Source organism: Pseudomonas sp. UC 17F4 (assembly GCF_900101695.1).
In the GTDB taxonomy this organism is placed as follows: Bacteria; Pseudomonadota; Gammaproteobacteria; order Pseudomonadales; family Pseudomonadaceae; genus Aquipseudomonas.
The window spans coordinates 3,208,176-3,438,861 of sequence record NZ_FNKV01000001.1 but is presented as its reverse complement, the minus strand read 5'-3'; the positions used below and the strand labels follow the sequence as shown (position 1 = coordinate 3,438,861).

General features: G+C 64.0%; 175 protein-coding genes and 3 pseudogenes (2 of these 178 only partly in view). 75 read left to right on the top strand and 103 right to left on the bottom strand.

Annotation, left to right across the window (positions count from 1 at the left end; translation table 11 throughout):
- From BLR26_RS15690 to BLR26_RS15655, 8 genes are all read right to left on the bottom strand, one after another.
- Nucleotides 1-455 carry the beginning of an efflux transporter outer membrane subunit gene (locus BLR26_RS15690; protein WP_093382187.1) on the bottom strand. 1,030 nt of this gene lie to the left of the window's left edge, so 455 of the gene's 1,485 nt are visible here — the first part of the coding sequence; the start codon lies at nt 453-455; its stop codon lies off the left edge, out of view.
- Nucleotides 452-3,559: an efflux RND transporter permease subunit gene (locus BLR26_RS15685; protein WP_093382184.1), complete on the bottom strand. Its 3,108-nt coding sequence runs from the start codon at nt 3,557-3,559 to the stop codon at nt 452-454. The genes BLR26_RS15690 and BLR26_RS15685 overlap by 4 nt, the downstream gene beginning before the upstream one ends.
- Before the next feature lie 118 nt (nt 3,560-3,677).
- Nucleotides 3,678-6,773: an MdtB/MuxB family multidrug efflux RND transporter permease subunit gene (locus BLR26_RS15680; protein ID WP_045198253.1), complete on the bottom strand. Its 3,096-nt coding sequence runs from the start codon at nt 6,771-6,773 to the stop codon at nt 3,678-3,680.
- Nucleotides 6,770-8,053 carry an MdtA/MuxA family multidrug efflux RND transporter periplasmic adaptor subunit gene (locus tag BLR26_RS15675; RefSeq protein ID WP_093382181.1) on the bottom strand — a complete coding sequence of 428 codons (1,284 nt, stop codon included), beginning with the start codon at nt 8,051-8,053 and terminating at the stop codon, nt 6,770-6,772. Before BLR26_RS15675 ends, BLR26_RS15680 begins: the two co-directional genes overlap by 4 nt.
- A 234-nt stretch (nt 8,054-8,287) precedes the next feature.
- Entirely contained in the window at nt 8,288-8,788 is a 501-nt protein-coding gene (tpx, locus tag BLR26_RS15670) for a thiol peroxidase (protein WP_093382179.1), read from the bottom strand.
- A gap of 159 nt (nt 8,789-8,947) precedes the next feature.
- On the bottom strand, nt 8,948-10,225 hold the full coding sequence (locus tag BLR26_RS15665; protein ID WP_045198247.1) for a serine/threonine transporter: 1,278 nt from the start codon (nt 10,223-10,225) through the stop codon (nt 8,948-8,950).
- A gap of 217 nt (nt 10,226-10,442) precedes the next feature.
- On the bottom strand, nt 10,443-11,639 hold the full coding sequence (locus tag BLR26_RS15660; protein WP_093382176.1) for an amino acid aminotransferase: 1,197 nt from the start codon (nt 11,637-11,639) through the stop codon (nt 10,443-10,445).
- A 131-nt stretch (nt 11,640-11,770) separates the two neighbouring features.
- Nucleotides 11,771-12,796, bottom strand: a complete 1,026-nt coding sequence (locus tag BLR26_RS15655; RefSeq protein ID WP_093382174.1) for an Ldh family oxidoreductase — start codon at nt 12,794-12,796, stop codon at nt 11,771-11,773.
- Between the two features lie 150 nt (nt 12,797-12,946).
- Here BLR26_RS15655 and BLR26_RS15650 point away from each other — a divergent pair, with 150 nt between their 5' ends.
- From BLR26_RS15650 to BLR26_RS15620, 7 genes are all read left to right on the top strand, one after another.
- Nucleotides 12,947-13,816 carry a MurR/RpiR family transcriptional regulator gene (locus tag BLR26_RS15650; protein ID WP_045198460.1) on the top strand — a complete coding sequence of 290 codons (870 nt, stop codon included), beginning with the start codon at nt 12,947-12,949 and terminating at the stop codon, nt 13,814-13,816.
- A 34-nt stretch (nt 13,817-13,850) separates the two neighbouring features.
- A complete protein-coding gene (locus BLR26_RS15645; protein ID WP_093382171.1) occupies nt 13,851-14,609 on the top strand; it encodes a transporter substrate-binding domain-containing protein in 759 nt (252 codons plus the stop codon).
- Nucleotides 14,610-14,715: 106 nt separating this feature from the next.
- Nucleotides 14,716-15,435, top strand: coding sequence for an ABC transporter permease (locus BLR26_RS15640; protein ID WP_045198240.1), 720 nt, complete (start codon nt 14,716-14,718; stop codon nt 15,433-15,435).
- Nucleotides 15,432-16,142, top strand: a complete 711-nt coding sequence (locus tag BLR26_RS15635; RefSeq protein WP_093382168.1) for an ABC transporter permease — start codon at nt 15,432-15,434, stop codon at nt 16,140-16,142. The genes BLR26_RS15640 and BLR26_RS15635 overlap by 4 nt, the downstream gene beginning before the upstream one ends.
- Nucleotides 16,143-16,167: 25 nt before the next feature.
- On the top strand, nt 16,168-17,409 hold the full coding sequence (locus tag BLR26_RS15630; RefSeq protein ID WP_093382165.1) for an NAD(P)/FAD-dependent oxidoreductase: 1,242 nt from the start codon (nt 16,168-16,170) through the stop codon (nt 17,407-17,409).
- A gap of 18 nt (nt 17,410-17,427) precedes the next feature.
- Nucleotides 17,428-18,216 (top strand): amino acid ABC transporter ATP-binding protein, encoded by a 789-nt coding sequence (locus BLR26_RS15625; RefSeq protein ID WP_045198234.1) that lies wholly within the window; start codon nt 17,428-17,430, stop codon nt 18,214-18,216.
- A 615-nt stretch (nt 18,217-18,831) separates the two neighbouring features.
- Nucleotides 18,832-19,977 (top strand): acetyltransferase domain-containing protein, encoded by a 1,146-nt coding sequence (locus tag BLR26_RS15620; protein WP_093382160.1) that lies wholly within the window; start codon nt 18,832-18,834, stop codon nt 19,975-19,977.
- A gap of 40 nt (nt 19,978-20,017) precedes the next feature.
- Here BLR26_RS15620 and BLR26_RS15615 read toward each other — a convergent pair whose 3' ends face one another.
- Nucleotides 20,018-20,311, bottom strand: coding sequence for a hypothetical protein (locus tag BLR26_RS15615; RefSeq protein ID WP_093382156.1), 294 nt, complete (start codon nt 20,309-20,311; stop codon nt 20,018-20,020).
- Between the two features lie 161 nt (nt 20,312-20,472).
- Nucleotides 20,473-20,895 carry a homoprotocatechuate degradation operon regulator HpaR gene (gene hpaR / locus BLR26_RS15610; RefSeq protein ID WP_045198230.1) on the bottom strand — a complete coding sequence of 141 codons (423 nt, stop codon included), beginning with the start codon at nt 20,893-20,895 and terminating at the stop codon, nt 20,473-20,475.
- A gap of 367 nt (nt 20,896-21,262) precedes the next feature.
- Between hpaR and BLR26_RS15605 the strand changes: the two genes are divergently transcribed.
- Nucleotides 21,263-22,078, top strand: coding sequence for a gamma-glutamyl-gamma-aminobutyrate hydrolase family protein (locus BLR26_RS15605; protein WP_093382151.1), 816 nt, complete (start codon nt 21,263-21,265; stop codon nt 22,076-22,078).
- An 84-nt stretch (nt 22,079-22,162) separates the two neighbouring features.
- Here the strand turns inward: BLR26_RS15605 and BLR26_RS15600 are convergent, their stop codons facing one another.
- Nucleotides 22,163-22,855: an MOSC domain-containing protein gene (locus tag BLR26_RS15600; RefSeq protein WP_093382147.1), complete on the bottom strand. Its 693-nt coding sequence runs from the start codon at nt 22,853-22,855 to the stop codon at nt 22,163-22,165.
- A gap of 126 nt (nt 22,856-22,981) precedes the next feature.
- Here BLR26_RS15600 and BLR26_RS15595 point away from each other — a divergent pair, with 126 nt between their 5' ends.
- Complete coding sequence (locus BLR26_RS15595) at nt 22,982-23,368, top strand: hypothetical protein (RefSeq protein WP_176794330.1); 387 nt, start codon at nt 22,982-22,984, stop codon at nt 23,366-23,368.
- 4 nt (nt 23,369-23,372) lie between these two features.
- On the opposite strand, the gene BLR26_RS15590 is transcribed toward BLR26_RS15595, so the two are convergent.
- The 9 genes from BLR26_RS15590 to BLR26_RS15550 all read right to left on the bottom strand — a co-directional run bounded on the left by BLR26_RS15590 (nt 23,373) and on the right by BLR26_RS15550 (nt 33,868).
- Entirely contained in the window at nt 23,373-25,814 is a 2,442-nt protein-coding gene (locus BLR26_RS15590; RefSeq protein ID WP_093382144.1) for a TonB-dependent siderophore receptor, read from the bottom strand.
- Nucleotides 25,815-25,901: 87 nt separating this feature from the next.
- Nucleotides 25,902-26,876 carry a FecR family protein gene (locus BLR26_RS15585; protein WP_093382141.1) on the bottom strand — a complete coding sequence of 325 codons (975 nt, stop codon included), beginning with the start codon at nt 26,874-26,876 and terminating at the stop codon, nt 25,902-25,904.
- Nucleotides 26,873-27,379, bottom strand: coding sequence for a sigma-70 family RNA polymerase sigma factor (locus tag BLR26_RS15580; protein WP_093387516.1), 507 nt, complete (start codon nt 27,377-27,379; stop codon nt 26,873-26,875). The genes BLR26_RS15585 and BLR26_RS15580 overlap by 4 nt, the downstream gene beginning before the upstream one ends.
- Before the next feature lie 104 nt (nt 27,380-27,483).
- Nucleotides 27,484-27,912, bottom strand: coding sequence for a MarR family winged helix-turn-helix transcriptional regulator (locus tag BLR26_RS15575; protein ID WP_038994982.1), 429 nt, complete (start codon nt 27,910-27,912; stop codon nt 27,484-27,486).
- On the bottom strand, nt 27,905-28,981 hold the full coding sequence (gene hemE, locus BLR26_RS15570; RefSeq protein ID WP_093382136.1) for a uroporphyrinogen decarboxylase: 1,077 nt from the start codon (nt 28,979-28,981) through the stop codon (nt 27,905-27,907). Before hemE ends, BLR26_RS15575 begins: the two co-directional genes overlap by 8 nt.
- 44 nt (nt 28,982-29,025) lie before the next feature.
- Entirely contained in the window at nt 29,026-29,709 is a 684-nt protein-coding gene (rpe, locus tag BLR26_RS15565; protein WP_045198215.1) for a ribulose-phosphate 3-epimerase, read from the bottom strand.
- Nucleotides 29,710-29,721: 12 nt separating this feature from the next.
- Entirely contained in the window at nt 29,722-30,648 is a 927-nt protein-coding gene (locus tag BLR26_RS15560; protein WP_045198213.1) for an alpha/beta fold hydrolase, read from the bottom strand.
- A 45-nt stretch (nt 30,649-30,693) separates the two neighbouring features.
- Nucleotides 30,694-32,271 carry a class I adenylate-forming enzyme family protein gene (locus tag BLR26_RS15555; protein WP_093382133.1) on the bottom strand — a complete coding sequence of 526 codons (1,578 nt, stop codon included), beginning with the start codon at nt 32,269-32,271 and terminating at the stop codon, nt 30,694-30,696.
- Nucleotides 32,258-33,868, bottom strand: coding sequence for a phosphopantetheine-binding protein (locus BLR26_RS15550; RefSeq protein ID WP_093382131.1), 1,611 nt, complete (start codon nt 33,866-33,868; stop codon nt 32,258-32,260). Before BLR26_RS15550 ends, BLR26_RS15555 begins: the two co-directional genes overlap by 14 nt.
- 451 nt (nt 33,869-34,319) lie before the next feature.
- Between BLR26_RS15550 and ccoN the strand changes: the two genes are divergently transcribed.
- Complete coding sequence (ccoN, locus tag BLR26_RS15545; protein ID WP_045198209.1) at nt 34,320-35,747, top strand: cytochrome-c oxidase, cbb3-type subunit I; 1,428 nt, start codon at nt 34,320-34,322, stop codon at nt 35,745-35,747.
- A gap of 11 nt (nt 35,748-35,758) precedes the next feature.
- Entirely contained in the window at nt 35,759-35,971 is a 213-nt protein-coding gene (locus BLR26_RS15540) for a hypothetical protein (protein ID WP_038994976.1), read from the top strand.
- Between the two features lie 12 nt (nt 35,972-35,983).
- Here BLR26_RS15540 and cysC read toward each other — a convergent pair whose 3' ends face one another.
- The 11 genes from cysC to BLR26_RS15485 form a co-directional block, all read right to left on the bottom strand.
- On the bottom strand, nt 35,984-36,595 hold the full coding sequence (gene cysC / locus BLR26_RS15535; protein WP_045198205.1) for an adenylyl-sulfate kinase: 612 nt from the start codon (nt 36,593-36,595) through the stop codon (nt 35,984-35,986).
- Between the two features lie 67 nt (nt 36,596-36,662).
- A complete protein-coding gene (locus BLR26_RS15530) occupies nt 36,663-37,460 on the bottom strand; it encodes an SDR family NAD(P)-dependent oxidoreductase (protein WP_045198203.1) in 798 nt (265 codons plus the stop codon).
- A 5-nt stretch (nt 37,461-37,465) separates the two neighbouring features.
- A complete protein-coding gene (locus tag BLR26_RS15525; protein ID WP_176794251.1) occupies nt 37,466-38,824 on the bottom strand; it encodes a DUF1254 domain-containing protein in 1,359 nt (452 codons plus the stop codon).
- Between the two features lie 71 nt (nt 38,825-38,895).
- On the bottom strand, nt 38,896-40,059 hold the full coding sequence (locus BLR26_RS15520) for a sulfotransferase family protein (RefSeq protein ID WP_093382123.1): 1,164 nt from the start codon (nt 40,057-40,059) through the stop codon (nt 38,896-38,898).
- Between the two features lie 38 nt (nt 40,060-40,097).
- Complete coding sequence (locus tag BLR26_RS15515; protein ID WP_052676522.1) at nt 40,098-41,309, bottom strand: aminotransferase class I/II-fold pyridoxal phosphate-dependent enzyme; 1,212 nt, start codon at nt 41,307-41,309, stop codon at nt 40,098-40,100.
- 2 nt (nt 41,310-41,311) lie between these two features.
- The gene (locus BLR26_RS15510) at nt 41,312-42,793 is read right to left on the bottom strand and encodes a coniferyl aldehyde dehydrogenase (RefSeq protein ID WP_082075446.1); all 1,482 of its coding nucleotides are present in this window, start codon (nt 42,791-42,793) and stop codon (nt 41,312-41,314) included.
- Nucleotides 42,794-42,812: 19 nt separating this feature from the next.
- Nucleotides 42,813-43,718, bottom strand: a complete 906-nt coding sequence (locus BLR26_RS15505; RefSeq protein WP_052676521.1) for a fatty acid desaturase — start codon at nt 43,716-43,718, stop codon at nt 42,813-42,815.
- Entirely contained in the window at nt 43,715-43,963 is a 249-nt protein-coding gene (locus BLR26_RS15500) for an acyl carrier protein (protein WP_093382114.1), read from the bottom strand. Before BLR26_RS15500 ends, BLR26_RS15505 begins: the two co-directional genes overlap by 4 nt.
- On the bottom strand, nt 43,960-45,792 hold the full coding sequence (locus tag BLR26_RS15495; RefSeq protein ID WP_093382109.1) for a fatty acyl-AMP ligase: 1,833 nt from the start codon (nt 45,790-45,792) through the stop codon (nt 43,960-43,962). The genes BLR26_RS15500 and BLR26_RS15495 overlap by 4 nt, the downstream gene beginning before the upstream one ends.
- A gap of 105 nt (nt 45,793-45,897) precedes the next feature.
- Nucleotides 45,898-46,314 (bottom strand): hypothetical protein, encoded by a 417-nt coding sequence (locus BLR26_RS15490; RefSeq protein ID WP_045198194.1) that lies wholly within the window; start codon nt 46,312-46,314, stop codon nt 45,898-45,900.
- A 67-nt stretch (nt 46,315-46,381) separates the two neighbouring features.
- Nucleotides 46,382-46,801 carry an MAPEG family protein gene (locus BLR26_RS15485; protein ID WP_045198192.1) on the bottom strand — a complete coding sequence of 140 codons (420 nt, stop codon included), beginning with the start codon at nt 46,799-46,801 and terminating at the stop codon, nt 46,382-46,384.
- A gap of 740 nt (nt 46,802-47,541) precedes the next feature.
- On the opposite strand from BLR26_RS15485, the gene BLR26_RS15480 reads away from it, so the two are divergent.
- Both BLR26_RS15480 and BLR26_RS15475 read left to right on the top strand, forming a co-directional pair.
- A complete protein-coding gene (locus tag BLR26_RS15480) occupies nt 47,542-48,645 on the top strand; it encodes an efflux RND transporter periplasmic adaptor subunit (RefSeq protein ID WP_093382106.1) in 1,104 nt (367 codons plus the stop codon).
- A gap of 5 nt (nt 48,646-48,650) precedes the next feature.
- Nucleotides 48,651-51,710 carry an efflux RND transporter permease subunit gene (locus BLR26_RS15475; RefSeq protein ID WP_093382103.1) on the top strand — a complete coding sequence of 1,020 codons (3,060 nt, stop codon included), beginning with the start codon at nt 48,651-48,653 and terminating at the stop codon, nt 51,708-51,710.
- Here the strand turns inward: BLR26_RS15475 and BLR26_RS15470 are convergent.
- Nucleotides 51,707-54,211: a UvrD-helicase domain-containing protein gene (locus BLR26_RS15470; RefSeq protein WP_093382099.1), complete on the bottom strand. Its 2,505-nt coding sequence runs from the start codon at nt 54,209-54,211 to the stop codon at nt 51,707-51,709. The genes BLR26_RS15475 and BLR26_RS15470 overlap by 4 nt on opposite strands.
- Before the next feature lie 189 nt (nt 54,212-54,400).
- Between BLR26_RS15470 and BLR26_RS15465 the strand changes: the two genes are divergently transcribed.
- The gene (locus tag BLR26_RS15465; RefSeq protein WP_093382094.1) at nt 54,401-55,099 is read left to right on the top strand and encodes a pirin family protein; all 699 of its coding nucleotides are present in this window, start codon (nt 54,401-54,403) and stop codon (nt 55,097-55,099) included.
- A gap of 87 nt (nt 55,100-55,186) precedes the next feature.
- On the opposite strand, the gene pgm is transcribed toward BLR26_RS15465, so the two are convergent.
- The 9 genes from pgm to BLR26_RS15420 form a co-directional block, all read right to left on the bottom strand.
- On the bottom strand, nt 55,187-56,824 hold the full coding sequence (gene pgm / locus BLR26_RS15460; RefSeq protein WP_093382090.1) for a phosphoglucomutase (alpha-D-glucose-1,6-bisphosphate-dependent): 1,638 nt from the start codon (nt 56,822-56,824) through the stop codon (nt 55,187-55,189).
- Between the two features lie 95 nt (nt 56,825-56,919).
- Nucleotides 56,920-59,181 carry an ATP-dependent DNA helicase gene (locus BLR26_RS15455; protein WP_093382086.1) on the bottom strand — a complete coding sequence of 754 codons (2,262 nt, stop codon included), beginning with the start codon at nt 59,179-59,181 and terminating at the stop codon, nt 56,920-56,922.
- Entirely contained in the window at nt 59,178-60,821 is a 1,644-nt protein-coding gene (locus BLR26_RS15450) for a VRR-NUC domain-containing protein (RefSeq protein ID WP_093382083.1), read from the bottom strand. Before BLR26_RS15450 ends, BLR26_RS15455 begins: the two co-directional genes overlap by 4 nt.
- Nucleotides 60,822-60,913: 92 nt before the next feature.
- Nucleotides 60,914-63,343, bottom strand: coding sequence for a TonB-dependent receptor (locus BLR26_RS15445; RefSeq protein WP_093382080.1), 2,430 nt, complete (start codon nt 63,341-63,343; stop codon nt 60,914-60,916).
- Between the two features lie 105 nt (nt 63,344-63,448).
- Nucleotides 63,449-64,414 (bottom strand): FecR domain-containing protein, encoded by a 966-nt coding sequence (locus BLR26_RS15440; protein WP_093382077.1) that lies wholly within the window; start codon nt 64,412-64,414, stop codon nt 63,449-63,451.
- Nucleotides 64,414-64,926 carry a sigma-70 family RNA polymerase sigma factor gene (locus tag BLR26_RS15435; protein WP_093387510.1) on the bottom strand — a complete coding sequence of 171 codons (513 nt, stop codon included), beginning with the start codon at nt 64,924-64,926 and terminating at the stop codon, nt 64,414-64,416. Before BLR26_RS15435 ends, BLR26_RS15440 begins: the two co-directional genes overlap by 1 nt.
- Before the next feature lie 41 nt (nt 64,927-64,967).
- Nucleotides 64,968-66,371, bottom strand: a complete 1,404-nt coding sequence (locus BLR26_RS15430) for an aminotransferase-like domain-containing protein (RefSeq protein WP_093382074.1) — start codon at nt 66,369-66,371, stop codon at nt 64,968-64,970.
- Complete coding sequence (locus BLR26_RS15425) at nt 66,371-67,864, bottom strand: hypothetical protein (protein ID WP_093382071.1); 1,494 nt, start codon at nt 67,862-67,864, stop codon at nt 66,371-66,373. The genes BLR26_RS15430 and BLR26_RS15425 overlap by 1 nt, the downstream gene beginning before the upstream one ends.
- 1,068 nt (nt 67,865-68,932) lie before the next feature.
- Nucleotides 68,933-69,958, bottom strand: coding sequence for a zinc-dependent alcohol dehydrogenase family protein (locus BLR26_RS15420; protein WP_093382068.1), 1,026 nt, complete (start codon nt 69,956-69,958; stop codon nt 68,933-68,935).
- Between the two features lie 199 nt (nt 69,959-70,157).
- Here BLR26_RS15420 and BLR26_RS15415 point away from each other — a divergent pair, with 199 nt between their 5' ends.
- The 3 genes from BLR26_RS15415 to BLR26_RS15405 all read left to right on the top strand — a co-directional run bounded on the left by BLR26_RS15415 (nt 70,158) and on the right by BLR26_RS15405 (nt 73,172).
- Nucleotides 70,158-71,072, top strand: a complete 915-nt coding sequence (locus BLR26_RS15415; RefSeq protein WP_093382064.1) for a LysR family transcriptional regulator — start codon at nt 70,158-70,160, stop codon at nt 71,070-71,072.
- A gap of 218 nt (nt 71,073-71,290) precedes the next feature.
- Entirely contained in the window at nt 71,291-72,517 is a 1,227-nt protein-coding gene (locus BLR26_RS15410; RefSeq protein WP_093382059.1) for an MFS transporter, read from the top strand.
- A gap of 100 nt (nt 72,518-72,617) precedes the next feature.
- The gene (locus tag BLR26_RS15405) at nt 72,618-73,172 is read left to right on the top strand and encodes a YdeI/OmpD-associated family protein (RefSeq protein WP_093382054.1); all 555 of its coding nucleotides are present in this window, start codon (nt 72,618-72,620) and stop codon (nt 73,170-73,172) included.
- Between the two features lie 11 nt (nt 73,173-73,183).
- Here BLR26_RS15405 and BLR26_RS15400 read toward each other — a convergent pair whose 3' ends face one another.
- The 5 genes from BLR26_RS15400 to BLR26_RS15380 all read right to left on the bottom strand — a co-directional run bounded on the left by BLR26_RS15400 (nt 73,184) and on the right by BLR26_RS15380 (nt 79,787).
- On the bottom strand, nt 73,184-74,017 hold the full coding sequence (locus BLR26_RS15400) for a serine protease (protein ID WP_176794250.1): 834 nt from the start codon (nt 74,015-74,017) through the stop codon (nt 73,184-73,186).
- 34 nt (nt 74,018-74,051) lie between these two features.
- On the bottom strand, nt 74,052-75,578 hold the full coding sequence (locus BLR26_RS15395) for a hypothetical protein (RefSeq protein WP_093382046.1): 1,527 nt from the start codon (nt 75,576-75,578) through the stop codon (nt 74,052-74,054).
- A 120-nt stretch (nt 75,579-75,698) separates the two neighbouring features.
- The gene (locus BLR26_RS15390; protein WP_093382043.1) at nt 75,699-77,021 is read right to left on the bottom strand and encodes an MFS transporter; all 1,323 of its coding nucleotides are present in this window, start codon (nt 77,019-77,021) and stop codon (nt 75,699-75,701) included.
- Nucleotides 77,022-77,064: 43 nt separating this feature from the next.
- Nucleotides 77,065-78,606: a class I adenylate-forming enzyme family protein gene (locus tag BLR26_RS15385; RefSeq protein ID WP_093382039.1), complete on the bottom strand. Its 1,542-nt coding sequence runs from the start codon at nt 78,604-78,606 to the stop codon at nt 77,065-77,067.
- A gap of 2 nt (nt 78,607-78,608) precedes the next feature.
- Nucleotides 78,609-79,787 carry an acetyl-CoA acetyltransferase gene (locus BLR26_RS15380; RefSeq protein ID WP_045198156.1) on the bottom strand — a complete coding sequence of 393 codons (1,179 nt, stop codon included), beginning with the start codon at nt 79,785-79,787 and terminating at the stop codon, nt 78,609-78,611.
- Nucleotides 79,788-79,930: 143 nt separating this feature from the next.
- On the opposite strand from BLR26_RS15380, the gene BLR26_RS15375 reads away from it, so the two are divergent.
- Nucleotides 79,931-80,503: a LuxR C-terminal-related transcriptional regulator gene (locus BLR26_RS15375; RefSeq protein ID WP_093382036.1), complete on the top strand. Its 573-nt coding sequence runs from the start codon at nt 79,931-79,933 to the stop codon at nt 80,501-80,503.
- 6 nt (nt 80,504-80,509) lie between these two features.
- On the opposite strand, the gene BLR26_RS15370 is transcribed toward BLR26_RS15375, so the two are convergent.
- A complete protein-coding gene (locus tag BLR26_RS15370; RefSeq protein ID WP_093382032.1) occupies nt 80,510-81,223 on the bottom strand; it encodes a tellurite resistance TerB family protein in 714 nt (237 codons plus the stop codon).
- A gap of 164 nt (nt 81,224-81,387) precedes the next feature.
- On the opposite strand from BLR26_RS15370, the gene BLR26_RS15365 reads away from it, so the two are divergent.
- Nucleotides 81,388-82,008, top strand: coding sequence for a DcrB/PsbP domain-containing protein (locus BLR26_RS15365; RefSeq protein WP_093382029.1), 621 nt, complete (start codon nt 81,388-81,390; stop codon nt 82,006-82,008).
- A 36-nt stretch (nt 82,009-82,044) separates the two neighbouring features.
- Here the strand turns inward: BLR26_RS15365 and BLR26_RS15360 are convergent, their stop codons facing one another.
- The 11 genes from BLR26_RS15360 to BLR26_RS15310 all read right to left on the bottom strand — a co-directional run bounded on the left by BLR26_RS15360 (nt 82,045) and on the right by BLR26_RS15310 (nt 104,064).
- Nucleotides 82,045-83,379 (bottom strand): hypothetical protein, encoded by a 1,335-nt coding sequence (locus BLR26_RS15360; protein ID WP_093382026.1) that lies wholly within the window; start codon nt 83,377-83,379, stop codon nt 82,045-82,047.
- Between the two features lie 177 nt (nt 83,380-83,556).
- Nucleotides 83,557-84,774 (bottom strand): RhtX/FptX family siderophore transporter, encoded by a 1,218-nt coding sequence (locus BLR26_RS15355; RefSeq protein ID WP_093382024.1) that lies wholly within the window; start codon nt 84,772-84,774, stop codon nt 83,557-83,559.
- A gap of 12 nt (nt 84,775-84,786) precedes the next feature.
- Nucleotides 84,787-86,289 carry a PepSY-associated TM helix domain-containing protein gene (locus BLR26_RS15350; protein WP_176794249.1) on the bottom strand — a complete coding sequence of 501 codons (1,503 nt, stop codon included), beginning with the start codon at nt 86,287-86,289 and terminating at the stop codon, nt 84,787-84,789.
- On the bottom strand, nt 86,286-86,567 hold the full coding sequence (locus tag BLR26_RS15345) for a hypothetical protein (RefSeq protein ID WP_093382019.1): 282 nt from the start codon (nt 86,565-86,567) through the stop codon (nt 86,286-86,288). Before BLR26_RS15345 ends, BLR26_RS15350 begins: the two co-directional genes overlap by 4 nt.
- Nucleotides 86,567-88,690: a TonB-dependent siderophore receptor gene (locus BLR26_RS15340; RefSeq protein ID WP_256326726.1), complete on the bottom strand. Its 2,124-nt coding sequence runs from the start codon at nt 88,688-88,690 to the stop codon at nt 86,567-86,569. Before BLR26_RS15340 ends, BLR26_RS15345 begins: the two co-directional genes overlap by 1 nt.
- 138 nt (nt 88,691-88,828) lie before the next feature.
- Nucleotides 88,829-90,526 carry an ABC transporter ATP-binding protein gene (locus BLR26_RS15335; RefSeq protein ID WP_093382017.1) on the bottom strand — a complete coding sequence of 566 codons (1,698 nt, stop codon included), beginning with the start codon at nt 90,524-90,526 and terminating at the stop codon, nt 88,829-88,831.
- A complete protein-coding gene (locus BLR26_RS15330) occupies nt 90,523-92,262 on the bottom strand; it encodes an ABC transporter ATP-binding protein (RefSeq protein ID WP_093382015.1) in 1,740 nt (579 codons plus the stop codon). The genes BLR26_RS15335 and BLR26_RS15330 overlap by 4 nt, the downstream gene beginning before the upstream one ends.
- Nucleotides 92,259-93,296, bottom strand: coding sequence for a Gfo/Idh/MocA family oxidoreductase (locus tag BLR26_RS15325; protein WP_093382011.1), 1,038 nt, complete (start codon nt 93,294-93,296; stop codon nt 92,259-92,261). Before BLR26_RS15325 ends, BLR26_RS15330 begins: the two co-directional genes overlap by 4 nt.
- Entirely contained in the window at nt 93,293-98,698 is a 5,406-nt protein-coding gene (locus BLR26_RS15320) for a non-ribosomal peptide synthetase (RefSeq protein WP_093382008.1), read from the bottom strand. Before BLR26_RS15320 ends, BLR26_RS15325 begins: the two co-directional genes overlap by 4 nt.
- Entirely contained in the window at nt 98,695-103,017 is a 4,323-nt protein-coding gene (locus BLR26_RS15315) for a non-ribosomal peptide synthetase (RefSeq protein WP_093382006.1), read from the bottom strand. Before BLR26_RS15315 ends, BLR26_RS15320 begins: the two co-directional genes overlap by 4 nt.
- A 153-nt stretch (nt 103,018-103,170) precedes the next feature.
- A complete protein-coding gene (locus tag BLR26_RS15310; RefSeq protein ID WP_045198130.1) occupies nt 103,171-104,064 on the bottom strand; it encodes a helix-turn-helix transcriptional regulator in 894 nt (297 codons plus the stop codon).
- 221 nt (nt 104,065-104,285) lie between these two features.
- Here BLR26_RS15310 and BLR26_RS15305 point away from each other — a divergent pair, with 221 nt between their 5' ends.
- From BLR26_RS15305 to BLR26_RS15230, 16 genes are all read left to right on the top strand, one after another.
- Entirely contained in the window at nt 104,286-105,953 is a 1,668-nt protein-coding gene (locus BLR26_RS15305) for a (2,3-dihydroxybenzoyl)adenylate synthase (RefSeq protein WP_093382003.1), read from the top strand.
- Nucleotides 105,953-106,741, top strand: a complete 789-nt coding sequence (locus tag BLR26_RS15300; protein ID WP_176794248.1) for a thioesterase II family protein — start codon at nt 105,953-105,955, stop codon at nt 106,739-106,741. Before BLR26_RS15305 ends, BLR26_RS15300 begins: the two co-directional genes overlap by 1 nt.
- The gene (locus BLR26_RS15295; RefSeq protein ID WP_045198124.1) at nt 106,741-107,046 is read left to right on the top strand and encodes an isochorismate lyase; all 306 of its coding nucleotides are present in this window, start codon (nt 106,741-106,743) and stop codon (nt 107,044-107,046) included. Before BLR26_RS15300 ends, BLR26_RS15295 begins: the two co-directional genes overlap by 1 nt.
- The gene (locus BLR26_RS15290; protein WP_093382000.1) at nt 107,043-108,440 is read left to right on the top strand and encodes an isochorismate synthase; all 1,398 of its coding nucleotides are present in this window, start codon (nt 107,043-107,045) and stop codon (nt 108,438-108,440) included. The genes BLR26_RS15295 and BLR26_RS15290 overlap by 4 nt, the downstream gene beginning before the upstream one ends.
- A gap of 145 nt (nt 108,441-108,585) precedes the next feature.
- The gene (locus tag BLR26_RS15285) at nt 108,586-108,861 is read left to right on the top strand and encodes a hypothetical protein (protein WP_093381997.1); all 276 of its coding nucleotides are present in this window, start codon (nt 108,586-108,588) and stop codon (nt 108,859-108,861) included.
- 358 nt (nt 108,862-109,219) lie between these two features.
- Nucleotides 109,220-111,262 carry a TonB-dependent receptor plug domain-containing protein gene (locus BLR26_RS15280; RefSeq protein WP_093381993.1) on the top strand — a complete coding sequence of 681 codons (2,043 nt, stop codon included), beginning with the start codon at nt 109,220-109,222 and terminating at the stop codon, nt 111,260-111,262.
- On the top strand, nt 111,249-112,550 hold the full coding sequence (locus BLR26_RS15275; RefSeq protein ID WP_093381991.1) for an ABC transporter substrate-binding protein: 1,302 nt from the start codon (nt 111,249-111,251) through the stop codon (nt 112,548-112,550). The genes BLR26_RS15280 and BLR26_RS15275 overlap by 14 nt, the downstream gene beginning before the upstream one ends.
- Entirely contained in the window at nt 112,547-113,866 is a 1,320-nt protein-coding gene (locus BLR26_RS15270) for a di-heme oxidoreductase family protein (protein WP_093381989.1), read from the top strand. Before BLR26_RS15275 ends, BLR26_RS15270 begins: the two co-directional genes overlap by 4 nt.
- 201 nt (nt 113,867-114,067) lie before the next feature.
- A complete protein-coding gene (gene mexE, locus BLR26_RS15265; protein ID WP_093381986.1) occupies nt 114,068-115,309 on the top strand; it encodes a multidrug efflux RND transporter periplasmic adaptor subunit MexE in 1,242 nt (413 codons plus the stop codon).
- A 12-nt stretch (nt 115,310-115,321) separates the two neighbouring features.
- A complete protein-coding gene (locus BLR26_RS15260; RefSeq protein ID WP_045198110.1) occupies nt 115,322-118,501 on the top strand; it encodes an efflux RND transporter permease subunit in 3,180 nt (1,059 codons plus the stop codon).
- Nucleotides 118,498-119,925 carry an efflux transporter outer membrane subunit gene (locus BLR26_RS15255; RefSeq protein WP_093381983.1) on the top strand — a complete coding sequence of 476 codons (1,428 nt, stop codon included), beginning with the start codon at nt 118,498-118,500 and terminating at the stop codon, nt 119,923-119,925. The genes BLR26_RS15260 and BLR26_RS15255 overlap by 4 nt, the downstream gene beginning before the upstream one ends.
- 228 nt (nt 119,926-120,153) lie before the next feature.
- A complete protein-coding gene (locus tag BLR26_RS15250; RefSeq protein ID WP_045198106.1) occupies nt 120,154-121,209 on the top strand; it encodes a tetratricopeptide repeat protein in 1,056 nt (351 codons plus the stop codon).
- 121 nt (nt 121,210-121,330) lie between these two features.
- The gene (locus BLR26_RS15245) at nt 121,331-122,965 is read left to right on the top strand and encodes an ATP-binding protein (RefSeq protein ID WP_093381980.1); all 1,635 of its coding nucleotides are present in this window, start codon (nt 121,331-121,333) and stop codon (nt 122,963-122,965) included.
- Nucleotides 122,962-123,744 (top strand): endonuclease/exonuclease/phosphatase family protein, encoded by a 783-nt coding sequence (locus tag BLR26_RS15240; protein ID WP_093381964.1) that lies wholly within the window; start codon nt 122,962-122,964, stop codon nt 123,742-123,744. Before BLR26_RS15245 ends, BLR26_RS15240 begins: the two co-directional genes overlap by 4 nt.
- On the top strand, nt 123,741-124,952 hold the full coding sequence (gene clsB, locus BLR26_RS15235; RefSeq protein WP_045198102.1) for a cardiolipin synthase ClsB: 1,212 nt from the start codon (nt 123,741-123,743) through the stop codon (nt 124,950-124,952). Before BLR26_RS15240 ends, clsB begins: the two co-directional genes overlap by 4 nt.
- Entirely contained in the window at nt 124,949-125,908 is a 960-nt protein-coding gene (locus BLR26_RS15230; RefSeq protein WP_093381954.1) for a lysylphosphatidylglycerol synthase domain-containing protein, read from the top strand. Before clsB ends, BLR26_RS15230 begins: the two co-directional genes overlap by 4 nt.
- On the opposite strand, the gene BLR26_RS15225 is transcribed toward BLR26_RS15230, so the two are convergent.
- Nucleotides 125,869-127,896 carry a hybrid sensor histidine kinase/response regulator gene (locus tag BLR26_RS15225; RefSeq protein ID WP_256326725.1) on the bottom strand — a complete coding sequence of 676 codons (2,028 nt, stop codon included), beginning with the start codon at nt 127,894-127,896 and terminating at the stop codon, nt 125,869-125,871. The genes BLR26_RS15230 and BLR26_RS15225 overlap by 40 nt on opposite strands.
- A gap of 64 nt (nt 127,897-127,960) precedes the next feature.
- Nucleotides 127,961-128,419: a nucleoside deaminase gene (locus BLR26_RS15220; RefSeq protein ID WP_093381946.1), complete on the bottom strand. Its 459-nt coding sequence runs from the start codon at nt 128,417-128,419 to the stop codon at nt 127,961-127,963.
- A 154-nt stretch (nt 128,420-128,573) separates the two neighbouring features.
- Between BLR26_RS15220 and BLR26_RS15215 the strand changes: the two genes are divergently transcribed.
- Nucleotides 128,574-129,269, top strand: coding sequence for a type 1 glutamine amidotransferase domain-containing protein (locus BLR26_RS15215; protein WP_093381940.1), 696 nt, complete (start codon nt 128,574-128,576; stop codon nt 129,267-129,269).
- A 137-nt stretch (nt 129,270-129,406) separates the two neighbouring features.
- Nucleotides 129,407-130,195, top strand: coding sequence for a CSS-motif domain-containing protein (locus BLR26_RS15210; RefSeq protein ID WP_093381939.1), 789 nt, complete (start codon nt 129,407-129,409; stop codon nt 130,193-130,195).
- A 63-nt stretch (nt 130,196-130,258) separates the two neighbouring features.
- Here the strand turns inward: BLR26_RS15210 and hppD are convergent, their stop codons facing one another.
- Nucleotides 130,259-131,335 carry a 4-hydroxyphenylpyruvate dioxygenase gene (gene hppD / locus BLR26_RS15205; protein WP_093381938.1) on the bottom strand — a complete coding sequence of 359 codons (1,077 nt, stop codon included), beginning with the start codon at nt 131,333-131,335 and terminating at the stop codon, nt 130,259-130,261.
- Nucleotides 131,336-131,660: 325 nt separating this feature from the next.
- On the opposite strand from hppD, the gene BLR26_RS15200 reads away from it, so the two are divergent.
- Both BLR26_RS15200 and rarD read left to right on the top strand, forming a co-directional pair.
- Nucleotides 131,661-133,232 carry an EAL domain-containing protein gene (locus BLR26_RS15200; RefSeq protein WP_093381937.1) on the top strand — a complete coding sequence of 524 codons (1,572 nt, stop codon included), beginning with the start codon at nt 131,661-131,663 and terminating at the stop codon, nt 133,230-133,232.
- 61 nt (nt 133,233-133,293) lie between these two features.
- Complete coding sequence (gene rarD / locus BLR26_RS15195; RefSeq protein WP_093381935.1) at nt 133,294-134,181, top strand: EamA family transporter RarD; 888 nt, start codon at nt 133,294-133,296, stop codon at nt 134,179-134,181.
- On the opposite strand, the gene BLR26_RS15190 is transcribed toward rarD, so the two are convergent.
- Together BLR26_RS15190 and BLR26_RS15185 are read right to left on the bottom strand one after the other, a co-directional pair.
- Nucleotides 134,144-135,715: a TerC family protein gene (locus BLR26_RS15190; RefSeq protein ID WP_093381928.1), complete on the bottom strand. Its 1,572-nt coding sequence runs from the start codon at nt 135,713-135,715 to the stop codon at nt 134,144-134,146. The two genes, rarD and BLR26_RS15190, sit on opposite strands and share 38 nt — an antisense overlap.
- Before the next feature lie 201 nt (nt 135,716-135,916).
- On the bottom strand, nt 135,917-136,627 hold the full coding sequence (locus BLR26_RS15185; RefSeq protein ID WP_093387502.1) for an SDR family oxidoreductase: 711 nt from the start codon (nt 136,625-136,627) through the stop codon (nt 135,917-135,919).
- A 181-nt stretch (nt 136,628-136,808) separates the two neighbouring features.
- Between BLR26_RS15185 and BLR26_RS15180 the strand changes: the two genes are divergently transcribed.
- Complete coding sequence (locus BLR26_RS15180) at nt 136,809-137,396, top strand: LysE family translocator (RefSeq protein ID WP_093381926.1); 588 nt, start codon at nt 136,809-136,811, stop codon at nt 137,394-137,396.
- On the opposite strand, the gene BLR26_RS15175 is transcribed toward BLR26_RS15180, so the two are convergent.
- On the bottom strand, nt 137,385-138,170 hold the full coding sequence (locus BLR26_RS15175) for an AraC family transcriptional regulator (RefSeq protein ID WP_093381925.1): 786 nt from the start codon (nt 138,168-138,170) through the stop codon (nt 137,385-137,387). The two genes, BLR26_RS15180 and BLR26_RS15175, sit on opposite strands and share 12 nt — an antisense overlap.
- A 5-nt stretch (nt 138,171-138,175) precedes the next feature.
- Nucleotides 138,176-138,712, bottom strand: coding sequence for a helix-turn-helix domain-containing protein (locus tag BLR26_RS15170; RefSeq protein WP_045198076.1), 537 nt, complete (start codon nt 138,710-138,712; stop codon nt 138,176-138,178).
- A gap of 160 nt (nt 138,713-138,872) precedes the next feature.
- On the opposite strand from BLR26_RS15170, the gene BLR26_RS15165 reads away from it, so the two are divergent.
- From BLR26_RS15165 to BLR26_RS15155, 3 genes are all read left to right on the top strand, one after another.
- On the top strand, nt 138,873-139,655 hold the full coding sequence (locus tag BLR26_RS15165) for an aldolase (RefSeq protein WP_093381924.1): 783 nt from the start codon (nt 138,873-138,875) through the stop codon (nt 139,653-139,655).
- 35 nt (nt 139,656-139,690) lie between these two features.
- On the top strand, nt 139,691-140,575 hold the full coding sequence (locus BLR26_RS15160; RefSeq protein ID WP_093381922.1) for a dihydrodipicolinate synthase family protein: 885 nt from the start codon (nt 139,691-139,693) through the stop codon (nt 140,573-140,575).
- Nucleotides 140,576-140,735: 160 nt separating this feature from the next.
- Nucleotides 140,736-142,265, top strand: coding sequence for a catalase (locus tag BLR26_RS15155; RefSeq protein ID WP_093381921.1), 1,530 nt, complete (start codon nt 140,736-140,738; stop codon nt 142,263-142,265).
- On the opposite strand, the gene BLR26_RS15150 is transcribed toward BLR26_RS15155, so the two are convergent.
- Nucleotides 142,234-143,265, bottom strand: coding sequence for an AraC family transcriptional regulator (locus BLR26_RS15150; protein ID WP_093381920.1), 1,032 nt, complete (start codon nt 143,263-143,265; stop codon nt 142,234-142,236). The genes BLR26_RS15155 and BLR26_RS15150 overlap by 32 nt on opposite strands.
- Nucleotides 143,266-143,435: 170 nt before the next feature.
- Here BLR26_RS15150 and BLR26_RS15145 point away from each other — a divergent pair, with 170 nt between their 5' ends.
- From BLR26_RS15145 to BLR26_RS15135, 3 genes are read left to right on the top strand one after another with little or no spacing between them, the layout of a single operon-like run.
- Nucleotides 143,436-144,620 carry an acetyl-CoA C-acyltransferase family protein gene (locus BLR26_RS15145; RefSeq protein ID WP_045198067.1) on the top strand — a complete coding sequence of 395 codons (1,185 nt, stop codon included), beginning with the start codon at nt 143,436-143,438 and terminating at the stop codon, nt 144,618-144,620.
- A gap of 14 nt (nt 144,621-144,634) precedes the next feature.
- Entirely contained in the window at nt 144,635-145,483 is an 849-nt protein-coding gene (locus BLR26_RS15140) for a 3-hydroxybutyryl-CoA dehydrogenase (RefSeq protein ID WP_093381919.1), read from the top strand.
- Nucleotides 145,484-145,494: 11 nt separating this feature from the next.
- Nucleotides 145,495-146,088: a TetR/AcrR family transcriptional regulator gene (locus tag BLR26_RS15135; protein WP_093381917.1), complete on the top strand. Its 594-nt coding sequence runs from the start codon at nt 145,495-145,497 to the stop codon at nt 146,086-146,088.
- Nucleotide 146,089: 1 nt separating this feature from the next.
- On the opposite strand, the gene BLR26_RS15130 is transcribed toward BLR26_RS15135, so the two are convergent.
- The 7 genes from BLR26_RS15130 to BLR26_RS15100 all read right to left on the bottom strand — a co-directional run bounded on the left by BLR26_RS15130 (nt 146,090) and on the right by BLR26_RS15100 (nt 155,130).
- Nucleotides 146,090-146,737, bottom strand: coding sequence for a DUF2931 family protein (locus BLR26_RS15130; RefSeq protein WP_093381912.1), 648 nt, complete (start codon nt 146,735-146,737; stop codon nt 146,090-146,092).
- A complete protein-coding gene (locus tag BLR26_RS15125; protein WP_093381911.1) occupies nt 146,730-148,490 on the bottom strand; it encodes a PAAR domain-containing protein in 1,761 nt (586 codons plus the stop codon). The genes BLR26_RS15130 and BLR26_RS15125 overlap by 8 nt, the downstream gene beginning before the upstream one ends.
- Before the next feature lie 107 nt (nt 148,491-148,597).
- Nucleotides 148,598-148,975: a response regulator gene (locus tag BLR26_RS15120; RefSeq protein WP_093381910.1), complete on the bottom strand. Its 378-nt coding sequence runs from the start codon at nt 148,973-148,975 to the stop codon at nt 148,598-148,600.
- Nucleotides 148,976-149,028: 53 nt separating this feature from the next.
- Entirely contained in the window at nt 149,029-150,255 is a 1,227-nt protein-coding gene (locus tag BLR26_RS15115; RefSeq protein ID WP_045198057.1) for a hybrid sensor histidine kinase/response regulator, read from the bottom strand.
- The gene (locus tag BLR26_RS15110; protein WP_093381909.1) at nt 150,249-150,824 is read right to left on the bottom strand and encodes a chemotaxis protein CheB; all 576 of its coding nucleotides are present in this window, start codon (nt 150,822-150,824) and stop codon (nt 150,249-150,251) included. The genes BLR26_RS15115 and BLR26_RS15110 overlap by 7 nt, the downstream gene beginning before the upstream one ends.
- Entirely contained in the window at nt 150,821-151,642 is an 822-nt protein-coding gene (locus BLR26_RS15105; RefSeq protein WP_045198052.1) for a CheR family methyltransferase, read from the bottom strand. Before BLR26_RS15105 ends, BLR26_RS15110 begins: the two co-directional genes overlap by 4 nt.
- Nucleotides 151,639-155,130, bottom strand: a complete 3,492-nt coding sequence (locus BLR26_RS15100) for a response regulator (RefSeq protein WP_093381908.1) — start codon at nt 155,128-155,130, stop codon at nt 151,639-151,641. The genes BLR26_RS15105 and BLR26_RS15100 overlap by 4 nt, the downstream gene beginning before the upstream one ends.
- 296 nt (nt 155,131-155,426) lie before the next feature.
- Between BLR26_RS15100 and BLR26_RS15095 the strand changes: the two genes are divergently transcribed.
- Nucleotides 155,427-155,789: a response regulator gene (locus BLR26_RS15095; RefSeq protein WP_093381907.1), complete on the top strand. Its 363-nt coding sequence runs from the start codon at nt 155,427-155,429 to the stop codon at nt 155,787-155,789.
- A 64-nt stretch (nt 155,790-155,853) separates the two neighbouring features.
- Entirely contained in the window at nt 155,854-157,173 is a 1,320-nt protein-coding gene (locus BLR26_RS15090; RefSeq protein ID WP_082075442.1) for a glycosyltransferase, read from the top strand.
- Here the strand turns inward: BLR26_RS15090 and cobF are convergent.
- The gene (gene cobF, locus BLR26_RS15085) at nt 157,139-157,888 is read right to left on the bottom strand and encodes a precorrin-6A synthase (deacetylating) (RefSeq protein ID WP_093381903.1); all 750 of its coding nucleotides are present in this window, start codon (nt 157,886-157,888) and stop codon (nt 157,139-157,141) included. The two genes, BLR26_RS15090 and cobF, sit on opposite strands and share 35 nt — an antisense overlap.
- Before the next feature lie 72 nt (nt 157,889-157,960).
- Entirely contained in the window at nt 157,961-159,250 is a 1,290-nt protein-coding gene (locus tag BLR26_RS15080; protein WP_093381901.1) for an OprD family porin, read from the bottom strand.
- Between the two features lie 364 nt (nt 159,251-159,614).
- Here BLR26_RS15080 and BLR26_RS15075 point away from each other — a divergent pair, with 364 nt between their 5' ends.
- The 3 genes from BLR26_RS15075 to BLR26_RS15065 all read left to right on the top strand — a co-directional run bounded on the left by BLR26_RS15075 (nt 159,615) and on the right by BLR26_RS15065 (nt 161,233).
- Nucleotides 159,615-159,974, top strand: a complete 360-nt coding sequence (locus tag BLR26_RS15075) for a histone-like nucleoid-structuring protein, MvaT/MvaU family (RefSeq protein WP_093381900.1) — start codon at nt 159,615-159,617, stop codon at nt 159,972-159,974.
- A 216-nt stretch (nt 159,975-160,190) separates the two neighbouring features.
- Entirely contained in the window at nt 160,191-160,712 is a 522-nt protein-coding gene (gene gloA, locus BLR26_RS15070) for a lactoylglutathione lyase (protein WP_093381899.1), read from the top strand.
- Between the two features lie 272 nt (nt 160,713-160,984).
- On the top strand, nt 160,985-161,233 hold the full coding sequence (locus BLR26_RS15065; protein WP_093381898.1) for a hypothetical protein: 249 nt from the start codon (nt 160,985-160,987) through the stop codon (nt 161,231-161,233).
- A 7-nt stretch (nt 161,234-161,240) separates the two neighbouring features.
- Here the strand turns inward: BLR26_RS15065 and BLR26_RS15060 are convergent, their stop codons facing one another.
- From BLR26_RS15060 to BLR26_RS14990, 14 genes and pseudogenes are all read right to left on the bottom strand, one after another.
- Nucleotides 161,241-165,770: an NEL-type E3 ubiquitin ligase domain-containing protein gene (locus BLR26_RS15060; protein ID WP_093381897.1), complete on the bottom strand. Its 4,530-nt coding sequence runs from the start codon at nt 165,768-165,770 to the stop codon at nt 161,241-161,243.
- Nucleotides 165,767-170,023, bottom strand: a complete 4,257-nt coding sequence (locus BLR26_RS15055) for an NEL-type E3 ubiquitin ligase domain-containing protein (RefSeq protein ID WP_093381891.1) — start codon at nt 170,021-170,023, stop codon at nt 165,767-165,769. The genes BLR26_RS15060 and BLR26_RS15055 overlap by 4 nt, the downstream gene beginning before the upstream one ends.
- Before the next feature lie 59 nt (nt 170,024-170,082).
- Complete coding sequence (locus BLR26_RS15050) at nt 170,083-170,304, bottom strand: DUF3079 domain-containing protein (protein ID WP_093381889.1); 222 nt, start codon at nt 170,302-170,304, stop codon at nt 170,083-170,085.
- 95 nt (nt 170,305-170,399) lie between these two features.
- Nucleotides 170,400-172,019, bottom strand: coding sequence for a methyl-accepting chemotaxis protein (locus BLR26_RS15045; RefSeq protein WP_093381887.1), 1,620 nt, complete (start codon nt 172,017-172,019; stop codon nt 170,400-170,402).
- A 12-nt stretch (nt 172,020-172,031) separates the two neighbouring features.
- Nucleotides 172,032-172,727, bottom strand: a complete 696-nt coding sequence (locus tag BLR26_RS15040; RefSeq protein ID WP_093381884.1) for an anaerobic ribonucleoside-triphosphate reductase activating protein — start codon at nt 172,725-172,727, stop codon at nt 172,032-172,034.
- Nucleotides 172,724-174,937, bottom strand: a pseudogene (locus BLR26_RS15030) (ribonucleoside triphosphate reductase). The gene BLR26_RS15040 and the pseudogene BLR26_RS15030 overlap by 4 nt, the downstream one beginning before the upstream one ends.
- 172 nt (nt 174,938-175,109) lie before the next feature.
- Complete coding sequence (gene moaA / locus BLR26_RS15025) at nt 175,110-176,102, bottom strand: GTP 3',8-cyclase MoaA (RefSeq protein WP_093381880.1); 993 nt, start codon at nt 176,100-176,102, stop codon at nt 175,110-175,112.
- 10 nt (nt 176,103-176,112) lie between these two features.
- Complete coding sequence (locus BLR26_RS15020) at nt 176,113-176,937, bottom strand: peptidylprolyl isomerase (RefSeq protein WP_093381878.1); 825 nt, start codon at nt 176,935-176,937, stop codon at nt 176,113-176,115.
- A 10-nt stretch (nt 176,938-176,947) separates the two neighbouring features.
- On the bottom strand, nt 176,948-177,628 hold the full coding sequence (narI, locus tag BLR26_RS15015; protein ID WP_093381877.1) for a respiratory nitrate reductase subunit gamma: 681 nt from the start codon (nt 177,626-177,628) through the stop codon (nt 176,948-176,950).
- On the bottom strand, nt 177,621-178,376 hold the full coding sequence (gene narJ, locus BLR26_RS15010) for a nitrate reductase molybdenum cofactor assembly chaperone (RefSeq protein ID WP_093381876.1): 756 nt from the start codon (nt 178,374-178,376) through the stop codon (nt 177,621-177,623). The genes narI and narJ overlap by 8 nt, the downstream gene beginning before the upstream one ends.
- Before the next feature lie 2 nt (nt 178,377-178,378).
- A complete protein-coding gene (gene narH / locus BLR26_RS15005) occupies nt 178,379-179,917 on the bottom strand; it encodes a nitrate reductase subunit beta (protein WP_093381875.1) in 1,539 nt (512 codons plus the stop codon).
- An 11-nt stretch (nt 179,918-179,928) separates the two neighbouring features.
- Nucleotides 179,929-183,695: pseudogene (locus tag BLR26_RS15000) on the bottom strand (nitrate reductase subunit alpha).
- A 73-nt stretch (nt 183,696-183,768) separates the two neighbouring features.
- Complete coding sequence (locus tag BLR26_RS14995; protein ID WP_093381874.1) at nt 183,769-185,166, bottom strand: NarK family nitrate/nitrite MFS transporter; 1,398 nt, start codon at nt 185,164-185,166, stop codon at nt 183,769-183,771.
- Nucleotides 185,153-186,448: an MFS transporter gene (locus BLR26_RS14990; RefSeq protein ID WP_093381873.1), complete on the bottom strand. Its 1,296-nt coding sequence runs from the start codon at nt 186,446-186,448 to the stop codon at nt 185,153-185,155. Before BLR26_RS14990 ends, BLR26_RS14995 begins: the two co-directional genes overlap by 14 nt.
- A gap of 315 nt (nt 186,449-186,763) precedes the next feature.
- Between BLR26_RS14990 and BLR26_RS14985 the strand changes: the two genes are divergently transcribed.
- The 3 genes from BLR26_RS14985 to BLR26_RS14975 all read left to right on the top strand — a co-directional run bounded on the left by BLR26_RS14985 (nt 186,764) and on the right by BLR26_RS14975 (nt 189,977).
- Nucleotides 186,764-188,566, top strand: a complete 1,803-nt coding sequence (locus BLR26_RS14985; protein ID WP_093381869.1) for a HAMP domain-containing protein — start codon at nt 186,764-186,766, stop codon at nt 188,564-188,566.
- Nucleotides 188,563-189,210: a two-component system response regulator NarL gene (gene narL, locus BLR26_RS14980; RefSeq protein WP_093381868.1), complete on the top strand. Its 648-nt coding sequence runs from the start codon at nt 188,563-188,565 to the stop codon at nt 189,208-189,210. The genes BLR26_RS14985 and narL overlap by 4 nt, the downstream gene beginning before the upstream one ends.
- Before the next feature lie 89 nt (nt 189,211-189,299).
- Nucleotides 189,300-189,977 carry a Crp/Fnr family transcriptional regulator gene (locus tag BLR26_RS14975; RefSeq protein ID WP_045198004.1) on the top strand — a complete coding sequence of 226 codons (678 nt, stop codon included), beginning with the start codon at nt 189,300-189,302 and terminating at the stop codon, nt 189,975-189,977.
- 20 nt (nt 189,978-189,997) lie between these two features.
- On the opposite strand, the gene BLR26_RS14970 is transcribed toward BLR26_RS14975, so the two are convergent.
- The 7 genes from BLR26_RS14970 to norR form a co-directional block, all read right to left on the bottom strand.
- On the bottom strand, nt 189,998-190,468 hold the full coding sequence (locus BLR26_RS14970) for a ubiquinone anaerobic biosynthesis accessory factor UbiT (RefSeq protein ID WP_093381867.1): 471 nt from the start codon (nt 190,466-190,468) through the stop codon (nt 189,998-190,000).
- Nucleotides 190,462-191,352: a U32 family peptidase gene (locus tag BLR26_RS14965; protein WP_093381866.1), complete on the bottom strand. Its 891-nt coding sequence runs from the start codon at nt 191,350-191,352 to the stop codon at nt 190,462-190,464. The genes BLR26_RS14970 and BLR26_RS14965 overlap by 7 nt, the downstream gene beginning before the upstream one ends.
- A 10-nt stretch (nt 191,353-191,362) precedes the next feature.
- On the bottom strand, nt 191,363-192,358 hold the full coding sequence (locus BLR26_RS14960) for a ubiquinone anaerobic biosynthesis protein UbiU (protein WP_093381865.1): 996 nt from the start codon (nt 192,356-192,358) through the stop codon (nt 191,363-191,365).
- A gap of 133 nt (nt 192,359-192,491) precedes the next feature.
- A complete protein-coding gene (glp, locus tag BLR26_RS14955; RefSeq protein ID WP_093381864.1) occupies nt 192,492-193,727 on the bottom strand; it encodes a molybdopterin molybdotransferase MoeA in 1,236 nt (411 codons plus the stop codon).
- Nucleotides 193,724-194,278, bottom strand: coding sequence for a molybdenum cofactor biosynthesis protein B (gene moaB / locus BLR26_RS14950; protein ID WP_093381863.1), 555 nt, complete (start codon nt 194,276-194,278; stop codon nt 193,724-193,726). Before moaB ends, glp begins: the two co-directional genes overlap by 4 nt.
- 89 nt (nt 194,279-194,367) lie before the next feature.
- Complete coding sequence (gene pdxH / locus BLR26_RS14945) at nt 194,368-195,015, bottom strand: pyridoxamine 5'-phosphate oxidase (protein ID WP_093381862.1); 648 nt, start codon at nt 195,013-195,015, stop codon at nt 194,368-194,370.
- An 81-nt stretch (nt 195,016-195,096) separates the two neighbouring features.
- Nucleotides 195,097-196,617 carry a nitric oxide reductase transcriptional regulator NorR gene (norR, locus tag BLR26_RS14940; RefSeq protein ID WP_093381861.1) on the bottom strand — a complete coding sequence of 507 codons (1,521 nt, stop codon included), beginning with the start codon at nt 196,615-196,617 and terminating at the stop codon, nt 195,097-195,099.
- 167 nt (nt 196,618-196,784) lie between these two features.
- On the opposite strand from norR, the pseudogene BLR26_RS14935 reads away from it, so the two are divergent.
- Nucleotides 196,785-197,219 (top strand): annotated as a pseudogene (locus tag BLR26_RS14935) (hemerythrin domain-containing protein); the annotation flags it as partial.
- 138 nt (nt 197,220-197,357) lie between these two features.
- On the opposite strand, the gene BLR26_RS14930 reads toward BLR26_RS14935, so the two are convergent.
- The 6 genes from BLR26_RS14930 to vasI all read right to left on the bottom strand — a co-directional run bounded on the left by BLR26_RS14930 (nt 197,358) and on the right by vasI (nt 206,318).
- Nucleotides 197,358-197,795, bottom strand: coding sequence for a hypothetical protein (locus BLR26_RS14930; RefSeq protein WP_093381857.1), 438 nt, complete (start codon nt 197,793-197,795; stop codon nt 197,358-197,360).
- A gap of 17 nt (nt 197,796-197,812) precedes the next feature.
- Nucleotides 197,813-199,003: an NnrS family protein gene (locus tag BLR26_RS14925; protein ID WP_093381855.1), complete on the bottom strand. Its 1,191-nt coding sequence runs from the start codon at nt 199,001-199,003 to the stop codon at nt 197,813-197,815.
- Between the two features lie 203 nt (nt 199,004-199,206).
- Entirely contained in the window at nt 199,207-200,517 is a 1,311-nt protein-coding gene (locus BLR26_RS14920) for an oxygen-independent coproporphyrinogen III oxidase (protein WP_093387499.1), read from the bottom strand.
- A 92-nt stretch (nt 200,518-200,609) separates the two neighbouring features.
- Nucleotides 200,610-204,218, bottom strand: a complete 3,609-nt coding sequence (tssM, locus tag BLR26_RS14915) for a type VI secretion system membrane subunit TssM (RefSeq protein WP_093381848.1) — start codon at nt 204,216-204,218, stop codon at nt 200,610-200,612.
- Nucleotides 204,219-204,225: 7 nt separating this feature from the next.
- Entirely contained in the window at nt 204,226-205,656 is a 1,431-nt protein-coding gene (gene tssA / locus BLR26_RS14910) for a type VI secretion system protein TssA (protein ID WP_093381844.1), read from the bottom strand.
- The gene (vasI, locus tag BLR26_RS14905; protein WP_249744425.1) at nt 205,644-206,318 is read right to left on the bottom strand and encodes a type VI secretion system-associated protein VasI; all 675 of its coding nucleotides are present in this window, start codon (nt 206,316-206,318) and stop codon (nt 205,644-205,646) included. Before vasI ends, tssA begins: the two co-directional genes overlap by 13 nt.
- A gap of 297 nt (nt 206,319-206,615) precedes the next feature.
- On the opposite strand from vasI, the gene tssB reads away from it, so the two are divergent.
- From tssB to BLR26_RS14810, 20 genes are all read left to right on the top strand, one after another.
- Nucleotides 206,616-207,131: a type VI secretion system contractile sheath small subunit gene (tssB, locus tag BLR26_RS14900; RefSeq protein ID WP_093381843.1), complete on the top strand. Its 516-nt coding sequence runs from the start codon at nt 206,616-206,618 to the stop codon at nt 207,129-207,131.
- A gap of 63 nt (nt 207,132-207,194) precedes the next feature.
- Nucleotides 207,195-208,673 carry a type VI secretion system contractile sheath large subunit gene (tssC, locus tag BLR26_RS14895; RefSeq protein WP_045197971.1) on the top strand — a complete coding sequence of 493 codons (1,479 nt, stop codon included), beginning with the start codon at nt 207,195-207,197 and terminating at the stop codon, nt 208,671-208,673.
- A complete protein-coding gene (gene tssE, locus BLR26_RS14890) occupies nt 208,674-209,090 on the top strand; it encodes a type VI secretion system baseplate subunit TssE (protein ID WP_093381842.1) in 417 nt (138 codons plus the stop codon).
- Nucleotides 209,091-209,097: 7 nt separating this feature from the next.
- Complete coding sequence (gene tssF, locus BLR26_RS14885; RefSeq protein ID WP_093381841.1) at nt 209,098-210,864, top strand: type VI secretion system baseplate subunit TssF; 1,767 nt, start codon at nt 209,098-209,100, stop codon at nt 210,862-210,864.
- Nucleotides 210,828-211,853: a type VI secretion system baseplate subunit TssG gene (tssG, locus tag BLR26_RS14880; protein ID WP_093381839.1), complete on the top strand. Its 1,026-nt coding sequence runs from the start codon at nt 210,828-210,830 to the stop codon at nt 211,851-211,853. Before tssF ends, tssG begins: the two co-directional genes overlap by 37 nt.
- Nucleotides 211,850-212,572 carry an FHA domain-containing protein gene (locus BLR26_RS27505; RefSeq protein ID WP_256326723.1) on the top strand — a complete coding sequence of 241 codons (723 nt, stop codon included), beginning with the start codon at nt 211,850-211,852 and terminating at the stop codon, nt 212,570-212,572. The genes tssG and BLR26_RS27505 overlap by 4 nt, the downstream gene beginning before the upstream one ends.
- Before the next feature lie 6 nt (nt 212,573-212,578).
- Nucleotides 212,579-213,259 carry a type VI secretion system lipoprotein TssJ gene (gene tssJ, locus BLR26_RS27500; protein ID WP_256326722.1) on the top strand — a complete coding sequence of 227 codons (681 nt, stop codon included), beginning with the start codon at nt 212,579-212,581 and terminating at the stop codon, nt 213,257-213,259.
- 37 nt (nt 213,260-213,296) lie between these two features.
- Entirely contained in the window at nt 213,297-214,643 is a 1,347-nt protein-coding gene (tssK, locus tag BLR26_RS14870; RefSeq protein WP_093381833.1) for a type VI secretion system baseplate subunit TssK, read from the top strand.
- Nucleotides 214,636-215,442, top strand: a complete 807-nt coding sequence (gene icmH / locus BLR26_RS14865; protein ID WP_093381832.1) for a type IVB secretion system protein IcmH/DotU — start codon at nt 214,636-214,638, stop codon at nt 215,440-215,442. The genes tssK and icmH overlap by 8 nt, the downstream gene beginning before the upstream one ends.
- A 120-nt stretch (nt 215,443-215,562) precedes the next feature.
- Nucleotides 215,563-216,075 carry an Hcp family type VI secretion system effector gene (locus BLR26_RS14860; RefSeq protein WP_045197961.1) on the top strand — a complete coding sequence of 171 codons (513 nt, stop codon included), beginning with the start codon at nt 215,563-215,565 and terminating at the stop codon, nt 216,073-216,075.
- Between the two features lie 75 nt (nt 216,076-216,150).
- Nucleotides 216,151-216,408: a PAAR domain-containing protein gene (locus BLR26_RS14855; RefSeq protein WP_093381831.1), complete on the top strand. Its 258-nt coding sequence runs from the start codon at nt 216,151-216,153 to the stop codon at nt 216,406-216,408.
- Between the two features lie 18 nt (nt 216,409-216,426).
- Nucleotides 216,427-218,793 (top strand): type VI secretion system Vgr family protein, encoded by a 2,367-nt coding sequence (locus BLR26_RS14850; RefSeq protein WP_093381830.1) that lies wholly within the window; start codon nt 216,427-216,429, stop codon nt 218,791-218,793.
- Nucleotides 218,793-219,662 (top strand): VRR-NUC domain protein, encoded by an 870-nt coding sequence (locus BLR26_RS14845; protein WP_093381825.1) that lies wholly within the window; start codon nt 218,793-218,795, stop codon nt 219,660-219,662. The genes BLR26_RS14850 and BLR26_RS14845 overlap by 1 nt, the downstream gene beginning before the upstream one ends.
- Nucleotides 219,663-219,664: 2 nt before the next feature.
- Nucleotides 219,665-221,221 carry a type VI immunity family protein gene (locus BLR26_RS14840; RefSeq protein ID WP_093381822.1) on the top strand — a complete coding sequence of 519 codons (1,557 nt, stop codon included), beginning with the start codon at nt 219,665-219,667 and terminating at the stop codon, nt 221,219-221,221.
- Nucleotides 221,222-221,651: 430 nt separating this feature from the next.
- Complete coding sequence (locus BLR26_RS27495; RefSeq protein ID WP_309475557.1) at nt 221,652-222,137, top strand: DUF6708 domain-containing protein; 486 nt, start codon at nt 221,652-221,654, stop codon at nt 222,135-222,137.
- 232 nt (nt 222,138-222,369) lie between these two features.
- The gene (locus BLR26_RS14830; RefSeq protein ID WP_093381817.1) at nt 222,370-223,569 is read left to right on the top strand and encodes a DUF2169 family type VI secretion system accessory protein; all 1,200 of its coding nucleotides are present in this window, start codon (nt 222,370-222,372) and stop codon (nt 223,567-223,569) included.
- A gap of 174 nt (nt 223,570-223,743) precedes the next feature.
- Entirely contained in the window at nt 223,744-225,483 is a 1,740-nt protein-coding gene (locus tag BLR26_RS14825) for a dipeptidase (RefSeq protein WP_093381810.1), read from the top strand.
- A gap of 113 nt (nt 225,484-225,596) precedes the next feature.
- The gene (locus BLR26_RS14820) at nt 225,597-226,247 is read left to right on the top strand and encodes a hypothetical protein (protein ID WP_093381808.1); all 651 of its coding nucleotides are present in this window, start codon (nt 225,597-225,599) and stop codon (nt 226,245-226,247) included.
- A 156-nt stretch (nt 226,248-226,403) separates the two neighbouring features.
- Nucleotides 226,404-229,007: an autotransporter family protein gene (locus BLR26_RS14815; RefSeq protein WP_093381805.1), complete on the top strand. Its 2,604-nt coding sequence runs from the start codon at nt 226,404-226,406 to the stop codon at nt 229,005-229,007.
- Entirely contained in the window at nt 229,007-229,858 is an 852-nt protein-coding gene (locus BLR26_RS14810) for an alpha/beta hydrolase (protein ID WP_093381803.1), read from the top strand. The genes BLR26_RS14815 and BLR26_RS14810 overlap by 1 nt, the downstream gene beginning before the upstream one ends.
- A 14-nt stretch (nt 229,859-229,872) precedes the next feature.
- Here BLR26_RS14810 and BLR26_RS14805 read toward each other — a convergent pair whose 3' ends face one another.
- Nucleotides 229,873-230,686, bottom strand: the 3' portion of a protein-coding gene (locus tag BLR26_RS14805; protein WP_045194002.1) for a TolC family protein. 662 nt of this gene lie beyond the right edge of the window; only the last 814 of its 1,476 coding nucleotides appear in the window; its start codon lies beyond the right edge, outside the window; its stop codon occupies nt 229,873-229,875.

Here is a 230,686-nt window from a genome sequence, read left to right as displayed (position 1 = left end):
TAGGTGTTGCGGATGCCGCTGCTGTTGTTGCTCAGGCTCGAACTCGAGCTGCCGGTGCCCTGGCTTGAGCGGGTTTTGCCGGCCGACAGGTCGAGGCTTGGGAACAGGGCGCCGCGGGCGCTTCGCACCAGAGCCTGGGCCTGGCGGTACTGGGCTTCGTACTGGGCGACGGTCTGGTTGCCGGCGTTGAGCTGCTCGACCAGGCCGTTGAGCTGGGCGTCGCCGTACAGCTCCCACCAGGCGCCGCGGGCGATGGCGTCCGAGGGGTTGGCCTGGGTCCAGCCTTCGGCGTGCTTGAAGGCCACCGGCGCCGGGGTTTCGGGCCGGTGGTAGTCCGGGCTCAGGGTACAGGCGCTGAGCATCCCCAGGCACAGGGCCGAGGCCAGCAGGCGCGAGCCGCGGGCAGCCAGCAACGGCTGCAGCGAACGGTCGGAAAGAAGCGGACGTCGGGTCATAGCGGGGTTTCCAAAGCAGCGTCGGTACGCACGCCGCGCCAGCGGTTGAAGCGATGGCGCAGGCGGTCCAGATAGAGGTAGACCACCGGGGTGGTGTAAAGCGTGAGGATCTGGCTGAAGACCAGCCCGCCGATGATGGTCAGGCCCAGCGGCTGGCGCATCTCGGCGCCTTCGGCGTGGCTGAGCAGCAGCGGCAAGGCGCCGAGGATGGCCGCCAGGGTGGTCATCAGGATCGGCCGCAGGCGCAACAGGCAGGCACGGCGGATCGACTCCTCCGGGCTCAGGTGCTCGTGGCGCTCCAGCTGCAGGGCCAGGTCGATCATCATGATCGCGTTCTTCTTCACCACGCCAATCAGCAGGAACAGGCCCAGCAGGGAGATCAGGCTGAACTCGCTGCCGACCACATACAAGGTCAGCAAGGCCCCTACCCCGGCCGATGGCAGGGTCGAGAGGATGGTCAGCGGGTGAATGTAGCTTTCGTAGAGAATGCCCAGCACCAGGTACACCGCCAGCAAGGCGCCGAGAATCATGAACGGCTGGCCCTTCTGGCTTTCGGCGAAGGCATCGCCGGTACCGCCGAGCTTGGCGATCACGTCCTCGGGCAGGCCGACCTTGGCCACTGCCCGCTCCACCGCGGCCAGGGCCTGGTCCTGGCTGTAGCCTTCGGCAATGTCGAAGTTGATGCTCTCGGAGGCAAACTGGCCTTCGTGGCTGACGCGGTCGTCGGCCAGGCTGTTCTGGTAATGGGCGAAGGTGGACAGCGGGACCCGCGCGCCGTCGGCGGTGATCACCTGGACCTGCTCGAGGGTGCGCGGGTCCTGGGCATATTTGGGGTTGATCTCCATCACCACCTGGTACTGGTTGAGGCTGTCGTAGATGGTCGAGATCTGCCGCTGACTGTAGGCATTGTTGAGCACCGAGGTGACCATGCTCATGTCGATGCCCAGGCGCTTGGCCTGTTCGCGGTCGACCACCAGGGTGATCTGCTGGGTACCGCCGCCTTCGCGGGCGTCGATGGCGGTCAGCTCCGGCAGGCTCTTGAACGCCGCGACCACCTTCGGATACCACTCGCGCAGGGCCGACAGCTCGCTGCTTTGCAGGGTGTAGAGGAACTGCGAGCTGCTCTGGTCGCGACCGCCGCCGAACTGCAAGTCCTGGTCGGCCATCAGGAACAGCCGCCCGCCGGGCACCTTGGGCATCTCTTTGCGCAGGCGCTCGATGATCTTCTGCGCCGAGACCTTGCGCTCGCTGATCGGCTTGAGGCGCACCAGCACCATGGCGTTGTTGGTGCCGCTGTTGCCACCAATGAAACCGGCAACGCTTTCCACTGCCGGGTCGGCCAGCAAGGCGCGGCGGAAGATCTCCATCTTCGGCTGCATGACCTGGAACGACAGACCGTCGTCGCCGCGGACAAAGCCCATCAGCTGGCCGGTGTCCTGCTGCGGCAAAAAGGTCTTGGGCACTACCACGTACAGGGCGATGTTGACCGCGATGGTCACCAGCAGGCTCAACAGGGTCAGGCGCCGGTGGCGCATGACCCAGTCAAGGCTGCGCCCGTAGCCGGCCATCATGCGCTGGTTGAGCTGCTCGCTCCAGCGTTGCAGGCGGGTCTGTTGCCCCTCGGCGTGGGGCTTGAGCCAACGTGCGCAGAGCATCGGCGTCAGCGTCAGCGACACCAGCAGGGAGACCAGGATCGCCACTGCCAGGGTGATCGAGAACTCGCGAAACAGCGAACCGACGATGCCGCCCATGAACAGGATCGAGACGAACACCACCACCAGCGACAGGTTCATCGACAGCAAGGTGAAGCCCACCTCCTTGGAACCCATGTACGCCGCACGCATCGGCGGTACGCCTTCGTCGATATGCCGGGAGATGTTCTCCAGCACCACGATGGCGTCATCCACCACCAGGCCGGTGGCAAGAATCAGCGCCATCAGCGACAGGTTGTTCAGAGAAAAGCCGCACAGGTACATGGCCGCGAAGGTGCCGACCAGCGACACCGGCACCGCCAGGGTCGGGATCAGCGAGGCGCGCAGGTTGCCGAGAAACAGGAACACCACCAGCACCACCAGCACCACGGCGATGATCAGGGTGTGCTCGGCTTCCTTGAGGGTCGCCTTGATCACCGGCGAGCGATCCATGGCCACGTCCAGCTTGACGCTGGCCGGCATCAGCGACTCCAGGGCCGGCAACTGCTCCTTGATTTTGTTCACGGTCTCGATGATGTTGGCGCCGGTCTGGCGGTTGATCACCAGCAGCACCGCGTCCTGGTCATTGAAGAAACCACTGTTGTAGCGGTTCTCCACCGCGTCGCTGACCTTGGCCACATGGCTCAGGCGCAGCACCGCGCCATCCTGGTAGCGAATCACCAGCGGCTCGTAGTCCTTGGCTTTCTCCAGCTGGTCGTTGGCCTGCACCTGCCAGTTGCGCTGGCTGTCTTCGACAAAGCCCTTGGGCCGGCGCTGGTTGGCGTTGGCGATGGTCTGGCGCACGTCGTCCAGGGACACGCCGTACTGGTTGAGCAAGTGCGGCTCGAGCTCGACCCGCACCGCCGGCAGCGAACTGCCGCCGATCTGCACTTCGCCGACCCCCGGCACCTGCGACAGGCTCTGGGACAGGATGGTCGAGGCCAGGTCGTACAACTGGCCCTTCTGCAGCACGCTTGAGGTCAGCGCCAGGACCATGATCGGCGCCTGGGACGGGTTGTATTTCTTGTAGGTGGGCATGCTGCGCATGCCGCTGGGCAGCAAGTTGCGCGAGGCATTGATCGCCGCCTGCACCTCGCGCGCGGCGGCGTCGATGTCGCGGCCCTGGTCGAAACCGAGGATCACCCGCGTCGAGCCCTGGCTCGAGCTGCTGGTAAGGGTGGTCACCCCGGAGATCGCGCCCATCGAGCGCTCCAGCGGCGTGGCCACGGTCGAGGCCATGACCTCGGGGCTGGCGCCCGGCAGGTTGGCCTGGACCACGATCACCGGGAACTCGATCTGCGGCAGCGGCGCCACCGGCAACAGGCCAAAGCTGACACCGCCAAGCAGCATGATCGCCAGGCTCAGCAGCATGGTCGCCACTGGGCGGGCGATGAACGGAGCTGAGAGGTTCATGGGCGGTAGCTCCAAGCTGCAAGCTGCAAGCTGCAAGCAGTTTGAGGTGACCTCTGCAACTGCGGTCCGGCACCAGACCGCTTGCAGCTTGCAGCTTGCGGCTTGGAGCTGGCGCCGATCATACCAAGTCTCCGGTCAAGCCACGGGAGCGAAGGCGCCTCGACAACCGATCAAAGTACAAATAGATGACAGGCGTAGTGAACAGCGTCAGCACCTGGCTGACCAGCAGCCCGCCAACCATCACCAGGCCCAGGGGCTGGCGCAGCTCGGCGCCGGAGCCGCTGGCGAGCATCAGCGGGATGGCGCCGAACAGTGCCGCCAACGTGGTCATCAGGATCGGCCGGAAGCGCAGCAGCGCGGCCTGGTAGATGGCCGCTTCCGGGGCCATGCCCTGGTTGCGCTCGGCCTCGAGGGCGAAGTCGATCATCATGATCGCGTTCTTCTTGACGATACCGATGAGCAAAATGATGCCGATGATGGCGATCATGCCCAGGTCGTTACCGGAGAGGATCAACGCCAGCAAGGCGCCCACCGCCGCCGACGGCAGGGTCGAGAGGATGGTCACCGGGTGGATGTAGCTCTCGTAGAGCACGCCAAGCACGATGTACATGGTCACCACCGCCGCCAGGATCAGCAGCAAGGTGCTCGACAGCGAGGCCTGGAAGGCTTCGGCCGCGCCCTGGAAGCGGGTTTGCACGCCCACCGGCATGCCGATGTCCTGCTGCACCTGCTCGATGACCTTGACCGCCTCGCCGAGGGCCACGCCGTCGCCAAGGTTGAACGACATCATCACCGCCGGGAACTGGCCGATATGGGCAATCGCCAGTTGCGCCTGGCGCTGCTCGATGCGCGCCAGGCTCGACAGCCGCACCTGGCCGCCGTCGGCAGCCTTGACGTGAATCTGCTCGAGCACCTGCGGGCCGATGCTCGACGCCGCCTCGGCCTGCAGCACCACGCGGTACTGGCTGGCCTGGGTGTAGATGGTCGAGATCTGCCGCTGACCGAAGGCATCGTAGAGGGCGTTGGTGATGTCGGCGACGTTGATGCCCAGGCGGCTGGCGGCGTCGCGGTCGATCACCAGGAATACCTGCAGGCCCTTGTCCTGCAGGTCGCTGGCGACATCGGTGAGTTCCGGGCGTTGCTGCAGGGCATCGACCAGCTTGGCGCTCCACTGCGCCAGCAGCTCGGCATCCGGCGAGGACAGGCTGAACTGGTACTGAGTGCGGCTGACCCGGTCTTCGATGCTCAAATCCTGCACCGGCTGCATGAACAGGCGGATGCCGACCAGCTTGTCGACCTCCGGTTGCAGGCGGGCAATCACCTGGGCTGCGGTGAGGTCACGCTCGCCATGGGGCTTGAGGTTGATCAGCAGGCGACCACTGTTAAGCGTGGCGTTGTCGCCATCGACGCCGATGTACGACGACAGGCTCTGCACCGCCGGGTCCTTGAGGATCACCGCGCTGAGCTGCTGCTGGCGCTGGCTCATGGCGCTGAACGACACCGACTGCGGCGCCTCGGAAATACCCTGGATCACCCCGGTGTCCTGCACCGGGAAGAAGCCCTTGGGCACCACCAGGTACAGCAGCACGGTCAGGCCCAGGGTCGCCACGGCCACCAGCAGGGTCAGCGGCTGGTGGCGGAGCACCCACTGCAGGCCACGGCCGTAGTAGTCGATCATCCAGTCGATCCAGGCGCCGCTGGCACGGTAGAAACGCCCCTGCTCTTCCTCCTTCGGTTCGCGCTTGAGCAAGCGCGCGCACATCATCGGCGTCAGGGTCAGCGACACCACCAGGGAAATCAGGATCGCCACCGCCAGGGTGATGGCGAATTCGCGAAACAGCCGGCCGACCACATCGGCCATGAACAGCAGCGGGATCAGTACCGCAATCAGCGAGAAGGTCAGCGAAACCAGGGTGAAGCCGATCTGCCGCGCGCCTTTGAGCGCCGCCTGCATCGGCGTCTCGCCCTCTTCGATGTGCCGCGAGATGTTCTCCAGCATGACGATGGCATCGTCGACCACAAAGCCGGTGGCGATGGTCAGGGCCATCAGGGTCAGGTTGTTGATCGAGAACCCGGCCAGGTGCATGACCGCAAAGGTGCCGATCAGCGACAGCGGCACAGCCACCGAGGGGATGATGGTGGCGCTGAAGCGGCGCAAAAAGATGAAGGTGACCATGACCACCAGGGCGATGGCGATCAGCAGCTCGTGCTGCACGTCCTTGACCGAGGCGCGGATGGTCTGGGTGCGGTCGGTGAGCACGCTGACATCCAGGCCCGCCGGCAGGTTGTCGGTGATCGACGGCAGCATCGCCTTGATCCGGTCGACCACCTCGATGACGTTGGCCCCGGGCTGGCGCTGGATGTTCAGCAACACCGCCTGGTTCTGGTTGGCCCAGGCCGCCAGGCGTTCGTTTTCGGCGCCGTCGACGATCTCTGCGACGTCCTTGAGGCGCAGCGGCGCGCCGTTGTTGTAGGCGAGAATCAGGTTGGCGTATTCCTCGGGCGAACGCAGCTGGTCGTTGGCGTCGAGCATCGACACCCGCGTCGGGCCATCGAAGTTGCCTTTGGGCTGGTTGACGTTGGAAGCGCCGATCAAGGTGCGCACGTCGGCCAGGTTGAGCCCGGCCGAGGCCAGGGCGTCGGGGTTGACCTTGATCCGCACCGCCTGGCGTTGGCCGCCGGCGATGCTGACCATGCCGACGCCGCCGATCTGGGCGATTTTTTGCGCCACGCGGGTGTCGACCAGGTCGTTGAGCTTGGGCAGCGGCATGGTTTTCGACGAAATCGCCAGGGTCAGCACCGGCGTGTCGGCCGGGTTGACCTTGTTGTACACCGGTGGCGCCGGCAGGTCGCTGGGCAGCAGGTTGCTGGCTGCGTTGATCGCCGCCTGCACCTGTTGCTCGGCAACGTCCATGTTCATGTCCAGGCTGAAGCGCAGGGTCAGCACCGAGGCGCCACCGGAGCTGGTCGAGGCCATCTGGGTCAGCCCGGGCATCTGCCCGAACTGGCGCTCAAGCGGCGCAGTGACCGCGCTGGTCATCACCTGGGGGCTGGCGCCGGGGTACAGGGTCATCACCCGGATGGTCGGGTAATCGACCTGGGGCAGCGCCGCCACCGGCAGCATCTTGTAGGCGATCAGGCCGGCCAGGACGATGGCCAGCATGCTCAGGGTGGTCGCCACCGGGCGCAGGATGAACAGCCGCGAGAGGTTCATGCGCCGGCCTTGCCCTGTGCGCTGTCAGCGGCGGAGGCTTCTTTCTTGTCCTGGCCCTGCAGGTGCTGGCCAGGGGTGACCGGCACTTCGGCGCTGTCGTTGACTACTTCGACCTCGCTGCCATCACGCAAGCGGTCGGTGCCTTCGAGCACCACCCGCTCGCCCTTGGCCAGGCCTTCGTTGACCACGGTGAGATCACCATCGCTGGCGCCCAGCGTGAGCTTGCGGATGCGTACCTTGTTGTCGCCTTCCATGACATAGACGAACGAGCCGTCGGTGCCGAACTGGATCGCCGCCGACGGCGCCATCACCACACCCTTGAGGGTATCGGCGAGCAGGCGCACGTTGACGAACTGGTTGGGGAACAGCGCTTCGTCCTGGTTTTCGAAGAAGGCCTTGAACTTCAGGGTGCCGGTGGTGGTGTCGATCTGGTTGTCGAGGCTGCGCAGCACGCCGGCCGCCTGTTGCTTGCTGTCGCTGCGGTCCCAGGCCTCGACCGGCAACTGCGCGCCGCTGCGGTAGCGCGCCAGCACCGTGTTCAGCTCTGTTTCCGGCAAGGTGAAGGCCACGGTGATTGGCTGGGTCTGGGTGATGACCACCAGCGCGGTGGTGTCGTTGGCCGCCACCAGGTTGCCGACGTCCAGCTGGCGCAGGCCCAGACGGCCGCTGATCGGCGCGCGGATGCGGGTGAAGTCGAGGTTGAGCTTGGCGTCGCCTACCGCCGCCTGGTTGGTCTTGATCGTGCCCTGGTACTGGCCGACCAGTGCCTCCTGGGTATCGAGGGTCTGCTTGGCGATGCTGTCTTCGGCGAACAGGCCTTTATAACGCTGCAGGTCGATCTGGGCGTTTTTCAGTTGCGCCTGGTTCTGCGCCAGAGTGCCTTCGGCCTGTTGCAGAGCGATCTGGTAGCTGCGCGGGTCGATCTCGGCCAGCAGGTCGCCGGCCTTGACCTTCTGGCCTTCCTGGAAGTTGACCTTGACCAGTTCGCCGCCGACCCGGCTGCGCACATTCACCGTGTTGGTCGCGGTCACCGTGCCCAGGGCCTTGAGGTATACCGGGAAGTCGCCAACCGTGGCCGGCTCGACCCGTACCGGTACTGGCCCGCCGAACGCGCCAAAACCCGGCCGCCCGCCCTTGCCGCCCGGCGCGGCACCGGCCTTGTGCGCCGCCGGCGACGGCCACAGCCACCAGCACAGGCCGGCGACCAGCAGCAGGATCAGCAGGCCGACAAGCCAGCGACGGGAGGAACGGGAACGAGAAAGCATCGGTTGATCGACCATTGTGCGGGAAAGAATTCTTTTCAGGAGGCTGAACGATAAGCACTGCAGACAGATAAGCAAAGCGCCTTTACCGGCACTTTACCTTGAGCTTACGTAGCTAACGTAATGAACTATAAATAAAAACGGCCTGGACGAGGGCCAGGCCGTTACATCTCTTCGCAATTCTTCGCGGGGCAAGCCCGCTCCTACAGGGATGGTGTAGGAGCGGGCTTGCCCCGCGATCGGCTGTCACTGTTACTTCAGAACAGCCAGGGCAGCCTCATAATTCGGCTCTTCGGCGATTTCGCCAACCAGCTCGCTGTGCAGCACCTTGTCGTTCTCGTCCAGCACTACCACGGCGCGGGCAGTCAGGCCGGCCAGCGGGCCGTCGGCGATTTCAACACCGTAGTTGCCGAAGAACTCACGGCCGCGCAGCAGCGACAGGTTCTGCACGTTCTCCAGGCCTTCAGCACCGCAGAAGCGCGCTTGAGCGAACGGCAGGTCGGCGGAGATGCACAGGACGACGGTGTTGCTCAGCTCGTTGGCCTGGGCGTTGAACTTGCGAACCGAAGTGGCGCAGGTCGGGGTGTCGACGCTTGGAAAGATGTTCAGCACTTTGCGCTTGCCGGCCAGGGAAGCCAGGGTCACGTCGGCAAGGCCTGCACCAACCAGAGAAAACGCAGGTGCCTGGGCGCCGACTTTCGGCAGTTCGCCTTTGACCTGAACCGGGTTGCCTTTAAGAGTCACTTTAGCCATGAACGAAGTCCTTATGCGGGGGTGATTAAAGGACCAGAGTTAACCATGAAAGTGCCCGTCTACCTATGGGCGAATGTTAAATTGTTGAATTGCCAGACAACTTTTGTGGACAATCTTTAGTTGTCCGGGAGCCGATTGCCGGCTCCCGAATCAGGCATTTCAGCTCAGCAGCGAGTACACCAGCGCCGAGATGGCCACCAGGCCCACGGCGACGACGAAGACGTTGGACATCTGCCCGCGGTACTTGCTCATCGCCGGCACCTTGCGGATGGCGTACATCGGCATCAGGAACAGGATCGCGGCGATCACCGGGCCGCCGAGGGTCTCGATCATGCCGAGGATGCTCGGGTTGAGGGTGGCGACGATCCAGCAGATGATCAGCATGAAGGCTGCGGTCATGCGGTCCAGGGCCTTGGCGCCCGGGCGCTTGCCGGTCTTCAGCACCAGGCCTTTGAGGCCTTCGCTGGCACCGATGTAGTGGCCCAGGAACGACTTGGCGATGGCGATGAAGGCAATCAGCGGCGCGGCGAAGGCGATGGTCGGGTTGCTGAAATGGTTGGCCAGGTACGACAGGATCGACAGGTTCTGCGCCTTGGCTTCGGCCAGTTGCGCCGGGGTCAGGGTCAGTACACAACTGAACACGAAGAACATCACCATGGCCACCATCAGCAGGTGGGCGCGGCACAGGATCTGCCCGCTGCGCTCATCGGCATGCGCGCCATAACGGCGCTTCTGGTCAACGGCAAAGGCCGAGATGATCGGCGAATGGTTGAACGAGAAGACCATCACCGGAATCGCCAGCCACAGGGTATGCAGGAACGCCGAGCCCGAAGGCATTTCAGTGGCGGTGCTGAGGATACCGCCACTCCAGTGCGGAATCAGGAACACCGCGAGGAACGCCAGGGCGACGATGAACGGATAGACCAGCCAGCTCATGACCTTGACCGTGGCCTGCTCGCCGCAGCGCACGATGGCCAGCAGGCCGAGGATCAGCACGAACGACAGCAGCGCGCGCGGTGGCGGCTCGATGTGCAGCTGGTGCTCCATGAAGCTGCCGACGGTGTTGGTCAGGGCCACACTGTAGATCAGCAGGATCGGGAAGATGGCGAAAAAGTACAGCAAGGTGATCAGGGCACCGGCACTCAGGCCGAAATGCTCTTCGACCACGTCGGTGATGTCGGCGCCGTCGCGCCCGGAGAGCACGAAGCGGGTCAGGCCGCGGTGGGCGTAGAAGGTCATCGGGAACGCCAGCAGCGCCAGGATCAGCAGCGGCCAGAAGCCGCCGAGGCCGGCGTTGATCGGCAGGAACAGGGTCCCGGCGCCGATCGCCGTGCCAAACAGGCCCAGCATCCAGGTGGTGTCCTGACGGGCCCAGCTGCCGAGGGCGGCGGGGGTCGATTCGAAGCGTTGTTCAACGCTTGGGGCCTGCTCATTCATCCGGGTGCAACTCCACTCGCAAGACTGCAACAGGGCCAGGAGTGGCTAAACAGACGCTTCGCCCCTCTTGACCATACAAAGAGGGGCGCGATTGTGCGCCGATTGGTTGCACTTGCAAAGCCCTGGCCGAGGAGTGGTTGCACCGAAGCTGCAAGCTATCAGCTTCAAGCTGCAAGAAAGGTTGTACCCACTCGCAGCTTGAAGCTGGAAGTGCCAGTTACCTTTGAACTGCAGCGAACGCCTTGGCCACCTGCTGCAGGTTGTCCGGACGCAGGCCGGCCATGCACACCCGGCCGCTGTCGATCAGGTACACACCGAACTCGTCACGCAGGCGACGCACCTGCTCGACGCTAAAGCCGGTGTAGCTGAACATGCCGCGCTGGCGCAGGAAGAACTGGAAGTCCTGGCCCGGCAGCAAGTCACCCAGGGTATCGACCAGGGCCTGGCGCATGTCGAGGATACGCAGGCGCATCTTCTCCACTTCCGCCTCCCACTGGGCATTGAGCTCAGCATCACCGAGCACCGCGGCCACCAGCTGGGCACCAAAGCTTGGCGGACTGGAGTAGTTGCGGCGCACGGTGGCCTTGAGCTGGCCGAGCACGCTTTGTGCAGTATCGCTGTCGTCACAGACCACCGACAGGCCGCCAACCCGCTCGCCATACAGCGAGAAGATTTTCGAGAACGAGTTGCTCACCAGGCACGGCACGCCGGCGCGGGCCACTTCACGGATGGCGTAGGCGTCTGCGTCCAGGCCTTCGCCAAAGCCCTGGTAGGCGATGTCGAGGAACGGGATCAGGTTGCGCGCCTTGAGCACTTCGATCACTTGCTGCCACTGCGCTTGGCTCAGGTCGACGCCGGTGGGGTTGTGGCAGCACGGGTGGAGCAGGACGATGCTGTTGGCCGGCAGGCCGTTGAGGCTGCCAAGCATGCCGTCGAAGTCGACGCCGCGGCTGGCCGGGTCGAAGTACGGGTAGGTGTTGACCTTGAAACCTGCGCCTTCAAAGATCGCCCGGTGGTTGTCCCAGGTCGGATCACTGACCCACACCTGCGACTCGGGGAAGTAGCGCTTGAGGAAGTCGGCACCGACTTTCAGCGCGCCGGAGCCGCCGACGGTCTGTACGGTGGCCACACGACCGGCCTCGACCGCCGGGTGGCCGGCACCGAACAACAGCGCCTGGATCGCCTGGCGGTAGCTGTTCAGGCCTTCCATCGGCAGGTACATCGAGGCTTCGTGAGGCTGGGCGGCAAAGCGCTGCTCGGCTTCGCGCACCGCGGCCAGCTGTGGCACCACGCCTGCGGCATCATAATACAGGCCGATGCTCAGGTTGACCTTGGCGCCGCGCGGATCGGCCTTGAAGGTCTCCATCAGGGAGAGAATCGGATCGCCGGCATAGGCATCGACATGTTTGAACACAGCGCACAGCTCCTTGGGTCAGGACAGTTCGGACTAAAAGCTGTGTCGAGGATACCTGTACTGGCGGCCGAGGAACATTACCCTTGGTGCAACTGATTTATGCATGTATGCACGGTAATCGGCTGGCTGCCCTACCCCGCCAGGCCCTGTAGCTGCTCAAGCTCCGCCACTGTCAGGGTCACGCCCTCCTTCGCCGACTGCTCGCGCTCGCGAAAACGCCGCTCACCCGGCATGCGCTGCAGGCCCACCGCCTGCATCTGCCGCACCAGCTCGCGGCTGCGTTCAGCAAAACGGTTACCTACTGAGCGGGCCGGGTCGATGACGATGATCAACTGCCCGGTCCAGGGCGTTTTCGCGCCTGGGTGTTGCGACCAGTCGAACTCGAACGAGAAGTTGCCGCCGGTCAGCGCCGCCGCCAGCAGTTCGACCATCATCGACAGCGCCGAGCCCTTGTGCCCGCCAAACGGCAGCAGCGCGCCGCCATCGAGAATCGCCTGCGGGTCGCAGGTCGGTTCGCCTTTATTGTCGACGCCCATGCCTTCGGGCAGCCGTTCGCCCTTGCGCGCGGCGATCTGCACGTCGCCATGGGCCATGGCGCTGGTGGCCATGTCGAAGACGATCGGGTCGCTGCCGGCGCACGGCGCGGCAAAGGCAATCGGGTTGGTGCCAAACAGCGGTTGCCGGGCGCCATGGGGCACCACGCAGGTCATGCTGTTGACCACGCTCAGGGCCACCAGGCCTTCATCGGCAAAAGGTTCGACATCCGGCCAGAGGGCGGCGAAATGGTGCGAATTATGGATCGCCAGCACGGCGATGCCGGCGCTGCGGGCCTTGGCCACCAATAGCTCGCGAGCCGCGGCCAGCGCCGGCTGGGCAAAGCCGCCCTTGGCATCGACGCGCACATAACCGCTGGCGAGGTCTTCGACAGCGGGTACGGCCTGGCCATCGACCCAACCACTTTCCAGGGTCGAGACATAACCGGGAATACGGAACACACCGTGGCTGTGAGCGCCATCGCGCTGGGCGCTGGCGCAGTTGAAGGCCAGGGCCTGGGCGACCGCTGCGCTGCAACCATGACGGACGAAAATACGCTGCAACAAGGCCTGCAGGTCGGCAAAGGCGATCTGCACGACAGCAGTGTCGGGACGTGCGGACATCTGAAGCTCCCTTATTGGATTTGGAATGGGCGACAGCGATGGGCAATGGCCAGACTTTCCTCCAGTGACAGCAAACTGTCAAATGTTGACTTGATGACAGAAAACATTCATTTTCTGTTTCCACGGACCACCGCCTTCGAGTATCGCCCTGTGAGCCAACCGATCAAACAGCGCCTGGAACACAGCCTGCACAACGCAGCGGCGTCGGGGCGCAAGATCGCCAGCTACATGCTCGCCCACCTCACCGACCTGCCGTTCGAAACCTCCGCAAGCCTGGCGGCGAAAATCGGCGTCAGCGAGTCGAGTGTCGGGCGCTTCTGCCGCTCGCTGGGTTACGAGCACCTCAAGGCCCTCAAACACGATCTTAAAGACGACCTCGGCGAAGGCCCGTGGCTGGTCGGTGATCGCCTGCAAGAATTTCGCCAACGCCATGGCCAGGATGCCGCCGGCCTGGCGCGCAGCCTGGAGCAGGAAGTCGGCGCCCTGGTGCGGGTTTACGAATACAGCCGCACCCCGGCCTGGAATACCGTCAGCCAGCGCCTGGCGCAGCGGCGCAAGGTGTTTATCGCCGGTTTTCAGACCGAGCGCGGCATCGCCCAGTGCATGGCGCACTTGCTGCAATACCTGCGCGACGGCGTGCAGGTGGTCGATGGCAGTGCCGGGCATTTTGGCGAAGTGCTGCTCAGTGACCCGGCCGACTGCGCCCTGGTGGTGTTCGAGGCCCGCCGCTATTCCCGCCATGCCCTGAACCTGTGCCGCAAGGCGCATGCCGCGGGCATTGCCGTCACCCTGGTGACCGACACTTTTTGTGACTGGGCCGATGCCAACGCCAGTGAGGTGTTTCGCATCCCCACCGAATTCAATCTGTTCTGGGAGTCCACCGCGACGATGCTGTCGTGGGTACACCTGATGGTCAACGAGGTCTGCAAGAAGCTAGGACCGGATGTTGAAAAACGCTTGGAAGCAACTGCAGCTCTACACAACGAATTCGTTGGCTACACGTCAACGAGCAAACAATAGCAAGAGTGCAAACAACAACAGATCGAGGTGTGTCATGAAACCTGTTATCCGCTTCGCAGGGGCTTGCGCCCTGCTGCTCGCCGGCTCGACCCTGGCCCAGGCCGAAACCCTGAAGATCGCTACCGAAGGCGCTTACCCACCGTTCAACTACGTTGATTCGGATAACAAACTGCATGGCTTCGACGTCGACATCAGCCACGCCCTGTGCGAACAGATGAAGGTCGAATGCACCCTGGTGGCCCAGGACTGGGAGGGCATCATCCCGGCCCTGATGGCGAAGAAGTACGACGCGGTGGTGGCGTCGATGATCAATACCGAAGAACGGCGCAAGAAGATCGCCTTCACCAACCACTACTACAAGACCCCGTTGTCGGTGGCCGTGGCCAAGGACAGCGACATCACCGACGCGCAAACCGACTTCAAAGGCTACACGGTCGGCGCGCAATCCTCCTCGACCCAGGCCATCTACGCCGAAGACGTCTATGGCAAGGCCGGCGCCGACGTCAAACTCTACCCGACCCTCGATGAAGCCAACGCCGACCTCGCCGCCGGGCGCCTGGACGGGGTGATTGCCGACAAGTTCCCGCTGACCGAATGGCTGGGCAAGGCCGGCAAGGACTGCTGCAAGATCCTTGGCGACGTCAACGGCACCAAGGCCGACGCCTCGATTGCCGTACGCAAGGAAGATGAAGCCCTGCGCGAACGCCTGAACAAGGCCCTGGACGAAATCGTCGCCAACGGCACCTACCAGAAGATCGCCAGTCGCTACTTCGACTTCGATATCTATCAGTGACTGATCGCGGGTCCATCCCGCTCCCACAAATACCCTGTGGGAGCGGGATGGACCCGCGAATAAGCCCTCCAAAGCACCATCACTCTTGAACCGAGAGGGTTCGCCCATGCTCGAACAACTGTCACTGCTTTCCTTCGCCAGCGGCGGCTGGGGCCAGGCTTTGCTGGCCGGCGCCCTGGTGACCATTTCCCTGGCCCTGGCCTGCCTGCCCATCGGCCTGCCGCTGGGCCTGGGCGTGGCCCTCGCCGCCCGCTCCTCCAGGCGCTTCCCGCGTGCTGCGGCGACGGTGTTCTCTACTGTGTTTCGTGGCCTGCCGGAACTGCTCACGCTGCTGATCATCTACTACGGCTGCCAGATTGCCGCGCAGAAAATCCTCCTGGCCATGGGCTATGAAGGCGAAGTGCTGATCAACACCTTCCTGGCGGCGATGATCGCCTTCAGCCTGGTGTTCGCCGCGTTCTCCAGCGAAATCTGGCTGGCCGCGTTCAAGACCGTCGCCAAGGGCCAGTACGAAGCCTCGGCGGCGCTGGGCCTGAGCAAGGCCACCACCTTTCGCAAGGTGGTCTTCCCGCAACTGGTGCGCATTGCCCTGCCGGGCCTGTCGAACAACTGGCTGTCGCTGCTCAAGGACACCTCGCTGGTATCGACCATCTCCCTGGTCGACCTGATGCGCCAGACTAACCTTGCGGTCAGCGTGACCAAGGAGCCGATGTTCTTCTACGGCGTCGCCTGCCTGGGCTATCTGTTGTTCTCGGCGCTGTCGGGACGGGTGTTCAGCTTCATCGAACAGTATTTCAGCCGCCATTTGCGGGGGGCACGGACATGAGCTTCGAACAACTGCTGGCGCTGGTACTCGACCCCGACCTGCTGGAACGCTACGGCCCGCGTTTTATCGACGGCCTGCTGGTCACCGGCAAGCTGGTGGCACTGTCGTTTACCCTCGGCGCCCTGCTCGGCATGCTCCTGGCCCTGGCCCGGCTGTCGGACAAGCTGGTGCTGCAACGCCTGAGCGCCGGCTACATCTACTTCTTCCGTGGCTCGCCGCTGCTGGCCCAGCTGTTCTTGCTGTACTACGGCCTGGGGTCGCTCAAGAGCTTCTGGCAAGAGGTTGGCCTGTGGTGGTTCTTCCGCGATGCCTGGTACTGCACGGTGCTGGCCTTCACCCTCAACACCGCTGCCTACCAGGCGGAGATTTTCCGGGGCAGCCTGCTGGCAGTCGCCCCCGGCCAGTACGAAGCCGCCAAGGCCCTGAGCCTGAAGCGCTCGACCACCTTCTTCAAAGTGATCCTGCCGCAGTCATTGATCGTTGCCATCGGCCCGCTGGGCAACGAACTGATCCTGATGATCAAGGCCAGCGCGATTGCCTCGCTGGTGACCATCTACGACCTGATGGGCGTGACCAAGCTTGCGTTCTCGCGCAGTTTCGACTTCCAGATCTACCTGTGGGCTGCCGTGCTCTACCTGCTGATCGTCGAGATCGTGCGGCGCAGCCTGAAACACATCGAAGCCCGCCTGGGCCGCCACCTGCGCTGATCGCCTGTTTGTGAGGAACGCTCCAATGCATTGTCAAACCATCGTTCTGGGCGCCGGCATCGTCGGCGTGTCCACGGCCCTGCACCTGCAGGCACGCGGGCGCAAGGTAATCCTGATCGACCGCGAAGAGCCCGGCAGCGGCACCAGCCATGGCAACGCCGGGCTGATCGAGCGCTCCAGCGTCATCCCCTATGCCTTCCCCCACGAGCTGTCGAGCCTGTTGCGCTATGGCCTGAACCGCCAACCCGACGTGCGCTACAGCTTCACCCACCTGCCCAGGATCGCCCCATGGCTGTTCAAGTACTGGCAGAACTCCTCGCCCGCCGGCCTTGCCGTGGCCACCCAGGCCATGCTGCCGCTGGTGCAGCGCTGTGTCGAGGAACACGACGCGCTGATCGATGCCGCAGGCCTCGGCGAGCTGGTCAAGGCCAGCGGCTGGATCGAGGTGTACCGCAATGAAGAGGCCTACCGCAAAGCCGTGGCCGACGCCCATGCCCTGAAAGCCTATGGCTTGAAGTACGAAATTCTCGACCGCCAGCAACTGCACGCGCGCGAAGTGGACCTTAGCGACAAGGTGGTCGGCGGTATTCACTGGCTCGACCCCAAGACCGTCAGCAACCCCGGCGGCCTGACCCGCGGCTATGCGGCGCTGTTCGTCCAGCGTGGCGGCCAGTTCATCCACGGCGATGCCCGCACCCTGCGCCAGATCGGCAGCGACTGGCAGGTCGACAGCCGCCAGGGGCCGATCAGCGCGCCGGAAGTGGTGATCGCCCTCGGTCCGCAGTCGGCCGAGCTGTTCAAGCCGCTGGGTTATCGCATTCCGCTGGAAATCAAGCGCGGCTACCACATGCACTATCGTGCCCGTGACGGCGCCGAGCTCAAGCATTCGATCTGCGATGCCCAGGGCGGTTACGTGCTGGCGCCGATGGCCATGGGCATCCGCCTGACCACCGGCATCGAGTTCGCCGCCAGCAGCGATGCCGCCAACCAGATCCAGTTGCAGCGCTGCGAAGCGTTGGCGCGCAAGGTCTTCCCGCTGGGCGAGCGGATCGATGCCGAACCCTGGCTGGGCCGCCGCCCGTGCCTGCCGGACATGCGCCCGGTGATCGGCCCGGCCGCGCGCCACAAGGGCCTGTGGTTCAACTTCGGCCATGCCCACCACGGCCTGACCCTGGGCCCGGTGACCGGCCGCCTGCTGGCGCAAATGATCACCGGCGAAACACCCTTTACCGACCCTGCGCCGTACCGCGCGGACCGCTTCAACTGATCGCGGGAGAATAACAACATGACCGCTTCACTCAGCCTTGCTACCCCAACCCCTGCCCTTGCCGCCGACCCGCGCAAGGTCGTGGTGACCATCGAGGGCCTGAACAAGCACTACGGCGCCTTCCATGTGCTGCGCGACATCAACCTGCAGGTGCGTGAGGGCGAGCGTATCGTCTTGTGCGGCCCTTCCGGTTCGGGCAAATCGACGTTGATCCGCTGCATCAACCGCCTGGAAATCGCCGAACAGGGCAACATCCGCGTCAACGACACCGATCTTGCCCTGACCACCCGCCAGGCCGCCGAGGTGCGCAGCGAAATCGGCATGGTGTTCCAGCATTTCAACCTGTTCCCGCACATGAGCGTGCTCGACAACTGCACCCTGGCGCCGATGAGCGTGCGCGGCCTGTCGCGCAAGGAGGCCGAAGACCGCGCGCGCTTTTACCTGAACAAGGTCGGGATCGAAAGCCAGGCCGGCAAATACCCCAGCCAGTTGTCTGGCGGCCAGCAACAACGGGTGGCGATCGCCCGGGCGCTGTGCATGAAGCCGAAGATCATGCTGTTCGACGAGCCGACCTCGGCGCTGGACCCGGAGATGGTCGCCGAAGTGCTGGATGTGCTGGTGAAACTGGCCGATACCGGCATGACCATGCTCTGCGTTACCCATGAAATGGGCTTCGCCCGCCAGGTGGCCGAGCGGGTGCTGTTTCTCGATGGCGGGCAGATCATTGAAGACGCAGCGCCCGAGGCGTTCTTCAATAACCCGCAGAGTGCGCGGGCCAAGGGCTTTCTGGCGCAGATACTGCACTAACCTGGGATTACGAGCGCTGCGCGCTCGATCGCGGGTCAAGCCCGCTCCTACAACGAACCTGTGGGAGCAACTGTCTTAAGCAGCTTGCAAGTATTGGGGCAGCCAGGCTGTGTTTGAGCTGATCCATTTGATGATGAGGCGCTGACGGCGGGTCACTTTTGCTTGGCGGCAAAAGTAACCAAAAACGCCCTGTCCCTTCATCGGCCCTGCGCTGCGCTCCGGGTTCCCTCCTTCCACCCTTGCTCCCGTGGGGGCGCGCCGACGGGCCGTCCCTGGCCCTGCGGCGCTCGCCGGCCATCCATGGCCGTCGCCCCACTACGCAAGGGTTCCACTCGGCCTTCTGCAAGGGACGATCGGTGGCGTCTGCAATTACGTACATCTAGAAGCAGAGCGCTTTTTTGCTTTCGCTTCTCGTGCATCGCCGGTCCATTCGCTGACAAGGCGCAAAGGTGAAGTGTGAGCAGCATCGCCAATGGATCAGCTCGCGCCTCTAAAGGCCTACGCTACCTGTAGGAGCGGCGGTGCGACGCCTCGACTTGTCCCGCGATGAGGCCAGCGCAACAATACTAGTTATGTTATAACGCACTACCTCATCCTTCCGGCGCTACCTCACCCATGCCACCCGCCACCCAACGCCTGCTTTGCATCGACGCCCTGCGCGGCCTGGTCATTGTCTTCATGCTCCTTGACCATGTACGCGAAACCTTCTTTCTGCACCGCCAGGTCAGCGACCCGATGGATGTCGCCAGCACCGACCCCTGGCTGTTCCTCAGCCGTACCCTCGCCCACCTGTGCGCGCCGGTGTTCGTCCTGCTCACTGGCCTGTCAGCTTACCTATACGGCGAAAAGCACCAGGGCAAGGCTGCGGTTTCGGCCTTCCTGTTCAAGCGTGGCCTGGTCCTGGTGCTGCTGGAGCTCACCCTGGTCAGCCTGGCCTGGACCCTGGAACTGCCGCCCAAGGTGATCTACCTGCAGGTGATCTGGGCCATTGGCTTGAGCATGATCGCCCTGGCCGGCCTGGTGTGGCTGCCGCGCCCGCTGCTGGTGTTAATCGGCGTGCTGATCGTCGCCGGGCACAACCTGCTCGACCCGCTGCACTTCGCTGCGGGCTCGGCGCTGCATGTCCCTTGGGCGATCCTGCATGACCGTGGCTGGATCGAGGTAGCCGACAACTTGCGCCTGCGTACCTCGTACCCGTTGCTGCCATGGATCGGCTTAATTGCCCTGGGCTATGCCATGGGCCCCTGGTTTGCCCAAGGTGCAGATGCGCAGGCACGTCAGCGCACGTTGCTGCTGACCGGCCTCGGTGCCCTCGCCGGCTTCCTGCTGCTGCGATTGCTCAACGGTTACGGCGAAGCCCGGTGGCAGGTTGGCGAAACCACGTTGCGCACGCTGATGAGCTTTTTCAACATCACCAAATACCCGCCATCGCTGCTGTTCCTGGCCCTGACCCTGGGCGTCGGCCTGTTGCTGCTGCGCAGGTTCGAGCACCTGCAAGGCAGCCACGCGATCCGGGTGCTGAGCGTATTCGGTGCCGCGCCGATGTTCTTCTACCTGCTGCACCTGTACGCACTGAAAGTGCTGTACCTGATCGGCGTCGCCTGCTTTGGCCTGAACCAGGGCAGCTACTTTGGTTTCGACGGGGTCTGGTCGGTATGGCTGACGGCGATGGTCTTGAGCGTTGCGCTCTATCCGCCGGTGCGCTGGTTCGCCGCCCTCAAGGCCCGGCGCCGCGATATCGGTTGGCTGAAGTACTTCTGAACAGGCCCGCCCCTGCAATCAGGGGCAGGCCTGGCAAGGCTTACTGCGGGTGCATTTTTGATTTGATCAGGCCGGCGATGAAGGTGAGCACCGCGCCCCCTGCACCGCCGCCGACAATACTGCTGATCAGTGCCGGCAGGTCCAGAGAACTGCCCGCGGCCACCGCCGCACCGGGTTCACCGGTAAAGGCTGCGAGTATCTGCCCGACAATCACCCCACCCACTCCACCGAAGATCGAGTTGAGTAACGGGCCCATGCTTTGTTTACTCATACCGGCTGCGTTGCCGCCCACCACACCGGCAACAATCTGAATAATCAGACTGACAATATCCATGATCCAACCCCTTTGTAGCGTTATCAATTGACGACTCGCGTCCTGCTACTTCAGAAAGTCACGACCACGGGAACAGAGACGCCGCGCTCCGGTCAACGACGGCACACTGTTGCGGATAGGCACAGTATAGGTAGCCAGCGGCCAGTGCGCCAAAACGGCGCTCAGGGCTTGATGTTCTTCAGGCAGTTGAGCAGGCCCAGCAGCTCGTGCAGTTTGTCTTCGCCGAACTGCTCAAGGATGCGCTGGTAGTTGTGTTCCATGTCTTCGCTCATGTCGACAAAGCATTGCTGGCCCTGTTCGGTCAGGCCGACGAACACCCGGCGCTGGTCCTGGGTCGACTTCTTGCGTCGCACCAGGCCGTCACGCTCCAGGCGCGCCAGCACGCCGGTCATGCTCGGCTTGAGGATGCAGGCCTGCTCGGCCAGTTGGTGGCTTTCCAGTTCGCCTTGCTGGCGCAGGATGCGGATCACCCGCCACTGTTGTTCGGTCAGGCCATGGGCGTTGAGCGAGGGGCGGAAGAAGGCCATGGCGGCTTCGCGGGCTTGCAACAGGGTCAGGGTCAGGGACGGTCTTGGAGTGGGCATGGTTCAGGCTGGTAGTCATCGGTGACAGCCAGCTTAAGAGAAACCGCACGATGCAGCAAAGCCGCGCAGGCGCTGGTTCGGCCATACACCGGACGCTTGTTAAATATAATGAACTGGCCGTAGCAGACGCCTTGCCGGTTATCGGGGGCTGCAGGCTGATAATTGCATCCAGGCAATCTCAAGCTTCGCCCGTGCAATCTGAAGTTGTTTGACATATTAAACGGCTCTGGCAAGCTATATGACAGGTTTCGACCGGATACAGCCCCTTGCTTGGCGTACCGGCAGTGCTCGAAACCTCAGGCAGCGCAAAGGTTCCAGCTGCGCGCCTGCACAATAATGACAGGCTGCGCCTGTCCCAAGGTGACATATGCCCAACAGCAACATTGGCAATAAGAATCAAACCCTTCGCAAACCCGTCGTGCTGATGACCATGGGCTCTCAGGAGCGCAAAGGCCACGACTATCAGGTAATGACCCACAAATACATCGTCCCGCTGGTAGAACACGCCGGCTGCGTACCGGTGCTGGTGCCGACCTGCTGCGGTACTGACGACCTCGAAGCCTACCTGGACATGGCCGACGGTGTTTACCTGACCGGCGCCGGCAGCAACATCGACCCGGCCCTGTACGGCCAGGAGAACGAAACCCCGGGCAAGGCCCAGGACCGCGACCGCGACCTGTTCGACCTGCCGCTGGTGCAACTGGCTATCGCCCGTGGCCTGCCGATTTTCGGCATCTGCCGTGGCATGCAGGAAATCAACGTGGCGCTGGGTGGTGACATCTACCAGAAGGTCTACGCCGAGCCAGGCTTCAACGACCACCGGGAAAACCCGGACGATCCGGTCGATGTCCAGTACAGCGCGGTTCACAGCGTCAAACTGGAGCAAGGCAGCTGGCTGCAAAAGTTGCTGCAGAGCAATGAAATCCGCGTCAACTCGCTGCACGGCCAGGGCCTGAAAAACCTCGGCGAAGGCATCGAACCCCTGGCCCGTGCCGAAGACGGCCTGGTCGAAGCCATCCACGCCCCGAGCCTGTCGCCGTTCCTCTTCGCGGTGCAATGGCACCCGGAATGGCAAGCGGCGAAAAACCCCGACTCGGTGAAGATGTTCCAGGCCTTCGGTGAAGCCTGCCGCAAGCAGGCTGCCAAGGGTCAGGTGGTGAAGAAGCTGGGTACGGCTGCCTGATTGCAATCGCGGGTCAAGCCCGCTCCCACACGAGTTTACACACGCTGTGGGAGCGGGCTTGACCCGCGACAGGCTACCTGCCAATCACCCAGGCCCCTGCAAACGCGGCGCCCAGTCCTCGACTTCGGCCTTTTCCAAACGTCGTGACAGGGTCCGGCGCCAGGAAGCCGCCAACGGCAGTTCCAGGCACTGGCGAATCACCTCGAGGTCGACCTGCCTGTCGAACAGCACCGACGACAAGCGCGCTACCGACCACTGCGGATGCGGCTGTGCGATCAGCTCGATGTTCATGCCGGCAGCCAATATGCCTTCTTCCAGCACCCGGTAGTACCAGCCGGTACGGCCGCTTTGCTGGACCCGCAACGACATGTCTTTTACCCCGAAGCGGTCATTGAGTTTCCAGCACGGCATGCGCCCCTGGGAAATCTCCAGCAGCGCGCTGCCAGCGCGAAAGCGATCGCCCAGGCATACGGTCTGCTCGGTCCAGCCGCAGGTGCTTAAGTTTTCGCCGAAGGCGCCCGGAGCCTGCAGCAGCGGATGCTCGCCCAGCTCTGCAGCCCAGGCGGCATAGTGTTCGCGGGGGTAATGGTGGATGGCCTTTTCGACCCCGCCATGCACACGTAAGTCGCCCTGCTCATCGCCAACCAGGCCCAGTTCGGTGACCGCGACCTCGCCGTCACGCGGCATCTTGGCGATGGCACTGGATGAGCCCGGACGGGCGAAAGGCACGGCGCGCCCGGTCAATACGCTTTGCAGTTGCAGTTGTTGCGCCAGCATGGGCGACTCGCTCCTGGTGAAGTTCGGCGAAGTGAAAGGGTATCACTGAGCGCCGCCCGCACCAGTGCTCAATAGCTATCTGCCAGGCATGGGCAAAAGTCCTCGAGCCTCGCTATGCTGCAAGGCATGAACGCCACCCTGCCCACCCGCACCCCCTGCCCGCCCGGCGCTTGCGACTGCGGCCGCGAGACGCTGCAGGACCCGCGCATCCTGCTGCTGACGCGCCAGGAAGAAAGGCGCCTGCTCGAACGCCTGGAAAACCTGCAGAGCCTGGACGACCTGGAGCACATGCAGCGGCGCTTGTATGAGCAGCTGGGGATTCGGCTGCAGATCACCCCGAGCTTCAACGAGGTGCGGACCATGCGCGGTATCAGCATCCAGATCGAAGACCTGCCGGGCTTGTGCCGCAAGACCCGGCAGAACATTCCGGCGGCGATCAGGCGGGCGCTGGAGAAGCAGCCGGAGATTGCCTACCGGCTGCTGGATGCCCATGACTTGTTGCGCGATACCTGAAGGCTTACCAGTTGTAGGTCAGGTCGGTGGTGATGGTCCGCCCTTCGCCGTAGTAGCAGTCCACGTCACTGGTGCAGCGGCTGACGTAGGACTTGTCTTCGAGGTTCTGCAGGTTCATCTGCACCTTCACGCCCTTCAGGCGCAGCGGCGATTGCTGCAGGTCGTAGGAGAGCATGGCGTCGTACACTGTGTAGGACGGGATGCTGAAATGCCCGTCGGCAAAATCGGTGCCGTCGCTACCGCGTACATAACGCGCGCCCAGGCCCATGCCGAGGCCTGCGACCTTCGTGTCGCCGGTGAAGTGGTAATCCAGCCACAGTGCTGCGGTCATCGGCGGCGTACCGGACGGATGACGGCCTTCGCGGCCGTCGTTGTCCTTGGTGTAGACCACGTCGTTGCGCGACACCGAGGCGATCAGGCCGAGGTTGTCGCTGAGGCTGGCCTTGCCTTCGAGTTCGACACCGCGTGAACGCAGCTCGCCGACCTGGCTGTTGAAGCCGGGGTTGCCGACATCGGCGGTGAGGATGTTCTGCTGCTTGATCTCGTACACCGAGAGCTGGATGAAGCTGTCCTGGCCAGGCGGCTGGTACTTGATACCGGCCTCGACCTGCTTGCCGGTGGACGGCTCGAACGCTTTGCCGGCGTAGTCGGCGCCGGCCAGCGGCAGGAATGATTCGGAGTAGCTGAGGTAAGGCGTGACGCCATTGTCGAAGGCGTAGCCCAGGCCGGCGCGGCCGGTGAATTTCTCGTCCTTGACAGTGGTATGGGTGCCAGCGAGCGGCTCCTTGTTATCGGCCTCGGCCCAGTCATAGCGACCACCGAGGGTCAGGAACCAGTTATCCCATTTGAGCTGATCCTGCACGTACAGGCCGGTCTGGTTGATGGTGCGGTCCCATTTGAACGGCTGGCCGAAGTTCATCGGCTTGCCATACACCGGGTTGTAGAGGTCGATGATCGGTGGATTGCGGTCGTACAGGCCGAGGAATCGGGAGTTGGAGTGGTAGTAATCGACACCGATCAACAGGGTGTGGGCGAGGTCGAAGGTATTGAACTTGGCCTGGGCCATGTTATCGATGCCGAACACCTTGTTGCGCTGGGCCCAGTCGACGCCAAAGCGGGTCATGGCGCTCTGGTCGTCGGCGCCAGTGACCGGGTTGGGCACGAAAGCGTAGCCGTGCAATGGCGCCCGAAACTTGTCATCGACGTAGGCGTAGCGGGTGTTCTGCTTGAGGGTCCAGACATCGTCCAGCTCATGGCTGACTTCGTAGCCGAAGGTGTACTGCTCGCGATCATAGGCGTTGACCCCCGGTTCACCGATGAAGCGGCTGCGCTTGATCCGCCCGTTGGCGCTGGCGAACACCGTGCCCACCGCCGGCAAGCCCTGGGCTTCGGGTACGCCGTTGTCGCGCTGGTAATGGCCGTAGACGGTCAGGCGGGTCTGCTCGTTGGGGCTCCAGGTCAGGCTCGGGGCGATCATGTAGCGCTGCTGTTCGACGTAGTCGATTTCGCCGTTCTTATCCAGGCCCATGCCGGTGACCCGGTACTGGTACTCGCCCTGGTCATCCACCGGGCCGGCGAAGTCGAAGGCGCCATAGCGGCGGTCCTGGCTACCGCCACCGATCTTGACCTCATGCAGCGGCGTCGCGGTCGGGCGCTTGGAGACCATGTTGACCAGCCCGCCTGGCTGGTTCTGGCCGTAGAGCACCGAGGCCGGGCCCTTCATAACCTCGATGCGCTCCAGCGCGTAGGGGTCGATCTGCAGGGCGCCACCGGTACTGCCACCGCCATACGGCAGGTGCAGGCCGTCCAGGTACAGCGGCGTCGGGCTGAAGCCGCGGGAGGTCGGTTCGTCGAAAATCCCCACCCGGTCGGAGAAGCCGCCACCGGTAATGCCCGGGGTGTAGCGCAGGGCCTGGGTAACGGTCTGCGAACCCAGCGCCGAGATTTCATCCTGGGTGATGACGTTGATGGTCTGCGGCACTTCCAGCACCGAGGTGTCGGTTTTGGTCGCGGTACCGGTGCGTTTGGCCACATAGCCCTGCACCGGGCCCCAGGCGTCTTCACTGGCGTTGGAGACGATCTGGGTCAGGCCCAGCTCCAGCGCCCCGCTGTGCTCGGCCGGCACCAGGCTCCAGGTGCCGCCGGCGGTGATATTGAGGTTGAGGCCGCTGCCATTGAGGGCCTGGCTGGCCGCTTGCTCGGGCGTGAACTGGCCGCTGACCGCCGCCGAGCGCTTGCCTTGCAGCAGCGCCGGCTTGACCGACAGCACCCGCCCAGACTGACGGGCGATGCGGCTCAGGGCTTCGCCCAGGTCGCCGGCCGGGATATCGAAGCGCTGGCTGGCGCTGACGCTGTTGTCGGTTTGCGCCACGGCGTACAACGGCGCGCCGCTGCCCAGGGCGATGGCAAGGGCCAGCAGGCTGGGACGGATCATGGAGTCGGGCATGGAGGGGTTGGCTCGTTCAAAGTTGTTGTCGATAACGAGGACACGCCACGCAACAAACCCCCTCAAGGAAATCGCAATTATTTTTATTTAGATCACATCGATGCGAGTCAGCCAGCCACCAAAACTGTCGACCCGGATCGGCAAGGTCTCGGCCAGGGAGCGCAAGGTGCGTTCGCTGTCATCCAGCGGAAAGCTGCCATAGACCCGCACCTGCGCGGCCTGCGGGCTGATGCGCAGCAGCCCGGCGCGGTACGGGCGCAAGGCTTCGATCAGCTCGCCCAGGGGTTCGTCGCGCACATCCACGCGGCCCTCGGTCCAGCTCGCCCGGGTACGCAGCGACGCGGCCAGCGGCTGGCTGGCGTGGCCATCAAAACGAAAGGCCTGGCCCTCCTCCACACGCAAGGCGGGCGCACTGCCGCTTCTGAGCAGCACGCTGTGCTGCTGCACCGAGACCAGGCTCTGCTGTTGTTCCTGGCGCACGCTGAAGCGCGTGCCCAGGGCCTGCACCTGGCCTTCGCGGGTGGCGACGACAAAGGGCCGGCCCGGCTCTGCAGCAACCTCGGCTTGCAGCTCGCCGTCGCGCAGCAGCACCAGCCGCTGCCCGGCGCTGAAGCGCACATCCACCGCGCTGCGCGCATTCAGGCGCAGCCGCGAACCATCGGCCAGGGTGAAGGTGCGCCGCTCGCCGGTGCCGGTGCGCAGGTCGGCGAGCAGGTCGCCCAGTGGCGTCATGCGATTGCCGAGCGCGCCGGCGCCCAAACCCAGCAACAGCATCGCCAGGCCGCCGCCCAGGGCCTTGCGCCGCGACGGCGACGGCAAGGCGCGCAGGCTGCGGCTGGCCATGGCCAACTGGCCGGGGCTACGCTGCTCGGCCTGCTGCAGGTCGGCCAGGGGTTCGTCGAGCAAGGCGTTGACCCGCTGCCAGGCGGCCTGATGGCCGGGCGATTGCTTGAGCCAGGTGTTGAAGGCCAGCAGCAAAGGGCTGCCGGCCGGGGCATTCTCCAGCTTGAGCAGCCAGTCCACCGCTTCGTGGGTAGCGCGGTCCAGTGGTGTGCTGCTCATTCTGGCCTGGCGCTCAGGCAATGCAGGAAGGCCCGGCGCAGGTCACGCTCGACCGTCGCCAGCGACACCCCCAGGCGCTCGGCGATGGCCGGCTGGCTCAGGCCTTCGAGACGATGCAGGATGAACCCATGGCGCACCCGCGTCGGCAGGCCGTCAAGCAGGCGATCGATTTCAGCCAGGGCTTCACGCACCAGCAGCACGTCTTCAGCCGAAGGCATGCACTGCTCGGGCAGGCTCGCCAGCTCGTCGAGGTAGGCCTGCTCCAGCGCCCGGCGGCGGAACAGATTGCTCAGCAGGCGGCGGGCGACAGTGGCGAGAAACGCCCGCGGCTGGTCAAGGGCGGGCAAGGCGCTGCTGGTCATGGCCCGCACAAAGGTGTCCTGGGCCAGGTCCGCGGCATCGTCCGGGCAGTTCAGCCGCCGGTACAGCCAGGCACGCAGCCAGCGGTGATGGTCACTGTAGAGGTGGGCGACGATAGCCTTGGAGTCGACAGAGCTCGGCACGAGGGTGATCACACATTAATGGTAATTACTCTCATTATCATGATGCTGGAGTGATTGCACAATCCCCTTTCGCGGGGCAAGCGGACTTGCCCCGCGCGGCGGGCTCAGCGCAAACGCGCCCTGATCCGGTGGCAAACATCCAGCACCTGCTCCACCTCACCCTCGCCCAGGTCGATCTTGCAGGCCATGTTGCTGAACACCTGCGCCGCCTCGGCCTTGAGCTCACGGCCCTTGTCGGTCAGCAACAGGTTGCGCCGGCGACGGTCGTTGGGGTCGAGGTACACGGTGATGAAGCCGTTGTCGGCCAGGCGTTTGACGATCGGCGTCAGGGTGCCAAGGTCGAACAGGGTCAGCTCGCTCAGGGCGCTGATCGAGACATCGTCCTGGCCCCACAGGCCGGCCATCACCAGCAGTTGCGGGTAGGTTACGCCGCGCTTTTTCAGCGGCTCGGCGTAGTCGCGAACCATGGCGTTGGCCGTCGAGTACAGCGAGAAGCACAGCATCCGGTCGAAATCGAAGGTCGGGTCAAGCATAGGCACCTCCGCGCACACGGCTCAGTTCATGCACGGCATTGACCAGCGTGGCCACCGCCTCGGGCGAGGTCGCCGGGGAAATCCCGTGGCCCAGGTTGAACACATGGCCAAAGCCCGCAGCGGGCGGCCCGAAGGCCTGCAGGGTACGCTGCACTTCATGGCGGATACAGGCCTCATCACCCAGCAACACGCTGGGGTCGAGGTTGCCCTGCAGGGCAACACTGTTACCCACCAGTTGCCGGGCCATGCCCAGGTCGCAGGTCCAGTCCAGGCTCAGGGCATCGGCGCCGCTGTCGGCCATCTCCGCCAGCCACGGGCTGCCGCCCTTGGTGTAGATGATCGACGGCACCCGCTGGCCGTGGTGGGTCTTGTGCAGGCGCGCCAGCACCTCGCGCATGTAGAACAGCGAAAACCGCTGGTAGGCGCCGTCGGCCAGCACCCCGCCCCAGGTGTCGAAGATCATCAGCGCCTGGGCACCGGATTCGATCTGCGCATTGAGGCTGGCCGCCACCGCCTGGCTGGTGACCTGGAGAATGCGCTGGAGCAGCTCCGGGCGGCGGTAGAGCATCTTCTTGATCAGCTGGAAATCGCCCGGCGGGCCGCCTTCGACCATGTAGCAGGCCAGGGTCCAGGGGCTGCCGGCAAAGCCGAGCAGTGCCACCTTGGGGTCAAGCTCGCGGCGGCTCTGGGCCACCGCCTGGTACAGGTAGTCCAGCGCTTCGGGCTCTGGCACGCGCAGGCGCTTGATGGCCTGCTCGTCACGCAGCGGATGGCGAAAGCGCGGGCCTTCGCCATGGCCGAAATACAGGCCCAGGCCCATGGCATCGGGCACGCTGAGGATGTCGGAAAAGACGATGGCTGCATCCAGGTTGAAACGCCGCAAGGGTTGCAAGGTGGCTTCGGTGGCGTAGTCCGGGGTTTTCACCAGGCTCAGGAACGACCCGGCCCGGCCCCGCAGCTCGCGGTACTCGGGCAGGTAGCGCCCGGCCTGGCGCATCAGCCAGACCGGCGTATGCGTTGTCGGCTGACGCAGCAAGGCCTTGATTAGGGTTGTAGTGTGCAAGGACAGGTAACTCGTACTGGATTCGCGAGAATCGTTGGAAAGACCGCCTATCAGTGGCGGTTGGGCAAAGCGTGGGCAATCTCGCGGCGCAAGGCCTCGATGCTGGCGCGGTAATCGCCCTGGGCGAAAATCGCCGTGCCGGCCACGAACATGTCGGCGCCGGCGGCGGCCACCTGGCCGATGGTGTCAAGGTTGACGCCGCCGTCCACCTCCAGACGGATCGCCCGGCCACTGTCGTCGATAAGCTTGCGCGCTGCGGCAATCTTGGGCAATACCGCAGGGATGAACTTCTGTCCGCCAAAGCCCGGGTTGACCGACATCAGCAGTATCAGGTCGAGCTTGTCGAGCACGTATTGCGCGGCGTCCAGGCCGCTGGCCGGGTTGAACACCAGGCCCGCCTTGCAGCCCAGGTCCTTGATCAGTTGCAGCGAGCGGTCCAGGTGCAGGGTCGCCTCGGGGTGAATCGAGATGTAGTCGGCGCCGGCTTCGGCAAAGGCCTGGATCATCGCATCCACCGGCGTCACCATCAGGTGCACGTCAATCGGCGCGGTGATCCCGTGGCTGCGCAGGGCCTTGCAGAACTGCGGGCCCATGGTCAGGTTGGGCACATAGTGGTTATCCATCACATCGATATGGATGACATCGGCACCGGCGGCCAGTACCTGCTCGGCTTCAGCGCCGAGGCGGGCGAAATCGGCCGCCAGAATCGACGGTGCAATCCAGAACTCTTTCACGGGTGTACTCCATTACTCATTGACTAATCGTTGCCGCGGCCCGGGTTCACGCTGAAGCAGCGCGGCGTTGATCTGCGCGATCAAGGCCGTGCCGGGTTCCTCCAGGTGAAAATGATGGCCGCCCTCATGCCAGTGCACCTGGGTGGCCCAGGGCAAGGCGTTTTTTCTTTTATCGAACTGGGCACCGGCAAACAGCCCCTGGCGCCCGAGCAGCAGGTGCAGCGGGCAGCTGATCTGGCGCAAAAAGTCGCAGGCCTGGCGCTCGGTCAGTTGCATAGGCTCAGGCAGCACCAGGCGTGGGTCGTGGCGCCAGCGGTAGCCGTCGCCGACACTGAGCAGGTCGCGCATGGCCAGCAGCCGCGCGCCCTCGGCGCACAGGGTGCCGTCGATGCTGTTGCGCCGCTCGCCGATGGCCGCTTCAAGGCTGCCAAACTGTGCCGATTGCGGCGCTGAAAACCCATGCAAGCGGGTACGCAAGGCCAGGCGCAGCAGGCGCTGGGATTTTTTCAGGTGCTCGACGGTGTCTTCTTCGGCAATGGTAAAGGGTGCGCCCATGCCGTCGATGAACACCATGCTGTCGATCGACTTGTTCATCGCCGCCAGAATCGATGCAACCCCGGTGCCCATGGAGTGCCCCAGGACCGAAAAACGCTTCCAGCCCAGGCACTCGACCAGGGCGTTCATGTCGTCGGCGTGTTCCCACAGGTAATAGCCGCTGTCACCCCGACGGTGCTCGGAGCGGCCGTGACCGGCCAGGTCCGGGGCGACCACGAAGCAGTCCTCGAGCAGCGGCGCGATCCGTTCGAACGACGCTGCGTTGTCCAGCCAGCCATGCACGGCGAGCACCGGGTGGCCGCGCTCATTGCCCCAGATGCGCAAGGCGAAATGGTTGCCGTTGACGTCCAGCGATTGCTCGCGACCTCTGTTGCCCAGACTCATATCCGCACATCCTGTATGCCTGAATCACCGATAAAAAAGCGCCACTCAACCGGCCACGGCCAGTTGCGCATGGCGCGCTGTCTGTTGCAGTTGCTGCAAGTCGAACTTGCCATTGGCGGTGCGCGGCAGGTTGCCCTCGATGCTGATCGACAGCGGCACCTTGTGCGCTTCAAGGCCATGGCGGCAACGTTCGAGCAAGTGCTCGGCACTCAGGCTGACACCTTGGCCCAAGGTGACGAACGCCCATAGCCCCTCGCCGACCGAGGCATGTTCGATACCGACCACCGCCGCCGCTTCGACACCGTCGATGGCATACAGAAAGCTCTCGACCTCGCTGGGGCTGACCTTCATGCCGCGCGACTTGATCATGTGGTCCATGCGCCCCTGGAAGTACAGGTAGCCATCCTGGTCGAGGCTGCAATAGTCGCCGGTGTACAGCACGCTTTCCCCCGGGTACGGCCCCGGCTTGAGTTTTTGCGCGGTGGCCTGGGGGTTGCGCCAATAGCCGGCCATCACCGTGGCGCCGCGAATCACCAGCTGGCCGACCTGATGCGGCGTGTCGATGCGCCGGCCCTCATCGTCCACCAGCCACAGCTCGGTGTTGGGGATGGCGATGCCGACACTGCCCGGCTTGTCGTCGATGTCCTCGGGCGGCAGGTAGGTGCAGCGCTTGCACTCGGTCAGGCCGTACATCGAGAAGATCAGCGCCTGGGGGAACAGGCCCTTCATCTGCGCAATATGGTTGGCCTTCAAGGCCGCGCCGGTGTTGGTGACCATGCGTACCTGCGGGAAGGTCGCCTCGCGCTTGTGCGCATACTCGTGCAGGAGCATGAGCATGGTCGGCACGAACGGGATCACCGTGACCTGGTACTGGCGGATCTTCTTGATCAGGAAGATCGGCCAGGTGAACTCCTTCTCCAGCACCAGCGTGGCCCCGGCGCTCAGGGCCATGATCATCTGGTACAGGCCGTAGTCGAACGACAGCGGTAGCGAGCACAGCACATTGTCGCTGGCCTGGTAGCCCAGGTAGGTGTGCAACGAGTTGAGCGCCGCGAGCATATTGCGGTGGGTGAGCATCACGCCCTTGGGCGCGCCGGTGGAGCCGGAGGTGTAGATGATCGCCGCCAGGTCCAGGTCAAGGTTGCCACACGGCAGCGGAATGCCGGCGCCCTGCCCCAGCAGGCTTTCAAGCGTGTGGGTATCGGCTGCGTCGGCTTCGCCGTCGAGCAACACAATGGCCTTGAGGTAGCTCAGCCCGGCGGTGCCGGGCGCCAGGCTGGCGAATTTCTCCGAGGTGGTGATCAGCACCGAGGCCTCGGCATCGCGAATGATGTAGTCGAGGCTGTCGGCCGGGGTTTCCAGGCCGACGTTGACCATCACCCCGCCGGCCCGCAGCACGCCCCAGAAGGCACAAACGGTTTCGACCCGGTTGCCCAGGCACACCACCACGCGTTCCTGGCGCAGCAGGCCATTGACCTGCAGGCCGGCGGCCAGGCGCCCGCTGGCTTCATCGAGCTGGGCGTAGGTGTAGGTTTCATCGGCGTAGATGATCGCCGCTTTGTCCGGGTGCAGGCCGTTGGGGGTTTCCAGCACCTGCTGCAGGAGGACGTCAGACGCCTTCATGCTGCACCTCGGTACGCGACCGGCGCGCGACCGCCGGTTGACGATGAGCGTCGATGTAGCCCGCCAGGGTCGCCACGGTGTTGAAGTGGCCCGGGGCGATGGTGTCGGGATTGACGAAGAAGCCTTCGATGTCGTCTTCGAGGTTGACCAGCAGCTCCATCGAGGTCAGCGAGTCCAGGCCGAGGTCGTCGCGCAGGTGCGAGTCGGCGCTGATCACGGTGTTTTCCGGCAGCTTCAGCACCACCCGCAGGATCTCGCCAAGCTGGCGCTGGGTCGCGGCCTGGGCGATCGGCGTCGGCTCGCCAGGTGCCGGTGCCGGTGCCGGTGCGGCGCCGAGCATGGCCGACAGTGGTACGTCGGCATGGCTGTCGCGGATGTCCAGGGCGGTTTGCCGGGCGCGGGCGAGGAACAGCTGGCCGTTGCTGACGATCACCTCGGCCGGGTGGCCATGGCTGTGGAACAGGGTGGGCGATGCGGACGGGCCATAGGCGCCGGAAGCGGTGACAGCGAGGATGTCGCCCTCGTGCAGGGTTTCGATCTGCAGGTCGCGGGCCAGCAGGTCGTCGGGGCTACAGAGCGGCCCGGAGATATGGTATTCGCGCAGCGGTGCGCCGGTGCTGCCGGTGGCATGGACGATACGAAAGTTGCGCTTGAGCACCTGGCCGCTGCCGGCGGCGGCGCCATGGCAGTTGGTACCGCCATCGGTGACGGCAAAGGTCTTGCCGTGGTTTTCCTTGATGTTGTCGACCGTCACCAGCAAGGCGCCGCACTTGCCGGCGATAAAACGCCCGGACTCGACGATGATGCGGGTCTGCGGGAACTGCTGGTTGAAGGCTTCGAACAGCGGCGCCAGCAGTTGCTTGAGCTGGCGGGTGTCGAGTTCGTTCTCGTTCTCGTAGTACTTGATGCCCAGGCCGCCACCGACATCGACCATGCTCATGTCCAGGTTGTAGCGCCGGGTCAGGCTGCGGAACAGGCCGAGGATGTACTTGGCGTTGTCGTACACCGATTGCGCATCGAGGATCTTGGTGCCGTTGTAAACGTGAATGCCCTTGATCTTCAGGTTGGGCAATGCTGCGTAGTCACCGAAATTGGCCATCGCGGTGTCTTCTTCGATACCGAAGTGGGTCGGCCGCCCGCCCATCTTCCACGGCGAGCCGGAGGCGGAGAAATTCGGGTTGATGCGGATCGCCACCGGCGCCACGCAGTTCAGCTCGCCGGCCAGGACCGAGAGCTTGCGCAGCTCGGTCTCGGACTCGACGACGATGGCGAACACCCCGACCTCCAGGGCGCGCCGGTGTTCTTCAGGCTTTTTATAGGGCCCGAGGAAAATGATGTCCTGGGGGTCGACCCCGGCCTTGAGGGCAATTTCCAGCTCGCCCAGCGAGCAGACTTCGGTGTTACCGCCGTAGGAGCGGATCAGTTTTACCAGGGACAGGTTCGGGTTGACCTTCAACGCATAGAAGATGTCCACACAGTCCGGCAATGCATCGCGCAACTCGTTGAAACTGTTGCGCAGCACGGCTTCATCGTAGAGGTAGGTCGGTGTCCCGAACGTTGCTTTTGCCTGGACGACCAGTTCCTTGGAAAGCTTCATCTGTTGCTCCCTTCGTTCTTATAGTGTGCCGCCGCTGCGCGCGTACCCCGTCCCGGCTCGAAAGCACCGTTACAGGGGCGAATAGCGGGATGGCGTCAAGGTTGGTTGCGCACCACTGCCGGACGTGTGCTGGCGTCCGGCATAAAACTTTGCGCGCAAAGTTTGTGAAATTCTGCGGCCGCATTTGCGGTGATGTCAAGATAATTCCACGGGGTTTTGGCTGCGACACAGCGACACGCATTTACCGGCACGATCAATGCAGAACAGCAGTAATTCACTACAGCTTGCCCATAACAGGTGCCGTATTGGCCAATGAATACAGGGGTTTGATCTGATCCGGTGTTAACACAGGTTTCTGAGTCTGTTTTGTATGTCGGCAGCTTCCTAGAGTCTGCGCCTGTGCCCCTGCCCCACGGCAGGGCGAGCCATACAGGAACTGTGGAAACTAGCCATGAGCACACATCAACAGGCGCAGGCCTATAACTACAAGGTGGTCCGGCAATTCGTCATCATGACGGTGGTCTGGGGTATCGTCGGCATGGCCATGGGCGTCTGGATCGCCTCGCAACTGGTCTGGCCGGAACTTAACCTCGACTTGCCCTGGACCTCGTTCGGCCGCCTGCGCCCCTTGCACACCAGCCTGGTCATTTTCGGCTTTGCCGGTAGCGCGCAATTTGCCGCCAGTTACTACGCCGTGCAGCGCACCTGCCAGGTGCGGCTGTTCAGCGACAAACTTGCCGCCTTCACCTTCTGGGGCTGGCAGGCGACCATCGTGATCATGCTGGTAAGCCTGCCCCTGGGCCTGACCACCACCAAGGAATACGCCGAGATCGAATTCACCGGCGCGGTGTGGATGGCCATCGTCTGGGTCGCCTACGGCATCGTCTTCTTCGCCACCCTGATGCGCCGCAAGGCCAAGCACATCTACGTCGGCAACTGGTTCTTCGGCGCCTTCATCGTGGTCATCGCCATGCTTCACGTGGTCAACCACCTGTCGATCCCGGTCAGCTGGTTCAAGTCGTACCCGGTGTACGCCGGGGCCACCGACGCCATGGTCCAGTGGTGGTACGGCCACAACGCCGTGGGCTTCTTCCTGACCACCGGCTTTCTCGGCATGATGTATTACTTCGTGCCCAAGCAGGTCGGTCGCCCGGTGTACAGCTATCGCCTGTCGATCGTGCACTTCTGGGCGCTGATCACCCTGTACATCTGGGCCGGCCCACACCACTTGCACTACACCGCCCTGCCCGACTGGGCGCAATCGCTGGGCATGGCCATGTCGCTGATCCTCCTGGCACCCAGCTGGGGCGGCATGATCAACGGCATGATGACCCTCTCCGGCGCCTGGCATAAGCTGCGCAGCGACCCGATCCTGCGCTTTCTGGTGCTGTCGCTGGCGTTCTACGGCATGTCGACCTTCGAAGGCCCGATGATGGCGATCAAGACCGTCAACGCCCTCTCGCACTACACCGACTGGACCATCGGCCACGTACACGCCGGTGCCCTGGGCTGGGTGGCGATGATCACCTTCGGTTCGCTATACCACATGATCCCGAAAGTGTTCGGCCGCGAGCAGATGTACAGCGTCGGCCTGATCAACCTGCACTTCTGGCTGGCCACCATCGGCACTGTGCTGTACATCGCCTCGATGTGGGTCAACGGCATTGCCCAGGGCCTGATGTGGCGCGCCACCAACGACGACGGCACCCTCACCTACTCGTTCGTCGAGGCGCTGGTGGCCAGCCACCCGGGCTTTATCGTGCGCTTTGTCGGCGGCGTGTGCTTCTTGAGCGGCATGCTGCTGATGGCCTACAACACCTGGCGCACCGTGCGTGTGGCCGATGAAAAACTGGCGCTGAACAACGCCAGCCTGGCCTAGGAGGCCCGACCATGGATGACTGGCTGTATGCACTGTATTGCCTGAGCGGCGTACTGTTCTTCTACCTGGTCACCAGCGCCTGCCTGCAGCGTCACAGCGGCGAAGTGGACGATCAGGCCAGCCTGATACCCTTCGCCGATGACCCGGCGGTGGCCCGCCGGGTCGAGGCCGCCACCGGCAAGCCGGTGCCGGCAGTGGCGCCGGATGCGGCCCTCAAGGCCTGAACCGCGCCGGGCTCAGAAGGCGCCCAGGTAGCCCTGCCCGCGCAGCACTGCCACCAGCTGCGCGACGCAGGCGTCGACATCCTGGCTTTCGGTGTCCAGCAGCAGCTCCGGCTGCTGCGGCGCCTCATAGGGTGAGTCGATCCCGGTGAAGTTCTTGATCTGCCCGGCCCGGGCCTTCTTGTACAAGCCCTTCACATCGCGCTGCTCGCAAGTGGCCACACTGGCCTTGACGTAGACCTCGACAAACTCGTCGCCCTTAACCAGCTCGCGCACCAGCTGGCGATCGGCGCAAAACGGCGAGATGAACGAGCACAGCACAATCACCCCGGCATCGACAAACAAGCGCGAGACCTCACCCACGCGGCGGATGTTCTCGATGCGGTCGGCTTCGCTGAAGCCCAGGTCCTTGTTCAGCCCGTGGCGGACGTTGTCGCCATCGAGCAAGTAGGTATGGAAGCCCTGGTCGATCAAAAACTGATCCAGTGCATTGGCGATGGTCGACTTGCCTGCCCCGCTCAACCCAGTGAGCCAGATAATGCACGGCTTTTGCCGCTTGAGCCTGGCCCGTGCCTGCTTCTCGACCGCTTGTGGATGCCAGACGATATTGGTTCCGACTTTTCCCATGTCCATCGACCTCATGCAATAACGGTTGAAGTTCCACTTCACGCTGTGTCATCGGCTGCCCGGCGGTTCAAACCGGCGGGAACGGCAGCACCCGGTCGATGACATAGGTAGACAGTTTTTGCGGTAACAACTTCTGCACCAGAATCAGCAGCTTGACGTCACTGGACAGGTTGATGCGAAACTGGCGCCTGAAGCAGCCCTTGAGAATCGCCGCGGCCGCCTGGCCTGCGGGCATCGGCTTGCCACGGCCCATCTTGGCCTTGATCCAGGCCGGCATATGCTCAAGCTCACCGGCGTACATCGGCGTGTCCAGGTCGCCCAGGCAGGCCAGGTGCACGTGCACCTGGCGCGGTAACAGCTCGCGGCGGATGGCATCGGCAAAGTTGTTCAGGCCGCCCTTGGAGGCGGCGTACAACGAATAACCGGCCGCGCCCACCAGGCCAAAGCCCGATGAGATGAACAGCACATGGGCGCCGCGGCGCAGCAAGGGGATGCCCAGGTAGGTGGACGACACCGCGCCGAGCAGGTTGATCTTCAGGTTGCGGTTGACCTCCTGCAGGCTCTTGTAATCGCCCAGCAGGTCGATGGTGGCAATCGCCGCGTTGACGATCAGAAAGTCGATGGCCTCAAAGCGCCGGCTGATCGTGGCAAAGGTGCTGCACATGGCCTGCTCGTCGGCAACATCACAGACGAAGGTGTGCACGTTGATCCGGCTGTTCAGCGCCTCAAGGCTGGCCTTGGCCGCCTGCAGCCGGCCCTCGTCGCGGGCCAGCAGCAGCACGTCATAGCCTTTTCTGGCCAGTTGCCCGGCCAGCTCCAGGCCCAGGCCGGATGAGCCGCCGGTAATCAATGCGATCTTGTTCATCGGCTTCACTGCCCCTGGATGCGGACGATCGGCGCCACCCGGTACTGGCCCGAGAGCAAGGCTGGCCCCGGGTTGTAGCAGCGCAGGTTGAGGTTGAAGTAGCCGCTGTGCGAAGGCAGCCAGTTCCCCGCGAACGGCGGCGCAACCGGCGCCTTGCCAATGAACACCGAGGTCGAGCCATCGGCATTGGCCTGCAACTGGTGATACAGCGAATTGACCGTGTACTTGTCCTGCGGGTTGTCGGTCAGGCGGCCCTGGTCGTCGTAGTAGCTGATCGACCAGAAGGCTTCAACCGGCGGCAACTGCCCGGCTTCAAAGCGGATTTCATACTGGTTGTCGCCATGCAGCAGGTTGCCTTCGCAATCCGTCCAGGCCATGAAGTACAGGCTTTCTTCCGCTACGTTGGCCCAGATGCCGTGCAACGACACCAGCGCCCGCAGGATGTAGTCATGGCCGTAGTTACCGATCGCCCCCGGCAACTTCCAGCCGTTGTTCAGCTCGCCGCGCTCGAACACCTTGCCTTGCAGGATCGCCGTGGCTTGCACCACCGCGCGCGCCAGGCCTTCGCGCACTGCAGGTGCCAGGCTCTGGTGGGCGAAGCCGTTTTCAACGCTGATACCGACGTCGGCCATCAGCCCGAGCAACATGCCTTCGCTGGCGCTGGGCGGGACGAACTTGAGCACCGCGCCCAGCTCTTCGAAGAACGCCAGCTCCGCCGGGCAACTGGAATCGCCCGCGCGCAGCGGCGCACAAGACCCCGGGGTAACCTGCGCGAGGTCAAAGCCCGGGTGGTCGGCGCCATGCAGCGGTGTCAGGCGCAGGCCGTCCTGCAGGGCGTTAACCGCGCTCAGGTCTTCATGATCGCCTGCGGCAATGCGCCCGACCACATACAGAAAGTCGCTGTCGCTGTAGATCACCGTGGCCTGCGCCGGCACCCGATGCTGATCGCGACGGTTGGCAATCACCACGCTGGGCAGTTGTCGGCCATAGGTGCGGGTGCCGAGGTTGGCCAGGGTCTCCATGTACGGATCGAGCACCTGCAGGCCATACCAGCGCTCCTGGAAATCTGGCGCCGTGAGTACCAGCGGGCCCTGGTGTAAATCCAGTACCGCGGTTGAATAGAGAAAATCGGTGGCCGAGTTGACGAACTTGCTCGACGCCCGGGTCGACAGGCTACGCATATGCTGGAAGGCGTTGATCGCCTGCCCCTGCGCTTGCGCGCCGTGGCCGACCACCTTGCCCAGGCGATACTTCCAGCACTCGACGATCGGCAGCCCCCAGACCACCAGTTGCACACCGACACTGAACGCCCAGTCCTGCTGACCCTGGGCAACCGTTTGGTGGATATCTTCAGCCATGCTCATGAACACACTTCCTGCGCTATAGAGGGGTGAGCCTGTGGCCCACGCGGACATTGACGGGTGAACCAGGGCACTCAGTAGTTCATGTCGCAGGACCAGTCGCGGCTGTTATCGACGACGATGTCGGGCGGCAGGCTGTATTTCATTTTTTCCAGGGCAAAGCCCCAGTTGGCCTCGATGGCCCGGGCCTGCTGCTCGCTGTAGGTGTATTTGTTCTTCTTGTAGCCGGCGATCGATGCCAGGTAGGCCTCGATGTCCTTGAGCACGGCAGGCTCGAGCGGCAGGTCGAGGGTCTGGTAGATGCGCTTGACTTCGTTGAGCGGGTCTTCGTCGAAGTCCTCGTAACTCACCTCGACCAGGTTGCCCGGCGGCACCAGGTCGCGCGCATCCCAATAGGCATTCATGATCTTCCCGTACAGGCTGTAGCAGAGCTCGGAAAAGTCCTCGTTGGTGAACTCTTGCAAGGCCATTTCCTCGGCTTCCTTGACGAAGTCATGCAGCGCCGAGACATAGATGTTGTAGGGGTTGCGCGAAATATGAATGAACTTGGCATTGGGATAGAGCTTGAGCAGCGTCGGAATCCGTGCGGTGTTGTAGGGGTTCTTCAGCACCAGGCGCTTGCCGTTGGCCAGGAACGAGGCCTTCTTGATCACCTGCTGGTAGACCTTTTCCCAGTTCGCCACCTCGTCGGGGCTGGTCTGGAACAGCACGTACTTGTCGAAACTTTCGCGGATGGTGCGCGGAAAGTGGTTGCAGTGGTGCGAGGTGGTCATCAGGCACGACAGGCTGAATTCTTCTTCCTGGGGCAGGTCGACGCCGATCTTCATGTTGTCCATCATCCGCTGCGCCGGCAGCAGGCTGGCAACCATGCGTTTGAGCAGCTTGTGGCGGCTGAGGATCACCGCGCAGGTAGGGAAAATTGCCTGCAGGGTGGTCAGGTAGCCCAGGCGCTTGTCCTGGCTGATGACGTTGTGCAAATGGGTGGTGCCGCTGCGCCAGTGGCCGAGGATGAAGATCGGGTCTTCCTGCAGGCGGCTGCGCTCGATGGCCTTGTTGAACCGCAGGGTTTCCACCAGGCGCAGCGGCAAGGTCAGCGCCGTGCCGCACAGTGTCAGGGTGAAGGTCGCCAGCTTGTCGCGGCTGACGCCGCCATGCTTGATGACATTGCGGATCAGGTTGCTGGCACTGCCGCCGATGTACGGATGCACCGACAGCTTGCCTTGTTTCTTATCGCTCATGATGACTCCCTTGTTTTTATAGTTATGCGCAGACACGCTCAGCCTTCGCGCTGTTGCGCGCTGGCCTGCGGTGCATCGAGCAGGTCCATTTCCATCAGGGTTTGCAGGGTGGCGGCGACCGCCTTGTCCAGCTCCGCGGCGCTGAGCTGGGAGTGGATCGAATAGCGCACCACACCCATGCCCGCCGGGATTGCCGGCTGCAGGAACACCGAGGTCAACACCCCGCGCTGCTGCAACTTGCCGTAGAACACGCAGGCTTGCTGTTCGTCGTCGAAAAACAGCGAGACGATCTGGCACTGGCTGTCGCCCACCGCCACCCCGGCCTCCTGCAACTGGCGGCGAAACTCGCTGGCGTTGTCCAGGCAGCGCCGGGCGCGCTCGGGTTGGTGCATGATGATGTTCAGCGCAGCCAGGTGCCCCGCCGCCGAGACGCTGGAGGTGGCCGAGCTGAAAATCACCGAGCGACAGCCGGCGCGCACCAGCTGCATGGCTTGGGCATTGCCGGCAATCAGCCCGCCGTGCCCGCCCAGCGCCTTGTTCAGGCTCACCGTGCGAAAGTGCACGCGTTCGGCCAGGCCCAGTTCCACCGCCAGCCCGCCGCCATTGCCGAACATGCCGAAGGAATGCGCCTCGTCGAGCACCAGCAGGCACTCGTGGGCTTCGCAGATTTCCAGGTAGCGGCGGATGTCGCCGATCGAGCCGTCGGTGCTGTACACCGCATCGATGACGACGATGCCCGGGCCGTTCTTCTCCAGCCGGCGCAGCAGATCGTCGGTGTCGTTGTGTTCGATGACGATCTTCTTGCCCAGCGACAACTTGATGCCGTCATACAGCGACGCATGGGCATGCCTGTCGATGTACACCGGCTTGAACAGCGGCGTGATCGCCTCGAGCAGGCCGACGTTGGCGGCCCAGCCGGAGGTGGTCAGAATCGCGTCGTCGGCGCGCATGCAGCGGGCCATCTGCGCGCGGAACGCCTCGCACTCATCGGCGCTGCCGCCAAAGATGCTCGACATGAACGACTCGTCGCGCAACTGGGCATTGGCCCCGGCGCGGGCGGCACTCACGGCCGGGTGATTGCCCAGGCGCAGGTAGTCGTTCTGGTGCAAGGCGATGTAGCCGCTCAGGTCGCTCGGCTGGCAGAACGGGAACGGGTCGAGGCTGGCGACGAACTCGCAAGCCGGGCGCATGTGCTCGACGTACCAGTCAGGCACGCGCGCCGGGTTAGAAGTGTGCAGGGGTGCGTTCATGGTCAGGCCATCCCGATCATTTTCTTCAGGAACCAGCGTGAACTGCTGGTATAGGGCGCGCGCACCGCATCGAGGAAGTTGATGCGCGACTGGCGGAACACCGGCTTGAAATGGCTGAAGGCCTGGAACCCGCGTTCGCCGTGATAGGCACCGAAACCGCTGTTGCCGACGCCGCCGAACGGCAGCGATTCCTGGGTGTAGTGCAGCAGCGTGTCATTGATGGTCACGCCACCGGCCACTGTGCTTTTGAGCACGTAGTCCTCGACGTTATGGTCGTCGGTGAACACATACAGGGCCAGTGGCCGCGGGCGCTGGTTGATGTAGCCAACGGCGCTGGAAAGCTGCTCGTAAGGCACGACAATCAGCAGCGGGCCGAAGATCTCGTCCTGCATGATCCGCGCATCCTCGGGCGGGTCGATCAACAGCGTCGGCAACAACCTGCGGCTCTGCGCGCAAGACAGCTGCTGCGGGTACACCGGGTGCTGCTGCGCCCCACGGCCAATGGCATCGTCGCAGTAACCCTGCAGGCGCTCGAAGTGGCGGCTGTTGATGATGCTGGTGTAATCCGGGCTGTGCAGCGGGTCGGGGTACATGTGCCGGACCTGCGCGCTGAACGCCTCGACGAACTCGGCCTGGCGCGCCTTGGGCACCATCACGTAGTCCGGTGCGGTACAGGTTTGCCCGGCATTGAGCAGCTTGCCGGTCACGATCGACTTGACTGCGCGCCGCATGTCGAAGTGCTCGTCGATGATCACCGGCGACTTGCCGCCCAGCTCCAGGGTCAGCGGCGTGAGGTTGGCCGCCGCGGCCGCCATCACCTGCTTGCCGACCGAAGTGCTGCCGGTAAACAGCAGGTGGTTGAAGGCAAGTTCAGTAAACTGCCGGGCCAGTTGCTGGTCGCCTTCGACCACGCACACGTGCGACGGCTTGAAGGCCTTGGCCAGCATCACCTGCAGCAGGCGGCCGACTGCCGGGGCCATTTCGCTGGGCTTGATCATTACCCGGTTGCCGGCGGCCAATGCGGCGATCAGCGGCTTGATCACCAGGCCAAAGGGGTAGTTCCACGGCGACATGACTCCCACTACCCCCAGCGGCTGCGGCATCACCCAGGCGCGGGCGGGCTTGAAGTTGATGTCCACCGCGCAGCGCCGGCGTTTCATCCAGCGCTTCAGATGACGCTTGGCGTAGGTGCAGGCCTTGAGGCTGCCGACGATCTCGGCCATCAGCGTTTCTTCTTCGCAGCGGTGGCCGAAGTCCTTGTCCAGCGCCGCCTGGATCTGCGGGATGTGGCTGCGCACCAGTTGCTCGAGGTCGTCCAGCGCGCGCAGGCGCTCCTCAAGGCTGGGCATCGGCTGTTCGAGAAAGGCTGCCGTCTGTTGCTCGAAAATCGCCTGCAGCGCCGAGGCTGGCGCCTGTGGCTGATCACTCAAGGACACAGGGCGCACCTGGGCCGGGTCGGCAACACTGGAAATCGAATGGTTCATGTCCATCACCTGCCTTCAGTTACTCAGCCAGAGAAAGGGGTTGCTTGATCGGTGCCAGCCGGTGCCCGGGCACCAGTGCCGGCGCCTGGGCTTCATGACGGGTCTTTCTCGACAGCCAGACTTTCTTGTAGCGATAGAACGGCGCGCCGGGGTACAGGTGGTGCGACAGGTGATAGTTCTGGCCGACGAACAACGGGAAGAACAGCCAGTCCATGCCGACCCGGTTGTTGGTCGCCTGGTACTTGTTGTCGTGCGCCTTGGTGGCGTGGGGAAAGTGCGGCAAGTAGTCGAAGGTGATCGCCAGGAAGAATTGCGCGACCCGGGTCGGCAGCAGGTACAGCACCAGGAACGGTACGATCCAGCCCATCAGGCAGACTGTCACCACCACCGCCACGGCAAATAGCCAGGCCAGCCAGAACTCGACCTTCTCGGCGGTCGGCCGGGACTGATAAGAGCCGTTGCGAAAGTAGGTGGTGATGTAGGCACTGTCCATCATCAGCCAGCGCAGCGGCAGGGTCCAGGCGCGGCCGCCACCGCAGGAATAATCCGGGTCCAGGCGCGGATCATTGGTGTGATGGTGGTGGGCCATGTGCAGGAAGCGGTAGGTGCGCAAGAACGGCGTCAGGGTCACCAGCAGGAACCCCAGGCGGCCAATGACGTCATTGGCAAAGCGGTTGGCGCAGATCAGCCCGTGGGACGCTTCGTGCAACACGGTGTAGGCCAGGTACGAACACAAGGTGTTGATGACGAATGCCCAGCCCATGGCCAGGCGGTCGCTGACCGCCAGCGCCGTGGACAGGATGAAGGCCAGCATGATCACCACGAACAGGATGATGGTCGGCCAGGCGAAGCGCGGGCGGGTCATCAGGCGGCGAAACTCGTCCTCGCAATCGACGCGCGCGCCGTGCTGCGGTACTGGGTTCATGGTTCAGCCCTCGTGAACGTGGAAAGGTGGTTGCTGAGTTCGTCGATCGACGGGTAGTCGTAGACCAGGGCAGGATCGAGCTCGCGCTCAAGCCATTCACCGAGCTCACCGATCATGCCCACGGCATCGCGCGAGGCGACGCCGTACTCATCGAACGCCAGGGCGCTGTCGACCTGGGCCAGGTCAAGCTTGAGCAGGCTTGCCAGGTGTTCGCGCAGCCATTGGGCGATCTGTTGCTGGCTCATGACGTCACCTCCCTGGTGCCCTGGTGGTTGAGCTCGAACGGCGAGACCACCGCCTGCAACTGCCCGTCCAGGTACAGGCTGCGGCACTGCGCGCGCTGCAACTTGCCACTGGAGGTCAAGGGCAAGCGGCTGCTGACGAACAACAGCTCATCCAGGGCCACACCATGGGCACGCGCCACTGCCGCGCTGATCGCCTGGCTGGTCTGTGCGACCGAGAAGATCTGCGCCTGGCTCTTGTGCAGCGAGATCACCACCACCAGTTGCTCGCGCTCGTCGCGATCGACGGAAAACGCCGCGATGGAAAAGGCATTGGCGATGCTGATGCTCAGCTCGGCGAGGGTGCTTTCGATGGTCTGTTCAAGGTCGTGGGGGTAGTGATTTTTGCCATCGATGATGATCAGATCCTTGCGCCGGCCGGTGACGAACAGCTCGCCCTGGTGCATGAAGCCCAGGTCGCCGGTGCGCAGGAAGCGCCGCTGCGGCTCGCCTTCAAGGGTTGCCTGCAGCACCTCCTGGGACAGTTGCGGGCGGTTGCGATAGCCGCCACTGACGCTCGGGCTGCTGACCCAGATTTCACCGACCAGATCGTCCGCCAGCGCCACGCAGCGCTGCGGGTCGACCACGCGTACCTGGCAGCTTTGCGCCGGTACCCCGGAGCTGACGAAGTGAATGCTCTGTGGCCCGGCGTGCTGTGCGTCGACCAGCACCGCGCGGTCGAGGTTGAGCTGCGCTTTGTCCAGGGTCAGGGTCAGCGGCGTGACGCCTTGCGGCACGCCGGTGACGAACAGCGTGCTTTCGGCCATGCCATAGCAAGGGCAATACGCCTGCGCCCGGAAGCCACTGTCGGCAAAGGCTTCGGCAAAGCGCTCGAGGGTGCCCTTGCGCACCGGTTCGGCGCCGCTGTAGGCGACCGTCCAGCTGCTCAGGTCCAGCTGCTGTCGTTGCTCTGGCGTGGTGCGCTGCAGGCACAGGTCGTAGGCAAAGTTCGGCGCGCCGCTGGTGGTTGCGCGGTAACGGGAAATCGCCTCCAGCCAACGCAGCGGGTTGGCGACAAAAGCCAGCGGCGACATAAGGATGCAGCGCACGCCCAGGTAGAACGCCTGCAGCAGGCCGATCAGGCCCAGGTCGTGGAACACCGGCAGCCAGCTGACATACACGGTGTTGTGGTCGTGATTGAGCGACTCGGCAATCATCTGCTCGTTGCTCATCAGGTTGGCGTGAGTGACCACCACGCCCTTGGGAATGCCGGTGGAGCCCGAGGTGTACTGGATGAAGGCAACTGAGTCTGCATCGATGGCCGGCGCCTGCCATTGCCCGGCAAGCGCGGGGTCGGCCTGGTCGACGTCGACCACCTGCACCAGGCCGGTGATGGCCTCATGCGCGAGCAGCGCCGCCAGCGACAGCCGGTCAGTGATCAGCAACTGCGCCCCGGCATCGCTGATGACCCGGCACAAGCGTTCACTGCTTTCATTTTTCTTCTGCGGGTAGACCGGCACTGCGGCAATGCCGGCATACAGGCAGGCGAAAAACGCCAATACAAACTGCGGCCCGGGTTGCGTGGCGATGATCGCCGCCGGTGGTTGCCGCTCGGCGCCGGCCTTCAGGGCCAGTTGCTGTTGAAGTTCGACCGCCAGTGCCCTGGCGGCGTAATCCAACTCGGCGAAGGTATAGGTCTTGCCCTCTTCGCGGCCCTTGTCGAGCCACAACAGGTACTGTTTATCGGGTTGTACCCGGGCATGATGACGGGCGAGATCCACCAGCGTTGCAACTACCGATGCAGCGGCCGACGGTTTCACCAGCGAGGTGCTCCGCTCAACGTTCATATTCATGATTAACGGCTCTGGTTCGTTATTATTTTTATACAGCGCACAGCCCTAACTCGCGCGCGACCGACGTGTTATTGAAACAGTGTTATTAGCTGTGACGTAAGAGACTCAACTGCTCACTATCAAACGCTGCGCTTCATTGCGTTCAAGTTTTACGCAATAAAGAACAAAGTAGGGTGTCCCGACAATAATATTGAGCATGATGGTTTTGAGAATTTCCGGCGTACCGACCAATCGATGCGCAGCGGCATAGGTCAGCAGGGTCAAGCCATAGGGGACAAATGCAGCAATTGGAAAGCGCCAGGGTTTGGGCGTGACGCTAAAGGCAAACTCTACCAGGCCGGCAACCAGGTAGCCGCCAATAAAGCTGCCCAGCGCCTGTACCATGGCCGAGGCCATGGCGGTTTCCAGCCCGGCGTTTACATAATAGGCCCAGCCGCCGTAGAGGATGGCCGACAACACCCCGGTTATAAACATTCGCCTGCTTTTACTGCCACGCGCTGTTGTTGTTATTGTTGTGCTCATCTCGAACGGTCTCCGGTGATTGCCAGTAGTAGCCGCGGTCTATCATTAGAAACAAACAAACGTACTGTCAGAGGATCAGAAAGCCCAGGCGCACGCACATCGCCAGGAGCACCAGCCAGCTCAGCATGAACAGCTTGGAGCGTGGCCCGACCTTGTTGTTGGTGACGTGCACCAGGCTCTGCAGCACCCGGCAGGCGACGTAGGCCCAGGCCAGGCCGATGAACACCCAGTCAACCTTGGCCAGGCTGATCAGGGCGACACACAGGAAGTAGAACGGTGGCGTCGACTCCAACAGGTTGTGAAAGCAGCGCTCGGTCTGGCGCACTGCCCGCGGCAGCTTCTCGCCGGTGTCATAGGTCTTGAAGTAAGCGGCACTCAGCGCTCCGGACTTCACGGCACTTTGCCGTCCACGAAACATCAGATACAGCACCACGACGGTCAGCAGGATCATTGCCAGCGCCGGATAAAACATCAGACCTTGATTCATTGCACACACCTTCTTATTGTTGGTTTTCTACAACTTTCCGATGCCCAGCCGCTCGCCCGCCACTACACCGGCGCGCAGGCTGAACAGTTGGCCCTGGGTTCAAGGCCAAATCGACGATAACAGACCGACTACTTTACGGCGGCGTAATACAGCGTAAGAAACATCCCAAACAGTTGTGACTATTCAGGCTACTTCGGCAGCATTGACAGCGATTGCCCGAGACCGTGTCTACTGCATGTAGCAGCAGCGGTTACGCCAGCAATCTGAGCAGGACCGAGACGACAAAAGCCGTGTGGTGATGGGTTTAACTGCAACCCGAATGACGTGGTCGACTCCGTTCGACATATTCGCGCTCCTCGCTTAACTGTTTCCAAAAGTTGCACGGTTCTTTTCGAGCGTCAAGCGAAAAAAAATGCCGCTCATCGCTTTTGGATCCCTTCGCCGGGCACTTGCGCTGTTTACCTGTAAAGATGTTGTCACACCAGCATCGAGTAACAAGTCTAGACCGGGCATCACGCCATAAAGAGGGATTGGCGATAACGGCTATTCAAATGAGTTGATATTTTTTAATAAATAACTATCGGTCTTACAGTGACCAAACGGTCACGCTATTTTCCCGCTGAATTTGCAGTTTCAGCGTTGCCCGGATTTACATTTCATTACTGGACGCTGGGGGGTAGCAGACCTAGGATCTTTTCGCTGCCCATAACAATTACAACGCCCAGGGAAGGTTTATCCGCATGCACAGCCCCGTGTTGTCTATGGTATTGCCTGTCAGCCTCATTGCTCTGCTCGCGGCCTGTGACGCCCCTGCCCCGCCTTCGCCCCCTCCCCTTGCGGTGCTGATTGTCCATCCGCAGGCGGCGACCGACCTGGCCGATGCCTACCCGGGGGAAGTGCGCGCACGCTTCGAGCCGGAGCTGGCCTTTCGCATCGATGGCAAGGTCAGCAAGCGCCTGGTCGAGGTTGGCCAGAAGGTTCGCGAGGGCCAGCCACTGGCGCAACTCGACCCGCAAGACCTGCATTTTCAGCTCGACGCCCGCCGCGCCCAGGTGGCCGCCGCCCAGGCCAACCTGCGCCTGGTGCAGGCCGAGCGTGATCGCTACCAGCGGCTGTTGCAGCGCAATATGGTCAGCCATTCACAATTCGAGAATGTCGACAACGCCTACCGCGCAGGCGAAGCCCAGCTCAGGCAGGCCACCGCGCAATTCAACAGTGCCCGCAACCAGGCCGACTATGCCGTGCTGCGCGCCACCCAAAGCGGGGTGATTGCCCGGCGCATGCTCGAAGTCGGGCAGGTGGTCAGCGCCGGGCGCACGGTGTTCAGCCTGGCCGCCGACGGCGAGCGTGAAGTGCTGATCAACTTGCCGGAGCAAGCCTTCGAGCGTTTTCGCATTGGCCAGCCGGTATCGATCGAGCTGTGGTCGCAACCACAACGGCGCTTCAAAGGCCAGATCCGCGAGATGTCACCGTCGGCCGACCCCCGCTCACGGACCTTTGCCGCCCGGGTGACCTTCACCGACAACGCAGTGCCGGTGGAGCTGGGGCAAAGCGCGCGAGTGTTCATCGCCCATGAAGCCAGCGCGCCCCTGGCAGTGCCGCTGTCGGCGCTCAGCGCTGAAGCCAACCGGCCGTTTGTGTGGGTGGTCGACCCGCAGCAATCGACCCTGCGCCGTGCCTTCGTCAGCATCGGCAGCTTTGGCGAACAGCAGGTCGCGGTGCTGCAGGGGCTGGCGCCGGACGACTGGGTGGTCAGCGCCGGGGTTCAGGTGCTGCGCGAGGGGCAGAAGGTCCAGCCGGTCGATAACCAGAACCGTCAGGTTGCCTTGGCCGGCAAGGAGTAGCCCGGATGAATTTCAACCTGTCTGCCTGGGCGCTGCGCAATCGCCAGATCGTCCTCTATGTGATGTTGCTGATGGCCGTGACCGGCGCCCTGGCCTACACCAAGCTGGGCCAGAGCGAAGACCCGCCCTTCACCTTCAAGGCCATGGTCATCCGTACCCTGTGGCCCGGGGCGAGCGCCGAAGAGGTGGCGCGCCAGGTCACCGAACGGATCGAAAAGAAGCTGATGGAAACCGGCGAGTATGAACGCATCACCTCGTTCTCGCGCCCGGGGGAATCGCAGGTGATCTTCACTGCCAGCCAGACCCTGAACTCGGCGAAACTGCCCGAGCTGTGGTACCAGGTCCGCAAGAAGGTCAGCGATATCCGCCACACCCTGCCCCAGGGCACGCTCGGGCCGTTCTTCAACGATGAATTCGGCACCACCTTCGGCAACATCTATGCCTTGACCGGCCAGGGCTACGACTATGCCGTGCTCAAAGACTACGCCGACCGCATCCAGTTGCAGCTGCAACGGGTCAAGGACGTCGGCAAGGTCGAGCTGCTGGGCCTGCAGGATGAAAAGATCTGGATCGAGCTGTTGAACACCAAGCTGGTCAACCTCGGCCTGAGCCTCGGCGCGGTGCGCCAGGCCCTTGAGGAACAGAACGCGGTGGCCGCCAGCGGTTTCGTCGAGACCCCGACCGACCGCGTGCAATTGCGGGTCAGCGGGCGCTTCGAGACCGTCGAGCAGATCCGTAACTTCCCCCTGCAGGTGGCCGGCAATACCTTTCGCCTGGGTGACGTTGCCGAGGTCAAGCGCGGCTTCAACGACCCGCCGGCGCCGCGCATGCGCTTCATGGGCGAACCGGCGATCGGTCTTGCCGTGTCGATGAAGGCCGGCGGCGACATCCTGGTCCTCGGCCAGGCTCTGCAAGGCGAGTTTGCCCGCCTGCAGCAGCACTTGCCGGCGGGCATGCAACTGCACAAGGTCTCTGACCAGCCGGCGGCGGTAAAGACCGGCGTCGGCGAGTTTGTCCGGGTGCTGAGCGAAGCCCTGGTGATCGTGCTGGTGGTCAGCTTCCTGTCGCTGGGGCTGCGCACCGGCCTGGTCGTGGCCCTGTCGATCCCGCTGGTGCTGGCCATGACCTTTACCGCCATGTACTACCTGGGCATCGGCCTGCACAAGATCTCCCTGGGGGCACTGGTGCTGGCGCTGGGATTGATGGTCGACGACGCGATCATTGCCGTGGAAATGATGGCGATCAAGATGGAGCAAGGCCTCGACCGATTGGCCGCGGCCAGTTACGCCTGGACCAGCACGGCCTTTCCGATGCTCACCGGCACCCTGATCACCGCCGCAGGTTTTCTGCCGATTGCCACCGCGCAGTCGGACACCGGCGAATACACCCGCTCGATCTTCCAGGTGGTGACCCTGGCACTGTTGATGTCGTGGATCGCCGCGGTGGTGTTCGTCCCCTACCTGGGCGCACGGCTGCTGCCACAGCGCAGCCACACCGGCGCGCAAGCTCAGGCGCACGGCGCCCAGGCCACTTACGACACGCCCTTCTACCGCCGGGTGCGGGCACTGGTGGCCTGGTGCGTGGACCATCGCAAAACCGTGATCGCCTTGACCCTGGGGTTGTTCGTCGCCTCGATCCTGCTGTTTCGCTTCGTCCCGCAGCAGTTCTTTCCGGCCTCGGGGCGCCTGGAGCTGATGGTAGATATCAAGCTGGCCGAGGGTGCATCGCTGACCGCGACCGAACAACAGGTCCATCGCCTGGAGCGCCTGCTGGCCGAGCATGACGGCATCGACAACTACGTGGCCTATGTCGGCACCGGTTCGCCGCGCTTCTATCTGCCCCTGGACCAGCAACTGGCGGCGGCAAGCTTTGCCCAGTTCGTGGTGCTGGCGAAAACCATCGAGGACCGCGAAGCGCTGCGCCAGTGGCTGGTCGCGACCCTCAATGAACAATTCCCGGCCCTGCGCACACGGGTCTCACGCCTGGAGAACGGGCCGCCGGTGGGCTACCCGGTGCAGTTTCGGGTATCGGGTGAACACATTCAGGAGGTCCGCGCCCTGGCCCGCGAGGTGGCCGACAAAATTCGCGAGAACCCCCATGTGCTCAACGTCCACCTCGACTGGGAAGAGCCAAGCAAGGTGGTGCGCTTGAACATCGACCAGGACCGCGCCCGGGCGCTGGGGGCCAGCACCGCCGACCTGTCGCGGTTCCTCCAGGGCTCGCTGACCGGCGCTGCGGTCAGCCAGTACCGCGAAGACAACGAACTGATCGAGATTCTTGTGCGCGGCAGCGAGCAGGAGCGCCAGCAACTGTCGCAACTGTCCAGCCTGTCGATGCCGACCGCCCAGGGCCATAGCGTCAGCCTGGCGCAGATCGCGATTCTTGAATACGGCTTTGAAGAGGGGGTGATCTGGCACCGCAACCGCCTGCCGACAGTGACCATTCGCGCCGATATCCAGGGCGACCAGCAACCGGTGAGCCTGGTCAAGCAGATCCAGCCGACCCTGGAGCCGATCCGCGCCAGCCTGCCTGACGGCTACCTGCTGGAAGTCGGCGGCACGGTAGAGAACTCGGCGCGCGGCCAGCAGTCGGTGAAGGCTGGCCTGCCGCTGTTCGTCGTGGTGGTGCTGACCCTGTTGATGGTCCAGTTGCGCAGTTTCTCGCGCTCGATCATGGTGTTCCTCACCGCCCCGCTGGGGCTGATCGGCGTCACCCTGTTTCTGCTGATGTTCCAGCAGCCGTTCGGCTTTGTCGCACTGCTGGGTACCATCGCCCTGTCGGGCATGATCATGCGCAACTCGGTGATCCTGGTCGATCAGATCGAACAGGACATCAAGGCCGGCATGGACCGCTGGCAGGCGATCATCGAGGCCACGGTACGGCGCTTTCGGCCCATCGTGCTGACCGCCCTGGCGGCGGTGCTGGCGATGATTCCGCTGTCGCGCAGCATCTTCTTCGGGCCCATGGCGGTGGCCATCATGGGCGGCCTGATCGTCGCCACCGCCCTCACCCTGTTGTTCCTGCCGGCGCTGTACGCCGCCTGGTGCCGGGTCAAGCGGCCCTAGCCAGGCACGCGCTCGTCGGCAAAAAAGGCCTTGCGCCCATCCACCTGGCTGGAGGCGCGAGGCAGGTTGGCCGCCTCTGCCGTGGGCTTCTCGACATACCAGTAGCAGTGTTTCGCCGCGCGGGTAATGGCCACGTAGGCCAGGCGCAGGACTTCGTCCTTTTGCGCGTTGTCGAACGCCTGGGCATCGCCGCTGCGGCCCAGGCCCGCCTGACGATAGACCTGGTTCTTGTACGGCGAATGGGTCAGGTGCTGGCAGTCGCCGAGCATGAACACCGCGTCGGCCTGCAGGCCCTTGGCGCTGTGATAGGTCAGCTGGCGCAGGCGCCGTTGCGCCGCCGGCAAACCGGCTTCGTGGTTGACCAGTGCCTGCAGGTGCTCGGCAATCGCCGCCTTGTCGCTGCTCTTGCGGTACAGCAGCATGACCGATTCGCCGTTGCGGTAGTGCTCCAGCAGGGTTTCGGCCAGGCTCGCCTCGTCGCGCTCGAGCACCTTGACCGGCAGCGGCGTCTCGGCCGCCGGGCCGCAAGCCCTGGCCTTCTTGCCGCTGATGGCCGGCGCCGATTTGACGATATGCTCGGCCGCATCGATGATGTGCTGGTGGCTGCGGTAGTTGTCGGCGAGCATCACCCGCGTGCTGCTCGGCGCCGGGAACTCCTTGGCAAACTCCATGAAGTACTTGGGCGAACTGCCACGCCAGCCGTAGATCGACTGCCAGTCATCGCCCACGCACAAGAGCGACGAATGCTGCGCCACCCGCCCGACCTGCATGGCCGGGCCACGGCGGCGGATCTCGCGCAGGCAGGCGCGCAGCCAGGACACGATCTGCGGCGAGACGTCCTGGAACTCGTCGATCATCAGGTGTGCCAACGGCCGCAACAACGGGTCGGGCAACAGTTGCAGGTTCTGCGGGTTGTTCTCGCCGAACAGGGCGAACATGCGGTTGTAGCTCATGATCGGCGGCGACTGGCCCAGCAGGTGCGCCTCCAGGGCTTTCCAGTACAGGCCCAGGGCTTCAAAGAACAGGGCGTCGGTGTCGCCGGCCGGGAAGCTCATGGCACCGACCGCCTTGTTGACCTCAAGCCCGAGGTTCTCGATAAAGCCGGCAGCGCCAACAAAGGCATCCAGCAGCGGCGCCGCGCCCAGCTCGCCCTTGACCTTGTAATCAAAGCCCGGCCCGGCCACGGCATCACCGGCCAGGGACGATGTCAGGCGCTTGGCCGCAGCGTAGTTTTCCAGCCAAATCACAGGCTTATCGCAGAAAGCTTGAAACAGGGTGCGCTTGATCACCCACTCCGCCCACACCGGCAGCTTGGCCCCGGGGCGCTTGTACTGCTGGTTTTCCTTGGGGTCGAAACCGAGCACTACGTAGGCGTCCAGCTCAGCGATATGGCCATGGAAATGAAAGCGGCTACCGTTGATTTCGACGGTTTCGCGGCTCGGCTCGATGCCCTTGATCGGCCAGGCACCGGCAGCAAACCACAGGTCTTCGAGGGTGTCGCACAGCTCTTCATCGCGGCTGGCCGACAGCTGGGTCACCGCCACACGCTTTTGCACATCGGGGTGGTCGCGGTCCAGCGCCTTGAGCTGCAGGGCCTCGCGGCGCAGGCCGGCGATCAGCTCGGCAAAGCGCGGGCTGCTGCCCAGCAGGTCGCGGTAACAGAGGTTGAGTTGCTGGCGTTGGGCATCGTTGATACGCAGGTCGAACGGGTTGCTGTCAGCATTGGCTTCGCTGCCGCCGGGCATTTCGCTGCCCAGGGTCTCGAAGGCGCGCACCTGGCTGAAACCCGGCAGGCTGCGCACCAGCGGCAGGATACGCGAATGGAAGGTGCGCACCAGCTCGCGCGCCTGCACCTGGCTGAGTTCCAGTTGCCACAGGGCAAAGACCTGGACCAGGCGGTTGATGAAGTCCTTGCGCGATTCGCGGGTGAAGGTCACCACGGTCATGGCGTCCAGCTCGTAGCCCAGGTAATGGCGCAACAGCAGGATGCGCAGTACCAGCGAAGTCGACTTGCCGGCGCCGGCACCGGCGATCACGCAGGTCGACGGCGTGTCGCTGAAGATCATCTTCCACTGCGCCGCGCTCGGCTGGGCGTGGGCTGGCAGGCGCTGGGCGACGTCGGCCTTGAAGCGCTTCTTGAGCTCGGCAGTCAGCGCCAGGCGCCAGTCGTCGAACAGGGCGTCGTCGAGCCCGGGCACGCCATGGCCGTCGGGGCGGGTGTCACGGATCACCAAAACCTGGCGCCCGGCTTCGTAGCCATCAATCCGCCCTTCTTCGTAGCCTTCGCGCAAGCCATCGGCGTGACCGGTGCGCTGACCATTGGCATGGCCCTGGAACCAGGAGTCGCGGTGCTGCGCCTGCAAACGGCTCAGGCCTCGACCCAGCAGGCGCGCAGCGAGGCGCCGCAGCCAAGGCAACTGCGCCGGCGCAATCAACTCCAGGGGTAGCTTGGGACGCTCTTCAGACACACCGACTCCAACAGAATGAAAACCAGCGGCCATGTTCGCTCCATCGGGCAAAAATCACCAGCCGATTACTTGTAGATCAGTGAATTAGGCGATGAAGCGTACAAATTACCGCAGCTCTATATATCGACAAACATGATTATTATCAGTCGAAATTTACGCTTATTTTCGATCATTGATTGATGGATCATTTGTCCCATCCACTCACTTTCGAGGACAACCATCATGCTGCAACTGCGCCCGTTCAAGAGCCTTGGCCATGCCAACCATGGTTGGCTCGACGCCCATCATCACTTCTCGTTCGCCGAATACCATGACCCGGCGCGCATGCACTGGGGTACCCTGCGGGTCTGGAACGACGACCTGATCGCCGCCGGCAGCGGCTTCCCGCCGCACCCGCACCGCGACATGGAAATCATCACTTATGTACGTGAAGGCGCCATCAGCCACCAGGACAACCTGGGCAATAAGGGCCGTACCGAAGCCGGTGACGTGCAGGTGATGAGTGCCGGCACCGGCATCACCCACAGCGAGTACAACCTGGAGCAGGTCGATGCGCGCATCTTCCAGATCTGGATCATCCCGCAGCGCGTCGGCCAGGCGCCGTCCTGGGGCACCCGGCCGTTCCCCAAAGGCGAGCGCGGCGAAGGCTTCGTGACCCTGGCCAGCGGCCGTGAAGGCGATGAGCAGGCGCTGCAGATTCGTGCCGATGCACGCCTGGTGGCGGCGACCTTGCGCGCCGGGGAAAGCGCCGAATACCGCTTCGAAGCCGGGCGTCGAGGCTACCTGGTGCCGGCCAAGGGCCTGGTTGAAGTCAACGGCGTGAGCGTCGAAGCCCGTGACGGGCTGGCGATCGAGGATGAGCAGGTGCTCAGGGTGATGGCGGTGCAGGACAGCGAGATAGTGCTGGTTGATATCGCGTGAGGGCCATCGCGGGTCAAGTCGGATCGCCGCACCGCCGCTCCTACACCCATCTGTAGGAGCGGGCTTGACCCGCGATGCTGTTAGCGGTCAGGCAATCGCCGCATCCACCAGTTCCTGGGCTTCGGCCACCAGGCGCTGCAGGTGCGCTTGATCGATGAAGCTTTCGGCGTAGATCTTGTAGATGTCCTCGGTACCCGACGGCCGCGCGGCGAACCAGCCATTGGCAGTCATCACCTTGAGGCCACCAATGGCCTGGTTGTTGCCCGGCGCATGGCTGAGGATCTGCTCGATCGGCTCACCGGCGAGCATGGTCGACTTGACCTGCTCCGGTGCCAGTTTGCTAAGCAGGGCCTTTTGCTGCGGGTTGGCCTTGGCCTCGACGCGGGTGGCAAACGGCTCGCCCAGCGTAGCGGTAAGCTCGGCATAGGCCTGGCTCGGGTCGCGGCCGGTGCGCGCGGTGATTTCCGCCGCCAGCAAGGCCGGGATCAGGCCGTCCTTGTCGGTGGTCCAGACGCTGCCGTCCTTGCGCAGGAACGAGGCGCCAGCGCTCTCCTCGCCACCAAAGCCCAGGGAGCCATCGAACAGGCCGTCGGCAAAGAACTTGAAGCCCACCGGCACCTCGAACAGGCGACGGCCCAGGCGCGCGGTGACGCGGTCAATCAGGCCGCTGCTGACCACGGTCTTGCCCACGGCGGCGTCGCTGCGCCACTGGGGACGGTGCTGGAACAGGTAGTCGATGGCCACCGCCAGGTAGTTGTTCGGGGCGAGCAGGCCATTTTTGGTAACGATGCCGTGGCGGTCGTGGTCCGGGTCGCAGGCAAAGGCCACGTCGAAGCGCTCGCGCAGGCCGATCAGGCCTTGCATGGCGTACGGCGAGGATGGGTCCATGCGGATCTGCCCGTCCCAGTCGACCGACATGAAGCGGAAAGTCGGGTCGACCTCGGTGTTGACCACTTCCAGGTTGAGCTTGTAGTGCTCGGCAATCGCCGACCAGTAGCGCACCCCTGCTCCGCCCAGCGGGTCGACGCCCAGGCGCAGGTTGGCGCCGCGGATCACGTCGAAGTCGATGACGTTTTCCAGGTCGGCGACGTAGCTGGCGACATAGTCATGACGGTGGGTGGTGCTGGCCGCCAGCGCCTGCTCATGGGCCATGCGCTTGACGCCGTCGAGGCCCGCTGCCAGCAGGTCGTTGGCCTTGGCCTCGATCCACTTGGTGACATCGCTGTCGGCCGGGCCGCCGTTGGGCGGGTTGTACTTGAAGCCACCGCTTTGCGGCGGGTTGTGCGACGGGGTAATGACGATGCCGTCGGCAAGGCCGCTACTGCGCCCGCGGTTGTAGCAGATGATGGCGTGGGACACCGCCGGGGTCGGAGTGTACTCGTCGTCCTTGGACAACATCACCTCAACGCCGTTGGCCGCCAGTACCTGCAGGGCGCTGGCTGCTGCCGGGGTCGACAGCGCATGGGTGTCGGCGCCGATGAACAGCGGACCGTCGATGCCCTTGGTCTGGCGGTACAGGCAAATGGCCTGACTGATGGCCAGCACGTGGTTTTCGTTGAAGCTCAGGTCCAGGGAGCTGCCACGGTGCCCGGAGGTGCCGAAGGCCACGCGCTGGGTAGCGATGCTGGCATCGGGCTGGCCGGTGTAGTAGGCGGTCAACAGTTGCGGGATATCCACCAGCACGGAGGCCGGGGCCGGTTTGCCCGCCAAAGGACTGAGCTTCATGCAAAACCTCAAGAAAGGATGTTCAGGGTGATGAAAACACGCAGTTTACTGGCAGTTTGACCAGCAAGCGACCGTGACTATCCCCGCGCCGGCGATTATTTCTGCTCAGGCGCCCACCAGGCCGGAAACATGCGCTGTACGCGGGCTTCGGCGAAGCGGTCATCGATCAGCAACAGCGTGCCACGGTCGTCGCTGCCGCGAATCACCCGGCCCGCCGCCTGGATGACCTTCTGCACCCCGGGGTACAGGTAGGTGTAGTCGAAGCCTGCGCTGAACAGCCGGGCCATGCGCTGCTTGATCTGTTCGTTGACCGGGTTGACCTGGGGCAGCCCGAGGGTGGCGACAAAGGCGCCGATCAGGCGCGTGCCCGGCAGGTCGACGCCTTCGGCAAAGGCGCCGCCGAGCACGGCAAAGCCGACGCCCTGGCCCTGGGGAACAAAACGCTCAAGAAAACCCTGGCGCTGCTGCTCGTCCATGCCCGGCGCCTGGCTCCATTGGCTGATGGCCGGGTAGCGCGCGGCCAACAGGCTCGAGACCTGCTGCAGGTAGTCGAAACTGCTGAAGAACGCCAGGTAGTTGCCCGGCGCCTGGGCATACTGCTCGGCGATCAGCTCGACGATTGGCGCCAGCGACGCCTCGCGGTGCTGGTAACGGGTCGAGACGCTGCTGATCACCCGCACCTGCAGTTGCTCGGCGGCAAACGGTGAGGCGACCTCGAGCCAGGCGCAATCGGCCGGCATGCCGAGCAGGTCGGCGTAGTAATGGCGCGGGCTCAAGGTGGCGGAAAACAGCGTGGCACTGCGCGCTGCAGTCAGCCGCGGGCCAATCAGCGTCGCCGGCACCACGTTGCGCAGGCACAGGGTCGACAAGGCGCGCTTGCCCGGGCCCGGGCGCTTGCTGATATCGAACAGGAAGTGCTCGTCGAACAATTCACTGACGCGGCTGAACTGCAGCGCCTGAAAGAAGAACTGTAACACCGCAGGGTCAATACCGGTCGGCGTCTGGTTGAGTTGCTCCTGGATCAGCCCGATGCACTGTTGCAAGGCCTTGAGCAGGGCGTCGGGCAGGCCGTCGACCACCCGGTAAGGCGCCAGCTGCGCCTTGTGCAGGGCATTCCACTGGCGATTGAGGCGCTCCAGGGCGCTGCCCAGCCCGGCCGGCTTAAGCTTGCGCAGGGCCAGCAACTGGCCCTGGTCGAGGCTTGCGCTGTACATCTGCCGGGCCCGCTCGACCAGGTTGTGCGCCTCGTCCACCAGCAGCGCCAGACGCCATTGGTTGGCCTGGGCCAGGCCGAACAACAAGGCGCTCTGGTCAAAGTAATAGTTGTAGTCGGCCACCAGCACATCGACCCAGCGGGCCATCTCCTGGCCCAGGTAATAGGGGCACACCTGATGGGCCAGGGCCACCTCACGCAGGGCGGCCTTGTCCAGCACCGCCACGGCCTGGGCGGCCTGGCGCGCCGCTGGCAGGCGGTCGTAGAAGCCCTTGGCCAACGGGCAGGCATCACCATGGCAAGCCGTGCCGGGGTATTCGCAGGACTTGTCGCGGGCCACCAGCTCCAGGCTGCGCAGGGCCGGCTGGGTGCCGCTGGCCATCACCTGGCGCAGCGCCTCCAGCCCCAGGGCGCGGCCGGGGGTCTTGGCGCTGAGGAAGAGGATTTTGTCCAGTTGCTGCGGGACCATGGCCTTGAGCAGCGGAAACAGCGTGCCCAAGGTCTTGCCGATGCCGGTGGTGGCCTGGGCCATCAGGCAGCGGCCGGTGCTGACCGCCTTGTAAACGGTTTCGGCCAGTTCACGCTGGCCATGGCGAAACTGCCCGTGGGGGAATGCCAGGGCCTGCAGGCCCTGATTGCGCAAGGCCTGGCGCTGCAGCTGCTGCTCGGCCCAGTGCAGGAAGATCGCACACTGGGCGTTGAAGAACTGTTCAAGCTCCTGGGCACTGCGCTGCTCTTCGACCAGGGTCTGTTCATCGTTGTCGACATTCAGGTACACCAGCGCCAGGCGCAATGCCGGCAACTGGCGCTGCTGGCACAACAACCAGCCGTAGACCCGGGCCTGAGCCCAGTGCAACTGGCGATGGTTGTCGGGCTGGCGCGTCAGGTCGCCGCGATAGGTCTTGATTTCTTCGAGGCGGTTGAGCCGCGGGTCGTAGCCGTCGGCGCGGCCGCGCACCTGCAAGGCCGCATACTGGCCTTCGAGGCTGACCTCGGCCTCGTAGCCCTCGCCGCGCCCGGCCACCACCCGCCGGTGGCCGCTGATGCCCTCCTGGGCCGTGGGTGACGGGGTGAAGCGCAGGTCGAGGTCGCCGACCTTGGCGGTAAACTCGCACAACGCCCGCACCGCCACGCTGTAGCTCATGGCGCCCAGTGCACGTGACAGACTTCCACTGGCAGGCCGTGCCCGGCGCAGAATTCGATCCAGCGCAGCTGGCTGTCCTGCAGGCGGTCACCCGGGCCCTTGACCTCGACCATGCGGTAGCGTTGCTGCTCGGGCCAGAACTGGATCAAATCAGGCATGCCCGAACGGTTGGCCTGGATGTCTTCGAGCAGGCGCTCGAAACAGCTTTTCAGGTGTGCCGGGGGCAGGCAGATCAGCGCCTGTTCGAGCAACTCTTCGCTGAGCACCTGCCAATAGACAAAAGGCGATTGCAGCCCCTGCTTGCTGACAAAATGACGGCGAATGGTCTGCCGGTAACTGCCGTCGTCCAGTTGCCCCAGGCAGCGGGCGAACAGCTCGCTGCGCCGGCCATGGAACTCGGCGTCGTGCAAGTCCTGCGGGGCGCTCTGGAACGGGTGGAAGAACGCCCCCGGCAACGGCGCGAAGATCGCCTCCCAGCACAACAGGCCGAACAGGCTGTTGAACAGGCTGTTCTCGACGTAATGCACCTGCCCGCCGCCCTGCCCCAGGTGCAACTGCACGGCCTGCTCGACGCCCAGCGCCGCCAGTTCGGCCGGCAGTTGCAGCTCGACCAGGCTGACCTGGGGCTTGGCCCGCCGTGGCTGCGGCGGCCCGCCCAGCTTGCGCTGCAAACGCGGCAGCATCCGCGCCAGGGCCTGGACCTCAAGGCTGTTGGCCGGTTGCCGGGCGATCTGCGCGGCCAGTTCGAACGCCTGCGCCCACTGCTCGCTACGCTCCAGTACCCGCACATGACGGATGCGCGCCTGCGGATGCTGGCTGCGCGGGTAGATGCGCAGGGCCAGCGGCCAGTCACCGAGGCGCTCGCTGTGCTGGCCAAGCTGGTACAGCAGCCGCGAGCGACGGCGCAGCAGCCAGGGGTTGTCGCTGTCCAGGCACTCGATGTGCCCGACCACCTGCTCAAGCGCCACGCCCTGCTCCAGCAGCTCGGCGCACTGGTGCAAGGCCAGCGCCACATCGATGTCGCTGCGCTGGCGCAAGGCCCGCGAGTCGGCGCTGAAGGCCACCTGCTCGTAGCGCAGCAGGCCCAGGTCGGCCAGCACGAACTCCGACCAGTCCTGGTACAGGTTGCCGAAGAACAGCAGGCGCAGACGGTCGCACAAGGCCTGCAGGCGTAGCTCGATGATCGGCTCGGCAAAGCCCGGCAGCCATTGCTGCAACGGCTGCGGCGGCAGCTCAAGGGCCTGCAACTGGGCCAGCAGTTCGCCCTTGGCCGCCCGTGGCCGTTCGAGCCGGTCGGCAAAGCCCTGGGCCAACTCGTCCTTGCGCAGCAGCTGGAACAGCTGCTCAAGGCTCAGCACGCCGTCATCGACCACCCAGCCCAGGGCCAGCAATGGCGCCAGGGCAGCCTGGGTCGAGCCGATCTCGGCGTAGTCGAGCTTGCTCGGGCGAAACAGCTGACCCTTGCGCATCACCATGCGCACCAGCAAGGCCCGGGCCGCCTGCGGCTGCTGGCGGAACTGGCTGATGAAGGCTTGCTCCTGGTCGTCGAGCAGGTCGGCATAGCGCAGCTCGATCCAGTCGAGCACTTGCTGGAAGTTGTGCAGGTAGTAGAACGGGTCGTCGACGGAATGGGCGATCACGGCGCGGTACGGGCTGGCGGCTGGAGTACTGGTTATACATACAGACGCCGCCCTCTGGCAACCCGCGGGCGACCAACGCGCTGCCTAGGGCATCAGAAGTCCACCGTCGCCGACAGCTGCAGGGTTCGCGGATAGCCCGGCGAGATGGCGCCATAAGAGGCTACCCCCGACCAGTACTCACGGTCGAAGACGTTCTGCAGCGTGGCCCGGAAGGTGGTCGGGCGCCCGTCGATGCGGGTGCTGTAGCGGGCACCGGCATCAACGCGGGTCCAGGCGTCCAGCTCCTGGGTATTGGCCTGGTTGATGTACTGGCTGGCGGTGTAGATCGCTCCACCGGTCAGGGTGAAGCCCTCGGCCCAGGGGGTGTCCCACTCGGCCCAGAGGTTGGCCTGGACATCCGGCACCCCCACCGGCTCATTGCCCCGGTTGGCAGCGGTGGCCGAGTCGGTCAGCTCGCCGTCGAGCAGCGTCACCCCGCCGAGCAAGCGGGTGCCAGGCGCAACTTCACCGAACATGCTCAGCTCGATCCCGCGGTTGCGCTGCTCTGCCTGCACCGCGAAGACATTGCCGCTTGCCAGTTCGCCACTGGGTTTCTCGATCTGGAACAGCGCCAGGGTGGTCATGAAAGTGCCGTGCTCGTACTTGACCCCCAGTTCATGCTGCTTTGACTCGTAGGGCGCAAAGGCCTCACCGGCGTTGGCCGCCGTGGCCGGGGCGATATCGCCCTTGCTCAGGCCTTCGACGTAGTTGTAGTAGAACGAGACGTCGTCCCAGGGCTTGACCACCAGGCCGACCACCGGCGTGGTGGCGCTGTCCTTGTAGCGTGAGCTCACTACCCCGGTGGCGCTGTAGTTGCGCGACTCGATTTCCTGGCGACGCACACCCAGGGTCAGTTGCAGGCGGTCTTCGAGCACCGACAAGGTGTCGGTCAACGCCACGCCGGAGAGTTCCGACTCGGAGATGCGCAGCACCTTCGGCGCACTGATGTACTGCTTGGGCACATCGATCGGGTGGTAGATGTTGGAGAGGATTTCGCTGCCGTTGTTGATGCCCCGGGACAATTCGTCCTGATAACGGGTCGCCATCAGCGTGGCCGTATGGGTGACCGGGCCGGTGTCGAACAGCGCGCGCATGCCCACGTCCGCCGTCGAACGGTCGACGTTGAACTTGTAGTAGCCGGGAATGTTGCTGGTGTCGCCCGCCTCGTTGAGGATTCGCGGTACCTGGTCAGACATCCGCTTGACGTCCGCCTTGCCGCCGCCTGCGTGGGCAAACACCGTGACGGCATCGTTCAGGTCATACTCGCCGCCGAGCAGTGCCGATTGCTCGCGGGTATTGGACCAGCCCCAGTCCTGCGGCAGGTTGCTGCGCCCGTTCGGCGCCGACGGTACGTCGATGCCCGGAGCCACGGTAAAGGGTCGCGAGGAGGCGTCCCATTTTTCTTTCTGGCTGATGAAGTCAAGGTTCAGGCGCAAGCGCTCGCCCTGGTAATCCAGGGCAATGGCGCCGATATCCAGGGCGCGTTGCTGATCGTCAATGGCCGTATCGCCCTGGGCGACACTGCCGTTGAAACGTACGCCCCACGCTTTCTCGCTACCGAAGCGGCGGCTGATGTCCAGGTGCCCGCCTACCTGGGTGTCGGAACTGTAGCTGGCGGTAAAACGGGTCAGGTCTTCGGCCAGCGGGCGCTTGGGCACGATGTTGATCACCCCGCCGACGCCGCTATTGGGGGAAATGCCATACATCAGCGCCCCGGGCCCCTTGAGTACCTCGACCCGTTCGGCGTATTCGGTGAACACCCGGTAGTTGGGCGCCACGCCATACACGCCGTCGAAGGCCAGCTCACCCAGGTTGCCTTCGCCCACAGCAAAGCCGCGAATGAAGAACGAGTCGACGATCCCGCCGGTCTGCCCGGTCGAGCGCACCGACGGGTCGCGTTCCAGGGCATCGGCGACGGTGACCGTCTGCAGGTCGGCCAGGGTCTTGGCGGTGTAGCTGGTGACGCTGAACGGCGTGTCCATCACGTCCTTGTTGCCGAGCATGCCCACGCGCCCGCCACGGGCCACCTGGCCACCGGCATAGGCCTCGGGCAGGCCGCCGGCACGGGTACTGGTGGCCTCGATGGTGGTGGCGTCCAGGGTCAGGCCGTCGGCGCCGGCAGGCAGCCTGGCGAGGGTGAAACTGCCGTCGGCGCGCTCAAGCAATTGCAGGCCGCTGCCGGCCAACAGCCGCGCCGCGCCGTCGTGCGCTGTGTAGCTGCCGCGCAGGCCCTGGCTGTGCTGCCCTTCGGTCAGTGCCGGTTCGAACGACAAGGCCATACCAGAGGCCATGGCAAAGCTCGACAGCACGCGCCCCAGCGGCCCTGGCGCAATGTCGTAGGCCTGGGCGGCGACGGCATCCAGTGGCTGCGCGGCGGCAAGCCACGAGGCGCCACTGCCTGCGACCAGGGTAAGACCGAGCATGGCGCTACGCACGGCCAGGGCCAGGGGACGTTGAGCGCGAGGGCGACTTGCAACAGACATGACTGAGGGATCCTTTGGACTGGATAAATGAGGGGTGCACTCCCATTGCCAGTCGAAACGCAAAAAAGTATCAGCGCCAGCCAGGTTTATTTTCCTGCGCCTGACTTAGGCCGGCGTGAGCAACAGCCAATAGCCGTTCAGGTGCGCCTTGACCGCCAGCGGGTAAGTCGCTGCCAGCATGTTCAAGCTGCGCTGGCTGTCGTTGAGCGGGAACGCGCCCGATACGCGCAGGTCGGCGATCTGCGGGTCGCAGCGGATGAAACCGCGCCGATAACGGCCAAGCTCAGCGGCAAAATCTTCCAGGCGCATGCGGTCGGCAAGCAGCATGCCCTGGGTCCAGGCGCTGATGCTGGCGTCGACCGCCTGTGGTGCACGGCTGCTGCGGGCATCGAAGTCGGTCTTTTCTCCGGCGCGGACAACCTGCACCGCGCCAGGGGGTGCATTGGCCGGTTCGATGCGGACGGCCCCTTCGAGCACCGCCAGGTAAGTCCGCCCGCCCTGCTCGCGCACGCAAAACCGCGTGCCCAGCGCTTGCATGCGGCCTTCGCGGGTGCCAACCCGCAACGGCCGTGGCGGCTGCTGGCGGTCGGTGGCGGTGTGCACGAGGATTTCGCCACGCCGCAACTGGATGAAGCGCTGCTGCGCGTCATAGCGCACATCGATGGCCGAGTCGGTGTTGAGGAACACCCGGGTGCCGTCGGCCAGGGTCAACTCGCGGCACTCGCCCAGCGCAGAGCGGTAGTCGGCCATCCACGCTTGCTCGTCGCTGACCTTCCAGCCGGCCCAGGCGGCTGGCACTGCCGCGAGCATCAACGCCAGGCGGGCGATGGCGGCGCGCCGGCGCGGGTCTGCCGGGCGATCGAGCGCCGACATGGCCAGCGCCGGCGGCAAGCCGCCGAGTTTGCCCAGCAACAATTCGGCGCGCTGCCAGGCGCGCTCTCGTTCGACGCTGCTGGTGCGCCAGGCCGCCCACGCCGCCTGCTCAGCCTCAGAGGCCTCGCCTTCGCTCAGGCACATCAGCCATTGCGCCGCTTCATCTAGCGCTTGCGGGTCAATCGCGGTTGACGTCATCACTCCACCAGCGTCAGGCACTGCAAGAAGGCCTGTTTCATGTAGCGTTTGACGCTGATCAGCGAAACGCCGAGCTGTTCGGCAATCTCGGCGTACTTCATGCCGTTCAGTTGCGACAGCAAAAAGGTGCGCCGGACCACCGCCGGCAGGGCATCGAGCATGGCATCGATTTCGTGCAGGGTCTCGAGCACCAGCAGGCGCTGCTCAGGGGACGGCGCCTCGGGCACCGGCAGTTGCGCCAGCGCCGTCAGGTAGGCGCGCTCCAGCGATTTGCGCTGGCACCAGTTGGCGAGAATGCCGCCGGCGACGCAGTTCAGGTACGCCCGCGGGTTGTCGAACACCGCCACCTTCGAAGCGAGGATGCGGGTAAAGGTATCCTGCGCCAGGTCTGCCGCATCCAGCGCATTGCCCAGGCGCTTGCGCAGCCTGGCGTACAGCCAGCCGTGATGGCCACTGTACAGCGCCTCGACAGTACGCAGGTGAGAGTCGGCAGAAGGCAGCACATCGCTCATGGGGTGGCGGTTTTTTTTGTAATTGATAACGATTTTCAATACTAATTTAAACCGTTGCTGCGCCGCAACTCATCACTGAGCACACTCAAGCCGTAGGGCAAGTCCCCTTGCGGCCCGGCTGGCCAGCCCAGGCGCAGGTGCTGGCGAAAATCGCCCTGCAGGCTGAACAGCTCGCCCGGGGCAATCACCAAGCCCTGCTGCAGCAGGCGATGGAACAACGGCCGGGTCTCTACCGGGGCGCATACCCGGGCCCAGATGCAGCCACCGCCGGCGGGCATCTGGAACTCCAGCTGCGAGCCCAGGTACAGCTGCATCTGCCGGTACAGGAGGCCCAGGCGCTCGTGCAGACGCGCCCGCAGTTGCTCCAGGTGCACATCGACACGGCCCTTGCTGTACAGCCTGGCCACGGCTTGCTGGCGCAACGGCGGCAGGCGAAACCCGCGCAACAGGAACTGGCGCAGCAAGGGCCCGTGCCACTGGCGCGACAGCAGGAAGGCGTAAGGCGCTTCGGCGCCAACGCTGCGCTCCAGCGACGAGAACACCAGCAGGCGCTGCGGGTCGACCAGTTCGCGCAGGTCAGCGCCAGAGCCTGGGCTGAGGCACAGTTCGCTGTCCAGGTCGTTTTCCAGCAGCCACACGCCGTGCTGGTTGAGCAGCCGCGCCACGGCCTGGCGCACGGCCTCGGGCATGATGCTGCCATGGGGCAGGCTCAGGCGCGAGGCCAGCATCGCCAGGCGCACCGGCTCGTCGCGCAGCAGCCGGGCAAAGCGCTCGAGGTCAAGGCCGCCGTCGGCCTGCAAGGGCACTTCGAGCACCCGTATCCGCGCCGCCTGAAACACCCGCAGCAAGCGCCAGGAACAGGGCGTGGTCACCACCACGGCGCTGTTGTGCAGCTCAAGGGCGGCCAGGGTGGTCTCCAGCAACGAGCGCAGGTCCAGCGCCAGGTAGACATCCTCGGCGCTCCAGTACAACTGCGCCGAGCGGGTATAGCGCGCCGCCAGGGCGGTGCGCAGTTCCAGCTCGCCACAGGGCTGGGGGGCGCCGCCCAGGCGCGGGTACTGGCGCAGCAACTGGCGCTCGATGCCCAGCAAGGTTGCCTCCAGTGACTGCGGCGCCTGCTCCTGGCCGCCGCTGAGCACCAGCATGCGCGCCGAGTTGGCGTGCTGCTGCAAATCCTGGAGCAGATCGCCAGCGCTGGGCCGTGCCGGCTCAAGGGCCGGCCCCCTGGCGTAGTAGCCCGACTTGGGCACCGGCTGCACCCGCCCTTCGTGCTCAAGCAGCGAATAGGCGTACTGGACCGTCGAAATCGACACGTTCAGGCGCTGGGCCAGGTCGCGCAACGACGGCATCCGGCTGTAGCTGCCCGGCGCCATCTGCTCGATCAGCTCAACCAGGTAGCGATACACCGCCCGGTAGGCGAACTCGCTACTGTGCGGGGCTTTCATCAGTACCGGCCTGGCTGCTCTGCCTTGAGCCAGGCCCGGGACGGCGGCTGCACGCGCAGGTGGCGCAGGTCGGCGCCGCGGCCCTGGATTCGCGCCAGCAACGAACGCGGCCGGGCCCAGCTTTCCGGTTCACGCAGATAGAGCATCTGCAGCAGTGGCAGGTCCAGGCCACTGATGTCGACCATCCACTGCACCACCGGCTCCGGCGCCGGCAATCGTTGCAGGGCCTTGTGCAGGTAAGGCAAGGCCACCAGCATGCCGGGGTGACAGCGGCGCAAAAACACCTCAAGGCGCAGGCCCCGGGAAACAAACGGCGCAAACAACTGGCAGACCAGCTGCGCTTCGCTCAAGCCGTAGGCCTGCAAGGCGAAGTCGCTGGCCTGGCTACGGCGTTGCTGTAACTGCTCGGCGTGCTGCCAGCGGCCCAGCAGGCGCACCTGCAACGTGCGCGGCAGGCCCTTGCGCTGCATGCGCTGGCGCGCCTGGCGCAGGTAGGCATCGACGCCTTCGCGGTAGTCGCTGTCTTCGATGAACTGCCCGTGCAGCCCGCTCAGGTGCGCCAGCAACAGCGGGTTGGCGGTGCCCGCCTGCGCGCAGGCAAAATACTGCTCGTCGAAGCGACAGCCCAGAAAGCGGTTCAGGCGCTCGTCATACGGCAGGTCGGGGTCATGCACCAGGTCATCGATGATGATAAAACGCATCGCCGGCGCACAGTAATCGCCGTTGGGCCCGGTAGCCATGGGCCGGGCCTGGCCGTACAGCTGCTGCAGGTAACGCTGGCGCAACTCGCTCATGCCCTCGCACAGCGACGTGGCACAACTGTGTATCGGCCGGATGCACAGCAGGTCTTCCTCGCGCAGGGCGCGGCGGCTCCAGGCCAGCAGGCGCCTGCGCTCAGGCAGCGGCTGGGCGGTGATGATGGCATCGACACCGCCACGCCAGCCGATGGCCTGGCGGCACAGCTCGGCAAGGCGCAGGGTGCCATGGCTACCGAAACCGGCCCGTGGCCCGCCAGCGAGCAAATGCCCGAACAACAGCAATTCGTGACGCTCGGCCAGTTGCTGGCTCTGGGAAATAGCGTGGCGGCGGTCGAATGGCAGCAACTGCTGGTCATCGAGCATCAGCAGCTCGACCCGCGGATCATCGTGCAGAAACAGCGCCGAGAAGCCCTGCTCGATATTGTTCAAGGCCGTAGTACTCATGCCGGCCTGGCGCACCACGGCGATACGCAGCTCGAAGGTGCCCGGCGAGCGCGCGGCAATGCTCAATTGCGCCGCGCGCAGGCAGGCCAGGGCATGGCTGGCATTCTGGCTGCCATCATGGGCGAACATCAGCCTGAAGCCGTTGATGCGCTCGGCACCGCCCGCCGCGACAATCAAGCGTTGAATCAATAACTGCAAAGAGGCCCGCTGGGCCTGGGACAAATGCTCCAGCAAGCGCGCCAATACTTGCTGGTAGATATACTGCATGGCTTGATCGTGAATGCTGCTCATAACGCCTACCCGATTTCAATAAACGGCCACCTGAAAGAAAAAGATTCCATCGAAGAACTTTCAATCAGCAAAGAAGGATAAATAAGCTTATCCTCAGAAACTTCCTACAACTTCCTACGGAAATAACTTCAGAAGCTCTTGCTCACCATCGTTCTTCCCTCCCCCAGCCCGGCAGCACAGCGCCTTTAACCCCTGGCTTACGACCCATCATGCCTCGCTCCGTGAGACGACTATTGAAGAACTATTATCGGGCGTTGCCCCGCGAATAAAAGATACAGATCACGGTAAAAAAACCATTCAGATTCATCTTCGACAATAACGACAATCAGACAGACTGCCTGTGCTTTTTCCTATTGCACAAACATAGCGCAAGCAGGCAAGCGTCAGCAGGCAAAGTTACCTCGGAAACATCCTAAACAACCCTGGGAAATACCCACAAAAAAGGTTCTTCACGGATTTCCGGGTTTATGGTCCTTGGGATCGGATGTTGAGGCTACGGCTGCGGGCATATCCATTTGATGTGGCGCCGCTGCCGGCCCCTTCCAGACACCTACGTTCAGCCTCCTGAAGTCGCGAAGTTACGGGCGGAGCCTGCACTGACGTATCTGCGAAAGCAGATTCTGGCGCGGTCATACTGAAGCCAAAGCTAGGAACGACTTGCTTGGTTTTGGTTTTGGTTTTGGTCTTGATCTTCATGCACGTACTTCCAGGCGCCGCGAAAGGCGACTTCAGGAGGCCGAGCGTAGGTGCCTGTAGGGGCGGTGCGCAGCACCTTCGGCGGCAGCCGAAGACGCGAGATGTAGACTTGCGAAGCAAGTCGTAGGCCGCGATGCCCCGGAAGGTGCCGTAGCGAGGGGACCCGAAGCGCAGCGTAGGGCCGTATGCAGGAGCAGGCGGTTTTGCCTACCTTTTCCCAAGAGAAAAGTAGGCCGCCGTAAAGGCGGAAGGGGCCAGCAGCAGCGCCACAACGAATGGATAAACTCGCGCCCAAACCCAGGAGTGCGTGAAAAACCACAAAAAAGCCCGAGTCAATGCTCGGGCTTGTTCAGGCCAAGTGTCGCGCAGATTTTACTCCGCCTGCGACAAGTCCAGCACCAGCCGGCCACCGCAAGGGCATTCGTCCATGTAGCGGTGCGCCTCGACCACCTTCTCGAACGGGTAGGTCTTGATGATCAGCGGCGTCAGCAGCTTGTCGGCGGTGAACTGGTTGATATCGCGCAGGGCACGCTGCAGCGCCACCTGGTCCTGGCTGATGCCAAGCTCCGGCTTGCCGGTGAAGTTGCCGATGCAATGCACGAAGAACTGGATGTTCTTCTGGAACGCCGCGCAGGCCGGGAACGGCGTCTGGTTGCCGCCTTGCAGGCCATACAGCACCAGGCTACCACGCGGTGCCAGGGCATCACCGAGCAAGGCCATCTGCGGCCCGCCAAGGCCGTCGAGGACCATATCGACACCGCGGTTGTCGGTGTACTTGTTGATCTGCATGAGCAGGTCCTGCTCTTCGGTGACGATCACCTTGTCGGCGCCGAGCTTGATCAGGTAGTCGCGCTGCTCGGCCTCTTTGGTCGCGGCAAACACCTTAAGGCCCAGGGCCTTGCCCAGTTGCACGAAGGCCGGGCCGGCGCAGTGGCTGGCGTCGGTAATCAGCGCGGTTTGCCCGGCCTTGGCCCGCGCCAGGTCGACGAAGGCAAAGTAGGCGATCAGCAGTGGCGTGTAGTGCACGCTGGCCTCGACCGGCGAGAGAATCTCGGGATAACGGGTCAGGGCATTGCGCGGCATGACGATGACTTCGCCGTACACCGGATGCTCGTTGGCACTGCTGGCCGGAAAGCTGGCAACCTTGTCGCCGACCGCCAGGTCATCGACACCTTCGCCCACGGCTGTAACCACACCCGCCATCTCGTGTCCGATACCGGCAGGCAGGCGCGCCTGGGACGGCGCCAGGTTCTGCCGCCAGAGCACGTCGTACCAGCTGATGCCGATCGCTTCAACGCGAATCTGCACCTCGCCAGCCGCCGGTTGCGCCGGGGCCTGCTCTTCGATCTTGAGCACCTCGGCCGGCCCGAACTTGTGGAAACGGATCATGCGGGACATCGCAAACCTCGCCAATTGAACCTCTAATGCCCTGAACTCTATCCGGGCTTTGACGGTTAGACCATCAGTGGCCATTAATAGTCAACATGCTTGTCATTGATTGATGGTAATGCAGCGTCCATCAAATTATGCGGTGCAGGGTAGCAGCCTTTACCCGTAAGATTCACCCCTGCCCCATCCGCCTTGTGAAGCCGAGCCGATGAACCGTAACGACTTGCGCCGCGTCGACCTGAACCTGCTGATCGTCTTCGAGACCCTGATGCACGAGCGTAGCGTGACCCGCGCGGCGGAAAAACTCTTCCTCGGCCAGCCGGCCATCAGCGCCGCCCTGTCGCGCCTGCGCAACCTGTTCGACGACCCGTTGTTCGTGCGCACCGGGCGCAGCATGGAACCCTCGGCGCGGGCGGTGGAGATCTTCGCCCTACTGTCGCCGGCGCTGGACTCGATCTCCACCGCAGTCAGCCGCGCAGCGGATTTTGACCCGGCGACCAGCACCGCGGTGTTTCGCATCGGCCTGTCGGACGATGCCGAATTCGCCCTGCTGCCGCAACTGCTCAAGCGCGTACGCGCCGAAGCTCCGGGCATCGTCCTGGTGGTGCGCCGGGTCAACTACCTGCTGATGCCGGCATTGCTGGCCTCGGGGGAAATCTCGGTCGGCGTGAGCTGGACCAACGACCTGCCGGCCAACGCCAAGCGCAAGGTGCTGCGGCGCAGCAAGCCCAAGGTCCTGCGTGCCGACAGCATGCCCGGCAGCCTGAGCCTGGACGACTTCTGCGCCCGCCCCCACGCCCTGGTGTCGTTTGCCGGCGACCTGGGCGGGTTCATGGACGAAACCCTGGAAAAGGTCGGGCGCAAGCGCCACGTAGTCCTTGCCGTACCGCAATTCAACGGCCTGGGCAGCCTGCTGACCGGCACCGACATCATCGCCACCGTCCCCGACTACACCGCCGAAGTGCTGACCGCCGCCGGCGGCCTGCGCGCCGAAGACCCGCCGCTCGAGGTGCAGACCTTCGAACTGCACATGGCCTGGCGCGGGTCGCAGGACAATGATCCGGGGGAGCGGTGGTTGCGGTCGCGGATTCAAATGTTCTTCGGCGATCCGGACAGCCTCTGAAAGCACTTCAGAACCTGCGCCAACTGTTCAACGCACTCGCAACCCGAGTGAGTACAAGGCCAAGCCTTGCCTGAACGACGCCCTCATCAATCACACTGATGATTACTATCGAGTACCCCAGCTGTCTGCTTGCCACAACCACCCCCTATAATCGCCTGCAGATTTCCCCCGCTCCCCTCGCCTGCCCCAGGCGATATCCCCCCTTGGAACCCCGCACCATGCCAAGCGCAAGCCAAGGCCGTCACGGCCTTCCCGAACATAATCAACAGAGCGTCAAGCAGCAGTGGCTGGCGATTCTCTCGGTCGCCGTGGGTGCCTTCGCCCTGGTAACCAGTGAGTTTCTGCCGGTGGGCGTGCTCAACGATGTCGCCAGCGACCTGGGCATCAGTGCCGGCCAGGCCGGGCTGATGGTTACCCTGCCCGGCATAATGGCCGCCCTCGCCGCGCCCTTGCTGTCGGTGGGCATTGGCGCGCTGGACCGGCGCTATCTGCTGATCGGCCTGACGCTGATCATGATCATCGCCAACGCTGTGGTGGCCTACGCCAGCGACTTCAGTCTGCTGCTGTTCGGCCGCGTTCTGCTAGGCGTGAGTATCGGCGGTTTCTGGGCGACGGCCATTGCCCTCAGCGGCCGCCTGGCGCCCAAGGGCGTGGGCGTGGCCCAGGCCACTTCGATCATCATGGTCGGTGTGACCCTGGCCACCGTGCTGGGCGTGCCCGTCGGCACCTGGCTGAGTGGCTTGATGGGGTGGCGCATGACCTTCCTGGTCACTGCGCTGGTCGGCGTGCCGGTGCTGCTGGCGCAGGTCTTCCTGCTGCCGCGGCTCAATCCCGACAAGGCCATTCGCATCAGTGACCTGCCGGCCCTGTTTATCAATCCACAGGCCCGGGTTGGCTTGATTGCGGTATTGCTGATTGGCCTGGCGCATTTTGCCGCCTACACCTACGTCGCACCGTTCTTCAAACAGAGTGCCGGCTTCGATGGGCCGACCATTGGCTCACTGTTGCTGCTGTATGGTGTGGCCGGGGTGGCGGGCAATATCTTTGCCGGTTTCGCCGCCAACCGCAGCGTGCGTCACACCCTGATGCTGGTCGCCCTGATGATCGCCATCAGCACCGCGCTGTTCCCCTACTTCGCCACCGGCATGACCGGCGCAGCGCTGCTGATCGCGCTCTGGGGCTTCGCCTTCGGCGCCTTCCCGGCCTGTGCCAGCATCTGGATGTTTGTGGTCGCACCCAAGGATGTCGAACGCGGCATGCCCCTGTTTGTCGCCATGTTCCAGGTGATCATCGCGCTGGGCTCGTTCTTCGGCGGGCAGATCGTCGACCAGCTGGGCAGCTCGGTGCTGCTGAGCCTGGCCACGGCCCTGGTGGGCTGCGGTTTCGTCACGGTGCTGGTGCTGGGGCGTAACGTCAGCAATCGCCTGGCAGCCCAACCCGCCTAGCCGCTGGACAGACCCGTGGCCAATAGCTAGACCTTCTGTACTGAATCTATTCTCACTGTCGCGTTCAAACGCGACAGTGAGTGGATAGGAAGGCGTGGCAATGACAACAATCGCTGCTAAATCCCGCTTCAAAGCAAAGCTTCTGCGCCCGGCAAAGCCTGGCGACGATGCCTCGTGGGCGTTCGTCGTCCTGCCAAGAGAGGCAAGCGAACAGCTTCCCAGGCGCGGCCGGACCAGTGTTGAAGGCACAATCAACGGGCAGCCTTTCCAGGCAACGCTTGAGCCCGATGGCCAACTGAGCCATTGGCTGCAGGTAAACAGCGCCTTGCTCGAAGCCGCAGGCGCGGCCGTGGGGGATGTCGTTACACTGGAGCTGACCCCGGTGAAGAAGGAGCCCGAGCCCGACATCCCGGCCGACTTTCAGCAGGCCCTGGCCAGCGCTGGCGAGGCGCGTGAAGTCTGGAACAGTACGACAACCCTCGCACGCGTCGACTGGATCCACTGGATCACGTCAGCCAAGCAACTCAAGACCCGGGCAAAACGCATAAGCGATGCCTGCGATATGCTTGCATCCGGCAAGAAGCAGGTGTGCTGTTTCGATTCGTCCGGCTACTACAGCAAGGCGTTGCGTGCGCCCGAGGCAGACAGCGCATAGTGCGTGGTCAATCATTTTGCAGACCGTGTTTTCGCAATCCAGTCGAGATGCGCAGCTACAGGCGTATAAACCCCCGGCGACTCGCGTCCACACACATTGCCGTAGCTGACAATTCCAATCTGGACTGACTGCCCATCTTCAGCCCGCTTGAAAAGTGGCCCACCACTGTCCCACGAGCACGCATCTTTACCCTGTTCTCCCGCACAAATAGCATTTGCCGGTAATGTAGCGTTGTAATGCTTGCTGCAATCACTAAAGCCTACAACCGGCACCTCAACTTCCAACAGCAGATTTGATTTAACGCCAGCCTCGGTCAAGCCCCAGCCGGTGGTCGTTAGGCGCGTCCCCGGCTTGATCAGGGCCGTCGCCTCTGCCTGACTGGGCAAGCGCATAAATCCTCGCACCGGTATGGGTGTGTCCAAGCGAACTAATGCCACATCAAATTCTTTCCCCCTGGGATCATACTTCTCATTCACCACCACTCTCTTTATCTTGACCTTCGCAACAGCTTTTGTAAGGTCGTCAGCGTTGTACCCCACATAAAACTTCGAATCCGGCTTTCTACTTTTTGTGGTCGGATCGAAAAAGCAGTGTGCAGCTGTTAATACCCAAACCGAATCAATCGACACCCCACCACAGACGACTGCAGACCTGGTATCGGCTGCACCAAACTGCAGCAGCGCAACCTGCCAGGGCGAAAACTCAATTTTGACCGGCTTACCGTTATAGATCGTCGGCTCAGCGTATTTTTCTATCCAGGCTTTTAATTCGTCGCTGATCTGTTTCAACGCTCCTGCCGATGTGTTGCCATAGCCAACCGTCGCCAGTGCGACAACGGCAATCACGGCCCACGCTCGAACGCAGTTCATTAGCGCAGACCTACACGCCAGGTATCAACGGAAATGGAACACTGGTTCCCGCTTTGCGATGTGCTTCGTTAGCAGCAATCTTGGCCTTCAGCAACGCAATTCGAGCCGACGTAACGTCCACCGCCACAGGGGTTTCGGGAAGCAACGCATCAGCCAGGGCTTCCTCTGCCTTCTGCACTTCGAGGTCGGCAAGCAAAGCATCTTCGCGCGCCGCTCGCCGGGATGCTTTATCCGCATCTTTAGCGTCTGCAGATTTAGGTAAATAGCCTTTAAGCACCGTACTTACCTCTTCCTTTGAAGAGGATAGGGCATTGCCCAGATACAACGCGAACTTGCTTCCCTCACTGGTCTCACTTAACGTTAGCTGCGTTACAAAGTAGGTGAAGACCTTGTCTTCAAGATCAACGTCTTCGCCCATGCTTTCACACGTAGCGGGTTTTTTATCGGCTGTGCGCGCGGGTCTATAATCACACACCGTTCCAGCCCACTTTTTGCGGTGTTTATTTGAGTTGGCAGCCTCAATGGCGTTGTCCAGGCGTTCACGATCAGCCGTCAATGAGTAATTGCATCGATCATCATGCAACTGATGGTCTTTACCCAGCTTGAGGTTCTGGGCGCTCATGGCCGCACAGTACGTATCGACCGCCGCGACAACACGTTTGTCCAGGTAGACACTTTCCGGCTGAGAAGGTGTTGGGTCCTTGGGGTTTAGAATATCGAGCGCCAACAAATAGCGAGCCACCCTGGCTTCCTGTTTTTCCTTAGCCTTAGTGGCATCTGCGGACGCTGGTGGGAATGCAATGGGAAGCGTCGACGCTGAGCTCAGGCGCCAATCGCCTGCCTTTATTTTCTCGCCCCGACGAATGTCCTTGAACGTCATCTCAGCGGAACCAAACGGCGCAGCGCCCCCAGGAACGGTCAAGGTAACGGCGACGATGAAGTCGCGTTTCCTGGTACCAAATAATCGCCAATGGTCAAACTCGGTTACCTCCAGATAGTTTGGCGTCAGCTGAAAGTACTGCAGTCCTCTCAGGCGATTAAGTTTTGCTTCGTAGTAAAAATGTAATTTCGTTAAGCCGTGGAACGCCTCGACTTTGGCTGCAAACTCATGCCGGGTTATCGACTTCGGCTCAAATTCACCACGAACAACCACTAGGCAGTTTGTTCGGCTGAGTATGTCAGCCTCTTGGCTGACTTTATAAAAATAGTCCGCGGATTTCGCTGTCGATGCCGTAGTCTTTGTTTGACCAGCAGCCTTCAATGCCTCGGCAGCCATATCGACTGCCCCCTCTATCAGCTTCGGGGCCATAGCTGCAGCAATCAGGGCGATCACTCCGGACCGATCACTGTCTTTCACGATGGGAGGGGGAGGGTCACTGGGGCACGTTGACTGCCAGACTACACGGGTCTGCAGCGATCCCTCGGCAGCGTAAGCTGGGCTGATCGCCAGAACACAACATGCCATGCTTATGGCGATTCCCCCGCCTTTAATGAAAAACGATAGGGGAATCTGATGAAGCATGAGTGCTCTGGCCATGACTCGCTCCTAGCAGGCTTTAACAACTAATAGCAGTTGGCCATGAACCCTGCAAATTAGTGGCTGCCCACGTGGTTCGCGAGAAACTGATTTTAAGCAGTAAACGGATCGATAACCCGCTCAGACTAAAACAGGCACCCCCTCCTCCTTGCCAACCGCATGCCCACCCGCGACAAAATCCTCTTTGCGCAACACCACCAGCGCCAGCAGCGACGCCACCCCGGTGCCCACATAGAAATACCAGGGCGCAGTGATGTCGCCGGTCACCTTGATCAGCCAGGTAGAAATCAACGGCGCACTGCCGCCGAACACCGCCACCGGAATGTTGTAGGCCACGGCGATGCCGGTGGAGCGGATGCGGGTGGGCAGCAACTCGCTCATCAAGGCGTAGGTCGAGGACGCGTACAAACCGAACAAAATCGCCACGGCCATCAGCGGCCAGAACAGGGTCGCAGGCGTGGCGCCCGGCGCGGTCTTGAAGAACCAGTACATGGCCAGGGTTGCCAGGGTGCCGATCACCAGCAAGAACGGCTTGCGCCCGTAACGGTCGGTGAAGGCGCCGCCCAGCGGCATCACCAGCGCCGCCGAGAGGCTGGCGACGAAGACGTAGAGCAAGGTGGTGCCGCTGTCGAACTTGAGGGTGTTGGACATGTAGGTCGAGGCGAAGGTCAGCACCAGGTAGAAGATCGAGCTGTGCAGGGTGATGATGAAGAACACCAGGGCAATCGCCCGCTTCCACTGCCAGACCTCGCGCAGCGGCGCCTTGGAGGTCTGCCCGGCCTCGACCAGGGCGAGGAACTCCGGGCTGTCTTCAAGCTTGAGGCGGATGTACATCGAGATGAAGCCCAGTGGGCCGGCCACCAGGAACGGAATACGCCAGCCCCACTCCTGCATCAGCTCGGCGCCCAGGGCCCAGGTCATGCCATTGGCCACGGCGCCGCCCAGCAGCAGGCCGAGCACCGCGGTGACCATCAGCCAACAGGTGGCAAAGCCGCGGCGGCCGGGGCCGGCGTATTCGGAAATGAAGCTGGTGATGGTGCCGATCTCGCCACCGGCCGAGAAGCCCTGCACGCAGCGGATCAACACGAGGATTATCGGCGCGGCGATGCCGATGCTGGCGTAGGTTGGCAACAGGCCGAGCAGGAAGGTCGAGCCGGCCATCATCACCAGCACGGTGATCAGGGTTTTGCGCCGGCCGATTTTGTCGGCCAGGGGGCCGAAGAACAGCCCGCCCAGGGGCCGGATGAAGAAGCTCAGGGCAAAGGCGGCAAAACTTGCCAGCAGGCTGCTGGTGGGGTCGTCAGAAACAAAAAACGCCTTGCCGATGTACACGGCGAGAAAGCCGTAGACGCCATAGTCGTACCACTCGATCAAGTGGCCGGAGGTGGCGCCGATAAAGGCCCGGCGCCGCTGGCGCTGGGGGTTGGAAGCTGGCACACCCATAGTGGGGACTCCTGTCGTAGTGCTATCCATGAAATACCGCGCTTCAGAGGTTGATCAGAGGCTGCGAAGGCTCCTGTAACCACTGGCGCAAGCGGGTCTTGAGAATCTTGCCATAGCTGTTCTTCGGCAGCTCGGGGCAAAAGACGAACTTTTTCGGTTTTTTGAACGAGGCCATGCGCGCAAGAAACCACTGGTTGAGGGCCTGCGCATCGAGGCTATCGGGTGAACGCAAGGCAACGAAGGCTACCACCGATTCGCCCCATTCGGCATCGGCCTCGCCGACCACGCACACCTCGAACACTTCGGGGTGCTGCATCAGCACTTCCTCGACTTCGCGTGGGTAGATGTTGCTGCCGCCGGAGATGATCACATCCTTGCAGCGATCGGTGAGGGTCAGGTAGCCCTGCTGGTTGAAAAAGCCAATGTCGCCCGTCAGCAGCCAGCCGTTTACCAGGGCCTCTTGGGTGGCTTGCGGGTTGTCCCAGTAGCCCAGCATCACTACTGGCCCGCGCACCACGATCTGCCCCGGCTCGCCCGCGGCCACCGGCTGGCCTTGGGCATCCACCACGCGCACCTCGACGCAGGCGTGGGCACGCCCCACCGAGGCGGCGATCTGCGCCCAGTCGGCGTGCCCGCGATCGGCGATGGCCTGGCGCGACAGCGCGCTGATGGTCATCGGGCATTCGCCCTGGCCGTAGATCTGCACCAGGCGCGGGCCGAAGGTGTCCAGGGCCTGGGCAAGATCGGCCAGGTACATTGGCCCGCCACCGTAGACGATGGTCTTGATGCCTTCGCCGGCATACCCCTGCAGGCGCGCCTGGTCGACCATGCGCTTGACCATGGTCGGCGCGGCAAACAGGCTGACCTGGCCCAGTTGCTGCGCAAGCTCAAACAGCTCCGCCGCCTGGAAGCCGCGCGAGGCCGGCACCACATGGCGGGCGCCACAGCGCACATGAATGAAGTTGTACAGGCCGGCGCCATGGGACATCGGCGCGGCGTACACCACCGCGTCACCAGCGTCCACCGCATCGACGTCCAGTGGATAGCACAGGGACATGGCGATCAAATTGCCATGGGACAGCATCACGCCCTTGGAGCGCCCGGTGGTGCCGGAGGTGTAGAACAGCCAGGCCAGGTCGCTGTCCTGGCGCGGGTACGGCTCGGGCAGTTGCTCATCCGCCAAGGGGCCTTGCGGGCTCGGCGTGTGCGCCGCCAGTTCTTGGCAGCCGCTCGGCAAAGCGCTGCTGGCGAACACCTGGCCGTCATCTGTGTAGACCAGCCGGGCGCCGGCATTGGCGGCAATCCAGGCGGCTTCCAGGGCGTGCAGCTTGCTGTTGATCGGCACCGCCACCGCGCCGCTCCACCAGATGGCGTACAGCAGTTCGAGATAGCGGCAGCTGTTCTTCATCAACAGCGCCACCCGCTCGCCCGGTGCAATGCCGTATTGCTCGCGCAGTTGCACGGCGCGGGCCCGGGCCTGGGCGGCGAACGCCTGGTAGTCGGCAACCTGGCGCTGCCCCTCGAACAACGCCGGGCGCTGCGGCCAGCGCTGGGCCGCATCGCGCAGCCAATGGGCGATGTTCATCCTCAGGCCTTGACCGCTTGCAGGACACTGGCGTAGTTGGCCACAGCCATGCCGCCCATGTTGAACAGCAAGCCGAACTCGGCGCCGGGTACGCCCAGGCCGATGGGTTCGCCGGTCAGCTGGGCAAAGCCCAGGGCATGCATCGAAACCCCGGTGGCGCCCACTGGATGGCCCTTGGCCTTGAGCCCACCCGACAGATTGACCGGCAGGCGCCCGCCCTGGCGCACGATACCGTCGTCGAGGGCGCGATGGCCTTCACCGCGGGGGACCAGGCCCATGGCTTCGTAGATCAGCAACTCGGCGATGGTGAAGCAGTCGTGGACCTCGGCAAAGTTCAGGTCGCCAAGGGTCACCCCGGCTTCGCGCAAGGCACCCTGAATCGCCCGCTGCGGCCCCTCGAAGGCCAGCACATCGCGGCGCGACAGCGGCAGGAAGTCGTTGACCTGGACCATGGCACGAATCGCCACCTGGCGGCGCATCGAACGTGCACGCTGCGGCGAGGCGAGGATGATCGCCGCCGCGCCGTCACTGATCAGCGAGCAGTCGGTCAGGCGCAGGGGCGGTGCGATCAGCGGGTTGCCCGAGGAAACATTGTTGCAGTGTTCGAAATCCATCAGCCGGTGCATCTGCGCCAACGGGTTGGCCATGGCATTGGCGTGGTTCTTTACCGCAATCGCGGCCATCGAGGCCAACGGGCTGTGGTAGCGCTCGGCATACTGCTGGGCCACCTGGCCAAACAGCTGGGCGAAGCTCAGGCCGGCCTCCTGCATGGCGTTCTGGTAGCCGGCACCGGCCAGGGCGCGGGTGACTTCGACGGTGCTGTTGCCGGTCATTTTCTCGGCGCCGACCACCAGCACCAGGTCGGCGGCGCCGCTGCGAATCGCGTTGATGCCGGCCTGGATCGCCGCCGAGCCCGAGGCGCAGGCGTTCTCGCAGCGGGTGGCGGGCTTGAAGCGCAGTTGCGGGTCGGCCTGAAGCATCAGCGAGGCAGGAAAGCCATCGGCCACCAGGCCTGAGTTGAAGTGCCCGAGAAACAGCGCGTCGATCTCACCGGCGTCGATCTCGGCGTCTGCCAGGGCTTCGCGGGTGACCTTGACGATCAGGTCTTCGAGGTTGAGGCCATCCAGGCGACCAAAAGGGCTGTGGGCAGCCGCGACGATGGATACGGAATCGTGTGTCATGGTGATTTTCTTCTGTCCTTGAAGCGCGTATTCCATACAATGATTCAGCGCCCGAATCCCACGCTAGTTGGGGCAACTACTTACGCCAGTAAGTAGTGCCCGCCAACCCGGTGCACACCGACAAACCCGAGGCAGGACGCCCGATGATCGAAGACGCCCCGCACTTCCAGGACCTTGAGCGCCTGGCCTTCCAGGTTTCCCCCGCTCCGCAGATGATCACCGGCCATCGGTGCATGCTCGACTGCAACCAGGCCTTTGAGCGCCTGTTCGGCTACGAGCGCGAGCATTTGCAAGGCAACCTGACCCTGTTGCTGTACCCCTCCCACGCCGACTACCAGAGCATCGGCGAACGCAGCGAGCACTGGCTGCGCAACGGCCCCGGCGCCTTTTACTCCGACGAGCGCTTCATGCAGCATCGTAATGGCGAGGTCTTCTGGGCCCGGGCCCACGGCTTTTCGCTGACGGTCGAGGACCCGTTCAAACTGATGGTCTGGCATTTCGAGCGCCTGGACCGCCAGCCGGCGCCGACCATCCAGCTGACCCCGCGCGAACGCGAGATCTCGCTGCATATCGTCAACGGCCTGACCTGCAAGGAGGTGGCGCGCAAGCTGGGTATCTCCCACCGCACCGTGGAAGTCCACCGCGCCCGGCTGATGAAGAAGCTTCAGGCCAAGAACAGCGCAGAGCTGGTGTCGAAGATCATCTTCATCAGTTGAGCGGCGTCAGGCGTTTCCCTTGGCCTGCTGTTCCAGGTGCACCTGCAAGGCCGGATCGATCTGCAGCGCGCCGGCCAGTTCGTCAAGGTAGGCCCGCTCTGCGTCCTGCTGGTCATCCACCAGCATTACGCTGGCCAGGTACATTTCCGCGGCCATGCCTGGGTCCTGGGCCGACTGTGCCACCTCGCCAGCATCCAGTGGCTTGCTGACTTCCTCATCCAGCCATTGCTGCAGTTGCGGGTCGTTGGTGTGACGTTTGATTTCAGCGTAAATCAACGCTTGTTCTTGCTCATCGATACGACCGTCAGCCTTGGCTGCCGCAATCAGCGCGCGCAAGATTGCATGACTGTGGCCCTCGGCCTCGGCGCCGGACAATTGATCGACCGTACGCAGCGCCTGTTGCGGGGCCGCCGCCTGGCTGCGCTGCCAGCTTTGATAGGCCTGGAACGCCATCATGCCCAACGACGCCAGGGCCGCGTAATTGGTGCCTCCGGCGGAGCGCCCCTGGGTAGAGCCACCCGCGTTGCCCCCCAACAGCCCGCCCAGTAGACCACCCAGGCCAGCACCGCCCGCCGATGCACTGCCGCCGCCAAGCAGCCCGCCCAGCAAGCCGCCCAGACCGCCCAGGCCGTCTTGCGCTGACCTGCCGCTGCTCCCTTGTTGCGCTTGCGAGCCCTGCCCGGCGCGAAGCAGCTGTTCGAGTAGATCACTGGTGTTCATAGCACCGCCCTCGGTCGGTAGTTGCTGTTTAGACAAGCAACGATAGCCCCCGCAAGGCGATCTGCCATGACCGTCTGGCCGACGGCAAAGCCGGGGCTTACCGAGCATGCAGGTTTATGTGAGCATATCCACCCCGCCCTGCCCCGCGTCCCACGAGAGACTGTATGACGATTTTCCACAAAACCGCCCTGACGCTGACCCTGGCCGTTGTCGGCCTGTTGGCACTACCGAATCTGCATGCCGCGAGCAAAGCCGGCAGCCAGGCGAAACCTGAAGTAAAGGTCGCGGTGCTCGGCGGCAAGTTCAGCTTCACCCTGCCGGCAGGCTTCATCGCCAGCCCCTTGAGCGCCGACGAACAGAGCAGCGAAGGCGCCGGCGCCGTGGGCACCCTGTATGCCAATTCGCAGGAAAAGCGCGTGGTCATGGTGATTGAAAAACCGCTCCCCGAAGCATCGCGCCCCGGCGACAACGACGACGCCTTCCTCGACGGCGCCGTCAGCGGTTTCGTCGAACGCCAGAGTGCCGGGCTGCCAGACTTTCGACAAACCGGCGAAGCGCGCCTGAACCGCAACGGCCTTGGCGTGCGACAAATCGACAGCACGGCGACCCTGGGCGGCGGCAAAACCTTGAACAGCACCTTTATCGCAGGCTCCGGCGAGCGCATGGCGGTCATCCAGGTCATTTCCCGCAGCGACCAAGCCAGCAGTCATGCGGCGCTGGTCAAGCGAATCGTGGGGCAATCCTCGGTGCCGGTTGCGCAATCTGGCAACAAACAGGGTAAATAGCATGCAAGCGCCCCCCCGCTTGCGAGGGGTAATCCATCAGAACAAATTATCTATTCCTGCGGACCGTTCCATCTCAGGTCGCAAAACCTCAAGCACCAGCCTTTCAGTTATTTGCTTGACAACGTTAAGGCCCTGCATGAATTCGCCTTCCGGTATATCTTTTTCACACAGCAGGATCTTCTCATAGAGAAAATTAAAGCTACCTTCTTTATTCCCGGCCTTCTGGTTAGCCATCAGGATAAACATGCTCACCAGCGCATCCTTGACCACCTCGTCATTCATCAAGCCCGACAGTTCCTGCATTCGATCCTTGTTACCCTCAAGCAAAAAGACAAAGGGCGCAAGGAAAACCTGGTTCAGCCCAGACGCTTGCAACAGCTTGCGGGTCGCCAGGGTGTAAAGATAAAAATCAAGATGGGCAGTGAAGACAAACCAATACGCAGATTCGTTCATCTGGTATTTTCTGGAATAGCCATTCACCACTGACAAAAAGGCGTCCATGAAATCCGACGCAGGTTCGCCCTTGACGGCGAACACATTGATAAATGAGCATACCCTTGAAGCCTTGACTGCTGCTTGCGCTTCGGCCTTTGCTTTACTTCTTGCAAGATCTTCCGTGCGCTGCAGTTCCAGCTCCCGGGCTTCGGCCCGCGCCAAATCTTCTTTGTAATAGTTCAACTCATCATAGAAAAATGACGAATAGTATTTGAACGCCATGTAAAAGAAATCGGTGGTTTTTGCGAGCACATCGCCCTCCAGCCCCGAACACCCTACCAGGGCCGATGACAGCGCCTTCAAGTTATCATCATGCACAATGAACTCGCGAATATGCTCCTTGTCCTTGAAGTTATGCTCACCTATAAGCGCTACAATCTTCTCTTTATTTTGATTTGCCTTAACAAAAAGGAAAAAACCTACCACCTCATCTTTCAGCGAAATATTGCTGAGAATTCCTCTTCCGCCAACATGATTATGCACATCAATGAGGGATGCATCATTCCTTTTCAGCGAGGCATACACCACCCTGAAAACATCAAAAACCAATCCCAGGGGGATTTTCCTGAAGGTCAACGCGAGCGATGCGTTTATGACCACATCCGAACCCACGAATTCGATAGTTGAAATACTGCAAAGCGGCATATGCCCGCGCTCACCCAGCAGGTTATACACCAGATAATTTTTTGTAAAAAGAACCCCCTCGCCCCACAACCCTAAAAAACTATCATCGAGAAAAACCAGACAGTCATCCTCCGCCATGATCTTCAGATCAACGCGGGTCAAGAAATTATTCAGCTTGAGCTTTTCAATTTTCCCGTCAACAAAAACTCTTTTCAATGAGCTGAACTCATCAAAATCGCCGACTCTTAACATAGACCTTTCGCCTTAACAAAAAACCGGCTGTCCCAGCAGCGCGTGAGAGGGGGTTCCCAGCGCTCCAACATAGCAGCAATCTGCCAGCACCATCAACGAAACAGCCCATCTTCAGAACCGAAGATGTCCAACGAACCCAGCTTCACCGAAAGAGCGTGCTCGAGCGCACGCCCCCCCCTACTGCGCAATAACCCGATACCGCGCCAAATTCAGCGCCACCAGCAGCGCCACCACCGCCATCAGCGCCCCGGTGAGGAACCCGCCGCTGTAACCGACCTGCGCGGTCAGTCCCAGCAACAGCGAGGACGACAGCATTTCGCCAAGGTCGCGGGTGCTTTGCACAGCGGTCATGTCGGTGCCGGCCTGGTCGCTTTGCCCGGCAAACGCCATCGAGGCGGTCATGATTGCCACCGAGGTCGCGCCGGTGGCAAACGAGCCCAGCCCTACCGCCAGCCAGATCAACTCGACCCGGGGCGCCACTAGCCCGCTTGCCTGCAGCAGCCAGACCAGCGCCGCCACCCCGGCCATGGCCACCGCCAGCATGAACGCCGGCCACAAGCCCAGCACACGGATCAGCCAGGCACCGCCGCCGCAACCGAGCACGATGGTCACCACGCCGCCGCTCATGCCCAGTTGGCCGATGGCCTGCAACGACCAGCCAGCATCGTTGAGGAACAGTTTCGACAGGCCGAAGCCAGACACCGCGGTCATCGCCGAGAGCAATGCCAGCACCACCAGCGACAGCGCCCCGGGCCGTTTGATAAAGCGCAACAGGCTGGCGTGGGCGACGTCGGGTTGTTTCTCTTTCGCCGGTGCCACGTGCAGCCAGGCTACGCAGCACAGGCTCGCCAAGGGCACCAGAGCCAACAGGCCGAAGGCCGTGGTTTGCCCGAAGTGGCCACTGAGCAGCAGCGCCCCGGCGCCGCCGACGAAGAAGCCGAACATGGTGCCGCCGACCTGGATGGCGTTGATCCGCGCGAGCATGTTGTCGCTGAAATACTCGGCGGCCATGCCGTCGGTGGCGATGTCCTGGGTGGCGCTGGCGAACGAAGCGAGGATCAGCAGGCCCACGGCCCAGCCGGCGGTATCGACACTCAGGCCGATGCTCGCCAGGGTCACCAGGCACAGCAGCACAAGGATCTGCATCGGTATGATCCAGCTGCGCCGCCGCCCCAGGCGCGGGCTCCAGTGGTTGTCGACCTGCGACGCCCAGATGAATTTCACCACCCACGGCAGGCCCACCAATGGCAGGAAGGCCAGGGCATCGAGGGCCGCGCCGTCGTGGCGCAGCAGGGTTGGCAAGGCGTCCATGGCGATGCCGAAGCAGATGCCCTGGGACAGGTACAACAGGGCGAAGGTCAGCACCATGCGCCAGTGTTTCAACAGATCCAGCATGCGAGTCTCCATTCAGATAGCGTTGGCGTCGGCAGCCCTTGCCGTACGCGAAAAAACAGTCAGGCGGCGCACCGCCCACAGGGCACTGGCGCCCACGAGCAACAGCACCAGGTCAATCGGCCAGACGCTCAGGTTGGCGTGCTCCAGGCTGCCAGCCAGGTGCAAGGCGCCAGCACTCAGGAAGGCCAGGCCGGCCACGCTCAACAGCAGGCGTAGCGGTTGGCGCTGCGGCGGCATCAGCGCGGCCAGCAGCAGGCTGGCGATCCAGCAGCCCCAGAACCACGCCGTCAGTGAACCGCGCGGCAACAGCCCGAGGTTGGCCAGCGCCCCGGCGCACAGCAGCACGGCGCTGGCCGCCAGCAGCCCGCCGCCGACCCCGACCACCAGGCGCAGCAGCACTTGCCAGCCTGCCCCGCCCTTCAGCCGCCGGCGCTCCAGCCACAGGTACAGGCCGCTGAGCACCAGCACTGCGGCGCCCAGGGCCATGCTGAAATGCACGACGCGCAACAGCGGCCCGGCGTGGGGTAGCCAGCGATAATCGGCAAAGTGCAGCGGCTGCACCGCGATAAACGCCTGCAGCCAGAAGCCTCGGCCACTGGCACTGCTGGTGGCCAGCGGCTTACCGTCATCGCCGCGGTAGGCATGGCGCTCGAACACTGCGGTGCTGGGCAGGCCGGACTCGATGCCGGCCACTTCCAGCCAGGCCCCGGGCTCACCCCAGTGATGCAGGGTGACGCTCTGGGCGGTGAAGCCCGGGTGCGCCGCCGCGTCGTTGCTCAGCAGTTGATCGAGATCGAACGGCTGGGCCGGCGCCGCTTGCGGATCGACCTGCGGTGGTGCGCCCAGCAGCTGCATGAACGCCTGTTGCGGGGCCCCGGGAAACGCCTGCCCGGCCAGGGTCAGGGTACCCAGGGCGCCAAGGCCGGACATCGCCCCGGTAACCCCGAACAACAGCAGCCACGGCCCGGCCCAGCGGCCGATCAGGCTGTGCAGGTCGTGGGCCAGCAGCCGCGGGCCACGGTCACGGCGCAAGCGCGTGAGGTCCTGCAAGCGGCCGCTGTGCAGCACGCTGCCGGCCCAGATCATCAGCAACAGCACCACCCCCAGCAGGCTGATCAGCACCCGCCCGGGGAAACCGGCAAACAGGCTCTTGTGCAGGTTGAAGAGGATATCGGCGGCGTTCTCCGTTTCCAGCGCCCGGCCAGTGGCCGGGTCCAGGGCCAGGTTGCACGGCTTGGCAGGCGCGCACAGCTCGACCACCGCGCGCTCGCCGTCGGGCAGACGAATCTGCAACGCCTCGGGCGCCAGGCCGTGGCGGCTGGCCACCGGCAGCCATTGCGCCAAGGGCAACAGCGGCCCTGGCGCCAAGGCTGCCGGGCCGCGAAACCAGCTGCGCAGGTCCTCATGGGCCATGCTCCAGGCGCCGCTGAGCAGAATCACCAACAGCAGCACGCCGAACACGCCGCCGGCACCGGCATGCACGCGCTGCACCAGCGCCCGCGGTGCGCCCATCATGACCCGGCTCCTGCCCATGCCAGGCAAGGGCTGAACAGCAGCAACCAGGCGCTGGAGCGGTAGACCACGCGCTTGCAGTCCGGCGCCAGCAGCGCCCACAACAGCACCGTGACGAGAAACCCCAGGCCGATAAAGATCGCCGCATAGAGCCGCTCAAGCCCGTCGCCCAAGGGGTAGTGGCGGGCCAGCAGCACCGCCAGTTGCAGGCTGCTGAGCACGCTGCCAGCTAGCGCCAGGCTGATGCGCAGCGGCCATGGCCCATGGCCCGGGGCTGCCATCAGAACGTGCCTCGCAGGGTCATGTTGAGGCTGCGCGGCTCCCCGTAGCGGTTGTTCCAGTTGGGGTTGGAAAGGCTCTGGTAATACTTGCGGTCGGCCAGGTTGTTGCCGTTGAGCGAGGCCGTCCAGTGCTCGTCAATGCGATAGGCAACCCGTGCATTGAGCAACGCATAGCCGCCCTGCTGCATCGATACGGCGCCCGACTGCGCAGAGAAATCACTCTGCGCCTGCACCCCGGCACCGACGCTCCAGCGCCGCTCCTGCCAAGGCAGCTCGTACTGGCTCCACAACCGCAGCATGTGCCGCGGGGTGAACTCGGCATAGCGCTCGCCGGAGTTGCTGCGGGTGTCCTTGAGGTATTCGGTGGTGGTGTAGGTGTAGCCGGCGAACAGGCTCCAGTCCGGGGTAATATAGCCGGTGCTTTCCAGCTCGAAGCCCTGGCTGCGCACCTTGCCGCCGCTGATGTAGTAGGTGTTGGGGCCGGCGCCGGGGTGTTCCGGGTCGACCTGCGGATTGTTCTCCAGGTCGATGCGGAACGCCGCCAGCGACACGTTCAGGCGGCCCTCCAGCAACTCGCCCTTGACCCCGGTCTCGTAGGTCTTGCCTTCCACCGGCTTGAGCAGGTCGCCGCTCCAGGTCTGCCCGGTTTGCGGCTGGAACACCTCGGCGTAACTGGCGTACCACGACCAGTCCTGGGCGAAGTCCCAGATCAGCCCGCCGTACGGGGTGATCTCGCGCCCGGGCTTGAAGTGATCGCTCGGTGCATCCTGGCCCCACCAGCTGGCCCGGGCACCGACCACCAGGGTCAGCGGATCGAGCAGCTTGAAGCGGGTCAGCGCGTAGACACCCTTGGAGGTGGTGGTGGTCGAACCCGGCGATGTGTAGGCGCCGATACCCGGCTTGGGCACGCTGTGCGGGTCCCAGCGATAGACGTTGACCGGCACGTTCAACGACGTGGTGAAGTCCGCCGTGCGCTGCTCGGTTTCACCCTGGCTGTAGTTGCTGCCCAGCAGCAGTTCATGGCTGCGGCCGAACAGTGAGAACGGCCCGTTGACCGAGGCATCGACGCTCTTCTGGGTGCTTTCGAACTTGTACGCCGCGCCCATCAGACGGCCGCCGTCACCGGTGACGGGGTCAATCGCACCGTAGGCGCCGGCATAACGCAGGCTGGAGTCGGCGTCCTGGTATTCGGCGGCGACCTTGGCTTTCCAGCCGTAGTCCAGTTGCTGCTCGAGCGAGCCGAACACCCGGCGCGTGGTCCACTTGAAGCGGTCCCAGTCGACATCCAGGTAAGTGGAGCGCGGCAGGTTCAGGCTCGAGCCGTCCTTGGCCATCGGCACACCAGCCATGTTGGTCACCGAGTCGATGGTCTGGTACTGCGCGCCCAGGGTCAGCAGGGTGTCCGGGCTCAGGTCGAACTCGCTGATGCCGTACAGCAGCTGAGTGTCTTGCTTGCCGATGTCGTAGAAATAGTCGCGGTCCTCGTAGGCGGCGACCATGCGCCCGCGCACATTGCCAGACTCGGTCAACGGCCCGCCGACATCGACCTCGCCGCGGTAACGGTCCCAACTGCCACCGCTCAAGGTGGTGCTGGCGGCAAACTCTTTTTGCGGGCGTTTGCGCACCAGGTTGACCGTGGCTGCCGGGTTGCCACTGCCGTGCAGCAAGCCGTTGGAGCCCCGCAGGATCTCGACCCGTTCGTACACCGCCATGTCCTGCGGTGAGCTGGCGGTGTCGCCGAGCAAGGCCGGCACGCCGTCGAGTTCGAACGAGTTGACCTTGAAGCCACGTACGTAATAAGCGGTGGTCAGCAGCTGGAACGGCTGCACGGTGACGCCAGTGGCTTGCTGCATCACCTCGTCGAGGCTGAACAGGTTCTGCTGCTCGATGCGTTCGTGGCCGATCACACTCACCGACTGCGGCGTCTCGCGCAGCTTGAGCGGCATCTTGCCGATGGTGGTGACACCGGGTGCGGTCACGCTGCTGGCGCTGTCCTTGCCGGTGATCTCGATGTTGCCCAGTTGCAGCGTGCCGTTGCCGTTCTCTGCAGCAATCGCCAGCGCCAACGGATTCAGGCCCAGTACCAGGACCATCGCCAAGTGCGCCCGGCTGCGTTGCCCCATCCGTCCTGCCTTTTTGACTCCCTGATGTAACATTGCCCCGCCCCAATTTCGATAATAATTCTCATTAGTATCCTTCAAACGAGTGGGCGAACTTTTCGATTTAGGGACTTTTTCAATTGATGCCCGGCACCGGTGCATTCAATCGACGACACCGTGCTGCTCGACGAACTGCGCATACCACGGGTGGGTGGCCAGCAGTTGCTCATGACTGCCGCTGCCGCTCAGGCGCCCGGCCTCCAGCACCAGGATCTGATCGGCGTCGCGCACCAGCGCCGGGTTGTGCGACACCAACACCAGCGTGCGCCGGCCGCGCAATGCCCGCAGGCTGCGATTGACCCGCGCCTCGCTGCGCGCATCGAGGCTGGCAGTGGGCTCGTCGAGCAACAGGATCGGCGCCGGCGACAGCAGCGCTCGCGCCAGCCCTACGCGCTGGCGCTGGCCACCGGAGAGCAAGGCGCCGCCCGGGCCGACCTCGCTGTGCCAGCCCTCGGCCAGGCTGGCGATCACCTCATCCAGCGCCGCTGCTTCAGCGGCCTGCTGCAATTGCCCAGGCGTTGCCTGTGGCCGCGCCATGCTGACATTCCATAGCAGGCTGCCGGCGAACAGGCCGCTGTCCTGGAACACCTGGGTCAAGTGCGCGGCAAGGGTTTGCTCGCTCAACTGGCGGATGTCCACCTGGCCCAGACGCACTTCGCCGGCCTGGGCATCCATGCCCCGCCCCAGCAACGCCAGCAGCGTACTTTTACCGGCGCCCGACGGCCCGACAATGGCCGTGAAGGTACCAGACGCGCAGTACAGGTCGAGGTCCTTGAGCAGGTGCTCGCCATGTTCGCCGTAGCTGCTCAGGCCCTGGCCCTGCAGGCTGGCGTCCAGGGGTTGCAAGCCGGGTTGCGGGCTGTGCAGGATCGGTTGCGCCAATACCCCCAGCACCTGTGCCAAGGCCTGCCAGGCCATGCGCAGGGCCTGGTCCAATTGCGCCAGTTGTGACAGCGGCTCGACAAAGCGCACCAGCAATACCAGCACCGCCACCAGCAGCGCCCCCGGCAAATGCCCGGCGGCGACCGCCAGCACGCCGCCGACCAGCAGCGCCGAAAACACCAGTTGCACTGCGCTGGCAAAGCCCAGGCTGGCGGGCAATGCCTGGCGGTTGAGCGAACGGGTCGCCTGATGTTGCTGCTGCAGGGCCTCGCGCAGGGCCACCTGGCCCTGGCTGGCAACGGCGCTGCTACGCATCAGCGCCTGTTGTTCGGCGAAAGTTTGCAGCAGTTGCCCGGCATGCCGATCAACCGTCTGGCGCTGTTGCTCAAGGTCCAGGCTGCGCCGCCCGGCCCAGCGCAGCAGGCCGAACAACGGCAGGTAGGCCACGGCCAACGCCAGCGCCACGGATGGCGCCAGGGCGAACAAGCCAAGGACCACCACCGTTGGCGTCACCAACGCGGTAATCAACGGCGCCAACAGGTGCGCCGGGATACTCATGCTGCTGAACACCGGCCCGCGCACCAGGTCGTCGAGATGGCGCTGGCGGCCCCGCGCCAGCCGTGGCAAATGCTCCAGCAAGCGCGACACCAGCCCCGCTGCCAGCCCTGCCCCAGCGAGGTAACCACGCCGCTGGGCGATGTAGCTGACCAGGGCCTGCAGCAGCGTCAGGCCCAGCAGCAGCCCCACCGGCTGCAGCACATCGGCGCCTGCGCGGTCGAACCAGGCCAGCACCAGCGGCACCAGTGCCAGCCCCGCCAGACCATCAAGCACCGCGGCCAGCACCATCCATATCAGCGCCGCGCGCAGGGCTTGCCAGGTGCGCTGCGGCAACTGGCGCAAGGACGAAAAAACACTCATGACACAGGCTCCATTTGCTCGGCATCGGACATTTGTTCACGCCACAACTGACGGTAAAGGCCGTCCATGGCCAGCAACTGCTGATGACTGCCACGCTGAACAATCCGGCCCTGGTTCAACACCAGGATCTGCTCGGCATGGCAGATGCTCTGCAAGCGGTGGGCAACGATCAACCGCGTACGCCCGGCCGCGCCCTCGTGCAGGGCCATGCGCAAGGCCCGCTCGGTGTGCGGATCGGTGGCCGAGGTCGGCTCGTCGAGGAGCATGATCGGCGCACTCGACAGTAGCGCCCGGGCAATGGCCAGACGTTGCAGCTCGCCGCCGGATAGCTGCACATCGTCACCGGCTATGCTCGCGTAGCCCTTGGCCAGCGCCATGATCCGGCTGTCGAGGCAGGCCGCCCGTGCAGCCTCGCGAATCTGCTCGAGGCTGGCGTCGGGCTGGTACAGGGCGATGTTCTGCGCCAGCGACAGGCGCAGCACTCCGGCGTGCTGGAACACCAATGCCAGATGCCGTTGCAGTTGCGCGCTGGCGATCTGCCGAACATCCACCCCGCCGACCAGCACTTGGCCGCTGTCGACGTCCATGAACCGCGCAATCAAACCGGCCAGGGTACTTTTGCCCGCCCCCGACGGCCCCACCAGGGCCGTGGTGGTGCCTGGCTCCAGGCGCAGGTTGATCGCTGACAATACCGGCACCTCGCCATGGGCGAAGGACACCTCGCGCATTTCCACGCTGGCGTCCCTGGGCGCTTGCGGCGCGTCGGGCTCAGCCAGCGGCGGCGTGCTCAACACTGCCTGCAAGCGCTGCGCACTGACCCGCGCGCTATTGAGGGCATCGAGGCCGTGCCCCATGGCCAGCACCGGCGCGGCCATGGCCCGGACCAGCAACACAAAGGCGCACAACTGCGCCGCGCCGACCTCGCTGAGCCCCGGCAGCAACGCGCCAAGCACCACCCAGGCCAGCAGCCAGGGCGCACTGAGCAGCACCTGGACCAACGCCGCCAGTTGACCGGCGCGGCTCACCCAGTGGCTGAAACGCTGATCAAAACGCTGTACCGCCTGCTGCAGGCTGCGCTGCACGCCGGCCCCCGGGAACTGGCGCACCAGGCGCAAGTTGGCGGCGAACTGGCTGTAGTCGCTGAACAACTGCTGCACCGCCGCATTGCGCTGCTCGACATCTTCGCGGTAGTGCGCCGAGCCCAGCCGCCAGTACCCCAGCACCCCCAGTGCCAATGGCAGCAGGCACCACAGCGCCAGGGCGCTGTCGCTCCACAGCAGGTAGCCGAAGGTGGCCAGGGGGATCAGCAGCAGGTTGACCAGATCGGCCGGCGCATGGCCGACCAACTGGTGCAATGCACGTACGTCCTGCTCGGCATAGCGGGTCACGCCCTCGGGCCCGAGCCGGGCGAACCAGCCCAGCGGCAAGCGTTGCAGATGCTCGGCCAGGCGCACGCGCAAACGCTCGCACAGGTCGGCATCGACACCGTGGGTGAGGTGCAGGGCCAGGGTCTGGCCACACAGCCACAGGGCCGAGCCGAGCACCGCCAGCAGCACCCAGTTCATCACCCCGGGCGCCAGCGGCGGCGCCTGTTGCAGGCTGTCGGCCAGGTGCGCCAGGGCAATCAGCGGCAACAGCGAGCTGACCCCGGATATGGCCTGCACCACCACCGCCAGGCACAAACGCACCCGGAACGGGCGCAGCAGTGCCTGCAGTTCAGGCCCGAGCAGGTTCATTGGCACCCCTCCAGCGCCTGCGCCAGGGTGGCTGCCGGCAAGGCCTGTGCGGGCGTTTGCGCAAAGCCGAGGGCGGCTGTCACCTGCTGCCACAGCGCGACCACTTCCAGGCTGCGCTGTTGCCGGCGCACTAGGCCTGCACCGTCGAGCAACGGCTCCAAGGCCCTGGCCGCAGCCTGTGGCCAGACCTGCCGATAGACCTGGCCCCAGTCCGTGGCGGCGTCCATCAGCACTTCGGCACATGGCAAGGCGCCGCCGCTCAGCACAAACAGGCCGTCCTCGTCCTCGCGCGGCGCGCGCACCGCTGGCATCCACAGCAGCGGCCCGTGCGATGAGGCCAGCAGCAAGGTACCGCTGTCGGTGGCCAGGCTGATGCGCTGGAGCATCTGCATGCGCCCGTCATCGGCTGCCGCCAGTTCGTTGAGCACCCGTAACGACACCGGCACCTCGGCCATCACCAGGCTGACATCGCGCCACGGCGACAGCGCCGGTGCCAGGTTGTCCAGCGACCACGGCCCCACCGACTCCAACAGCGCCGCCAGGATGTCGAGGGTGGCGTAGCTGACCTGCACCGCACAACTGGCCTCGATATGGCGGATGCCCTGCTGACGATGCAACTGCCGGCCCAGCTCGATGAAGCGCGCCACCCACGGCAACTGCGGGTAAAAACTGTTGAGCAGGCAACGGCGCTGCAAGCGTGCCGCGCAGCGCAACAGCTCGTGCAGTTCCTGTGGCAACAGCGGGTGTTCGATCAACACATCGATACCGCGCGCCATCAACGCTTGCGCCAGGGCCGGGCCCTGCTCGCCGCGCGCCGCGCCGCCCACCGCCACGCAGGCCAGGCGGGTGTCGTCGGGCAGCTGTTCGAGGGCCGCGAAACACGGTACACGAAGATGCCGGGCCAGGGCCTGTGAACGGCGACTGCCCTGGCCCAGCACGCCGACCAGTTGCAGGTGCTCGGCAGCGGCGACACCGGCGGCGTAGAACTGGCCGAATCGGGAACCCACTACCAGGGTTTTGACGGGAGTGTTCATGGGCGCTGTTCCTCCAGCAAGTAACGACTGAGCCCGGCGTTCAGGCAATCGAAGTGATTGCCGCGCAGGGTCTGCACACTGAGCGGCGCCAGCGACGCGGCCTGCCACCAGGCCTGCAGGCTGGCCTGGTGATTGGCGATCAAGGGGTTGCCGACACTGGGCACGAACAGGCGCACGGCACCGATGTACGGCGCACTGTCGCTGTAGTGGCTGGCCCGTACCGAATGGGCAAACACCCGGTACAGCTGTTCATCGGCGATGCCGCTGGCGGCGCTCAGCACCCGGGCCTTGAGCTGGGCAACGTCGAAGGCCGGCAAGGCTGCGCTCAAGCTGCCCGCCGGCAGGTGTTGCACGGATGCCTGCAGCAGCGGCGCCAGGGCCGCCTGCAACTGCTCGGCCGACGGCAAGCCGAGTGCCTGCGGGTCGAGGCCGAGGGTGGCGGCAAAGCTGTAGAGGATCAGCAACTCGTCATCCAGCCGATACGGGATGCGGTAGCTGGAGACAATGTCCACCCGGCGCACCTCGGCGCCCAGTTGCAGCAGCGCCTTGGCCAGTTCCAGGGTCACCAGCCCGCCGGAGCAGTAGCCCAGCAGATCGAAGCTGCGCCGGCCGCTGTCCCACAGGGCCTGGGCATAACGCTTGCCGAGGGTGGCATTGACATGCTGCGGCGCCAGGCGCAGGTAGGCCTCGCTGTCGTGTACCGCCAGCCCCAGCAGCGGGCCGCTGCCGGCAAGCTCGGGAATCAGCCGGCGATACGGCAACAGCGTGCCGAGGCCTTCATGCACCAGCACCCGGGCAATGCCCTCGCCTGCGGCCAGCTCACTCAAGGCGTCGACCCGTACGCGCCCGGCCAGCGGCGCGCGGGTGGCTTGTAAAACAGGCGTTGCCGGCTGTTCAGCGGCCGGCGCCTCAGCCCCTGACTCACTACGCAAACGCTGGGCAAGGCCGGCCGGGGTCGGCTGGCTGAGGGCCCAGCGCAACAGGCGATCGAAGGGGTGTGGACGGGCCAGCGCTTCCTGCTCGCGCAGGCCGGCGATCAACTGGGCGATCAGCAGCGAGTCGCCACCGGCGGCGAAGAAGTCCTGATCGGCCGACAGCTCGTTGCAGTCGAGCACCCGCTGCCAGTGCCCGATCAGGCGCTGGACCAACTCATCGCTGACCTCGCTGCGCACCTGGCGCACCGGCTCCAGCTGGCGCTGCTGGGCCTGATGGGTCAGGGCGCGGCGGTCGATCTTGCCGTTGGCGGTGACCGGCAGCGCGTCCAGCACCCGCACCTGGGCCGGCACCATGTAGCGCGGCACGCGCTCGGCGATAAACGCCAGCAGGTCGTTGCTGGCGAGCACGGGCCGGTCGGTTTTCATCCGTGCCACCAGCAGGTCATAGCCCAGCAACGACAATACGCTGTCCGCTGACCCCAGGGCCTGGGCATGGTCGCCGGCCTGAGCGTTGAGCCAGTCCAGCCACTGCTGGCGGTGCACGAACAATTGCCCGGTGCTCGCCCGCAGGTCTTGCGGCGTTTCCATCATCAGGCTCTGGCTGATGCTGATTTCCCGGTGCTCGCGGGTCAGCTCCTGGATCACCAGCCAGGCATCGGCCTGCAACAGCTGGCGCAGGCCGGCCAGCAAGCACGGGGTGTCGAGGGCATTGTTCAAGGCCCCGGAACTGAGCAGCAGGTCCACCGAGCCTGGCTGCAGGCCCTGCTCGCAGGCGGGTTTGTTCATGTCGAAATGCATGAAGCGCACCCACGGGTACTCGGCAAAGCGCTCCCGGGCAGCATTGAGGAAGTAGCTGGAGACATCCGAGAACAGGTAGTCGATCTGCACCCCGGCTGCCGCCAAAGGCGCCAGCGCGGCAATGACCGAGGCACTGGCGGCAGCGGTGCCGGCGCCGACTTCAAGAATGCGCCAGTTGCGCTGGCCTTCACGGGCAACAATCGCCCTGACCGCCTCGGCCATGGCCTGGTGCAGCACCTGGGCATGCAGGCCACGGCTGTACATGGCCTCGGCAATATGCGCCGAGCCCTCGGGGAACATCAGGCTGGCCGGGCTCAGCCGCCCATCCAGCTGCTTGGCCAGGCGCATGGCGCTGCCACGCAGGTAGTCGACCAGTTCCACCGGCCACAACGGCGCCGGGGCCAATTGGGCGAAACGCGCCCAGGCCTGGGCCTGATCGAACGCGCCGGGGTCTACCAGGCAGCGCCAGCCTGCACCCGCACGTTGCAGATAGCCGCTGTCGGTCAACAGCATCAGCCAATGCTGCAGCAGCCGCTGCTGACCGGTTTCAAGCTCGAGCGCCTGGCACAGCGGGGCAAAGGCCACCTCCTCGCCCGCTGCGAGCAGGCCGCTGCTGGCCAGCCAGTGCAGCAGCGAGGCATCGGCCGCCCGGTCCAGCGCCGCCAGGGCGGCCTGAATTTCTTCACGCGGGCCGAAATCGGCCTGTTCCAGAGTGTCACGCGCCTTGGCCATAACCTCGGCCAATTCCTCGCCAACCCGTTGTGGATCGTTAGCCGAAGTTTGTGCAGTGACAAAGCTGCACAGCGAACGCTCGTGACGCTCGCCCACCAGTACCGTGGTGCTGGCGGCGATCTGTGGATGAGCGAGCCAGGCAGCGTCGATCTCCGCAAGCTCGATGCGATGGCCGCGGATTTTCACCTGATCGTCCTGGCGCCCGAGGAACTCGATCAGGCCGTCCTCGTCCAGGTAGCGGCCGAGGTCGCCGGTGCGGTACAAGCGCCGGCCGCTGGCATGGGTGATGAAGCGCTCGGCGGTACGTTGCGGATCTTCGGCGTAGCCCAATGCCAGGCCCAGGCCGCCGATATGAATCTCGCCGCGACCCCCCGGCGGGCATTGCCTGCCGAGGCTGTCGAGCACTTCCAGGGTCTGGCCGTTGAGGGCGAGGCCGTAGGGGATGCTCGGCAAGGCCGTGTCGGCGGGGCGAATCGGGTGCTCCACCGACCAGATCGCCGCCTCGGTCGCACCGCCGAGGCTGAACAGCTGGCTGTCGGGCCAGCGCTGCCACCAGCGGGTTGGCAAGGTGGTGGGAATCCAGTCGCCAGACCACATCACGCAACGCGGCCCGGGAATGGCTGCCGGTTCGCTTTCCAGGTAATCGATCAGCATCTGCCCCTGGGCCGGCACCGAGTTCCACAGGGTCACACCGTACTCGGCCATCAGTTGCGCCCAGTGCGAGGGATCGGCGCCACGTTCGGGGTCTGGCAGTACCACCTGCGCACCCACCGCGGTGGCACCGAAGAAGTCGTACACCGACAGGTCGAAACTCAGCTCCGCCAGCCCCAGCACCCGGTCCCGGGCATTGACGCCGTAGCGCTGGTTGATGTCGTCGAGGGTGTTGACCACCGCGCCATGACTGAGCATCACGCCCTTGGGCGTGCCGGTGGAGCCGGAGGTGTAGATGATGTAGGCCAGGTCGCCAGCCTGCACCGCCAGCGGTTCGCGCGGCGGCCAGTGGCTGGCGGCCGTGAGGCTGTCGATGGCAATGCGCGGCAGCGCAAGGCCTGCAGGCAAGGCTTCGGTTTCCAGGCAGATGAGCGCAGCAATTCCGGCATCGCGCAAAATGGCTTCGCGGCGCAGGGCCGGTTGGCGGATGTCGATGGGCACATAGGCTGCGCCCATCTGGTTGATGCCGAGCACGGCCATCAGTTGCCAGGCGCTCTTGGGCAACATCACCGCCACCCGCGCCCCGGGGGCAACATCAAGGGCCTCCAGCGCCGCGCGCACGGCGTCGGCGTGCCGGGCGACCTGGCGATAGCTGTAAACGCCGTCGCGATCGCTGATCACCGGCGCATCCGGGCTGCGCAACGCCTGACCGGCAAAGCCGCTGGCGATGTTGCGATCCTCGGCTTTCACCGCCGACAGATGCGCGACCCGCTGCTGCGCCAAGACGATATCGCCGCGCTGCTGCCAAAGCTGTGCATCCGCAGACAGGCGCTGCAGCAACGCGACATAGGCCTCGAACATCTGCGCCGCCATGCCGTCTGGCAGGACGCCGACGCGCACGTCCCAGCCGATCTGCAAACCGCCGTACTGGTCGCTGACCTGGCAATCGATCCACACCTGGGGGGTCTGGCTGATCATGTAGCTTGGCGGCTGCAACAAGCGCCCGCTATCCCCCAGCAGGCGCTCGACGCTGCCGATGCCGCTGGTGAACACCACCGGCATCAGGTCGGCGCCACGGCCCTGGACCCGTGCCAGTTCGCGCAACACCTCGACCCCGGTAAAGCGGCTGTGGTCGAGGTCGTCGAACAGCTGCGCGCCGATGCGCCGTGCCCGCTGGACGAAGTTGGCGCCACTGGCGCCATTCACCTGCAACAGGCTCAAGGCGGTGAAGTCGCCCAGCACCTGGCCCAGTTGCGGGTGCAGGTCCGGGCGGTTGAGGACGGTGAGGTTGAGGCAAAAGTCAGCGCTCTGGCTCCAGCGCCCGATGACCTCGGCGAACGCCGCCAGGGTCACCCCCGCCGCACTCAAACCCTGGGCGCTGGCCAGGGCGCAGAGCGCATTCCACTGGGCCACGCTCAAGCTGGCATGGTGGTGCTGAAAACGCCGCGAGGTGATCCCGGCGTCATCGCTCAGGGGCAGGTCCGGTCGCCCCGGCAGGCTCTCCAGGCGCGCCAGCCACCAGGCCTTGTCGCTCTGCCAGGCGGCGCTTTCACGGCTCTGTTGTTCATGCTGCAGGTAGTCGCGAAAGGTCGCCTCCAGCACCGGCCAGTGCCGGTTTGGCTCCAGGTAGCGCTGGCTCAGCTCTACCAGCAGCAGTTGCAAGCTGGCGTAGTCGATGAGGGTGAAATCCACCGAGCAATGCAGAACCGCGCGATCGGCGCCCTGGCTCAGTTCCGGCAGCAGGACCGGCCACTGGTCGAGGGCATGGCAGGCATGATCGAGGCGCTCGCGTACCTGCTGCAGGTGCGCATCGAAGGCTTGCGCCGAAGCCTGGCGCAGGTCATGCAACGGCAGGCATTGCCAAGGCACCTGGGCCTGCACGCACTGACGGCTGTTGTCTTGCACCACCGCGCGCAGCATCGGGTGGCGCTGCACCAGGGCGTTCCAGGCCTGGTTCAGTTGCTCGCTGTCGACAGTGGCCGGCCAGGGGTATTCAACATACAAGTGGCAGGCATTGCCGCCATAGTCGAAGGCCGGATTGCGCCCCAGCACGTAGGCGCCCTGTACCGCGCTCAGGGCAAAGGGCTGCAGCGCCTGTTCAGGTTGCGAGCGCCACTGCGAACGCGGCAACAGATGATCCATCAGCGCCTCGCGCTGGGCGCGGATACGTTCGGCCAGGGCCGGGTCCAGCGCCCCTTGCGGCGCACGAAAATGCAACTGGCCTTCAGTAGCCCAGAGTTCGATCTGGCGCTCACGGCAGATGTGCAACAGGTCATTCAGGCTCATAGCACGCCCTCCTCGACGCTGGCGCTGCTGGCCAATAGGGCGGCCATGCCGGCCAAGGTTGGCTGCAGGTAGAAGTCACTCATGCGCAGGCTGATGCCCAGATGCTCGCGCACGCTGGCCAGCAGCCGGGTCGCCAGCAGGCTGTCGCCGCCGAGGCTGAAAAAACTGCCCTGGGCGCTGCGCACCGGGCGTCCGAGCACCGCCTCCCAGCACCCGGCCAGGGGTTGCAGTGCAGGATTGAGCTCGCCCTCCTCGCTGCTGGCCGGTTGTTGACGCTGCAACGCTTGCGTCATGCAGGCTTGCAGGCGCTTGCGGTCGATCTTGGCATTGGCATTGAGCACCAGGCGCGGCAGATACCACAGGTGTTCAGGGCGCATCGCTTGCGGCAGGCGTTGTTGCAGCCAGTGCTGCAGACTGTCGGCGCTCAGGGCATCGGCCGTGGCGGTGGCGCTGAGTAACAGCATCGCCGGGTTCTGCCACAGGCTATGCAGCTCGGCAAAGCCACTGCGGCCAAGCAGCTGGGCGATCTGCGCAGGGTCAGGCAGCACTGGCCTGCGGCTGTCGAGCAGTGCTGCGCTGACCAGCCTCAGCGGCGAGTCACGCAACAGCTCGGCGAGCAGCAGGCGCCCGCCCGGCTTGAGCAGCGCCTGGGCCAGGTTCAGGCAGTCAGCCGGCTGCGCATAGCTGTGCAAGGCGGCGAAGCTGATCACCAGGTCGTACTGCGCGCACTGCTCGACGGGCAGCAGGCCATCCACCAGCAGTTGGCTGGCAACGCCCGGGCGCTTGCCGGCAGAGGCGGCCAAGAGGCCGGGGCTGGTGTCGAACAGGGTCAATTGCAGCTCGCGCTGGCCGAGGTGGTCGAGCCATTGAACCAGCAACTGGCCACCGCGCACGTCCAGCACCGCGACCCTCAACGGCCCGGCCTGGGCGCTGCACTGCTGCTGCAGCGCCTGGCTCATGGCATCGAGCAACTGGCGCCCGGCCGGCAGGTTAAGGGCCATGGCCTGGGGCGCCAGCAGCGGATCGAACAGCACCTGGGCAGCGCCACCCTCGACCGCCAACAGCGACTGCAGCGAAGCGACCATGGCCTGCAGGTCGGCCTCGCGCCAGCCCAGTCGCGCCAGGGCATCACCGAGGCTCATGGCTTGGGTGGGGTGTTCGCCCAACCACTGGCGCCAGGTGTCCAGCAGCGCCAGCGCCGGCAACGCTTGGCCATTGAGCAGGCGTTGCAGCAGCTCGGCGCTAACCCGTGCTTCAGCTTGCAGGGTGTCGTCCAGCATTGAGCCGCCTTGCAGGGCATCCGTGGCCACAGTCACCGGCGCCGGGCTGCTCACCAGCACCGCGCCAAGGCTGGCCACCGTGCCTGGCAGCACCGCCGCGCAGGCGTTGTCGATCAAAGGATGGGCACTCAGCGCCGCCTCGATCTCGCCCAGTTCGATGCGTTGCCCACGCACCTTGACCTGCTGGTCGATACGGCCGAGAAACTCAATGGTGCCGTCGCCCCAGAAACGCCCGCGATCGCCGGTGTGGTACCAACGCCCGCGCTCGTCGCTGCGAAAACGCTCGGCAGTCAATTGCGGGTCGTTGCGATAACCACGGGCAAGGCTGGCGCCGCCGATCAGCAATTGCCCGACCACCTGCTCGGGCACATCGCGGCCGCTGTCGTCGACCACCCGATAGGCCTGGCCGGCCAGAGGTTTGCCATAGGGGATCGAGGTCCAATGACCCGGCACCTCGTCGATGCTGTGCAGGTTCGACCAGATCCCGGCCTCGGTGGCCCCGCCCAGGCCATACACCCGGCACTGCGCCGTGGCATGCCGGCGCAGGCGCGCGGCAAGGTCCAGGGCGATCCAGTCGCCGGACAGCAACACCGCCCGCAGGCTCTGGTAGTGGCAGTCGCTGGCGGCAATGCCCAGGGCCATTTCCAGCAACGCCGGCGCCGAGTTCCACAGGCTCACCCGGTGCTCGGCAATCAACTGCGCCCAGCGCGCCGCATCGCGGGTTTCTTCGGGCTCCAGCAACACCAGGCGCGCGCCCTGCCCCAGCACCCCGAACAGGTCGAACACCGACAGGTCGAAATCCAGCGCCGACACTGCCAGCAGGCAGTCGTCGCGGTCGATGCCAAGTTCGGCCTGCAGCGCGTCGATGGTATTGATCGCCGCGCCATGGCTGACCTCGACGCCCTTGGGCACGCCGGTGGAGCCGGAGGTGTAGATCACATAGGCACTGGCCTGCGCCGCCACCGCCCGCGGCGCTGCCAATGCTGCGCACTGTTCCAGCTGCGCCAGGTTGAGCCAGCGCAATGACGGGCTATGCGCCGTGGGCGTTGCTGCTTGCTCCGCAATCACCAGGCTGATGCCCGCCGCCGATTCGATCAGGCTACGGCGCGCTGGCGGTTGCGCAGTGTCGACCGGTACATAGCAGCCGCCTGCCGCGAGCACGCCGAACACCGCGACGATCTGCCCGAGCCCGCGCGGCAGGCAGACTTCCACCGCCTCGCCCTGGCGCATGCCGGCCTCCAGCAAGCCGGCAGCCACCCGCAGCGCGCGCGTGGCCAGTTCGCCGTAGCTGCAACGCTGGGCGCCACAGATCAGCGCCAGGTCATCCGGGCGCTGGCTGGCGTGGCGGAAAAAGTCGTCCAGCAGGCCGCGCCCCGGGGCCAGCGCCGGTACGCTGTTCTGGCGCTCGCGCCGGGCCTGTTGCGCCAGCGGCAGGAGCACCGGTTGCGGCAGGCTCCAGTCACTGTCGGCAAGGCGCTGCAGCAATTCGATGTAGGCCTGGAACATCGCCGCCAGCACACCCTCGGCGAACAGTTCGCTGATGCTGTCCCAGGCCAGCAACAGGCCGTCGTCAACCCGGTACAGCTGGTGGTCGAGCCATACTTGCGGGGTTTGCGAAAGCATGTCGTCGAGGTCGCCAAACACCTGGCGAAAGCTTGCCGGAACAAACCCCGTCTCGTTGAGGTTGCTGGAAAACACCACCGGCGCTGAGCGCGGATGGCCCTGGCGACGGCCTTCGCGCAACACTTCCAGGGCCGCAAAGGCCGAACGGTCGATGGCGCCGTGCAGGCTGCGCTGAAACTCGCGCACCGCCTCGGCGAAGGGCAACTGCGGCGCGTCCTGGCATTCCACCAGCAGCAAGGTGGTGAAGTCGGCGATCGCCCGGTCGATGTCCGGATGGTCATCATGGCGGTCGAACAACGGCACGTTGAGCAAGAACTTCGACTGCCCGCTCCAGCGCGCCAGCACTGCGTTGAAAGCAGTGGCGAACACACAGGACAAGGTCAGGCCATAGTCGCTGGCCTGGCGCTGCAAACGCTCGGCTTCAGCGGCGCTTAAGACAAACGCCTGGCGACTGAAACGCGGTTCGCGGATTGACTCGGGGGCGCAGGCCAGCGCCAGCGCCGGGCCATCGGGCAATTGCGCCAGGCGCTGGCACCAGTACTCGCGGTCGCGGCCGTAAGCCTCGGCGCGCCGTTGCTGGCGGCGGCTCAGGTAGTCGGCAAAGTGCAGGGCCGGCGGCGCCGGCAGCAACGCCGGCGTTTGGTAAGCCTGGCCCAGTTCGGCCATCAGCAGGCGCAGGCTTTCTACGTCGGCGGCCAGCAGGTCGACACTCAGCCAGACCCGGTCGCGGCCACCCGGCAGTTGCACCAGGCCCACCAGCATCACCTGCCCCGCCTCCACCGCCAGGCACTGGTGCGAGCGCCAGCGGCGCAGTTCAGCCCAGGCCTGCTGCGCGTCATGGGGCGACTGCTGACGCCAGTCCTGGTGGTCGAAGACCTGCGCGGTCGGCGCCGCCAGGATCTGTTGCTGGCCGTCGTTGAAACGGGCGCGCAGCATCGGGTGGCGACGTTGCACCAGGTTCACCGCCGCTTCAAGGCGCTGCGGGTCGATGCTCTGGCAGTCGAACTCGAGCCAGGCGTGACAACTGATATTACCCAGCACTTCGGCGGCGCCCCGGCCCAGCCAATAGGCTTGCTGCACGGCGCTGAGCTCGAAGTGCTGCTCGTCAGCTGATACCGGTGCAACGCCAGGCGCCAGCGCAGGTTGCAAGGTTTGCCCGTGCAGCAGCGCCAGCCAGGCGGCCACGCTCGGTTCAGCGCTCAGCTGGGCAAACTCGACCTGCAGGCCGTGGCTGCGCAGGCGCTCTTGCAGGTACATCAGGCGGATCGAATCAAGCCCGCAGCCGAGCAGGTTCTGCTCGTCGCCCAGGCTGTCGATTTCAGCCACCGAGGCGCCCAGCAACTGGGCGAGGTGTTCGATCAGCCAGAGGCGCAACGGGTTGGCCGAGGGGGTGTCTGCTGTGGTCAGCTCGCGCATGAAAAGCTTCCTGTAGCCCGTAAGAATAAAGTCTGCGTGGCTCACCAAGATGCAAGCCATTATCAAATGAGACTTTATCGCAGGCGGGTTTTCAGGAAGCGCTCAAGGCTTTAGATGCACAGGCCTTTTTATTCGATTCAGAGTCAGCGCGCGTCAGCGGATCTCGCTGGGCGATACGCCGTAGCGTTTGCGAAAGGCAATGGAAAAATGCGCCGGGCTGTAGCCCACGCCATAGGCGACGGTCGAAACGTTGCTCTCTTCATCACTGAGCATGCGGTGCGCTTCGCTCAGGCGATGCTCGTGCAGGTAGCCGAACACACTGGTGCCAAACACTTTGCGAAAGCCTGCGGTGAGCTTGCGCGGGCTCATGCCGACATGGGCGGCCAGGGCATTGAGGCTCGGCGGCTCGAGCAGCGAGCGCACCAGCAGGTCACGGGCGGCGTGCACGCGCTCGACATCCGAGGCGGTGATGCGCAGTTTCTGCTCTGGCTGGGCGCGTTCATCCAGTAAAAACTGGGCACTGAGCGCGGTCAGCTCGAGGGCCTTGCCACCCAGGTACAGCGAGCGGCTCGGGCCCTGCATCGGGCAGGTGGCGATCTGCGTGGCCAGGGCCTGCATTGCCCGCGGCGCCGGGCGCACCATCATGTAGGGGTCGCCGCCCCTGGCCGCCAGCAGCTTGCGCGGGGCCATGCCCAGGTGGCGGTCGAGCGACTCCAGGTCGAGCTGGACGATGGTGTAGCGCAACGGCGTCGAGGTGCCGTAGATCTGCGACGAGGTGAACTCGCCGTCATTGACGATGGTGCACAGGCTCGGGCCGCGGATCGATTGCTCGGCGTGCCCCGGAATCCGGCAGGACAACTCGCCGCTCTGCACCAGGATCAGCTTCAGACCGCGCTCCAGCGGGTCTTCGACCCAGGCCTCGCTCTCGGACCAGAGGGTGCCGGTAACCAGGGTCATGTGCGGTTCCAGGTAGACCGTCCCGGGCTGGTTGCCCTTGGGTTCGGCCTGCTTCTCTGGGTGAGTGGGGGCGATGATCGTAATAGTCATTGGGTTTTCCCTTTTCCTGAGGCCATTACGTGGGGCCTGACCTGAAATAACGGGAGGTTTGTAAACCCTCAACCTCCCTGTTTGAAGCCACTGCGTATTTCATCTAATGAAAAAGTCGCGGCACCGAAAGCCTTGGCGTTGAGAAGCGCTCGGCGAAGGATAATGATAATAGATCTCATTAAGCCATTTGTAGCCAATTATTTCTACAAATAGGAGATTTCATGTCCTTGAACACTTCGACGCCCCTGCCAGATGCCGTAGGCGACGCTCCCGACTGGCCGCCGGCCTTTGCCCGGCGCTACCGCCAGGCCGGCTACTGGCAGGCGCAGACCTTTGCCCAGGCCCTCGACACCGCCGCGGCCCGCAACCCGGCTGCGATCGCCATCAGCGACGGCGCCCTGCATTTGAGCTACGCCAGCCTGGCAGAACGCTGCCAGCGCCTGGCCGGCGGCTTGCGTGCCCTTGGCCTCAAAGCCGGTGACAACGTGGTGGTGCACCTGCCCAATGGCAGCGCCTTTGTCGAAGTGTGCTTTGCCCTGTTTCGCCTCGGCGCGCGGCCGATCCTGGCCCTGCCCGCTCATCGTCAGCACGAGATCGGCGGCTTCTGCAGCTTCGCCCAGGCCACGGCCTACATCGGCTGCGATCAGCTCGAAGGTTTCGACTGCCGGCAGATGGCGCGCCAGTTGCGCACTGCCAACCCGCACCTGCGGCATGTGCTGATCGACGGTGACGCCGAAGAGTTCATTGCCCTCGGCACGCTGTACGGCGGCGAAGCAATGGAGCAGGACGCCGGCGATCCCGAGGCGGTGGCCTGCTTCCAGTTGTCGGGGGGGACCACCGGCACGCCCAAGCTGATTCCGCGCCGGCACGCCGAATATCTCTACAACGTGCGCGCCAGCAGCGCGGTCTGCGGGCTCGACGCGCAGACCGTGTACCTTGCCGCGCTGCCCATGGCGCACAACTTCACCCTCTGCTGCCCCGGGGTGATCGGCACCTTGCTCGCCGGTGGCCGGGTGGTGTGCAGCCGCCGCCCCGACCCGGACACCTGCTTTGCCCTGATCAGCGCCGAGCGGGTCACCGTCACCGCCCTGGTGCCGCCGCTGGCCATGCTCTGGCTCGACGCCCAGGCCCAGCGCCAGGCCGATCTGTCGAGCTTGCGACTGCTCCAGGTCGGCGGCGCGAAGCTGCTCAGCACTGCTGCGGCGCGGGTCAAACCGGTGCTCGGCTGCACCTTGCAACAAGTGCTGGGCATGGCCGAGGGGCTGCTCTGCTACACCCGCCTAGACGATCGCGAGGAGTTGCTTCTGCACACCCAGGGCCGGCCACTGTGCGCCGATGACGAGCTGCGCATCGTCGACGAACAGGGCCAGCCTGTACCCGACGGTGTAGTCGGCGAGCTGCAAGTGCGCGGCCCCTACACCATTCGCGGCTACTACCGGCTGCCCGAACACAACGCCAAGGCCTTCACTGCTGATGGTTTCTATTGCAGCGGCGACCGCGTGCGGCGCACCGCCGAGGGTTACCTGGTAGTCGAGGGGCGGGACAAGGACCAGATCAACCGCGGCGGCGAAAAGGTCGCCGCCGAAGAAGTGGAAAACCTGCTGATCAACCATCCCCAGGTGCATGACGCGGCGCTGGTGGCGATGCCCGACGCGGTGCTGGGCGAGTCCACCTGCGCCTTTATCGTCGCCCGCGATCCGGCGCCCTCGGCGTTTGGCCTCAAGCAGCACCTGCGCAGCCAGGGCCTGGCCGCGTTCAAGGTGCCAGACCGCATCGAGTTCGTGGCGCAGTTCCCGCAGACCGGGGTCGGCAAGGTCAGCCGCAAGGACCTGCGCGCAACCCTGCGCCAGGCCTGGCTCGATGCCAACTGTGGGAGCGTCGCCTCGTGATGGCCGGACTGTTGTCCCAGGGCGAGCGCTGGGTGCGCCCCTATCGATTGACGCCGATGCCGCGCTGGCGCCTGGTGTGCTTTGCCCATGCCGGCGGCAGTGCGAGTTTTTTCCGCGACTGGGCCAGCGCCCTGCCCGCCGATATCGACCTGTTGGCCATCCAGTACCCGGGCCGTGAAGACCGCTTCGGCGAAGCCTGCCTGAGCGACATGCCCAGCCTGGCCGAGGCCGCGAGCGTTGCGCTGCGTGGCTATGCCGACCGGCCGCTGGCGCTGTTCGGCCACAGCCTCGGCGCGGTGGTCGCCTATGAAGTGGCGGTGCGCCTGGCGCAGCAGACAATCGCCGTCGAGCAGTTGTTCGTCTCCGCCCACCCGGCGCCGCAGTGCCAGCGTGGCGGGCAGTTGCACAGCGGCCCCGACCAGGCCCTGCTCGACGATGTGCGGCGGCTGTCGAGCCGGCCCAACCCGCTGCTCGAAGACCCGGCCCTGTGCCAGATGTTCCTGCCCAGCCTGCGCCATGACTACCAGATCGTCGAAACCTACAGCCGCGCCGCGCCGCAGCCGCTCAACAGCCGCATCACCGTGTTCTACCCCGAGCAGGACCCGGAGTTCGACCTTGACGAAGCCCTGGCCTGGCAAGCCGCCAGCCTCCAGCCACTGCACCTGCAGCGCTGGCAGGGCGAGCACTTCTACCTCATCGAGCAGCGCCAGGCGCTGCTCGATGCCCTGGCGGCCAGCCTGCTCGGCCGTCGCCCGCTGACATCACCTGCCCTTGAGGAAGCCCTCTGATGAAATCCCCTGACGCTTGTGAAGGCCTGCCGGACATCCGGATCGCCATCGATTCACTGGACCACCAGATCATCGAACTCATGCGCCAACGCATGGCTTACGTCAAAGCCGCCGCCCGCTTCAAACCGACCGAAAACAGCATCGCCGCGCCCGAGCGCGTCGCCCAGATGCTCCCGCAACGGCGCCAGTGGGCCGAGGACGCCGGGCTCGATGCACACTTTGTCGAAACCCTGTTTGCCCAGATCATTCATTGGTACATCGCCCAGCAAGTCGTGCACTGGCGCAGCATGAGGGTGCCCGCATGAAAGCCCTGACCCGACTGGAAGAGCACCTCGGCGAGCTGACCCAGGTGTTCGAGCAGGCCCGCCAGCGCGCGGTGCTGCAAGCTGAGCCGGTGCTGGCCAGTTACGCCCTGGCGATCGATGCGGTGGACCTGCTGGAGCTGTTTTGCCGGGTCGACCAGCCCTGCGCCGAGGCCGTGTTCTGGCGCGCCGCCGATGGCGGCAGGAGCCTGTTCGGCTGGGGCGTGGCTGCAGAGCTGAGCGGTGCTGGCGAGCAGCGTTTCGCCAGCGTTGACCAGCAGTGGCAGCACTGGCTGCGCAGCGCGGTGATCCACGGCCCGCAGCCGCCGCTGCTGTGCGGGGGGTTTCGCTTCGACCACCAGGTCCAGGCCAGCAGCGCCTGGCAGGGTTTTGGCGACGCCTCGATGCGACTGATGACCTTGCTGCTGATACGCGACGCCGACGCCTGCTGGCTGCTGTGCCAGCAGTTGGTCGGCCCTGCGGACACTGCCCAAAGCCGCTGCGAGCAGGTGCTCAATGAGTGGCACGGGCTGATGGATCGCTACCTGTCGGCGCCGGTTGTCACGCCGCCCGCGCAGCACCGCCGCGACCAGAGCCTGCCGCGCGCCTGCTGGGAGAGCAAAATCGTCCAGGCCCTGGACGCGCTGCGCGATACCTCGATGAAAAAGGTGGTGCTGGCGCGCGAAGTGCTCAGCGAGTTTTCCCGGGCCGTCAGCCCGGGACGCACCCTGGCGCGCCTGGCCAGCAACGATCCGGCGGCCTACCTGTTCGCCTTTCGCCGCCAGCAAAGCTGCTTTATCGGCGCCTCGCCGGAACGCCTGGTCAAGCTCGACGGCGGCCGCCTGCAGACCCTGGCGCTGGCCGGCACCAGCCGCCGCGACCCCGACCCGCAACAAGACGCGCAACTGGCACAGGCGCTGCTGGACTGCGAGAAAAACCGCCACGAACATGCACTGGTGGTGCAGATCATCGAAAGCGGCCTGGCGCCATGGGCAAGCCAGTTGCAGGTACCGGCGACCCCGTCGGTGCAACGCCTGAGTCGGGTCCAGCACCTGAGTACAGTGATCGAAGGTCGCCTGCGCCCGCAAACAAGCCTGCTGCAAGTGGTCGAAGCCCTGCACCCGACACCCGCCGTCGGCGGCCACGAGCGCCAGCAGGCCATGGCGCATATTCGCCACTGCGAAGGTTTTGACCGCGGCTGGTACGCCGCGCCCCTGGGCTGGCTGGACGCGCGGGGCAACGGCGAATTCATCGTCGGCCTGCGCTCGGCGCTGTTGAACGGCGAGCAGGCCCGTCTGTTCGCCGGTTGCGGCATCGTGCCTTGCTCGGACCCGGCCAGTGAATACGAGGAGACCTGCATCAAGCTTGCGGGGATGCAGTTGGCGTTGCAGGCGTGAGTGCGGTTGGGGTTGGGATAAGCCCGCTGCCCCAACGTCCAAACCCAAGGATCAATTTCCCCGGTTTGCGCCAAGAACCTATAATTGAGTTGACCGGTAGCCAACCCGGGCACAGCCCCCTTCGGCGATCCGGACTGCCTCTGACATGAACACTACCCTCTTCACCACCTGCCTGCTCGCCCTCTGCCTGGCACTCACGGCCGGTTGCTCGAGCAAACCCAAGGCCAAATACCTGGCCGCCAATGCCGGTTCCAACTGCCACGCCAAAGCCGTGCCCACAGCCGGCGAAGGTGGCCTGGCGTGGGGCCCGACCTTGCAGATCGCCCGGCAGAAATCCATGAACAACTGCATCCGCTACGCCGGGCGCTCCGGCGGCCAGCCCAGGACCTGCAAGGTGGTGTTGGCCGAATGCAAACGCTAGGCTTTGTACGAAAAGTGCCTGCGCGACGATCATGCGGCGTTGAGAACAGGCTCGGAATGCTCATTTACAACTCGTAAAGTCGTGCGCGACCCCGGCCGTTCCTCGCCTGTTCTCGCCTTGCCTGATCGCCGCTCGGCGACTTTTCGTACAAACCCTCGCCCCTCTGTAAGCCATACGCTATATATATTCTTATATAGCGTTGTCAATTTGCTCGCCTGGCTCTAGTATCGGCGGCGTTCTGCCGTTGCGCGTACCCGCTTGATCGATGCGATCAGACGGCTCCGGGGAGGGAGCTGTCGGTCGTTTTGCGCCACGCGCTATATAAAATAATATATAACGATACCGACCAAGGAGCGTCATGACCCCGTTCGCCCCCCGTACCCTGCTGCTCGCCCTGGCCGCCATCAGCGCCGAGGCTGCCGTGGCCGAGCAGAAGAAAACCTTCAGCCTCGGTGAAATCCAGATTTGGGCCCCGCAGGATGAGGCGCTCGCCACCGGCAGCAGCGTCGTCGAGCTCGAAGACATGCGCCTGCATGACCGCGAGACCGTCGACCGCGCCCTGGCCCTGGCGCCTGGGGTGAACCTCGCCTACATGGGCGGGCGCGCCGAGCAGGTGGTGTACGTGCGCGGTTTTGACCGCCTGCAGGTGCCGGTGTATATCGACGGCATTCCCACCTATGTGCCCTATGACGGCAACATCGACCTGGGACGTTTCACCACCTACGACCTGTCGCGCATCGAAGTGGCCAAGGGTTTCGCCTCGCTGCTGTACGGCCCCAATACCCTGGGCGGGGCGATCAACCTGATCACCCGGCGGCCCACCGAAACCTTCGAAGGTGAAGTCGGTGGCGGCCTGGAGCTGACCGACCACGGCAACGTCAACGCCTATCGCAGCTACGCCAACCTGGGTTCCAACCAGGGCAACTGGTGGATGCAGGGTGGCGTATCGTATGTCGACTATGACTACACGATGCTGCCCGACGACTTCGAGCCAACCAACAACCAGCAAGGCAAGGGCCGTCGGGAAAACAGTAACAAGCGCGACGGCAAGTTCAGCTTCAAGCTCGGCTTCACCCCCAACGATACCGACGAGTACGTGCTCGGTTATGTCCAGCAGGAAGGCCGCAAGGGCCAGCCGCCCTACGCCGGCGACCTGCCCGCCAGCGGCCAGCGCAAGCGCTGGTGGGAGTGGCCGCAGTGGGACAAGACCAGCCTGTTCCTGGCCACCAACACCCGCTTCGGCGAGCACGGCCTGAAGACCCGGGTGTTCCGCGACACCTTCAAGAACTCGCTGGAAAGCTTTGTCTACAACAACGGTATCCATGGCGCGATGCAGCCGGGGTTCCCGAGCAAATACGATGACGAGTCCACCGGTTTCTCGGTCGAGGGCGACCTGGCCCTGAGCACCGGCAACCGCCTGGGCATCGGTTATCACTTCAAGGAAGATGTGCACCGCTCGCGCGATGGCAGCGACCCGCAAACCCACTTTCGCGACCAGACCCAGTCCATCGCCCTGGAAGATACCCTGCGCCTGAACGACATCTTCAGCGTGGTCGGCGGGGTGTCGTACAACTACCGCAAGAGCCTTGAGGCCGAAAACTTCGGTACCAGCGCCGCCTCGCCCCGGGTCAAGACCCTGTATGACGAGCCGACCGGCAGCGACGATGCGGTCAACAGCCAGTTGGGCCTGTTCATCAACACAGGCCCCTTGCTGGGCATCGACCACAACGGCCAGGTGCGCCTGACCGTGGCGCGCAAGAGCCGCTTTGCAACCATCAAGGACCGCTACTCGACCCGCTTTGGCACGGTGATCCCCAGCCCCGATCTGAAGTCCGAACGCGCCACCCACTACGAGCTGGGCTACAGCGGCGCGATCAGCCGCCAATGGACCCTCGACACGGCGCTGTTCGTCAGCAACATCGAAGACTCCATCCAGCAGGTCACCGTCGCCCCGGTCGCCGGTTGCGCAGCGCCGTGCGGCCAATACCAGAACATCGCCAAGGCGCGTAACCAGGGTGTCGAACTGGGCCTGCGCGGCGATCTGGGCAACTGGGAATTCAACACCAGCTACACCTACCTCGATCGTGAAAACCGCAGCAATCCCGAGCTGCGCCCGATCGATACACCGCGCCACAACCTGTTCGCCTCGGCCAACCTGAACCTCGACGCCTGGCGCCACACCGCCAGCGTCGAAGCCGCTTCGCGGCGTTACAACATGTCCGATGGCAGCCAGATGAGCGGCGGCTACGCGGTGTACAACCTCAAAAGCGGCTATCGCTTGAGCAATGACGTGCGCATCGAAGCGGGCATCCGCAACCTGTTCGATCGCCTTTATGAATACAGCGAGGGGTACCCGGAAATTGGCCGCAGCTACTTCGTACAGTTCAATGTGCCGCTCTAAGGCCTGGCTGCTGGCGCTGCTGCTGGGCGCAGCCAGTGCCCGGGCGGGCGCGCCGCAGCCGGTGGTGGTGTTGACCAGCTACCCCGAGGAGATGATGACGCGCTTCGAAGAGGCCTTCGAGCGCGCCAACCCCGATTACCGCCTGCAGATCCTCTGGCGCCAGGGCTTCGATGCCCTGCCCTATCTGCGCCAGGCCGACCAGGGCGGGGTCGATGTCTACTGGGCGCCGTCACCGGGCAACTTCAAGCGTCTGGCCCAGGACGCCGGCTGGCAGCCGCTAGGGGTCGAGCTGGACGGTTTGCCGCCGCGCATTGGCGGCATCGCCCTGCGCGATCGCGCGGCGCGCTACCAGGCCACGGAGCTTGCCGGTTATGGCTTTGCCATTAACCCGGAAGAACTGGCCAAGCTGAACATGCCTGCCCCGCAAGACTGGCCGGACCTGCTCGATGCCCGCCTGCGCGGGCGCGTCGCCTTGCCCGACCCTGCGCGCGTCGGCTTTGCCCCAGTGCTGCTGGATATCGTTTTGCAGGCCTACGGCTGGGATCAAGGCTGGGCGCTGTGGAGCGAGCTCGCCGGGCAATCGCGGCTGGTCAGTCGCGGCGGCACCCTGGTCAGTGACGAGGTCGCCAGCGGGCGTTCGGCAGTGGGTGTGTCGATCGACTTTTTCGTGGCTTCGGCGGTGAGTAACGGCGAAGCGGTCGAGTTTGTCTACCCGGCCCACGGCGGGCTCAACCCGGCGCATATCGCCATCCCTCGCCAGGCCAGGCAGGTCGAGGGAGCGCGGGCCTTCGTGCGCTTCGTGTTGTCGCCTGAAGGGCAACGCCTGCTGGCCGACCCGGACATTCGCAAGTTGCCGGTGCGCCCCAGCATTTATGCCGACTTGCCGGCGGGCTATCACGACCCCTTCGCCGCCGCCCGCCAGGGCGCCTATGCCTACACCGACGACAGCTCGCGCGAACGCCTGGCGCTGATCACCTCGCTGTTCGAGCAATGGCTCGGCCAACCCCATGAACGCCTCGCCGTGTTGTGGGCGCGGGTGCATGCCGGTGAAGCCCAGGGCCGCGACCTGACCGCGGTGCGCGAGTTTCTCAGCGTGCCGCCGATCGACGAAGAGCAAGCGGCGTCGGCGCCGTTGCTGGCACTGTTTGCCCAGCGCCAGGACCATGGCATGCAGCGCCAGCCCGCGAGCGACCAGGATGCCCTCGGCCGCGAGGAAATCGCCTGGCAGTTCCATAGCGCCCGGCAACAGGCGCAAGCCGAGCGCCTGCTATCGGCCATGGGCCTGTGAAGCGCGCTATCTGCTTGCTGCTCGCCACGCTGCTGAGCACGCCCGCCAGCGCCGCCGTCAGCCGTGAAGCCTTCGCCCAGCCCTTGCCGGGGCTGGACGATGCGCAGCAACTGGAGCGTTTCTTTCACGGCCGCAGCCTGTTCCGCCAGGCCTGGGTGGTGGCGCCTTCGCGGGACGAAGCGGTCGATGGCCTGGGGCCGCTGTACAACCGCATCAGCTGCATTGCCTGCCACCCCAAGAATGGTCGCGGGCAGGCACCTGCCAGTGAACAGCAACCGCTGCGCACGATGCTGGTGCGCCTGTCGCTACCCGGGCACGATGCCCACGGCGGACCGCTGGCGCATCCGGTCTATGGTGATCAGCTCAGCGAATCGGCTGTTCCCGGCGTGGCCGCTGAAGGTCGGGCGCAAGTGCGCTGGCAAGAGCAATGGGTCACCCTGACCGATGGCGAACGCATCGGCCTGCGTTCGCCGCGCCTGAGCTTCAGCGAACTGGCCTACGGCCCGTTGGGTAACGTGCGCACCTCGATGCGGGTCGGCTCGCCGGTGTTCGGCCTGGGCCTGCTCGAAGCCATCGAGGCCAGCACCCTGCAGGCACTGGCCGACGCGCCCAAGCCCGATGGCGTCAAGGGCCGCGTCAACCAGGTATGGAGCGTCGAACGCCAGCGCCTTGAGCCCGGGCGCTTTGGCCTCAAAGCCAACCAGCCGGACCTGCGTCAGCAGATTGCCGGCGCCATGCACGGTGACCTGGGGATCACTTCGCCACTGTATCCCCAACAAAACTGCACGCCGTTGCAAGCGGCCTGTCGCCAGGCTGCCAGCGGCGGCGAACCGGAGCTCGATGCCGTGCAACTGGGCGACCTGCACTTCTACCTGGCCCACCTGGCGCCACCGCCGCGCCGCGACCGGAGCAAGCCCGAGGTGCAGCGTGGCGAACAGTTGTTCAGCCAGGCTGGCTGCGCCCAATGCCACCGCCCGCGCCTGAGCACGGGGCAGCATCCGCTCTACCCGCTGTTGTCAGCGCGGCAGATCGAGCCTTACAGCGACCTGTTGCTGCATGACATGGGCCCGGACCTGGCCGATGGCCGTGACGATTACCTGGCCACCGGCCGCGAGTGGCGCACCCCGCCACTGTGGGGCCTGGGGTTGCTCGAACGGATCAACCCCGGTGCCGGGTACCTGCATGATGGCCGGGCGCGTACGCTTGAGGAGGCGGTGTTGTGGCATGGCGGGGAAGCGCAAGTGGCGCGCGAGCGCTTCAAGGCGCTGGTGGCCGATGACCGCCGGGCGTTGCGGGCGTTTTTGCGGTCGCTGTAATTTCAATCGCGGGTCAAGTCGAGTCGTCGCACCGCCGCTCCCACAGGATTGATGCAGACCTGTAGGAGCGGGCTTGACCCGCGATGAGGCCAGATGCCCTCATATCATTCCCAATGATAATAACCTTCGCCCCATTCGATTCGTCGTTGATAGTTTCAAATCGCAGAATCCGCCCACTATCAATAAATTGGCGGACTCCCCATGGAACAGTCACTCAAACCTTTGCGTTACCCCCTTGCTCTATTGGCTGTATTGGTGATGAGTGCCTGCGGTCGCACCCCGGAGGCCGTGCAGGCGCCGGCGGCGGCCAAGGTCAGCGTGGCCAAGGTGCTGGAACAACCAATCAACGAATGGGACGAGTTCACCGGCCGCCTGGAGGCGCCGGAAACCGTCGAGGTGCGTCCGCGCGTCTCCGGGCAGATCGACCAGGTGGCCTTCACCGAAGGCGCCCAGGTGAAAAAAGGCGATCTGCTGTTCCAGATCGACCCGCGTCCGTTCCAGGCTGAGGTCCGCCGCCTCGAAGCCCAACTGCAACAAGCCCGCGCCACCGCCATCCGCAGCGAAAACGAAGCCCAGCGCGGCGAGCGCCTGCGCAGCAGCAACGCGATTTCCGCCGAGCTTGCCGAGTCGCGCACCAGTGCCGCTGCCGAAGCCCGCGCCGGTGTCGCCGCGATCCAGGCGCAACTGGACCTGGCGCGCCTGAACTTAAGCTTCACCCGCGTCACCGCGCCGATCAGCGGCCGGGTCAGCCGCGCGCAATTCACCGCCGGCAACATCGTCACGGCTGACGTCACGCCGCTGACCAGCGTGGTCTCCACCGACAAGGTCTACGCCTACTTCGACGCCGACGAGCGCGTGTACCTCAAGTACACCCAGCTGGCGCGCGACGGCCAACGTGGCCAGAGCACCCCGGTGTACCTGGGCCTGTCCAACGAAAACGGCAACCCGCACCTGGGCCAGATGAACTTCGTCGACAACCAGGTCAACCCCAAGACCGGCACCATCCGTGGCCGTGCGGTGTTCGACAACCGCGACGGGCAGTTCACCCCGGGCCTGTACGCACGCCTGAAACTGGTCGGCAGCGCCACCTACTCGGCGGTGCTGATCAACGACGAAGCGGTCGGTACCGACCTTGGCAAGAAGTTCGTGCTGGTCATGGACAAGGACAACAAGGCCGCCTACCGCGCCGTCGAGCTGGGGCCGAAACTCGAAGGCCTGCGCATCGTGCGCAACGGCCTGAGCAAGGATGACCGCATTGTCGTCAAGGGCCTGCAACGGGTACGCCCGGGCTCGCCAGTCGACCCGCAGGACACGCCAATGGCCAGTGACGCGACCATCGCCGCCCTCGCCCAACAACGTCAGGCGCTCGAAGCCAGTATCCAGGGCAAAACAGTGGCCACCCCCAGCGTAAAACTCGCCAGTGCCTCGGCACCGCGCGGTTAAGGGATCAGTCCGATGAATTTTTCCAAGTTTTTTATCACCCGGCCGATCTTCGCCGCGGTGCTGTCGCTGCTGATTCTGATCGCCGGCAGCATCTCGCTGTTCCAGCTGCCGATCAGCGAATACCCGGAAGTGGTACCGCCCACCGTGGTGGTGCGTGCCAACTTCCCCGGCGCCAACCCGAAAGTGATCGGCGAAACCGTCGCCGCGCCGCTTGAGCAGGCGATTACCGGGGTCGAGAACATGCTCTACATGTCCTCGCAGTCCACCGCCGACGGCAAGGTCACTCTGACCGTCACCTTCGCCCTCGGTACCGACCTGGACAACGCCCAGGTTCAGGTGCAGAACCGCGTGACCCGCACCCAGCCCAAGCTGCCCGAGGAAGTTACGCGTATCGGTATTACCGTCGACAAGGCTTCGCCCGACCTGACCATGGTCGTGCACCTGACCTCGCCGGACAACCGTTACGACATGCTCTACCTGTCCAACTACGCCATCCTCAACATCAAGGATGAACTGGCGCGCCTGGGCGGTGTCGGTGACGTGCAACTGTTCGGCATGGGCGACTATTCGCTGCGGGTCTGGCTCGACCCGAACAAGACCGCTTCGCGCAACCTCACCGCCAGCGACGTGGTCGCCGCCATTCGCGAGCAGAACCGTCAGGTAGCCGCCGGTCAACTTGGCGCGCCACCCGCACCCGGGGCCACCAGCTTCCAGCTGTCGGTCAACACCCAGGGCCGCCTGGTCAGTGAAGAAGAGTTCGAGAACATCATCATCCGCTCCGGCGCCGATGGTGAGATCACCCGCCTGAAGGACATCGCCCGCGTTGAGCTCGGCTCCAGCCAGTACGCCCTGCGCTCGCTGCTGAACAACCAGCCGGCCGTGGCCATCCCGATCTTCCAGCGCCCAGGCTCCAACGCCATCGAGATCTCCGACGAGGTCCGAGCGAAAATGGCCGAGCTGAAGAAGGACTTCCCTGAAGGCATGGACTACAGCATTGTCTATGACCCAACGGTATTCGTTCGCGGTTCGATCGAGGCGGTGGTCCACACCCTGTTCGAAGCGCTGATCCTGGTGGTGCTGGTGGTCATCCTGTTCCTGCAGACCTGGCGCGCCTCGATCATCCCGCTGGTGGCGGTTCCGGTTTCCTTGATCGGTACCTTCGCGGTGATGCACCTGTTCGGCTTCTCGCTCAACGCCCTGTCGCTGTTCGGCCTGGTACTGGCCATCGGTATCGTGGTGGACGACGCCATCGTCGTGGTGGAAAACGTCGAGCGTAACATCGGCCTGGGCCTCAAGCCCCTGGAAGCCACGCAAAAGGCCATGGGCGAAGTGACCGGGCCGATCATCGCCACGGCGCTGGTGCTGTGCGCGGTGTTCGTGCCGGCGGCGTTCATTTCCGGCCTTACCGGGCAGTTCTACAAGCAGTTCGCGCTGACCATCGCCATCTCCACGGTGATCTCGGCCTTCAACTCCCTGACCCTGTCGCCAGCCCTGGCCGCGGTACTGCTCAAGGAGCACCACGCACCCAAAGACCGCTTCTCGAAAGTGCTCGAACGCCTGCTCGGTGGCTGGCTGTTCGGCCCGTTCAACCGCTTCTTCGACCGTGCCAGCCATGGCTATGTCGGCGCTGTCGGCCGGGTCATCCGCAGCAGCGGCATCGCCCTGTTCGTCTATGGCGGCCTGATCATCATGACCTGGCTGGGCTTCTCGTCGACGCCTACCGGCTTTGTACCGGCGCAAGACAAGCAGTACCTGGTCGCCTTCGCGCAGCTGCCGGATGCCGCCAGCCTTGACCGCACCGAGGCGGTGATCAAGAAGATGAGCGAGATCGCCCTCAAGCAACCGGGCGTGGCTGACTCGGTGGCCTTCCCGGGCCTGTCGATCAACGGCTTCACCAACAGCCCGAACAGCGGCATCGTCTTCACCCCGCTCAAGCCCTTCGACGAGCGCAAGGACCCGAGCCAGTCGGCCGCCGCGATTGCTGCCGCGCTGAACGCGCAGTTCGCCGATATCGAAGACGCCTACATCGCGATCTTCCCGCCGCCGCCGGTACAGGGACTGGGCACCATCGGTGGTTTCCGCCTGCAGATCGAAGACCGTGGCAACCTGGGTTATGAAGCGCTGTACAAGGAAACCCAGAACATCATCGCCAAGAGCCACAACGTGCCGGAGCTGGCCGGGCTGTTCACCAGCTACCAGGTCAACGTGCCGCAGGTCGATGCTGCCATCGACCGCGAGAAGGCCAAGACCCACGGTGTAGCGATCAGCGATATCTTCGACACCCTGCAGATCTACCTGGGTTCGTTGTACGCCAACGACTTCAACCGCTTTGGCCGCACCTACCAGGTCAACGTCCAGGCCGAGCAGCAGTTCCGCCTTGAAGCCGAGCAGATCGGCCAGCTCAAGGTGCGCAACAACCAGGGCGAGATGATCCCGCTGGCGACCTTCATCAAGGTCAGCGACACCTCGGGGCCGGACCGCGTCATGCACTACAACGGCTTCATCACCGCCGAGATCAACGGTGCCGCAGCACCGGGCTACAGCTCCGGGCAAGCGGAAAAGGCCATCGAGAAACTGCTCAAGGAAGAACTGCCCAACGGCATGACTTTCGAATGGACCGAGCTGACCTACCAGCAGATCCTCGCCGGTAACACCGCGCTGTTCGTCTTCCCGCTCTGCGTACTGCTGGCCTTCCTGGTGCTGGCCGCCCAGTACGAAAGCTGGAGCCTGCCGCTGGCGGTGATCCTGATCGTGCCGATGACCCTGCTGTCGGCGATTACCGGGGTGATTCTGTCCGGTGGCGACAACAACATCTTCACCCAGATCGGCTTGATCGTACTGGTGGGGCTGGCGTGCAAGAACGCCATCCTGATCGTCGAGTTCGCCAAGGACAAACAGGCCGAAGGCCTCGACCCGCTGGCCGCGGTACTGGAAGCCTGCCGCCTGCGCCTGCGGCCGATCCTGATGACCTCGATCGCCTTCATCATGGGTGTGGTGCCGCTGGTGTTCTCCTCCGGCGCCGGTGCTGAAATGCGTCATGCCATGGGTGTGGCGGTGTTCTCCGGGATGATCGGGGTGACCTTCTTCGGTCTGCTGCTGACGCCGGTGTTCTTTGTCCTGATCCGCCGTTACGTGGAACGCAGCCAGGCCCGCAAAGCGGCGCGTGCGCTGAAGCTGGAGACTCATGCATGAACCGCAGTGTGAAATTCTTTATGCCCAGCCTGCTGGTGCTGGCCCTGGCCGCTTGTGCGGTGGGCCCGGACTACAAGGCCCCGGACACCGCGGCGGCGCAATTGAGCGCGGCCAACGAACCGAGCGCCAAGGCCGCCTTCGACCGCAGCCGTTTTGAAAGCATCTGGTGGAAGCAGTTCGACGACCCGGTGCTGAACAAACTGGTCAGCCAGTCGCTGGACGGCAACCGCGAACTGCGCGTGGCCTTCGCCCGCCTGAAAGCGGCGCGGGCGATTCGCGACGATGTCAGCAACGACGCCCTGCCCACCGTCACCAGCCGCGCCAGCGCCGACCTGGGCAAGGGCCAGGTGCCTGGCCAGAGCGAAGATCGGGTCAACAGCGAACGCTATGACCTGGGCCTGGACATGGCCTGGGAGCTGGACCTGTTCGGTCGCATCCAGCGTCAACTTGAAGCCAGCGAAGCCGAGCAGGACGCCGCCCAGGCCGACCTGCAGCAACTGCAAGTGAGCCTGATCGCCGAGCTGGTCGATGCCTATGGCCAGCTGCGCGGTGCGCAATTGCGCGAGAAGATCGCCCTGGCCAACCTCAAGACCCAGCAGGATTCGCGGGGTATCACCGAAACCTTGCGTGACGCCGGGGTCGGTAACGACCTTGATGTGGTGCGGGCCGATGCCCGCCTGGCGGCGGTCGAGGCCAGTGTGCCGCAACTGCAGGCCGAACAGGTACGGGCGCGCAACCGCATCGCCACCCTGCTCGGCCAGCGCCCGGACGCCCTGGCGGTTGACCTGTCGCCGGCGCAACTGCCGGCCATCGCCAAGGCGCTGCCGGTGGGCGACCCCGGCGAGCTGCTCAAGCGCCGCCCGGATATCCGCAGCGCCGAGCGCCAGTTGGCAGCGGCAACCGCCAACATCGGCGTGGCCACCGCCGACCTGTTCCCCCGGGTCAGCCTCAGCGGCTTTCTCGGCTTTACCGCCGGGCGCGGCTCGCAACTGGGCTCCTCGGCCGCCAAGGCCTGGGCCCTGGGCCCGAGTATTACCTGGGCGGCCTTCGACCTGGGCAGCGTGCGCGCCCGCCTGCGCGGCGCCAACGCCGATGCCGAGGGCGCCCTGGCCAACTATGAGCAGCAGGTATTGCTGGCCCTGGAAGAATCGGAAAACGCCTTCAGCGACTACAGCAAACGCCAGCAACGGCTGCTGGCCCTGCTGCGCCAGAGCGAAGCCAGCCGCAAGGCGGCCGATCTCGCCTCGATTCGCTACCGCGAAGGCACGGTCGACTACCTGGTGCTGCTCGACGCCGAACGCGAACGCCTGAGCGCCGAAGATGCCCAGGCCCAGGGCGAAGTCGACCTGTACCGCGGCATCGTCGCCATCTACAAGGCCCTCGGTGGCGGCTGGCAGGCCGAAAGCGTGGCTGCGGCGAACTGATTCAACGGCTCCTTTGGTTGGTTTCTGACCGGCCTTTTGCCCCGCTTGCGGGGCTTTTTTATGGCCAATCGCGGGGCAAGCCCGCGCCTACAGGTTTGGCATCGCTGCGATATCTGTAGGCGCGGGCTTGCCCCGCGATAGGGACCCACCCCCCTTTTACATTTGACGTCACCGGCCCTCGTGACCCAAGCTCAAGCCTTTGCAGCCGCGACACGCTTCGGATTCACCATGTCGAAACAGCGCCAGTACACGCTTATCAGCCTGACCCTGCTCATCATCCTCGGCCTGGGTGGCTATTTCTGGCGTGACGACAGCCCGGCGCCGACGCCTGCCCTCAAGCACAGCTACACCAAGGCCCTGACCATGGCCCATGACGGCCAGCCCGGCGCCGCCCGGGTGCTCTACCAGCAACTGGGGCGCAATGACCTGTCGCCGATCCGCCGCGCCAGCCTGTACGCCGAACTGCCCAACTACCCCTCGCCGCTGGCATTGAAACTGGCCAGCCGCGACCTGCAGCATGACGAGCCGCTGGTGCGTCGCGCGGCCATCGCCAGTATCCAGACGATGCTGCCCGGCGCCCAGCGCAGCCTGGTGCTCGGGCCGTTGCTCGATGATGAGGAGCAAAGCGTACGCTTTGCCGTGGTCGATGCCCTGCTGGGGCTCAGCGCCGATGACATCGGCCTGTACTTCGGCCCGCTGCAAGAGGTGCTGGAGCAGTATCAGCAGGTGCTGGCGCAGCGCGACGACGATGCCAGCGCGCAGTTGCACCTGGCGCAGCTGTACCTGCATGAAAACAGCTACCAGGAGGCCGCGCAGGCGCTTGAGCGCACCTTGCAGCTGGCGCCGGATAACCTCGAAGCACTGGCCGCGCAGGTGCAGTTGCTGGAGCGCCAGAACCAGACCGACGCCTCGCGCCAGGTGCTGGCCAAGGCCCTGCAACAACGTCCCGACTCGGCCTTTCTACAACATGAACTGGGCCGCTGGCTGCTGCGCCACGGCCAGGACGAATACGCCCTGCTGGCCTTTGCCCGGGCCCTGGAGCTGGAGCCGGACAACAATGACTACCGCTACACCCTGGCCACCAGCCTGCATCAGTTGGAGCAGGTCGACGCCGCGCAAAAGCAACTGGAAACCATCCTTGCCCGGCAACCGGCCAACCGCAAGGCCCGGGTGCTGCTGATCGAGTATTGGAAAGAGACCGGCCAGTTGCAGAATGTGCAGGTGCTGCTGGCCCAGCTGGAGCAGCAGAACCCCGACGATCCGTTGGTGCAGCAAGGCCTGTAGGTTTGCAAACGACCGTCTGACAACCCGGTTGAACCCCTCAACCCAGCCTGTGGTCCAGAGATAGTGCGAACACGGCAGGCACCGGCGGTGCTTGCCTGAGCGTTATCAAAGGAGAACACCCGTGGGCGACGCGTTAGCCAATGCCGAACGAGCGCTGATCCTGGCCCCGGCCCAGCTTAGCCAGCTGGCCCAGCGCCTGCTCGACCAGGCCGGCATCCAGGCGCTGCAAGCGGCCAGCATGGAAGACCTGGGCCTTGCCCTGGAGCAAGGCGTGGGCCTGGCGATCATTGCCGACACTTGCCTGGACGGCAGCGTACGCTCGCCTTTGCACCTTTACCTTGGCAAGCAGCCGGTTTGGTCGGACTTGCCGGTGGTGCTGCTGACGGGCCCGCCAGTCCAGGGCCAGAGCCCGCCGCAAAGCCAGCACGCCGCGCTCGGCAACCTGTTCCTGCTGCAGTATCCATTCGAACCCGACAACCTGCTGGCCCTGACCCACTCCTCGTTGCGTGCGCGGCGGCGCCAGTACCAGGCACGCAACCAGGGCCAGGAACTGGAGCGCCAGAGCCAACGGGTCGAAGAGCAATTGCGCCAGTTGCGCGAAGAAGAACAGTACCTGCGCCAGGCGCAGAAAATGGAAGCCATCGGCCAGCTCGCAGGCGGCGTCGCTCATGACTTCAACAACCTGCTGACTGGCATCGGCGGCAGCCTGGAAATGATCGGCAAACGCCTGCAGCAGGGTCGCCACGACGCCCTGCCCGCCCTGCTCAGCCTCAGCCAGGCGGCGGTCAAACGCGCCGCCAGCATGACCCACCGCCTGCTGGCGTTTTCCAGCCGGCAATCGCTCGATGCCCAGCCCGTGGAAGTTGCCACCCTGCTCACGGCCGAGCGCCTGCAGCCGTTGCTTGACCCGCAGATCAAGCTGCAACTGCATATCGAGGCGGATCTGTGGGCCGTGGAAGCCGACCCGGCGCAGCTGCAGGAAGCCCTCGGCAACTTGCTCAGCAACGCCCACGACGCCATGCCCAACGGCGGGCGCCTGACCGTCAGCGCCAGCAATCAGCGCCAGGACGGCAGCCTGTTCGGTGGCCACTCGCTGGCCGCTGGCGACTATGTGCTGATCAGCTTCAACGATAATGGCTGTGGCATGCCGCAAAGTACCCTGGACCGCGCTTTCGACCCGTTCTTCACCACCAAGCCAATCGGCCAGGGAACGGGCCTGGGGCTGTCGATGGTGTATGGCTTCAGCAAGCAGTCCCAGGGCCATGTGGCGCTGCAAAGCCGCATCGGCCACGGCACCCGGGTCGATGTCTACCTGCCGCGCCACGCCGCACCCAACCGTGAAAGCGAAGAGCCAGCAACGCCGGCGCCACCTTGCGGCAACAGCCACACGGTGCTGATTGTCGAGGACGACCCCGCTGTGCGCCAGTTGGTGCATCAGGTGCTGAGTGACCAGGGTTACCCGTGCAAGGTGGCCGAGGATGCCAATGTCGCCCTGGCCATTCTGCAGGCCGGAGAAGCGGTCGACCTGCTGGTCAGCGACGTCGGGCTGCCAGGCATGAACGGTCGGCAACTGGCGGAAATCGGCCGGCAACTGCGCCCGCAACTCAAGGTGCTGTTCATCACCGGTTATGCCGAAACCGCGGTGGCCCGCGGCGGCTTTCTTGACCCCGGCATGCAGATGATCTGCAAACCCTTCGAGTTCGCCCAGTTGACCGCCAAGGTCGCGCAGATGCTCGGCAAGGGCAGCACCTCATGAGCCAGGTGCAACCCAGCGCCGCCCTGGCGGCGGCGCCGGCCGTGCAGCGGGTGCGGGTGCTGACGGTCAATGCGCACAAGGGCTTCAGCGCGCTTAACCGTTACTACGTGCTGCCAGAACTGCGTGAGGCGGTACGCAGCGAAAACGCCGACCTGGTGTTCCTCCAGGAAGTGCTCGGCAGCCACCGCCAGCACGCTCTGCGCCACCGCAACTGGTCGGATGTGCCGCAATATGAGTTTCTTGCCGACAGCCTCTGGCCAGAATTCGCCTACGGCCGCAATGCGGTGTATCCGGACGGCGAACACGGCAATGCCCTGCTGTCGAAATACCCGATCCGGCGCCACGCCAACCTCGATGTCAGCGTCCATGGCACCGAGCAGCGCGGCTTGCTGCATTCGGTACTGGCCTTGCCCGCCGAGTGCGAGCTGCATACCGTCTGTGTGCACCTGGGCCTGGACGAGCGCCAGCGCCAGCAGCAGTTGCACCTGCTCTGCGAATTACTGCACAGCCTGCCGAACGACGCGCCGGTGATCGTCGCCGGCGACTTCAATGACTGGCGCCAGCGCGCGGATGCAGTGCTGGCCGAATGCGGCCTGAATGAAGTGTTCAGCCAGGCCCATGGTCGCCCGGCACGCAGTTTTCCGGCGCGCTGGCCGCTGTTGCGCCTGGACCGCATCTACCTGCGCAATGCCCGCGCACAGGCGCCCAAGGTCATGGCGCGCAAGCCCTGGACCCACCTGTCCGATCACCTGCCATTGGCAGTGGAGGTGCTCTTGTGAACAGCCAATGGCGACCTGACAACCAGGTGCAACTGCTGATCAACGGCGAGGACTATTTCGCCAGCGCCTTTGCCGCGATCGAGCAGGCCCGGGCGGAAATCCTCCTGGAAACCTTCATCATCTTTGAAGACAAGGTCGGCAAGCAGTTGCAGCAACTGTTGATCGCCGCCGCCCGGCGCGGGGTAAAGGTCGAGATGCTGGTCGACGGTTATGGCACCGCAGACCTGAGCCTTGACTACCTGCGCGAGCTCAGCGACGCCGGCGTGCATTTGCAGGCCTTCGACCCGAGCCCGAAACGCCTGGGCATGCGCACCAATCTGTTTCGCCGCCTGCACCGCAAGATCCTGGTGGTCGATGGCGAGGTCGGTTTTGTTGGCGGCATCAATTATTGCGCCGATCACCTGGCCGATTTCGGACCGATGGCCAAGCAGGACTACGCGGTACAAGTGCGCGGGCCGATCGTCGCCGACCTGCAGCGCGCCACCTTGACCCTGCTGGAGCAACAGAGCGCGCTCAAGCCCGGAACCCGGCGCTGGTGGCAACGCCGGGTGCCGATCGCCGCCGACAGCGAACAGGCAAGCATGACCCTGTGCATCCGCGATAACCAGGATCACCCCAACGACATCGAACAGCACTACTTGCGGGCGCTGAACGGCGCCCGCGAGCGGATCACCATTGCCAATGCCTACTTCTTTCCCGGCTACCGCCTGCTGCGGGCGATCCGCAATGCCGCGCGCCGGGGCGTGAAGGTTACCCTGGTGCTGCAGGGGATGCCCGACATGCCCTGGGTGCGTTTGTGCTCGCGCTTGCTGTACAACTACCTGATCCGCGACGGCGTGCGCATTTTCGAGTACTGCGAACGGCCCTTGCACGGCAAGGTGGCACTGGTGGACCGGCACTGGTCGACGGTCGGCTCAAGCAATCTCGACCCTTTGAGCCTGGCCCTGAACCTTGAGGCCAACCTGGTCATCCGCGACCAGACCTTCAACAGCCGCCTGCATGAACACCTGCAGGAGCTTACCGCCCACCGCTGCAAACCGGTGAGCCTGCAGCGGGCACTGCGTGGCTACTGGTGGCGGGCGCCGCTGATCTTTTTGACCTTTCACTTCATCCGCCGATTCCCGGCCGTGATCGGCTGGCTGCCGGCCCATGTACCACGGCTCAAGCCGCTGTATGACGGCGAGCAACCTGCGGGCAAGCCGACATGAGCAAGCAGCACAAGCACTGGCGCCGTGCCCGCCAGGCGCTGACCCTGGCGTTCTTCATCCTGGTGCCGGTGCTGCTGTTCAGCGTGCTGAAAAACCTCGACTGGCAAGAGGTGTACCAAGCCCTGGCCTCCTATCGCTGGCGCACCCTGGCAATGGCTGCAGGCGTAACCCTGTGCAGCTTTGCCCTGTTCAGCAGCTTCGACCTGCTCGGGCGCTACTACACCGGGCATCATTTGCCGGCGCGCCAGGTGTTGCCGCTGGCTTTCGTGTGCTACGCCTTCAACCTCAACCTCAGCGCCTGGGTCGGCGGCATCGCCCTGCGCTACCGTTTGTACAGCCGCCTCGGCCTCAAGGTCGCGACCATCACCCGGATCCTCAGCCTGGGGCTGTTGACCAACTGGGCAGGCTATTTCGCGGTGGCCGGCAGCTTGTTCGTCTGCGGGCTGCCGAAGTTGCCAGCGGGCATGGAGATCGGCAATACCGGCCTGCGCCTGATCGGTGCAGCGCTGTTGTTGGTGGTCATGGCTTACCTGCTGGCGTGCGCCTTCGCGACTCGCCGCACCTGGCACTTTCGCAAGCAGCAAATCACCCTGCCAGGCATCCGCCTGGCAGCGTTGCAAGTGGTGATGGGCGCTCTGAACTGGTCGTTGATGGCGCTGGTGGTGTTCATCCTGCTGCCCAAGGGGGCTAGCTACCCGACCGTGCTGGCGGTACTGATGATCAGCAGCATTGCCGGGGTCATTACTCATATTCCGGCCGGGCTTGGGGTACTCGAGACGGTGTTTTTGACCCTGCTGCAAGGCACCCACGGCAAGGGCACGCTGCTCGCGGCGCTGATTGGCTACCGGGCGATCTACTTTCTGTTGCCGTTGCTGGTAGCCACGCTGACCTACCTGATGCTCGAGCGCCTGGCCAGTCAGCGCGCCAGCGGGGAAAGTTCGCAAACCACCGGCTGAACCGGTTCGAGCATCTCGTGTACCTGATGCACCAGGTCTTGCAGGGCGAAGGGCTTGGTCATCAGGGCCATGCCGGGCTCCAGCACCTCCTGGTCGGTCACTTCCTGTTCGGCGAAGCCGGTGATCAACAGCACCTTCTGCTGCGCCTGCAGCATGCGCAGGGCATTGGCCACCTGACGGCCACTGAAGCCGCCTGGCAGACCGATATCGGTGATCACCAGGTCAACCGTGCCCAACTGGCGATACTGCTGCAGCGCGCTGTTGGCGTCAGCGGCGGTAAACACCTCGAAGCCCTCCTCCTCCAGCGCCTCCTTGATCAGCAAGCGCAAGGTACTCTCGTCGTCGACCAGCAGGATGCGTTCGCCATTGGCGCGTGGGTAGCGCTTGCGCCCCGGCTGGCCGGCCAGCGGCTGCGGCAGCTCGCCCACATAGCGCGGCAGCAGGACCTTCACCCGGGTACCCTGGCCAGGGCTCGAATCGATCCACACCCGGCCCCCTGACTGACGGACAAAGCCATAGACCATCGACAAGCCAAGCCCGGTGCCCTGGCCGACCGGCTTGGTGGTAAAGAACGGGTCAAAGGCCCGTGCGACGATATCGGCGTTCATGCCGTGGCCGTTGTCCTGCACCTGCAAGGCAAAGTAATCACCCGGGCCCAGGCTGTCTTCGCCCTCCAGGGCCAGCTCGTGACGTTCGTTAGCGGTGGTGATGCGCAGGCAGCCACCGGCGCCCATGGCATCGCGGGCATTGATGCACAGGTTGATCAGGGCATTTTCCAGCTGGTTGGCATCAATCAGTACCCACCAGGGCGCCGGCTCCACCTGGACCTGCAGATCGATATGGCTACCCACGGTCTGCTGGACCAACTGCTCGATATCCTGCACCAGTTGGTTGACACAGGCAGGCTTGGGGTCGAGCGCCTGGCGCCGGGAAAAGGCCAGCAAGCGGTGGGTGAGCGTGGCGGCGCGCTTGGCCGCACCCCGAGCGGCATCAAGGTAGACCTGCAGGTTGTCCAGATTACCCTGGGCAATGCGTCGTTCGAGCAACTCCAGGCTGCCGCTGATGCCGGTCAACAGGTTGTTGAAGTCATGGGCCATGCCGCCGGAAAGTTGCCCGATGGCTTCCATCTTCTGGCTCTGGCGCAACAGTTCTTCAGCATGGCGCAGCGCCTCTTCGCGCTCGCGCTCCTGGCTGATGTCGGTGCCCACGGCGGTAAAACCAAGCTCCGAGGGTACCGCTGCCCAGTTGAACCAGCGGTAGTGCCCGTCCTTGTGGCGCAAGCGGCTGATGGTGTTCTCGGTGCGCTGGCCGGCGCGCAGGCGCTCGACCAGCGAGGCGACTTGCGGTTGGTCGTCGGCATGCAGCAAGTCCATGATCGAGGTGTCCAGCACCTCGTCTGCTGCCCAGCCAAGGATCTGGCTCCAGGCCGGGTTGACCGCACTGATGCGCAAATCCGGCAGGACAATCACCATGATGTCGCCGGACAAGTCCCAGAAATGGTTTCGATCAGAGGTGCGTTCCTGCACCTGGCGCTCGAAGGTATTGGCCAGGTGACGCCACTGCTGCGCCGACTCGACGCTGGCGGTGGTTTCGATCACCGTGTCGAGAAAGCCGGCCACCGCCCCGCGCTCGTCTCGAATGGGGCTGTAGCAGAAAGTGAAATAGGCCTGTTCGAGGCTGCCGTTGCGATTGATCATCAACGGGAAGTTCTCGATGAAGATCGCCTCCCCCGACAGGGTACGGAAGACCAGCGCGCCGATGTTCTCCCAGGCCTCGCTCCACACCTCGTCAAAGCCGCGTCCCAGTGCCTCGGGCTTGGCCCCGAGGATCGGCTTGAAGGCATCGTTGTAAATGGTCACCAACTGCGGCCCCCAGACCAGGCAACCGGGGAATTTTGACGCCAGCAGCATGTCCACGGCAATGCGCAAGGGCGCCGGCCACAGGTGCAAAGGCCCAAGGGCGGTACTGGCCCAGTCGTGGTTACGCACCTTTACACTCATTGATCCTGACATGGGCAAACTCGGCTGACGGTGGGGGCCTGAACAATCGGACCTAAACGCCGATATCTTCGTTCCAGAGTTCGGGGCTGTCCTGGATAAAATCGCGCATCATCTTGACGCAGTTATCATTGTGCAGCACTTGCACATCGACGCCGCGCGCCTTGAGCAGCGCTTCCTCACCCATGAAGGTCTGGTTTTCACCAACGATCACGCGCTTGATGCCATACAGCAGGATCGCCCCGCTGCACATCGGACATGGCGACAAAGTGGTGTACAGGGTCGCCTCGCGATATACCCTGGCCGGCTGGCGGCCGGCGTTTTCCAGAGCGTCCATTTCGCCGTGCAGGATCGCGCTGCCCTTCTGTACCCGGCGGTTGTGGCCACGGCCGATGATCTGGTTATTGTGTACCAGCACCGAACCGATCGGTATGCCGCCTTCTTCGCGGCCCAGTTGGGCCTCATCGATAGCAGCCTGCATGAACGCATCTACGTCTTGGTTCAACGTGCTCATCGGTTGGTCGACTCCCTGTTGCAAAGCGGTTTTCTTCGCAGGCTAGCATACCGCCAGCAAGGAATGGCATCCATGCCAGTCACTACTATGCTGAACAGGTTTCTCCTCTGCGACCTGGGCAGTCCGGGTCCGTTCCAGTATAGGGAGCGTTGCGATGAGCAAGAAAATACTGGTGGTGCTGACCAATACGGCCAAATACCCGACGCTGAAGCGCGCCACCGGATTGTGGCTGGGCGAGGCGGTGCACTTTGTCGACAAGGTCGAAAAGGCCGGTTACAAGGTCGATTACCTCAGCCCCAGCGGCGGTTACGTGCCGATTGACCCGCACAGCCTGCAGATGGCCGCGGATATCGACTGGCAGTGGTACCAGGACAAGGCGTTCATGAACCGCCTGGGCAAAACCCTGAGCCCCGGCGAGGTCAAGGCCCAGGACTACAGCGCCATTTATTATGCCGGCGGTCATGGGGTGATCTGGGACTTCCCCGACAGCAGCGAGCTGCAGGACCTGGCCCGGCGCATCTTCGAGGCCGGCGGCGTGGTGGCCTCGGTGTGCCATGGCGCGGTCGGCCTGCTCAATATCAAGCTCAGTGACAACACCTTGCTGGTCAAGGATCGCGAGGTCACCGGCTTTTCCGATACTGAAGAGAAACTGGCCGAACTGGACAAAGTGGTGCCTTACCTCACCGAAACCGAGCTCAAGGCCCGCGGCGGTTTGTACCGCAAGGCAGAAGAGCCGTGGCAGGCCTTCGCCATCGCCGACCAGAAAGACGGACGCTTGATTACCGGACAGAATCCCGCCTCCGGGGGCGCGGTGGCTGACCTGGTAGTGGCCGCACTGAAAAAGCGCTGAGGCGCCTACCCAGATTGCCGATGGGTACTGCACCCAGGTTAAACACGGCCTACATCCGCCGCTGATTGCGCTCTTTATGCTGACGAGTGTCACCCGACCAGGAAGGTCGGGCTCTTGTTCAGCATAGAGGTGCACTCATGGCTCCAACCCGTCTTGCCGGCCGCAGCCTGCTCGAGTTTCTGATAACCCTGCTGATCGGCCTGGCGCCCGTGGCCTGTGGCCTTCTGGTGTTGGCCCTGCAGGTCGAGCGCAAGCAGGAAGAAACCGCCGAGGTGTCTGTGGTCGAGGCTATCTATGCTATCGACCGGGTCTTCGATGCCATGCACGGCTCCAGCAATACTGTGCTCGGGTTGGTCGGGCAACCCTGCGAGAAAATCCTCCCGACTCTGCGCCAGGAAGCGCTGAGGCAGCCAAGCGTGCGCTCGCTGGTGCTGACCCGGGAAAACCGTGCCTACTGCAGCACCCTGCTCGGCAGCATCGACACGGCAATCGACCCGGGCAGCTACTTCAACCAGCGCCTGCGCCTGGACTCGCGCAACGAAATCACCCCGGACATGCCGGTGCTGCACTACCGCCTGCAGGAATATCCCATGGGCGTCATCGCCATCAGCGATGCGCGCTCCCTGCAAACAGAACTGCAGGGCTTCAAGAACGCCATTGTCCTGGCCCTGCAGTTCGGCAGCGATTTTGTCTGGGCAACCGGCAGTGGCAGCGCCGAGCAGGTACCCAACCATGAAGAAGACAGCCAGCGCATGGTCTCGGAGAAGTACGGCTACACCGTCCACGCCGGCTACCCCGATGGCCACACCCGCAAGATGCTCAGCCAGGCCATGGCCTCCACAGCGCCTTCCCTGCTTCTGGTCGGCATTATCACCTGCGCCGTGGCCTACTGGGGGCTGTTCAGGCAACGACGAAAAACAGCGTGAGCTCCACCATGAAAAAAGGCCATTGAGCGTTTGCTCAATGGCCTTTTTCAGTGACGGTCCGGATCAGTCGGTACTGAGTACGCCACGACGGACCTGGTCACGCTCGATCGACTCGAACAGGGCCTTGAAGTTGCCTTCGCCGAAGCCATCGTCACCCTTGCGCTGGATGAACTCGAAGAACACCGGGCCCATCAGGGTTTCGGAGAAGATCTGCAGCAGCAGACGCTTGTCACCGGCCTCGGAGGAGCCATCGAGCAGGATGCCACGGGCCTGCAGTTCGCCGACCGGCTCGCCATGGCCCGGCAGACGCCCTTCGAGCATCTCGTAGTAGGTTTCTGGCGGCGCGGTCATGAAGCGCATGCCGAGCTTTTTCAGGGCATCCCAGCTCTCGAGCAGGTTGTCGCTGAGGAAGGCCACATGCTGGATGCCCTCGCCGTTGAACTGCATGAGGAACTCTTCGATCTGCCCGGCGCCCTTGGACGACTCTTCGTTCAGCGGGATGCGGATCATGCCATCCGGCGCGGTCATGGCCTTGGAGGTCAGGCCGGTGTATTCGCCCTTGATGTCGAAGTAACGGATTTCGCGGAAGTTGAACAGCTTCTCGTAGAAACCGGCCCAGTAGGCCATGCGCCCGCGATAAACGTTATGGGTCAGGTGATCGATGATCTTCAGGCCCGCACCGACCGGGTGACGATCGACACCTTCGATGAAGTTGAAGTCGATGTCATAGATCGAACTGCCTTCCTCGAAACGGTCGATCAGGTACAGCGGCGCACCGCCAATGCCCTTGATCGCCGGCAGACGCAGCTCCATCGGCCCGGTTTCGATCTCGACCGGCTGGGCACCCAGCTCCAGGGCGCGGGCGTAGGCTTCGTGGGCGTTACGCACACGGAAGGCCATGCCACACACCGACGGACCATGCTCGGCGGCAAAGTACGAGGCGACGCTTTTCGGTTCGTTGTTCAGGATCAGGTTGATACCGCCCTGGCGGTACAGATGCACGTCCTTGGAACGGTGGGTAGCCACCTTGGTGAAGCCCATGATCTGGAAGATCGGTTCCAGGGCGCCCGGGGTCGGCGATGCGAACTCGATGAATTCAAAGCCCATCAGGCCCATCGGGTTTTCAAAGATATCAGCCATGCTCGTTTCCTCATCATCAAAGCGGGTAAATAACGGTCGTTAATTGCTATCGATGTCGAGCAGGCGTGGTGGCGCGCAAGAGATGCCCCTCACACTTCTGGCGAGGTAGTCACCATAGATCAGCTTGAACCCATGACACTTCATATGGACCCATTCTCGGCGGGTTGATTCCCCGAAGGTGGAGAACCTTATTATTGTATGCGTAACGGGATTCTACAGTGCGTAAACCGTTTTGTCCGCACTTTAGTTGACGCCCGAGCGGCGACGAACGGCTATCCTAGGCACACAGCCGTTTTCATTCCCCCGCTTGTACAGGTTAGCCGCCATGCCGCTCACGGTAAAACGCCCCGGACGCTGGACCCTGCGTGCCCTGCTGCCCTGGGCGGTTGGCGCCCTACCGGTGCTGTGCGGGCTGCTGATCATGCACCTGCAGGCCCAGCGTGAGCTGGACGCCCGCAGCCGCGCCACGGCGCAGCAGGTGGTGGCCCAGGTAGAGCTGATCCTCGACAACATTTCTGGCGCAGCCAGGTCGTTGCTGCCCTTGGCCGGAATGCCGTGCGTGGAAGAGAAACTGGCCCTGCGCGACCAGGTCACCCGCCGCTCGTTCGTACGCTCGACCAACCTGGTGTACCGCAACGAGCTGTATTGCAGCTCGCTGTTCGGCCCCTACAGCGAACCGGTCAATGCCAGCGACTATGTCGACGGCAAGCTCTGGCTGATGAACGGCAACTCGGTGACTCCTGGCCACCCATTGCTGGTGTATCGGGTCTATGAAGGCGAGCGCGGCGCCATCACTACCGTCGATGGTGACCACCTGCTGACCGCCCTGCGCCTGATCGGCCCGCAGACCCAGTTGCTGCTACAGGTGGGCCGTTACTGGATGGGCAAGGATGGCCTGGTCCATGAAGGGATCGCCCCCGCCGCTGAGGTCGCGCCAGTGCGCCTGACCTCCAGCCACTACCCGTTCTCGATCCACAGCGGTTATGCGCCAGGCAAGGTCGGCCAGGTAATGCGCGATGAATATCCTGCCCTGTTCGGCCTGCTGGTGTTTCTCGGGGTGATTGCCGGTACCGTATGCCGCTGGATGCTGCGCCGTGCCAGCTCCCCACGGGCCGAGCTGCAGCGGGCCATGGAAGCCAACGAGTTCTTGCCGTACTTCCAGCCGGTGGTGCGCAAGGGCGACTACCGCTGGGCCGGCGCCGAAGTGCTGATGCGCTGGCAGCACCCGCGCGACGGTCTGGTGCGCCCCGACCTGTTCATTCCCTACGCCGAGCACAGCGGCCAGATCGTACCGATGACGCGCATGCTCATGCAGCGCACTGCGCAATTGCTGGCGCCGCATGCCGCATTGATGGGCGAGGGTTTTCATGTCGGCATCAACATCACCGCCGATCATTGCCAGGACCTGGCCCTGTACGACGACTGCCGGGCCTTTCTCGGCGCCTTCCCGCCTGGCCGGGTATTGCTGACCCTGGAGCTGACCGAACGCAAGCTTATTGCCCCCAGCGAAGTTACCCAGACGCTGTTCGGCAAACTCCACGAACTGGGGGTGATGATCGCCATCGACGACTTTGGCACCGGCCAGTCCAGCCTCAGCTACTTGCGCCAGTTCAAGGTCGATTACCTGAAGATTGACCAAAGCTTCGTCGCCCTGATCGGGGTCGATGCGTTGTCGCTGCACATTCTCGACAGCATTATCGAACTGTCGGCCAAGCTTGAGCTGGGCATCGTCGCCGAAGGCGTCGAGAACGAAACCCAGCGCGATTACCTGGCGCGCCACAATGTCGATTTCCAGCAGGGTTACCTGTTTGCTCGGCCGATGCCGATCGAGGACTTTGTCGCCGCCCTGGCGGCCCAGGCCGAAACCGCGCCGCAGGTCGCGAAGGTTGCCGGTTAGGCCTGCGCCCTGAGATCATGGCGGGTTCCCCGCTCTGTTTTCTTCTGTAACCGAGGCATTTGTGTCAAAAGGCATCATTACATCGGTCACGGCCTCGTTCCTGTTTGCCGTGATGTACTACTACACCTCGCTGCTCACCCCGCTCGATGGCGAGGAGGTGTTCGGCTGGCGCATGCTCCTGACCTTGCCCTGCGTTACCCTGTTCATGCTGTTTACCCGCGACTGGCCGCTGGTCACCGGCTTGCTCGCGCGGGTTAGGCGCACGCCGCTGCTGTTGCTCGGCCTGCTGGGTACTTCATCATTGATGGGCGTGCAGCTCTGGCTGTTCCTCTGGGCGCCGTTGCACGGACGCAGCCTGGAAGTGTCGCTGGGCTACTTCCTGTTGCCGCTGACCATGGTCCTGACCGGCCGCCTGGTGTATGGCGAACAATTGTCGCGGCTGCAGAAACTCGCGGTAGCCTGCGCGATGACCGGTGTCGGCCATGAGCTCTACCAACACGGCAGCTTTGCCTGGGAGACCTTGCTGGTCGCCGCAGGCTACCCGTTGTACTTCGTGCTGCGGCGCAAATGCGCGACCGATCACCTTGGCGGTTTGTGGGCCGACATGTGCCTGCTGCTGCCGGCGGCGCTGTACTTTGTCATCCAGGGGCCGCTGTCAGCCGAGGACCTGGCCGCGCATCCGGGGCTGTACGGCCTGATCCCGCTGCTTGGGGTGATCAGCGCCCTGGCGCTGATCTGCTATGTGCTGGCCAGCCGCCTGCTGGCCTTCAGCCTGTTCGGCCTGCTCAGCTATGTCGAGCCGGTGCTGCTGGTGGCCGTGGCCCTGCTGCTGGGCGAGACCATCGGCCCCGACCAGTGGCTGACCTACCTGCCGATCTGGCTGGCGGTGCTGGTATTGATCGCCGAAGGCGTCAGGCACCTGCTGCGTCAACGGCGGCGTTCGGTGTAAGGCGCACCTGGCGCACGCGGCGCTCCTCCACCGCGACCACGGTCATTTGCCAGTTGTTCCACACCAGGCTGTCGCCGACCATCGGCAAGCGATCGAGCAGGCTCATGACCAGGCCGGCGAGGGTCTGGTAGTCCTCGGTGGGCTTGGCGGCAAAACCGGTGCGTGCCTGGATCTGGCTGAGGTTAAGGGCGCCGCTGACGACAAAGCCGTGGCCGTCCTCGACGATGCCCGGGCCTTCCACCTCACTGGCATCGGGCAGTTCACCGGCGATGGACTCAAGGATGTCGGTCATGGTCAGCACCCCGGTGAAATCACCGAACTCGTTGACCACGAAGGCAATGTGCGTCGACTGGTTGCGCATCTGCTCCAGGGCGTTGAGGATGCTGAAACTCTCCAGCAGGTTCACCGGCGCCCGGGCCAGGCTCTCGAGGTCAGGCTGATTACCGGCCAACAGTTCCTTGAGCAGCTCCTTCTTGTGCACGAAGCCCAGCGGTTCTTCGATACGCCCGTCTCGAATCAACGGCAGGCGCGAGTAGGACGAATGCATCAGTGCGGTACGAATCACCTCGGCCGGCTGCGCCAGGTCGATGGCATCGACCTCGGCACGCACCGTCATCACCGTCTTGATCGGCCGCTCGGCCAGGTTCAGCACGCCGCTGATCATCACCCGCTCGCGGCGGTCGAACAGCACCTGTTCTTCGCCACCTTCGACCAGATCGGCAATCTCCTCGCCGACATCATCGGCCTCGACCCGGCGCCCGCCCAAAAGGCGCAGGACCGCGTGGGCAGTGCGCTCACGCAGCGGCCGGTGTTGCTGCAGGCTGCGCTTGCGCCGCGCCCGGGCCAGCTGGTTGAACAGCTCGATCAGAATCGAGAAGCCAATGGCCGCGTACAGGTAGCCTTTCGGAATATGAAAGCCCAGGCCCTCGGCGGTGAGGCTGAAGCCGATCATCATCAAGAAGCCCAGGCACAGCATGATCACCGTCGGGTGATTGTTGACGAAGCGGGTCAACGGCTTGCTGGCAACGATCATGATGCCGATGGAGAAGATCACCGCGATCATCATGATCGACAACTCTTCGACCATGCCCACGGCGGTGATCACCGCGTCGAGGGAGAACACTGCATCGAGCACCACGATCTGCGCGACGATCGGCCAGAACGCGGCATGGCGCACACTGCCGGTGTTCTGCGCAACGTGGCCTTCGAGGCGCTCGTGCAACTCCATGGTGGCCTTGAACAACAGGAACACACCACCGAAGAGCATGATCAGATCGCGCCCGGAGAAGCTCTTGCCGAACACCTCGAACAGCGGCGCGGTAAGGGTCACCATCCACGAGATACTGGCCAGCAGGCCCAGGCGCATGATCAGCGCCAGCGACAGGCCGATCACCCGCGCGCGGTCGCGCTGATGGGGCGGCAGTTTGTCGGCGAGGATGGCGATGAACACCAGGTTGTCGATACCCAGTACCAGTTCCAGCACAATCAGCGTGGCAAGGCCCAGCCAGGCCGTGGGGTCGGCTAGCCATTCCATGGGCGATTACTCATGTGCGAGAACGGGCGGGAAACGTCGCAAGGACGGGAGAATGGCCGGGACGGCCGGGTACTGGGAGGCTCCGAGAACGAAGTCATATCAACCTGAAATCAATTGGGGATGTGATCCTACAATTGCAGCAGGCTTTTCTCACAGCATGAAACTATTTCAAATTCTGTACCCGCCCGTTCCCACAACTGCCTAGATCAACCCACCACCATCGATATCAATGACGCTGGCGGTCATGAAGCCGTTCTCCATGGCCAGCAGATACCCGGCCGCCACTTCATCCGCCGCCCCCACCCGTCCGACCGGCAGGCCCGCGCCGGCGCGGGCGAACATCGCCTGCCGCGACTCGGCGTCCATCCCGGCGTAGGCTTCGGTTTCGGTCAGCCCCGGGCTGACAACGTTGACCCGGCGTGGTGCAAGCTCTTTGGCCAGTTGCCTGGCCAGGGCTTCGAGCGCCGCATTGAGGGTGGTCTTGATCATCTGCCCGGCGACGAACTTGCGTGACAGCAACCCCGAGGTCAGGCTGATGCTGGCGTGTGCAGAAAGGTGCGGCAACGCCAGCTGGATCGCCTGCAAGGCGCCCCAGAACTTCACCTCGAAAGCCTCGCGCGCCAGTTGCAGGTCGCTCTGTGCCAGGGGCCTGGCCTGCACGGCGGGGCCAGCGCTGATCACCAGATGATCGACGGTGCCAACGCCGGAAAACAGCGCCTGCAGCGCCCGGGTATCGGTTATATCGGCAACACATGCCTCGATCCCCTCGCCCGGGCTTACCGCCTGGCGGCTGGCAACGATGACCCGTGCACCACGTGCCCTGGCCTGGCGCGCTACCGCCGCGCCGATACCGCTGGCGCCGCCGAGCACCAGCACGGTCTGGTGCAACAAGGATTGATGAGCGTTGTACATGATGATCACTGCCTGTGCTTGAAAGTGATTACATCTTGCTCTGCGAGCAATCAGGGAAAAACCAGGCTGTACGCCAAGCACCTGTAACCATTGCTTGAAGATATCCAGGGTAATTTTCTTCAATACCCGGCCATTCGCCACGCCTTAGGCTGTGTCGGTCTTCCACTGCTGGATACCCCTCATGAGCCTGATGTTATCAATGGCCGCCTTCGCCCTGGCCGCCTCAATCTCCCCCGGCCCGGTCAATATCGTCGCCCTGAGCGCCGGCGCCCGCCACGGCTTTCGCGCCAGCTTGCGGCATGTCAGCGGCGCAACCCTCGGCTTTGTCCTGCTGCTGGTGCTGATCGGCCTTGGCTTGCACGAGTTGTTGCGCCATTGGCCGGCCATGACCCAAGTGTTGCACTGGGCCGGCGTGGTGTTCTTGCTGTACATGGCCTGGAAACTGGCCAGCGACAACGGCGAACTGGGCGCTGGCGGCGCTACGAGCGCACCCTCGGTGCTCGCCGGCGCCACCCTGCAATGGCTCAACCCCAAGGCCTGGCTGGCCTGCGTGGCCGGCATCGGCGCCTATGTCGGCGAGGGCGATAGCCGCCGGTTGTGGCAGTTCAGCGCGATCTACCTGGTAATCTGTTTTCTGTCGATTGCCAGCTGGGCCTGGGCCGGCAGTGCAATCAGCCACTCCCTGAGCAATGCCCAGCGTATGCGCCGGTTCAACCGCTGCCTGGCGCTGCTATTGCTGGCCAGCGCGCTGTACCTGCTAGTGGGCTGAACGATAGTGCCCAGGCGTCGCCGCCAGGTGGCGCTTGAAGGCACGCTGCAAGTGCGCCTGGTCGGCAAAACCTGCCTCCAGTGCCACCTCGGCGATCAACCGCCCGCGGCGCAACTGGGCACGGGCATACTGCACCCGTTGATCGAGCAGGTAGCCATGGGGCGTCAAGCCGAACTGCTGCTTGAACGCACGGATCAGGTAGGACGCGGACAAGCCGGCAGCACGGCTGATGTCTTCAAGGCGCAAAGGCTCGGTGCAGTGCGCGCGGATGAATTCGGCTGCGGCCAGCAGGCGCGGGTCGCCCTGGCCCACTGCGCTTGCGCTTTCGCCCAGGCGCAGGCTCAGTGCGCTGCAAAACACTCGCAGTGCCGCCTCTTTGCCAACTGGCGGCTGCTGCTCATCCAGCAGCACGGCAAACAGCTGCAGCAAATCATCGAACAGCCCCGCCTCGGTGCTGCTGACAGCCGCCAGCGGCGAGAAACCCAGGCCCTGCAACCAGGCCCAGTCGATGAACAGCATCAGGTAGGACCAGGGCTCGCCCGCGATAGGGTTGCAGGTGTGCACCACTCCGGGGTTCATCAGCACCACGGTGCCGGCAGCCACTTGCTGCTGGCGATCGCCACTGATGTAGGTGCTGCGCCCTGCGGTAATCGCACCAATCGAGAAACTCTCGTGCGAATGCGCCGCGTAACAGACCTTGCGACCATCGGCGACGCTGCGCACTTCAACGAAGGGCAGCGCCGGGTCACGCCAGAATCGCGAGTTTGCGTGCATAGGCTTCAGCCCTCGGCGTCGTGCACCACCACCAGCAACTGGGCCTGCACCGGCCCCAACGAACGCAGGCGGTGCGGGGTCTGGGCGTTGAAATACAGGGCATCGCCACGCTCGAGGATCACCCGCTCGTTCATGAAGTCGACCTCGACCTGGCCTTCATGGACGAACAGAAACTCCTCGCCAAGGTGCTCCTTGAACGAGGCATCGCTGAACTCCGGCGGCGGGCTGATGATGAACGGCAGCAGGCTGCGGCTGCCGATCTGCTTGGCCAGCACCGAATAACCCGGCCCCTGCCCCGACACCGCCTGGCGTTCATGGCTGCGCACCAGGCTGTAGCGGGCCTGGCCTGGCTGGTCTTCGGCAAACAGCTCCTCGACATTGACGTTCAAGGCACGCGCCAGCTTCAACGCTGCAGCGATGGAGGGCGTATTCAAGCCGCGCTCGACCTTGGACAGGTAACTCTTGGTCATGCCAGCCGTTTCAGCCAGCGCCTCCAGGGTAATACCCAGTTTTTTTCTCAACAGTTTCAATCGGATAGACATGTGACGCGATTTTCCCAATGCCATGGGCAAGTATTTTCTTGCTAATGACACCTTGTGTCATATAGCCTTGATTGTGTCATGCAGTTGACCACCCCGTCACCTTCCAAGCAACCGGGGTGGGCCAGCCGTGACACTCCATCACGCCACCGAGGATAGCCCCATGGCCATGACAATGGCACTCCCCAAGGACCAACTGATCCAGCAGGCCCTTAAGCAGATGCAAGGCTCGCTTGCCGATAATACGTGGACTGTGCGCGAAAAGCTGGCACTGACCTGCCGGATTCTGTTCGACAACGGCCACGACTCCGGCCTGGCCGGGCAGATCAGCGCCCGCGGCCCGCAGCCAGGCACCTTCTACACCCAGCAACTGGGCCTGGGTTTCGACGAAATCACCGCCAGCAACCTGTTGCTGGTCAACGAAGACCTGGACGTGCTCGAAGGCCAGGGCATGCCCAACCCGGCCAACCGCTTCCACAGCTGGGTCTATCGTGCCCGCCCGGATGTGCACTGCATCATCCACACCCACCCTACCCACGTCGCCGCCCTGTCAATGCTGGAAGTGCCACTTGAGGTCTCGCACATGGACCTCTGCCCGCTGTACGACGATTGCGCGTTCCTCGAGGCCTGGCCCGGCGTGCCGGTGGGCAACGAAGAAGGCGAGATCATCAGCGCCGCACTGGGCGACAAGCGCGCCATCCTGCTGTCGCACCACGGCCAGTTGTCGACCGGTGCCAGCATCGAGGAAGCCTGCGTGATCGCCCAGTTGATCGAGCGCGCCGCCAAGCTGCAACTGCTGGCCATGGCCGCCGGCAGCATCAAACCGATTGCCCCGCAACTGGGCCGCGAAGCCCATGACTGGATCTCCCGGCCCAAGCGCCACAGCGCCGCCTTCAACTACTATGCGCGCCAATGCCTGCGGGTACATGGCGACTGCCTGAACTGAACCAAGCCTGTCACTGACCTTGCGGAGTAGATTTCATGTCCAAGACTTTTCACGGCATCATCGGCTACACCATCACCCCGTTCAGCACCGACGGCGAACAGCTTGACCTCGAGGCCCTGGGCCGCTCGATCGAGCGCCTGATCGAGGGTGGCGTTCACGCCATTGCGCCACTGGGCAGCACCGGCGAAGGCGCCTACCTGAGCGATCTGGAATGGCAGCAGGTAGCCGCCTTCAGCCTGCGCCAGATCGCCGGGCGAGTACCGACCATCGTCAGCGTCTCCGACCTGACCACCGCCGGTGCCATTCGCCGCGCGCGCTTTGCCCAGGAACACGGCGCCGACGCGGTGATGGTGCTGCCGGCCGCCTACTGGAAGCTCACCGAGGAGGAGATACTCGAGCACTACCGGGCCATTGGCGCCAGCATCGAACTGCCGATCATGCTCTACAACAACCCGGCCACCAGCGGTACCGACATGTCGGTAGATCTGATCCTGCGCATCGTGCGCGAGGTCGAAAACGTCACCATGGTCAAGGAGAGCACCGGCGACATCCAGCGCATGCACAAGCTGCAGCTACTGGGTGAAGGCAAGGTGCCGTTCTACAACGGCTGCAACCCGCTGGCCCTGGAAGCCTTCGTGGCCGGCGCCAGCGGCTGGTGCACCGCCGCTGCGAACCTGATCCCGGCCCTCAATCAGCAGCTTTACCAGGCCGTCCAGGCCAACGACCTGGGCACAGCCAAGGCGGTGTTCTACCGTCAATTGCCGCTGCTGGAGTTCATCCTCAAAGGTGGCCTGCCGGCAACCATCAAGGCCGGTCTGGGCATGACCGGTTTGCCGGTGGGTGAGCCGCGGCGGCCGGTATTTGCCCTCGACAACGCAGGTCAGGCGCACTTGCAACAACTGCTCAAACAAATGCTGTAGGACGACCGTAACAACCCGGCACTGCAACAGTGCCGGGGACCGGTGCAGAGTCACCCAGCAGTTCCGGAGAAGTCCGACACTGCTTGAAGAAAGCCCATCTGGGGCTGTTGTCCTGCCGTTTCTATCATCGGCTGCTCTAACCCATGACAGGACAGTCACCATGAGCACCCGACGTTTTTCAGGCTTTACGCTGGGCGTACTCGCCTCGGCCGTATTGATTGCCAGCACGGCATTCGCCGCCCCGCTAACTCGCGACAATGGCGCCCCGGTGGGCGACAACCAGAACTCGCAGACCGCTGGCAGTACCGGCCCCACCCTGCTGCAGGACGTGCAGTTGATCCAGAAGCTGCAGCGTTTTGATCGCGAGCGGGTGCCTGAGCGTGTGGTGCATGCCCGCGGTACCGGTGCCCATGGCGAGTTCACCGCCAGCGCCGATATTTCCGCACTGACCCAGGCCAAGGTATTCACCCCGGGGGAGCGAACCCCGGTGTTCGTGCGCTTCTCCTCGGTGGTGCACGGCCTTCATTCCCCGGAAACCCTGCGCGACCCGCGCGGCTTTGCCACACGTTTCTACACCACCGATGGCAACTGGGACCTGGTCGGCAATAACTTCCCGACCTTCTTCATTCGTGATGCCATCAAGTTCCCGGACATGGTTCACGCCTTCAAGCCCGACCCGCGCACCAACCTTGGCAACGACGCGCGCCGCTTCGACCTGCTCTCGCACATGCCCGAAGCCACCCGCACCCTGACGTTGCTCTACTCCAACGAAGGCACGCCGCTGAGCTACCGGCACATGGATGGCAACAGCGTGCATGCCTACAAGTTCGTCAACCGCGATGGCGAAATCACCTACGTGAAGTTTCGCTGGAAAACTCTGCAAGGTCAGAAAAACCTGAGCCCTGGCGAAGTGGCCAAGATTCAGGGGCATGACTTCAGCCACATGACCAACGACCTGGTCAATTCGATCAATCGTGGTGATCATCCGAAGTGGGACCTGTATATCCAGACGCTCAAGCCCGAGCAGCTCGCCGGTTTTGACTTCGACCCACTGGACCCGACCAAGATCTGGCCAGATGTGCCTGAACAAAAAGTCGGGCAGATGGTACTCAACCGCAATGTCGGCAACTTCTTCCAGGAAACCGAGCAGGTGGCCCTGGCGCCCTCCAACCTGGTGCCGGGCATCGAGCCTTCGGAAGACCGCCTGCTGCAAGGCCGGCTGTTCTCCTATGCCGACACCCAGATGTACCGGGTCGGCGCCAATGCCGCCGGTTTGCCAATCAATCAGCCCAGGGTCAGGATCAATAACGCCAATCAGGATGGTGCCCTTAACAGCGCGCGTAGTGTCAGCGGGGTCAACTACGAGCCCAGCCGCCTGATGCCACGCCCCCCGACCGAGTCGGCACGTTACAGCCAGCAACCCTTGAGCGGCAGCACCCAGCAGCAAGGCATCGAGCGTCAGCAGAACTTCAAACAGGCCGGCGAGCTGTTCCGCTCCTATAGCGCCAACGACCGCCGCGACCTGATCAATAGCTTCGGTGGCTCATTGGCCAGCAGCGACGACGAAAGCAAGCACCTCATCCTCGCGTACCTGTACAAGGCCGACCCTGCCTATGGCAAGGGCGTGGCCAAGGTTGCCGGTGGCGACCTGGTAAGGGTCAAGCAACTGGCGGCGCAGCTGCGGGACTGAGCATGCGCTGGCGGTAACCGCCCGGGCTCTCGCCGGTCCACTTCTTGAACGCCCGGTGGAACGCACTGGGCTCCTGGAAGCCGGTGTGCTCGGCGACTTCGGCAATACTCAGGTGCGTCTGGCGCAGGCACTCAAAGGCCATGGCCCGACGCACTTCATCCTTGATCTGCTGGTACGAACGGCCCTCGCGCTCCAGCTGGCGGCGAAAGCTGCTGGGGCTCAGGCCCTGGCGTTCGGCCATGGCCAGCAGGGTCGGCCACTGGCCGTACTGACGGGCACGCAGATAACGGTACACCTGAGCCACCTGGCCATTCTGGTTGCGGTAGCGAATCACCAGCCACTGCGGTGCGCTGCGCAGGAAGGTCTTCAGCGCCGCCAGGTCCTGGACCACCGGCAGGCGCAGGTAATCGGCGGCAAACTCGATCTCGGTACGGCCACCGCCCGTCTGCACGTTGGCGCCCCACAGCAACGGGTCATCGTCCTGGGCCGGGCGTGTGTCGGCCAGTGCCGTTCGATCGATGACCACGCGTCGCCCGACCAGCCAGCACGCCAGGCTGATCACCAGGGCGAGAAAGGTTTCCTCGGCGTAGACCCGGGTCAGCGGATCTTCGATGCCAGTGCGCAGGCTGATCACCGCGCGCCCACCCTTGATCGTCAACTGCCCGCGGATATCGCGCAGGAACAACGCAAAGTTGTTCAGGCACTGGCGCAGCGCCCTTTCCAGGTTCGGTTCCTGGATCAGCCCGCGGCAGATCAGGGCAAAGCTGCCCAACGGCATGCCATGGCTGTCGAGGTTGAAGAATTCGTCGTCAAGGGTTTCGATCAGCAGCAACCACAGGCGTGCAAACGCGGGCGCCGGCACCCGTGCACCAGGCGCTTGGAGCACCGCCGGGTCGATTCCGGCTTCGACCAGCAGCGCCGCCGCCCGCGCCGGTTGCGCGCGCAGGGCATGGAGCATGGTATGGACGAAATAGACGGCGACTGTATCGTTTTCCCGCATGGCGGATTCCGCAAGGGTGTGGCAAAAAATACCAGTGTCACTGGACAGTTATGGCATAGGCCCGTACGCAGGCTTTGCCTAGACTCGAAGCCAACCTGAAGGTGGCTGCGGGCAGCATTCTGGCAGACGCCGGGCCTGCCCCGCCACGCTTTCGCACACTGGAGTCGATCATGAATACCCCGGACATCTATGTAGTCAGCGCTGTACGCTCGGCCATCGGCAGCTTCGGCGGCGCCCTCAAGGACCTGCCCCTGGCGGACCTGGCCAGCAGCGTGACCCGTGCCGCCATCGAACGTGCAGGCGTTGCCCCCGAGCAGATCGGCCATGTGGTCATGGGCAACGTGATTCCGACCGAGGCGCGCGACGCCTACCTGGCGCGGGTAGCGGCCATGAACGCCGGCATTCCCAAGGAAACCCCGGCATTCAACGTCAACCGCCTGTGTGGCTCGGGCCTGCAGGCCATTGTCTCGGCGGCGCAAAGCCTGCTGCTGGGCGACGCTGAAGCAGTGGTCGCCGCTGGCGCCGAATCCATGAGCCGCGGCCCTTACCTGCTCCCGCAAGCCCGCTGGGGCGCACGCATGGGTGACCTGCAGGGCATCGACTATATGCTCGGCATCCTTCACGACCCGTTCGCCGGCTTTCATATGGGTATCACCGCGGAAAACGTCGCCGAACGCAATGGCATCACCCGCCAGATGCAGGACGAACTGGCCCTGACCAGCCAGCGCCGCGCCGCCCGCGCCATCGCCGAGGGCCGCTTCGCCAGCCAGATCGTGCCGATCGAGATCCCCAGCCGCAAAGGCCCGGTGCGTTTCGAGGTGGATGAACATGTGCGCGGCGAAGTCACCGCAGAGCAACTGGCCGGCATGAAGGCGGTGTTCAAGAAGGACGGTACGGTCACCGCCGGTAATGCCAGCGGCCTGAACGACGGCGCCGGCGCCCTGGTGCTGGCCACAGGTGACTTCGTCAAGCGCCACAACCTGCAGCCGCTGGCACGCCTGGTGGCCTACGCACACGCCGGCGTCGAACCTGAGCTGATGGGCCTGGGCCCGGTACCGGCGACCCGCAAGGTGCTCGACAAGGCCGGCCTGAGCGTTGCCGACCTCGACGTGATCGAATCCAACGAAGCCTTTGCCGCCCAGGCCTGCGCGGTTGCCGGTGAACTGGGCTTCGACCCGGAAAAGGTCAACCCCAACGGCTCGGGCATCTCCCTCGGCCATCCGGTCGGCGCCACCGGGGCGATCATCGCCACCAAGGCCATTCATGAACTGCAGCGCATCCAGGGCCGCTACGCCCTGGCAACCATGTGCATCGGCGGCGGCCAGGGTATCGCCATCGTCTTCGAACGCGTCTGAGCAAGGATTTAAAAGTGAGTATTCAGAACATTGCAGTAATCGGCGCCGGCACCATGGGCAATGGCATTGCCCAGGTCTGTGCGGTTGCCGGTTACCAGGTCACCTTGATCGACGTTTCCGACGCCGCCCTGGAGCGCGGCCTGGCCACCCTGCGCAAGAACCTCGAGCGCCAGGTCAGCAAGCAGACCCTGGCCGCAGAAGATGCCGAAGCCGCCGTGGCACGCATCCGCACCAGCACCGACTACGCGCAACTGCAACAGGCCGAACTGGTGATCGAGGCGGCCACCGAGAACCTCGAGCTCAAGCTGCGCATCCTCAAGCAGATCGCCGCCAGCGTCAGCGAGCAGTGCGTGATCGCCACCAACACCTCGTCGCTGTCGATCACCCAGTTGGGCGCGGCGGTCAGCCAGCCGGAGCGCTTTGTTGGCGTGCACTTCTTCAACCCGGTGCCGATGATGGCCCTGGTCGAGATCATCCGCGGCCTGCAAACCAGTTACGCCACCTACGCCAAGGCCCTGGCCCTGACCGAAAAGGTCGGCAAGACCCCGATCAGCGCCGGCAATCGCCCGGGCTTTGTGGTCAACCGCATCCTGGTGCCGATGATCAACGAGGCGATCTTCGTGCTCCAGGAAGGTCTGGCCAGCGCCGAAGACATCGACACCGGCATGCGCCTTGGCTGCAACCAGCCGATCGGCCCGCTGGCCCTGGCCGACCTGATCGGCCTCGACACCCTGCTGGCGATCATCGAAGCCTTCCACGAAGGTTACAACGACAGCAAGTACCGCCCTGCTCCGCTGCTCAAGGAAATGGTTGCCGCCGGCTACCTGGGGCGTAAAAGCGGTCGCGGCTTTTTCACCTACTAGGGAGCCCTGCCATGGACGCCGCTTTGCGTTGTGCGAACTTTGAAGAGCGGCGTGACAAGGCCCTGGAGCTGTTCGCCGAGAAGGGTTTCGGCCAGGTCAGCATGCGCGAACTGGCCGCCCACCTGGGCCTGACTGCAGGCTCCTTGTACCACCACTTCCCGAGCAAGCAGCACTTGCTGTTCGACCTCATCGAGGAGTTGTTCGAGGAGCTGCTGGCCACCCTTAACCCGGGGCGGCGCAGCCAGCAACAGACCCTGGGCGAGGTGATTGCCGCGCACTGGAGCCTGCATACCGAGCGGCCGCTGCAGTTTCGCCTGGCCGAGCGTGACCTGTGCTGTTTGAGTGTCGAGCAGCAAGCGCGCATCGGCCAACTGCGTCAACAGTATGAAAGCGCCCTGCTGCGCCTGCTGGCGCCCAAGGCAACTCTGCACGGCAAGGCACTGCAAGCCACCGCCCATGTCATCGCCAACCTGCTCAACAGCCTGCCCGGCTGGCTGCAAGCCTCGCAACTGCCCCAGGCCCAGGGCCTGGCGCTGATGGAAAGCATGCTGCTGGGCGGAATCGAGCGGACCCTGCGCGGTGAAAGCCTGAACTCGATGGCCTGACTTACCAGGCGCCATAGGGGATACCGTGGGCGTCGATGTAGGCTTGGGATTCGGGTTCCAGGGGTAGGTAGCCAACGCTGGAGCGCCCCAGGTCCGGTCCCAGTGGCACTATGCGACCGACCGTTCGAGTCACCTTGATGCGCCCAAGGCAAACTCCACGCAGCCAGGTTTGGGCGACACCGCCAGGGGCCAGGCCGATGGTCACGTATGTACGGTAGTTATCGATGACTCGATCATTCAAACGACAATAGGCGCGCTCAGGTTTCAACATGCTGTGGCGCGTTGCCTCAGGAATCTCAATGACTACTTCGTAGGTCTGTGCTTCGGCCAATGATTGCCAGCGAACATAAATCAACTTGGGCAGATCACTGCCCGATACATATTTTCCCGACCCCACTCCCGTGCGCGTTGACCAACCATCCTCAGGCTTGAATGTAAAATCCATTCTGGCGTTCCCGCCCATGACTCGTCTGAACCCGCGGTCCTTGATGTCCAGCACATCGGCAGTCTCAATCCACACGGCCATGTGGGTAGGCGCCACAAAACCCAAATACCATGGGCCAGCAGGCAGCCGAGTACTGTCTTGACCTGCACACCCTGCAAGCAGCAAAGCAGTGAGCAGCAGCACGACTCGCCAGGTACTACTCATTGGGTAATACCGTGCGTTGACCGTTTGCATTCGGCCTATGGATAAACACCACTTCTGTGCTGTCGCGTACTAGATAACCCAGGGGGTTCCAATGGCTGGACAGATGAATGTATCGAGTACGCAATAATGTCTCTTCATCAGGGGTGAGCCCAGTACTGGCCCGATCGCCTAGCGCATAAGCGGTCAGTTTCGCTGCAATCCCCTGAAGCTCATCGGGCAAGTTCGGTTGATCACCAATTTCATGGAACGGCACACCACTTCGTATGCCAAGTTCGCGCATAATGCGCAAATAGACCCACGATAAATCGGCAAACACATCGCGCTCACATCGAATAAAGGCAAATACACGCTTGTACGGGTGTGCGTCTCGATTGGGAATAAAGGGCAGGTCCACCGACCATGTAACTATGTTCATTTGCAATTTCAGGCGTTCCCACTTCGAGCGATTGCGCAAGTAATCTTCCTGTACTTTTAGATAGGACTGGCTCCGTTCGTTGGCCAGGCTACGTAGCTCGACACTGCTACGCGGCCTGGACAGCAAGACTTTTTCTCGCATACGTGGCAGGTAACCTCCACCGACATCAGAGTGCGCACCAGGCACCTCGATATCATTATCGGTTCGGGTCAGAGGGAAATTTTTGCGCCACTCATCCCTTGCCACCAGTTGTACGACCTTATGGGCAACACCTGCCTTGAGGCCCATTTCCACACCAGAGTAGTTAGCGTTCGCCGGACTGAAGTTACCGCGAAGAACCGCAACAATCGCTGCAACAGAATCAAACAGGCCAATAAACTGAATGCTCAAATGACGTTTTGAGTTCCAGTCGAAGTCATCAGAAAGTTTGACGCGCACCGGCCAGCGTGCAGCCAGACCGCCGCGCTTGCCCCTGTGAAGACTGTTAGCAAAGTGCCTCGCCGCGGCAGCGCCTCGACTGAAGCCAAACAGGTCAAATTGCAGTTCGGATACTTTTGCCTGAGGATTTTCATCAAACCAAATGTTGACCTGATTCAAGACCTCGGCGTGTGCCTGTTCTGCCCGAGCAATCACCCCTGTCCCGTATCGACCGGTTGCCTGAGAAAGAGCGGAATCCTTGCCCCCGCTCGTAGTGCCGACCCCTTCGATATAGACCTTGAGCACCACCTGGCGCCTGCCCTGCTGTTCATCACCCCACACCCGATCCTGATACAACTCATACAACCGCGCGACATTGGTCATGTCATTGCCGTAGCTGTCATCCGGCACACTCCCCTGGCCGTCATAGCCATACCTGGCGCAATGGCGACGCACTTCCTCGGCCTCCTCTGCCAGCTCTACATCGCGGGCAAAACACTGGGCGACGGTGGCGCTGTTGGCGAGGTTGTTACCCGTGCCATCAAAGAACACGCCAATACGCAGGGTGACGCCATTGTCTGCCTCGACCTCTTCCTCCTCTTCTTCGAGGGCAATAGCGGGCGGTAGCGTTCGCCCGGTGGTGGTCAGGCCCATGCGTGCGCGCCGCTGGCTGGCAATCAGCGCGTGGCTGCCATAAGGGCAGGCGCAACGCACCAGGTGACCTTCGCCGGCCACCGCCTGGCCGCTTACCCGGTAGGCCAGGTTGCCCTGGGCAATTTCGCCGGTACGCTGGCAGCGAGGGCAATACACCGGGTCGCCCATGCGGGCGATGGGCCGACCGCCAAGCGGGTGCTTTGCGCAGCCATTGCGTACTTCACCACCGGTGCTGGTGGCGTCTCCCTTGCGAACGATCAAGCGCATGCGCCGACTCCCTGTGGCGACTCACAAGGATGCTATCGGACGCTTTTTTACTCGGCGGGGAATATCAGCCAGCCATGCTGGATGGCGTGGGAAGAGTCAGCAGGCTCCTAGCGCAATTGCTCCTGAATCTGCTCGCGCAAGCTGTTCAGGTCGAACGGCTTGGCCAGGATCGGCGCCTTGAAGGCGATCGGGCTGCCTGATTCGCGAATTTCCGCCGGGTAGCCACTGATGAAGATCACCTTCAGGTCCGGGCGCATCTTCACCGCAGGTTCGGCGATCTGCACCCCGGTGATTCCTCCCGGCAAACGAAAATCGGTGACGATCAGGTCCAGGTGCGGCTTGCTCGCGAGAATCTTGAAAGCTTGCTCACCGTTCTCCGCCACCAGCACGTGGTAACCCTCGCCCTTGAGGTAGTCCTCGAGAATCATGCGAATCACTGGCTCGTCTTCGACCACCAGTACTACGTCTTGCGCATCTTCACTCATGCCAATGCCTTGTTCGATAAAATATTCAGCTGTTTGGCTATACGACCCCGGCCTCAGGCAGAGGTTGCCTGGTGCCGGTCATTTTCCCGCAGCGATTGCGGCAGCGGCAGACGCACGGTAAAGGTCGCGCCCGCACCCTCAATGCTGTGCACGCTGATGCTGCCGCCATGGGCCAGCACAATCTGCTCGGAGATATACAGGCCAAGGCCCAGGCCGGCGCTGCTCTGGCTGGAGGCAACCCGCTCGAACTGCTGGAAAATCCGCTGCTGGTTGTGCTCGCTGATGCCGATGCCGTGGTCGCGCACTTCGACGCAGGCCATGCCGCCTTCCTCGAAGGTGCGCACCTGCACCGGGCTTTTCGCCCCATAGCGCAGGGCGTTGGTCAGCAGATTGGCGACCACCTGCTCGATGCGAAACTCGTCCCATACGCCGGCCAGCGGCACGCCGGCGTTGAACTCGATATGCGACTCGGCAGCTGCGGCCTGGGCCTGGAAGTTCTCGATCAAGCCGCCGACCAGTTGCCCGAGGTCGAACTGGCTTGGGCGGATCGACAGCTTGCCGGTGCGGATCCGCGACACGTCGAGCATGTCTTCGATCAAGCGGATCAGGCTGTTGATCTGCCGCTCGTCGCGCTCGACCATGGCGCGCATCTTGTCCAGGGTAAAGGCATCGGCGTTGTCCTTGGCCAAGTGCAGCTTGCGCAACTGGGTTTCCAGAATCAGGCCGTTGAGCGGCGTGCGCACCTCATGGGAGACGATCGACATGAAGTCATCGCGCATGCGCACCGCGTGCTCAAGCTCCCGGCGGGTCACCTGCAACTGGGCCAGCAGCAGTTCCTGCTCTTCGCGGCTGCGCTCCAGGGCTTCCAGTTGCTGGCCGAGGGCCTTGCGCTGGCGGAACAGGTCGACGAACACCGCCACCTTGCTTTTCACCGCCAGGCTGTCCAGCGGCTTGTGCAGGAAGTCCACCGCGCCGCTTTCATAACCCTTGAAGGCATAGTTCATTTCGCGCCCGGCGGCGCTGACGAAGACGATGGGGATGTTCTTGGTCTTCTCGGTGCCGCGCATCAGTTCGGCCAGCTCGAAGCCGTTCATGCCGGGCATCTGCACGTCAAGAATGGCCAGGGCGAATTCGTGCTCGAGCAGCAGCGCCAGCGCCTGGTCGGCGGACTGGGCCTGGTGCACCTCGCGGTCTTCGCCTTTGATCAACGCCTCCAGGGCCAGGAGGTTCTCCGGCAGGTCGTCGACGATCAGCAGTTTTGCTTGTATGTGCCTTAGCATTCTGGGGCTTCCAGGCTGGCGAGCAGTTGCCCGATGCCATTCAAAGGGAGTATGTAGTCGGGCCGATGCAGGGCCAGCGCCGCACGCGGCATGGTCGACACTTGCGCTTCAAGCGGGTCCTGGACAATGGTCCGGCCGCCTTGGCGCTTGATGCAGGCAAGGCCGCGGGCACCGTCCTCGTTGGCACCGGTCAGCAGCACGCCAAGCAGGCTCGCGCCGTAGGCATCGGCGGCCGACTCGAAAAGGAAATCGATTGAAGGCCGGGAAAAATGCACGCGCTCTTCCTGGCTCAACGACAGGCTGTGGTCGCGCTCCACCGACAGGTGATAACCGGGCCCGGCCACATAAATGGTGCCGGGGGCGATGTCTTCCTTGTCGCGCGCTTCGCGCACCGGGCGCTTGAGCCTGCGGGCAAGGACCTCGGCCAGTTGGCTGCGCCGGTCATCCGGCAAGTGCAGCACGCACAGCAGCGGAATGCGAAACGCCGGCGGCAAGGCATGAAACACCGTGAGCAAGGCACTGACGCCGCCCGCCGAAGCGCCCAGGGTAATCGCCTGAACGCCGTTCATGATTTGCGGTAGATCCGTTCGGGCTTGACCAGCGCCTCGAACTTGTCGGCATAGGCCGAAAAGTCCAGGGTTTCCTTGCTGCCCAGCACCAGAAAGCCGCGATGGCACAATGACTCGTGAAACAGGCCAAACGCGCGATCCTGCAGGGTCTTGTTGAAGTAGATCAGCACGTTGCGGCAGGAGATCAACTGGGTTTCGGAGAACACGCTGTCGGTGGCCAGGCTGTGGTCGGCGAAGGTCACATTGTCGCGCAGGCTGCTGTCGACGATGGCGTTGCCATAGGCCGAGGTGTAGTAGTCGCTGAGCTCGCCGCGCCCGCCGGCCTTGCGGTAGTTGTCACCATACAGGCGCATGTTGTGCATGCTGTAGATGCCCTGCTTGGCCTTCTCCAGGGAGCTGGGGTTGATGTCGGTGGCATAGATGATGGTGCGCTCCAGCAAGCCTTCTTCACGCAGCAGGATGGCCATCGAATAGACCTCCTCGCCGGTGCTGCAACCGGCGATCCAGATCTTGATCGACGGCCAGGTACGCAGCAGCGGCACCACTTCCTGGCGCACTGCAAGGAAGTGCTCGGGGTCGCGGAACATCTCGCTGACCGGGATGGTCAGGAACTGCAGCAACTGCATGAACATGCCCGGGTCGTGCAGCACCCGCTCCTGCAGGGCCGAGACGGTCTTGCAGTCGAACTGGCGCAATGCGTGCTGGATCCGGCGCTTGATCGAGGCGCCGGAGTAATCGCGAAAGTCATAGCTGTACTTGAGGTAGATCGCCTCGATCAGCAGCCGTATTTCAATGTCGGTGTTGCGTTCGATACTCAAATTCGCTCCAGTTGCGGCAGCCAGACACGGATCAGCGAGAACAACCGGTCAAGGTCGATGGGCTTGGCCAGGTAGTCATTGGCCCCGGCCTGCAGGCAACGCTCCTGGTCATCCTTCATCGCCTTGGCGGTGACGGCGATGATCGGCAGTTTGCGCCAGCGCGGGTCCTTGCGGATCAGGCGGGTGGCTTCGTAGCCGTCCATCTCCGGCATCATCACGTCCATCAGCACCAGGTCGATGTCCTCGTGCTGCTCCAGGCGCTCGATGGCTTCGCGGCCATTGCGCCCGATCTCGACAATCGCGCCCTTGTGTTCCAGGGCACTGGTCAGGGCAAAGATATTGCGCACATCGTCATCCACCAGCAGCAGCTTGCGGCCCTCGAAGACCTTGTCGCGGCTGCGCGCGGTCTTGAGCATGCGCTGTCTTTCATGGGACAGCTTGGATTCGACTTTGTGCAGAAAAAGCGTCACTTCATCGAGCAGGCGCTCGGGCGAGCGCGCGCCCTTGATGATGATCGAGCGCGAGTACTTGAGCAGGTCGGCTTCTTCTTCGCGGGTCAGGTTGCGCCCGGTGTAGACGATCACCGGCGGGAACGCGCGGATGTCGTCGTCGGACATGCGCTTGAGCAGCTCGTTGCCGAGCATGTCCGGTAGCTTGAGGTCGATGATCATGCAGTCGTAGATATTCTCGCGCAGCAGGTCCAGGGCCTGCTGAGCCATGCCCACCGCGGTGATCTCGATGTCTTCGTCGCCGATCAGGCGGGCAATGCTTTCGCGCTGCAGGTCATCGTCCTCGACCAGCAGGATGTGCTTGAGCTTCTGGGTCAGCTTGGCTTCCAGGCGCGCGAACACCTGCTTGAGCTCTTCGCGGGTGGCAGGTTTGACCGCGTAGCCGATGGCGCCCATGTGCAGCGCCGCCTCGACCCGGTCCTCGACCGAGATCACATGCACCGGAATGTGCCGGGTGCTGGCCTGCTCTTTAAGGCGCTGCAGCACGGTGAGACCGGAATGGTCCGGCAGGCGCATGTCCAGCAACACCGCATCGGGAATGAAGCTCGCCGCCAGTTCAAAGCCCTCGTCGGCAGCCTGGGCCACCAGGCAGCTGTAGCCCAGTTCGTGGGCCAGGTCGAAGAGGATACGGGCGAAATTCGGCTCGTCTTCGATCACCAGGATCAAGCGGTTGCTGAACGGCGCCTTGTCGCGGTCGTCGGCAAAGCTCGGCGCCGGGCGTGCTAGCGGCGCAGGCGCAACGGGTGCCGGCAACGGCGCGCTGACCAGGCGCGCTGGCTGATGAACGATCTGCACCGGGCTCTGGTCGACAATCGGCTCGTAGCGCTCCGGCAGGACCAGGCTGAACACACTGCCCTGGCCCAGACTGCTGTCGACACTGATCTGCCCGCCCAGCAACTGCGCCAGGTCACGCGAGATCGACAGGCCCAGGCCGGTGCCGCCATACCGGCGATTGGTGGTGCCATCGGCCTGGTGGAAGGCTTCGAAGATGCTCTGCTGCTGGTCGGCGGCGATGCCGATGCCGCTGTCGCGCACCGAGAAGACAATCCCGGCGCCGGGCTGCCAGCCGATAGTGAGGCTGACTTCGCCGCGTTCGGTGAACTTCACCGCGTTGGACAACAGGTTCTTGAGGATCTGCTCCAGGCGCTGGCGATCGGTGTACAGGGTCGCCGGCACCTGCGGCTCGACCGACACCGTAAAGCGCAGCTGCTTCTCGCTGGCCAGCGGCTCGAACAAGTTGCGCAGGCCTTCGCTCAGGCGCGCCACGTGGGTGGTTTCCGGGCGCACTTCAAGCTTGCCGGCCTCGACCTTGGCAATGTCGAGAATATCGTTGATCAGGTTGAGCAGGTCGTTGCCCGCCGAGTAGATCGACTCGGCAAACTTGACCTGCTCGCCGGTGAGGTTCTCTTCGCCGTTCTCGGCCAACAGCTTGGCCAGGATCAGCGAACTGTTGAGCGGTGTGCGCAGCTCGTGGGACATGTTGGCGAGGAACTCGGACTTGTACTTGCTCGAGCGCTGCAGCTCTTCGGCGCGCTCCTGCAGTTCGACCTGAGCCTGGTTCAGCTCGCCGTTCTTGCGGTCCAGCACGTCGCGCTGCTCGGCCAGGGCTTCGGTGCGCTCGGCCAGTTGCTCGTTGGTCTGCTCAAGCTCGGCCTGCTGGGTTTCCAGGTGCGCCTGGGACTCCTTGAGCACCCGCGATTGCTCTTCGAGCTCTTCGTTGGCGGTTTTCAGCTCTTCCTGCTGCACCTGCAGCTCTTCGTTGAGCTGCTGGGTTTCGGCCAGCACTTCCTGCAGGCGCTGGCGGTAGCGGGCGCTCTCGATCGAAGTGCCCATGTTGCCGGCCACCAGCTCGAGGAATTCGATGTCGCGTTCATCCAGGCTGCGCAAGAAGCCCAGTTCGACCACGCCGTTGATCTGCCCGTCGTTGCTGGTCGGCATCACCAGCACGCTGCGCGGCAGGCCCTGGCCCAGGCCGCTGCTGACCTTGAAGTAGTCAGCCGGCAACTCGTCCAGGCGCAACAGGCGCTCCTGCATCACCGCCTGGGCCAGAATGCCTTCGTGGCTGCCGACCAACTGCTCTTGCCCGGCCTGCTCGGCCGACATGCCGTAAGTGGCCACCCGGCGCAGGCCGCCGTGCTCGTCACGGGCGTACATGGCGCCGACAGCACTGCCCAGGTAACCGGCAAAAAAACGCAGGATGTTGTTGCCGAGCATCGGCAGGGTCAGTTGCCCCAATACCTGGCCGGCCAGCTCGGTCTGCCCGGTACGCAGCCAGGCCTGGCGTTCCAGGCGCTGATTGGCCCGTTGCTGCGACTCAAGGCTGCTGGCGTAGCTGCCCGACAGCGCCAGCAGGTCGCGGCGCCCCAGGTAGGCCAGCAGGCCACTGAGCAGGATGACAAACACCAGGTATGCCGAAATCGACACGATGGTGGTGGTATTCACCGTGTCGTTGCGGGCCACCCGCAGCTGATGCTCCATGGCAATGAACGCGTCGAACTCCTTGCGGATCTCGTCGGTCAGGCGCTTGCCCCGTCCGGAGCCGACGGCCTCGCGGAAATTACCGTTGTCGCGGCGCAGGCTGATCATGTTTGCGGCGAAGGTGTTCCACTCATCCTGCAGGCCCAGTAGGCGCTGCAGGCGGTCAACCTGCTGCGGGTTGTCGGCCACCAGTTGTTCCAGGCCCTTGATGCCGGCAATCACCTGCGGCTTGGCCACCTCATAGGGGTCGAGAAAGCGCTCCTCGCCGGTGATCAGGAAGCCGCGCATGCCGGTTTCCATGTCGATCGACAGTTTCACCGTCTCGTTGGCGTTGTTGATCACCCGGTCGGTGTGCTCGACCCATTGAATGGCCGACAGCAGGTAGCTGATGATCGTCACGAACACCACCGCACTGAGCAGCCCTACCCCCAGGGGCAGGCCGATGTTGCGGGTCAGCAGCTTGCGAAAGCTGCGCTGATCGATTGAGGCTGGTTGAATCATCTCAAGACGCCCGAGCAAAGGAAGCAAACGAAAGAGTGTGGCGGAATTTTCGAGTAATCGTTCTATTTTCCGCGGGAACGGCCATTCTGCCAGCCCTTCCTACTCCGAGTCTAAACGCCTTTGGCCATTCTGGCAGGGCATTTAGCCAGCATTTGAGAGGTGTCGCGCGCAAACGTTCCCTGCTTTTTCAATGACCGCTATGCTGTTCATTCGGGAGGCTTTTTTCAGCGCAGAGGGAACTTCAGGGCGTGCCCGGCTTACAGATAATGAACAGACTTTTGTACAGGAATACCGCCATGCCGCAGACATCCCCGCCCCTGCTCGTCGTTGAAGATGACGATATCGTGCGCATGCTGACGGTCGAGGTGCTTGAAGAGCTGGGCTATCAGGTGCTGGAAGCGGCTGATGCGCACACGGCGCTGGTGGTTTTGCAAAACACGCAACAATCCCTGGCCTTGATGCTCACCGATGTCGGCCTGCCGGACATGAACGGCAAGGACCTGGCCGTCAAAGCCCGGGAACTGCGGCCGGAGCTGCCGGTGCTGTTTGCCAGCGGCTATGGCGACGTTGACATACCGCTCGGCATGCACCAGATAACCAAGCCGTTCAGCATCGACCAGTTGCGTGACAAGGTGCAGGGTATTCTCCAGGCCATTTAGTGCACCTACCGGCCCGCCCGGAATCTGCTTTAATACGCACTTTTTGCCAAGGTCCCCGATGCCCATGCCCGCCCCTGCCCTCAACGTCCTGGTCATCGGTTACGTGTGGCCCGAACCGCGCTCTTCGGCCGCCGGCTCGCACATGATGCAGATCCTTGAAAGCTTCGTGCAGCGCGGTTGGCGCGTCACCTTCAGCAGCCCCGCAGCCATTGGCGAGCACAAGGCCGACCTGGCGAGCCTGGGCATCGGCGAACAGGCCATTGCCCTCAACGACAGCAGCTTCGACGCGTTTGTCAGCGAACTGGCCCCGGACGTGGTGCTGTTCGACCGCTTCATGATGGAAGAGCAGTTCGGCTGGCGCGTCGAAAAACATTGCCCCAACGCCCTGCGCGTGCTGGAAACCTCCGACCTGCAAAGCCTGCGCGATGCCCGCCAGCAACTGCTGCGCCGGCGCCTGATCGAAGGGCTGGACCCGAATGACTTTCGCGCGCTGTTCAACACCTCCGGCCCCGACCTCTATCGGCAGATGGCCAGCGCCGACCTGACCCTGCGCGAACTCGCCGCCATTTACCGCAGCGACCTGAGCCTGATGATTTCCGATGTCGAGATCGACCTGCTGATCAACGGCTTCGGCGTGCCCGAGCACTTGCTGCACTGGTGCCCGCTGATGCTCGACGCCCCCAGCGAGCCGTTCAAGCCATTTGCCGAGCGCGCGCATTTTCTCAGCATCGGCAACTTTCGCCATGCGCCTAACTGGGACGCGGTGCTGTGGATGAAGAACAGCCTGTGGCCGATGATCCGCCGGCGCCTGCCACAGGCGCAGCTGCACATCTACGGCGCCTACACCCCGCCCAAGGCCACGGCGCTGCACAAACCCGCCGAGGGTTTTCACATCATGAACTGGGCTGAAGACGCCCTGGAGGTGATGAGCAACGCGCGCATTTGCCTGGCGCCGCTGCGCTTTGGCGCCGGGATCAAGGGCAAGCTCACCGACGCCATGCAGTGCGGTACCCCCAGCGTCACCACTCCCATCGGCGCCGAAGCCATGCACGGCGCCCTGCCCTGGCCCGGGGCAATCGCCGAAACCGCCGAAGGCCTGGCCGAAGCCGCCGCCGCCCTGTACAGCGATGAAGCACGCTGGAACCGCGCCCAGCAGGACGCGCTGCGCTTGCTCGGCGCACGCTACGACCGGCGCCAGCACGCCAGCGCCCTGGTCGAGCGTATCGAGTACGCCCTGGCCGACCTCGACCAGCACCGGCTGTTCAACTTCACCGGCGCCATGCTCCGTCACCACCAGCACAAAAGTACCCAGTACATGTCGCAGTGGATCGAGGCCAAGAACCGCCTGGCTACAGCGGCCGACGCAGCAGATAAGTGTCCATGATCCAGCCCTTGCGCGCCCGTGCCTGTTCACGGGCGGCGAGGATCTGCGCCTTGACCTCCAGTAGCGGCCCGGCGATCAGGACCTGATCGGCGCTACCCAGGTAAGCGCCCCAGTAGATATGCAACTGCGGATCGTCCAGCGCGGCAAAGGCGCACTGGCCGTCGAGCATCACCACCAGGTTGTCGATGCACGGCTGTTCAGCCAGGCGCCGGCCAGGCAGCACGGTCAGCGGCTCGCCGATACGGTTCAAGGGAATACGGTGAGCGGCGGCCAGGGCCTGGACGCTGCTGATGCCGGGGATCACCTCAAGCGACAGGGCCACGCCACGGGCCTGGACCAGGTCGAGAATACGCAGGGTGCTGTCGTACAGGGTCGGCTCGCCCCAGAGCAGGAAAGCGCCGCATTCGCCGTCAGCCAGTTCGTTTTCGATCAGGTTGGCGTACAACGCCGCACGCTGCTGGTGCCAGTCCTCGACGGCGCCAACGTAATCGCTGGCAGCGCCATCGCGCAGGGGGTCTTCGACCTGCACCAGGCGATAGCCGGGCTTATCAATGTAACACTCGAGAATGTTCTTGCGCAGTTGCAGCAATTCGTCCTTGACCGCACCCTTGTCGAGCACGAAGAACACCTGGGCCCGGTTCAGCCCGTCGATGGCTTGCAAGGTAATCTGGCGCGGATTGCCCGGCCCGATACCGATCAACAGCAGTTGTTTCATTGCACGTCGCTTCCATGATTCGGCCAGCCTTCATAGTCGGCTGGCCGAAGCACAATGGCAACGTACTGCGCTTTAGAAAATCGAGAAGTTGTAGCTGACGATCACCCGGGTTTCGTCCATGTCGCGGGCATACTTCTCATAGTTGCTGCGGTAGGTGGAGTTACGCAGGCGCACGCTGACATCCTTGAAGGTGCCGCTCTGGACCTGGTACTTGAGTTCGCTGTCGCGCTCCCACTCCTTGCCCTCGGCCAGGCTGCCCGGAACCTTGATATGGTCGCCGTTGATGTAGCGGGTAAAGAAGCTCAGGCCCGGTACACCCATGGCCTTGAAGTCGTAGTCGTAGCGCAGCTGCCAGGAACGCTCCTGGGCCGCCGCGAAGTCGTTGACCTGGGCGTAGTTGACCAGGTACGGGTTGCTGCCATCCAGGTACGGCATGGCGTTCTCGCCATACATGCGCTGCCAGCCGGCGCTGACCTTGTGACCACCAAGGCTGTAGCCGAGCATACCGCTGAAGGCGCGGTGATCGATGTCACCGGCGCGGGCACGGCCAATGTCATCGCTTTTTATCAGGCGCAGGTCGGCCGACAGGCTGCCGACGCTCAGCGGCTGGCTGGCCACCAGGCCGAAAAAGTGCTGGCGGTAGATGTTTTCAAGTTTGCCTACCTGGTATTGCGCACTGAGGCGGTCATTGAACTTGTAGTCGATCCCGGCCATGTCGAAATGATCGGCCGTGGTACCACAGGCGTAGCGCTTGTTCTTGCAGTGAACGCGAATGTCCTCGCGGTCGGTCGAGTCCCGCGCGGTGTACTTGTCCAGGCGCGCCACGGTGAACTTCAGGTCCTTGAATTCTTCGGAACTCAGCATCGCGCCCTGGAACATCGTCGGCAACAGGCGGCCGTCGTTGTACTTGAGCAGCGGCATGTCCGGCATCATCGAACCGACCTTGAGCACAGTCTGCGAATAACGCATCTTGCCGGCTACGCCCATCTTCGCGTACTGGTCTACCGAACCACGCGGATCATGTCCGCTGGAGGGCAACAGACCACTGTTGCTATCGGCCGGACTGGAGTCGAGTTTGAAGCCGAGCATGCCGATGGCATCTACACCAAATCCTACAGTGCCTTCGGTATAACCAGACTGCACATTGAGAATAAAGCCCTGGGCCCACTCTTCGCGTTTCGACGCGCCCTGGTCGGAACTGGTATGACCATCGCGAAAGTCACGATTGAAGTAGACGTTGCGTGCTTCGACTTTGGCGCTGCTGTCTTGAAGAAAACCAGCGGCCTGTGTCGAGACAGCAGCAAACATCGCGAGCAGGCCGACAAGGCTGCGCCCGGGCGCGAGAGGGTATGGGGCAAACATGAGAAGCGAAATCCGAAAGAAAGGCAAAAAACAACCGGCGCCGATCCCGGCGCCGACAATGCTCCCAGCGTCGATGGCAGTCGACGGTGACCGATCATGATCTCGCAACCGCTCTATTCCGGGCCATTGGACCATGGTCTAAGGCCGCTGGCGGAATATTGACTAGTTCTTTGGTCAAGGTCCGGTGGCAATTAAGAAAGTTCCATAACACACAATATAAAAGTTTAATGTTTACCCACTGCGCGACGACTACTACACTCTTTATTAGTGCGATGTTGTGCCCAACCCGGTGGCGGCTGCGTTATACAGAATGTTGCTATCTACACGCATGCCGGGCCACTGCAGACTTAAAGGAGTGATGACAGTGTCCAGACTTGCAGAGTTCCGCGCCGCCGAAAAGGCCCTTCAGGAACAAATGGCGCAATTGGAGGCGCTGAAAAAGGACGCCGGCCTGAAGCGTGAAATCGAGTTCGAGAAGAAACTTGTCGACCTGATGAAACACTACGACAAGGGCCTGCGCGATATTGTCGCGATCCTCGACCCGAAGGCTACCCACAAAGCCCCGCCCAGTGCACCGAAACAACGCCGTGCGCGGGTGGTAAAGGTTTATGAAAACCCGCACACCGGCGAGTTGATCGAAACCAAGGGTGGCAACCACCGCGGCCTCAAGGCCTGGAAGGAGCAGTACGGGGCCAAGACTGTCGACAGCTGGTTGCGCAGGTGAAAAAACCCTTCACACTTTTTTCACATCGACTGGCTCAGGATGAAGACTGCTAACGGACTAGCGCCCCATACGCCCGCTTCGGCGGGCTTCTAATTCTTGCGCCCCGCCCCACAAAGGCGGGGCGCAAATCGTTTGCGCAATCGCTTCAGTTCCGTATCATGACGCCCTGACTGTTTTGCTGGCAGCGCTGTTGCCAGCCTCAAATGCGGAGAGCCCATGAGCCTGAACCATCTCGACACCCTCCCTGGTGTCACCGCGCAACCGGATGCCGCGACCCACAAATTCGTTTTCAACCACACCATGCTGCGGGTCAAGGACGTTGCCAAGTCCCTGGACTTCTACACCCGCGTGCTGGGCTTCAGCCTGGTCGAGAAGCGCGACTTCCCCGAGGCCGAGTTCAGCCTGTACTTCCTCGCCCTGGTCGACAAGGCGCAGATCCCGGCCGATGCTGCCCAGCGCACCGAGTGGATGAAATCGATCCCGGGCATTCTCGAGCTGACCCACAACCACGGCACCGAAAACGACGCCGGGTTTGCCTACCACAACGGCAACACCGACCCGCGTGGCTTCGGTCATATCTGCATCTCGGTGCCGGACATCCGTGCTGCCTGCGAGCGTTTCGAGCAACTGGGCGTCACCTTCCAGAAGCGCCTGAGCGACGGCCGCATGAAGCACCTGGCATTTATCAAGGACCCGGATGACTACTGGGTCGAGATCATCCAGCCGACCGAGTTCTGATCCTTCTCGCCGGTTCCCACGGTGTGCGCCAGAGCTGTGGGAGCCGGGCTTGCCGGCGATCGAGCGCGCAGCGCTCGCAGCCAACTATTACACCTGCAAATCACGTATTACGGTCTAGCTTCCGAGGATCACGCCCCATCAACGGATTGCTGCCGGCGTTTCGCTGAAGCTGACGTTCGTCGGCCCGGATCCAACCGCGCCGCTGCTGTGGTATACCCGAAAAAGCACCCTGACTGAGGCGCTTTCGATACCACAGCAGCGAGGTAAGGACGATGAGAACCCTTCAATGCGAGCATCGCAACCACACCATCACCGCCAGCGTCGAAACCCACCCCGGCATCCCCACGCCCTATAACGCCGGCTGCCTGATCACCGATCCCGAAGGCCACACCAGCCGGCGCTTGTCATTGCCGGTGAAGATGGCCTACCTGGCCGACCTGGAAAACGCCCAGCATGCGGCGCTGGCCCACGGCAAGTGGCTGGTCGATCAGCAACTGGACAGGCGCCAGCAGCTGTTCTGAGGCACCTTCACGGTTCGGCCGCCTGGGCCACGAAGGCGGCCCACGCCTCCTCGGTCAAGCGCAACGCCAGGTTCGCTTCGGCTTGCTCGCGGGCACTGGCCAATGCCCGCATGCGCTGAAGATAATCGTCATCGCGCAGCTCGCCCTGGCTGTCCATGATCGCCTCAAGCTGGTTGCGATAAGGCAGGTCAAGGGCTTCGAACTGCGCCTTGTGTTGCTCCTTGAGGTAGTCGAGCCAGAAGTCCCGGCTACCGATGAAGCGCTGCAACGCCTGCGTCTGTTCAAGGCCCTCGATGCGCTGGCGGGCGCTGGCGATCTCGCCCTCATCCAGCGGCGCCAGGGCCGGGAACAACATGCTCTGTGGCTTGCTCGGCAAGTCCAGCGCCTCGCCCAGGGCAATGCGGTAGGCCAGGTTCAGCTCGACGACATCGACAACTGCCGCCGCGTTTGTTGGCGCCTGCGCCTGCTCGGCAACCAGCAGGTCCAGTTGCTCCTGGCGAAACAGCCGCCGACCCAGGCTCAATAGCCGCTGTGCCAGAGGCTGATCGGTCGCCAGGTGCGAGGCGATGTACACCGACGCGCGGATTTCCAGGGTGGCAAAATTGAGGGTGACGCTGTCACCGCAGGTGATTGGTGAGGCCGCAAGCTCGAACAGCGACTCGCGCAGTTCGGGCGCTTTGCTGGCGGCATCGAGCAAAGCCCATACTCGGCCCCCCAGGTCAGCAGGCGTGCGCTGAAACTCGGCAGTCGCGCTGAGGTCGGCCAGCAGCTGGAACAAACCTGTCGCCTGCGGCTCGTCGGCCAATGCCTGCCAGGTAGTCAGCGCCTGGGCGCTGTCGCCGGCCGGCGCCGCTTGCAGCCACAGGCGCCGCGCCTTGCTCACCGGCGACTGATGACTACGGCGGCTGGCCAGGCGAATACCGGTGCGCTGCTGGTACTGCTCAAGCTGTTCAAAGGTTGCCTGCGACAGCGGGTTGTCATGCAGCGCCAACCCGCGGTTGATCCAGCCCGGGGCGTCGAGCACCGCTTGCGGCAGGCTGTCGATCTGGTTGTTGCGCAGGTCCAGGCGGTAGCCGTGATAGCGGTTCAACAGCCCGTGCGGCCAGGCTTGCAGCCCGGTGTTGCGCAGTTGCACCTCCTCCAGGCGCGACAAACGTTCAAGGTCCAGCAAGGGCCCCACAGGATTGTCATTGAGGTTGAGGATGCGCAGTTGCGACAGCCCGGCCAGTTGCCGGGCCGCCTGCTGGTCGAGTTCGATGTGATTACCCGGCGCCAACAAGCGCGTCAGCGCCGGCATAGCACTCAGGGCGTCGGGCAAACGGGTCAGGGCGTTGTTGCCCAGATTCAGCTCGCGCAAGCGCTTGAAGGGCAGCAGGAAAGCCGCCGAGGCGTCGCCCAGGCCCATGTTGTGCAACTGTAGATCGACCACATGGTCAAAATTGACCTCGGCCGGCCAGCCAGGCAAGTCGCCGGTGTACAGCCCTTCAAGGCTCAGGCTGTAACCGATGACGCTGTGGTTGGACCAACGTTTGGGCGACAGCTTGCGCCAGGCACGGCGGATCAGCAGCGCCGCCTGCTGACGGCTGCGGCGCAGGGCCTGGCCCGCTTCATCGGCGGCTACTGACTGGCTCCAGGCCCGCAAGGTGCCGTCGAGCAACTGGTATTCACGCTGATAGGCTGTGATGCGCGCCGCGACGTCGACACCATTGCGCTGCAGTGCGTCGACAAAGGCATCGGCGTCGGTATCCGAGAGCCCCGGGTACAGCTGGCGGATATCCCGCACCTGGGCCGCGCGGCGCCCACCGAACAGGCCGCGACCACTCAAGGGATAGCCGATACGCCCATCGGCCAAGCGCTGTGGCGGGTTGAACCAGGGGCGTTGCCTGGGCGTCGGTTGCAGCCACTGCCCAACCTTGCCGCGGTGCAGGTGCAACAGCTCGCCAAGGCGGCTGCGCAGCGGCGTGTCCAGCGCCGCCTGTTCCGAGGCAGACAGCGCGTTGCTCAAGGCACTGAACAGATCAAGGTAAAACTCGCCCGCGTGCTCCCCAGCCTGGCGATACAGCTGGTATCCCGACTCCAGCCTGACAATCTGTACGCGACGGCTGCCGGTCGCTGCCGCGGCCGGGACGAGTCTGGGCCCTGACAGGCTGCCTTCGAACACCTCGATAGCCAACGCCTGCGGCCAGCCGGGCAGTTGCCCAAGCAGGGCCAGGATCAACCTGTCGCTGTCGCGGCTGCGCACCGATTGCAGGTACAGCCCTTCGACGGCGCGGCTGATCCGTACATCGTGCAACGGCGCCCGTATGCGGTTGGCCATCGCCAGAGGGACCCGCCATTGCTCCACCAGGCGTCCTAGCTCAACGTCACTGGCCGCCTCGAGCAGATCACCGACGAGGCTGCTGGGCAGCTCGGGAAAATCCACCTGGACCACGGACTCGGCAATGCCCGCCAGGCGCGTACGCAGGCCATAGCAATGGCTGAACAGCGCCTGGCGCAGCATGCTTGCGTGCCGGGCCAGCACCCCGGGCGCAGGGCTGCCGGTAGTGTCAGCGGGCAGGCGTGACACCAGGTAGTCACGCATCTGCGCCTCTGTGGTGTTCAGCGGTGCCCCAGCCGCAAGCTGTTCGATAAAACGCTCGATGTCCTGATCCAGACGCCAGCGCAACAGGCAGTCGCGCAGCAGGCCCGGAGCCGCCAGGTTGTCCAGGTGCAAGCGGCGTAACTGCCCGCCATCAAGGCCGCTTATGGTCAGAATCTGTTCTTGCGCAGGCTCCGCCAACGTTGCCAGCTCAGGTAGCAGGCGCTTGAGCATGAACCGCGTGTCTTGCCACTGCAGCGGGTTCTCCCCGCCATGGCGCCACCCTCCCCGAGCGTTACCCTGCAGGAGCGGCGAATAGCGTTCGCCCCCCTCGGGATGGACGATGCGCCATTGCCCCAGCGCGCTGTCGTGCTGCACTGCGTAAACCCGGTCGTCCAGGGTGAGATAAGGGCCCGGGTCGCCGCCAATGAACCCTTGGACATCAGCCGTACCCGGTTCGATCCGGGCCTGGTAACCCGCCAGGTCGGGCTTCCACAAACGCGCCTGGCCTTGCCGGTTACTGACCGGTACCAGCGCCTCGATGAAGGCTGCGTGGCGCAGGGCTTTACTCACCAGGTGCACGCCGGCGCCGGCGACCGCAAGCAACGCCAGGTTCTCGACCACGTCGGTCAGGTGTTCGAGCGCCTTGTCGCTGTCGCCCTGAAGCCAGTCCTCAAAGCCTTCGAACAACTGCGAGGCCAATTGCGCAGCAGCCACGCCGAGCACTGCCGCACCCAGTACCGGCACAAACAAACCGGCAACATTGAGAAACAACAGGCCGGCGTTCTCGTAGGCATGCAGGCGTTCCACCCGCTGTTTTTCATCTTCGTCATCGGTAGGCACGGCCAGGGTGCGCGCATCGTTGCGGATCTTCGCCAACTGTTGGCTGGCAAGGGTACTGAACAACGGCCCGGCGAAGGCCGACAAGCCCATGCTTATTGCCAGCGGCGCGCCCGGCGCAGCGCGCTGGCGTTGTTCACCCAGGCTCGCGGCAAATGCCAGTTGCTCGGCCTGGGGCACGAAGCGCGTGAACCAGCGCGCGTAGCCGGGCGATTTCAAGCGCCCCCCCAGCTCACCCAGCATATCCTCCCGGGCACTGAACTGAACCAACGGACGTTGGGGGTCACCGGGGATGTACAATAGCCAGTTCAGTTGGCCAAGGCGCACCACGCCCGGCGATGTATCGAAGGCCGACTCCGGCAGTAGCTCGAAGACCACCATGCCATTGAGCCTCACCCCACCCAAACGCACCTGCAGGGGGCGGATGACCGGGTCATCGCCCGGCTGCAGAAAATCTGCATGAATATGCTGCAGGAGTGCCGTGAAGCCGTACTCATCGAGCGCGCCACTGAGTACCGCGAGCAACGCGGCGACTTCCAGGTCGTGGTAGTGGCTGCGCCGCAGCATTTGCGTGAACTCGTCCGTCAGCACCTGATCCAGATGCAGCTGGTAGCGGCCACCCAGGTCGAGTGTGCGGCACAAGCCGGCGAAGGATTCGGGGGTCAATTGCGCCGAAGTTGCCAGCGGTCGCGCGAACTGCAGCCGGGCCTTGCCCGCAAGCCCGCCACTGGCCGCCTCGGCCGCGCTGAAGTTCTGTAGCGCCGCTTGTAACAGGCTGTGGCTGGAGACCACGGCGGTTGAACCCTGGCGCGGCAGCGACAGCAAGGTCGAGGTCCGGCTCAGGTGCCGGGTGTGGACCAGCTGGTTGTGCTCGACGTCAAGGTCCGCGCCGGTTTGCCTGCGCAATTGTTGCCGCAGCAAGGTGCGGGCGAAACCGTCGAGTGGTTGAATGTTCGACAGTACGCCAGCGACCCGGGTACGTTGCTGCTGGCTCAACTGCATTGCGCGGCTCAGGGCCAGCAGGCGCCCGGCCGGCGCCTGCAGCAACCATTGAGGCAGGTAGTCGTGGACCTGGCTGTCGTTCACTGGCACCTGCGCCTGCGGGCCTGGCATGTTCATAGCCCCTCCTCGCTCATGACGCCGGCGCTGGCCGCGGGGTGGAGCCCAAGGGCAAGGGTGGTCAACTGCAGGACCAGTTCGCCACGCGCCGCTTCCCGGGCGGCACCGATGCCATTGCTGCGCTGCAGGTACTGCTGGTCGGTGAGCTCGGCCTGCATCGCCTGCAGCGATTCCAGTTGCTGGAAGAACGCCTGGTCGAGCGCATCGAACGCCGCCTGCTGATGCGCCTCGATAAACCTGACCCAGAATCCCCGGGCCGCCACCGATGCCGCCAGGCGTGGCGTGCGCTCGGCCATGCGGACCTGGTCGCGCATGGTGTTCAAGGCATGCCGATCGACGCCGGCGACAAAGCGGTAGGCCATGTTCCGCGGCTGCCCGACCAGCTCCAGCTCGTCGGCAAGCCCGGTGCGAAAAGCCAGCAGGACTTCGATTTCGTCCGGGGCCATGCCCATTGCGCGGCGCAGCTGGATTTCCTCGGCGCTCAGGCGGTCCACTTCATCCAGGCGAAACAGCGAACGGGCCAGGTTCAGCAACGGTTGCTGGCGACTGGTTCCGCTAAGGCCACGGGTCGCGGTGAGTTCATGGGCGCGCACCTCCAGGGCGCTGAAGTTCAGGGCGACGCTGTCCGAGCAGCTTCGCGGCGCGCGGGCCAGGGCGAACAGTGCTCTGCGCAAGCGGGTATCGTCATAACAGCCCTCAAGCACCTCCCAGACACGGCGCGTGAGGTCCTGGCGCCGACGCCTGAAGTCAGCCGTCTCACGCAGGTCACCGAGCAGGCGAAACAGGTCAGCCGAGCCTTCCTCGCCCTGCAGTACCCGCCATTGCTCGGCGCGCTGCACGCGTACCTCATCTTGCGACCCAGACAGCCACTCCTCCTGCAGGTTGTCGAAGCGCGCGTGACTGAAGCCGGCGACCGCCGGCAGCAACCCGGCGCGTTCGAACGCCAGCAAGCGTTCACGGCTCTCGGCGTTGAGCGGGTTGTCGTGGAAGTTGATGCGTTCGAGGATGCGCCGCGGGGCGTTGAACAAGCCCTCCTGCAACACCACGATGGGGTTCTCGCGCAGGTCGGCGCTCTCCAGCGCCGGGCGGCTGAGCAAGCCGGCCGGGACCGTGGTGATGGCGGTACTGCGCAGGCGCAACAAGCGCAAGCGCGACAGCGCGGTCACATCCGGCGGGGACGCCAGCGGATTGTGATCCAGGTCGAGCACCTCCAGGCGGCCCAGCGATGCCAGCAGTTGATTGTCGGCCGGGGTCCAGGCAATCCGGTTGTGACTGAGGTTCAGCCAGGTCAGATGATTCAACCCGTCAATGCCTTCAGGCACTCGGGCGAGATCACCGTGCACCACATCAAGCCAGCGCAATGCGCTAAAGCGCTGGAGAAAGCCTGGCGGCAAATCGGTGATCTGCAAGTCATTGAGGGTAATCTCCGCCACATGAGCGAAGCTGATGCTCTCGGGAAGCTGCGGCAATGCACCTATCGGCTCGTGCTCGAGCAGCAGGCGATAGTCGGCGCCGCGATTGCGCACCCGCGCCGTCTGCCGGCGCCAGCAGCGACGCAAGCGCGCGGCGACCCGTTCGCGGGCAGCGCCGCGGATCGGGTCGGCCGCTTGCCAGCTGTAGAGGGTTTCGTTGAGGGTTGCCAGTTCCTGATGCAGCGCCTGCAAGCCGCTCCACAACTCGCGGCCAGACACCCGCAACTCGGTGAGGAACTCGCCAACCTCGGCGTCGCTGAACGTGGGGTACAACTCACGCACGGCGCGATTGACTGCCTGCCGCCCGCCCACCCCACGCCCGCTCAAGGGGTAACCAATGCGCCCGTCGGCCAGGCGCTGCGGCGGGTGAAACCACTGCCCCGGCTCGCTCAGGCCGATAATGCCAGCCACCTCCTCGCGTCGCGCACCGCTCAGGGCCGCCAGCGTAGCGCTGCTGGCCCGGCCCGGGCTCTGCAGGTGGACAGCTTCCAGGGCGCGGTTGATGCGTACTTCGCGCATCAGCAGGCGAGCCTCTTCCAGCATCGCCAAGGGCACTTTCGAGGTGTCCAGCAGGCTCTGCAGGTGATCGGCCCGGGCGTGGCTGCAGATCTCTTCAGCGACCACCAGCGGTAGCCCGGGAAAGTTGCGCTGGAGGATCTGCGCCCCGGCGCTCGGCTCCTGGCGCGAATGGGCATAGAGGAAGTCGAAGGCCTCGGCACGGCGCTGTTCAAGGTGCCTGGACAAGCGCGCGAGCAGTTGCTGGCGCTCGCTCAGGCCCTCGCCCGGGCTTGTCAGCAACGCCAGCTTGTCGGTCTCCTCCAGCGCCAGCAGAACCTGGTCCAGCCAGTCGCCACTGGCCGAAGGCACAGGGCTCAATTCGATGGTGCGCGGCAACGTCTGCGTTGCCTGGCCGAAGCGCTCCTCGCCCAGGGTCACCAGCACCTGTTCAGGCCAGCCTTCCAGGGCGGTCAACGCCCGCAGCAGCACAGGCGCCGGCTGGCCGACGTTACCCACGCTCAGGCTACTGAGCGTTGAAGCAAGCTGATGATCGAGCCGAACTCGCTCAAGGGCATCGACCAACGTCGCCGGTGGCGCTTCACCGTGCACCTGCCACTGCCTGATCTGTGCTTGCTGGGTGCCGGTGATTGCCAGCACGCGCTGCAGTTGCGCGTCCGAGGCCTGCTGCCATTGCCCGCCGAAGCGCTTGAGCATTGCCTCACTGCCCTGCCAGTGCTGCGGGCTGTCCCAGGCTGGCCGCCAGCCCGTGGCGCCGACCGTCTCAAAGCGATGGGCGAAGGCATTGTCCCGGTACGTCTGCAGGTCGGGGTTCCACAGGCGCTGACGCTGGTCAGCCAGTTCGACCGGCACCAGGCCATCGACAAAACCCGACCGCTGCAGCGCCTTGACCAGCACCTTGCCGCCCGCCAGCAGCAAGGCGTTGGCCGCCAGGTTTTCCGCCACCCCGAGCAAGTGGTTCATGGCGCCTTCACGGTCGCCCTGCTGCCAGTCTTCATAGCCGTGATAAACCTCGCCCAGCAGCTGCGCGACGGCAACCCCGAGCATCACTTCCCCGAGCCCGGGGACAAAAAAGCCTGCCAGGTTGGCCAGGGTCAGGCCAATCTCCTGGTACTCCTGCAGGCGCTGGCTGCGCTCTGTGCGGTCTTCATCATCGGTGGGCACTGCCAGTACCCGGGCGTCATCCTCGATTTTGGCGATGCGCGCAGCAGACAGCGTGGCCAGCAGTGGCCCGGCAAAGGCAAAGTGACGACCATCAAGCTCGATCGCCGAGCCCGTTGAGCCTTGCGTGAGCAGCCGCCTCAGGGTCGTCAAGAAGGCACCGCGATCACGCTCACTGACAAAGCGTTGAAAGAAGCGTGCATAGCCGGCCTGAGCAAAGCGTGCAGCGAGCGCCGAATAGGCCGCGTCCCACGAGGTGTATTGCTTGAGCGGCTTGAGCGGGTCATCGGGTATGTACAACACCACGCTCAGCACATCGGAGTAACCGTTGGGTTCGAACAACTGCTCGCGCAACTCGAAAGCCACCACGCCGACCAGGCGCTTACCCAGCAGGTTGAGGTGATGGGCAAAGCTGCTCAGGGTGGCATTGGGCACCAGCGGCCTGAACGCCAGGGTGCGCAACAGGCATTGGTGGCTGGCGTCATCGAGATCGCCCTTGATCCAGGCCTGATTGAGCGCCACGGCCAGACCACTGCGCCAGCTCTGTTCGAGGGTCTTGTTGACCTGCCGGGCGCCCTCGGCGGCCGGGCTGAAAAACGATTTGATGTGGGCCTGGTACTTGCCGCCCACATCCAGCTCCCGGCACAGGCGGGCGAAAGCCGCCACCGACAGCGGCTGGACCGTGCCGTGCTCGTCGATGATCGCGGTCTGTTGATCATGACTGCCTTCGACGGCTTCTTCAGCGGCAAAGTTGTGCAGCGCGGCATGCAACGGGCTCTGGTAGCGGGTCTGCACGCGAAAAACCGGCGGCAGTGACGCTTGCGGCAGGCCGTCGATAATGCGCCGCACCAGGCGCAAGCGCCAGGTGTGCACATTTACCCGCTGGGCAAAGCGCGCACTCAGCGCTGCGCTCAACAGTGGCGCGGCAAAATCTTCAGGAGACTGCAGCGAGTCCAGCAATGCCTGCATCGGCACCTGGGCGCGCTGACTATCGCCCATGCTCTGCTGCAAGGCTTGCACCGCGGCCAACGGCGCATCCCGTAACCAGCCTGGCAGGCGCTGGGCGATAAAGCTGTCGATCGAGGCATCGTCGTGGTCGTTCATGCTGACTTCCTGGTGTTGGAAAAGTCAGCAGCAGACCCTGGCCAAGGTCTGCGCGGGTGCTATTTAAGTATTGTGGCCCGCTGCGCTGCGCCTTCGTTGTCGGCCGGCGACGCCAACCCGTAGTCACCCTGCTCGTTCCAGTCGTCACCGAACATCTCTGCCGGGTGCATGGTACGGTCGGCGCCGTTGCCGCAAGCCAGGGCGTTGGCCGCGCAGTAGCGATCGCAGCCCCAGCAGATACGCTCGGGGTGCTTGGGGCTGACAGGAAAGGGCTTGGCCATGAAGTGCCTCAGGCGGCAATGGGCGAGCGTTCACGCTAGCGCCCAGTGCCGGGTTTGCCCTTGATACAGATCAAGGGCGCTGATCCAGACGGGCATCAAACCTTGAAGCGCGCCACGGTCTGGCTCAGGCTGCCGGCCATCTGCGCCAGGTCCTGGCCGGCGCTGTCGGTGTGTTGCGCCCCCAGCAGCACCTGTTCGGAGAGGTTGCGAATGCCCACCAGGTTGCGGTCCACCTCACGGGCCACCAGGGCCTGTTCTTCGGTGGCGCTGGCGATCATCAGGTTGCGCTCGTTGATCTGCGAAATCGACCGGGTGATCGCCTCGAGCGCTTCGCCGGCACGCTGGGCCACGTCCAGGGTGGTGTGCACCAACTCGCTGCTGCTGAGCATGGCGGTCACCGCCTCGCTGGTGTCCTGACGGATATTGCCGATCATCTGCTCGATCTCCTGGGTCGACACCTGGGTGCGATGGGCCAGGGCCCGCACCTCGTCGGCAACCACGGCAAAGCCGCGCCCGGCATCACCGGCGCGGGCTGCTTCGATGGCGGCGTTGAGCGCCAGCAGGTTGGTCTGCTCGGCGATGCTGCGGATCACATCCAGCACGGTGCTGATGTCCTGCACACGCCCGGCCAGTTGCTGGATGCGCGCGGAGGTATCGCTGACGCCGTCGGCCAGGGTGCTGATCGAGGCGACCGTCTCGCGTACCTGTTCACGGCCACGCTGGGCGGTTTGTTCGGAGACCTTCGAGGCTTCGCTGGTGCTCACCGCGTTGCGCGCCACTTCGTCCACCGCGGCGGTCATCTCGTTGACCGCGGCTGCTGCCTGTTCGATTTCCAGGCCCTGCAGCTGCAGGCTGCTGCTGGTCTGGCTGCTGACCGCGCTGAGTTCCTCGGAAGAACTGGCGACCCGCTCCACCGAAGCTGCGATGTGCTTGACCATGCTGTTCAGGCTCTGCTGCATCTGCTGCATGTTGAGCATCACGCTGCCGTCGGCACTGCCATGGGTCGGCACGGCGATGGTCAGGTCGCCCTCGGCGATCCGGCTGAGCACCCGCGCGGCGGTATCCGGCTCGCCGCCCAGCGGCCGGGTGACGCTGCGGGTCACCAGCAGCGCAGCGGCGATCACCGCCAGCAGGCACAGCACGACCAGGCCGAGCATGTTCAGCCGGGCGTCGTTGTACAGGGCCTGGGCGGCCTGTTCGCGCTCGACGAAGATCTGCCCCTGCAAGGCCATCAGGCTTTCCAGGTGCTGGTATACCTCGTGCTCGGCGGGTACCACGTTTTGCTTGAGCTGGGTCATTGCCGCCTGCGCGTCACCCTGGCGGATCAGTGTCTGTACCTGGGTAAACGCCGCGACATAGGTTTCGCGGCTGGCTTTCAGCGCAGCGTAGGCGGCCTTGCCCTCGGGCAGGTGGAACAGCGGCTCAAGCGTTGCCAGGGCCTGGCTGATGCGCTGCTTGGTGGTGTCGATGGCCTGCTGCACCTGCAGGTTGTCCTTGTCGAGCAACAGATCGCGGGTGTTGCGTGCGTTGTCGCGCACCCCGGTGGCGATGACCATGATCGGTTCGATCTTCGGCCAGTCCTGTTTGACGATCACCACCGCCTGCTCTTTGAGCGTGGCCAGGTCATGCAATGCATAAAAGGCCAGGCCCAGAAGCGCCAGGGGCGCGATGGCAAAACCAATGAGGATACGTTGTGCTGTGGTCAATCTGGTCATTTCAAAGCCTTACTAGTCGCGTACTTCAAACGCGGGAAACAGCGTGTGGAGGGTGTCCCACAGCTCGAGTAGCAATCTGTGTGCCGAAGCACCGGGCAGCTGCGGGTCGAGCATGCGTGCCGTGCGTACCCGCTGCACGACGAAGCGTTGGACCCCAAGCGCATTCAAGCGCCGGGCCAGGGTGAGGAGTCGCGGTGGATCGATCAGGTGCCAGTGCACCGTGGTGCGGCATTCGTAGTCGACGCCGCTGGCCAGCAGGTATTCAAGACTGCGCCAGTTGGCCTGGCCACTGCCGCGCACGCCGGTAACCAACTGGCAATCTTCGGCCAGCGCCTTGACGTCAAAGCCGACCCAGTCGGCCCCAGGCAATGCCCGGGCAAACGCCTCGGGCTTGATCCCGGCACTGTGCAGGCCGATGGCAAAGCCCATGGCCCGCACCTGGGCCATGGCCTCTGGCAGACTGTCCTGCAGGGTTGCCTCACCGCCGCTGAACACCACGGCATCGAGCAGGCCGCGGCGACGCTGCAAAAACGCCAGCACCTGCGCCCAGGGCAGTTCATCACGGCCCCGGGGCGGGATCAGTTGCGGGTTGTGGCAGTAACGGCAGCGCCAGGCGCAGCCCTGGCAGAACAGCACACAGGCGAGCTTGCCGGGGTAATCGAGGGTGGTCAGGGGCACCATGCCCCCGACCCGCAGCGCTCGGCTCATGGATGCCCGGCCGTTGCCACGCCCTCATTGAAGTGCAGCCGCTCGTGGTGCTCGGACTGTTTGCCGGGGTTGAACGCCGACACCGGGCGGTGATAACCCATGACCCGGGTCCAGACTTCGCACCGTTGGCGTTGCGCCGTCGGCAGGGTTTGCTGTGCAGTCATGATGAAGCTCCTTGCTGTTGAGGGTAAAACGGGTCAATGCACGCTGCCCTGCTGCTGGGCCAGCAGCAGCGCTTCGTCGCATTTGGGGCAGAACTCATGTTCGCCATCCAGGTAGCCATGCACCGGGCAGATGGAAAACGTCGGGGTGATGGTCAGGTACGGCAGCCGGAAGCGCTCCAGGGCCCTGCGCACCAGTTGCTTGCAGGCCTGGGCCGAGGAGATCCGCTCAGCCATGTACAGGTGCAGCACGGTGCCGCCGGTGTACTTGCATTGCAGCTCGTCCTGCAGTTCCAGGGCCTCGAACGGATCGTCGGTATAGCCCACCGGCAGTTGCGAGGAGTTGGTGTAGTACGGCGCCTGGCTGCAGCCGGCCTGGAGGATGTCGGGGAAGCGCTTGAGGTCTTCCTTGGCGAAGCGGTAGGTGGTGCCCTCGGCCGGGGTGGCTTCGAGGTTGTACAGGTGGCCGGTTTCTTCCTGAAAGCGCACCAGGGTGGCGCGCACATGGTCCAGCAGGTTCAGGGCGAAGCGCCGGCCCTGGGCGGTGTGCAGGCCCATCTGCTCGTCGCTGAAGTTGCGCAGCATCTCATGCAGGCCGTTGACGCCGATGGTCGAGAAGTGATTGCGCAGGGTGCCCAGGTAGCGCTTGGTATAGGGGTACAAGCCCGCATCCATGTGGTGCTGGATCACCTTACGCTTGACCTCCAGGCTCTCCATGGCCAGCTCCATCAGCGCATCCAGTCGCTGCAACAGGCCGCTGATGTCGCCCTTGTACAGGTAGCCCAGGCGCGCGCAGTTGATGGTCACCACCCCCAGCGAGCCGGTCTGCTCGGCCGAGCCGAACAGGCCGCCGCCACGTTTGAGCAGTTCGCGCACATCCAGTTGCAGGCGACAGCACATCGAGCGCACCTGGTTGGGCTGCATGTCCGAGTTGAGGAAGTTCTGGAAGTACGGCAGGCCATAGCGCGCGGTCATGGCGAACAGGCGCTCGGCGTTGTCGCTGTCCCAGGGAAAGTCGTGGGTGATGTTGTAGGTCGGGATCGGGAAAGTGAATACCCGGCCCTTGGCGTCGCCGGCCTGCATCACTTCGATGTAGGCACGGTTGAGCAGGTCCATCTCCGCTTGCAGCTCGCCGTAGGCAAAGGGCATTTCTTCGCCGCCGATCACCGGGATCTGCTCGCGCAGGTCCTGCGGGCAGACCCAGTCGAAGGTCAGGTTGGTAAACGGCGTTTGCGTGCCCCAGCGCGACGGCACATTGAGGTTGTAGATGAACTCCTGGAGGGCCTGGCGCACCTCTTCATAGCTCAGCCGGTCCTTGCGCACGTAGGGCGCCAGGTAAGTGTCGAAGGAGCTGAAGGCCTGGGCCCCGGCCCACTCGTTCTGCAGGGTGCCGAGAAAGTTGACCATCTGCCCCAGGGCGCTGCTCAGGTGTTGGGGCGGGCCGGCCTCGACCCGCCCGGGCACGCCATTGAGGCCCTCGTGCAGCAGGCTGCGCAGCGACCAGCCGGCGCAGTAGCCGGCGAGCATGTCGAGGTCGTGGATATGCAGGTCGGCCTCGCGATGGGCGCGGCCGATGGCTTCGCTGTAGACCTCGTCGAGCCAGTAGTTGGCAGTGACCTTGCCGGAAACGTTGAGCACCAGGCCGCCAAGGGAGTAACCCTGGTTGGCGTTGGCCTGCACCCGCCAGTCTTCGCGGTTGAGGTATTCGTTCATCGAGGTGGCTACTTCGACCAGGGTCTTGCGGTCACGGCGCAGGCGTCCGTGCTGTTCGCGGTAGACGATATAGGCGCGTAGCGAAAGGAAATGCCCGGCGTCCATCAGCACCCGTTCGACCCGGTCCTGGATCTGCTCGACGTGCAGCTTGGAGTAGCCCTCAAGGTGGGCAAGGACTGCTTCAAGCAAACCGTCTGCCTCGGCTTCGGCATATTCGCCAGTGGCCTTGCCGGCGGCGATCAACGCCTGGCGGATCTTGTCGGCGTCAAAGGCCACCAGGCTGCCATCGCGCTTGTGCAACCGGTTGTGCCCTACCCTGATCAGCGTGCTGTGCATTTGCCCTCCTGACACTACATATAGACGTTTATTGATTTGGAAACACAATATGCAGTGCAGGCTACGGGTAAAGCGGGTGAAAGAAATTGATCGATATCAAGAATCGCGGGGCAAGCCCGCTCCTACAGGGTGGGAGCGGGCTTGCCCCGCGATAAGGCCCTGACGGCCACCCTCACCCGCCGCTCATGTTCATGAACCGCAAGATCTGCACCTCCCCCTGCGGGTTGAAATCATGGCGCAACGGCTTGCGGCGCAACGCCTGTTGCAGAGCGCTGATGATCGGTTGGTCATCCAGCGGATAGCGCCGCAACAAGCCGCGCAAATCCAGCGAATCCTCTTGCCCCAGGCACAGCAGCAAGCGCCCTTCCACGGTCATCCGCACCCGGTTGCAGCTGGCGCAGAAGTTGTGGCTGTTGGGCGAGATAAAACCGATGCGCGTTGCCGGGTGCCGGGCCAGGCGCACATAGCGCGCCGGCCCGCCGCTGTGCTCGGCGCTATCGAGCAAAGCGTGGCGGCTGGCAATCAGCGCCCGTACCTCGTCGCTGGCGCAAAACGACTCAGCGCGCGCACGGCCGACCTCGCCCAAGGGCATTTCCTCGATGAAGGTGATGTCGATGCGCTGGTCGATGGCGTACTGCAGCAGCGCCAACACCTCATCGAAGTTGCGCCCCTTCATCACCACGCAATTGAGCTTGATGCCTTCGAAACCGGCCTCGCGCGCCGCCTCGATGCCGCGCAGCACCTGATCCAGATCGCCCGTGCGGGTAATTGCCCGAAAGCGCTGGCCATCGAGGCTGTCGAGGCTGATGTTGATGCGCTTGACCCCGGCCTCTACCAGCGGCCGGGCCAGGCGCTGCAGCTGCGAGCCATTGCTGGTCATCACCAGTTCACGCAGGCCGGGCAAGGCGGCAATGTCACGGCACAGCTCGACGATACCCGGGCGAATCAGCGGCTCGCCGCCGGTCAGGCGGATCTTGCCCACGCCCTGGCCGACGAACAGCGTGGCCAGGCGCCGCAACTCTTCGAGGGTCAGCACCTGCTGGCGCGGCAAGAAGGTCATGTGTTTGGCCATGCAGTACACACAGCGAAAATCACAACGATCGGTCACCGACATGCGCAGGTAATCGATCTGCCGCCCGAAGCCGTCCTGCATCACAGTGCTCATCAGCGTCCCCTTATTGCACCAGCGGTGAATCGGCGCCCTGCAGGCGGATGCCGCGAATATCGGCGGCGCCGATCAGGGTTTGCAGGTACTGCACCAGCGCCTTTTGCCACACGCCCTGCTGCAACTGGGTGCGGATCGCCGTGGCCACTGCCTCGTAGGGCAAGGCCTGGCCTTCGATGCGCTGGTCGACACTGACCAGGTGCCAGCCGTAGCGGCTTTCCAGCGGCTTGAGCGCGAGGCCCGGCGCCAGGGTAAACAGCTGGCGCTCAAGCTCCGGCACGGTCTGGCCCTTGCTGATCTGCCCCAGCTCACCCCCCTGGGCCTTCGACGGGCAGGCCGAGTACTTTTGCGCAAGCTCGGCGAACTGCTCGGGGAACTGCAACAGCCGCTCGTGGAGGATCTCGGCCTGCACCAGGGCCAGGCTGCGCGCCTCGGCATCGTCCGGCGCGCATTCGAGCAGGATGTGCCGTACCGCGAGCAGCGGCGCGCTGTGAAAGCGCCCGCGGTTGCTGTGGTAGTAGCGCAGGCAGGTGGCCTCGTCACAGCTTGGCACCTGCACTTCGCGCTCCAGCAGCAACCGCGTGGCCGCTTCCTCCGGGTTCTCGCCGGCGCCCACCTGCAGCGCCAGCCCCAGTTCGGCGATGCGCTGCTGCATCAGCTCGCGGATCACCAGGGCGCGGGCGGCCATGTACACGGCCTCCTCGCGATCGCTGGCCGGGTGGTATTGCAGCTCCTGGGCCAGGGCCTGCTGGCTGATGACCACGTCATTGACACTGATGACCGGCCACTGCTGTTCGCTGCTGGCAATCAGTTGCGCCTCGCTTGCATGCGTCATGGCAACCTCCTCAGGCTTTCTGCCGGACAATTTGATAGCGCCGGCCCAAGTACCACACCGGCGCGCTGACGATGTGCACCAGGCGGGTGAAGGGGAACAGCACGAACAGGGTCAGGCCCAGCAGCACGTGCAGCTTGTACACCAGGCTCACCGGGGCGATTGCCGCCGCCGCATCCACCGGGCGCAGCAGCACGGTGTTCTGCGCCCAGTCGGCGAGCATGACCATCACCGAGCCGTCCATATGGCCGGTGGAGGCGACGATGGTCAGCAGGCCGAGTACCAGTTGCGCGAGCAATACCAGCAAGATGAGAATGTCCGAGGTGCTGGAAGTCGCCCGCACCCGTGGCTCGGTCAGGCGCCGGTGCAGCAGCATGATCAAGCCGATCAGGCACAGCAGGCCGAAGAACCCACCAGAAACCATCGCCAGCAGCTGCTTGTGCTCGGTGCTGATCACATGGTGATAGACCGACGCCGGGGTCAGCAGGCCGACGAAGTGCCCGGCCAACACGAACAGCACGCCGACATGGAACAGGTTGCTCGCCACGCGCATGCCGCGCTTGTCGAGCATCTGGCTGGAGCCGGCCTTCCAGCTGTACTGCGAAAGGTCAAACCGTGCCCAACTGCCGAGCAAGCAGATCGCCAGGGCGACATAGGGATAGACCCCGAACATCAACAGGTTCCACTTAGACATTACCCACCTCCCCGGCCGGCGCAGCAGCCTGGCCTTGATGCTGAAAATCGACCCAGTGCAGCGGTACCGCGCTTTCTTCCCGGGCCTTGCCCGGCGCGCTTGGCAGTGAGCTGCAACGCTCCTGCTGCTCGGCCTTGAGAAAGTCCACCGCCTCCTCTTCCCAGATCTTGTCCAGGGCTTCGAGAGAATCATCGCGTTGCTCGGCGGCGACTTGCTCGCGCAAATCAGCCACCGCCTGGTGCGGCTCGGCGCCGGCAATCTGCAGCAACGCCCGGAAGCAACTGGCGTAGGCGCTCTCACGCTCCTCCAGGCGTGCAGCAAGCAGCGCCAGCAGGTGCGCGACATCGGCCAGGCCCTCGCGGGCCTCGAGGTCTTCGCGGGTCGAGAGGTATTCCAGGTACAGCGGGATGTAGTCCGGCAGCTCCTTGACGCCAATGGCAAAGCCCGCCGCTTGGTACTGGGCGAGCATGTCGACCATGGCCTGGCCGCGGTCGCGGGACTCGCCATGCACATGCTCGAACAACAGCAGCGACAACGAACGGCCACGGCCAAACAACGCGCCGTAATGCTCCTGGCCATCCATCAGGTCGTTGTTGCAGATCAGCTCCAGCAGCTCGAACAGCGCGCCGCGCTGGCGCGGGCTGATTTCCCGCGCCTGGATGATCGCCTGCTCCAGCTCGTCGCGGCCGGCCACCAGGGCTTCGTTCGGGTAATCGAGCAGCAGCGAAATCACTTTCAGGATGGGCATGCTCATTCCTCCCACAGCTGTACGGTTTTGAGGATCTCGCGGCGGTTGGCCTTCTTCGCCCCGAACAGGTTGGTGTCGGAGCTGCCGCTGCAGCCGCTGCCGAAGCTGAAGCCGCAACCGGAGCGCTCGGCGAAGGCATCGCTCATGGCCTCTTCGCGGTGGGCACTCGGTACCACGTAACGGTCTTCGTAGTTGGCGATGGCCAGGTAGCGGTACATCTCCTCGACCTGGTTGACGCTCAAGCCGACGTCCTCCAGCACCTTGAGGTCCTGCACGCCCTCGACCTGCTCGGCGCGCTTGTAAGCGCGCATGGCCAGCAGGCGCTTGAGGGCGCGTTTGACCGGCTTTTCGTCACCGGCGGTGAGCAGGTTGGCCAGGTAGCGCAATGGGATACGCAGGCTGTCGACGTCCGGGATTACCCCGTTCATGCCCACGGTGCCGGCAGCTGCGGCGTTCTGGATCGGCGACAGCGGCGGTACGTACCAGACCATCGGCAAGGTGCGGTATTCCGGGTGCAGCGGCAACGCCAGCTGCCAGTCGACGGCCATCTTGTACACCGGCGAGCGTTGCGCGGCGTCGATCACCGACTGCGGTACGCCGTCCTCCAGGGCCTGGCGGATCACCGCCGGGTCGTTGGGGTCGAGGAAGATTTCCAGCTGCTTCTCGTACAGGTCGTGCTCGTTGGCGGTGCTGGCCACCTCGGCAATGCGGTCGGCGTCATACAGCAGCACGCCGAGGTAGCGGATGCGCCCGACGCAGGTTTCGGCGCACACCGTAGGCATGCCGGCTTCGATGCGCGGGTAGCAGAAGATGCACTTCTCGGATTTGCCGCTCTTCCAGTTGAAGTAGATCTTCTTGTACGGGCAGCCGCTGATGCACATGCGCCAGCCGCGGCATTTTTCCTGGTCGATAAGGACGATGCCGTCCTCTTCGCGCTTGTAGATCGCCCCGCTCGGGCAGGACGCCGCGCACGCAGGATTCAGGCAGTGCTCGCACAGGCGCGGCAGGTACATCATGAAGGTGTTTTCGTACTCACCGTAGATGTCGGCCTGGATCTGGTCGAAGTTCTTGTCCTTGCGCCGCTTGGCGAACTCGGTGCCGAGGATCTCCTCCCAGTTCGGCCCCCATTCGATCTTTTCCATGCGCTTGCCGGACGCCACCGAGCGCGGCCGCGCGGTCGGCTGGTGCTCGCCCAGGGGCGCGGTGTGCAGGTGCTGGTAGTCGAAGTCGAACGGCTCGTAGTAGTCGTCCAGGCTCGGCAGGTCGGGGTTGGCGAAGATGTTCGCCAGCACCCGGAACTTGCCGCCGATGCGCGGGTTGATCGAGCCGTTGGCGTTGCGCAGCCAGCCGCCCTTCCACTTGTCCTGGTTTTCCCACTCTTTCGGGTAGCCGACCCCGGGCTTGGATTCAACGTTGTTGAACCAGGCGTATTCCATGCCTTCGCGGCTGGTCCAGACGTTCTTGCAGGTGATCGAACAGGTGTGGCAGCCGATGCATTTGTCCAGGTTGAGGACCATGCCGATTTGTGAACGGATCTTCATGACAGTGCTCCTTATTCCATCTCGGTCGGCAGCGGACGGGGCAGCTCATCGCCGCGCGAACCGTCGAGCCAGTCGACCTTGGCCATCTTGCGCACCACGACGAATTCGTCGCGGTTGCAGCCGACCGTGCCGTAATAGTTGAAGCCATAGGCCTGTTGCGCGTAGCCGCCGATCATGTGGGTCGGCTTGAGCACCACGCGAGTGACCGAGTTGTGGTGGCCGCCGCGGGTTTTGGTGGTCTCGGCGCCAGGCACGTTCACGATCCGTTCCTGGGCGTGGTACATCATCACCATGCCCTCCTTGACCCGTTGGCTGACCACCGCCCGCGCAGTCAGCGCGCCGTTGGCGTTGAAGCACTCGATCCAGTCGTTGTCCTCGATGCCGGCCTTCTTCGCATCAATCTCCGAGAGCCAGACGATCGGCCCGCCACGGCTCAGGGTGAGCATCAGCAGGTTGTCGCTGTAGGTGCTGTGGATGCCCCACTTCTGGTGCGGGGTGATCCAGTTCAGGACGATCTCGGTCTCGCCGTTGCTGCGCTTGTCTTTTACCCCGGCGATGGTGCGGGTGTTGACCGGTGGCCGGTAGCTCATCAACTGCTCGCCGAACGCCTGCATCCACGGGTGATCCTGGTAGAACTGCTGGCGGCCGGTGATGGTCCGCCATGGGATGTTCTCGTGGACGTTGGTGTAGCCGGCGTTATAGCTGACGTGATCGTCCTCGAGCCCCGACCAGGTCGGGCTGGAGATGATCTTGCGCGGCTGCGCCTGAATGTCGCGAAAGCGGATCGCTTCGTGGGCCTTGGACAGCGCCAGGTGGCTGTGGTCGATGCCGGTGAATTGCGACAGCGCCGCCCAGGCCTTGACCGCCACGTGGCCATTGGTTTCCGGGGCCAGCGAGAGAATCACCTCGGCGGCGTCGATGGCAGTGTCGATCTTCGGTCGGCCCTGGCTGATGCCTGCCTCGACTTCGCGGTAGTTCAGCTCACCGAGAAACTTCACTTCTTCATCGGTGTTCCAGTTGATGCCCTTGCCGCCATTGCCGAGTTTTTCCAGCAGCGGGCCGAGCGAGGTGAACTGCTTGTAGATGTTCGGGTAGTCGCGCTCGACCACCTGCAGGTTCGGTGCGTTCTTGCCCGGCTGCGGGGCGACGCCGGCGGTTTTCCAGTCGGTGCCGCCAAACGGCTGGGCCAGCTCGCCGACGCTGTCATGCATCAGCGGCACGGTGACCAGGTCCTGCTCGACGCCCAGGTGCCCTTCGGCCATGGCCGAGAAGGCCTTGGCGATGCCCTTGTAGATCTCCCAGTCCGAGCGCGATTCCCAGGCCGGGTCAATGGCTGCCGACAACGGGTGGATGAACGGGTGCATGTCCGAGGTGTTCATGTCGTCCTTCTCGTACCAGGTCGCGGTCGGCAGGACGATGTCGGAATACACGCAGGTCGAGGACATGCGGAAATCCAGGGTAGTCACCAGGTCGAGCTTGCCGATGGCGCCGTCGTCGACCCATTCGGCCTCTTGCGGCTTGCAGTCGCCAACCTGGCCGATGTCTTCGTTCATCACCCCGTTGCGGGTGCCGAGCAGGTACTTGAGCATGTACTCGTGGCCCTTGCCCGACGAGCCGAGCAAGTTGGAACGCCAGATGAACATGTTGCGCGGGAAGTTGACCGGGTTGTCCGGCTGCTCGCAAGCAAAGCGCAGGCTGCCTTCGTGCAGGCCCTTGACCACGTAGTCCTTGGGCGCCATGCCGGCTGCGGCGGCGTCGCGGCAGATGTGCAGCGGGTTGGTGTTGAGCTGCGGCGCGCTGGGCAGCCAGCCGGCGCGTTCGGCGCGGATGTTGTAGTCCAGGGCGTGTTCGGGAAACTCGCGCTTGTCGGCCAGCGGCGAGAGCACGTCGTGCATGCTCATCTTCTCATGACGCCATTGCGAGCTGTGGGCGTAGAAGAAGCTGGTGCCGTTCATCTGCCGTGGCGGCCGGCTCCAGTCCAGGCCGAAGGCCAGCGGCAGCCAGCCGCACTGCGGACGCAGTTTTTCCTGGCCGACGTAGTGGGCCCAGCCGCCACCGGTCTGGCCGACGCAACCGCAGAGCATGAGCATGTTGATCAGCCCGCGGTAGTTCATGTCCATGTGGTACCAGTGGTTCATCGCCGCGCCGACGATAATCATCGAGCGGCCACGGGTCTTGTCGGCGTTGTCGGCAAACTCGCGGGCGATCTGGATGGCTTTCTCGCGGCTGACGCCGGTGATCTGCTCCTGCCAGGCCGGGGTGCCGGGGACGCTGGCGTCGTCGTAGTCGCGGGCCACATTGGCGCCGCCCAGGCCACGGTCGATGGCAAGGTTGGCCGCCGACAGGTCGAACACCGTGGCCACCTTGACCTGGCTACCGTCGGCCAGGGTCAAGCTGCGCACCGGCACGCGGCGGTACTGCACGGCGTCGCCGGCGACATGCTGGAAGTGCTCGTGGCTCTCGCCGGCAAAGTACGGGAAGGCCACTTCGGCGACGTCGCCACCGATCAGGCTCAGGGTCAGGTCGATCTCGCGGCCTTCGCCGCCTTCACGGGCAAGGATGTTCCACTTGCCCTGCTCGCCCCAGCGGTAGCCAATCGAACCCTGGGGCGAGACCAGCTCGCCGTCGGCATCCAGGGCAATGGTTTTCCACTCGGGGTTGTTGTCCTGGCCAAGGTTGTTTGCCAGATCCGAAGCGCGCAGGAAGCGGTCCGGCTGATAGCCGTTGCCCGGCGCGGTGCCGAGCATCGGCTTGAGCAGCACCAGCACCGGCAGGTCGGTGTAGCGCTTGGCGTACTCGGTAAAGTAGGCGCTGGGCCGGTCGAGGTGAAATTCCTTGAAGATCACATGGTTGAAGGCCTGGGCCAGGGCGGCGTCGGTACCCTGCTTGGGGTTGAGCCACAGGTCGGTGAGCTTGGCCACTTCCGAATAGTCGGGGGTGATGGCCACGGTCTTGGTGCCCTTGTAGCGCACCTCGGTGAAAAAGTGCGCATCCGGGGTGCGGGTCTGCGGAACGTTGGAGCCCCAGGCGATGATGTAGTTGGAGTTGTACCAGTCGGCCGATTCCGGCACGTCGGTCTGCTCGCCCCAGACCATCGGCGAGGCCGGCGGCAGGTCGCAGTACCAGTCGTAGAAGCTCAGGCAGGTGCCGCCCAGCAGCGACAGGTAGCGGGCACCGGCGGCGTAGCTGACCATCGACATCGCCGGGATCGGCGAGAAGCCCACCACCCGGTCGGGGCCGTATTGCTTGATGGTGTAGACGTTGGCGGCGGCGATGATCTCGGTGACTTCATCCCAGCTGGAACGAATGAAGCCGCCCATGCCGCGCTTGCTCTTGTAGCTGTCGGCCTTGGCCTGGTTCTCGACGATGCTGGCCCAGGCTTCGACCGGCGCCAGGTTCTGGCGCGCCTCACGCCACAGTTTGAGCAGCGGCTTGCGGATCTTCGGGTACTTCAGGCGGTTGGCACTGTAGATGTACCAGCTGTAGCTGGCCCCCGCGGGCAACCGCGCGGCTCGTGGTTGGGCAGGTCGTTGCGGGTACGCGGGTAGTCGGTCTGCTGGGTTTCCCAGGTGATCAGGCCGTTCTTCACGTAGATCTTCCACGAGCAGGAGCCGGTGCAGTTGACCCCGTGGGTGGAGCGCACGATCTTGTCGTACTGCCAGCGCGAACGGTAGACGTTCTCCCAGTCGCGCGACTCTTTGCGGGTTTCGCCATGACCGTCGGCGAACTCGCCCTGCTTGCGATTGAAGAACCGCAGTTGATCCAGTAAATGACTCATGGTGCTTTCCTCTCAGGCTTGCGGCTGCGGGGTTCTGCGCCCCGCCCGGGCAAGGTGTGAATTCGGGGTTCTGTCAGCAGGGGGTCGCAGCGCCTTTGCGTGCGTACCACCACCAGGTCACGACGATGCAGCTCAGGTAAAAGCCGACGAACAGGTAGAAGGCCATCTGCGGGCCACCGGTCAGGGCCATGGAAGTACCGAAGGTCTTGGGGATGAAGAACGCGCCGAAGGCGCCCATCGCCGAGCTGAAGCCCAGCACTGCGGCCGATTCCTTGCCGGCGTTCTTCAGCGCCTGTTCGCGGGCGGCGGCGCCTTTGCCGCTGGCGGCCTGTTCGTGCAGGGTGCGAAAGATCACCGGGATCATGCGGAAGGTCGAACCGTTGCCGATGCCGGTGGTGATGAACAGCAGCATGAACATGCCGAGAAAGCCGTAGAAGTTGCTGCTCTCGCCCTGGGCGGGGATGAACGCCAGCACGCCGAAGACCATGACGATCATCAGCACGAAGTTCCACAGGGTCACCCGCGCGCCGCCGAGCTTGTCGGCCAGCCAGCCACCGAGCGGGCGTACCAGGGCGCCGACCAGCGGGCCGAGGAAGGCGAAGGTCAGGGCATTGACCTGCGGGAAGGCGGTCTTGATCAGCAGCGGAAAGGCTGCGGAAAAACCGATGAACGAGCCGAAGGTGGCCAGGTACAACCAGCACATCAGCCAGTTGTGCTTGCGCTTGAAGATCACCGCCTGCTCGCTGAACGAGGCCTTGGCGCTGGACAGGTCGTTCATGCCGAACCAGGCCAGCACCGTGACCAGGACAATGAACGGCACCCAGATGAAACCGGCGTTCTGCAGCCACAGCTGACCGCCGTCGGCGAGTGCCTGCGGCTGGCCACCGAGGGCGCCGAACAGGCCGAAGGTGATCACCAGCGGCACACAGAACTGCATCACCGAAACGCCGAGGTTACCCAGCCCGGCGTTCAGGCCCAGGGCGGTGCCCTGCTGCGACTTGGGGTAGAAAAAGCTGATATTGGACATGCTCGAAGCGAAGTTGCCGCCGCCAAAGCCGCACAGCAGCGCGATGATCACGAACACGCTGTAGGGGGTGTTCGGGTCTTGCACGGCAAAGCCCATCCACAGCGACGGTGCCAGCAGCGAGGCGGTGCTCAGGGCAGTCCAGCGCCGGCCGCCGAAGATCGGCACCATGAACGAGTAGAACACCCGCAAGGTCGCCCCCGAGAGCCCGGGCAAGGCGGCCAGCCAGAACAACTGGTCGGTGCTGAAGCTGAAGCCGATGGCATTCAGGCGCACGATCACCGTGCTCCACACCATCCACACGGCAAAGGCCAGCAGCAGTGCGGGGATCGAGATCCACAGGTTGCGGGTGGCGGTCTGCTTGCCGCTTTGCCCCCAGAACGCGGGGTCTTCCGGGCGCCAGTCGTGAATCACCGGGCCTTGGTCAGGCTGTTTAAGAACCGACATGGTCTTCTCCTTGGGCAATGCTGGAAAACGGGGGCGTTACGGCTGCAGGCTGTCTGCCCAGCAGCGGGCGCTTGCGGATTTCGCTGAGGTACATCCAGGTGAGCGAGACCCAGACCACGCCGTACATCAACATGAAGCAGGAGGAGCGCACGCCGGTGAGGTCGACCAGCGCGCCGAACAGGATCGGCAGAATGAAGCCGCCCAGGCCGCCGGCCAGGCCGACAATGCCGGACACCGCGCCCATGTTCTGCGGGTAGTCGTTGGCGATGTACTTGAACACCGAGGCCTTGCCGAAGGCGAAGGCGATGCCCATGACGAACAGCAGCACGGTGAACAGCGCAGGGTTCAGGCCGATGTGAAAGTCCAGCGGGCCGTTGATGGTCTGCACCTGCAGCTGGGTTTGCGGGTACGAGAGCAGGAACAGGCAGATCCAGCTGACCCACAGCACCCACCAGGTCACGCTCTGTGCGCCCCAACGGTCCGACATCCAGCCGCCGACGGCGCGCAGCACGCCACCCGGCAGTGAGAAGCAGGCGGCCAGCAGCGCCGCGCTTTGCAGGCTGAAGCCGTATTCCTGGACGTAGTACTTGGTCATCCACAGCGCCAGGGCCACGTAGCCGCCGAAGACGATCGAGTAGTACTGGCAGTAGCGCCACACCGCAGGCTCGGCCAGGGCCTTGAGCTGCTCGCCAAGGCTCGCGCCGCTGGCGCTGCGATGGGCCTTGTTGTCGGCACTGAGCAACCAGAACAGCAGCGCGGTAATGAACAGGATGGCGCTGAACACCTTCGGCACCAGCTGCCAGCTGCCGGCGGCAATCAGTGCCGGGGCGAGGAACTTGGTGACCGCGGCGCCTGCGTTGCCGGCACCGAAAATGCCCATGGCCAGGCCCTGGTTGTCTTGCTCGAACCACTTGGCAACATAGGCGATGCCCACCGAGAACGAGCCACCGGCCAGGCCGACGAACAAACCCAGGACCAGGAACTGCCAGTACGCCGTAGCGTGGCTGATCAGGTACAGCGGCAGCACGCAGGCGAGCATCAACAGGAAGAACACGCTGCGCCCGCCAAAGCGGTCGGTGAGCATGCCCAGCGGCAGGCGCACCAGCGAGCCGGTCAGTACCGGGGTGGCGGCCAGCAGGCCGAACTGGGTTTCGTTGAGCTGAAGCAGGTCCTTGATCGGCACGCCGAGCACGGCAAACATCATCCAGACCATGAAGCAGACGGTGAAGGCCAGCGTACTCATGCCCAATACCAGGCCTTGGCGTATTCGCGGTTGAGTCATCTCGGGTCTCCAGTCAGGTAGCCATGGCCGGCAGACTAGAGAGGCAAACCCCGATAAAACTTGACCCCGATCAAAGAAGCCCTGGCGCCCCTGGGCCTATGCTTGTACTGCCTACCTCCAACGAGGTAGCGCCGAAAAACCTCTAAACCCTTTGTTTATCAGGGCCTTGTCAAGTTTCTCAGCGCCATCGCAAGAAATCTGACAGTTGCAAACTCTTTAGAGGTAGAGCGCCAGGGAAGGCTGCGAAACGATCAGCTGCAACACCCTGGAGTGCTCCATGTACCGCTTTCCACTCATCGCCCCCGGCCGCCGTCCATGATCGGCTGGCTGCGCAGCTCGTTGCCCGCGCGCGCCGGCCTGGCGGTGATCCTGATTGCCGTGCTGGCCCTGGCCAGCTCGCTCAGCGCCGGCCTGATCGCCTGGTTCAGCCAGGGCGATGCGGCGGCGATCAATACCGCAGGCTCGGTGCGCATGGAGACCTACCACCTGAGCTGGAAGCTCGCCGCCGGTGCCGAGCCTGCCGAGCTTGAGCGCATCCGCGACAGCCTGCAGCAACGGCTCAACAGCCCGGCCCTGCAAGCGGTGCTCGAAGACGGCAAGAACCTTGAACTGCAGGCCAGCTACCAGCGCTTGCAGGACTACTGGCAGCACACCCTGTTGCCAGCCTTGCAGCGCGACGACGCCGCCACGTTTCAGGCCAGCACCCTGCCCTTCGTCAACCAGCTCAACCAGTTTGTCAGCCTGCTGCAGCGCCAGAGCGAGCATAAGCAGGGCTGGCAGCAAGTGATCCAGGGCGCGGCGCTGTTCACCACCATGATCGTCCTGCTGTTCGGCCTGTACGAGCTGCAGTACAACGTCATCACGCCGCTCAAGGAATTGGTCGACGCCACCCAGCGCTTTCGCCGTGGCGAGTTCCAGGCGCGGGTCAATCATCAGTCGGCAGACGAACTCGGCGAATTGGCCACCCGCTTCAACGCCATGGCCGAAACCATCGAACACTCGCACCGCACGCTGCAAAGCCAGGTGCAGCAAAAAACCCTCAACCTGCAGCAGGCCAATGCCGCCCTTGAACTGCTGTACCAGAGCAGCCGCAGCCTGGCCACGCGGCTGGCCAACGCCGAGGGCCTGGATGAGCTGATCCGGCGCTTTCAGCAGCGCTTGCCGGGCCTGCGCCTGTCGCTGTGCCTGCAAGGCCAGTTGCAGGCCCCGGCCCAGCAACTGCTGGCCCTGCATGGCGCCGCCAGCCGCAAGATCTGCGCCAGCAGCGACTGCGCCAGTTGCCAGCGCCACCAGCGCACCCTGCGCCATACCTTCAGCATCAGCAACCAGGGCAGCACCCTCGGTGAATTGAAGGCGCACTTTATCGACGGCCACGAGCCGCAAGCCTGGGAAACCGAGCTGATCCAGGCCCTGGCCAACCTGATCGGCACCTCGCTGTCGCTCAAGCGCCAGCGCGAACAGGACCATCGCCTGGTGCTGCTCGAAGAACGCGCGATCATCGCCCGCGAGCTGCACGATTCGCTGGCCCAGGCGCTGTCGTACATGAAGCTGCAGGTCAGCCGCATGCAAACCCTGATGCGCCGTGGCGAGCCGGTGGCAACGCTTGAGAACGTCACCGCCGAGCTGCGCGAAGGCCTGAACAACGCCTACCGGCAGTTGCGCGAACTGCTCACCACCTTTCGCCTGCAGATCCATGACGCAGGCCTGGTGCAGGAACTCAAGGACACCGCCGAGGAGTTCTCCCGCCGGGGCGAGTTCCAGGTGCACCTGCACGTCGACAGCCTGGCCTTCGAGCTGTCGGCCAGCGAACAGATCCACATTCTGCAGATCACCCGCGAGGCGCTGTCCAACTGCCTGCGCCATGCCCATGCGCAGAACGCCTGGCTGCAATTGCGCCAGCACGGCGAGCAGGTCTGCCTGTCGATCGAGGACGATGGCCGTGGTTTCAGCGCCACCCACGACCTGCGCGAGCACCATGGCCTGAACATCATGGACGAGCGGGCGCGCAGCCTGCGCGGCCAGTTGCAGATTGTTGGCCGGGCGCCGCAAGGCACCCGGGTACAGATGGAATTTCGCCCGGAATTTCTCGGGCACTTGAACGAAGGTAACTCTGTATGAACCCCTCCCCGCGCTACCGGATACTGCTGGTCGACGACCACCCGATGATGCGCCATGGCATTCGCCAGATGCTTGAACTGGAAGACGACTTCGAGATCGTCGGCGAGGCCAGCCACGGCGAACAAGCCCTGGCCCTGATCGCGCCGCTGCAACCTGACCTGCTACTGCTGGACAACAACATGCCGCAGATGAACGGCATCGAAACCCTGCGCCATCTGCGCAGCCAGGGCTTTGCCGGCAAGGTGCTGCTGTTTACCGTGTCCGATGCCGAAGACGATATCCGCGCTGCCCTGCGCCTGGACGCCGACGGCTACCTGCTCAAGGACATGGAGCCGGAGCTGTTGATCCAGTACATCCGCGATGCCATGAACGGCGCCCTGGTGATCAGCCCGGGGCTGACCCGGGTCATGGCCCAGGCCCTGCGCTCACCGCCGCGCCAGGCCGACGTCGAGCTCACCGAACGCGAACGCCAGGTGCTGAAAACCATCGCCAGCGGCTACAGCAACAAGGTCATCGGCCACAAGCTGGGGATCACCGAAGGCACGGTCAAGGTGCATGTAAAGAACCTGCTGCACAAGCTCGGCCTGCGCTCGCGGGTGGAGGCGGCGGTGTGGGCCCTTGAGCATCTGCGCCACAGTGCCTGAGCCGGCGACTGCCCCTTTGGAGGTAGACCGGCAGAGGCATAGGCCGCCGGCGCCACGGGTTCTACCATAGGCGCCAGCGGAGGTACGCCATGCTGACCCACCCTTCTAGCGTTCTGCTTTTACGTCGCCATCACCTGTTCAGCCAACTGCCGGAGAAAGTCTTCGAAGCCGTCTGCAGCCTGGCCATGCTCCGGCGCCTGGGCTGTCATGACACGCTCATGCACCAGGGCGACCCGGCCAAGCGCTTCTTCTTGCTGGTCAGCGGCCAGATCAAGCTGTACCGGCTCAGCGCCGAAGGCCAGGAACACCTGGTGGAGATCATCCAGCCGGGCCAGACCTTTGCCGAGGCGCTGCTGTTCAGCCAGGCGCGCAGCTACCCGGTGACGGCCACAGCGCTCAAGGATTGCCTGCTGATCAGCATCGACGGCGGCCACTACCGCAATGCCCTGGAAGACCAGCCGCAGGTGTGCCTGGCGATTCTGGCGAGCATGAGCATCCACCTGCATCAGCGCCTCAAGGACATCGACACCCTGACCTCGGCCAGCGCCAGCCGGCGGGTGATCAATTTTTTGCTGCAGGAGTGCGACCCGGACAGCGGCCGGCTCGAGTTGCAAGTGTCCAAGCGCCTGGTGGCCTCCAAGCTGGGGATCCAGCCGGAGACCTTTTCGCGCACCCTGCACCGCCTGGTGGAACGCGGCCTGATCGCCATGGAGCGGCGCAGCATCCAGATCCTCAACACCGATGATCTGGCCGGCTACACGGGCTAGCCCGCGCGCCGGCGCTGCCCTCAGCTTGCCGCCAGGCCCTTGCCGGCGCGTTCCAGGTTGCGCCACAACCACACCGGCAGCACCTCGGGGTCGAGGCTGTCGATCAGGTTTTTAAGGGTCAGGCCCAGCTCGGTGTCGCCCTCGATCACCAGGCGGCGGCGAAAGAACAGGGTGTCCGGGTCTTCCTGCCGGCTGGCCAGCAACAGGAACTCGCGCCAATTGCCACGAATGGTCACATCGGCCCTGGCCCGCTCGGCGATCTGCAGGCCCTCGCGGTTGCGGGTCAGGTACCAGGTCAGGTCGAGGTCAGGGATGCGCAGGCACAGCCAGCGCCCGCGCAACAGGTCGAACTCGCCGTCGCGCAAGGGCTCGGCCAGGCAGCGGTTGAGCGCCTGCTGCAAGGCCACGCGCTGGATCACAAAGGGCACCTTGCGCACCAACGGCAGGACCTTGTCGGCGCCTTTGAGCAGCCATTGCGTACGGTTCAGCACAGGCCCACCTCCTCGACCCGCAACATGCCCGCCTGGCCATGCCAGTAGCCGTTGCAGCCGTCGACACAGAGCGGCGGCGCCTCGCCCTGGCGCACCCGGGCAAAGGCCTCGATCACCTCGGCCATGCCCTGGGCGCGCGGGCTCAGGCGCAGCAGGTCGGCGCCGCAGGCTTGCAACCCGGCATAGTCGGCCAGCAGGTTGGTGACTTCGGCGGACATGGTCTGGATGCCGTTGAGGGTGAACAGCGCCTGGCCTTCCTGGCTGCTCAGGGCCAGGCCATCGGGGTAGTTGATGCAACAGAACTGGCAGTCATCCTTGGGCCGGTTTTCCGCCCGCGCGGTAAAGCAGCGCGCCGAGTAAGCCAGCGGCAGGTGGCCATAGGCAAAGACCTCGACCTCGGGCAGTTCACGGCCCAGTTCAACGGCCTGGTCGAGCACCGCGCGAATCAGCGCCGCCGAGCACTCCACCGGCGGCACCCAGCGGATCATCCCGCACTCGAGCAGCCTGGCCAGGGCGTGGCCGTTGTAAAGGTTCAGCGCCGGCCCGGCCACGAACGGCAGCTTGCGCTCGGCCAGGTACTGCACCGCGCCCATGTCGTTGGCCTCCACCAGCAACTCGCCGTTATCGCACAGGCGGCGCAGGCTGGAGAGCTCGGACGCGGCTTCGATCAGGGTCAGGCCCGACAGCACGATCTGCGCCGGGCTGCAGGCCTGTAGCTCGCGGCCCAGGCCCAGCCAGTGGTCGAGGTTCATCGCCCGGCGCTTCGAGCAGACGGTTTCCCCCAGGTAAATCACATCCAGGGGCAAAGCCGACATTTCGCTGTAGAAACGCCCCAATTGTTCCTTGTCCCAGTAGTACAACACGGGTCCCAGGCTGAGCTTCATGTGCAGTCCCTCATTGCCATGATCGATGGTAAGCACCCAGGGTGGTCTGGCTGCCTTCGGACAAACCGGCCAGCACCTGGCGCCACTGCGCCTTGACCGTGAAGCGTTGCGGCGCCAGGCGGTGGGCGTCGAGCGCGGCGCGCCAGACCTGGGTGACCTGCTCGACATACGCCGGGCTGCGCTGACGGCCTTCGATCTTGACCGCCTCGACGCCCATGGCGGCGAGCTCTGGCAGCAGGTCGAGGGTGTCGAGGCTGGTGGGCTCTTCCAGGGCGTGGAAGCGCTTGCCGCCGACCATAAAGCGGCCCTTGCACAAGGTCGGGTAGCCGGCGGGTTCGTCAGCTTGATAGCGGTCGATCAGCACCTCGCTCAGGCGCGCGCTGAGGCCATCGGCATCTTCGCTCCAGCGCACCGCCTTGGCCGGCGAACACACGCCGCACAGGTTCGGCGACTCGCCGGTGATGTACGAGGACAGGTGGCAGCGCCCTTCGGCCATGATGCACAGGCTGCCGAAGGCGAACACCTCGATCGGTACCGTGGTGCTGGCAGCGACCTGACGCACCTGGGCCAGCGACAGCACCCGCGGCAGTACGGCGCGGCGGATGTTGTAGTGCCGGGCGTAGAATGCCAGGGCACTGGCGTTGGTGGCCGAGCCCTGGACCGAGAGGTGCAGGTTCAGTTGCGGGTGGCGCTCGGCTGCGTAGCCGAGCACCCCCGGGTCGGCGGCAATCAGCGCATCGACGCCATGGTCGGCGGCGCGGTCTACCGCCCGCTGCCAGCGCTCCCAACCCAGCGGCTGCGGGTAGGTGTTGACTGCGACATAGAGCTTGCGATTGTGCTGGCGGATATGGCCGACGGCGGCGTCAAACTGCTTGTCGTCCATGTTCAGGCCGGCGAAATGGCGGGCGTTGGTGTCATCGCGAAAGCCGACATACACCGCATCGGCGCCTTGGCGCACCGCGGCTTTGAGCGCAGGCAGGTTGCCTGCCGGGCAGACCAGTTGCATGGGTTTTCCTCATCAAAGAAACCTATCTCCACTGGCCTGCGCGGTAAACATTCGCGCAGGCCCGGAGCACTGGAAAAAGCGCTGCCAGTCTAGCCAGCGCACCCAGTAGAGCCTTGACGGCAATCAAGGTCGCTCACTGCATCAGCTCGGCAAATGACAGGAACCGCACGCTGTCGTGCTTGTGCAGCTGTTGCTCGCACTCCACCACCGCCAGGCCATCGGCCCAGCAGGCGGCGCTGAGCATCGCCGAGCTTTGCTGCGGGTGCAGTTGCACGCTGGACTGGCCGTTGGCCTCGGGCAGCAAGCGCGCCCGCAGGTACTGGCGGCGCTTGTTGCGTTGCAGCCAGTCGAAGCCCGCCGGCAGCGCCACGGGCCGTGGCAGCACATCGCGCACGCCCTGAGCGCGCAGCAGGAATGGCCGTACCACCACCAGCGCGGTGATCAGCGCCGCGGCCGAGTTGCCCGGCATGCCGATCCACGGCCGCCCCGCCACCTCGCCAAAGGCCAGGGGCTTGCCCGGCTGGATCGCCAGGCGCCAGAAATCGACACGGCCCAGCGCCTGGATGGCTTGCTTGAGGTGATCTTCCTCGCCCACTGACACGCCGCCAGAAGTCAGCAGCAGGTCGCACTCGGCCGCCGCCAGGTTCAGCGCGTGCTTGCTGGCCGCCAGCTCATCGGCCATCACCCCGTAGTCATGCACCTCGACGCCCCAGCCTTGCAACAGGGCCGTCAGGCAATAGCGGTTGCTGTTGTAGATCTGCCCCGGGGCCAGCGGCTGGCCGGGTTCACGCAGCTCGTCGCCGCTGCTCAGCAAAGCGACGCGCAAGGGCCGATGGACCTCGACCCAGGCCAGCCCCGAGGCGGCCAGCAGGCCCAGCTCCTGGGCGCGCAGGCGCTTGCCGGCCTGCAGCAGCAGATGACCTTCGCGCACCTCTTCGCCGGCCTTGCGCACATGCGCGCCAAGGCTTGCGGCCGGCAGCCAGACCTGCTCGCCGTCAACCCGGCACAGCTCTTGCGGGGCCACCGTGTCGGCGCCTGGCGGCAAGGGTGCGCCGGTAAAGATGCGCAGCGCCTGGCCTGTCTGCAATGCAGTACTGGCCTGCTGGCCGGCAGCGATGCGCCCGGCCAGGGTCAGGCAACCGCCCGCCGCAGGCAGGTCGGCGGTCCTGAAGGCAAAACCGTCCATGGCGCTGTTATCCCAGCCCGGCAGGCTGCGCGGGGCGTGGATATCGGCCGCCAGCACCCGGCCCAGGGCCTGCTCCAGCAAAACCATCTGCGCCGCCGGTGGTGGTGGCGCCTGTTCGAGCAAATGGCGGATCGCCTGGTCGACCGGGATCAACTTGCCGCTGTCGCACACGCGCCCGCTCATGGCCGCGTCCCACAGGCGTCGATGGCCTGCTCGGATTGAGCCTTGAGATGCGGGGCGAAATTGCACGGACCGGTGCGGCTGTCGAGCTGGCTGTCGAGAATCTGCGTCCAGGCCGTGCGACAGGCGCCGGGCGAGCCCGGCACGCAGCACACCAGCACGCCATTGCTCATGCCGGCCAGCGCGCGCGACTGCAGGCTGGACATGCCGATTTCGGCCAGCGACACCTGGCGGAACAACTCGCCAAAGCCCTCGACGTGTTTGTCCAGCAACGGCAGCACCGCCTGCGGGGTGTTGTCGCGGGCGGTAAAGCCGGTGCCGCCGGTAGTCAGTACCACCTGCACCTTGGGGTCGGCGATCCAGCGCGAGAGCGTGGCGCGGATCTGGTAGATATCGTCCTTGACCAGGTCGCGCTCAAGCAGCACATGCCCGGCCGCCTGCAGCAGGTCGACAAGGGTCTGCCCCGAGCTGTCGGTATCAAAGTTGCGCGTGTCGCTGATGGTCAGCACAGCGATGTTCAGGGGTTCAAACGTGCGTTGCGCCAGATGGGCCATGGCCTGGGCTCCGGTGAGATAGGGATGGGCCCAAGCCTGAACCTAAAGCCTGGGCGAACCTATTCCTCCTTGGAGGTATCTCTTCGGGTTCAGGGCGCCAGGCGCTGGCGCGTCCATTGCCCGCCCTGATGGCGGTAGTCGAGGCGGTCGTGCAAGCGGTCGGCACGGCCTTGCCAGAACTCCATGCGTTCAGGCCTCAGGCAGTAGCCGCCCCAGTGCTCGGGGCGGCGCAGGGGTTGTTCGACGAAGCGGCGAATGGTCTGCGCGAGCATTGCCTGCAGCGCGTCGCGGTCGGCCAGCGGCCGGCTTTGCGGCGACGCCCAGGCGCCCAGGCGGCTGGCTTCGGGGCGCGAATCGAAGTAGGCATCGGACAGCTGCGGGTCAAGCCGCGCCACCGGCCCTTCAATGCGAACCTGGCGCTCCAGCCCCGGCCAGAAGAAAGTCATTGCCGCATAGGGATTGGCTGCCAGTTCCTGGCCCTTGGCACTCTGGTAGTTGCCGAAGAAGGTAAAGCCCTGCTCGTCAACGCCCTTGAGCAGCAATACCCGGCAATGCGGGCGGCCAGTGGCGTCAACCGTGGCCAGGTGCATACTGTTGGCCTCCACCGGCTCGCGCTCGGTTTCGCGGGCCTGTTGCAGCCACTGGGCAAAGAGGCTCAGAGGCTCCAGCGGCGCTTCGGCTTCCTGCAGGCCACCAAGGGTGTAGTTGCGACGCATCTGGGCAAGGGACAACGGCATGGCGATGATCTCCTGGTTAGGTGTGCGCAGTCTGTAAGCAGCGCCCCGCCCGCACCTTGACCGCCATCAACGCCAGCGGCGTTACTTGAGGCGCAAGCGCCTGGCCAGTTTGTGCAGGTTGCTCGGGTCGAGCGCCAGCAGCCGCGCGGCGCTGGCCCAGTTGTCGCCGCTCAGGCGCAGGGCCTGGGCAATGGCCTGGCGCTGGCAGGCGTCGACGGCTTCGCTCAGGGAGCTGAACGCCAGCGCCGTTGGTGCCCCCTGGTCTGCCACTGGCGCGGCTGCCGGCGCACTGTCGAGGTCGAGCACCTGCGGCTCCAGGGTAATGATCAGGTTGCGGCTGCCCTCGCGGCTCAGCTGCTTGAGCGCGGCGCGGCTGATTACATGCTCAAGCTCGCGCACATTGCCCGGCCAGTGGTAAGCCAGCAGCGCCCGTTCGGCCGCCGGCGACAGGCGCAAGCCGCGCAGGCCCAGGCGGGTGCGGTTGAGCTCAAGGAACTGCCCGGCAATCATCAACACATCGTCGCCGCGCTCGCGCAGCGGCGGGATCGGCAGCGGATACACCGACAGGCGATGGTAGAGGTCGGCGCGAAACAGACCGTCGCGGATGCTGTCGGGCAAGTGCCGGTTGGTCGCGGCGATGATGCGCACATCCACGTGCAGCGGCTTGTCGGCGCCCAGGCGCTGGATCTCGCCGTTCTGCAACGTGCGCAGCAGCTTGGCCTGCACGCTCAACGGCAGTTCGCCGACTTCATCAAGAAACAGCGTGCCACCGTTGGCCGCATCGAAGCGCCCGGCGCGGTCGCTGCTGGCGCCTGAAAACGCACCTTTGACATGGCCGAACAGCTCACTCTCGGCCAGGGACTCAGGCAAGGCCGCGCAGTTGACCTGGATCAGCGGCTTGTGGCGGCGCCGCGATAAACCATGCAAGCGGCGGGCGAACAGCTCCTTGCCGACCCCGGTCTCGCCCAGCAGCAACACCGGCAGTTCGGCGTCGGCGAGCAGTTCGATCTCGTTGAGCAACTGCTGCAGCACCGGGCTATGGCCAAGAATCTCGCTCGCTTCCAGCGGCGCACGCAGGTCCTGGGGTTCGCTGCGCGACAGGCGCAGGCTGCGATTCTCCTGTTCCAGGCGGGTCACCCGCAGGGCCGCTTCGATCTGCAAGGTGCAGCGTTTGAGTTCATCGCGGGCAGCGCTGTCGAAGGTCCCCGGCTGCAACGCATCGAGAGTGATCGCACCCCACAGTTGGCCTTCTACGTAAAGGCTGACGCCCATGCAGTCGTGCACAGCCAAGGGCTCATGCAGCGCGCTGTCGAGCAGGCCATCGTAAGGGTCCGGCAGGCGGCTGTCGGGTTCGAACCAGGTCGGCTCGCGCGAAGCCATGATCGCTGCCAGGCGCGGATGCCGGGCGATCACGAAGCGCCGGCCGAGGGCTTCGTGGACCAGCCCGACGCTGGCCTGCGGGCGCAGGCTGTCGCCCTCCAGGCGCAACAGCCCGACCGCGCCGCAGTTGAAGTACTCGCGCAGGGTTTGTACCAGGCGCTGCAAGCGCACGGCATTGGGCAGTTCGACGATCAGGTCGGCGGCCAGGCTTTCACGCAGCATGGTAGTTATTACCCTCTATGGTTATCGCTACCCGCAGGCAGGCGGGTAGATTTCACCACAAGCCCGGCGCCAGACCTTGATTTCGGGCAAGTAAAGCTGGCATGGGCGATGCAATCACCCTGGGACACTTTGCCAGCAGAGCAGGCCCCCTGATGAACCCGACCGAACTGATCGCCCATATCCTCACCCGCTACCACGATCGTCACCGTGAGCAACTGCCGGAACTGATCCGCCTGGCCCGACGCGTCGAGCAGGTCCATGGCGGCCACGCCCAGTGCCCCAACGGCCTGGCCGACCACCTGCAGGACATGCAACAGGAACTTGAAGGGCACATGCTCAAGGAGGAACAGGTGCTGTTCCCCCTGCTACAACGGGGCATGGGTCGCCAGGCGGGTGCGCCGATCCAGGTGATGCGCATGGAGCACGACCAGCATGGTGAGGCGCTGGCGCGCTTGAGCCTGTTGACCAACGACATCAGCGCGCCGGAAGGTGCCTGCAACACATGGCGTACCCTGTACCGTGGGCTGGCGGAATTTCGCGAGGATTTGCTGCAGCATATTCATCTGGAGAACGATGTGCTGTTCGTCAAAGCCCTGGCTTAACGCACTGGCCTCATCGCGGGGCAAGCCCGCTCCTTCAAATGGGTCTGTGTACGCCAAACCTGTGGGAGCGGGCTTGACCCGCGATCGAGCGCGCAGCAGTTGTAATCCAGGCAAGGGCCCGCCTGAGTACGGCGCAGGCTAATGCCAATAGAACATCGCCTTGGCCAATACCACGATCACCAACATATGGCCAAGAATGCTGCAGCGAATCCAACGCGCACGCCCCTCGCTCAAGCGTCCGCGCTTGAGCCAGTACGCCAGCAACAGGTAATGGCCAATGATGCTCAGGGCCAGGACGATCTTCAGGCTCAGCAGGCTGGCAAAGCTGCTGGCCAGCGGCTGGCTCAGCGCCGCGCGGTGATGCCAGGCCAGGCCAAGCCCCGCGCCGTACAACAACAGCACCACACCATGCAGCACCTTGCGTGAACGCACCGACAGCGCCTGGTCTACCCCGGCCAGCGCCGCAGCCGGCACGTGGCGGCGCGCCGCCTGCCAGATGAGCAGTTCAAAAAACAGCGTGCCGATAAAGGCGATGGCTGCCAGTAGATGAACCACCAACAAATACGGATACAGCATCCTTCGCCTCCAGGCGCTTAACCAGGGTGCCCGTCAACCCGGGCGCGCAACAGCATCGGCGCATAGCGCCAGGCATACAAGGCAAACGCCAGCACCCAGCACACGCCCGCCAGCCACAAACCGCCCAGCGGCAGCCACAGTACCAGCAACACCCGGCTGACCCCGGCCAGATTGAGCAGGATGAACGCCAGGGTCATCCCCGCCGGCGGCTGCAACGCCCGCCCGGTATGGCCAAGGCTGACCCGGGCGATCATCGCCAGGATCAACCCAGCCATGGCGCCGATGGTCAGGCAATGCACCGCCAGGCTCGGATTCAGCGCCACGCCGAAATGCCACAGGGCCATGCCCAGGCAGGCCAGCACCAACCAGGCATAGGCCAGGTGCAGCGACCACAGCAGCGGCACCCGCCACAGCCCGTGGTCATACCAGCGCCACAGGCGTAGCCCGTGGCCGCACGCCAGGGCAGCAAACAGCGCGCCGATCCCGGTATTGGTGGTCAGCGCCGGCCCCGCCGCATACAACAGCGCCACCAGTGCCGAACCCGCCAGCAGCAGCCCGTCGAGCCACGGCCAGGGCACTACCGCCGCGGTGCGGCCCAAGCCGCGCTGGGTGAAGAACGGAATCACCCGCCCGCCAATCAGGCCCATCATCGCCCCGACCAGCCAGATGCCGCCGAGCACGCCCTGGCGCTGCCAACCGTCGTGCTCTTGCACCAGGCCATACACCGACAGGCCATCGACCGCCGTCAACAGCAGCAACACCATCACGATCGGGTAATTGCGTTTTTGCCGCACCTGCCACAGGGTGCGCCCCATCAGCACCGCCACCAGCAGCGGGAAGCCCAGTTCCAGCAGCGCCAGCAACGGCCAGGGCGCATTCACCAACCATGCTACCCGCCCGGCCAGCCAGAGCAACGCCAGGCCGGCCAGCGGCTTGCCGCTCAGGCCCGGCTGGCCGGTCCAGGTCTGCACCGCCGTGAGCACAAAGCCGGCAATGATCGCCAGGCCAAAACCGAACACCAGTTCATGCCGGTGCCAGGCCAGCCAGCCGCCGGCCGGCTGCCAGTTGCCCAGGGTGCCGTTCAGGGCCGCCAGCCACAGCGGTATCGCCAGCACTGCCAGGGCACAGCCCGCGAGGAACAACGGGCGGAACGCCAGGCGCAACAGCGGCGCGATGGCCAGCGCTTTACGCCGATCAAGTACTTGCATCAAGCCTCTCCTTACCTTGTTCCCGACAGCTCAGCGTGACCCGTCGGACTTGAGCAAGGTAGTGCAAGAGCCATGCCCCTCGCGGTTTGCGGGGCGCGGGCTCGGCCATGGGCTGAATTCGGGGTAACAATGACCCTGCCATGGTTGTTTCTACCCTTGTCATCCAGGGTATTTTCGACCCTCAAAAGAATAGTTGGCCAGGCTCAAAGACCGGCATCGTGATCGACCCATTGCTGCTGTTCGAACAGCTGGCAGATGGCATCCACGTTCACCCGCCCGGCGGGCAATATGCTGATGTGGCGCGCCGAGACCTCCACCAGCCCTGTCCGGCGCATGGCCTCCAGCTGGCGCCAGGCACTGGCGAAGTACTGGCGAAAATCCACGCCGTAGCGGGCCTCGATGGCCTCGATATCCAGCTCCAGGTCACAGGCCAGGCGCTCGCTGACGCCCTGGCGCAGTTGCTCATCGGCCTCGCAGCGCCAGCCGCGGCACGTAGGCAACTGATCGTTGCGCAACGGCTGAAGGTAGTGCGTCAGGGTCAGGGCGTTCTGCGCATAGAGCGCGTCGAACTGGCTGATCGCGCCCAGGCCCAGACCGACATGGTCGCAATAGCCGTGACGGGTAAACCCCTGGCAATTGCGCCGCAGGCGCCCGCGCTCCTGGGCGATCGCCAGGTCGTCGTCGGCGCGCACGAACTGGCCCAGGCCGATGTGTTGGTAACCTGCAGCCAGCAACTGGGCAAAGCACAGGCGCCGCATCAGCGCTTTGTGCTGCTCGCTGCAGGGTGCCTGCCGGGCACATTGGGCGTAGCGCGCCGGCGGCTGGCTGTAGTCGAAAACTTGCAGGCGGTCGGGCTCAAGCTCGATCAGGGTGGCAAGCTTGCGGGCAAAGCTGTCCGGGGTCTGCCAGGCATGGCCATAGCCGAGGTCGACACTCACTGAGCGAAAATCAAAGGTGCGTGCGGCATCGATCAGTGAATGGATCGGCGCCGGGTTCTGCCAGTCGGCAGCCGACAGCACACCGCCCTGGCCACAATCGGGCACACCGATACTGACCTGGTTGAAACCCAGGTCGCGCAACAGCCCCATGGTCGCCCACCGGGTGTGGTGCAAATCGACTTCAACAGCGTAGTCACCCAGTTCGTGTGGCAAAAAACTGAAGCGTTGGCGCAGTTGCTCCATCAACCGCTGCAACACCTCAAGGCCTGGAGTGGCACCGCTCAACCGGAACTGCTCGATGCTCTGGTCGGCCCCCAGGTGGCAGCCGACCAGGGCGATCTCCCGTTGCAGGCCGCGCAGGTAGGCGTCCTGCTCCAGCTCATCGAGCCCGGCCGCCAGTTGCACGCTTAGCGACAATGGCCGGTGCTGCTTGCGGCTCGCGCGCAAGGCGCGCAACACGTCCAGCGAACCGATGCCGGTGTGGAACCTGCGGGTATCGGCATGCCCGCCGGGCTCGCCCGGCCATTGCCCGTGCACGCTGACGGGCTGCTGGTGGCGATGGTGTAAATCAGGCATGGCGGGCTCCCAGGCGGGCTGCGGAGCCTCAGTGTCTGCCCTGAGCGGCGCACAGGCCTTGATTTGCATCAAGCGCGGCGCGGGGCGCACGGCTATGACTCATCATCGACCGCCAGGCCGCGGCGCGCCTCGAGCAAGGTCCTGGGCAAGGCAAATCCGGCGAAACTGCGCTGGGTCACCGGGTTGTTGGCCTTCTGTACCTCGACCCGGTAGCGCATCAGGCCATCGGCGACGGCAAAGGTCAGATCGACGCTGGTGTCGGTGCGGCCGTTGAGCTGGGCGCGGCTGAGCAGGCGAAACAGCGACCAGGGCCCACGATAGCTGAGGCTGGCGGTGTTACCGCTGCTGTTCACCAGCGTCAGCTGGCTGGCACTGGCACTGCCCAGGTCATTGGGCCAGACCAGCCCGGTGCGCTGCGGCGCGCCATGGCGGTACGGGACCAGTTGGCCATCGATGCTCAGCAGGCTGCTCAGGCAACTGCTGCTCAAGGCCAGGGGTTCGATGCTCAATTGCACTGCCAGGTGGCCGCGGTTGTTGAAGAAGGTGTCACGGATGCGTTCGGCATGCTGCAGTTGCTCCAGCACATCGCTGCGCACCAGGTAGCCACCCAGGGCATCGGAGTACAGGGCGTCGAGGTTGTCCTTGAGGAATACGCTCAGGTACTGGTCCTGAAACTGTTGCAAGCGCCCCTTGGGGCCGAAGAAGCTCTCGAAGTCTTCCAGCGAGGCATCCTCGCCAGCAGGCCTGAATGGGTAACGATTGGCCAGGCGCTCATGGTAGAAACTGTAGACCTCGCTGTCCCAGCGCTTTTCCAGCTCGCCCAGGGCGGCGATCATCAACACCTGCGCGGTCTGGTCGGCAAGCTTTCTGGCCTGCTGGTTGAGCGGTTCGGGCAAGCCGGCGGCGATCCGCTGCAGGTTGGCAATCGGGTCGGCGGCGCCCAGCGCGAAGCGCTGCAACACCGCTTTCAATGCCGCCTTGCCCGGGTCGGGGCTGTCGTGCACAGCCTTGGCGTAGTCGTACACCGCACTGACCGCACGCAGGGTTTCTTCATAGTAGGACGGCCGGTCAGCCTGGGCCGTGATCAACTCCGTCAGGCCGGAAAATGCCCGGCGGATCGCCACCGCCTGGGGCGACCCATCCGTAGCCCTTTGCGCACCGGTTAGCGGCTCAACTTCGGCCACCGGCAGTGATGCAAAGATCACCGTATTGTCGCGCAGGGTTTCCAGCAGGCGGCGCACCGGTGCGCCAGGCCCGGTCACCTGCTCCAGCACCGCCACGCCGTGGCCCAGGTCACGAAAATCGACGATCGAAACCTGGCTCAGTGCCCGGCGCCAGCTGTCCACATAGTCGGCGTGGTACAGGGCGCGAACGCGCTGGCCGAGCACCTCGCGGTCATGTTCGGAGTAATCCAGGCGCTGACGCTCGCCGAGTACCCATTGGTCGATCATTGCCAGCTCGATGAGGTTACGGCTACCCGACTCGAAGTAAGCCTTGTAGCCTTTGGCCGTGAGCAGCGGAGCCAGCAACAGGCTGTCGCCCTTACTGGCGGACGGCACCTGGTAGATGATGTCAAAGGCCGGGCCCACTTCGCTGCGCAGGTCCAGCGCCGGCTGCAGACGCGCCTGCGCCTGGCGCTTGAGGGCCAGATAAACCCGCTCGGCCATGGGCCGCTGACGCAAGGCCTGTTGCACCTGGGCGATTTTTTCGTGGTGCTGCGCCAGATCGGCGTCGGCGTACTTCAGCGCGTAGTCGAGGTGGCGCATCAGGTCGGCTTGCACCTGCCCCTGCCCGGGGTAGGCGCGCTGCCATTGCCGAGCTGCCCACTGCTCGACAATGGCCGCCTGGCGATTGCCTCGATCTTCAATCATGCGGTACACGCGCAACGCCTGCAGTTGCTCGTCACTGCCGGTAGGCGCAGCAAAGACAGCTTCCAGGGCGCGGCTGGCGATGGCCGGCAAAAAGCGCTTGGACAGCAGCTTGAGGTAGGCTTCGTCCACCGTCGGGCCAATCTTCTTGCCCTGGTACAGGCCCATGTCGGACAGCAGCGGCCAGGCCTGACGATAGTCGCCGTACACCGACACCGCGTCACGAATCTGGTCCAGCGGCGCCAAAAGATTACGGCCAGTGGTGTCGACCTTGGCATCGATATCCCGTGCACTGAACTCCTGGCTTTTGGCCAGGACGCTGGCCGCCTTGTCACGGTTGACGCTGAAGTACAGCTGCCACAGCCCCACCGCCAGCAAGCAGCCCAATGAAGCGACGGCAAACCCGGCAAGCAACAGCCGGCGCTTGCTGCGGGCGACCTTGATGTTGTCGCCGGCCAGCCCCGCCTCCGGGTAGATGACGCGCTGGAACAGCTGCTGGGCGAAATAGACCACCTTGCCGCCGGCAGGCTTTACCTCGGCTGCCGGCGACGGCAGTTGATAGGATTTGCCGGCCTCGTCGACGAAGGCGTTGCTCAGCGTACCCTGCTGGTACACCGAGGAAAAGTACACCCCCCGTACCAGTGCCGGCGTGGTGAAGCGGTCGCTGCCGAGCATCTCGGCGAAAAAACCCAGCAGTGCCGGACGCAGGCCGGATAACTGGCGCACCAGCGCCACCAGCCGCTGACGCTCGCTCAACGAATGGGCCTGGGCGCAACTGTCGAATACCTGCGCCCCCAGAAGCTCGACAAACCTGTCGTAACGGCTGGCCAGCTCTTGCTGCCAGGCATCGAAGTCGTCCACTGCCGCCAGGCTGAAGGTGAAGCCCAGCAATGCTTCACGCCCGCTCGGCGAAAGCCGGGCAAAGCACTCTTCGAAACCTTCCAGCAGGTCGACCTTGCTCAGGGTCACGTACACCGGCAGGCGGGTGCCCAACTGCCGGGTCAGTTCATACAAGCGTGTGCGCAGCAGGTTCGCCTGGGCCTTGCGCTGCTCCGGCGCCTGGGTCAGCAAGCTTTGCAGGTCAATCACCAGCACCACGCCATTGAGGGCGCGACGGCTGCGGGTGCGGGCCAGCCAGTCGAGCAGGTGCAGCCACAGCCGCTGGTGAGTACCGACGGGGAGCCCCTGCTGAACGCTGTCTTCGCCCTCGGCACTGGCTTGGTGGGGCAATGGCCCTTCAGGCTGGCTGAGCAGTTCGCCCGGCGGGTCGAACAGCACTGCCTCGTCCCCTATCCACCAGTCGATCGGGTACGCCAGATCGGGATCCTGCTGGGCGCTGGCGCCCGCGCGGGTGACCTGAGACAGGGCGAAGCTCTGGTTGGAGCGGGTAATCAGGCTGGTCTTGCCGGCATTCTGCGCCCCGAGCACCAGGTACCAGGGCAGTTGGTACAGCGAGCGGCGGCGCTCCATGTTGTTGAGCAGGTGATCAAGGCTGCGCGCCAACGCCCGCTCCTGGGCCTGTACATGGGGCAGGCAGGGGTCGGCCTGGCGCGCCGCCTGCTGTTGGCGCTCGGCCTGAAACGCCTGGTATCGCCGGCGTACCCGCCAGGCCCAGGCCAGCAGCGGCGCTACCAGCACCACGACACTGGCCGCCACGCGCATGGGCAGTGGCGCCAGCGGTCGATGGTCATTCCAGACCAGTTGCGGGCCCAGCCACCAGATTGCGCCCAGCACCAGCAGCACGCCCAGCAGCACCAGCAACGTCAGTGACCGGTTGAACTGGCGCAGCATCGGCAGCCGCCAACGCTTGAGGTGACTCCAGACCCTATCCATATTTTCGCTACTCCTTGACTGCAGTGATCAGCGGGTCGGCGCCAGAGCGCTGTGCCACCTTCAGGTACAACTGTGGCTCCCAGCCCTGTGCGCTGGTCTCGCGCATCATCCGGGCAACGCCGGCATACAGATCGTCCGCCAGCCACGCCAGACCGCGGGCGGCCAACAGGTCGGCGGCAATCACCGTGGCATAGCAGCGCTGGCGTGGGGCCTGCTGCTCGGCTTGCAGTTCCTGCAAGCGCAACAGCACGACCTCGACGCCTTCGCGATCAAGCTGGGTAATCAGTTCATCGCGCAGCCCGGCGAACTCCTGCACCGGGCTGTGCGCCGCCTCGGGCTGATCGGCGCCGCTGATCCAGGCCAGGGTCTGGGCATCGGCGAACGGCGTGCCGTCGCTGAAGCACAAGCTGGTCAAACCCGGTAATCGGCAGGCGAAGCGTTCGCAGGCCTGGCGAATGGCACCCGCCACTTCGTCCATGGCCAGGCGCGAAGCCACGCTGGCCGCCAAAAAGCTGCCGCGCAACCAGTAGGGTGAGGCGCCAACACTGCGCTCGATGCGCATCAGCAACGCGGGCTCGACGTTGTTGGCGGCCAGGGCGTCGTGGTAGCTGTCGACGATATCCCGGGGCACCGCGCTGAGTTCGCTGCGCCGCTCGCGGGTGACCGACGGCGCGGTGCGCACAGGGGTCCACAAGGCGAAGCGCCGCAACTGATAGCCCACCGGGTCGTAGGGGTCCTGCTGGTTGATCTGTTCAGCCATGTTCAGCAAGGCCCGGCGCTGTTCACGCTCATTGCCCACCGGCGCCGTGCTTGCGAAGAACGCCGGGCTCAGGCCGGCATCGGCAGCTACCGCGCGACCTGCCGGGGCCGGCAGGCAGCGTTCGCGGTACTTGCCCAGTTGCAATTGCAGCGCTTCGATCGCTGCGGGCTCGAGCCGCGTGGTTTCGATGCCGTCCAGCAAGCTGGCCAGGGCCTGTTCGGCGTCGGTCTGGTGAACCTCGGCAAAGCTGCTACGCTGCAGGCTCGGCAGGGCCTGGCCGAGCCCCTCGAGCAGGCGCAGCACCTGCTTGCGCTTGTTCAGGTAGCCGGTCGGCCCTGGCACCGGGTGAGCACTGTCCCAGTAATGCTCGACCATGCCCGCCAGCAGCGTCAGGGCAGCGCTCCAGTGCCCCCACTCTGCGGTGCGCAGCCACACCACCTGCAGATGGCCGAGAATGCGCAGGTGCTTGCACTGAGTGGCAAGGTACTGACGCGAGGCTTCATCGATGTATGGCCAGTCGATAGTGTTCTCGCGCAGGCCGCCCAGCTTGACCATTTCCTGGTCGATGGCCTGGAAGGTTTCATCTTCCACATCAAAATAACCGGCGGGCCGGTCGGCCTCGATGGGCGCCAACAACTGCGTGAGAGCGCCGGCCGGGAGGTCGATCACCAGCGACATAGCTGGCGCTCCTGCTCGATCAGCTCACCCAAACCTTGCGCATCGAAAACCAGCCCGTCCAGTGCCGGGTAATCGCTTTTCACCCTCAGGCGCTGGCCGCCGCCCATGCGCCGCAGCAGGGCAATGGCTTGCAGCCCGCGCCCGGCGTCAACCACCAAACCGGCATCGTCGAGTACTTGCCACGGGTAGGCATCGGCCACCGGCTGGCCGTCCTTGAGCAGTTGCAGGCGGATACGGTTGGGCCCGGGCGGCTCATCCAGCACCAGTTGCACCCGGGAAATATTCGCCTCGCAGCTGATCGCAAGGTAAGGCCGCGGCGGCGCGACGCCCAGCGCCGGCGCGGAAATGATCATCCGCTGGCGGCTGTCATCATCGGCTTCGGGCCAGAGCGATGCGAGGAAGCGAAAGTCGTCCGCGGCGCGGCGCTGCTCATTGCGCTGCACCAGGTCGACGACAGCCGGTACCAGGCCTACCCGCGAAGCCGGGCTCGCCACCGGCGCCGGGCCCGGTGGCGTACCGGCGGCTTCGTCGAAACAGGCCAGGCGCTTGAGCGGCGAAACGATCGAGGTGCAGTCCGGCGCCGCCAGCGCACTGGCTGGCAGCAATACCGCTACGCACAGGCCCAGCCACCTGTATTGCCACTCCTTGCCCATAGCGCCCATCGCCACTCCTCAGCTGCAACTCATGCAAGTTTGCCGATAGTTGTTCAATCGAATAAACGCATTTAAAGCATCACTCAATTAAAAAATGAAATGCAAGCTGCAACAGGTAAAAAATCAGCAAATCGCCAAATACAGGAAGAGCAAGTAAGAAATATAAACACAGTCTTAAACGCAAATCAGAACATTGGCGAATTGTCCTACGCATTAATCAGAACATTTTAGGAAACATCCGACATGACAAAGGGTATTGGATCCATTCCTAATATAAATGACCTACAGCCTGAAATGGATATTCCCATGTCTAAAATGCACGGTTCCGTCGCCCCCAAAGAGCGCATCAATATCAAATATGTGCCCGCTACCGGTGATCAGCAGGCAGAAGTCGAACTGCCGCTGAAACTGCTGGTCACCGGGGATTTCCTGGGCCGCGGCGATACCTCGAGCCTCGAGGAGCGCCGCCCGGTGCGCATTGACAAGGACAGCTTCAACGCCGTGCTGGCCGAGGCTGAGGTGGGTTTGCAGATGGCAGTACCGTCAACACTGTGCGCCGACCGCGACAATGACCTGAACGTGCACCTGCACTTTCGCTCGATCAATGACTTCGGCCCGGATGCCATCGCCCGGCAAGTACCGGAATTGAACAAACTGCTGCAACTTCGCGAAGCACTGGTCGCCCTTAAAGGGCCGATGGGTAATGTACCGGCCTTTCGCAAGCACTTGCAGAGCCTGCTCAGTGACGAAGTCACTCGCCAGCGCCTGGCCCAGGAACTCGACCTGGTCCTGGATGCAACAAATACGGTTACCGACGCATAACAACCGCGCAACTAACACTGACTCCCCCTGCCCTGCATCCCAGTTATGAACGGAGAACCCACCATGCCCAAGGAAAGCGCTGCAGCCCAGGTCCTGACGACCGATGAACACGCCTCGCTGCTCGATCAACTACTGGCCAACACCACGATCCGCCCTGCCCAGGAAGGCTACGCCATCGCCCGCCAGGGGGTGGCCGCCTACATCAGCGAGATCCTGCAAAGCGGTGATCACCAGCAACCGGTGAACAAACACCGGGTCGACCAGATGATCAGCGAAATCGACCAGGCCTTGAGCCGGCAAATCGACCAGATCCTCCACCAGCCGCAGTTCCAGCAACTGGAATCGGCCTGGCGCGGTTTGAAGCTGCTGGTCGATCGCACGGATTTTCGCGAGAACATCAAGCTCGAGGTGTTGCATGTCACCAAGGAGGAGTTGCTCGACGACTTCGACAATGCCGGCGACATCACCCGCAGCGGCCTGTACAAGCACGTCTACAGCGCAGGCTTCGGCCAGTTCGGTGGCGAGCCGGTGGCAGCGATGATCGGCAACTACACCTTCGGCCCGTCGTCGCCGGATATCAAGTTGCTCGGCTACGTGGCAGCGGTTGGCGCCATGGCCCATGCACCGTTCGTGATGGCCGCAGGGCCTGAGTTTTTCAACCTCAAGAGTTTCCAGGAGCTGGCCGCGGTCAAGGAAGTCAACGACATCTTCGAAGGCCCGGCGCATGCCAAATGGCGCGGCCTGCGGGACATGGAAGACGCCAAGTACCTGGCCGCGACCCTGCCGCGCTTTTTGTTGCGCTCGCCCTGGCACAGCACCGAGAACCCGATTCGCAGCTTCTGCTACGACGAGGGCATCGACGCCAATCACGATCACTACCTGTGGGGCAACACGGCGTTTTTAATGGCTTCGCGCATCACCGAAAGCTTTGCCCGCTACCGCTGGTGCCCGAACATCATCGGCCCACAATCGGGCGGTGCGGTCGATGACCTGCCGGTGCACCTGTTCGAAGCCATGGGCCAGTTGCAGGCCAAGATCCCCACCGAAGTGCTGATTTCCGATCGCAAGGAGTTCGAGCTGTCCGAAGCCGGCTTCATCCCCCTGACCATGCGCAAGGACAGCGACAACGCGGCGTTCTTTTCGGCCAACTCGGTGCAAAAACCCAAGACCTTCCCCAAGACCCGCGAAGGCCAGCAAGCGCAGACCAATTACAAGCTGGGCACCCAGCTGCCCTACCTGTTCATCGTCAATCGCCTGGCCCATTACATCAAGGTGCTGCAACGCGAGCAGATCGGCAGCTGGAAGGAGCGCCAGGACGTCGAGCGCGAACTGACTACCTGGCTCAAGCAATACGTTGCCGACCAGGACAACCCGTCTGCCGACGTACGCAGCCGCCGGCCCTTGCGCGCCGCGCAGATCGAAGTCCAGGAGGTGGCCGGCAACCCGGGCTGGTACCAGGTCTCGCTGGCGGTGCGCCCGCACTTCAAGTACATGGGCGCCAACTTCGAGATCTCGCTGGTTGGCCGCCTGGACACCCAGTAGATGAGCGTCAACAGCCTGTTCGAACGCCTCGAGCCCGACGCCCCGCACTACCGCCCGGGCACGGCGCAGAGCCAGGCCCGGCAGGCGATCGAAGCGATCAAGCGGCACCTTGAACAGGTGCTCAACGCCCGCCAGGGCTGCTCGCAAAGCAGCCCTGAACTGGGCCTGCGCGATTTCAACGGTGCCGCCCAGGGCAGCAACGACCTGCTGATCGCCATCAGCGCCGACATTCGCCGCTCGGTCGAGGCATTCGAGCCGCGGATCAAGGTCACCGGTGTGCGTTATCAGCCTGACCCGGACCTGCCGCTGGAGCTCAACTTTCGCCTCGACTGCCAGGTACGGCTCGAGCACAGGGAAGAACAGGTGCAACTGGAAGTGGCCATCCATGGCCACGACGGCTACACCCGGGTGAAGTGAGAAGACCATGAGCTTGAAACAACGCTTTGCCGATGAACTGCGTTACCTGCGCGAGCTGGGCCGCGAGTTTGCCGAAGACAACCCGCAGCTGGCGCAGTTTCTCGGCGATCAGGCCGGCGACCCGGACGTCGAGCGCCTGCTGGAAGGCTTCGCCTTTCTCACCGCCAAGCTGGGCATGAAGATCGACGACGACCTGCCCGAGCTGACCCATCCGTTGCTGCAGATGCTCTGGCCCAACTACCTGCGCCCACTGCCCAGCGCCACCATCGTGTGCTTCGAGCCGCGGCCTGACGCGATCACCCGGCGCAAAGTGCTGCCCAAGGGCACGCGGTTGTTCGCCAAGCCCGTGGATGGTGTGTCGTGCGAGTTTCGCACCTGTACCGAAGTCAGCCTGTTCCCCCTGGCCATGCAAGAGGTCAGTGATGCGCACAGCCGCGAGACCTCAATGCTGCGCATCGATCTCAAGGTGCTGACCCCGCAACCGCTCAACAGCCTGGAGTGCGAGCAACTGGATTTTCACCTCAGCGGTGACGACGCTACGGCCCAGACCCTGTACCTGTGGATTGCCCACTACCTGAAACGCCTGACCCTGCATATCGATGGCAACACCTACGGGCTGTCGGCCGAGAACATCGGCTTTCCCGGGTTCAGCGCCGAAGAGGCGCTGCTGCCCTACCCGCGCAATGTCTTCGACGGCTACCGGATATTGCAGGAGTACTTCGTCTTCCCCCAGCGCTTTCACTTCTTCAGCCTCACTGGCCTTGCCCGGGTATGGCCGGCGCTGAGCTGCGGGCAGATTCGCTTCGAGTTCGAATTCTCCCGACCCATGCCGGCCAACATGCGCCTGTGCACCCGCGACCTGCAGCTGTACTGCGCACCGGCGGTCAACCTGTTCAGCCACGATGCCGAGCCCATTGCCCTCGACGGACGCCAGCTGGAGCGGCGCATCCGGCCTGCGGGCAAGCACCCTGAAGCGTATGAGGTGTTCAGTGTCGACCGGGTGGCCGGCTGGGATGCCAGCGACAAGGAACGCCAGGGCGAGCCACTGCGCACTTTCACCCCTTTCGAGTCGTTCCAGCACGAGATCGAACTCGCCCGCGGGCGCACCGCCCTGTACTTTCGCACCCACATCGAAGAATCCCATGGCCGTGATGGCCTGATCCATCGCATCGCCTTTGTCCGCGGCGACGAGAGCCTGTACATCGGCGAGCGCGAAACCGCCTCGATCGAGCTGACCTGCAGCAACCGCGACCTGCCCCAGGCCCTGGGGGTCGGCGATCTGTCGTTGTCGACCGAGGCGACGCCTTCGTTCGCCACCTATACCAACCTGATCGCGCCGACCCGCGCCTACCGGCCGGTACTCGACAGCAGCCTGCACTGGACGCTGATTTCCAACCTGTCGCTCAACTACCTGTCGCTGCTGTCGGCCGAGCCGCTCAAGGCGGTGATTCGCGCCTACGACTTTGCCGCCCTGCATGACCTGCAGCAGGCCCGGGCCACACGCAAGCGCCTCAATGGCATTGGAAAGGCCCAGACCTGCGCGGTCGACTGGCTGATGAAGGGCCTGCCGGTGCGCGGCCTGCAGACCTGCCTGCACCTGGACCAGCAGGCCTTTCTCTGCGAGGGCGACCTGTACCTGTTCGCCAGCGTGTTGTCACGCTTCTTTGCCCTCTACGCCAGCATCAATTCCTTCCATCGCCTGGAAGTGATCAACACCACCAACAACGAGCACTATGAATGGCCACTGTTGACCGGCAGGCAACCCCTGATCTAGCCCAAGCGCTGCTGGCCGACGCCCGCAACTATTCGTTCCATCGCCTGCTCGAGCACCTGCACGCCCTGCACGGCGACGACCTCGAAGCGCTGCCTGCGGCCCTGGCCACGCGCCGCCGGGTTCGCCTGCAGAGCCAGGCCAGCCTCGGCTTTCCGGCGTCCGACGTAACCCAGGCGGGCGTGCTGGCCGACGACGGCAGCGGCAACCAGCGTTATCGGGTACAGACCAGCTTCTTCGGCCTGCAGGGCAGCGACTCGCCCCTGCCCGCCTACTACCTCGACCGCCTGGCTTACGAGCAGGCCCAGGAGCGCGGGATTCGCCCGGCATTCCTGGACTTTTTCAATCATCGCCTGCTGACCCTGCTGCACCAGAGCTGGCGCAAGTACCGCTACTACATCCGCTTCCAGCCCGGGGCCCGCGACCGTTTTTCGCGTTATGTGTTTTCTCTGATCGGCCTGAACGACAACGACCTGCGGGGTGCTACGCCCTTGCCCTGGGGCCGCCTGCTGAGCTTTGCCGGGCTGATCGCCAGCCGCAGCCGGCCGCCGTCGATGGTGTCCGGCATCGTCGAGCATTGCTTCGATGTACAGGGCGTCTACCTACGTGAGTTCGAACGGCGCACCGTGCCCGTGCCCTCGCGCCAGCGCCTGGTGCTGGGCGAGCGCAACGGCCAGCTGGGCAACAGCTTCGTGCTCGGCGAGCGCACCCGGACCCGCGCCAGCAAGTTCACCCTGGTGATCCCCAACCTCTCCCAGGCGCGCTTTCGCCAGTTTCTGCCCAGTGGTACGCAGTTCGCCCGCCTGCGCCAGTTGCTGGAGTTTCTGCTGCGCGACGTGACCGCCTACGATCTGGAGCTGCACCTGTGCGCAGAGGACGTACCGCCGTTCAACCTGCAGCGCCAGGGCGGTACCCACCTGGGCTGGACCAGCTTCATCGAGAACCAGCAACAGCGCCACCCTGCCGTGGTACGGATCAGGGGGCGCGCATGAAGCTGACCCTGGTGATCGGCAATCCGGCGCAGCTGCTGCATGGCTGCCTGCCCAGCCGGGGCATGGATTACCGCGGCGGCCTGATCGGCAGCCACGGCTGCGACTGGCTGCTGCGTGACCGCTCTGGCCGCGTGCGCCCGCAGCACTGCCGGATCCACTGGCATGAAGGCCGCTTCTGTGTCACCGACCTGTGCGACGGCACTTACCTCAATGGCCATGACCTGCCCCTGGGCCGCGGCGCCACCGTTCGCCTGAACGAAGGCGACTGGCTTAAGGTCGGTGTCTACCGGATCGTCGTGCACCTGCACAGCGCTGCCTGTACCGACGATGACCCACGCCACCTGAGCCAGCGTTCGCTGGCCGAGCTGCTCAGCGGGCACGAGGACGGCCTGGAGGACTGGCACGCCAATACCCGCCCGCTGCAGCCAGCGCCTGTGCCTGCCCCGGCCTTGTGCGCGGATTTCGATCGCCTGTGCCGGCCACTGGATCCGCGCGAACAGCACGACCCGTTGCTGGGCCTGGGCGCACCGCCGTCGATACCGCTGGCAACAGCCCATCGCCAGCCCGCACCCAACCACCGCCACCCGCCTGTTGCGCGTGGCAGGAAACACCCGGCAGCGGCCAGCTCACTGCGCCTGGGACTGTTGCTGCTGGCAGCCCTGACCCTCGGCGGCTGCACACTGCTGGGCAAGCTCGGCCAGGTGATCGTCGACCCTTAGACGCCGGTGGGCGGGCCCGGTGATCAACCCAGCTACTACTCGCTGAGCCTGCACGCCAACGATGACGTCAACCGCCGCCTGGTCAACCCCGGCAACGCGCCAATGGCCGCCGAACACCCCGCCGAGGCGCCCTACCGCCTGGACATCAAGGCCAGCAGCCCCCAGGCCCTGGCAGACAAGCTGCAAGCGGTGCTCGAGCATCTGTACGAAAACGCCCCGGCGCAATCACCCGTGCGTGAAGAACCTGCGCCTGAACCCCAGGCGTCCTGGGTCGAGGAGTCGCCCCTGGGCGATTACCAGGCTGCCGGCGTCCACCTGGCTACCTCGGCACAGCACCTTGCCCCGCAACTGATTGCCACGCCGGTGGCGTTCAGGGTCCTGCAACTGAGCGACGACTCGTTGCTGATCAGCGCCAGTGCCCAAGCCCTGGCGCTCGACCTGAAACACGCCCTGGGCAGCACCTATATCCGCGTCGACGACTACCTGTTGCGGCCCGGCCAGTTCAAGTTCATCGACCCACAGCCCCTTGATGAGCAGACGCGCTTCGTCGCGGTGATCGCCGACTACCACAACGAGGAGGTCAGCCAGTGGAAGCAGCTGCTGCGCGTCGAACCCAAGGGCCGGCGCTACGCGCTGCTGGTCGAGCTTGGCCAGGCGCAAGTCGAGCTCAAGGGTGAAACCCGATGACGCCAGCTTGCGCCCCTTACCTTCAGAGAGCCCGACAATGAGTTCACGCAACCCGGTCATTTGGCACGAGGGTTTGTTCGTCAAACCCCAGCACTTCCAGCAACAGGCACGCGCTATGGAGGCCGCCGCGCAACAGCGGGTCGAGAGCCTCAACCCGGCGCCGTACGGCTTCAGCGAGCTGGAGCTGAACAACGAGTTCCTCAATTTTGCCAAGGTGGCGATCAATCGTGCGCGGGGCATCCTGCCTGACGGCAGCGTCTTCGACATCCCCGGCGACCTGGCCCCGCCGGCGCCACTGGAAATCAGCGACAGCGGCCTGGTCAACCAGGTGGTCTACCTGACACTCCCGCTCAAATCCTCCGCAGGCCTGGAGGTGCGCTGGCCCGAGCAGTACGCCAACAGCCGCTACATCGCCCAGCGCAAGCCGGTGCATGACATCCACAGCGAAAGCGGCGACCAGGTGGAAATGAACCTGGCGGTCCCCAACCTGCAACTGATGCTCGAACGCGATGACCGCAGCGCCTTCACCAGCATTGCCGTGGGCAGGATCCACGACAAGCGCCCCGACGGCAGCCTGGTGATGGACGAGCAGTTCTATCCCACCAGCCTGTCATTGCAGGCGGTGCCGGCGCTGCAGCGCTACCTGGGCGAAATCACCGGGCTGATGCGTGAACGGGCGCGCAACCTGGCCGAACGCATCGGCTCGCCCGGGCAGTCCGGGGTGGCCGACGTCACCGACTTCAACCTGCTGCAAACCCTCAACCGCTGGTACCCGCTGTTCCAGCACCTGAACCGGCAACGCCACATCCACCCCGAACGCCTGTACATCACCTTTGCCCAGGCCTGCGGCGAGCTGGTGACCTTCACCGATGAGAGCCACCTGCCCGAGGAATGCCCGGCCTATCAGCACGACAGCCTGCACCAGTGCTTCAAGCCCCTGGAACTTACCCTGCGCCGGGCCCTGGGCACGGTGCTGCAACCACGGGCGGTATCGCTACCGATCGAAATCCTGGAGTACGGCGTCATGAGCGCCGCACTGGGCGACAAGCGCCTGCTGGACAACGCCGAGTTCATTCTGGCGGTACGCGCCAACCTGCCGCTGGAGACCTTGCGCCAGCAGTTGCCGCGGCAGATCAAGATCAGTTCCAGCGAAACCCTGGGCCGGCTGATCAGCCTGCAACTGCCGGGCATCCCCTTGATCCCCCTGCCGGTGGCGCCACGCCACCTGCCGTTCCACGCCGGCTTCAGCTACTTCGAACTCGACCGCCACGACCCGGCCTGGCAAAGCCTGCACAGCGCCAGCGGCTTTGGCTTACACATCGCCGGTGACTTCCCTGAGCTTGAGCTGCAGCTGTGGGCCATCAGGAGTGAAAAAGATGCGTGATGCCAGCCAGGAGCCGAGCAATCAAGAGCTCCACTTTGACGCGGTGCCGCACAAAACCGGCAACCCCGCCGGCGCTCCCGGGCCGCTGCGCTGCGACCCGCAGTTCGACTTGCGCGGGCTGTCGTGGAACCCCCTCTGTGATGCCGCCATGCCGCTGATCGGGCTGGTCCTGCGCCTGCATAGCCTGGACGCGCACGATGAGGTGCTGGCCTTGCGCCAGAGCATTCACAACCAGATCGTCACGGTAATGGAAGAAGTCGCCCAGCTCGACTACCAACCCAGCACCCTCAAGGCCTACTCCTACAGCCTCTGCCTGCTGGTGGATGAAGTGGTCATGAGCAGCGCCTGGGGCTTTCATGGCGAGTGGCGACAGCAGCCGTTGCTCAGTGCCTTGCACCATGAATCCTGGGGCGGCGAAAAGTTCTTCACCCTGCTGGCGCGCATGTCCAGCGAAGCGGCCAAGTACCAGCACGTCCTGGAGTTCATGTACCTGTGCCTGTGCGTGGGCCTCAAGGGCAAGTACGGCAAGCAGGCCAACGGTGAGGTCGAGGTGCAGAAGATCATCACCCAGTTGCACGGCGTGCTGCGCCCGCTCAGGGGCGAAACGCCCACGCAGTTGACCGAGCCGCTGCGCAACATTGCCCCACGCAATTACCGGCTCAAGCGCAGCTTGCCGCTGTGGACACCCTGGGCCCTGGCCGCCGTGGTCCTGGTGGGCGCCTACAGCGCCTACGCCCTGCGCCTGAACAGCATCAGCGAACAGGTGCTGGTGTCGCTGGAACGGATTCTCAGCCTTTGAACGATTTTCAGCGCGCCACCGGGCGCCTGCAAAGCCTGGCCCATCGGGCCAACACACTCACCGTCATGGCGACGGTGGCGACCTGCGGGTCGTTCAATCGAACGCGACACGGAGCATGTCATGCCAACACCTGCCTACATCAGCATCCACGGCCAGAACCAGGGCCACATCACCAAGGGCGCCTTCACCGCCGACTCGGTCGGCAACGTCTATGTCGAAGGCCATGAGGACGAGATCCTCGCCCAGGAAATCGATCACCAGATCACCACCCCGACCGACCCGCAGAGCGGCCAGCCGTCAGGCCAGCGGGTGCACAAGCCACTGATCTTCACCAGCGCCCTGAGCAAGGCCTCGCCGATGCTCTACCAGGCCCTGGCCACCGGCGAAATGCTGCCGACCGTCGAGGTGAAGTGGTTTCGGACCTCGGTAGACGGCAAGCAGGAGCACTTCTTCACCACCAAGCTGGAAGACGCCACCGTGGTCGACATCCACACCGTGCTGCCCCATGCCCAGGACAGCGACAACGCCAACTACACCCAGCTGATCAAGACCAGCCTGGCCTACCGCAAGGTCAGCTGGAGCCATGAAGTGGCCGGCACCGAGGCCTCTGACGACTGGCGCAAACCGGCCTAACCGCTGCGCCCGTACCGTTGCGCCACGGCTCGCCTGTGGCGCACCCCTTTCCTGCTGCACCGATCAGGAGGCGATATGCCTGCCATCGTACTGCTTGGCCACAACCATCACTGCCCCACCTGCGGCCCGACCACGGTCGACAGTGGCGCCGACAGCTTCACCGTCAACGGCCGCGCCATTGCCCGGGTTGGTGACACCCTCGGCTGCGGCGCCAGCATCACCAGCGGCTCGTCGTCGATGACCATTGGCGGCCATTCTGTGGCCCGGGTCGGCGATACCACCGACCACGGCGGCACCCTGGAAAACGGCGACGCCAGCTGGCTGGTCGACTGACCCTACAAGGAGCCCCCCATGCCCCGCCAAAGCGACCTGCGCTTCACCTTCGAGCCCCTGCAGGGCGACGCCTTCGAGGTGGTCGAGTTCCACCTCGAGGAAGGCCTGTCCCAGCCCTTTCGCCTGAGCCTGGAGCTGGCCAGCCACGACCCGGCCGTCGACTTCAACCGCGTGCTCGACCTGGCCGCGCTGTTCACCCTGTGGCGGGGCGACACCCCGGTGCGCTACGTGCACGGCCTGGTCAGCCTGTTCAGCCAGGGCGACACCGGCTTTCGCCGCACCCGCTACCGCGCCGTGCTCGAACCCAGCCTGGCGCGCGCCGGCCTGCGCTCGAACTGGCGCATGTTCCAGGGCCAGAGCGTGCCCGAGATCATCCTCGCGGTGCTCGAGGCCCAGCGCCTGAGCGAGGTCAAAACCTACCTGTGCTTCGACCATCCGCCGCGCGAATACTGCGTCCAGGCCGGCGAAAGCGACCTCGACTTCATCGCCCGCCTGGCCGCCGAAGAGGGCCTGCTGTACAGCTTCGAGCACCGTGCCGACGGCCATACCCTGTGGCTCACCGACCGCGTCGGCGGCCTGGGCACCATCGGCACCCACGAGCACTGCCCGGTGCTCTACCAGCCGCTGGCCGGCGGCGACAGCGCCGAGCCGGCCCTGCAGCGCTTTCACTACACCGAACAGGTGCGCAGCGCGCGCCAGGTGCAGCGCGACTACACCTTCACTCACCCCTACTACAACCTGCAGCACAACGCCGTCGGCGCCAGCGACCTCGACCACCAGCACAGCGACTACGAACGCTACGACTACCCCGGCCGCTACAAGCGCGACGCCAGCGGCAAGCCCTTCACCAAAACCCGCCTGACCGCGTTGCGCAGCGACGCCCGCCTGGCCCACATGGAAGGCGATGACGCGCGTCTGCAGCCGGGCCTGGCCTTCGACCTCAACGACCACCCGCGCGAAGACTTCAACGACCGCTGGCGCACCATCGCCATCGAGCACCACGGCACGCAGCACAGCAGCCTGCTCGAAGAGGCCTTCGGCAGCGACAGCGGCACCGCCTACCGGCTCAGCGCCAGCGCCATCCGCTGGGACGCCGACTGGAAAGCGCCGCTACGGCCCAAGCCGCGCATCGACGGCCCGCAGATCGCCAGCGTGGTCGGCCCGCCGGGCGAAGAGATCTACTGCGACGAATGGGGCCGGGTCAAAGTCAGCTTCCCCTGGGACCGCGACAGCCACCAGGACGACCACAGCTCCTGCTGGATCCGCGTCGCCCAGGGCTGGGCCGGCGCCACCTGGGGCGCCATGGCCATCCCCCGGGTCGGCCAGGAACTGATCATCAGCTACCTGGACGGCGACCCCGACCAGCCCATCGCCACCGGCCGCGCCTACCGCGAAACCAACCTGCCGCCGTATCAACTGCCCAAGCACAAAACGCGCATGACCATCAAAAGCCGCAGCCACAAGGGCCAGGGCTTCAACGAGCTGCGCTTTGAGGATGAGCTGGGGCAGGAAGAGGTGTTCATCCATGCCCAGAAGGACAAGAACGTTCATATCAAACACAACAATGGGGTGTTTGTTGGCAATGATCGCAGTGAGAAGGTCGAGCGCGATGAGCAGATCGAGATCGGCCACGACCGCAGCGAACGGGTCGGTAACGATGAGCGGGTTGAGGTTGGGCAGGATCAGTATTTGCAGGTGGGGCGTGATCGCTTTCAGACCATTGGCCGCAACCACTCGCTCAACATCGGTGGCGATCGTATCGAGGAGATAGCCAACAATCGATTAGAGAAGATTGCCGCTGACTATCACTCCGAAGTTGGAGGCAACGCCCAACATTCGGTGAGAAACGCCTATCAGCTGTCTGCCCGCCACAGTATCGAGCAAAAGACTACCCGCTTCGAAGTTGCCGCAGGCGAGCGAATCGAGCTCAAGGCCGCTGGCGGGAGTATCACCATCGATTCCAGGGGCATCACCCTCGACGGATTGACCATCCATTTCAAGGGAACGGTGACCAGCGATGCAAACGGATCGGGTAATTCGTTTACCCATGCACCTCCCTCTCCCGCTCCACTCGGCAATTTCTTGGGCCGCTACACGCTGGTGAAGAACGATCAACGCGCCTTCTCAGGTTACCGGTACCGCATCAGCACTGGCGCGAGCGTACTCGCCGAAGGCTTGACCCGCACTTCAGGCGAAACCGATTGGGTGACAACCGAGAACGTCCAAGCCGTGCAGGTCCATAAGGCCGTCATGCGTGAAGACCAACGGATCACCGAGGACTGGCAGTCAAAAGTGGCTGCGATCGACTGGCAAGCTGCTGAGTACAGTGCCGATGAATTGTTTCCGGACGCATTGATTGACTATTACATGGGAGTAGATGACTGATGCCAGCCCCCGCCGCTATTGCGCGTGTAATCGAGGCCGCCTATCGCGCCTACAGGGCGCATCAGGTTTCTGAGGCAGTAAAGAGCGCAGCAGATCTGGCCGAATTCGCGCACGAGATTACTGAACGCAGAAACAAGATCAAGCAAGTTCTTCAAACCACCATAGAGAAGATGGCGCAGGAAGTTGACACTAAGAGTTCAACCTTTGCTCAAGTCGACCACGGTGGCAATAGCACCGTCTCCAGAAGAGGCAATGAAAATATAACGTTCAAGGAGTTCATTGAGCGCAAGGTTCCCTTTCGCCCTGCCATTAGCCAGGTGTGTACCACTGCGTTGCAAATCCCCATCAAAACACCTCGACGGATTCGCAAGAAGATGGGTGATGAATTGGTCAACAGCACAATCGAGATCGCACTCAAGCAACTCACTGCCTCATTGTTTTTCGAAGCCATTGACGAAGCGCTGGACTGGCACAGCCCACTCAAGGCTGAACCCAATTACAACCGTGCTAGCAGCAAAGCTCTGCTAGGTGAACCACCGACACGGCCCAAGCGCTTTGGCAAGGTGACGTCATTCTGGCCGCGACCTCGGGGAAGCCTTGCACCGGACTTGGTGGTAGTCGAGTACCGACAAGAACCCTTTGAAATCGAAAACGTTTTTGCGGCAGTCGAAATCAAGTTCCCCAGGGATTGGGCCAAGGCGATACAGATAAAGGAATACGTCGACCTCATGACGCCAAAATCCGGGGTGAATCGAGAGAAGATCGGCAAAGAAAAAGTAGCACTGCTGCGGGTTCCGGAAGATTGCACTGGCTTCGAAGCGGAAGAAAAGAAAAAAAATGTACAGAAAGGCAAAGGTGGAAGGAGCTAGCCATGAGCACTACGCACGAACTATTTGATGACGAAGAGCGCCGCGACTTTATTGATTTACTCAAGGAGTGGCCAAATTCATATTGGGGGACAGATGAGGCTCGGCACAGTATCAGCCCATTTATAACCTTCTATTTCTTACCCAAAGAAGAAGAAAACAAAGAAATTTCAGCACTGTTAGTTGATATTCACGAGGAGTTTGAACAGCTGGCCGGGTACCCCTATAGCATCTTCATGCACGGCGCCGCTGCACGCCCTCGTCGCTATGATGCATTGCACCGCCCTGACCTTAGAAAACTGGCCAGCAAGACTGAGCCGTACGAATACTTTGTCTTCGAGTTCACCGATGAAGAAAACCATGCCTCTTCACCGACGACGGCCGGCTACTTTTGGCGCAGCAAGTTCAAAGCGGCCGACTGGAAAACAGCCTATTCATCGATTGTCTTTTACTACCGCTGGCAATGGTGGCTGGACAACCGCGAGGCGTGGCGCACATTTGTGCTCAAGACCATCGACCGGCTCAAAGCCGACCAGGTCTATAGCGGCTTTGCCATGGCCAACCCGCTGGAGTTCGGCACACGTGCCGCCGTCACCACCTGGGAGCGCGCCTTGACACCTGCGTTCTACGGCTTGGATATCGATTACCCGTACGGGATGGACAACGAGTTACTCGACGGCATTCGCCCGCCCACGTGGGCCTTTTTGCTCGCCGACCCCTGGCGCGAGAAACTTGACCTGACGCGTGAGCAAGTGCACAACGCCCTGGCGCATCCGCGCATCAGTATCACCGAATTGCAATGCGGCCTATGGATCGAACTGGGCGAACAACCGGAGCTCTATCCCGCCGAGTATGGCGTGCCTGAGTTGCCAATGCTGTTGAACAAATTGTTAAAGCCCATTCGCTACGACGACTTGGGCTTATTGGGATTTGGTCAATGGGACGGCGATCCCAACGAGCGCTTCACCGACGCGGACGGCCGTCGCTGGATGGGCCGCTTTGATGCCGACAGCGACTGGCCTACACCCTTCATGCGCGTTGGCGCGCTGCCGACGAAGACGTGCACTCTACCCCCTGCACCGGCATGCGCCGTCGCCGGTATGCCATGCCTCCAAGCCGGGGTTTGGCGCATGGTCGGCCAGGCGGACAGCCGCCGAGTGTTTGAACAGGGGGACATCCTGCCCCACTTGAGCAATGAGTCGGATGACGGCTTTGTTATCTGGCAGCGCGACCCCGACCAGACCCCGCCGGAACCGGCTCGTTACGCCAACAGCCATGAGCCAGCTCCTCGCGCAGGGCGCTGGGAACTTGAGAGCGACCCGTGCGTGTCATGCGAACTGCGCGTGAATGATCTGCTCCCGCTTCATGCAGATCAGATTGTGCGCTGGCGCTGGCTTGGCTTCGGGCTTCGTGTACTCAGTGGGTCACTGTGTCCATATCCTGGAACATGGGTATGTGAGTACAAAACTGGCAGCAAGCGCTTTTTCGAATACGAGGCCCCTATGCCGACCATCGACGGCGAAAAAGTCGTCTGGTTTTGGTTGACCATATCGCCCCTGTGAGACTTGCTACTTGGTGATCATTGACTGCAACAACCACTCGCTACAGCCCAAGCAGAACGTACAAGCCGCGACCAAAACGCCATAGAGAGCACGTTCCAATGTACATATTCGACGACGCTATGAAATATAGTCCACCCTTTCTCGACAACCCCGCTCCAGGGCGCAAGTACGACCTGCCACGTCCGAACCAGCCACCAACTATGGAGCCTTCCCCTCTATTGCTGGCGAATTCGCCAAATCACGTAAATGACATATATCTGGAACTTGCCAGCTCCACGGCGTGGATTCGTGGAATCGGGCTTTGGTGTGCAGCGTGTATGGCTGCAACAACAATTGCACAGGCTTATTTTTTTGTCCTTATCAGCTTTAGTGCCCCACCGCCCTACCTCCAATTTTATATATATCAGAACTAGGAATTACGCTCATTGGATTGTGGCTAGTCGCTTATATCTGGAGAATGGACACCGAAGCCCCCCGAGACGAACCTATTCGGTTCAACCGCCTCCGTCGCAAAGTCTATGTATACCGTTTTTTCCATAATGGTCTTCTTCCTTTTAGCCGAGTTGCCTGGGGGGTACTCCCGGTAGCATACGATTGGGATGACCTCCACGCAGAAGCCTGTAGAGGCTATGTTCCTGGAACAGCCAGAGTAGAGAACATAACAATTAGTGTTCTTAAGCCAGGTACAAACGAGGTATTAGATCGCTTCCCGTTTTCCTGTGACATTCTACAAGGCGAAATGTACTGGGCCATGGCCCAACTATTCATGCAGCAGGGACCGCAGGCGCTCCCTGCCTTCCCTCGCCCGCCCCGGGACTGGAACAACGAAAAGGTCACCTTCAATCTCGCCCGGCGCCTCGCGCCCAAGGTGAAATGGCCTGAAGATCTGGACCTGGAATCACGGACGGCACCTTGATGCCCGTAAAATAAACAGCCCCTAGTCAACAAAAATCAAGATCTCCTCCGACATATCTGACAGACAAAAGCAAAGAGCCATGTAGGACGCTTCTGATTTCCATCTCGTCTCTTGAGGCACCAAGCCCCACCCACCTAGATTCCCCTGACGCGTCCCCTGCAGCCTCAGCCTCAGGCTCAGAGCGCTACCCCAATCAACGGCAAGGATGTCGACATCAATTCAAGGACCCACGATGGAATTTCACAACCAGACGCCCTTTGCCGCGCTGTGTTTCAGCGCACTCGACCCGCGGGGCAACGAACATCCCGTGGTGGTCATCAAGGTTGGTTATCGCCTGCTGCCGATTGCCGGCCAGCCGGGGCACTGCAGTGCCGAAGTGATGGCTGAGGAACCGGCCCTGCTCTGCGCCGCCGATCGCTACTTCGGTGAACAAGGCCGCAGCAGTGTCTATGAAGAAAGCGACCTGGCGCCGTTCAAACCGCGCTGCGATGTGATCGTCAACGGCCATGCCCACGCCCCCGGCGGCGAACCGGCAACGTCCTGGACCGCCGGCATCCGCTTGAGTGCGCCCCAGGGCGAAACCGCGTGCGACATACTGCTCGACAAACAGCTGCGTTTCAGCGGCCCGCGCTACTTTGAACACGGTCTGTTCAGCGGCTGGCGCCTGTCTGCCGCGGAGCCGGCCACCTGCGTGCCGCTGCGTTGGGAGTATGCCTTTGGCGGCAGCAGCGTGTTGGCCAACCCCGGCTACCCGGGCACCAGCGCCGAGCCCTACCTGCTCCATCAGGTCTGCTACAGCAACCCCCTGGGCCGGGGCTGGATCGAAAAGCGTCACGAAAAACACGCCTGGTCCCTGCAAACGCCACTGCAACGCCTGGCAGCGCCGCAAATCGAAACACTCGAGCGGCCGGTGACCCACCTGCACATCACTCACCACCCGGACGGCGACATCAGTGCGGCCGACATGGCCCAGCTGTCGGCCACCTACGGTTACTGCCCGGCAGGCTTCGGGGTGGTGGGCCGGGACTGGGCACCACGCCTGGCCCTGGCCGGTACCTATAACAAAGCCTGGCAGGCAAAGCCCTGGCCCGGGCTACCCGCCGACTTCGACTTTGCCTACTGGAACGCTGCCCCTATCGACCAGCAAATTGACTTTCTTCCCGCCAGGCTGCGCATCGAACTGTTCAACCTCACGGCTCCAGCCCTGGGCCACAACGGCCAACTCTGCGTCGAACTGCCCGCGCACCGGCCCTTCGTGCTGATGCACCTGCGCAGTGGCGAAGTCCTGGCGCTGCCCCTGTTCACCGACACCCTGCACATCGATACCGATGCCATGACCCTGTCGTTGACGCACCGGATCAGCCTGCCCCGCCCGGATGACATCGAGGCACTGGAGGCCTGCTTCGATGCCGAGCCGTGCGCGGCTGACTGAAAACTCCACGCCATTCCCTCCCGACGCTTTTTCGTTTCTGCGTCGCTTTTACGTTTCTGTGCGACACATCCCACTTCAGGCACTCCCGTACCAGGCCCTCATGGTGGTAGCTTGGAAATGTTTTGTTGCACCCATCCTTTCTCATTATTTGCCTGCAAAGGAATGCCCCCCGCAATGAATTTCGCCCTGAAAAAACTGGCTGCGGCCACCTTGATGCTGGCTGGCCTGGCGTCAATCACCACGCCTGCCTATGCCAACCTCACCCCACAGCAAAGCGCGGCCATTCTCAAGAGCTTCAGCGACACTTCGGTCAAGGACTTCCGCCAGTTCCTCGCCAGCCTGGCGAAAAGCGAACTCGGCAAGGCCGACAAACTCGATCAGAGCATCGCCGCCTTCCTCGCCAACCAGCAGCTGACGGCTGAACAACAGAACGAAATCCATCGCCTGCTGGGCATCTATGCGCGGGTCAAGTACGGCGATGCGGCCACCCAGACCCTGCGTGAGCTGGTGGCCATCCCGACCTTCCGGGTCGACGGCGTCGAGCAGCACGACAACCCCGAGTTCATCAAGATCGCCGAGAAGATCAAAGGTCTGGCCAAGGCTTTCAACCTGAACTTTCGTAACATCGACAACCGTGTCTATGAGATTTCCCTTGAAGGCAAAGGCGATGAAGTGGTCGGCATCCACGCCCACGCCGACGTAGTACCGGTGACGCCAGAGAACTGGGTACTCAAGGACGGCACCCGCCTTGACCCGTTCAAGGTCACCCTGATTGGCGATCGCATGTACGGCCGCGGCACCGAAGACGACAAAAACGGCATCGTCGTGGCGATGTACGCGATGAAGATCATCAAGGAAGAAAAGCTGCCACTGGCGCGCAACTTCAAGCTGCTGGTCGACACCACCGAAGAGACCACCGGCGACGCCATCCCCTACTACTTCGAACGCAACCCCACGCCCAACTACAACCTGGCGCTGGACGGTGGCTACCCGGTGGTGATCGCCGAGAAAGGCTACGGCACGGTCATGGCCAGCTTTGCCCGCCGCGCAGGCGAAGGCAACGGCGCTGAAATCACCACCCTGAGCGGTGGCCTGGCCACCAACCAGATCCCTTCGACTTCGGTGGCGACCCTGGTGACCGACAAGCCCGCCGAACTGGCAGCCAGCCTGCAAAAAGCCGGCGCTGAGTACGTCAAGGCCAATGGCGGCAATTTCGAGGTCAGCGCCAAGGTCGACGGCAAGGATGTAAAGCTGACCGTCACTGGCGTCTCGGCGCACTCCTCTGAACCTGAGTCCGGGGTCAACCCGGTGGCGCGGATGCTCGGCTTCATCAACGGCCTTGATGGCAAGGTTGCGCTCAAACACAACCACATCACCGACGCCGCTCGCTACGCCGCCGACAACTGGGGCCTGGACTACCTGGGCGGCAAACTGGGCGTGGGTTTCTCCGACAGTTTCATGGGCCCGCTGACCACCTCGCTGACCTACGTTGGCCTCGATGACAAAGCCTTGAAACTGGCGGTCAACCTGCGGGTGCCAAAGGGCAAAAGCCCGCAAACCCTGAAGAGCGAAATCGCCGGCAAGCTGGATGCATGGAGCAAGCAGAGCCACATCAGCCCGACCTTCGACTACTCGATCGCCGAGCCGATGTACCGCAACCCCGAGGGCGAGTGGGTCAAGGCGCTGCTGGCGGTTGCCAGCGAGAACCTGGGCATGAAGCACGAATTCGGCACCTCCGCAGGCGCCACCTCGGTGCATGAACTGCCCAACGGCGTGCAGTTCGGCCTGGCCATGCCCGACGTCAAGTACACCGGGCATAACGACAACGAGTTCAAGACGGTGGAGCAGTTCCTTCTGGACCTGCAGGTGGTGACGGAAATGATGGGGCGTGTCGGGCAACTGCCCAAGCTCTGACCCATGCAGCAGGCCCGCTGTTGTGGCGGGCCTGCCTTGCGCAGTTTGTTAGACGCTATCGCACCACTTGCAGGTTATGATCCACCAACGTCCCTCCATGGAATGGATAAAACATGCACAAGCCCCCACCCAGGTCACGATTGCTCAGGGCCGCAGTGTCTGCACTGGCCATCGCCAGCATCAGTGGCTGCCTGACCAGCAAGTTGTACGAGCCGCGAGCCAGCGATGAAGTCTATACCGAGCAGGTTGGCCAGCTCTATGTGACGGCAGACCAGAAGAGCTTTGTGGTGCTGGGCAAAAAGTACCATTACTTCATCCTCGTCGAACCCGCGCTGTTGCAGGCGATTCGCTCAGGGTTGCATGCCAGGATGCAGGCCGAGTTTCTGCCGGTTCACGTCAGCATGTATGAAACCCTGGACGGCGAGTTCGAGCTCAGGATTCCCGGGCTTGCGCAACTCCAGGCACATGAGTTCAACGAGGCAAAAGCGCTGGGCTTTGTGGTCTCAACGCAACAGGACGCCCTGGTGCGTCGCTACAAAATTCAAGGCAGCCGATTCGAGGCGAGAAAGGACATCAGCGCCCTGGAGGGCAACACGCTGAACAGCACCTACACCCTTCAGGTTTCGGCCTACAGGGAAAAGAGCAAGGTCACCCAGGTGCTGCTGACACCGGTCACTGTCACTGCGGATGGCGTGTTGATGATCCTCGCCGTGCCGCTGCTGCCGGTGGCGTTCATGGCGGCGCAACCGTTCCGGGTCAAATAGCACTTGTACAGCCAAGTGATATCATTTTGACGTCAACTAATTTACCATCGCCGCGCTCTTCTGCGTGGCCCTGTCTTTTTGTCAGCGCAAGGTCCAGCCCCGCACGGAAGCGAAGCACTTAAAACGCCGCTAAAGGAATGAACCGTGACCCCCGTGATGTTCCGCAAAACCCTGCTCGCCCTGGCCGTAACCGCCACCGCCCTGCCCGCCCTCGCTGAAACCGTGCAACTGACCAACGCCGGCTTCAAAAGCGAGCACCAGCGCTACAGCGGCAACCTCGAGATCAACGGCGCCTACAGCGGCGGCAGCGACGAAGATGCCATCGAGCTCAATGGCTCGAGCATCGAGAAAGACCTGATTCTCAACGCCACCATCAACAGCACCGGCGACTTCGCCGGCGGCGTCGATATGGACGTGTGGGAAGGTACGCAGCCGTGGGTGGCCAACAGCGTTGGCGGCGACGTGATCAACAAGGGCAGTATTTCTGCCATCGGCGGTGGCGCCAACGCGCTGATGATCGACCCGGCCAAGATCGGCGGTAGCGTCATCAACGAAGGTTTGCTGTACGCCGAAGGTGCGCCGTTGAGCGACGACGGCGGCCGTGATGTTGCCCGCGCCGTGGATTTCTCCGGCTCGTCGGTGATCAAGGGCGACCTGCTCAACGCCGCCAGCGGCAAGATCATCGCCAAGGGCGAAGATGCCAAAGGCATCAACCTGGAAGGCGGCGAGATCGTCGGCAAGGTCATCAACCGCGGCCTGATCGAGGTCACCGGCGCCGGCGCCACCGGCATCGACGCCACCACCAGCGGCTCGGGCATGTACACCGACATGGTCGACCTGGCCGGCATCGAGAACCACGGCACCATCATTGCCAATGGCGACGACGCCGAGGGCATCCGCATCGACGGCGCCAGCTTCACCGGCATGAACAACCACCTGGTCAACACCGGCACCATCCGCGCCGAAGACGCCGCCATCGCCATCGGCTTCAGCGACTTCGACAGCCCGGGTGCCCAGCCCTGGTACAAAGCCGAAGGCGACTTCAACATCTTCAACAGCGGTTCGATCATCTCTGCCGACGAGGCCATCGACGCCTCGGAAAGCAACCGCCCGGTCGAGCTGATCCTGCGCAAAGGCAGCGTCATCGTCGGCAACCTGATCGACCTGAGCAACATCGAGATCGAAGGCGACACCTCCTTCACCGGTACCGACAGCCGCGCTGACGGCGCCAACATCCGCATGAAAGACGGCGGCTGGATCGATGTCGGCAGCCTCAGCGACGACCTGAAAACCACCCTGACCTTCGAAGCCCCGCACACCAGCATCGACGGTAACCTGTACGTCGCCGGCAACTCGGCCCTGGGCCTGAACCTGAGCAGCGCCACCGACGCCAACCGCGCCGTGCTCAAGGTCAGCGGCACCACTCAGTTCGGCCAGGGCGCCCAGTTGCAACTGGCGGCCAAGGGCGAAGACTTCAACGCCAATGGCAGCCGCTACACCCTGCTCCAAGCCGGCCAGATCGAACTGCTGGGCGCCGACGGCGAAACAGTCGACCCGAATGGCAAACTCAACCTGGTCAGCAGCTCGGCGCTGCTCAAGGTCGACAGCTTCACCGTCGACAACAACCAGGTGGTGGCCGTGGTCACCGGCAAGGGCAAGGAAGAAGTCGAACAGATCATCACCAACCAGGGTGGCTCGGCCAACAGCCAGAAAGCCCTGGGCAGCCTGACCGCCGACGGCATGATCGCCAAGCTGGCCAACAACGATCCGTTCAAGCAGGCGCTGCTCAACGCCGACGAAGCCCAGGTCGCCAAGCTGGCCTCCGAGCTGACCCCGGAAACCAACGGCGGCGCGACCCAGGCGGCCACCACCAGCCAGAACCTGGTCAGCAACGTCACTGGCAGCCGCACCAGCTCGCTGCGCGGCGCCTCCTCGGGTGAAGGCTTCAAGGAAGCTGGCGTCTGGGTGCAGTCGCTGTACAGCGATGCCAGCCAGGACCTGCGTGACGGCGTGGCCGGCTACAACGCTTACAGCCGCGGTATCGCCGTCGGTGCCGATGGCAAGCTCAACGACAACCTGACCCTGGGCCTGGCGTACAGCTTCATCAACACCGACGTCAACGGCAAAAGCGGCAACCAGACCGAAGTCGACAGCCATGCTTTCACCCTCTACGGCGGTTTCGAGCACGGCAACTACTTCGTCGATGCCAGCCTGACCTACGGCTTCAACGACAACCAGAGCAAGCGCAGCATTGCCGGCACCCAAGCCAAGGCCGACTATGACAGCGACCTGCTGGGCCTGAACCTGGTCGGTGGCTACACCTATCACATCAACCCGCAAGTGCTGGTCGAACCGCGCCTGGCGGCCCGCTACAGCCTGGTCAACATCGACGGCTACCGTGAAAAAGGCTCTTCGGCAGCGCTCAAAGTCGAAGACCAGCGCTATGAAGCCATCGAGCTCGGTGCTGGCCTGCGCGTGGCCGGCAGCGTCGCCCTGGGCGCCGGTACCCTGGAGCCGCAAGCCAAGCTGATGGCGTATCACGACTTCGCCGCTGACGAAGCAAAAAGCACCTCGACCTTCCTGCTCGGCAGCACGCCGTTCGTGACCAGCGGTGCCAAGGCGGCGCGTGACAGCTATGAAGCCGGCGTGGGCGCCGACTACAAGCTGGGCGCGGTAACCCTGGGCGTCAACTACGACTACATCGGCAAGTCGGGCTTCGATGCCGACGTGTTCTCGGCGAAAGTCCGTTACGACTTCTGATGAGTCAACACCTTGCCGGCCCACACCCGTGGGCCGGCGTCGGTCGAACCTTGGGGGCGCTGCTGGTCAGCGCCCTTCTTGGTGCCTGCCAATCCCCCTTTCAAGCGCTGCAGGAGCTGGCTGAACAGCACGGTCGCCACATACAAATCGTGCCGGGCCAGGCGTTCCCGCTGGTCCTCTTGCCGCCGTCTGAGCAACGCCCCAGCGAGCGCCTGCGGGTGTACCTGGAGGGCGACGGCCATGCCTGGGCCACGGCTAGCCAGCCGAGCCTCGACCCCAGCCCGCGCAACCTGCTGGTGGCGCGCCTGGCGATCAATGATCCAGCCCCCAACGCCTACCTTGCCCGGCCCTGCCAGTTTGTCTCGGCTGCAGGCTGCACGGCGGCGCTGTGGACCGATCGGCGTTTTTCCCAGGAGGTAGTGACCAGCCTCAGCCAGGCCCTGGACCGGCTCAAGCAGCGCGTTGGCAATCGCCAGTTCGAGTTGGTGGGCTATTCAGGTGGTGCGGCATTGGCCGTGCTGCTGGCCGCGCAACGGGACGATGTCGCGCAGATCCAGACCCTTGCCGGCAATCTTGATCCAGGCTTATGGGTACAGCTCAAAGGCTTGTCGCCCCTGAACGGTTCGCTCGACCCGATGGTCTATCGCCAACGCCTTGTAGCATTGCCCCAGCGCCATCTGCTGGGCGGCCGCGACCAGGTGATCAGCGCCGAGATCAGCGCCAGTTTTCGCGGCACGCAGGCATCCAGCCGGTGCAATCAACGGGTGATCATCCCGGCTGCAACCCACGAGCAGGGTTGGGAGACAGCCTGGGCGCTTTGGCAAGGCCAGGCGATCGGACCCTGCCCCTGAACCCAGGCATCGCCTCACTGTGCCCAGCGCGCCTCGCTGTTTTGTAGCGCCGAGGCAATGGTCGCCAACTTGCCGTCCGGCAGGGTGTCCGGCAACAGGTCGGTACCGGAGCTGACGTACAACTGCGCATAGGCATTACGCAATTCGGCATACGACAGGTCGCGCTTCAACTGTGTCTGCAGGTTGTTCAGCTCGCCCTGGATAAGCTCCAGCTCACCAATGTTCTGGGTCTGGTAGCGGTTGCGCAGTTGCTCGGCGATCTGCCCGTCCAGTGCCGCCAGCTCTTCGCTGGTGCGAAACTGCCGCGCGGCCTCGTTGTAGTTGGCGTTGGCCACGTACAACTGCGCCAGCACCGCCATCGACATCGCCTGGCGGCGCGCCGCCGCGACGTCTTCGCCGGCCTTGGCAACCTTGATGGCCGCCGGTGCCGAAAGCACGTTGAACAGGTTCCAGGTCACCTTGACGCCGTAATCCGCCCAGCTCTGGTTGACCAGGAAGGAGTTGCTGTCGTAGTGCCCGCCGGCCGAGAACTCCAGCCCCGGCAGCAGGCGCAGCATGGCCTTGCGGGTTTCGGCGGCACTGATCCGCGCCTGGTAGTCCTGCTCGCGCAGTTCCGGGCGGCTGGCCAGGGCCTGTTGCTCCAGGCGCGTGAAGTCGCCCTTGAACTGCGGCACCGTGTAGCCCTCTTCCGGCGCCAGGCTGAAGTCGGTGTTCAGCGGCAGGTTGATCAGCGCCGCCAGTTCCGTCTTGGCCAGCGACAGCGCGCGGCGCTGCTCTTCGAGCTGGCGGGTCGCCTCGATCAACGCACGCTGGTAGCTGAGCGACTGC

Excerpts from the sequence above, each read along its gene's own strand:
- BLR26_RS15685 (WP_093382184.1), bottom strand. The coding sequence starts at position 3,559 with ATGAACCTCTCAGCTCCGTTCATCGCCCGCCCAGTGGCGACCATGCTG.
- BLR26_RS15680 (WP_045198253.1), bottom strand. The coding sequence starts at position 6,773 with ATGAACCTCTCGCGGCTGTTCATCCTGCGCCCGGTGGCGACCACCCTG.
- BLR26_RS15675 (WP_093382181.1), bottom strand. The coding sequence starts at position 8,053 with ATGGTCGATCAACCGATGCTTTCTCGTTCCCGTTCCTCCCGTCGCTGG.
- tpx (WP_093382179.1), bottom strand. The coding sequence starts at position 8,788 with ATGGCTAAAGTGACTCTTAAAGGCAACCCGGTTCAGGTCAAAGGCGAA.
- BLR26_RS15665 (WP_045198247.1), bottom strand. The coding sequence starts at position 10,225 with ATGAATGAGCAGGCCCCAAGCGTTGAACAACGCTTCGAATCGACCCCC.
- BLR26_RS15655 (WP_093382174.1), bottom strand. The coding sequence starts at position 12,796 with ATGTCCGCACGTCCCGACACTGCTGTCGTGCAGATCGCCTTTGCCGAC.
- BLR26_RS15645 (WP_093382171.1), top strand. The coding sequence starts at position 13,851 with ATGAAACCTGTTATCCGCTTCGCAGGGGCTTGCGCCCTGCTGCTCGCC.
- BLR26_RS15640 (WP_045198240.1), top strand. The coding sequence starts at position 14,716 with ATGCTCGAACAACTGTCACTGCTTTCCTTCGCCAGCGGCGGCTGGGGC.
- BLR26_RS15635 (WP_093382168.1), top strand. The coding sequence starts at position 15,432 with ATGAGCTTCGAACAACTGCTGGCGCTGGTACTCGACCCCGACCTGCTG.
- BLR26_RS15630 (WP_093382165.1), top strand. The coding sequence starts at position 16,168 with ATGCATTGTCAAACCATCGTTCTGGGCGCCGGCATCGTCGGCGTGTCC.
- BLR26_RS15625 (WP_045198234.1), top strand. The coding sequence starts at position 17,428 with ATGACCGCTTCACTCAGCCTTGCTACCCCAACCCCTGCCCTTGCCGCC.
- BLR26_RS15620 (WP_093382160.1), top strand. The coding sequence starts at position 18,832 with ATGCCACCCGCCACCCAACGCCTGCTTTGCATCGACGCCCTGCGCGGC.
- BLR26_RS15615 (WP_093382156.1), bottom strand. The coding sequence starts at position 20,311 with ATGGATATTGTCAGTCTGATTATTCAGATTGTTGCCGGTGTGGTGGGC.
- hpaR (WP_045198230.1), bottom strand. The coding sequence starts at position 20,895 with ATGCCCACTCCAAGACCGTCCCTGACCCTGACCCTGTTGCAAGCCCGC.
- BLR26_RS15605 (WP_093382151.1), top strand. The coding sequence starts at position 21,263 with ATGCCCAACAGCAACATTGGCAATAAGAATCAAACCCTTCGCAAACCC.
- BLR26_RS15600 (WP_093382147.1), bottom strand. The coding sequence starts at position 22,855 with ATGCTGGCGCAACAACTGCAACTGCAAAGCGTATTGACCGGGCGCGCC.
- BLR26_RS15595 (WP_176794330.1), top strand. The coding sequence starts at position 22,982 with ATGAACGCCACCCTGCCCACCCGCACCCCCTGCCCGCCCGGCGCTTGC.
- BLR26_RS15590 (WP_093382144.1), bottom strand. The coding sequence starts at position 25,814 with ATGCCCGACTCCATGATCCGTCCCAGCCTGCTGGCCCTTGCCATCGCC.
- BLR26_RS15585 (WP_093382141.1), bottom strand. The coding sequence starts at position 26,876 with ATGAGCAGCACACCACTGGACCGCGCTACCCACGAAGCGGTGGACTGG.
- BLR26_RS15575 (WP_038994982.1), bottom strand. The coding sequence starts at position 27,912 with ATGCTTGACCCGACCTTCGATTTCGACCGGATGCTGTGCTTCTCGCTG.
- BLR26_RS15560 (WP_045198213.1), bottom strand. The coding sequence starts at position 30,648 with ATGAGTCTGGGCAACAGAGGTCGCGAGCAATCGCTGGACGTCAACGGC.
- BLR26_RS15555 (WP_093382133.1), bottom strand. The coding sequence starts at position 32,271 with ATGAAGGCGTCTGACGTCCTCCTGCAGCAGGTGCTGGAAACCCCCAAC.
- BLR26_RS15550 (WP_093382131.1), bottom strand. The coding sequence starts at position 33,868 with ATGAAGCTTTCCAAGGAACTGGTCGTCCAGGCAAAAGCAACGTTCGGG.
- ccoN (WP_045198209.1), top strand. The coding sequence starts at position 34,320 with ATGAGCACACATCAACAGGCGCAGGCCTATAACTACAAGGTGGTCCGG.
- BLR26_RS15540 (WP_038994976.1), top strand. The coding sequence starts at position 35,759 with ATGGATGACTGGCTGTATGCACTGTATTGCCTGAGCGGCGTACTGTTC.
- cysC (WP_045198205.1), bottom strand. The coding sequence starts at position 36,595 with ATGGGAAAAGTCGGAACCAATATCGTCTGGCATCCACAAGCGGTCGAG.
- BLR26_RS15530 (WP_045198203.1), bottom strand. The coding sequence starts at position 37,460 with ATGAACAAGATCGCATTGATTACCGGCGGCTCATCCGGCCTGGGCCTG.
- BLR26_RS15525 (WP_176794251.1), bottom strand. The coding sequence starts at position 38,824 with ATGAGCATGGCTGAAGATATCCACCAAACGGTTGCCCAGGGTCAGCAG.
- BLR26_RS15520 (WP_093382123.1), bottom strand. The coding sequence starts at position 40,059 with ATGAGCGATAAGAAACAAGGCAAGCTGTCGGTGCATCCGTACATCGGC.
- BLR26_RS15515 (WP_052676522.1), bottom strand. The coding sequence starts at position 41,309 with ATGAACGCACCCCTGCACACTTCTAACCCGGCGCGCGTGCCTGACTGG.
- BLR26_RS15510 (WP_082075446.1), bottom strand. The coding sequence starts at position 42,793 with ATGAACCATTCGATTTCCAGTGTTGCCGACCCGGCCCAGGTGCGCCCT.
- BLR26_RS15505 (WP_052676521.1), bottom strand. The coding sequence starts at position 43,718 with ATGAACCCAGTACCGCAGCACGGCGCGCGCGTCGATTGCGAGGACGAG.
- BLR26_RS15500 (WP_093382114.1), bottom strand. The coding sequence starts at position 43,963 with ATGAGCCAGCAACAGATCGCCCAATGGCTGCGCGAACACCTGGCAAGC.
- BLR26_RS15495 (WP_093382109.1), bottom strand. The coding sequence starts at position 45,792 with ATGAATATGAACGTTGAGCGGAGCACCTCGCTGGTGAAACCGTCGGCC.
- BLR26_RS15490 (WP_045198194.1), bottom strand. The coding sequence starts at position 46,314 with ATGAGCACAACAATAACAACAACAGCGCGTGGCAGTAAAAGCAGGCGA.
- BLR26_RS15485 (WP_045198192.1), bottom strand. The coding sequence starts at position 46,801 with ATGAATCAAGGTCTGATGTTTTATCCGGCGCTGGCAATGATCCTGCTG.
- BLR26_RS15480 (WP_093382106.1), top strand. The coding sequence starts at position 47,542 with ATGCACAGCCCCGTGTTGTCTATGGTATTGCCTGTCAGCCTCATTGCT.
- BLR26_RS15475 (WP_093382103.1), top strand. The coding sequence starts at position 48,651 with ATGAATTTCAACCTGTCTGCCTGGGCGCTGCGCAATCGCCAGATCGTC.
- BLR26_RS15470 (WP_093382099.1), bottom strand. The coding sequence starts at position 54,211 with ATGGCCGCTGGTTTTCATTCTGTTGGAGTCGGTGTGTCTGAAGAGCGT.
- BLR26_RS15465 (WP_093382094.1), top strand. The coding sequence starts at position 54,401 with ATGCTGCAACTGCGCCCGTTCAAGAGCCTTGGCCATGCCAACCATGGT.
- pgm (WP_093382090.1), bottom strand. The coding sequence starts at position 56,824 with ATGAAGCTCAGTCCTTTGGCGGGCAAACCGGCCCCGGCCTCCGTGCTG.
- BLR26_RS15455 (WP_093382086.1), bottom strand. The coding sequence starts at position 59,181 with ATGAGCTACAGCGTGGCGGTGCGGGCGTTGTGCGAGTTTACCGCCAAG.
- BLR26_RS15445 (WP_093382080.1), bottom strand. The coding sequence starts at position 63,343 with ATGTCTGTTGCAAGTCGCCCTCGCGCTCAACGTCCCCTGGCCCTGGCC.
- BLR26_RS15440 (WP_093382077.1), bottom strand. The coding sequence starts at position 64,414 with ATGACGTCAACCGCGATTGACCCGCAAGCGCTAGATGAAGCGGCGCAA.
- BLR26_RS15435 (WP_093387510.1), bottom strand. The coding sequence starts at position 64,926 with ATGAGCGATGTGCTGCCTTCTGCCGACTCTCACCTGCGTACTGTCGAG.
- BLR26_RS15430 (WP_093382074.1), bottom strand. The coding sequence starts at position 66,371 with ATGAAAGCCCCGCACAGTAGCGAGTTCGCCTACCGGGCGGTGTATCGC.
- BLR26_RS15425 (WP_093382071.1), bottom strand. The coding sequence starts at position 67,864 with ATGAGCAGCATTCACGATCAAGCCATGCAGTATATCTACCAGCAAGTA.
- BLR26_RS15420 (WP_093382068.1), bottom strand. The coding sequence starts at position 69,958 with ATGTCCCGCATGATCCGTTTCCACAAGTTCGGGCCGGCCGAGGTGCTC.
- BLR26_RS15415 (WP_093382064.1), top strand. The coding sequence starts at position 70,158 with ATGAACCGTAACGACTTGCGCCGCGTCGACCTGAACCTGCTGATCGTC.
- BLR26_RS15410 (WP_093382059.1), top strand. The coding sequence starts at position 71,291 with ATGCCAAGCGCAAGCCAAGGCCGTCACGGCCTTCCCGAACATAATCAA.
- BLR26_RS15405 (WP_093382054.1), top strand. The coding sequence starts at position 72,618 with ATGACAACAATCGCTGCTAAATCCCGCTTCAAAGCAAAGCTTCTGCGC.
- BLR26_RS15395 (WP_093382046.1), bottom strand. The coding sequence starts at position 75,578 with ATGGCCAGAGCACTCATGCTTCATCAGATTCCCCTATCGTTTTTCATT.
- BLR26_RS15390 (WP_093382043.1), bottom strand. The coding sequence starts at position 77,021 with ATGGGTGTGCCAGCTTCCAACCCCCAGCGCCAGCGGCGCCGGGCCTTT.
- BLR26_RS15385 (WP_093382039.1), bottom strand. The coding sequence starts at position 78,606 with ATGAACATCGCCCATTGGCTGCGCGATGCGGCCCAGCGCTGGCCGCAG.
- BLR26_RS15380 (WP_045198156.1), bottom strand. The coding sequence starts at position 79,787 with ATGACACACGATTCCGTATCCATCGTCGCGGCTGCCCACAGCCCTTTT.
- BLR26_RS15375 (WP_093382036.1), top strand. The coding sequence starts at position 79,931 with ATGATCGAAGACGCCCCGCACTTCCAGGACCTTGAGCGCCTGGCCTTC.
- BLR26_RS15370 (WP_093382032.1), bottom strand. The coding sequence starts at position 81,223 with ATGAACACCAGTGATCTACTCGAACAGCTGCTTCGCGCCGGGCAGGGC.
- BLR26_RS15365 (WP_093382029.1), top strand. The coding sequence starts at position 81,388 with ATGACGATTTTCCACAAAACCGCCCTGACGCTGACCCTGGCCGTTGTC.
- BLR26_RS15360 (WP_093382026.1), bottom strand. The coding sequence starts at position 83,379 with ATGTTAAGAGTCGGCGATTTTGATGAGTTCAGCTCATTGAAAAGAGTT.
- BLR26_RS15355 (WP_093382024.1), bottom strand. The coding sequence starts at position 84,774 with ATGCTGGATCTGTTGAAACACTGGCGCATGGTGCTGACCTTCGCCCTG.
- BLR26_RS15350 (WP_176794249.1), bottom strand. The coding sequence starts at position 86,289 with ATGATGGGCGCACCGCGGGCGCTGGTGCAGCGCGTGCATGCCGGTGCC.
- BLR26_RS15345 (WP_093382019.1), bottom strand. The coding sequence starts at position 86,567 with ATGGCAGCCCCGGGCCATGGGCCATGGCCGCTGCGCATCAGCCTGGCG.
- BLR26_RS15340 (WP_256326726.1), bottom strand. The coding sequence starts at position 88,690 with ATGGGGCAACGCAGCCGGGCGCACTTGGCGATGGTCCTGGTACTGGGC.
- BLR26_RS15335 (WP_093382017.1), bottom strand. The coding sequence starts at position 90,526 with ATGAGTGTTTTTTCGTCCTTGCGCCAGTTGCCGCAGCGCACCTGGCAA.
- BLR26_RS15330 (WP_093382015.1), bottom strand. The coding sequence starts at position 92,262 with ATGAACCTGCTCGGGCCTGAACTGCAGGCACTGCTGCGCCCGTTCCGG.
- BLR26_RS15325 (WP_093382011.1), bottom strand. The coding sequence starts at position 93,296 with ATGAACACTCCCGTCAAAACCCTGGTAGTGGGTTCCCGATTCGGCCAG.
- BLR26_RS15320 (WP_093382008.1), bottom strand. The coding sequence starts at position 98,698 with ATGAGCCTGAATGACCTGTTGCACATCTGCCGTGAGCGCCAGATCGAA.
- BLR26_RS15315 (WP_093382006.1), bottom strand. The coding sequence starts at position 103,017 with ATGCGCGAGCTGACCACAGCAGACACCCCCTCGGCCAACCCGTTGCGC.
- BLR26_RS15310 (WP_045198130.1), bottom strand. The coding sequence starts at position 104,064 with ATGACTATTACGATCATCGCCCCCACTCACCCAGAGAAGCAGGCCGAA.
- BLR26_RS15305 (WP_093382003.1), top strand. The coding sequence starts at position 104,286 with ATGTCCTTGAACACTTCGACGCCCCTGCCAGATGCCGTAGGCGACGCT.
- BLR26_RS15300 (WP_176794248.1), top strand. The coding sequence starts at position 105,953 with ATGGCCGGACTGTTGTCCCAGGGCGAGCGCTGGGTGCGCCCCTATCGA.
- BLR26_RS15295 (WP_045198124.1), top strand. The coding sequence starts at position 106,741 with ATGAAATCCCCTGACGCTTGTGAAGGCCTGCCGGACATCCGGATCGCC.
- BLR26_RS15290 (WP_093382000.1), top strand. The coding sequence starts at position 107,043 with ATGAAAGCCCTGACCCGACTGGAAGAGCACCTCGGCGAGCTGACCCAG.
- BLR26_RS15285 (WP_093381997.1), top strand. The coding sequence starts at position 108,586 with ATGAACACTACCCTCTTCACCACCTGCCTGCTCGCCCTCTGCCTGGCA.
- BLR26_RS15280 (WP_093381993.1), top strand. The coding sequence starts at position 109,220 with ATGACCCCGTTCGCCCCCCGTACCCTGCTGCTCGCCCTGGCCGCCATC.
- BLR26_RS15275 (WP_093381991.1), top strand. The coding sequence starts at position 111,249 with ATGTGCCGCTCTAAGGCCTGGCTGCTGGCGCTGCTGCTGGGCGCAGCC.
- mexE (WP_093381986.1), top strand. The coding sequence starts at position 114,068 with ATGGAACAGTCACTCAAACCTTTGCGTTACCCCCTTGCTCTATTGGCT.
- BLR26_RS15260 (WP_045198110.1), top strand. The coding sequence starts at position 115,322 with ATGAATTTTTCCAAGTTTTTTATCACCCGGCCGATCTTCGCCGCGGTG.
- BLR26_RS15255 (WP_093381983.1), top strand. The coding sequence starts at position 118,498 with ATGAACCGCAGTGTGAAATTCTTTATGCCCAGCCTGCTGGTGCTGGCC.
- BLR26_RS15250 (WP_045198106.1), top strand. The coding sequence starts at position 120,154 with ATGTCGAAACAGCGCCAGTACACGCTTATCAGCCTGACCCTGCTCATC.
- BLR26_RS15240 (WP_093381964.1), top strand. The coding sequence starts at position 122,962 with ATGAGCCAGGTGCAACCCAGCGCCGCCCTGGCGGCGGCGCCGGCCGTG.
- BLR26_RS15230 (WP_093381954.1), top strand. The coding sequence starts at position 124,949 with ATGAGCAAGCAGCACAAGCACTGGCGCCGTGCCCGCCAGGCGCTGACC.
- BLR26_RS15220 (WP_093381946.1), bottom strand. The coding sequence starts at position 128,419 with ATGAGCACGTTGAACCAAGACGTAGATGCGTTCATGCAGGCTGCTATC.
- BLR26_RS15215 (WP_093381940.1), top strand. The coding sequence starts at position 128,574 with ATGAGCAAGAAAATACTGGTGGTGCTGACCAATACGGCCAAATACCCG.
- BLR26_RS15210 (WP_093381939.1), top strand. The coding sequence starts at position 129,407 with ATGGCTCCAACCCGTCTTGCCGGCCGCAGCCTGCTCGAGTTTCTGATA.
- hppD (WP_093381938.1), bottom strand. The coding sequence starts at position 131,335 with ATGGCTGATATCTTTGAAAACCCGATGGGCCTGATGGGCTTTGAATTC.
- BLR26_RS15200 (WP_093381937.1), top strand. The coding sequence starts at position 131,661 with ATGCCGCTCACGGTAAAACGCCCCGGACGCTGGACCCTGCGTGCCCTG.
- BLR26_RS15190 (WP_093381928.1), bottom strand. The coding sequence starts at position 135,715 with ATGGAATGGCTAGCCGACCCCACGGCCTGGCTGGGCCTTGCCACGCTG.
- BLR26_RS15185 (WP_093387502.1), bottom strand. The coding sequence starts at position 136,627 with ATGTACAACGCTCATCAATCCTTGTTGCACCAGACCGTGCTGGTGCTC.
- BLR26_RS15180 (WP_093381926.1), top strand. The coding sequence starts at position 136,809 with ATGAGCCTGATGTTATCAATGGCCGCCTTCGCCCTGGCCGCCTCAATC.
- BLR26_RS15175 (WP_093381925.1), bottom strand. The coding sequence starts at position 138,170 with ATGCACGCAAACTCGCGATTCTGGCGTGACCCGGCGCTGCCCTTCGTT.
- BLR26_RS15170 (WP_045198076.1), bottom strand. The coding sequence starts at position 138,712 with ATGTCTATCCGATTGAAACTGTTGAGAAAAAAACTGGGTATTACCCTG.
- BLR26_RS15165 (WP_093381924.1), top strand. The coding sequence starts at position 138,873 with ATGGCCATGACAATGGCACTCCCCAAGGACCAACTGATCCAGCAGGCC.
- BLR26_RS15160 (WP_093381922.1), top strand. The coding sequence starts at position 139,691 with ATGTCCAAGACTTTTCACGGCATCATCGGCTACACCATCACCCCGTTC.
- BLR26_RS15155 (WP_093381921.1), top strand. The coding sequence starts at position 140,736 with ATGAGCACCCGACGTTTTTCAGGCTTTACGCTGGGCGTACTCGCCTCG.
- BLR26_RS15150 (WP_093381920.1), bottom strand. The coding sequence starts at position 143,265 with ATGCGGGAAAACGATACAGTCGCCGTCTATTTCGTCCATACCATGCTC.
- BLR26_RS15145 (WP_045198067.1), top strand. The coding sequence starts at position 143,436 with ATGAATACCCCGGACATCTATGTAGTCAGCGCTGTACGCTCGGCCATC.
- BLR26_RS15135 (WP_093381917.1), top strand. The coding sequence starts at position 145,495 with ATGGACGCCGCTTTGCGTTGTGCGAACTTTGAAGAGCGGCGTGACAAG.
- BLR26_RS15130 (WP_093381912.1), bottom strand. The coding sequence starts at position 146,737 with ATGAGTAGTACCTGGCGAGTCGTGCTGCTGCTCACTGCTTTGCTGCTT.
- BLR26_RS15125 (WP_093381911.1), bottom strand. The coding sequence starts at position 148,490 with ATGCGCTTGATCGTTCGCAAGGGAGACGCCACCAGCACCGGTGGTGAA.
- BLR26_RS15120 (WP_093381910.1), bottom strand. The coding sequence starts at position 148,975 with ATGAGTGAAGATGCGCAAGACGTAGTACTGGTGGTCGAAGACGAGCCA.
- BLR26_RS15115 (WP_045198057.1), bottom strand. The coding sequence starts at position 150,255 with ATGCTAAGGCACATACAAGCAAAACTGCTGATCGTCGACGACCTGCCG.
- BLR26_RS15110 (WP_093381909.1), bottom strand. The coding sequence starts at position 150,824 with ATGAACGGCGTTCAGGCGATTACCCTGGGCGCTTCGGCGGGCGGCGTC.
- BLR26_RS15100 (WP_093381908.1), bottom strand. The coding sequence starts at position 155,130 with ATGATTCAACCAGCCTCAATCGATCAGCGCAGCTTTCGCAAGCTGCTG.
- BLR26_RS15095 (WP_093381907.1), top strand. The coding sequence starts at position 155,427 with ATGCCGCAGACATCCCCGCCCCTGCTCGTCGTTGAAGATGACGATATC.
- BLR26_RS15090 (WP_082075442.1), top strand. The coding sequence starts at position 155,854 with ATGCCCGCCCCTGCCCTCAACGTCCTGGTCATCGGTTACGTGTGGCCC.
- cobF (WP_093381903.1), bottom strand. The coding sequence starts at position 157,888 with ATGAAACAACTGCTGTTGATCGGTATCGGGCCGGGCAATCCGCGCCAG.
- BLR26_RS15080 (WP_093381901.1), bottom strand. The coding sequence starts at position 159,250 with ATGTTTGCCCCATACCCTCTCGCGCCCGGGCGCAGCCTTGTCGGCCTG.
- gloA (WP_093381899.1), top strand. The coding sequence starts at position 160,191 with ATGAGCCTGAACCATCTCGACACCCTCCCTGGTGTCACCGCGCAACCG.
- BLR26_RS15065 (WP_093381898.1), top strand. The coding sequence starts at position 160,985 with ATGAGAACCCTTCAATGCGAGCATCGCAACCACACCATCACCGCCAGC.
- BLR26_RS15060 (WP_093381897.1), bottom strand. The coding sequence starts at position 165,770 with ATGAACATGCCAGGCCCGCAGGCGCAGGTGCCAGTGAACGACAGCCAG.
- BLR26_RS15055 (WP_093381891.1), bottom strand. The coding sequence starts at position 170,023 with ATGAACGACCACGACGATGCCTCGATCGACAGCTTTATCGCCCAGCGC.
- BLR26_RS15050 (WP_093381889.1), bottom strand. The coding sequence starts at position 170,304 with ATGGCCAAGCCCTTTCCTGTCAGCCCCAAGCACCCCGAGCGTATCTGC.
- BLR26_RS15045 (WP_093381887.1), bottom strand. The coding sequence starts at position 172,019 with ATGACCAGATTGACCACAGCACAACGTATCCTCATTGGTTTTGCCATC.
- BLR26_RS15040 (WP_093381884.1), bottom strand. The coding sequence starts at position 172,727 with ATGAGCCGAGCGCTGCGGGTCGGGGGCATGGTGCCCCTGACCACCCTC.
- moaA (WP_093381880.1), bottom strand. The coding sequence starts at position 176,102 with ATGAGCACTGTGATGCAGGACGGCTTCGGGCGGCAGATCGATTACCTG.
- BLR26_RS15020 (WP_093381878.1), bottom strand. The coding sequence starts at position 176,937 with ATGACGCATGCAAGCGAGGCGCAACTGATTGCCAGCAGCGAACAGCAG.
- narI (WP_093381877.1), bottom strand. The coding sequence starts at position 177,628 with ATGTCTAAGTGGAACCTGTTGATGTTCGGGGTCTATCCCTATGTCGCC.
- narJ (WP_093381876.1), bottom strand. The coding sequence starts at position 178,376 with ATGCCCATCCTGAAAGTGATTTCGCTGCTGCTCGATTACCCGAACGAA.
- narH (WP_093381875.1), bottom strand. The coding sequence starts at position 179,917 with ATGAAGATCCGTTCACAAATCGGCATGGTCCTCAACCTGGACAAATGC.
- BLR26_RS14995 (WP_093381874.1), bottom strand. The coding sequence starts at position 185,166 with ATGTCGGTTCTTAAACAGCCTGACCAAGGCCCGGTGATTCACGACTGG.
- BLR26_RS14990 (WP_093381873.1), bottom strand. The coding sequence starts at position 186,448 with ATGACTCAACCGCGAATACGCCAAGGCCTGGTATTGGGCATGAGTACG.
- BLR26_RS14985 (WP_093381869.1), top strand. The coding sequence starts at position 186,764 with ATGATCGGCTGGCTGCGCAGCTCGTTGCCCGCGCGCGCCGGCCTGGCG.
- narL (WP_093381868.1), top strand. The coding sequence starts at position 188,563 with ATGAACCCCTCCCCGCGCTACCGGATACTGCTGGTCGACGACCACCCG.
- BLR26_RS14975 (WP_045198004.1), top strand. The coding sequence starts at position 189,300 with ATGCTGACCCACCCTTCTAGCGTTCTGCTTTTACGTCGCCATCACCTG.
- BLR26_RS14965 (WP_093381866.1), bottom strand. The coding sequence starts at position 191,352 with ATGAAGCTCAGCCTGGGACCCGTGTTGTACTACTGGGACAAGGAACAA.
- BLR26_RS14960 (WP_093381865.1), bottom strand. The coding sequence starts at position 192,358 with ATGCAACTGGTCTGCCCGGCAGGCAACCTGCCTGCGCTCAAAGCCGCG.
- glp (WP_093381864.1), bottom strand. The coding sequence starts at position 193,727 with ATGAGCGGGCGCGTGTGCGACAGCGGCAAGTTGATCCCGGTCGACCAG.
- moaB (WP_093381863.1), bottom strand. The coding sequence starts at position 194,278 with ATGGCCCATCTGGCGCAACGCACGTTTGAACCCCTGAACATCGCTGTG.
- pdxH (WP_093381862.1), bottom strand. The coding sequence starts at position 195,015 with ATGCCGTTGTCCCTTGCCCAGATGCGTCGCAACTACACCCTTGGTGGC.
- norR (WP_093381861.1), bottom strand. The coding sequence starts at position 196,617 with ATGCTGCGTGAAAGCCTGGCCGCCGACCTGATCGTCGAACTGCCCAAT.
- BLR26_RS14930 (WP_093381857.1), bottom strand. The coding sequence starts at position 197,795 with ATGCTGTATCCGTATTTGTTGGTGGTTCATCTACTGGCAGCCATCGCC.
- BLR26_RS14925 (WP_093381855.1), bottom strand. The coding sequence starts at position 199,003 with ATGCAAGTACTTGATCGGCGTAAAGCGCTGGCCATCGCGCCGCTGTTG.
- BLR26_RS14920 (WP_093387499.1), bottom strand. The coding sequence starts at position 200,517 with ATGCCTGATTTACACCATCGCCACCAGCAGCCCGTCAGCGTGCACGGG.
- tssM (WP_093381848.1), bottom strand. The coding sequence starts at position 204,218 with ATGGATAGGGTCTGGAGTCACCTCAAGCGTTGGCGGCTGCCGATGCTG.
- tssA (WP_093381844.1), bottom strand. The coding sequence starts at position 205,656 with ATGTCGCTGGTGATCGACCTCCCGGCCGGCGCTCTCACGCAGTTGTTG.
- vasI (WP_249744425.1), bottom strand. The coding sequence starts at position 206,318 with ATGGGCGCTATGGGCAAGGAGTGGCAATACAGGTGGCTGGGCCTGTGC.
- tssB (WP_093381843.1), top strand. The coding sequence starts at position 206,616 with ATGTCTAAAATGCACGGTTCCGTCGCCCCCAAAGAGCGCATCAATATC.
- tssC (WP_045197971.1), top strand. The coding sequence starts at position 207,195 with ATGCCCAAGGAAAGCGCTGCAGCCCAGGTCCTGACGACCGATGAACAC.
- tssE (WP_093381842.1), top strand. The coding sequence starts at position 208,674 with ATGAGCGTCAACAGCCTGTTCGAACGCCTCGAGCCCGACGCCCCGCAC.
- tssF (WP_093381841.1), top strand. The coding sequence starts at position 209,098 with ATGAGCTTGAAACAACGCTTTGCCGATGAACTGCGTTACCTGCGCGAG.
- tssG (WP_093381839.1), top strand. The coding sequence starts at position 210,828 with ATGGCCACTGTTGACCGGCAGGCAACCCCTGATCTAGCCCAAGCGCTG.
- BLR26_RS27505 (WP_256326723.1), top strand. The coding sequence starts at position 211,850 with ATGAAGCTGACCCTGGTGATCGGCAATCCGGCGCAGCTGCTGCATGGC.
- tssK (WP_093381833.1), top strand. The coding sequence starts at position 213,297 with ATGAGTTCACGCAACCCGGTCATTTGGCACGAGGGTTTGTTCGTCAAA.
- icmH (WP_093381832.1), top strand. The coding sequence starts at position 214,636 with ATGCGTGATGCCAGCCAGGAGCCGAGCAATCAAGAGCTCCACTTTGAC.
- BLR26_RS14860 (WP_045197961.1), top strand. The coding sequence starts at position 215,563 with ATGCCAACACCTGCCTACATCAGCATCCACGGCCAGAACCAGGGCCAC.
- BLR26_RS14855 (WP_093381831.1), top strand. The coding sequence starts at position 216,151 with ATGCCTGCCATCGTACTGCTTGGCCACAACCATCACTGCCCCACCTGC.
- BLR26_RS14850 (WP_093381830.1), top strand. The coding sequence starts at position 216,427 with ATGCCCCGCCAAAGCGACCTGCGCTTCACCTTCGAGCCCCTGCAGGGC.
- BLR26_RS14845 (WP_093381825.1), top strand. The coding sequence starts at position 218,793 with ATGCCAGCCCCCGCCGCTATTGCGCGTGTAATCGAGGCCGCCTATCGC.
- BLR26_RS14840 (WP_093381822.1), top strand. The coding sequence starts at position 219,665 with ATGAGCACTACGCACGAACTATTTGATGACGAAGAGCGCCGCGACTTT.
- BLR26_RS14830 (WP_093381817.1), top strand. The coding sequence starts at position 222,370 with ATGGAATTTCACAACCAGACGCCCTTTGCCGCGCTGTGTTTCAGCGCA.
- BLR26_RS14825 (WP_093381810.1), top strand. The coding sequence starts at position 223,744 with ATGAATTTCGCCCTGAAAAAACTGGCTGCGGCCACCTTGATGCTGGCT.
- BLR26_RS14820 (WP_093381808.1), top strand. The coding sequence starts at position 225,597 with ATGCACAAGCCCCCACCCAGGTCACGATTGCTCAGGGCCGCAGTGTCT.
- BLR26_RS14815 (WP_093381805.1), top strand. The coding sequence starts at position 226,404 with ATGTTCCGCAAAACCCTGCTCGCCCTGGCCGTAACCGCCACCGCCCTG.
- BLR26_RS14810 (WP_093381803.1), top strand. The coding sequence starts at position 229,007 with ATGAGTCAACACCTTGCCGGCCCACACCCGTGGGCCGGCGTCGGTCGA.